At 58.1% G+C, this 230,686-nt stretch carries 188 protein-coding genes, 1 tRNA gene and 2 riboswitches (2 of these 191 only partly in view); of the genes, 66 read left to right on the forward strand and 123 right to left on the reverse strand.

Going from position 1 to position 230,686, the window contains the following annotated elements; genetic code table 11:
- A protein-coding gene (locus tag KI787_03420) for a hypothetical protein (GenBank protein MBV6628982.1) crosses the window boundary here: on the forward strand, positions 1–1,227 show its 3' portion. Its footprint begins 282 nt before the window's first position; only the last 1,227 of its 1,509 coding nucleotides appear in the window; the start codon falls outside the window, past its left edge; the stop codon is at positions 1,225–1,227.
- Between the two features lie 30 nt (positions 1,228–1,257).
- Here KI787_03420 and KI787_03425 read toward each other — a convergent pair whose 3' ends face one another.
- The 4 genes from KI787_03425 to KI787_03440 form a co-directional block, all read right to left on the reverse strand.
- The gene (locus KI787_03425; GenBank protein MBV6628983.1) at positions 1,258–1,746 is read right to left on the reverse strand and encodes a hypothetical protein; all 489 of its coding nucleotides are present in this window, start codon (positions 1,744–1,746) and stop codon (positions 1,258–1,260) included.
- Positions 1,747–1,817: 71 nt separating this feature from the next.
- Positions 1,818–3,293: a Na+/H+ antiporter NhaC gene (locus KI787_03430; protein MBV6628984.1), complete on the reverse strand. Its 1,476-nt coding sequence runs from the start codon at positions 3,291–3,293 to the stop codon at positions 1,818–1,820.
- Positions 3,290–6,781 carry a hypothetical protein gene (locus tag KI787_03435; protein MBV6628985.1) on the reverse strand — a complete coding sequence of 1,164 codons (3,492 nt, stop codon included), beginning with the start codon at positions 6,779–6,781 and terminating at the stop codon, positions 3,290–3,292. The genes KI787_03430 and KI787_03435 overlap by 4 nt, the downstream gene beginning before the upstream one ends.
- A 388-nt stretch (positions 6,782–7,169) precedes the next feature.
- Positions 7,170–10,031, reverse strand: coding sequence for a TonB-dependent receptor (locus KI787_03440; protein MBV6628986.1), 2,862 nt, complete (start codon positions 10,029–10,031; stop codon positions 7,170–7,172).
- Between the two features lie 326 nt (positions 10,032–10,357).
- Between KI787_03440 and KI787_03445 the strand changes: the two genes are divergently transcribed.
- A complete protein-coding gene (locus KI787_03445) occupies positions 10,358–10,783 on the forward strand; it encodes a hypothetical protein (protein ID MBV6628987.1) in 426 nt (141 codons plus the stop codon).
- A gap of 88 nt (positions 10,784–10,871) precedes the next feature.
- On the opposite strand, the gene recG is transcribed toward KI787_03445, so the two are convergent.
- The 4 genes from recG to rpoZ form a co-directional block, all read right to left on the reverse strand.
- Positions 10,872–12,890, reverse strand: a complete 2,019-nt coding sequence (gene recG / locus KI787_03450; protein ID MBV6628988.1) for an ATP-dependent DNA helicase RecG — start codon at positions 12,888–12,890, stop codon at positions 10,872–10,874.
- Positions 12,891–12,910: 20 nt separating this feature from the next.
- On the reverse strand, positions 12,911–13,306 hold the full coding sequence (locus KI787_03455) for a RidA family protein (protein ID MBV6628989.1): 396 nt from the start codon (positions 13,304–13,306) through the stop codon (positions 12,911–12,913).
- Between the two features lie 375 nt (positions 13,307–13,681).
- Positions 13,682–15,799: a bifunctional (p)ppGpp synthetase/guanosine-3',5'-bis(diphosphate) 3'-pyrophosphohydrolase gene (locus tag KI787_03460; GenBank protein MBV6628990.1), complete on the reverse strand. Its 2,118-nt coding sequence runs from the start codon at positions 15,797–15,799 to the stop codon at positions 13,682–13,684.
- Positions 15,800–16,305: 506 nt separating this feature from the next.
- Positions 16,306–16,566 carry a DNA-directed RNA polymerase subunit omega gene (gene rpoZ, locus KI787_03465; GenBank protein ID MBV6628991.1) on the reverse strand — a complete coding sequence of 87 codons (261 nt, stop codon included), beginning with the start codon at positions 16,564–16,566 and terminating at the stop codon, positions 16,306–16,308.
- A gap of 142 nt (positions 16,567–16,708) precedes the next feature.
- On the opposite strand from rpoZ, the gene KI787_03470 reads away from it, so the two are divergent.
- The 5 genes from KI787_03470 (at position 16,709) to KI787_03490 (ending at position 23,342) form a co-directional block, all read left to right on the forward strand.
- Positions 16,709–18,745, forward strand: coding sequence for a hypothetical protein (locus KI787_03470; GenBank protein MBV6628992.1), 2,037 nt, complete (start codon positions 16,709–16,711; stop codon positions 18,743–18,745).
- 46 nt (positions 18,746–18,791) lie between these two features.
- On the forward strand, positions 18,792–19,208 hold the full coding sequence (locus tag KI787_03475; GenBank protein MBV6628993.1) for a GtrA family protein: 417 nt from the start codon (positions 18,792–18,794) through the stop codon (positions 19,206–19,208).
- Between the two features lie 5 nt (positions 19,209–19,213).
- Positions 19,214–20,176 (forward strand): glycosyltransferase family 2 protein, encoded by a 963-nt coding sequence (locus tag KI787_03480; GenBank protein MBV6628994.1) that lies wholly within the window; start codon positions 19,214–19,216, stop codon positions 20,174–20,176.
- An 8-nt stretch (positions 20,177–20,184) separates the two neighbouring features.
- Positions 20,185–20,460 (forward strand): hypothetical protein, encoded by a 276-nt coding sequence (locus KI787_03485; GenBank protein MBV6628995.1) that lies wholly within the window; start codon positions 20,185–20,187, stop codon positions 20,458–20,460.
- A gap of 788 nt (positions 20,461–21,248) precedes the next feature.
- Positions 21,249–23,342 carry a YjbH domain-containing protein gene (locus KI787_03490; protein MBV6628996.1) on the forward strand — a complete coding sequence of 698 codons (2,094 nt, stop codon included), beginning with the start codon at positions 21,249–21,251 and terminating at the stop codon, positions 23,340–23,342.
- A 656-nt stretch (positions 23,343–23,998) separates the two neighbouring features.
- Here the strand turns inward: KI787_03490 and KI787_03495 are convergent.
- Positions 23,999–24,337 (reverse strand): hypothetical protein, encoded by a 339-nt coding sequence (locus KI787_03495; GenBank protein ID MBV6628997.1) that lies wholly within the window; start codon positions 24,335–24,337, stop codon positions 23,999–24,001.
- Between the two features lie 1,489 nt (positions 24,338–25,826).
- A complete protein-coding gene (locus KI787_03500) occupies positions 25,827–27,926 on the reverse strand; it encodes a hypothetical protein (GenBank protein MBV6628998.1) in 2,100 nt (699 codons plus the stop codon).
- A gap of 251 nt (positions 27,927–28,177) precedes the next feature.
- Between KI787_03500 and KI787_03505 the strand changes: the two genes are divergently transcribed.
- The gene (locus KI787_03505; protein ID MBV6628999.1) at positions 28,178–28,975 is read left to right on the forward strand and encodes a hypothetical protein; all 798 of its coding nucleotides are present in this window, start codon (positions 28,178–28,180) and stop codon (positions 28,973–28,975) included.
- A gap of 73 nt (positions 28,976–29,048) precedes the next feature.
- Positions 29,049–31,718, forward strand: a complete 2,670-nt coding sequence (locus KI787_03510; GenBank protein MBV6629000.1) for a hypothetical protein — start codon at positions 29,049–29,051, stop codon at positions 31,716–31,718.
- Between the two features lie 610 nt (positions 31,719–32,328).
- On the opposite strand, the gene KI787_03515 is transcribed toward KI787_03510, so the two are convergent.
- From KI787_03515 to KI787_03530, 4 genes are all read right to left on the reverse strand, one after another.
- A complete protein-coding gene (locus KI787_03515; protein ID MBV6629001.1) occupies positions 32,329–34,371 on the reverse strand; it encodes a YjbH domain-containing protein in 2,043 nt (680 codons plus the stop codon).
- 162 nt (positions 34,372–34,533) lie between these two features.
- Complete coding sequence (locus tag KI787_03520) at positions 34,534–34,968, reverse strand: hypothetical protein (GenBank protein ID MBV6629002.1); 435 nt, start codon at positions 34,966–34,968, stop codon at positions 34,534–34,536.
- Entirely contained in the window at positions 34,965–35,801 is an 837-nt protein-coding gene (locus tag KI787_03525) for a peptidylprolyl isomerase (protein MBV6629003.1), read from the reverse strand. Before KI787_03525 ends, KI787_03520 begins: the two co-directional genes overlap by 4 nt.
- A 224-nt stretch (positions 35,802–36,025) precedes the next feature.
- Positions 36,026–38,368 (reverse strand): hypothetical protein, encoded by a 2,343-nt coding sequence (locus KI787_03530; GenBank protein MBV6629004.1) that lies wholly within the window; start codon positions 38,366–38,368, stop codon positions 36,026–36,028.
- Positions 38,369–38,550: 182 nt separating this feature from the next.
- Here KI787_03530 and KI787_03535 point away from each other — a divergent pair, with 182 nt between their 5' ends.
- Positions 38,551–39,537, forward strand: a complete 987-nt coding sequence (locus KI787_03535) for a GSCFA domain-containing protein (protein MBV6629005.1) — start codon at positions 38,551–38,553, stop codon at positions 39,535–39,537.
- On the opposite strand, the gene KI787_03540 is transcribed toward KI787_03535, so the two are convergent.
- From KI787_03540 to KI787_03555, 4 genes are all read right to left on the reverse strand, one after another.
- Positions 39,538–40,377, reverse strand: a complete 840-nt coding sequence (locus KI787_03540; GenBank protein ID MBV6629006.1) for a hypothetical protein — start codon at positions 40,375–40,377, stop codon at positions 39,538–39,540.
- 56 nt (positions 40,378–40,433) lie between these two features.
- Positions 40,434–41,171 carry a sulfotransferase gene (locus tag KI787_03545; GenBank protein ID MBV6629007.1) on the reverse strand — a complete coding sequence of 246 codons (738 nt, stop codon included), beginning with the start codon at positions 41,169–41,171 and terminating at the stop codon, positions 40,434–40,436.
- A gap of 63 nt (positions 41,172–41,234) precedes the next feature.
- Positions 41,235–43,109 carry a polysaccharide biosynthesis protein gene (locus tag KI787_03550; GenBank protein ID MBV6629008.1) on the reverse strand — a complete coding sequence of 625 codons (1,875 nt, stop codon included), beginning with the start codon at positions 43,107–43,109 and terminating at the stop codon, positions 41,235–41,237.
- Positions 43,110–43,474: 365 nt separating this feature from the next.
- Positions 43,475–43,831, reverse strand: coding sequence for a hypothetical protein (locus KI787_03555; protein MBV6629009.1), 357 nt, complete (start codon positions 43,829–43,831; stop codon positions 43,475–43,477).
- A 217-nt stretch (positions 43,832–44,048) separates the two neighbouring features.
- Between KI787_03555 and KI787_03560 the strand changes: the two genes are divergently transcribed.
- Complete coding sequence (locus KI787_03560; protein ID MBV6629010.1) at positions 44,049–44,573, forward strand: hypothetical protein; 525 nt, start codon at positions 44,049–44,051, stop codon at positions 44,571–44,573.
- Between the two features lie 119 nt (positions 44,574–44,692).
- Here the strand turns inward: KI787_03560 and KI787_03565 are convergent, their stop codons facing one another.
- The 5 genes from KI787_03565 to KI787_03585 form a co-directional block, all read right to left on the reverse strand.
- Complete coding sequence (locus KI787_03565) at positions 44,693–45,931, reverse strand: DegT/DnrJ/EryC1/StrS aminotransferase family protein (GenBank protein MBV6629011.1); 1,239 nt, start codon at positions 45,929–45,931, stop codon at positions 44,693–44,695.
- A 13-nt stretch (positions 45,932–45,944) separates the two neighbouring features.
- Positions 45,945–46,367: a type II toxin-antitoxin system VapC family toxin gene (locus KI787_03570; protein ID MBV6629012.1), complete on the reverse strand. Its 423-nt coding sequence runs from the start codon at positions 46,365–46,367 to the stop codon at positions 45,945–45,947.
- Positions 46,367–46,615, reverse strand: coding sequence for a type II toxin-antitoxin system prevent-host-death family antitoxin (locus KI787_03575; GenBank protein MBV6629013.1), 249 nt, complete (start codon positions 46,613–46,615; stop codon positions 46,367–46,369). Before KI787_03575 ends, KI787_03570 begins: the two co-directional genes overlap by 1 nt.
- 79 nt (positions 46,616–46,694) lie before the next feature.
- Positions 46,695–47,345, reverse strand: a complete 651-nt coding sequence (locus tag KI787_03580) for an acetyltransferase (protein ID MBV6629014.1) — start codon at positions 47,343–47,345, stop codon at positions 46,695–46,697.
- A complete protein-coding gene (locus KI787_03585) occupies positions 47,342–47,941 on the reverse strand; it encodes a sugar transferase (GenBank protein ID MBV6629015.1) in 600 nt (199 codons plus the stop codon). Before KI787_03585 ends, KI787_03580 begins: the two co-directional genes overlap by 4 nt.
- Before the next feature lie 374 nt (positions 47,942–48,315).
- Here KI787_03585 and KI787_03590 point away from each other — a divergent pair, with 374 nt between their 5' ends.
- A complete protein-coding gene (locus KI787_03590) occupies positions 48,316–49,494 on the forward strand; it encodes a glycosyltransferase family 4 protein (GenBank protein ID MBV6629016.1) in 1,179 nt (392 codons plus the stop codon).
- Here KI787_03590 and KI787_03595 read toward each other — a convergent pair.
- The 20 genes from KI787_03595 to KI787_03690 form a co-directional block, all read right to left on the reverse strand.
- The gene (locus tag KI787_03595; GenBank protein MBV6629017.1) at positions 49,459–50,526 is read right to left on the reverse strand and encodes a hypothetical protein; all 1,068 of its coding nucleotides are present in this window, start codon (positions 50,524–50,526) and stop codon (positions 49,459–49,461) included. The genes KI787_03590 and KI787_03595 overlap by 36 nt on opposite strands.
- A 142-nt stretch (positions 50,527–50,668) precedes the next feature.
- A complete protein-coding gene (gene asnB / locus KI787_03600; GenBank protein MBV6629018.1) occupies positions 50,669–52,588 on the reverse strand; it encodes an asparagine synthase (glutamine-hydrolyzing) in 1,920 nt (639 codons plus the stop codon).
- A gap of 7 nt (positions 52,589–52,595) precedes the next feature.
- Entirely contained in the window at positions 52,596–52,961 is a 366-nt protein-coding gene (locus tag KI787_03605; protein MBV6629019.1) for a hypothetical protein, read from the reverse strand.
- A 9-nt stretch (positions 52,962–52,970) separates the two neighbouring features.
- Complete coding sequence (locus KI787_03610) at positions 52,971–54,110, reverse strand: glycosyltransferase (GenBank protein MBV6629020.1); 1,140 nt, start codon at positions 54,108–54,110, stop codon at positions 52,971–52,973.
- A 1-nt stretch (position 54,111) separates the two neighbouring features.
- Positions 54,112–55,224 (reverse strand): glycosyltransferase family 4 protein, encoded by a 1,113-nt coding sequence (locus KI787_03615; GenBank protein MBV6629021.1) that lies wholly within the window; start codon positions 55,222–55,224, stop codon positions 54,112–54,114.
- On the reverse strand, positions 55,221–56,069 hold the full coding sequence (locus KI787_03620) for a methyltransferase (GenBank protein ID MBV6629022.1): 849 nt from the start codon (positions 56,067–56,069) through the stop codon (positions 55,221–55,223). The genes KI787_03615 and KI787_03620 overlap by 4 nt, the downstream gene beginning before the upstream one ends.
- A gap of 42 nt (positions 56,070–56,111) precedes the next feature.
- A complete protein-coding gene (locus KI787_03625; protein ID MBV6629023.1) occupies positions 56,112–56,897 on the reverse strand; it encodes a methyltransferase in 786 nt (261 codons plus the stop codon).
- Between the two features lie 16 nt (positions 56,898–56,913).
- A complete protein-coding gene (locus KI787_03630; protein MBV6629024.1) occupies positions 56,914–58,089 on the reverse strand; it encodes a flippase in 1,176 nt (391 codons plus the stop codon).
- Between the two features lie 139 nt (positions 58,090–58,228).
- Entirely contained in the window at positions 58,229–59,530 is a 1,302-nt protein-coding gene (gene tviB / locus KI787_03635; GenBank protein ID MBV6629025.1) for a Vi polysaccharide biosynthesis UDP-N-acetylglucosamine C-6 dehydrogenase TviB, read from the reverse strand.
- Positions 59,523–60,545, reverse strand: a complete 1,023-nt coding sequence (locus KI787_03640) for an NAD-dependent epimerase (GenBank protein ID MBV6629026.1) — start codon at positions 60,543–60,545, stop codon at positions 59,523–59,525. The genes tviB and KI787_03640 overlap by 8 nt, the downstream gene beginning before the upstream one ends.
- Positions 60,546–60,761: 216 nt before the next feature.
- Positions 60,762–61,727, reverse strand: coding sequence for a hypothetical protein (locus KI787_03645; protein MBV6629027.1), 966 nt, complete (start codon positions 61,725–61,727; stop codon positions 60,762–60,764).
- Entirely contained in the window at positions 61,727–64,444 is a 2,718-nt protein-coding gene (locus KI787_03650) for an SLBB domain-containing protein (protein MBV6629028.1), read from the reverse strand. Before KI787_03650 ends, KI787_03645 begins: the two co-directional genes overlap by 1 nt.
- Before the next feature lie 45 nt (positions 64,445–64,489).
- Entirely contained in the window at positions 64,490–65,257 is a 768-nt protein-coding gene (locus KI787_03655; protein ID MBV6629029.1) for a glycosyltransferase family 2 protein, read from the reverse strand.
- A 29-nt stretch (positions 65,258–65,286) separates the two neighbouring features.
- Positions 65,287–67,029: an SLBB domain-containing protein gene (locus KI787_03660; GenBank protein MBV6629030.1), complete on the reverse strand. Its 1,743-nt coding sequence runs from the start codon at positions 67,027–67,029 to the stop codon at positions 65,287–65,289.
- Positions 67,029–68,165 carry a hypothetical protein gene (locus tag KI787_03665; protein ID MBV6629031.1) on the reverse strand — a complete coding sequence of 379 codons (1,137 nt, stop codon included), beginning with the start codon at positions 68,163–68,165 and terminating at the stop codon, positions 67,029–67,031. The genes KI787_03660 and KI787_03665 overlap by 1 nt, the downstream gene beginning before the upstream one ends.
- A complete protein-coding gene (locus tag KI787_03670) occupies positions 68,132–68,848 on the reverse strand; it encodes an ABC transporter ATP-binding protein (GenBank protein ID MBV6629032.1) in 717 nt (238 codons plus the stop codon). Before KI787_03670 ends, KI787_03665 begins: the two co-directional genes overlap by 34 nt.
- Entirely contained in the window at positions 68,826–69,617 is a 792-nt protein-coding gene (locus KI787_03675; protein MBV6629033.1) for an ABC transporter permease, read from the reverse strand. Before KI787_03675 ends, KI787_03670 begins: the two co-directional genes overlap by 23 nt.
- A gap of 81 nt (positions 69,618–69,698) precedes the next feature.
- A complete protein-coding gene (locus KI787_03680) occupies positions 69,699–70,871 on the reverse strand; it encodes a glycosyltransferase family 2 protein (protein ID MBV6629034.1) in 1,173 nt (390 codons plus the stop codon).
- 770 nt (positions 70,872–71,641) lie between these two features.
- The gene (locus KI787_03685; protein ID MBV6629035.1) at positions 71,642–72,433 is read right to left on the reverse strand and encodes a sulfotransferase domain-containing protein; all 792 of its coding nucleotides are present in this window, start codon (positions 72,431–72,433) and stop codon (positions 71,642–71,644) included.
- Positions 72,434–72,464: 31 nt separating this feature from the next.
- Positions 72,465–73,493, reverse strand: a complete 1,029-nt coding sequence (locus tag KI787_03690) for a glycosyltransferase family 4 protein (GenBank protein ID MBV6629036.1) — start codon at positions 73,491–73,493, stop codon at positions 72,465–72,467.
- A 216-nt stretch (positions 73,494–73,709) separates the two neighbouring features.
- On the opposite strand from KI787_03690, the gene KI787_03695 reads away from it, so the two are divergent.
- Together KI787_03695 and KI787_03700 are read left to right on the forward strand one after the other, a co-directional pair.
- The gene (locus tag KI787_03695) at positions 73,710–79,847 is read left to right on the forward strand and encodes a glycosyltransferase (protein MBV6629037.1); all 6,138 of its coding nucleotides are present in this window, start codon (positions 73,710–73,712) and stop codon (positions 79,845–79,847) included.
- An 8-nt stretch (positions 79,848–79,855) separates the two neighbouring features.
- Positions 79,856–80,653 carry a sulfotransferase gene (locus tag KI787_03700; GenBank protein MBV6629038.1) on the forward strand — a complete coding sequence of 266 codons (798 nt, stop codon included), beginning with the start codon at positions 79,856–79,858 and terminating at the stop codon, positions 80,651–80,653.
- 332 nt (positions 80,654–80,985) lie between these two features.
- Here KI787_03700 and KI787_03705 read toward each other — a convergent pair whose 3' ends face one another.
- Positions 80,986–82,005 (reverse strand): hypothetical protein, encoded by a 1,020-nt coding sequence (locus tag KI787_03705; protein MBV6629039.1) that lies wholly within the window; start codon positions 82,003–82,005, stop codon positions 80,986–80,988.
- Positions 82,006–82,300: 295 nt separating this feature from the next.
- Between KI787_03705 and KI787_03710 the strand changes: the two genes are divergently transcribed.
- The 4 genes from KI787_03710 to KI787_03725 all read left to right on the forward strand — a co-directional run bounded on the left by KI787_03710 (position 82,301) and on the right by KI787_03725 (position 85,483).
- Positions 82,301–82,861 carry a sulfatase-like hydrolase/transferase gene (locus tag KI787_03710; GenBank protein MBV6629040.1) on the forward strand — a complete coding sequence of 187 codons (561 nt, stop codon included), beginning with the start codon at positions 82,301–82,303 and terminating at the stop codon, positions 82,859–82,861.
- A complete protein-coding gene (locus KI787_03715) occupies positions 82,861–83,721 on the forward strand; it encodes a sulfatase-like hydrolase/transferase (protein MBV6629041.1) in 861 nt (286 codons plus the stop codon). The genes KI787_03710 and KI787_03715 overlap by 1 nt, the downstream gene beginning before the upstream one ends.
- A 165-nt stretch (positions 83,722–83,886) precedes the next feature.
- A protein-coding gene (locus KI787_03720) for an IS3 family transposase (GenBank protein ID MBV6629042.1) occupies positions 83,887–84,974 on the forward strand; the annotation gives its coding sequence in 2 pieces (ribosomal slippage) (positions 83,887–84,142 and positions 84,142–84,974; 1,089 coding nt in all).
- The gene (locus tag KI787_03725) at positions 84,971–85,483 is read left to right on the forward strand and encodes a hypothetical protein (protein ID MBV6629043.1); all 513 of its coding nucleotides are present in this window, start codon (positions 84,971–84,973) and stop codon (positions 85,481–85,483) included. The genes KI787_03720 and KI787_03725 overlap by 4 nt, the downstream gene beginning before the upstream one ends.
- 241 nt (positions 85,484–85,724) lie before the next feature.
- Here KI787_03725 and rfbD read toward each other — a convergent pair whose 3' ends face one another.
- Genes rfbD through KI787_03750 form a run of 5 tightly spaced genes read right to left on the reverse strand, consistent with a single transcriptional unit; the run spans position 85,725 to position 90,068 of the window.
- Entirely contained in the window at positions 85,725–86,609 is an 885-nt protein-coding gene (rfbD, locus tag KI787_03730) for a dTDP-4-dehydrorhamnose reductase (GenBank protein MBV6629044.1), read from the reverse strand.
- Positions 86,606–87,172, reverse strand: a complete 567-nt coding sequence (gene rfbC / locus KI787_03735) for a dTDP-4-dehydrorhamnose 3,5-epimerase (protein MBV6629045.1) — start codon at positions 87,170–87,172, stop codon at positions 86,606–86,608. Before rfbC ends, rfbD begins: the two co-directional genes overlap by 4 nt.
- The gene (gene rfbA / locus KI787_03740) at positions 87,169–88,047 is read right to left on the reverse strand and encodes a glucose-1-phosphate thymidylyltransferase RfbA (protein MBV6629046.1); all 879 of its coding nucleotides are present in this window, start codon (positions 88,045–88,047) and stop codon (positions 87,169–87,171) included. Before rfbA ends, rfbC begins: the two co-directional genes overlap by 4 nt.
- Entirely contained in the window at positions 88,044–89,114 is a 1,071-nt protein-coding gene (gene rfbB, locus KI787_03745; protein MBV6629047.1) for a dTDP-glucose 4,6-dehydratase, read from the reverse strand. Before rfbB ends, rfbA begins: the two co-directional genes overlap by 4 nt.
- A gap of 30 nt (positions 89,115–89,144) precedes the next feature.
- Positions 89,145–90,068, reverse strand: coding sequence for a glycosyltransferase family 2 protein (locus KI787_03750; protein ID MBV6629048.1), 924 nt, complete (start codon positions 90,066–90,068; stop codon positions 89,145–89,147).
- Positions 90,069–90,420: 352 nt separating this feature from the next.
- On the opposite strand from KI787_03750, the gene KI787_03755 reads away from it, so the two are divergent.
- Entirely contained in the window at positions 90,421–92,859 is a 2,439-nt protein-coding gene (locus KI787_03755; protein MBV6629049.1) for a penicillin acylase family protein, read from the forward strand.
- Between the two features lie 64 nt (positions 92,860–92,923).
- Here the strand turns inward: KI787_03755 and KI787_03760 are convergent, their stop codons facing one another.
- The 7 genes from KI787_03760 to KI787_03790 all read right to left on the reverse strand — a co-directional run bounded on the left by KI787_03760 (position 92,924) and on the right by KI787_03790 (position 111,640).
- On the reverse strand, positions 92,924–94,426 hold the full coding sequence (locus tag KI787_03760) for a fumarate hydratase (GenBank protein MBV6629050.1): 1,503 nt from the start codon (positions 94,424–94,426) through the stop codon (positions 92,924–92,926).
- A 100-nt stretch (positions 94,427–94,526) separates the two neighbouring features.
- Positions 94,527–95,867 (reverse strand): TolC family protein, encoded by a 1,341-nt coding sequence (locus KI787_03765; GenBank protein MBV6629051.1) that lies wholly within the window; start codon positions 95,865–95,867, stop codon positions 94,527–94,529.
- A gap of 205 nt (positions 95,868–96,072) precedes the next feature.
- Positions 96,073–96,960 (reverse strand): hypothetical protein, encoded by an 888-nt coding sequence (locus KI787_03770; protein ID MBV6629052.1) that lies wholly within the window; start codon positions 96,958–96,960, stop codon positions 96,073–96,075.
- The gene (locus tag KI787_03775; GenBank protein MBV6629053.1) at positions 96,957–97,841 is read right to left on the reverse strand and encodes an alpha/beta hydrolase; all 885 of its coding nucleotides are present in this window, start codon (positions 97,839–97,841) and stop codon (positions 96,957–96,959) included. The genes KI787_03770 and KI787_03775 overlap by 4 nt, the downstream gene beginning before the upstream one ends.
- Positions 97,842–97,952: 111 nt before the next feature.
- Entirely contained in the window at positions 97,953–102,758 is a 4,806-nt protein-coding gene (locus KI787_03780; protein ID MBV6629054.1) for an acyltransferase domain-containing protein, read from the reverse strand.
- Positions 102,755–103,981, reverse strand: coding sequence for a polyketide synthase dehydratase domain-containing protein (locus KI787_03785; GenBank protein ID MBV6629055.1), 1,227 nt, complete (start codon positions 103,979–103,981; stop codon positions 102,755–102,757). Before KI787_03785 ends, KI787_03780 begins: the two co-directional genes overlap by 4 nt.
- Before the next feature lie 6 nt (positions 103,982–103,987).
- Positions 103,988–111,640 carry an SDR family NAD(P)-dependent oxidoreductase gene (locus KI787_03790; GenBank protein ID MBV6629056.1) on the reverse strand — a complete coding sequence of 2,551 codons (7,653 nt, stop codon included), beginning with the start codon at positions 111,638–111,640 and terminating at the stop codon, positions 103,988–103,990.
- Positions 111,641–112,010: 370 nt separating this feature from the next.
- Between KI787_03790 and KI787_03795 the strand changes: the two genes are divergently transcribed.
- Complete coding sequence (locus KI787_03795; GenBank protein MBV6629057.1) at positions 112,011–112,799, forward strand: hypothetical protein; 789 nt, start codon at positions 112,011–112,013, stop codon at positions 112,797–112,799.
- A 190-nt stretch (positions 112,800–112,989) separates the two neighbouring features.
- Here the strand turns inward: KI787_03795 and KI787_03800 are convergent, their stop codons facing one another.
- The 5 genes from KI787_03800 to KI787_03820 form a co-directional block, all read right to left on the reverse strand.
- A complete protein-coding gene (locus KI787_03800) occupies positions 112,990–113,877 on the reverse strand; it encodes a hypothetical protein (protein ID MBV6629058.1) in 888 nt (295 codons plus the stop codon).
- Positions 113,867–115,369, reverse strand: a complete 1,503-nt coding sequence (locus tag KI787_03805) for a hypothetical protein (protein ID MBV6629059.1) — start codon at positions 115,367–115,369, stop codon at positions 113,867–113,869. Before KI787_03805 ends, KI787_03800 begins: the two co-directional genes overlap by 11 nt.
- The gene (locus tag KI787_03810; GenBank protein MBV6629060.1) at positions 115,357–117,720 is read right to left on the reverse strand and encodes an HlyD family efflux transporter periplasmic adaptor subunit; all 2,364 of its coding nucleotides are present in this window, start codon (positions 117,718–117,720) and stop codon (positions 115,357–115,359) included. Before KI787_03810 ends, KI787_03805 begins: the two co-directional genes overlap by 13 nt.
- Complete coding sequence (locus KI787_03815; GenBank protein ID MBV6629061.1) at positions 117,717–119,462, reverse strand: hypothetical protein; 1,746 nt, start codon at positions 119,460–119,462, stop codon at positions 117,717–117,719. The genes KI787_03810 and KI787_03815 overlap by 4 nt, the downstream gene beginning before the upstream one ends.
- 426 nt (positions 119,463–119,888) lie before the next feature.
- Positions 119,889–120,299 carry an MAPEG family protein gene (locus tag KI787_03820; protein MBV6629062.1) on the reverse strand — a complete coding sequence of 137 codons (411 nt, stop codon included), beginning with the start codon at positions 120,297–120,299 and terminating at the stop codon, positions 119,889–119,891.
- A 119-nt stretch (positions 120,300–120,418) separates the two neighbouring features.
- On the opposite strand from KI787_03820, the gene mgtE reads away from it, so the two are divergent.
- Positions 120,419–121,762, forward strand: coding sequence for a magnesium transporter (gene mgtE, locus KI787_03825; protein ID MBV6629063.1), 1,344 nt, complete (start codon positions 120,419–120,421; stop codon positions 121,760–121,762).
- Here the strand turns inward: mgtE and KI787_03830 are convergent.
- Positions 121,754–122,428, reverse strand: coding sequence for a YdcF family protein (locus tag KI787_03830; protein ID MBV6629064.1), 675 nt, complete (start codon positions 122,426–122,428; stop codon positions 121,754–121,756). The two genes, mgtE and KI787_03830, sit on opposite strands and share 9 nt — an antisense overlap.
- Here KI787_03830 and KI787_03835 point away from each other — a divergent pair.
- Positions 122,427–123,008 carry a DNA-deoxyinosine glycosylase gene (locus tag KI787_03835; GenBank protein MBV6629065.1) on the forward strand — a complete coding sequence of 194 codons (582 nt, stop codon included), beginning with the start codon at positions 122,427–122,429 and terminating at the stop codon, positions 123,006–123,008. The genes KI787_03830 and KI787_03835 overlap by 2 nt on opposite strands.
- Positions 123,009–123,119: 111 nt before the next feature.
- Here the strand turns inward: KI787_03835 and KI787_03840 are convergent, their stop codons facing one another.
- On the reverse strand, positions 123,120–123,554 hold the full coding sequence (locus KI787_03840; protein MBV6629066.1) for a hypothetical protein: 435 nt from the start codon (positions 123,552–123,554) through the stop codon (positions 123,120–123,122).
- Between the two features lie 114 nt (positions 123,555–123,668).
- Positions 123,669–124,844, reverse strand: coding sequence for a VWA domain-containing protein (locus KI787_03845; GenBank protein ID MBV6629067.1), 1,176 nt, complete (start codon positions 124,842–124,844; stop codon positions 123,669–123,671).
- Between the two features lie 204 nt (positions 124,845–125,048).
- On the opposite strand from KI787_03845, the gene KI787_03850 reads away from it, so the two are divergent.
- The 5 genes from KI787_03850 (at position 125,049) to KI787_03870 (ending at position 131,606) form a co-directional block, all read left to right on the forward strand.
- Positions 125,049–127,394, forward strand: a complete 2,346-nt coding sequence (locus tag KI787_03850) for a DUF3604 domain-containing protein (protein ID MBV6629068.1) — start codon at positions 125,049–125,051, stop codon at positions 127,392–127,394.
- Positions 127,391–128,119: a peptidyl-prolyl cis-trans isomerase gene (locus tag KI787_03855; GenBank protein MBV6629069.1), complete on the forward strand. Its 729-nt coding sequence runs from the start codon at positions 127,391–127,393 to the stop codon at positions 128,117–128,119. The genes KI787_03850 and KI787_03855 overlap by 4 nt, the downstream gene beginning before the upstream one ends.
- A 223-nt stretch (positions 128,120–128,342) precedes the next feature.
- Entirely contained in the window at positions 128,343–129,194 is an 852-nt protein-coding gene (locus KI787_03860) for a HupE/UreJ family protein (protein ID MBV6629070.1), read from the forward strand.
- 182 nt (positions 129,195–129,376) lie between these two features.
- Positions 129,377–130,456, forward strand: coding sequence for an MBL fold metallo-hydrolase (locus KI787_03865; protein MBV6629071.1), 1,080 nt, complete (start codon positions 129,377–129,379; stop codon positions 130,454–130,456).
- A gap of 28 nt (positions 130,457–130,484) precedes the next feature.
- Positions 130,485–131,606 carry a glutathione S-transferase gene (locus tag KI787_03870; protein ID MBV6629072.1) on the forward strand — a complete coding sequence of 374 codons (1,122 nt, stop codon included), beginning with the start codon at positions 130,485–130,487 and terminating at the stop codon, positions 131,604–131,606.
- 2 nt (positions 131,607–131,608) lie between these two features.
- Here KI787_03870 and KI787_03875 read toward each other — a convergent pair whose 3' ends face one another.
- Positions 131,609–132,202 (reverse strand): TetR/AcrR family transcriptional regulator, encoded by a 594-nt coding sequence (locus tag KI787_03875; GenBank protein ID MBV6629073.1) that lies wholly within the window; start codon positions 132,200–132,202, stop codon positions 131,609–131,611.
- 172 nt (positions 132,203–132,374) lie between these two features.
- Here KI787_03875 and KI787_03880 point away from each other — a divergent pair, with 172 nt between their 5' ends.
- Positions 132,375–134,435: a TonB-dependent receptor gene (locus KI787_03880; protein MBV6629074.1), complete on the forward strand. Its 2,061-nt coding sequence runs from the start codon at positions 132,375–132,377 to the stop codon at positions 134,433–134,435.
- A gap of 169 nt (positions 134,436–134,604) precedes the next feature.
- Entirely contained in the window at positions 134,605–135,612 is a 1,008-nt protein-coding gene (locus KI787_03885) for a hypothetical protein (GenBank protein MBV6629075.1), read from the forward strand.
- 201 nt (positions 135,613–135,813) lie between these two features.
- Here the strand turns inward: KI787_03885 and KI787_03890 are convergent, their stop codons facing one another.
- The 3 genes from KI787_03890 to KI787_03900 form a co-directional block, all read right to left on the reverse strand.
- On the reverse strand, positions 135,814–136,662 hold the full coding sequence (locus KI787_03890; protein ID MBV6629076.1) for a MoxR family ATPase: 849 nt from the start codon (positions 136,660–136,662) through the stop codon (positions 135,814–135,816).
- A gap of 185 nt (positions 136,663–136,847) precedes the next feature.
- A complete protein-coding gene (locus tag KI787_03895) occupies positions 136,848–138,656 on the reverse strand; it encodes a DEAD/DEAH box helicase (GenBank protein MBV6629077.1) in 1,809 nt (602 codons plus the stop codon).
- 206 nt (positions 138,657–138,862) lie between these two features.
- Positions 138,863–139,615 carry an SDR family NAD(P)-dependent oxidoreductase gene (locus KI787_03900; protein ID MBV6629078.1) on the reverse strand — a complete coding sequence of 251 codons (753 nt, stop codon included), beginning with the start codon at positions 139,613–139,615 and terminating at the stop codon, positions 138,863–138,865.
- On the opposite strand from KI787_03900, the gene KI787_03905 reads away from it, so the two are divergent.
- Together KI787_03905 and KI787_03910 are read left to right on the forward strand one after the other, a co-directional pair.
- Positions 139,614–139,769: a hypothetical protein gene (locus KI787_03905; protein ID MBV6629079.1), complete on the forward strand. Its 156-nt coding sequence runs from the start codon at positions 139,614–139,616 to the stop codon at positions 139,767–139,769. The genes KI787_03900 and KI787_03905 overlap by 2 nt on opposite strands.
- Before the next feature lie 16 nt (positions 139,770–139,785).
- Positions 139,786–140,202: a hypothetical protein gene (locus KI787_03910; protein MBV6629080.1), complete on the forward strand. Its 417-nt coding sequence runs from the start codon at positions 139,786–139,788 to the stop codon at positions 140,200–140,202.
- Here KI787_03910 and KI787_03915 read toward each other — a convergent pair.
- Both KI787_03915 and KI787_03920 read right to left on the reverse strand, forming a co-directional pair.
- Positions 140,199–140,612 carry a secondary thiamine-phosphate synthase enzyme YjbQ gene (locus KI787_03915; protein MBV6629081.1) on the reverse strand — a complete coding sequence of 138 codons (414 nt, stop codon included), beginning with the start codon at positions 140,610–140,612 and terminating at the stop codon, positions 140,199–140,201. The two genes, KI787_03910 and KI787_03915, sit on opposite strands and share 4 nt — an antisense overlap.
- Positions 140,613–140,679: 67 nt before the next feature.
- The gene (locus tag KI787_03920) at positions 140,680–141,630 is read right to left on the reverse strand and encodes an alpha/beta hydrolase (GenBank protein ID MBV6629082.1); all 951 of its coding nucleotides are present in this window, start codon (positions 141,628–141,630) and stop codon (positions 140,680–140,682) included.
- 190 nt (positions 141,631–141,820) lie between these two features.
- Between KI787_03920 and KI787_03925 the strand changes: the two genes are divergently transcribed.
- Positions 141,821–142,897, forward strand: a complete 1,077-nt coding sequence (locus KI787_03925) for a PA0069 family radical SAM protein (GenBank protein ID MBV6629083.1) — start codon at positions 141,821–141,823, stop codon at positions 142,895–142,897.
- A gap of 14 nt (positions 142,898–142,911) precedes the next feature.
- On the opposite strand, the gene KI787_03930 is transcribed toward KI787_03925, so the two are convergent.
- Both KI787_03930 and KI787_03935 read right to left on the reverse strand, forming a co-directional pair.
- Positions 142,912–144,258: a sigma 54-interacting transcriptional regulator gene (locus KI787_03930; GenBank protein ID MBV6629084.1), complete on the reverse strand. Its 1,347-nt coding sequence runs from the start codon at positions 144,256–144,258 to the stop codon at positions 142,912–142,914.
- A 20-nt stretch (positions 144,259–144,278) separates the two neighbouring features.
- Positions 144,279–145,775 (reverse strand): HAMP domain-containing histidine kinase, encoded by a 1,497-nt coding sequence (locus tag KI787_03935; GenBank protein MBV6629085.1) that lies wholly within the window; start codon positions 145,773–145,775, stop codon positions 144,279–144,281.
- Positions 145,776–146,001: 226 nt separating this feature from the next.
- Here KI787_03935 and KI787_03940 point away from each other — a divergent pair, with 226 nt between their 5' ends.
- Together KI787_03940 and KI787_03945 are read left to right on the forward strand one after the other, a co-directional pair.
- Positions 146,002–146,685, forward strand: a complete 684-nt coding sequence (locus tag KI787_03940; GenBank protein ID MBV6629086.1) for a BON domain-containing protein — start codon at positions 146,002–146,004, stop codon at positions 146,683–146,685.
- Between the two features lie 61 nt (positions 146,686–146,746).
- Positions 146,747–146,962, forward strand: a complete 216-nt coding sequence (locus KI787_03945) for a CsbD family protein (protein ID MBV6629087.1) — start codon at positions 146,747–146,749, stop codon at positions 146,960–146,962.
- Positions 146,963–147,190: 228 nt separating this feature from the next.
- On the opposite strand, the gene KI787_03950 is transcribed toward KI787_03945, so the two are convergent.
- Positions 147,191–147,979 carry a CatB-related O-acetyltransferase gene (locus KI787_03950; GenBank protein MBV6629088.1) on the reverse strand — a complete coding sequence of 263 codons (789 nt, stop codon included), beginning with the start codon at positions 147,977–147,979 and terminating at the stop codon, positions 147,191–147,193.
- Positions 147,980–148,034: 55 nt separating this feature from the next.
- Positions 148,035–150,236, reverse strand: coding sequence for a hypothetical protein (locus tag KI787_03955; GenBank protein MBV6629089.1), 2,202 nt, complete (start codon positions 150,234–150,236; stop codon positions 148,035–148,037).
- Between the two features lie 174 nt (positions 150,237–150,410).
- Here KI787_03955 and KI787_03960 point away from each other — a divergent pair, with 174 nt between their 5' ends.
- Both KI787_03960 and KI787_03965 read left to right on the forward strand, forming a co-directional pair.
- Entirely contained in the window at positions 150,411–150,665 is a 255-nt protein-coding gene (locus KI787_03960; GenBank protein MBV6629090.1) for a helix-hairpin-helix domain-containing protein, read from the forward strand.
- Positions 150,666–150,736: 71 nt separating this feature from the next.
- Positions 150,737–150,949 carry a hypothetical protein gene (locus KI787_03965; GenBank protein ID MBV6629091.1) on the forward strand — a complete coding sequence of 71 codons (213 nt, stop codon included), beginning with the start codon at positions 150,737–150,739 and terminating at the stop codon, positions 150,947–150,949.
- Here KI787_03965 and KI787_03970 read toward each other — a convergent pair.
- A complete protein-coding gene (locus KI787_03970; GenBank protein ID MBV6629092.1) occupies positions 150,928–151,857 on the reverse strand; it encodes a sterol desaturase family protein in 930 nt (309 codons plus the stop codon). The genes KI787_03965 and KI787_03970 overlap by 22 nt on opposite strands.
- Before the next feature lie 252 nt (positions 151,858–152,109).
- Between KI787_03970 and KI787_03975 the strand changes: the two genes are divergently transcribed.
- On the forward strand, positions 152,110–152,973 hold the full coding sequence (locus KI787_03975; protein ID MBV6629093.1) for an AraC family transcriptional regulator: 864 nt from the start codon (positions 152,110–152,112) through the stop codon (positions 152,971–152,973).
- Here KI787_03975 and KI787_03980 read toward each other — a convergent pair.
- The 5 genes from KI787_03980 to thiC all read right to left on the reverse strand — a co-directional run bounded on the left by KI787_03980 (position 152,955) and on the right by thiC (position 157,821).
- The gene (locus KI787_03980) at positions 152,955–154,394 is read right to left on the reverse strand and encodes a trypsin-like peptidase domain-containing protein (protein MBV6629094.1); all 1,440 of its coding nucleotides are present in this window, start codon (positions 154,392–154,394) and stop codon (positions 152,955–152,957) included. The two genes, KI787_03975 and KI787_03980, sit on opposite strands and share 19 nt — an antisense overlap.
- 127 nt (positions 154,395–154,521) lie before the next feature.
- Entirely contained in the window at positions 154,522–154,932 is a 411-nt protein-coding gene (locus tag KI787_03985; protein ID MBV6629095.1) for a TM2 domain-containing protein, read from the reverse strand.
- Between the two features lie 100 nt (positions 154,933–155,032).
- On the reverse strand, positions 155,033–155,314 hold the full coding sequence (locus KI787_03990) for a YcgL domain-containing protein (protein ID MBV6629096.1): 282 nt from the start codon (positions 155,312–155,314) through the stop codon (positions 155,033–155,035).
- A 184-nt stretch (positions 155,315–155,498) separates the two neighbouring features.
- On the reverse strand, positions 155,499–155,975 hold the full coding sequence (locus KI787_03995) for a hypothetical protein (protein MBV6629097.1): 477 nt from the start codon (positions 155,973–155,975) through the stop codon (positions 155,499–155,501).
- Entirely contained in the window at positions 155,944–157,821 is a 1,878-nt protein-coding gene (gene thiC, locus KI787_04000) for a phosphomethylpyrimidine synthase ThiC (GenBank protein ID MBV6629098.1), read from the reverse strand. Before thiC ends, KI787_03995 begins: the two co-directional genes overlap by 32 nt.
- A 146-nt stretch (positions 157,822–157,967) precedes the next feature.
- On the opposite strand from thiC, the gene KI787_04005 reads away from it, so the two are divergent.
- Positions 157,968–158,384, forward strand: coding sequence for a hypothetical protein (locus KI787_04005; GenBank protein MBV6629099.1), 417 nt, complete (start codon positions 157,968–157,970; stop codon positions 158,382–158,384).
- Positions 158,385–158,578: 194 nt separating this feature from the next.
- Here KI787_04005 and KI787_04010 read toward each other — a convergent pair whose 3' ends face one another.
- Positions 158,579–159,424, reverse strand: a complete 846-nt coding sequence (locus KI787_04010; protein MBV6629100.1) for a UDP-2,3-diacylglucosamine diphosphatase — start codon at positions 159,422–159,424, stop codon at positions 158,579–158,581.
- A 120-nt stretch (positions 159,425–159,544) separates the two neighbouring features.
- On the opposite strand from KI787_04010, the gene purD reads away from it, so the two are divergent.
- Positions 159,545–160,831 (forward strand): phosphoribosylamine--glycine ligase, encoded by a 1,287-nt coding sequence (gene purD / locus KI787_04015; GenBank protein MBV6629101.1) that lies wholly within the window; start codon positions 159,545–159,547, stop codon positions 160,829–160,831.
- A 255-nt stretch (positions 160,832–161,086) separates the two neighbouring features.
- On the opposite strand, the gene gorA is transcribed toward purD, so the two are convergent.
- A complete protein-coding gene (gorA, locus tag KI787_04020) occupies positions 161,087–162,433 on the reverse strand; it encodes a glutathione-disulfide reductase (GenBank protein ID MBV6629102.1) in 1,347 nt (448 codons plus the stop codon).
- A 98-nt stretch (positions 162,434–162,531) separates the two neighbouring features.
- On the opposite strand from gorA, the gene KI787_04025 reads away from it, so the two are divergent.
- Positions 162,532–163,083, forward strand: a complete 552-nt coding sequence (locus KI787_04025; GenBank protein MBV6629103.1) for a LemA family protein — start codon at positions 162,532–162,534, stop codon at positions 163,081–163,083.
- A 42-nt stretch (positions 163,084–163,125) separates the two neighbouring features.
- A complete protein-coding gene (locus KI787_04030) occupies positions 163,126–164,058 on the forward strand; it encodes a hypothetical protein (GenBank protein MBV6629104.1) in 933 nt (310 codons plus the stop codon).
- 57 nt (positions 164,059–164,115) lie between these two features.
- Here the strand turns inward: KI787_04030 and KI787_04035 are convergent, their stop codons facing one another.
- Positions 164,116–166,347 carry a hypothetical protein gene (locus KI787_04035; protein ID MBV6629105.1) on the reverse strand — a complete coding sequence of 744 codons (2,232 nt, stop codon included), beginning with the start codon at positions 166,345–166,347 and terminating at the stop codon, positions 164,116–164,118.
- A 148-nt stretch (positions 166,348–166,495) separates the two neighbouring features.
- Between KI787_04035 and KI787_04040 the strand changes: the two genes are divergently transcribed.
- The 12 genes from KI787_04040 (at position 166,496) to KI787_04095 (ending at position 176,365) form a co-directional block, all read left to right on the forward strand.
- Positions 166,496–167,044: a hypothetical protein gene (locus KI787_04040; GenBank protein MBV6629106.1), complete on the forward strand. Its 549-nt coding sequence runs from the start codon at positions 166,496–166,498 to the stop codon at positions 167,042–167,044.
- 13 nt (positions 167,045–167,057) lie between these two features.
- Positions 167,058–167,131: transfer RNA gene (locus tag KI787_04045), tRNA-Gly, on the forward strand.
- A 70-nt stretch (positions 167,132–167,201) separates the two neighbouring features.
- On the forward strand, positions 167,202–167,402 hold the full coding sequence (gene thiS / locus KI787_04050) for a sulfur carrier protein ThiS (GenBank protein MBV6629107.1): 201 nt from the start codon (positions 167,202–167,204) through the stop codon (positions 167,400–167,402).
- Between the two features lie 2 nt (positions 167,403–167,404).
- Positions 167,405–168,187: a thiazole synthase gene (locus tag KI787_04055; GenBank protein ID MBV6629108.1), complete on the forward strand. Its 783-nt coding sequence runs from the start codon at positions 167,405–167,407 to the stop codon at positions 168,185–168,187.
- An 11-nt stretch (positions 168,188–168,198) separates the two neighbouring features.
- Entirely contained in the window at positions 168,199–168,924 is a 726-nt protein-coding gene (gene trmB / locus KI787_04060) for a tRNA (guanosine(46)-N7)-methyltransferase TrmB (protein ID MBV6629109.1), read from the forward strand.
- A 3-nt stretch (positions 168,925–168,927) separates the two neighbouring features.
- Positions 168,928–169,827 carry a phosphoribulokinase gene (locus tag KI787_04065; GenBank protein MBV6629110.1) on the forward strand — a complete coding sequence of 300 codons (900 nt, stop codon included), beginning with the start codon at positions 168,928–168,930 and terminating at the stop codon, positions 169,825–169,827.
- Positions 169,827–170,864: an NADP(H)-dependent aldo-keto reductase gene (locus KI787_04070; GenBank protein ID MBV6629111.1), complete on the forward strand. Its 1,038-nt coding sequence runs from the start codon at positions 169,827–169,829 to the stop codon at positions 170,862–170,864. Before KI787_04065 ends, KI787_04070 begins: the two co-directional genes overlap by 1 nt.
- Positions 170,865–171,267: 403 nt before the next feature.
- Positions 171,268–171,570, forward strand: a complete 303-nt coding sequence (locus tag KI787_04075; GenBank protein MBV6629112.1) for a hypothetical protein — start codon at positions 171,268–171,270, stop codon at positions 171,568–171,570.
- 345 nt (positions 171,571–171,915) lie between these two features.
- On the forward strand, positions 171,916–173,298 hold the full coding sequence (locus KI787_04080) for a DUF1329 domain-containing protein (GenBank protein ID MBV6629113.1): 1,383 nt from the start codon (positions 171,916–171,918) through the stop codon (positions 173,296–173,298).
- 381 nt (positions 173,299–173,679) lie between these two features.
- A complete protein-coding gene (locus KI787_04085; protein ID MBV6629114.1) occupies positions 173,680–174,510 on the forward strand; it encodes an ABC transporter substrate-binding protein in 831 nt (276 codons plus the stop codon).
- Entirely contained in the window at positions 174,507–175,598 is a 1,092-nt protein-coding gene (locus tag KI787_04090; GenBank protein MBV6629115.1) for an iron ABC transporter permease, read from the forward strand. The genes KI787_04085 and KI787_04090 overlap by 4 nt, the downstream gene beginning before the upstream one ends.
- Positions 175,595–176,365 carry a heme ABC transporter ATP-binding protein gene (locus KI787_04095; protein ID MBV6629116.1) on the forward strand — a complete coding sequence of 257 codons (771 nt, stop codon included), beginning with the start codon at positions 175,595–175,597 and terminating at the stop codon, positions 176,363–176,365. Before KI787_04090 ends, KI787_04095 begins: the two co-directional genes overlap by 4 nt.
- Before the next feature lie 34 nt (positions 176,366–176,399).
- Here KI787_04095 and KI787_04100 read toward each other — a convergent pair whose 3' ends face one another.
- A complete protein-coding gene (locus KI787_04100; protein MBV6629117.1) occupies positions 176,400–176,717 on the reverse strand; it encodes an antibiotic biosynthesis monooxygenase in 318 nt (105 codons plus the stop codon).
- A gap of 42 nt (positions 176,718–176,759) precedes the next feature.
- Complete coding sequence (gene pip / locus KI787_04105) at positions 176,760–177,713, reverse strand: prolyl aminopeptidase (GenBank protein ID MBV6629118.1); 954 nt, start codon at positions 177,711–177,713, stop codon at positions 176,760–176,762.
- A gap of 208 nt (positions 177,714–177,921) precedes the next feature.
- Here pip and KI787_04110 point away from each other — a divergent pair, with 208 nt between their 5' ends.
- Both KI787_04110 and KI787_04115 read left to right on the forward strand, forming a co-directional pair.
- Complete coding sequence (locus KI787_04110; protein MBV6629119.1) at positions 177,922–178,827, forward strand: alpha/beta hydrolase; 906 nt, start codon at positions 177,922–177,924, stop codon at positions 178,825–178,827.
- Positions 178,824–179,747 (forward strand): alpha/beta fold hydrolase, encoded by a 924-nt coding sequence (locus KI787_04115; GenBank protein MBV6629120.1) that lies wholly within the window; start codon positions 178,824–178,826, stop codon positions 179,745–179,747. Before KI787_04110 ends, KI787_04115 begins: the two co-directional genes overlap by 4 nt.
- A gap of 417 nt (positions 179,748–180,164) precedes the next feature.
- Here KI787_04115 and KI787_04120 read toward each other — a convergent pair whose 3' ends face one another.
- Genes KI787_04120 through KI787_04130 form a run of 3 tightly spaced genes read right to left on the reverse strand, consistent with a single transcriptional unit; the run spans position 180,165 to position 185,212 of the window.
- Positions 180,165–183,266: an efflux RND transporter permease subunit gene (locus tag KI787_04120; protein MBV6629121.1), complete on the reverse strand. Its 3,102-nt coding sequence runs from the start codon at positions 183,264–183,266 to the stop codon at positions 180,165–180,167.
- Positions 183,263–184,306 carry an efflux RND transporter periplasmic adaptor subunit gene (locus tag KI787_04125; GenBank protein MBV6629122.1) on the reverse strand — a complete coding sequence of 348 codons (1,044 nt, stop codon included), beginning with the start codon at positions 184,304–184,306 and terminating at the stop codon, positions 183,263–183,265. Before KI787_04125 ends, KI787_04120 begins: the two co-directional genes overlap by 4 nt.
- Positions 184,307–184,312: 6 nt before the next feature.
- Positions 184,313–185,212 carry an alpha/beta hydrolase gene (locus KI787_04130; protein MBV6629123.1) on the reverse strand — a complete coding sequence of 300 codons (900 nt, stop codon included), beginning with the start codon at positions 185,210–185,212 and terminating at the stop codon, positions 184,313–184,315.
- A 115-nt stretch (positions 185,213–185,327) separates the two neighbouring features.
- Between KI787_04130 and KI787_04135 the strand changes: the two genes are divergently transcribed.
- The 3 genes from KI787_04135 to msrA all read left to right on the forward strand — a co-directional run bounded on the left by KI787_04135 (position 185,328) and on the right by msrA (position 187,861).
- The gene (locus KI787_04135) at positions 185,328–186,566 is read left to right on the forward strand and encodes a hypothetical protein (protein MBV6629124.1); all 1,239 of its coding nucleotides are present in this window, start codon (positions 185,328–185,330) and stop codon (positions 186,564–186,566) included.
- A 126-nt stretch (positions 186,567–186,692) separates the two neighbouring features.
- Positions 186,693–187,199 carry a peptide-methionine (R)-S-oxide reductase MsrB gene (gene msrB, locus KI787_04140; GenBank protein ID MBV6629125.1) on the forward strand — a complete coding sequence of 169 codons (507 nt, stop codon included), beginning with the start codon at positions 186,693–186,695 and terminating at the stop codon, positions 187,197–187,199.
- 2 nt (positions 187,200–187,201) lie between these two features.
- Positions 187,202–187,861 (forward strand): peptide-methionine (S)-S-oxide reductase MsrA, encoded by a 660-nt coding sequence (msrA, locus tag KI787_04145; GenBank protein MBV6629126.1) that lies wholly within the window; start codon positions 187,202–187,204, stop codon positions 187,859–187,861.
- Between the two features lie 6 nt (positions 187,862–187,867).
- Here the strand turns inward: msrA and KI787_04150 are convergent, their stop codons facing one another.
- Complete coding sequence (locus KI787_04150) at positions 187,868–190,138, reverse strand: DUF3604 domain-containing protein (protein ID MBV6629127.1); 2,271 nt, start codon at positions 190,136–190,138, stop codon at positions 187,868–187,870.
- On the opposite strand from KI787_04150, the gene KI787_04155 reads away from it, so the two are divergent.
- Entirely contained in the window at positions 190,137–190,937 is an 801-nt protein-coding gene (locus tag KI787_04155; protein ID MBV6629128.1) for a SurA N-terminal domain-containing protein, read from the forward strand. The two genes, KI787_04150 and KI787_04155, sit on opposite strands and share 2 nt — an antisense overlap.
- Positions 190,938–190,951: 14 nt before the next feature.
- On the forward strand, positions 190,952–192,067 hold the full coding sequence (locus KI787_04160) for a HupE/UreJ family protein (GenBank protein ID MBV6629129.1): 1,116 nt from the start codon (positions 190,952–190,954) through the stop codon (positions 192,065–192,067).
- Between the two features lie 516 nt (positions 192,068–192,583).
- Here the strand turns inward: KI787_04160 and KI787_04165 are convergent.
- From KI787_04165 to KI787_04175, 3 genes are all read right to left on the reverse strand, one after another.
- Entirely contained in the window at positions 192,584–193,306 is a 723-nt protein-coding gene (locus tag KI787_04165) for a hypothetical protein (protein MBV6629130.1), read from the reverse strand.
- 74 nt (positions 193,307–193,380) lie between these two features.
- Positions 193,381–194,040: an alpha/beta fold hydrolase gene (locus KI787_04170; protein ID MBV6629131.1), complete on the reverse strand. Its 660-nt coding sequence runs from the start codon at positions 194,038–194,040 to the stop codon at positions 193,381–193,383.
- The gene (locus tag KI787_04175) at positions 194,037–195,989 is read right to left on the reverse strand and encodes a sodium:proton antiporter (GenBank protein MBV6629132.1); all 1,953 of its coding nucleotides are present in this window, start codon (positions 195,987–195,989) and stop codon (positions 194,037–194,039) included. The genes KI787_04170 and KI787_04175 overlap by 4 nt, the downstream gene beginning before the upstream one ends.
- A gap of 110 nt (positions 195,990–196,099) precedes the next feature.
- Between KI787_04175 and KI787_04180 the strand changes: the two genes are divergently transcribed.
- Positions 196,100–196,894, forward strand: coding sequence for a TatD family hydrolase (locus KI787_04180; GenBank protein ID MBV6629133.1), 795 nt, complete (start codon positions 196,100–196,102; stop codon positions 196,892–196,894).
- Between the two features lie 71 nt (positions 196,895–196,965).
- On the opposite strand, the gene KI787_04185 is transcribed toward KI787_04180, so the two are convergent.
- The gene (locus tag KI787_04185) at positions 196,966–197,499 is read right to left on the reverse strand and encodes a hypothetical protein (protein ID MBV6629134.1); all 534 of its coding nucleotides are present in this window, start codon (positions 197,497–197,499) and stop codon (positions 196,966–196,968) included.
- Positions 197,500–197,862: 363 nt separating this feature from the next.
- Between KI787_04185 and KI787_04190 the strand changes: the two genes are divergently transcribed.
- Together KI787_04190 and dbpA are read left to right on the forward strand one after the other, a co-directional pair.
- Complete coding sequence (locus KI787_04190) at positions 197,863–199,476, forward strand: hypothetical protein (GenBank protein MBV6629135.1); 1,614 nt, start codon at positions 197,863–197,865, stop codon at positions 199,474–199,476.
- 59 nt (positions 199,477–199,535) lie between these two features.
- Entirely contained in the window at positions 199,536–200,915 is a 1,380-nt protein-coding gene (gene dbpA, locus KI787_04195; GenBank protein MBV6629136.1) for an ATP-dependent RNA helicase DbpA, read from the forward strand.
- A 152-nt stretch (positions 200,916–201,067) separates the two neighbouring features.
- Here the strand turns inward: dbpA and KI787_04200 are convergent, their stop codons facing one another.
- From KI787_04200 to KI787_04245, 10 genes are all read right to left on the reverse strand, one after another.
- Entirely contained in the window at positions 201,068–201,367 is a 300-nt protein-coding gene (locus KI787_04200) for a type II toxin-antitoxin system RelE/ParE family toxin (protein ID MBV6629137.1), read from the reverse strand.
- A complete protein-coding gene (locus KI787_04205) occupies positions 201,364–201,630 on the reverse strand; it encodes a prevent-host-death protein (GenBank protein ID MBV6629138.1) in 267 nt (88 codons plus the stop codon). The genes KI787_04200 and KI787_04205 overlap by 4 nt, the downstream gene beginning before the upstream one ends.
- A gap of 435 nt (positions 201,631–202,065) precedes the next feature.
- Complete coding sequence (locus KI787_04210; protein ID MBV6629139.1) at positions 202,066–202,455, reverse strand: TonB family protein; 390 nt, start codon at positions 202,453–202,455, stop codon at positions 202,066–202,068.
- A gap of 188 nt (positions 202,456–202,643) precedes the next feature.
- Complete coding sequence (locus KI787_04215; GenBank protein MBV6629140.1) at positions 202,644–202,949, reverse strand: hypothetical protein; 306 nt, start codon at positions 202,947–202,949, stop codon at positions 202,644–202,646.
- On the reverse strand, positions 202,946–203,458 hold the full coding sequence (locus tag KI787_04220) for a hypothetical protein (GenBank protein MBV6629141.1): 513 nt from the start codon (positions 203,456–203,458) through the stop codon (positions 202,946–202,948). The genes KI787_04215 and KI787_04220 overlap by 4 nt, the downstream gene beginning before the upstream one ends.
- Entirely contained in the window at positions 203,455–203,646 is a 192-nt protein-coding gene (locus KI787_04225) for a hypothetical protein (protein ID MBV6629142.1), read from the reverse strand. The genes KI787_04220 and KI787_04225 overlap by 4 nt, the downstream gene beginning before the upstream one ends.
- A gap of 154 nt (positions 203,647–203,800) precedes the next feature.
- Positions 203,801–204,178 (reverse strand): hypothetical protein, encoded by a 378-nt coding sequence (locus KI787_04230; GenBank protein MBV6629143.1) that lies wholly within the window; start codon positions 204,176–204,178, stop codon positions 203,801–203,803.
- 32 nt (positions 204,179–204,210) lie between these two features.
- Positions 204,211–204,582 carry a hypothetical protein gene (locus KI787_04235; protein ID MBV6629144.1) on the reverse strand — a complete coding sequence of 124 codons (372 nt, stop codon included), beginning with the start codon at positions 204,580–204,582 and terminating at the stop codon, positions 204,211–204,213.
- Positions 204,583–204,712: 130 nt separating this feature from the next.
- Entirely contained in the window at positions 204,713–205,450 is a 738-nt protein-coding gene (locus KI787_04240) for a hypothetical protein (GenBank protein ID MBV6629145.1), read from the reverse strand.
- A 4-nt stretch (positions 205,451–205,454) separates the two neighbouring features.
- Positions 205,455–206,315 carry a hypothetical protein gene (locus tag KI787_04245; GenBank protein MBV6629146.1) on the reverse strand — a complete coding sequence of 287 codons (861 nt, stop codon included), beginning with the start codon at positions 206,313–206,315 and terminating at the stop codon, positions 205,455–205,457.
- A 123-nt stretch (positions 206,316–206,438) separates the two neighbouring features.
- On the opposite strand from KI787_04245, the gene KI787_04250 reads away from it, so the two are divergent.
- The gene (locus tag KI787_04250) at positions 206,439–207,749 is read left to right on the forward strand and encodes an alpha/beta hydrolase (GenBank protein ID MBV6629147.1); all 1,311 of its coding nucleotides are present in this window, start codon (positions 206,439–206,441) and stop codon (positions 207,747–207,749) included.
- Between the two features lie 207 nt (positions 207,750–207,956).
- Here KI787_04250 and KI787_04255 read toward each other — a convergent pair whose 3' ends face one another.
- The 8 genes from KI787_04255 to KI787_04290 form a co-directional block, all read right to left on the reverse strand.
- Positions 207,957–208,523, reverse strand: a complete 567-nt coding sequence (locus tag KI787_04255) for a hypothetical protein (GenBank protein MBV6629148.1) — start codon at positions 208,521–208,523, stop codon at positions 207,957–207,959.
- 23 nt (positions 208,524–208,546) lie between these two features.
- The gene (locus KI787_04260) at positions 208,547–208,816 is read right to left on the reverse strand and encodes a hypothetical protein (GenBank protein MBV6629149.1); all 270 of its coding nucleotides are present in this window, start codon (positions 208,814–208,816) and stop codon (positions 208,547–208,549) included.
- A gap of 45 nt (positions 208,817–208,861) precedes the next feature.
- Entirely contained in the window at positions 208,862–209,629 is a 768-nt protein-coding gene (locus KI787_04265; protein MBV6629150.1) for an NERD domain-containing protein, read from the reverse strand.
- 115 nt (positions 209,630–209,744) lie between these two features.
- Complete coding sequence (locus tag KI787_04270) at positions 209,745–210,107, reverse strand: hypothetical protein (protein MBV6629151.1); 363 nt, start codon at positions 210,105–210,107, stop codon at positions 209,745–209,747.
- Positions 210,108–210,486: 379 nt separating this feature from the next.
- Positions 210,487–213,615 (reverse strand): efflux RND transporter permease subunit, encoded by a 3,129-nt coding sequence (locus tag KI787_04275; GenBank protein ID MBV6629152.1) that lies wholly within the window; start codon positions 213,613–213,615, stop codon positions 210,487–210,489.
- 20 nt (positions 213,616–213,635) lie between these two features.
- Entirely contained in the window at positions 213,636–214,754 is a 1,119-nt protein-coding gene (locus KI787_04280) for an efflux RND transporter periplasmic adaptor subunit (protein ID MBV6629153.1), read from the reverse strand.
- Between the two features lie 31 nt (positions 214,755–214,785).
- Entirely contained in the window at positions 214,786–216,114 is a 1,329-nt protein-coding gene (locus KI787_04285; protein ID MBV6629154.1) for a TolC family protein, read from the reverse strand.
- Complete coding sequence (locus KI787_04290; protein ID MBV6629155.1) at positions 216,111–216,875, reverse strand: TetR/AcrR family transcriptional regulator; 765 nt, start codon at positions 216,873–216,875, stop codon at positions 216,111–216,113. The genes KI787_04285 and KI787_04290 overlap by 4 nt, the downstream gene beginning before the upstream one ends.
- 80 nt (positions 216,876–216,955) lie before the next feature.
- On the opposite strand from KI787_04290, the gene xth reads away from it, so the two are divergent.
- Positions 216,956–217,720, forward strand: a complete 765-nt coding sequence (xth, locus tag KI787_04295) for an exodeoxyribonuclease III (GenBank protein ID MBV6629156.1) — start codon at positions 216,956–216,958, stop codon at positions 217,718–217,720.
- A gap of 242 nt (positions 217,721–217,962) precedes the next feature.
- Here the strand turns inward: xth and KI787_04300 are convergent, their stop codons facing one another.
- Positions 217,963–218,904, reverse strand: a complete 942-nt coding sequence (locus tag KI787_04300; protein ID MBV6629157.1) for a carbohydrate kinase family protein — start codon at positions 218,902–218,904, stop codon at positions 217,963–217,965.
- 211 nt (positions 218,905–219,115) lie between these two features.
- Between KI787_04300 and KI787_04305 the strand changes: the two genes are divergently transcribed.
- Positions 219,116–220,048: a histone deacetylase gene (locus tag KI787_04305; GenBank protein MBV6629158.1), complete on the forward strand. Its 933-nt coding sequence runs from the start codon at positions 219,116–219,118 to the stop codon at positions 220,046–220,048.
- Positions 220,049–220,103: 55 nt separating this feature from the next.
- Here the strand turns inward: KI787_04305 and KI787_04310 are convergent, their stop codons facing one another.
- The 11 genes from KI787_04310 to KI787_04360 all read right to left on the reverse strand — a co-directional run.
- The gene (locus tag KI787_04310; GenBank protein MBV6629159.1) at positions 220,104–220,661 is read right to left on the reverse strand and encodes a lipocalin family protein; all 558 of its coding nucleotides are present in this window, start codon (positions 220,659–220,661) and stop codon (positions 220,104–220,106) included.
- An 89-nt stretch (positions 220,662–220,750) separates the two neighbouring features.
- The gene (grxC, locus tag KI787_04315) at positions 220,751–221,020 is read right to left on the reverse strand and encodes a glutaredoxin 3 (GenBank protein MBV6629160.1); all 270 of its coding nucleotides are present in this window, start codon (positions 221,018–221,020) and stop codon (positions 220,751–220,753) included.
- 201 nt (positions 221,021–221,221) lie between these two features.
- A complete protein-coding gene (locus KI787_04320) occupies positions 221,222–221,734 on the reverse strand; it encodes a DedA family protein (GenBank protein ID MBV6629161.1) in 513 nt (170 codons plus the stop codon).
- Between the two features lie 331 nt (positions 221,735–222,065).
- Positions 222,066–222,524 (reverse strand): hypothetical protein, encoded by a 459-nt coding sequence (locus KI787_04325; protein ID MBV6629162.1) that lies wholly within the window; start codon positions 222,522–222,524, stop codon positions 222,066–222,068.
- A 153-nt stretch (positions 222,525–222,677) separates the two neighbouring features.
- Complete coding sequence (locus tag KI787_04330) at positions 222,678–223,961, reverse strand: hypothetical protein (protein ID MBV6629163.1); 1,284 nt, start codon at positions 223,959–223,961, stop codon at positions 222,678–222,680.
- 371 nt (positions 223,962–224,332) lie between these two features.
- Positions 224,333–225,793 carry an aminomethyl-transferring glycine dehydrogenase subunit GcvPB gene (gcvPB, locus tag KI787_04335; protein MBV6629164.1) on the reverse strand — a complete coding sequence of 487 codons (1,461 nt, stop codon included), beginning with the start codon at positions 225,791–225,793 and terminating at the stop codon, positions 224,333–224,335.
- A 26-nt stretch (positions 225,794–225,819) separates the two neighbouring features.
- The gene (gcvPA, locus tag KI787_04340; protein MBV6629165.1) at positions 225,820–227,181 is read right to left on the reverse strand and encodes an aminomethyl-transferring glycine dehydrogenase subunit GcvPA; all 1,362 of its coding nucleotides are present in this window, start codon (positions 227,179–227,181) and stop codon (positions 225,820–225,822) included.
- A 131-nt stretch (positions 227,182–227,312) separates the two neighbouring features.
- Positions 227,313–227,699, reverse strand: coding sequence for a glycine cleavage system protein GcvH (gene gcvH / locus KI787_04345; protein ID MBV6629166.1), 387 nt, complete (start codon positions 227,697–227,699; stop codon positions 227,313–227,315).
- A gap of 24 nt (positions 227,700–227,723) precedes the next feature.
- Positions 227,724–228,812, reverse strand: coding sequence for a glycine cleavage system aminomethyltransferase GcvT (gene gcvT / locus KI787_04350; protein ID MBV6629167.1), 1,089 nt, complete (start codon positions 228,810–228,812; stop codon positions 227,724–227,726).
- Between the two features lie 25 nt (positions 228,813–228,837).
- Positions 228,838–228,934, reverse strand: a riboswitch (glycine riboswitch).
- 16 nt (positions 228,935–228,950) lie between these two features.
- Positions 228,951–229,040: riboswitch (glycine riboswitch) on the reverse strand.
- A gap of 16 nt (positions 229,041–229,056) precedes the next feature.
- Positions 229,057–230,259: an FAD-dependent monooxygenase gene (locus KI787_04355; GenBank protein MBV6629168.1), complete on the reverse strand. Its 1,203-nt coding sequence runs from the start codon at positions 230,257–230,259 to the stop codon at positions 229,057–229,059.
- Positions 230,259–230,686, reverse strand: partial view of an FAD-dependent monooxygenase gene (locus tag KI787_04360; GenBank protein ID MBV6629169.1) — the final stretch only. It continues 733 nt past the right edge of the window; 428 of the gene's 1,161 nt are visible here — the last part of the coding sequence; the start codon falls outside the window, past its right edge; its stop codon occupies positions 230,259–230,261. Before KI787_04360 ends, KI787_04355 begins: the two co-directional genes overlap by 1 nt.

Here is a 230,686-nt window from a genome sequence, read left to right on the forward strand (position 1 = left end):
ACCCATACACCCTCTCGAGCCCACAATAGGCTCAGCGCAGGGATAGGCCTACTTCTCTTATCCATCACTGTAGTCACTGGCTTTATGGGCGTGAGCGATCCCTATCGCAACCTCTCCATGACGCTGTTCTGGGTGATTTTTGCTCTGGGTTATGCCTATTGGGTTGCGCTCTTTGGCAACCGCTACGCCTCGTGGAACCCCTGGCGGGCCCTTTGCAGCTGCATTACCGCCTTTGCCCCTCAAGCCTTTGTCGGGCGTTATCGCTACACGCTGGGTTATTGGCCGGCACTGGCTTTGTATATGGGGTTTATTTGGCTGGAGCTTCTTGGCCACGGCCGGCCTAGTCAATTGGCGATGGCTTTGAGTGCGTATACGGCGATTAACCTGGTCGGAGCTTGGTTATGGGGCGCAACTGCTTGGTTTCGCTACGCTGAGTTTTTTGGGGTGATGCTCCGCTTACTGGGCAAAATATCCCCGCTTTCGCGGCAAGTAGCCCCAAATGGTCATCGCCTGTCCTGGCGCTGGCCCTTTAGTGGATTGCTTGGTCCGGCACCGGCGCAAACAAGCCTTTTGCTGTTTATCTTGTTCATGCTCTCTTCCACCGCATTTGATGGACTCAAATCCAGCATGCCTTTTGTGCGCTTATATTGGGAAGAGCTCGCTGGAGTCATGGCGGCGTGGTTACCTGCAGCAAACATTGAGCGCTTGCGCCTGCTCAAAACACTTTACCCCTGGTGGCAAACGGCCGTACTTTGGCTCTCCCCCTTCATTTACTGGCTGATTTATATGGGCTTTGTGTGGCTGATGAGGGCAGTCACACGCAGCGCCTTCAGCCTCAGGGAACTGGCCTTAGCTTTTGCCTTCAGTCTGGTTCCTATTGCCTTTGTGTACAGCCTGACGCACTACTTCACGTTACTTTTCACCCAAGGACCAAGGCTGATCAACTTGCTTTCCGATCCCTTTGGCTGGGGCTGGAACATCTTTGGAACCGCGCATTGGCGTACCCAGCTCATGCTCGACGCCGGAGTGGTGTGGCATATCCAGGTGAGTTTGATTTTGCTGGGTCATATCGTCAGCGTGTACTTGGCTCATGTGCAGGCCCTGAGCCTGTTTCCCACGCGCCGACAAGCCATCATCAGTCAACTACCCATGTTATTGCTGATGGTGATCTTCACTGTGGCTGGGTTGTGGATTCTGTCCCTGCCAATCAGCCCGCGGGCGACTTAAAAGGGCGCAGGCCGTGGTGCCAGAAGCCCCTCAGCGTTCCTCGATCAGGAGCACCTGTTCCACCGGGTGTCCTTGATGGGCATATTCACGATGATCGTTACTATTGAGCACCACCCTGATCTCATGCGGGCCGGGTCCCAAGGCGGGTAGATGAAACCAGGGCGCATACACGCGCGCCTGCTTTTGACCATCGACATAAATATGCGCATGCCCCGTACCTGGTCGATGCGGGCCGTTGGCCAAGGCGGGCGCGAATGCAAAGTTGCGCACCTGCAAATGCACATTCCATCCACTGCTCGCGTCGGGCATGAGGGCGACGGCTAAGCTAGGCACGGCATCGTCCACTTCGAGCAGCCCGTGCTGATGCTCATGCGCCGCGGCGTGATCGGCATGCTCTGCTGTCATCGCCGCAGAATGTGCGGCCTCATGATGCTCATGCCCCCCCGGACTCGCGCTAGCGGTACCCGACAACGCCAGGGCGACTAGCCCCCATCCAAGCTTCGGCATATGTTTGTTCATCCCTTCCCTCTTTGCTGAAACGCGAATATCCGAACTGAGCCTGTGCTCCAGAGCCCGCGCATCAGTGTCATTCAGCTCTGCGCTGGCTCTGGTGCCGAGTGGCGTGAGTCTTGGCGATGCCAACGAATACTGCGTCCACTCGCTATGTACCAAGCCGAAATCACCGGGCTGGCTAGGTTAAAAATACAAAAGGGTAAATAGGCCCAGGTGGCCACACCCAGCGTGGCGGCCATGTAGGCGCCACAGGTGTTCCAAGGCACCAATACCGAAGTGACCGTCCCGAAGTCTTCACTGGTGCGCGAAAGGGTCTCCGGCGCCAGCCCACGGGCCTCGACTTCACCGGCATACATGCGCGAAGCAATCACCAAGGACACATATTGGTCACCGGCCACCACGTTGGTGAGCATGGCGGTTGCACCGGCGCCGAACAGAATAGATTGCCCCTTTTGGAACAGGCGCAGTACAGCTTCCAGCAAGCGCTGCAGGCAGCCCGACCGTTCCATCATTCCGCTGAAAAACATCGCCGAAACAATCAGCCATACCGTGGTCAGCATGCTGTCCATACCGCCGCGGGAGAGCAGATCATCGGCCAGGGCCAACCCCGTCTGCGCTGCATAGCCATTGGCCGCGCTGCCCCAATACAGGCCCAGCGTCGCCATCGCTTGGGGATCGGCATGCTGCTGGAATACCGCGCCGAACACGCCGCCAATCACAATCGAGGCCAGAATGGCCAGTAGCGCTGGAACCCCCTTATAGGCCATGGTGAATAGGCCCAAAAACGGCAGCAACAACCACGCTGAAATGGTGTAGCTATTGCCAAGCGCAGCACTGAGCTCGGCCAAGCCGGCGGTATCTGCTTCACCAGCCGCCAAAAAGCTCGCAGCCGCGAAAAACACAATAGCGACGCCCAGCGCAGGTACCGTGGTCCAGAGCAAGTATCGCACGTGGGTAAATAATGGCGTGCCGGCCAAGGCTGCGGCTAAGTTCGTGGTATCTGATAGCGGCGAGAGCTTATCGCCAAAATACACCCCAGAAATGATGGCGCCCGCAGTCATGGGCAAGGACAGCCCGGAGGCCGCTGCCACGCCAATGAGCGCAATGCCAACGGTGCCCGCGGTGGTCCAAGAGCTGCCCACGACCAAGGCCACCAAAGCCGATATGAGTAGGGCTGCCAAGTAAAAGATTTCGGGGTTGAGAATTTGGCTGCCATACACGATCAATGCCGGAATAATGCCAGCGGCCATCCACACGCCAATTAAGCCGCCAATCGCCAACAAAATCATGATGGGCATCGAGGCCCGAGCCATGGTTGCGCCCACCGCAGCCTCGAGTTGCTCCCAGGCCACTCCCCGTACCATGCCCACGCCTCCGGCAGCGCAGCCGGCGAGCATTAAGCAAAGCTGAGTTGGCCCACCAATAGCCCCATCACCGAACAGGGCCAATGCTGTCACCAACAGAGCAATCAGCACGGCAACTGGTGTTAGGGCCAAGCCCAAAGGCATGGCCTGCTGAGGAGCCTGAGCCTTTTGTGAATGCGCCGAATTCACTCGCAGGCTCCGCGACCTCGGCGACGCACTGCCCCCAGTAACACCAGGAGCAGCAATGTCCAATGCAGAGCCCCACCACGCGCCGCATCGAAGACGATTCGCGACTCTGGCGTGTCGCTCAGGTCGGCACCGGCAACTGCGGGTGTTGTGACATGCTCAAGTGTGGCGTTCAAAGCATTGGCGAAAACGATGTAGCCAGTGTCTAGAACACCATAGCCATTCAGACCAAAACCAATATTCGGGTCGGAGCTGTCGGGGTTTGGCAACAGCACACCAATAATATTGATGCGACCTGCGCCCACAGCAAGTTCACCCACCGAGGTTTGCCCACCAGAGACCCCGGCCGTGGTGCCGCCTACTGCCTCCCAGGCCGCTGTATCCACGCGCCATGTAGGCACGTTGGCGTCGTTCTCGACCCGCAACCCCATGGTGGCGGTTTCGGTGTTCATCCAGCTAATGTCGCGAATGCCGGCAGCAAGCTTATGACTGCGGTCATAACTGACCTTGCCACCATTATCCAAACGCAAAGTGATTTGCTCGGGGCTAATCTCGGCCACTAGCTCTGGGAGCAAGTTCAAAGCCGCATCGGTCAACACCAGATTACCGCCGCCCTGAACGTAGCTACGCAGCGCTGCTAAAGCCTCAGGGTTAGCAGCGAGCCCCGCTGTGTGCACCGTCACAGACTCGGGGAAGGCTGCCAGTGCAGCAGCCAGGCCGGCTCCACTCGTGGCTCTGAGGTCGCCGGCGTACCAAGGTGCGAGATCGCTAAAGAAATCAGCGGCACTCACCTCGACGCCCTCACGCACTGGATCGGCAATACGCGGGAAATCATCCACCCACAGCAAGCTACCGCCGACCATGCGGGTGTCATGTTCCACGGCGGCCTGCTCGATCATACCGGCCAGAATTCCGCGCACCGTGTCGCGGTAGTACTGCATTACCTCGGGGCGCGCCGTCAGCGAATTCACCCCAGGGCTGACCAAAAAGTTATACAGCTCAATCGTCGACATAGAGGCTGCCCCACCGCCTTCGGGTTGGGATATCCAGTCGCCCAAGAACCCTGTGCCCGAGGCTGTGGACTCGGAAGCAATATTGCCGAACTCCGATGAGGCCGTCAGGACCATGGGCTCCACACCGCCGCTGATGGTGTTAATCAGGTCGCTGACGGAGCTGTCGGCGAGCGATTCGATAATGGCGCTGCGCACCGCTTCGCCGTGATAACGCTGATTCAGCGCATCATCCAAGTTGAACTTCCCAGAGCTGAGCATCACCCAGGCTGCAGCATCGGTCACCTCACCATGAATATCCACCGCCACCTGAATATCGCCCTCGCTGGCGAGCTTGCGCACGTAGTCAACGAATGCGGTGGATTCTGGCTGCGACACCGGCCCCGAAGGATGCGAAATCCCGCGCCAGGGAGCTTGCCGGTTCAGGTCTACACCCAAGCCCAGATCGCCGACACCGGACACCGGGCCGGCACCATTTTGACGTGCCCAGAAATATGCCCCCCCGCCGGTTTGCACATGGTCGTGGTCGCCAGCCGTCCAGCCATCGGGGTTAATAAAGGTTTGTACTAAGCGAACCCGGTCCAACAAAGCGGTGCGCTCTGGGTCCAGCCCGGTCACCAGATCTTCGGTATAACGCGCTGCGCCTTCACGGCCGCCAGGCTCGTTGCCGTGCACCGACTGGTTCACCAGCACAATTTTGCGCTCGGCATAAGGGATGGGCGAATCCGGCGCCGTGACCTCTACGGCATATAGAGGCAAGCCATCGGCCGACCCCTGACCAAACTCTTCGAAGGTCACCCAGTCGGGGTATTCGGTGGCCAGAGCCTGCATCCCCAGCACCATTTCCCGATGGGTAAGGCCACCGATGGAATTCAATGGCTCGGCAAAAATACGCCCGCCGCAGAGTTCCATGGGTACCGGTGGCGTGCACACATCCGCGGCAGCCATTCCCGGCAATAGCAGAGTGGACGCAGCCGCCAGGCGCACCAGCCCGCGCGCAAGCGCAGAGGGCTGCCGGCGCCGAACCAGCCCCAGCAGGCCAGCAGCCACACCCAGCCAAAACGGCATGGCGCCGCCGCCACTGCTCACCGGTGTAGCCGCGCGCGAGGTGGCGCAGTCACTGAGGCCTTGCGCTGCCACCAGATGACGCTCGCTACGCCCATCCAGTAATAAGCCAATCACTGGCTCCGCAGCTTGCGCCATTGATACAAAAAGGCTGCCATCTGGCCGCTCTTCGGCCTGAATTCCGTGAATATCCATTGCTATCTCTAAGTCTTCTGAGACCAGTTCGGCCTCAATCTCGAAGCCGCAAAACGGGGGATCTTGCAGCGTCTGGGGGGAGTTGGCGCCGGTGATTGCACCGGCAACCGTCGTATCTTCATCCTGGCCATCAAAGAAGGTGGGCGCGCTCTGTAGGGCCCCCTCCTCGGTTTTGGCCTGCCTAGACTCGCGGGTGAGTTGCAAGCCTTGATCCGCAAATTCGCGCATGTATTCCAATGCGCAGTCAACCAGCTTTACCTGCGACTCCACCCGGCGGCGCATGCTGGCTGGCGCTCCGCCGAGGGTATTGCCGGTTGTGATGCCATCCAGCAATTCCTCCGGGTTGGCAGGGTTCATAGACACTGCCGACTCCACCAGGATGCCAAAGCTATGGCGTAAGCCGCCGACGTTGCGGGAAATGCCGTCATCCCAGTCGCCAGCTGTTTGCTGCAGGTCCAAATCACCCGCGGCTTGCAAGCCATACTCGTCCACGCTGTAACCAGCCGCCTCAGTACAGGGCGTGATGTGGTCCACAGAAAAGGCAAAAGCGGCATCTCGCAGTGGTGGGTACACGTTGAGATTACGCGGCCACAGTATCAACACATCATCATCGTAGAGCACTGGGGTAGTGGGCCCGTACTCATGGTGGTCCATATTGATCACTGGCTTGTAGTCGCGGATAACACGCCCCATAGCGCGCACCTCGGGCTGGTCGACTTGCAGGTGCTGGCGATTCAGATCCACACCTTCGGCATTGGTGCGGCTATTGGTTTCTCGGCCATCAGGGTTGGCCGTGGGAATAAATAACGTGAGCTGCCGAGCCATTTGATCAATGAGCACAGGGTCGGTGCTCAAAGCCAGATCCCGCAGAGCGATCAAGCAGGCCTCGCGTCCGGCAGGCTCGTTGCCATGCTGAGTACAGATATGCAGTTCTACCGGCATGCTTTGCGCAGCGGACAGAGATACGGGCCGAGGATGGCCCAAACGCACCAGCTGCAGCGGGCGACCCTCATGCGACCAACCAATGGTCTGGATATCGATACGCTCGGTCAGGGCATCCACCTCTGCCAGAAAAGAGAGTTCCTCTTCATGGGTAGTCCAACGCGCCCCTTGAGTTTGCTCAAAGCCCGTCCTTGGCAGACTGTCTTGGGCAAGGGCAACGGTCGCCGCAGCGAGCAGGCCGCAGGCACTAAGCCATTGGAAAAGCGCGAATTGTTGCATGAAGGTTCTCCATGGCCGGGCTCACCGGCCGCCCAGCCTTACGACTAGGACTGAAACAAGTGCGCGGTGGCAGAACATTCACTCTGACACCGCGCGCTTTGACTTAAGTTGGGGCCGCTATGCCTGCAAGCACCACTGGCACTCAAGCTACAGGCGTGTTGCGGCCCTGCCCCAGCCCACTGTCGGGGACGAGGGCGAACGCAAGCGCCAAGATTGCAAGCGCAGCTCGTTCCCCACCCCGTCGACGGTCGGCGATGAGGGCGACCGCGAGCGCAGCGAGGTCGGCCTACGCCGGAGCGGAGAAAGCGCAGCATATATTCCATATGTGAGCGTTTTGAGCACCGCCGTAGACCGAGATTGCAAGCGCAGCGCGCCCCTCATCGTCGACTCAGAAGCTGCGGCGCAGGCGCAGGTAGTACTGCCCACCATTGAAGCCAAACGGCGCCGTAGTTGGGTACTTCGCACCCGCAATACCGGCCACATCCGCAGGCAGGCGGTCGGGGAAGTTGTCGAAGACATTGGCACCACCCAAGGAAATCTCCAGACCATTGCGCAGGGTGGTCGTTGCTTCCAGGTCCACGGTCATTTCGCCGCCCAGATCCACCGGCACCTCTTCTAGGTGACCCTCAAAGTAGTCACCGTGGAAGTTCACCCGTGCCAAGCCGCGCCAAGCGCCTTGGGTGTGGTTCAGGCTGATGTTGCCCTTCCATTGCGGAATGTTCTCTTCCAACTGACGCAGGCGAATGTCACCAATGGGGCTAAACACGCCGCGCTCGGTCACCTTGGTTTCGGTGTAGTTAACGGCAGCAGACAAGTTACTGAAGCCACCAATGCCCAAGTTAATGGGCGAGGTCACCACCAGGTCCATACCGCGTGTGCGGGTATCGAAGTTGTTAGTAAACACACGGAATGCCGTGAGATCTTCTGCCCCCTCAAAATCATCCGCGTCGAAGCCATTGGTGCCATCCAGGGCATTAATGAGCTGACTGGTGGTGAGGTCTGGCTCACCTTGGTCTTGCTGCCCGTTATTGTTGGTGTCCTCATAGGTTTGCACGTCGTTTTCACGCGCAAAGCCCTGCAATTCGCCAATAAAGTCAATGTCATCAGTGGTGGCAATACGCCCGTCCAATTCAATCTGGAATACATCCAGAGTGATTTCTACCTTAGCTAGGTTCAGAGCCACACCAAGGGAATAGTTCACCGATTCTTCCGGACCCAATTCAAAGGGACGCTCGCCACGCGCGGCACGACGGCCGTTCACGAATTGGCCGGCGCCACTGCTCAGCGGGATCACACCCACATCCTGCAAAACACCGCCCACAAATGCGGTGGTGACATTGACCACATTCGCCTGCCCCGCGGTCGGCGCGTGGAAACCGGTGGAAACCGTGCCGCGGAAACGCACAGCAGGGTTCATCACGAATAAGCCGCCGAGCTTGTAATTAAAGGTGTCGCCGAAGGTGTTGAAGTCTTCATAACGACCCGCGGCCTGCAGGGTGAGGCCTTTCATCACTTCAGACTCAGCCTCCAAGTACAGCGCCGTGTTGGTTTGCTCGTCTGAAGTGGCCACGGTGAAGCCACCAAAGCCGTTAGAGCTAGAGGCAAAGCCTTGCCCCAGCGGGAAGCCTTCAGACGGTGCCGCCAATGGACCTAACTGCCGGGAGGCCAGATCGCCACGCGCAATTTGGAAGCGTTCACTGCGGTATTCCAAGCCGGCCGAGAGGAACAAGTCTGAAACGAAGGCCGCCACTGGCAAGCCATAGCTGAAGTCTAGGTTGAAGTTGTTATCGGTCTGGCGGTAGGCCCCAGGGTTAAAGCTGGTTGGCGTATTCGGCCCCAAGCTGGCATTGACCGTATTACGGATAAAGAACTCGGTTTCGTTGTCGCCGTAGGTGTAGCTGAAGTCGTAGTCCAAGCCGCGGCCCACAGGTAGCGTACCGCGGGTACCGAGCACCAAGGACATGTCCGTATTCTTGCCCCCAAAGCGTGGCACAAAGCCGCCTGGGAACATTTCGACAAAGGAGAAGCAGTTATCGTCTGCGCTCACATCGGCGAGGATGTCTTCATCCGGGATTAAGAAGTCAGGACCTTGCAGGGGAATCCCAGCCACGCAGTCACCAGAGTCTTCCACCGACAAATCACCGACCAGCACCGAAGGAACGCCCTCAGGATCGGCTTCGCCGGTTTCCGGATCAACCAAGGGGCCCTGGTAGACGCCAGCGCGGTTGGTGGGGTTGCGGTAGAAGAAACCACCATCGACTTCGCGGCTGGCGTAGTTACCAAAAGCGTAGCCTTCAACCATAGAGTTGAAAGACATACCGCTGTTGAAAAACAGCTTAATGTCGTCACGCACATTGGGCTGGCCCCAGATTTGGGTGACATCCGTAGTAATCGTGTTCACGCTGATGTCTTGCACAGCGGTGTTACCGGCAGCAATCAAGGCCGCGGCGTCATCCCGCTGTACTGAGCGAATGGTGTCATCGACCTCAGAGAACTCTGCTGAAAGGTTGATAAAGCCGGTATCCCCTAACGGCAAGCCAATGTTCCCGCCCAAACGGTAGTTGTCGCCGTCACCCTCGTACGTAGAGCCGTAGCGCGCTTCCAACATGCCGCCCTCGTAGTCGTCTTTGAGGACGAAATTGAGCACGCCAGCAATGGCATCGGAGCCGTACTGAGAGGAGGCCCCGTCACGCAGTACTTCCACCTGTTTCAAACCAATGGTGGGGAATACGCTGATGTCTGGCCCATGCGCGCCATCTGCAATACCACCACCCAGAAAGCTGATGACGGAAGCCCGGTGGCGGCGTTTACCGTTGACCAGCACCAAGGTGTTGTCCGGCGACAAACCGCGCAGGTTGGCCGGGCGAATGATGGTGGCCGCATCGGAGATGGGCTGGGTGTTCACGTTGTAGGAGGGCACCACAATACGCAGCATGTCGCCCACATCCGAGGGCGCCTGATTGGCGATGCTGGAGCCAGAAATAACATCCACCGGGGCCACCGTATCGGCTGCCGAGCGCGGTTGCCGCCGGGAACCGACCACAACAAGCTCATCCAACAGGGTGGACTCATCGTCTAAAACCGGTGCCTCGCTATCCGGCAACGGGATGGTGTCTAGCGCTTCCTCCTCAACCTGAGGCTCGGAGGTGTCCTCCTGCGCCTGCACGCTCCACGGCGCCACCAATACGGCCGCCAAAGCGGACCACGACACGCAGCGCGCAGCCGCGCCCCGCAACAACAGATTCCCCATGTTTTTCCCCAAGTCGGTAATTGACGGCAAGCGAAGGTTCTTGACGCTGCCTGTTTTCTTCAACTTGCAATATAGCGCTTCCCGCGAAATGCCAAAAGCACTAAAACCAAAAGCCAAAGCGGTTAGCAACGGACGCGCCAACTCTGAAACCGTGCCGGGCACCGACCGGGCTAGGAGTGATAGCCCCACCCACAACCCCTGGAGCCGGTCACCAGCGCACCAAAATGGAACACGTTAAACAGCGCCCCCTCATGGCTGCGCCTTGGGCTTGCAGATTTCCCGCACAAAGGCCATGGTGAGCTCCACATTTGCTTGGTGACGGATCAATGCGAGGGCTGGTCTTCGTTTTTGTAGGCGCAGTTGTTCTGGTAGGACTGTTTGTGCTCATTCCCAAAGAACAGCCGGACGCTGCCGCGAGCTCGGCGCAGAATGCAACAACAGCCGAGCAATCACCCAGCCCAGAGGCCAAGCACAGCGATTCGGCACGCCCTAAACGCTTGAGCTGGCGGATTCAGGATGGCGTGATCCAGGCCCTTGCCACCACTCCCCAGGTGCACAAAGGGGATGTGGTCCGCATTGAGGTGCTGAGCGACACCCACGATGAGGTCCATCTGCATGGGTATGACTACACCCTGCCCCTGCAGCCTGAACTGCCGGGAGTACTGCAATTCACTGCCATCCACTCGGGGCGCTTCGAGCTAGAACTGCACCATGGCCATCAGGTTTTGGGCGCTTTGACCGTGCTTCCCTAGGTCAACGCGCCCGCGCGGGCACGATGGGGCAGAATTTTGTGCGCGCAGCGTGGTGAAAACGACTGTTATGGCCGTTGCCATCATCCGGCTAGACCGCCGCGTAATCCAGCCGCTGTCCTAACCAGCGCTGCACCAAAGCCTGCGCCAAACTGGGATGCTCTTCGAGTGTATCTGCCACCCGCATGACCTGCGGCAGCAACTGCGCGTCCAGCATCACATCGGCAAAACGCAGACGCTGATCGCCGCTTTGCGCGGTCCCTAATAACTCACCTGGCCCACGCAGCTCTAGGTCTTTCTCGGCGAGCACAAAGCCGTCGTCGCTATCGCATAGAGCCTTGAGGCGCGCTCGCGCCGTGTCGCTTAAGGGGGTTTTGTGTAGCAGCACACAAAAACTCGCCTGCTCGCCGCGGCCGACGCGTCCACGCAATTGGTGCAACTGGGCCAGCCCCAAGCGCTCGGCTTCGTCAATCACGATAATGCTGGCGCCGGGCACATCCACACCCACTTCAATCACTGTTGTAGCCACCAGCACATGGGCGCGGTGAGCACGAAAGTCTTCCATGACCTGCATTTTCTCTGCAGGCTTGAGCTGACCATGCATCAGCCCGATCTGCAATTCGGGCAATTGCTCGCGCAGCAGTTCGGCAATATCTTCGGCGGCGGTTGCGTGCTCAGATTCGGACAAGGCTGGACAAACCCAGTAGGCCTGCCGACCCTCGGCGCAAACCACTCGGAGTCGCTCAATAACCTCTCCGCGCCGCGCCTGCGGCAGGCTAACCGTAGCAATAGGCTGCCGGCCTGGAGGGCGCGCGGTGATCTGCGAGATCTGCAAGTCGGCAAAAACGGTTTGTGCCAGGGTGCGCGGAATAGGCGTTGCGGTCATGATGAGCTGATGGGCGACCACAGCTCCGCTTTTATCGCGCAGGGCCAAGCGCTGACCCACGCCGAAGCGATGCTGCTCGTCCACGATGACCAAACCGAGTTGCTGAAAAACAACCTTGTCTTGGAACAGGGCGTGCGTGCCCACCACCACGGCCACATCACCTTGGGCCACGGCCTGCAATAGCTTTTTACGCTCGGCGGCGGTCTGCGAGCCTGTGAGCAAGCCCACTGGCTTACGCAGCGCTGCGAACCATGGCTGCAAGGTCTGCACATGTTGGCGCGCAAGAATATCTGTGGGCGCCATCAGAGCCACTTGAAAGCCCGCAGCCAAAGGCGCCACAGCCGCCAGGGCAGCCACCGCTGTTTTTCCGCAGCCCACATCCCCTTGGACCAAACGCAGCATGGGTGCGGCCTGCGCCAGCTCCGGGCGGATTTCCTCGAGTACAGCCTCCTGCGCCGAAGTCGGACTGAAGGGCAGCTGCTCGCGTAAAAGCTGCTCAGCCTGCGGCGCAGGCGGGCAGCGTGGAGCCTGCATAGTCACCATCCTGGCCCGCGTACGCGCGATGGCCAAACGCTGCGCCAGCCACTCTTCAAAAGCCAAGCGCTGGCGGGCCTCAAGCATATCCTCGCCGCCATCCACGGGAGGGGCATGCAAGGTGCGCAGGGCCTGCGCCACCTCCAACCGTGGCGCCACATCTTGTGGAATCAACTGGGGGAATAAGCTCTCCACCCGCTCCAAGGCCTGCTGCATGAGCTGATTGATGCGACCTTGAGTCAACCCGGCTGTGGTGGGATAGATGGGACTGAGCCTATCGCCCAAGTCAGGCAGCTGCTGCGGACTGGGCACAGGAGTCATCTGAGGATGAGCGCACTCCAAACCAAAACGCCCTTCGCGCACATCCCCCCAGCACAGCAGCCAATCACCCACGGCCAACTTCTCCTGGGGACCGCGACGGGAAAACCAGACCACACTCAACTCGCCCCGGTTGTCGGCCAGCTTGGCCTGCAGGCCAGGCCGCCGCCCGCCCAAAGGGCGCAACTGTTGAACTTGGCCGCAGAAACGTTGACTGTGGCCTCCCTGCAACTGGTTCAGCGGTCGCAGCTGTGTGCGATCTTCATAGCGTGAGGGTAGGTGCAGCAGCAGGTCTTCCACGCTGTGCACGCCCAACTTTTTGAGCTGCTCTACGGTACGTGGCCCAGCCCCACGCAGTTGCTGAATTTGCATGGCGACTCAAAGCCCACCGATTAGGCGGTGGGAACGACTGCTATGGCATCTGCCTCAACCACGGCGCCTTTGGGCAGGCTGGCCACGCCAATCGCGGCCCGCGCGGGGAAAGGCTGACTGAAGAACTCTTCCATCACCGCGTTCACTGCGGCGAACTGCCCCAGATCAACCAAGTACAGATTCAGCTTCACCACATCCTCCAAGCTCAAACCGGCCGCGTCCAAGACTGCAGCCAAATTCTTGAACACTTGGCGGGCGTGCTCGGCAAAATCGGCGCTAGGGATCAGCTCCATCGTCGTCGGGTCTAAAGGAATTTGCCCACTGAGATAGAGGGTATTGCCCGCCTGCACAGCCTGCGAGTAAGGACCAATAGCCGCCGGGGCCTTGTCGGTTTGAATGGCGCGATGTTGGGTCATAGATGTATCAAGTCAGAAACAAGTCACCATTGTGACCTAAGGAAATGCCGAATAAATCGCTGTGCTCGCAATCTGGCTCTTCGGCGGTGCTGACTCGGGACATCCCTGTCCCTCGCCGCAGGCGGCCGCTGCGCGGTCTCAATCGGCCGTCCTGCCGATTGGTCGTACTCCTCACATATCGTCCATATGCTGCGGGTTGTTCGCCGCGTCCATGCGGCTCACCCCTGCGGGCTACGCGCCGGTTTGATCCGGTCAAACCGGTCTGCGCTCCGGCGGCGAGCCACCTTGCTTCGCTCGCGGATTTCTTCAGCATGTCCCTAAGGCGGAGTGTGTTTATTGCGTGAGCAATGTCAGTGGAAGCGGCATAACACCCTGTTAACTCCGTACCCTCCGGCTCGGGTCTATGGGCCCTCGCTCGACTTTGGCGACATCTTTAATGCGGCGTAAGTTTCTCAGTACTTGGGCTAGGTGGGTGCGGCTTTTGATGGTGCAGAGAATCTGAAACTCGGTGAAGTCCCCGCTACGGTCATAAAGATTCACCCGCTCCACACTAGACTCTGCATCTGCAGCCGCCGTGGCCACCGCAGCGAGCATTCCGCGCCGGTTGGTGGAGTGGATCAGAATTTCCACGGGGTACTCTCCTTGCACCTCATCCGACCACACCACATCCACCACATCACGCGCATCACGTCCCTTGGGGTCGCTGTGAGTGCAATTCTGACGGTGGATCACAATGCCGCGCCCAGAGGAAAGTTTGCCGCGGATGGCATCTCCAGGTATGGGCCGACAGCATTTGGCAAACTCCAACACCATGCCTTCGGTGCCGGTGACCGCCAGAGGCGCGGCCTCAGGGTGAGGATCACGTGGGTCGGCTGCGATGAGCTGACGGGCAACCACCTGGGCCAGTCGTCGACCACGACCGATCTCAGCATAGAGCGCATCCATACTGGCTAAGTCCAAGCTTTTCAACACCGCATCGAGTTGATCGCGTCCAATTGATTTCACGTCAGCGCCGAGCTGACGCAAAGCCATTTCCAACAACCGCCGACCCAGCTTGCGCGCCTCATCCTCGCGCTGATGACGCAGCTTGTGCAGGATGGCGCTGCGCGCTTTGGCCGTACGCACGGTATTCAGCCAGACCGCATTGGGCTGCTGGCGCTTGGCCGTGATGACCTCCACACGCTGACCGTTCTGTAGTGGCGTCGCTAAGGAGGCTAGCTGACCATCAACCCTCGCAGCAACACATTGGTTGCCCAACTCGGTGTGAATGGCATAGGCGTAGTCCACCGGCGTGGCCGATTTGGGCAAGCGCACAATCTGGCCGCGCGGAGAAAATACATAGATTTCGTCTGGGAACAGATCGACCCGCACGTTCTCGACAAAGTCTTCAGGGTCGGCCGTTTGTTGATGCAAGGTCATCAAGTTATCCAGCCAGTCCCGTGCCCGCTGCTGCGGAGCCACCAGCCGCGAGTTACGCGAATCCAATTTGTAGAGCCAATGGGCGGCCACACCAGCCTCCGCCACCTGGTTCATCTCCCGCGTGCGAATTTGCACCTCAATCCGCACGCCTTTGGGCCCCACTAAGGTGGTGTGCAGGCTTTGATAGCCGTTGACCTTGGGATTGGCGATGTAGTCATCGAAGAGCTGCGGCAAGGGGCGATACACGCTATGGACCACGCCCAAGGCGCGATAGCAAGCATCGTCGCTCTCTACGATGACCCTAAAGCCATAGAGGTCCATCACATCCATAAAGCGCAGGTGCTTGCGCCGCATCTTGCGATACAGGGAGTACAAGTTCTTGCGCCGGCCCACCACGGAGGCCCCAATGCCCTCTCGCGCCAAGGCCTTCTCGATGCGAGCCTCGACTTCGCGAATGAGGTTTTTGCGCTTGTTCGATAACTGCTCCACCTGCTCTTTGAGCACGCGGTAGCGCACCGGATACAGGTTTGAAAAACCCAGATCTTCCAGCTCATTGCGCATGGACTGAATCCCCAGGCGCTGCGCAATCGGCGCGTAGATCTCCAAAGTCTCGCGGGAAATCCGCCGCCGTTTGGGAGCCGCCATGGCGCCCAGGGTGCGCATGTTGTGCAAGCGATCCGCCAGCTTGACCAAGATCACACGAATGTCGTCCGTCATGGCCAGCAGCAGCTTGCGCAAGTTGCGCGCCTGGGCCATTTCTCGACTGAGGTCGGACGCCTTGTCCATTTTGGACACGCCTTCCACGATGTGCTCTACGTCCTTACCGAAGCGGGCCTCCACTTCAGAAGCAGCGGCCTCGGTGTCTTCTATGACGTCATGGAGAATGGCGGCGGCAATCGTCGTCGCATCCAGCCGCATATCAGCCAGAATGCGCGCGACCGCAAGAGGGTGGTAGATGTAGGCTTCACCGCTTTTGCGAAACTGCCCACGGTGCGCGGCAGCGCCGTAGTCATGCGCGCGCCGAACCAGCTCGATATCTTCATCCGGCAGGTAGGACTCGAGCTGCTGGCACAGGGTGCCAATGCCATAAGCGCGATCAATCCTCTGCGTGCGCAGTGTGGTTTTGAGCTTTGTAAAAACGGGTATTTCCACGCCTTGCAGTGTAGTGCCTACAGCCTGTTCTTGGCACCTGCAGGATTTGCGCCGTTAAAACCCCAGCTCAACTTGGCCTGAAGAGCCTCTGCCCTGCACATTAAGGGAGCGCTAACGGCACCTGTGAGTAAAACCAAAGACCCGTTGCTGGAGCGCAACATCCGTATGACTTAACGCACACCTGAGACCTTGGCTGTTAACTGACGAGCGCCGCCGGTGGATTGAGTGCGCAGCCCAGCAATTGATTCTGAGCGTCCAAAGCCCACAACTCTTGAAGGCAATGGCCGGCTGGCTGCCTGCTCAGGATTCCCACGAAACTTGGGCACCTTGAGCCAAAGCGTTGGCGCAGTATTTGGCCGACTGAAGTGCCGCAAACAAAAACGGCCCCGATGGGGCCGTTTTCAAAAATCGCTGTCGGAGTGCTTGACTCAGTCGCTACCGATTTCGATGTTGCTAGTATCCACGCGGATAGTAGGCAGAGGAGGCAACTCTTCTTCTTCGAGCACTTCTACACCCACCAATTTCTCAGCAATTTCGCGCAGAGACACGACAGTGGACTTGTCGTGCTCCCACTTCAGCTGCGAGTGTGCGCCGCGGGCCAGGGCGCGAGCGCGGCGGGAAGCAGCCAAAGTCAGGTCAAACTGATTAGGGATGTGCTTCAGGCAATCTTCAACGGTTACACGGGCCATGGGCGCTCGGAGCTCTTAAACAACAACTTAGAAGTATAACAATTCACTGATAGACTTGAACAGCACTTGGGACACCGCCGAGCCGTTCGCTGATGCTGCTGTTGCATAAGGCTGCGCCTCGGACACCGCGCACAGGCCTGCCATGACCATCATTTTTATTCTTGCCCTGATTGCCATGGGCGCCCTGCTCTTGCTGCCCTTTCGTCTTTGGGCGGCACAGCTATGGCCGGAGCTACCCGGCGGCACCGCAGCGCTAGTGATCGTGGCCGCAGCACTTCTATATGCGCTGGAACATCTGCTGCGGCTTAGTCCCGTCGCGCTCTGGATCCTCTGGGCCACTTTTGCCCTAAGCGCGCTGTGGACGCAGCGCAGCAGCTTGGCTCAGCCTAGCCAGAAGTGGTTGGAAACTTTGGGCATACGCACGCCCTTGGCGGTGTGTGTCGCCCTGCTTTGCCTCATGTGGCCGCTGCTTTGGCGGGTTGCTTTCCCTAGCCTCTACGCCTCATCGGAAAAGCTCACCAATTTACTGTTCCTACAGAACTTCTTATTCGCCGATGGTCTGCCGGCCACTGATCGCTGGCTGCCTCCTTATAAGTTCGACTTTTACTACCCGCTGCAGTACTACCTCATGAGCCTGCCTGGCCGCATGCTGAACCTCTCAGCAGGGCTCTTGTATCAATGTGGATTCGTATTCTTCGTGGCCAGCACCTTGTATGCGGCCTTTAGCCTGGGCCGTCTCGCCTTAAGGCAACACACCATGGCATGGGTCCTGCCACTGGTTATGGGCTTTGCCGGCACGGGCGCAGGCCTCGTCAGCGTGATATGGCACTACCTCAAGCTCGGACAGGGACAAAACGCCGCATTCATCGCACTCACCACCGAAGCGCGCTTTAACGGCCAAGCCTTCTACAAAATTCTTGGCCAACCCAATCCTTTTAACAGCCCTCAGCTACCGCCCGAGCAACCACTGGAGTACTTTGCCTACCAAATCTTTCTCGGTGACTTCCATCCCACGCTGAGCGGATTTTTGCTGTTGATGGTGCTGTTGGGCGCCCTGTGGATATTGAGCCGTCCCCAGCCGGAATCTGAGGCACTGCCACTAGGGCAGCCGGCACTGCTGATGTTGTTAGGCGCCCTACCCCTCACCATGCTCGCCAGCAACTCCTGGCTATTCCCGCATATGGTGATGGTCACGGGCCTTTGGTTCTTATGGACGTATTGGCGAGACCGCAGCACACATGCCACATTGCATCGCCTTGCCTGGATGAGTGCAGGCGCAGCACTCAGCCTCGTCATCTTCTTCCCCGTGTTACAGGGACTTGCTGGACGCAGCCTGAATGTGGGCATGCGCTTAGTGCCCTGGGAATATCGAGGCAGCATCTGGCCCTACATCATCCAGTTTTGGCCACTGTATGTGCTTATCGCACTCAGCCTCTGGCAACAACGCTTACGCCAAATTGGAGGGTTCATCGCCGCTTCCACATTGGTGCTGCTGCTCTTCAACGCCGTGTTCTACATGAACGACTTATCAGTCAACACTTACGAGCGCACCAACTCTGCCCTCAAGTGGTGGAACTGGACCTGGACCCTTGGCCTCATCGGCGGCCTTATCAGCCTGCTGAACGCCCAGCAGCTCTGGCTACGCCGCCTGAGTTACGCCATTGTGGGCCTACTACTGGCCAGCGCCATTCCCTTGCTGAATCAACTACTGCTGCACACCGGGGATGATGTGGGCAAGATTCAAGGCGATCATATCTACACGCGCGATGCTGCGAACAAATCGATAATCGACCACCTGCGCCACCTCCCGCCCGGGATCGCACTTGAAGCCGTACGCGCAAACGCCTACGACGATTCTGGCGCGCTGTCGATGTGGGCCGAAAAAGCTATTTATCTGGGTTGGCCGGACCACCAATACACGTGGCGTGGCGGCATGAACGAAGTCGGCATACGCCGCGAAGCTATCGAAAAACTCTATTCCGGAAGCCTAGAAGCGGCGGACCAGTGGGCCATCAGCCGAGGTATTCGCTATATCTTATGGACACCTCGAGATTGTCGCGAGGGCGGCGGCCGAAGTGGATTCCTGAGAGTCGACACTACCCTCAAAACAGGCTACAGCTTCCAACGCACCGCTGACTGGGGTGATTGCCCGGTTGGCGTGTGGAAAAGACTTCCGTGACGCGGGCAAGCGAATGATGACCTGGAGCGGGAACCTGGACTGAGGCGTGGACACACCCGCAACTAAGGCGAAGATGCGCCAGCCCTTCGTATTTCTATTCATGAGTGGCTTAGGCACGCTTGCGCACTATCTCGTTCTCTACCTGGTTGTTCAGCGCAGCCCAGAGGCGGCATGGCTGGGTTCTATAGCAGGTGCGAGCACGGGCTTAGTTGTTAATTATCATCTCCATGCCCGAGTGACCTTCGCAGGTAGCCCGCGGGGCCCGCGAGCTTTTCTACGCTTCGTTGCCGCAGCGGGCGCAGGGTTTATGATGAACGCCCTATTAATGGCCCTCGGTTTACTGTGGAACTGGCATTGGCTGGGTGCGCAGGTTTTCGCGACATGTGGCGCGCTCATCTGCAACTACGCTCTGGCCAAACTGTGGGTGTTTAACAAACCACTGTTGGCAAAGGAAAGCGAGTAACGCGTATGGCATTAGCGCAACAACCAGACCTCAGCGTCGTTGTTCCAATGTACAACGAAGCCAGTGTGCTAAGCCTCTTCTGGAAGCGGCTTAGCTCCGTGCTCGCCGGAATGCCGGAAGTACGGACCGAAATAGTGTTTGTTGACGATGGATCGCGTGACGATAGCGCCAAGCGTGTATCCATACTGCAAAAACAAGACTCTCGAATACGTCTACTGGTGCTGTCCCGCAATTTCGGCAAAGAGGCCGCCATGACAGCTGGCTTGGATCACTGCCGTGGTGATCGCGTGCTGATCATTGATGCCGACCTTCAAGACCCGCCGGAACTCCTGCCAAAGATGTGGGCATTAGCGAATGAGGGCTTCGACGTTGTCATACCGCAGCGCACAGCCCGTCCTGGAGAAACAGCGTCCAAGGTCTTCTTCTCCGAGGCGTTTTACTGGTTTATGCGCAGGATCCGCGCCAATGTCACTCTCACATCAGGAACGGGGGATTTTCGTTTGTTCTCGCGAGAGGCGGTAGACGCGATCAAGCAGCTGCGCGAACAGAACCGGTTCATGAAGGGAATTTTCGATTGGGTTGGCTATAAAAGAGTATTCCTCCCCTATCAGCGCGAACCAAGAGCGCGCGGCCTGAGCAAGTTCAACTTCTTCAGCTTGCTTGGGCTTGCAATCAACGGTATTACCTCTTTCTCCACTGCGCCGCTAAAGCTTGCGACGATAGCTGGCTGTGTTGCCGCGCTCTCGGCATTTGCCTTTGGCGTCTACATCATCTGCAAAACGCTGATCTACGGGGACCCTGTTAGGGGTTTCCCTACGCTAGCAGTTACAATTTTGTTCTCCTCTGGCGTACAGCTATTGACCATCGGAATCCTCGGCGAATACATCGGGAGGATCTACAATGAAGTGAAAGGACGTCCGCTTTACGTATGCAAAGCCGCAGAGCACAGCGCAGATTCATCGGCGTAACGGTATTCATGATGTCAGCCTCCGCCATGGCGGCCGATGAGCGCAAATCCTTGCGCGATTACGGCATCGAAGGCTTCTACGCTCAGCGCGATGTGGCACATACTGTGCTTGTAGGATATGGGTTTGCCGGCCCCAACGGGGTTGCATCACCATTAGCCAAGGTTGGCACGCAGCTGTTGCTGATGTTCAGTGGCGGCGGGGCTGTCATTGGTGACGTGCTGACCAAGAAGCCTGCAACACAATCAGCTGAGGACGCCAAGTCGGCGATTGCGCCTGACAACTAGAACTTATTTACGGGTTTGTTTGTCGACAAGCCAGCCCACATCACCTAGACTTACGTTAGAACAACGCATTGGGGAAGGTTCCTGAATGAAAACGAGGACAGCATTGGCGCTATCCGTAGCGCTTGGAGTTGCTCCGGCATTGGTAGTTGGCCCAGTTTGGACAACGCAAGCGCAAGCCGCTCAGTCGAGCGCACTCACTCTTGCCCAGGCTCAATCTGTGGCAAGCGAGCTCGGCATGCCTGTGGAAAGCGCATTAGAGGCGGGTTATATGACCCAAAGCGCTCAGGGCTACTTTGTAACGCGCTCAGGCGCTAATGCGCTACTCGCAGCGATGCAGGGTTCGGGAGCCGTTGCTGCTCAAACCAGTCTTCTGGGACTTAGCCAGGCTGAGCTCGTCGCCATTCTTTCTGGTGTTCTGGGTTTTGGTATCGTGATCCTCTCAGATGATGATTCTGATGGCCGTGCTCCCGGACCAACGGTGACGCCGACAGTTACGCCAACCCCAACGGTCACGCCAACTCCGACGGTTACGCCAACCCCAACGGTTACGCCAACCCCAACGGTTACGCCAACTCCAACGGTTACGCCAAGCCCAACATTGCAGCCGCCGCCGTCGACTACCACTACGACTACAACGACGACGACGACGACGACCTCTACCTCAACGTCTGCATCTGGCACGCGGTAGGTTCAACACGAAAGAAAAAGGCCGGGTCTCCGGCCTTTTTTTTGCAGTAAGTAATGACCCGAGTCGTACTTTTCGACTCGGAAACTATTGAGTTTCAACTATGCGGCGTAGTGCATTAGCTCTTGCACTTCTTGGCCACTCTTTAGCGGCGTTTGCTGGGTCTTATGCGGACGTGGGCGCAATGTTGTACGGAGCGCCTGGCTGGCTGCAAACACCTGTTGCGACAATGCCAGACGAGGGAACGGTGAGTTTCTCTTTGGCACATGAGCTACCGTACCGGAACTTGTCCTTGGGAATGCAGGTTTTCCCTTGGTTAAATTTCGCCGCACGTTATACCGCCATCGACGATAGGCCCTACGGACGCGGAGTTGACCAGTCCTACAAGGACAAAGGTTTCGACGTTGTTCTCCGCCCCATTAGTGAAACGAAGTGGCGCCCCGGCATCGCTATCGGATTACTTGACCTCGCTGGTACTGGTTTCTTCAGTTCTGAGTACTTAGTTGCGACCAAATCTATTCAGAGTTTCACCTACAGCCTAGGCATTGGTTGGGGTCGACTCGGACAGTCGGGGGATTTTGACAATCCCGCGGCCGAGATCGCAGCTTCATTGGCGGAGCCTCGTCAGGGCTTTGATGGTGTCAGCGAGGGCGGAACACTTATCGCCGACAATTGGTTCTCCGGACCAAGTGTAGGGCTGTTTGGTTCTGTTGCTTGGCGTAGCCCCACGCGCCGCTGGGCCGTCGTTGCTGAATGGGATGGCAACACCTACGACAACGGTGTGGGAAACACCCGCACTAGTAATAACGAGCCTGCCTTCGACCGAATCATATCCCACACTAGGCTCAATTTCGGCGTCCGCTGGCGCATGCGGCCAGGCGTCGACCTGACGGCGAGTTATGTGCGCGGCGACACTTTAGCCATTGGCCTACGCTTTCACTCAAACTTCCGCAGCCAGCGGATTGTTGCTCGCCAGCCCCTCCCCAGCATGTACCTGGAGCCAGTTCAGAGAAAGAACGACGTGAGTCAGTGGCAAGATGCCATGTGGAACTTCAACGTCCCTCCCCACACAATTGCTCTCTCCAGTACACAGGCCGAACTTGAAGTGGCGATGGAAGGTTCAGGGCGATTTTTAGAGGACGGACTTGCGGCCGCCAGACTGACCTTCTTCGCTTTCCCTGCGCTCGAGGGCGTCACGGTAAATAGCGTACGCGCGGGAATGCCCGTAGGCAAAGTCGTATTCGATCGAGAAGAGGTTGAAGCGCACAATAGGGGCGACATCTCTTGGGTTGAACTGCACGACCGAGTGGACATTACTGACGCCGAAATCCCTAAGCAGGATAGCGTGCCTAGATTACAAACGCAGTCCTTATTGAAATATCCAACACTCTCAACGCAACTCACCCCTGCGCTGCGCTCTAATATCGGCGGCCTAGACGGATTCTTCCTCACCGACGTGCAAATTAAACCTGGCGTTCGACTGCAATTGACACGTAACCATAGCGTTTCATCAACTCTTGGCATCCGAGTTTTTGGCTCATTAGACAATGTGCAGCCACGCAATACCAGTGTTCTACCCAATGTCAGGTCCCAACTAGAGCGGTATCAATCAACGTCCGGCGCGGCCTACCTCGAAACCTTAGAGTGGAACTCATTTATTAAAGGCCCGAAACCTTTCTACTTTAAATTTGCGGCGGGCATATTGGAGGAAATGTTTGGCGGAGCTTACTTTGAAGCGCTATACAATCCTTTTGGTTCGCGTTTCGCGGTCAGCGCCGACATCGCCTACGTACGACAACGAGATTTCGACCAACGCTTCAGCTTCTTGGACTACAGCGTCGCCACAGGCCATGTCACCGCCCATTGGCGTACTCCCTATAAAGGCGTACAAGTCGATTTGAGTGCGGGGCGTTACCTTGCAAAGGATGTGGGGGCGACATTACGTGTTTCTAGAACCTTCGCATCAGGATTTGCCGCCGGGGTGTTCGCGAGCAAAACGAATGTCAGCGCTGAGGAGTTTGGCGAAGGCAGTTTCGATAAAGGCTTTTTCTTATCCATTCCATTCTCTGGCTTCGATCCTAGAGCCACTCGTGGGGCGGTTAGCCTTGACTACCGCTTCCTGACCCGCGACGGTGCGCAAAAGCTGCAGATCAACCGCCGCCTCATTGACGAAGTCGGCTTCGCCCAACCGCATTAGGACAGCCTCATGATCGAAAGACTCTTCGTTATGTGCGTCCTCTGCGTGACCGTCAGTTCATGCGCATTCGTTGATCGCCTTGCATCTCGAACACCCTCTTCTACAGCGGATAAGGCATTCCGCTACAGCAACGAAACCTTTGATTCATTGAACCTGGACTACTCTGTCATCGTTGAACCAGGACGAGGCTTTTCGTCAGACGACACAATTACGCCCATGCTATTGGCGGAGCCGAAGACTCCCTATGGTGACCTGTGGATGGGGTCCTACGGCCGTGTTTACGGTTTAACACCCAACGGACCCGCGTTAGTTGATGGTTTCAACCACTCGTCCTACCGACTGCAAGAAGCGGTAGCTACTGAGCCGGACGACCAACTCAAACGCATCACGACCACAAACGACACACTACTCACACGAATGGAGGAATTCACAATCATGCCTTCAGAGATGTGCAGCAGGTACTGTGAGTTCGTGACAGACTGCCAGGCGCTCATGTATTCATTATATGACAGCACATCAGGCTGGAAACGCCTGGACGTGACGGTTGTAAAGTCAGGTTCGACTGTTGTGTACACACGATCCAGCGACCCTAATAATGGCTTTGCGTCCCTTGAGTGGGTTTACCCTAGTCAACATTGGTGTCCTGAAAGCTGAGCTCAGGAATTCCCGAATAGCTTGCCCAGCACTTCTTTCTGACGATCGTTGAGGCGACGATGCGCGAGTTGTTGGTGAATCACCTGAGCCGAAGCAGAGTAACCGTGCTCCATGAGCCGTCGGATCATCCGCAGAGCAAGTGTCGTGGGGATATGATCTTTGCTATCTGCCATTCCAGCAAAATATGGAACAACACTGCTATTCACAAAGTCTGAGACGTCCGCATGATCACCCTGGGCTAGCCGTAGATTCAGCCTGAGCATCATAGCCCTACGATGTGTTGCTTGTTGAACTTCTTGGACATCGAATATCTGGAGTTCAGTGGCATGCTTCTGGTACATCAGGGAGACACAATGCTCAGCGACCTTTGGACGGCCACTTGCTAACGCCCTTTCAGCGAGTTCTGCCAAGTAGGTCGCAGACCTGTGCCGTCGCGCCCTCGATGCAAGTATCTTGTGTGCCTCTGCCTCGCAAGCGTCATTGCAGAGCAGCCCAAACAGAGCGCTCCCAAGTCCAAGCTCGTCAAGCACCCTAGCAACGCCATGGCCATAGTGATTTAACGGAAGAGCTGTACGAGTGTGAGTGCCATGGAGCTTAAGAAGAGATTCCGCATGCAGAATGTCTGGCGTGTGAGGATCATACAAGACTGCAAGCCGTCGACATAATATTGACTGTGTAGAATCGGGCCAAAACATCGACTCTAAACCATTTTTGTAGCGCCCTAGGCGACGGTCTAAGCCAGCATCACGGTGGGCGATAGGCCCACTCAACACGAGCACGGGAAAGTGGACGAATCGACTCAGCCATATGGTCATTGGACAACCCGCAGAGAAACCAATGGCCCCAATAAGGTCAGCGCGAGACTTCAGAAAAGCCAAAAGCTCATCGGTCACGTCCGAAGGCAAGTCTATAAAGTTGTTCCCGGCTATTGATACCAGTTCAAGTGTGTCGTATCCAAGGTGGCCAGCATAGGCAACACCTGGGCCGTCTGTTGTCATGGACGAGCCACCTAATCCAGTTGCCACAACAATTAACCCACGACTTGCTCCGGTCTGACTGGGCTTAAAGGTAATTCTCGATGTTGTGGATCGCCAGAAGTGCCGCATAACCGGTATTTTGGCCTAAAGGATACTTGTTTGGAATCAGCAAATGGTCTTTAACTCAACCACGGCTTGGCTCTTTAACCGTCTATTCATGCACTTCTATCCACCCCAAACCGCCTCGAATGTACGGTACTACTGAAGCAAATGGCGTTGAATCATGAAGTCATGCGTGGCTTGATGTAGATTCACCGGACTATTTCTGGACAGGTGGAATGGCGTCGTTACTTCCCAGTCTTGTCGCAATACACACAGGCGACAAACCAGCCTGACGAAGCCCCGTCCCTTAAACCTCATCTATCGCGGACTAGGTAACCATCGGTAACGAGACCGCCATCGCAGAACATCGAAGTTGCGGCTCGGCGCATAGACGAATGGAGCCATGAGTGCGACTCTCAACGGCCGAAACGCCTTAACCTCAACAAGCCTTTTTAACCAATCTGCCAGCCGGACTGAGAGCGACAATAAACGTTCTTCACCATCCGTCATGGAGTCTGATCCCAGCGGTTGGGGCCTACGCGCGGGCGTTAGGTTAGCACTTTGAATTGCTGTGCAAGTGAAGCTTTGCTCGATAGAAGCTTTTGCGGCGGGAAATGTCTATCGCCTCAACGTGAGCTGACATCTATCAAGTAGATCGACATTCACTTTAGGATCTTTTACTACGCCGCTCAAAAAAAAGGCCCCCTCACCAAGTGAGGGGGCCCTCCAATCATCTTAGCTGAACGCTACGTTATGGAGTGGTGAAGCCACCCGTAACTACGTTACCCGCTCCGTCGAGGATGCGGCGGAGGTAGCTGTGGTTGATTGCACTCGCGTAGTTAGCTTCAGCCGCATCCGGGCCAAAGGTACGCTGTTTGAACACGAAGCCCAGTACAGGTGCGCCTTCAACTTCTGCGTCTGGCGTGTCGCCGCCAACAACTGGCTGAGCAGGAGTCGCGAAGACCACGTCAAGATCGGCGTTGCCGCTCTCGTTGAGGTCCAGGGACATCCAACCAGCAGTAGTGTTGAAGTCGCTATTACCAACGTTCACGGTATCCACATCGTGCTCACCTTGACCGAAGAAGTTCGGGTCATTGGCAGCAGAGCGGAGGACAGACTTGCTGTTGAAGGTAATGATGTTGACTTCGTTACACAGGTCGAAACGCTGGCGAGACGTTGGTGGAGAAGGAGAAACCGTTACGTCGTCATTGAAGACAACAACGTTTTCTTCTTCGGCACGGTCATACAAGGCCACACCAATTTCCAGGCAAGATGCGCCGTCGAAGGTTTCTTCGAATGGAGCATAAGCATCCGCCAAGCGGTATTGCGTCTGGTCGTTGCCGTTGATGCCGAAGTAGTCTTCAACAACAAAGGTTTCGAAGCCGCGGAGCGTGCCCGTGGTGCCTGCCAAAATCGACTCCGGACGGGAGGTGTTGAACTCAGCGCCGGTGGTGCCGTCAAGATCGAAGGCAAACGGAGCAGGAACGGTGCCGTCAACCAACTCGCCGTTTTCGTCACGGTCGAAGATGCCTGGGCCGATTGCTTGCTGAGAGCCGTAACCATTTGGACCGGTGCTGTCGACATAGAAGTTCTTCACAGGGAAGGTAACAATCCAGTCGGTGATTTCAGCAACCGGTGGCACGCCGTCAGAAGCCCATTCGTTGAACACGTTGCGACGGGTCAACAAAGCTGTAACGGCATCAACACCACGAACGTTGTTAGGAACGTTTGCACCAGCAACAGTGCCGTTTGCCGGAGCAAGCGAAGCTGCTTGGTTGGAGATGTCGTCCCAGAAGTTTGCTACTTCAGGGAAAGCGTTGTTGAGAGATGGCTCCAAGAACGCGTAGGTAACCTGCTCAGCGATGAAGTTCTGGCAAGAGTTGTTACCGCCGTTGGGCTGCCAATCTGCCAGGCCTTCACCGACGCTAGCTTCACGCTGGTCGCCAATGTTGACTGTGCAGGTTGCGTTGTCAGCAGCGTTGACCGCACCGTCAAGTGCAGCAGCACCAGGGTTGTAGAAGTTAGCCAGAGTGGTAGCTTCGTAACCGGCTTCAACACCACGACCTGGGTTCAACAAACGAACGTTGAACTTCAGAGCATTGGTAGGCTCACCAAATTCTGCGGCGGTGCCGTAGAAACCTGGGTTACCAGTTCCGCCCCATACCGGACCGTAGCCGTTGTTGTTCGGACCAACGTTGCGGCGACCGAAAGCTGCGTTCAGGTAATCACAGTCATGCTCTTCGATGGCCCAAGGAGCTTGCTTGTCAGCAGTGCTCAGATCATCGTAATCAGAAGGCAGGTCTTCGATGTCATCTGCGCCCAGCACAAAAAACTCGATGTAACCTTCTTTCAAGCGGTCCAGCGAAATCGGGCCGCCATCTTCTTCGATGCCGCGCACTTCTTCACTGAAAGCGCCATTGGTGTTGCCACCATAAGCTTCCGCCAACAGGGTGGTTCCCGTGGTGGAAGTAGCAACAGATGCAGGAACCGTGCAGGTTGCTTCGCCGTCACCGTTTTCTTGGTCACGAACTAGCAGCACAGCTTTGTTGTCAGACGCGCGCTCTTGCACAACTGCAGTGAACACGTCGAACGCTGACAAGCCTACGATGAAGTCAAGGGAATCACGGCTATTCTGCGCCTCACGGAAACGCACTTTGACCGCAATCGCCTCGTTGGTGGTGTTGGTCAGGTTGATGGTCGTCAACCAGCCATTTTTAACAGTGTAATACGGCGCGATTGCCACCTCACCGACACCGTCGGTGGAGATGTTGACCGCCTGCGCCGACCCTGCCGCCAACGCTGCAGACAGCGCGGTTGCGGCCAAGCCGAAGCCCTTACTCTTCATTTTCATTACAACTCCCAAGTTGGAGACCCAATAACTAAAAAACCCCAGCGGGGACAGACTTTATGGCAACGAGGACTGAGAGCCCCTCAAACCTCACGCCATGAAGCGTTTTGCCACGTCTCGCCGCCATTATCGCCTTCCAAAGCGGGATGTCAACTATATGAGTTGACCCTGCCCAATTCCTTTAGAATGCATTCCTGACGACGGGACCCTGCGGGGCAGGTTCTCCCCACCCGCTCGCTAACTGTATCACTTTCTTGACGGATCCAGCATTGATTCTTGTTCTTGGCATGCACCGAAGCGGGACCAGTTTCCTTGCCGGCACCCTTCAAACCTACGGGCTCTACTCCGGGACGGTGCACGAGTGGTCCAAACATAATCGGCGTGGGAATCGTGAAAACCCAGATGTGATGGCGCTTAATGATGCTTTACTGGTACGCAACGGTGCCTCTTGGGATTCTCCGCCAAAACAAGGGGTTATATCGGCTTGGGGTGATGATCATCGTGCTGAGGGGGTAGCTATTCTTGAGCAGATGGAAGTCGAAGCTGAGGGCCGTCCAATTGGGTTCAAGGACCCTCGCACCCTTTTGACTCTGCCGTTTTGGGAGGCCAGCGCTAGTTCAATCCGCACCATCGGGACATTGCGTTCTCCTGTTGCCGTCGCCAAGTCACTCCACAGTCGTGACAAGAGCATGGGCATCGAGCAGGGGTTTCATCTATGGGAAATTTATAACCGCGTGCTGCTTGAAGAAATCGCGCATGACAGATGCGTTGGATTGGTGAATTTTGATTGGAAAGAGCGTGATTTGCGCGCAACAGCTCACGTATTAGCTCAGAAATTAGCTCTGCCCTGGAGCGCTCAAAGAACGTCTGACTTTTACTCCACCGAGCTTAGGCACCAAACCGGCGGAGTGCCTTTGAATACCTCCGAGCCGCAACCTAGCCTCGCTCAAAAGGAGCTGTACACGGAGTTGAGTCATGCGGCGATGAAAAGCAAAGCTGGGTGGCTGAGGCAAACAATGTTCAGGCTGTCAGCGAGACGGTCTAGGCTGTGATCCTTCCCTTCTAGCGCTACGCAGTCTATTCTTCCGCGAAGGGGCATATCTACTGACGAAAGGGAGACCGGCGATGCCGATCCGAGACATACTTCGAGCCTGCGTCGCGGGCATTTTTTGCGGCGTTAGCAGCACAGCTCTAGCCGTAAACATTTCCACCGACGACGTTGGCGAAGTGGCAGTAGCGCCACATTTCAGCGTTCAAGACGGCTGGATTAGCGTTTTGAACATCACGAATACTCGCGATGTACCTATCGCGATACGTGTCAACATTCGCGAAAGCATGAACGGGCGACTCACGTCGACCTTTGTGGTGGCGCTGTCCGCATTCGACGTATTTAGCGGTGTTATAAAACCCGCACGTGGGAACCCTGAGGAAACCGTATTCGTCGGCATCGACCAACCGGGCCCCAATGGCTCGCCAACCTGCACAGTACCTCGTAGGTTTGGCGACGGGTCCGAGCAACCGCTGTTTACAGCCGGGTATTTAAGCTCGCAGTTCCTCTTACAGCCGGTAGGTTTAGTTGGGCTCGATACCGAGTTTGTCTTGAACCAGGTGCCCGCTCTAGGCCCTGCTTTGGTCAACGTGTTAAGTCTCGGCGACAATGATGACGGTGGGCCGCAGACCACGTCTAGGTTGCGCGAAGGATACATAGAGTTCATCGAGATGGGCTTCGCATTCGCAGACGATGACCCTTTTTCAAGTGGCGACAGCTTCGTTCCGGTTGAGGATGCCAATGGGGATTTAATTTTCGACCCCGCCCGCAGCCGCATTAATATCGGTAATGCCATAGAAAACCACGACTGCGATCTTGTTGAGCTGGCGTTTTCCGGCGCCGAACGTGATCTGGACCCTGGGGCAGACGGCATACTTGGTCCTGATGATGAGGTCAGGGACGTCCTTGCCAGCAATGGCCGGATCCGACGCATTTTGGAAACGGCGCGACAATTTGGCGAGCCCATAAACGCCCTCAAGTTCAACCTGCGGATGCTGAACCCTAGCCAAGGAACAGAATTCGGGGTGCCTGGGACGACCTGGGCTAACTTCTACAACCCTGCTGCCCCGCTCAGCGCAGCTGCGGATGAGCAGCTCCTCATTGATGCATTGAATGATGATATTGAGACCGAGCTTCTCATCCCCGTTGATATCGACCTTTCTCCACTACTGGATATCGGCACTTTGACCCTCGGCGAGCTACTTGAGTTGGGGGGGACGAACGTCATCGAAGAACTGCTAAGCGGCTTCGGGACTGGCTTCGGCTTGCAAGGGCTACTCGATTTACTGCAACTTTCTGAATTGCTAACCCCATCGGAGCCTGCTGACCCTTCGGTAGACTGTGGAGCAGTGGCCGAGGGTGGCGCCACTGATGCTTGTGTACGACCTGCGGACAATGCGGCATGTGGAATCACACGCGGTGACCAGCGCACTAACATTTATCTTGATTGGCGACCTGACGGAGGACGCCCCGACGTCGGCATTCTTCGTGGTGTACGCGACTTGGTGGCGACCCTCGCGGAAACCCTAGGTGACCCTTCCGAGGGCGGAACCAATCTCGCATCAATACTGAATGACACACTCGGATTAAACATCTCCAGCTCCGCGGATTTGAACGCTCTGGGAAGCTGCCGCAACCTCATCACGGTTGCTGAATTTGCTGAAGGGACCCTGCCACCAGCACAAGCTTTAGAGCCATCTCTCAATGACGCATTTCCGGCTGTTGCACTGGTAAGCGACGACAGCAACAACCGCACGCTGGAGCTCCGACCAGCATTTTCCACCCCTGCTGGCTTCAATTTGCCGGAGGACAAACGCGGGGTCGACGCGCTGAGTTTGACCATCATGCACTCAGCTGCAACAAATGAGTGGGAGTTTGCGCCTGGGTCGGCAGCAGAATGGGTTGTGAGCATGCCAACCAAGCCTTTCTACACGGATGGGGCAGCGGACCCGCTAGGTGTGGGGCTTGCAAAGCCGGGAGGTTTTTCCGCAATTTCTCCGCGAAGCACCAGCCCCATTACCGAAACTCCGTTTGGCCTTGGTCTGTTGGAATCAACCTCGCGACCAGAGACCATTTTGTCGGGTCGCCTAACAGCCAACGTGGTAAACGCTAGCGTTGGAGACACAGGCAGCTTCACCCTCATCGGTGCAAATGTGGATCTGCCCGAACAAGAGCCCTACCCGCCGTTTAGAGAACCTTTCGGGCCCAAACAGGAGCTTGGAGAGGATGCTTTTCTACTCTTCCCAGACATCAGCATTAATCCTAGCGGCGTGAGAGCCAATGCACGCTCCTGTAATGCATCGTTTGGAGCGATGTATGACCGCGCTGGTCAGCAATACCTGTTGCCTCCGGCGCCAGGTCCCCTTAATAGCTTCATATCTCTCCTGCCTGGAGTCTTTGGTAGCACATCCGCCGAACCGCTAGGAGCATCCTTGCTGTTTTCAGGTCCTATTCCGCAGTTCCAAACCGATCTTTGCTATGCCAGCAATACCATCACCTTTGGATCGCAGCCGATTACCAGTGGGGTAGGCGATGATTCCACAGATGCCATGCGCGAGACGAATATCCCCCTACCAGCGCCTGCAAGCAGCCAATTTGACGGGAATAGCCGCTCTGGCTGGTTAGATATCACCTTCGGCTACAGCCCTATTGACGGCTACAATCCTATTGATGTCGCGGAAGTTGTGGCGCTCAACTTGGGCAACCCTTACTTGTGGGTGTGGAAGCATTCTCGCTGGCTTCTATAGGCGAGACACCGGCCGACGGAAACGTCATCCCAGTTAACGCCACCGTTGTACAGGGACCCCCATTCGGCGCTTGCGATGGCGTAGTAGGCCCAACATCGTCCTGTGACGGCATACTGCAAGGGCTACCAACCGTAGGCTACAGCCTGAAAGTCCGCACCTTCGGGAATGCGGCTGGCAGAAACTACGCTTCAGCGGTACGTCATAGTTACCGGCGCTCTATCCTTCTGGAGGATTAATCGCTGTTAATCGCGACCTCGCGAACTTATTGAACTGAGCTTAGCCCCGTCTTGATGACGGGGCTTTTTTTTACGAGCTTCGCACGCGCACTAACAGTTGTGCTCGCGTGCTCGACTTTGTCGTGAACAGTAAAGTTATCAAGCCTGCTTGACGGGGCGCCTTTGGGTAATCTCCCTACATTTCCCTGACCATACGTTTCGCGCCCGAGCTGAACCGCAAGGCACCGCGCCTAGCCACATCTAGCCTGGTAAGCCCAGCAGGTTGCTTACATCGAAGGTTACGACCGAACCGTCTGCTATGTCTGTCTAGGCCGATTCTTTTTTCTGATCTCAGGGAGATGCACGGGCACGCAGGCCACTACAGACTGCGGTGATTACTGCTTTCCTACTAGCAACTTCTGCGCGTAAACAAGAAATGTGTCGCGCATACGCGGCCAGCTAGACTGAACATATCCCCGAGTCAACCTGGCACGGTCGAAATAGCGGCCTGAGAGGGATTCGTCGAGTATTGTCTCGCGGATTAAGTCCGGCTTGATCACATTCTGTCGTGCGTTGATGGTTGTTTGTACTGTCGTACTCCAGTTGGGTCTGGCGCCTATAGCCACGGGGCCCATCGCAACCATGCGCCGCGGCCCAAAAGGTATTCCAACGCCCAGGCGTAGCGCTTCGTTGTCTTTCTGACGGTCGCGAACATAGCTGAGCTCCAAGGAGGTATCACCGAAGAAGCGGGTAAGCCGGACCTGGCCACCTTCGTCATCAGCTTGATAGCGCCCCCAGGTCAAATCCAGCATGGCATCAGCCGCACCCCACACATAACGTGCAGTACCTGTCCAAGAGTCCACTTCTTCTGGCATAGCCTCTTGAGCTCTCAACGAATCAGACCGGCGCTCTGCCTCGAAGTAGCGTGTTTCCAATTGCAGACCGCTACCTTGGAGCGGCTGCAAGAGCAGCTCGGCGGAAACAAGATCGCTATCAAAACCGAACATCTGTGTTCTTCCGTAATAAGCACGCAGTGCCCCCCAACGACTGAGCGGAAGGGTTTGGTAAATACCACGGTTAAACCAGGTAGATGGCAGCCTGAAGCTTCGGAAGTCGCCACGCCTATCTGCAAAATCATCTGAAGACGCAAACTCGTCCACGCCCTCATAGAAGGCAACCGCTCCCTTCCAGAGTGGAACACGTAGGGTTGTCTCTGCGCCAAGGCTGTAGTCAAGAACTCCCACTTCAGTGGCCAACCCATAACGCAGTGCGGGGGCTAACATAACGTCAGCAACAGCTTGTTTGCGCCATGGAACATCAGGCGCGTCAGCATGCCGCCCCAAGGCGAACTCGAATTCGGGGCTAGGCCCCGAGGCGATGAACAAACCTTCCCTCAGAGACTGCACGGGCGCTGATACCCAAAATTGCGGTAGGCCATCCCGCGCAACCTGTACCACAGCCTTTTGGGACTCTGGGCAGTGAACGGCAATAACACCAAGAGCGACACCTGCCGCATCTACTGCTGACTGGTGATAACGCCGCCCATCCATACTCATAGCGACCGTCTTGCCCTGATCAGAAATACTGACTGCAACCAGCTCTAGCCCTAGTGCAGTTGCCGTCTCTGCCAATGCGGGCTGACTGCAGATGCCCGCGTTGGCCCTGTGCGACCGCGATTGTGCCCATTGGCCGCGCTGCTCCAGCCCACTGACCACATTTACTGGGTCCAGTATCGCAGTTGGTGCGGTGTATCCAAGACGTTGCCACCTGCGTGTCTGGCCTAAATCGAAGGTCGCCCCAATACCAAAGCCTTGGTCCGCATTACGCCCACTAGCGAGAGCTCGATAACGCAGGAAAACACGCGCCCCCCGCCAAACATCTCCGGTGGATAGCTCAGTGAGTAAAGTCCGTTGGTGTGTGTCTTCATCAAACGCGACGGAAAAGTAACGACCTAAGTCTGCGCGAACACCATAGAACACCCCATCCAGCGTCTGACTACCATGACCCAATGTCGCCTCGAGAAAGCGCCAGCGATGTGTTGCCACAACATAGCTAGCGGCAAAACGACCAGTACCACTGGCATCCCTGAGCCCCAAAGAGACCGTGGGTTGATTAGGGCGAGACCAGATCTTCAACTTGAGATTCGTCGACAAGTCTCTGACTGCTGAGCCATCGAAACGCCGCGTATCAGTGTTCGCAGAGAACCCTCGCGCCCCCCCTGACAGCAATCTTCCACCTATTTCCAGCCTAGAAAAGAGGCCCAAGGAAAAAGCATAGTTATCCGACTCCTGCGTGTCCGTGGCCTCGGAGAACGGAATAACGTCTGACACCGAAAGCTGCATCTGACCTAGTGGCGTCAACGTGGCAGTGGGGACATTTGTGTATCCAGCATACCCACTGTCAGAGAGGAGCGGTCTACTCGTTGGGTACGCCGCCACGCATGTAGAGGCTGTTATGAGCGCAATGACCGCGCAGAGTGGATGTGATCCTATGCTTTTCACTAAGTACTCTCAAAAAAAGGCAGCCCCAAGAGCTGCCTTCGACAATATCAGTAATCCTGTTGCCGGAGAGTTAAATTCTCCATGCATCTGCGCCAAGAATCACAAGGTATCTACGAAATACCATTGGTCATCGATAAACTGCCAACGCTCTTTCCCGCCAACCTCATGCTCAGGTGTGAAACCTGGCTGCAGGGATAAAAGAAAACGAATGCCCAAGTACACCACGGCATCGGTTTTCTCATCATTCTTGAACTCAACACGTTTGACGTCGACCCCTGTGCGCTGCACCTGTCCACCAAATTGAGCAGAAAGGGTGCCCACATCAAACGCTTTTTGGTAGGCCGGCGTGGAGTATGTAAAGGCCTTGCGAAAATCGAACTTCATAATCGCATCCCAGCGCTCATTGACACGAGCTCGCAAGTTCTCTTCAGAGCGGTTCTCTGCCGCAGTTGCCTGCGCGTCATAGTAGGAATAGCCGAAGTAGCCGCCGACAACAGCAAGCGCGAGGATGATTAAGGTGACAACGTTTTTCATGGGGCAATGTTGGTGGTTTGGTTAGCGCTGCGAATAGTGTTTACAACCTCTTGGATGAGGCTCCGGAATTGCTCTTTGTTGAGATCGCTTGGATTCGGGTAATGGCTGGACAGGTAAGACGTTTTGGCGCTATCGACCCTGTCTCGGCGAACCAGGTTCTTGATGTTCTCGGCAACTTCGCTGTACGGCGGGATATCGCCGCTCAAACGCTCGTCCAAGCGAATGAAGTGATAACCGAATCGCGTTTGAACCGGCCCAACCACCTGACCAACCGCGGGGATTCTAAAGCCGGCGTCGGCAAACTCCTTCACCAACTGGCCGTCATTCTTTGCAACCCAATTCCCTAGAGAACCGCCTCGACGAGCCGTGCCAAAGTCAGAGCTGTATTTCGAGGCCAGCTCCGAGAAGTCGTAACCGAGACCAATTTTGTACTCCAGTAGAGCGATCAACTCGTCGATGTTAGACGGCTGATCCTCGTCAGCACAGTCACAAGCCTGTCGCTTCGAGAAATAGGCCTGACTGACAAGGATATGACTGAACTTTCTCTTTTCAGGCTTGCGGTACTTCTCCTTGGAGATGCTATATCGCTCGCGTGCCAGCTCATCAATAATAGCCTCATCGATGGGCTCTGGGATGGAGGCTTCAGTCACTGCTTGCTTAATCCACTCGGTGCGTTGCGACCGAAACGCCTTTGCCTCCAAAACAGGGTAACTGCTCGCTCGTTTCTGAATATCGTTGAAGATGGATATCTCAGCTTCCGACTCAATGAACAGGTCCAAGAGGATGGTGTCATCCTTCAACGCCGCCATCAGCTTGCTCTCAGGCGTTGCCATTAGGGCACCCCTAACGGTATGTCCATTCTCAGAATGATCCGCGGCCGATGCGAGGCCGCAACAAAGCATGCCAGCAGCCGAGACCAAAAGGGTGGTAGTAATCCCTTTCAACAGTAACTCTCCAGAATCAAAACAGGCGGCTGAGCAGCCGCCTGTGTGGGTTAGTATTTCGGAAATTGTAGCCCCATAGGGCTATTGCGGGTCGCTTAGAGGTATGTCGGCTTCTAAGGACCGGACGCCGGCACTTCCCGTATGTCACGCAAGAATGAGTGACTTATGGCGCTCGCGTAGTTGTTCCGACCATTCGACCCCGCGAAGGTTCTCTGCTTAATGACAAACCCCAACACTGGCATCCCATGAATGTCGTAATGTGGTGCCGAAGCTGCCGCGGGCAACGGTGCCGGGTTGATGATGGACGTTGCCGGACAAAGCCGCATCACGCCCTCACCAAACTTCGTTTCTCCAGGGCTATCATCATTTGTCCTGGGGTCAAGATCTAAGGAGAGCCAGCCTGCGAGAGGGCTGAAGTTAGCATTCCCGGACTGAGTCGATACATCCACGTCTCCATTGCCCGCGAAGTCCCCATTGTTGGCACTTCGCAAGACCGACTGCCCATTAAACGTCAGAACGTTGGCTTCTTTGCAGAAGTTCACCCTGAACTGCGATTGCGGAGGAGCGGGTGACACTTGGACATCGTCATTAGATAGCGAGGCTTGGTTCTCGGCACGGTCGTACAGAGCCCCCCCAGCAACGACGCATGACTGCCCGTCGAACCGATCAGCAAAAGGCGCATACCCGCGGCGGAGGCCGAACTCTGCCCCGACGTCTGTTTCCGCCACTAGCTCGAACTCTCCTGGCGCAATCTGCAAAATAGACTCAGGACGAGCTGTGATCATTGTTGCTGTCGTGGGTGCTACGCCCCCCGAAAGGTCCACCCGGAAATCTTCATACTCGAACTCCGGGCGGATCGGCGCCGTGACCAATGCATCGGCGTACTCCCCTTGTCGGTCTAGCAGACCCGGGCCGATGGCCTGCTGTGATCCGTAGCCGTTTGGCCCGGTGCTATCAACGTAAAAGTTTTTCGTTGGGAAGGTCACAACCCAATCAGAGAGTTCACTAATGATCGCTGAGGGTCGTGAGGCCCACTCGTTAAAGGCAAAGCGGCGCATGAGCAATGCGGTCACAGCGTCGATACCGCGCACATTCCCAAGTGCAAATGCTCCGGCGCTAAGGCTCGGATCTTGCGGTTCGGCCATAGAGGTAAATGCCGGAGCGAAGAGCAACGTTTCCACCACGCTACCCGGAGTTCCACTACCTGCCGGGACGTCATCACGGACCACTGGCGTATCGTTGATGAGCATCGCCACTTCGGGGTAGGCGTTGTTCAACGAAGGCTCAAGAAAGGCGAAAGCCGACTGCTCGGCCACAAAATTGCGGCAATGAACGCGGGAGTTCGTGATGACGTCATCCGGGTCTACAGAGCTATCGTCCACAAGTGGCCCACCGCCGGGATACCAATCTCTGGGGCCACCGCCGTCAGCTAGATCACCTTCGCGTTGGTCACCAATATTGATCGAACAAAAACGGTTCGCTGTTTCGGTGATATTGCCGTCTGTGCCCAGAACCGCATCGACCAAGTCACCGGGTGGACCGGGCAGCTCATCCGGATGAACCGGATTATAGAAATTGGCTAGTGTAAGCGCCTCATAGCCAGCTTCTAAGCCGCGTGCCGGGTTGAGGAGTCGCACGTTGAACTTGAGCGCGTTGATTGGCTCTCCAAACTCGGAGGCCGTACCAAAATGCGTGAAGTCTTCTGTTGGCAACGTGGTTATCGTTGCTGGTATTCCAGCAGGCGCCTCAGTTCCGTAGCCATTGGCGTTTGGACCCACATTTCGGCGGCTAAATGCCATATCTAAGTATGCGCAATCCTTAGCGACGACGGCTTCTGGAGCCGTCTTATCCTCAGCCACCGCCCCGTAGTTGTAATTTTCGATAGATGGCGCGGCTGCATGGCCAAGCACGAAAAACTCAATGTAGCCCTCTTTTAAGCGGTCAAGCTCAAGGCTTCCCCCGTCTTCCTCGCGGGCCACGTCAACCTGTGGGCCCGTTTGGAATGTCTGGCCACCATAAGATTCCGCACGGAGCAATGAACCGAAGTTCTCCGAGAACTTGCCCGCGTCGGAGCGCGCCAAAAGGTTACTGGGTACGGTGCAGGTGCGGCGACCATTGCGATCAGGTTGGTCACGCACAACAAACACGGCTTTCCCGTCTAAGGGGCGTTCTTGAAGGAGGCCGCTGAACACATCATAGGGCGGCATCGCGACTACAAAGTCTTGAATATCCCGAGAGTTATCCGCCTCACGCATACGCACCTTAACCAGAATGACCTTATCGGTGGTGTTTGTGAGGTTGATGGTCGTGAGCCAACCGTTGCGAACTGTGTAGTAAGGCGCAATCGCAACTTCACCAATGCCGTCACCTGCGATGTTGACCGCGTGAGAGGTGCCGGAAAAAACTGCAGTGGCCGCAGCTAAAGCGCCAACTGAGCGCCGAAGGAGTTGTTTCACTATTTGTGTCCCATCTATGCCTTTGAGTGTCACAGCCCGCGCCTCCGCTGATCGAAATTAGGCTGCTTTTTCGATGTGTGACTAGCACCTTTCTTCCGAGCATTATGGCGGGCCTCAGATGGATGTCAACGATGGGGCATCAGGTCTAAACTCGTCGACAAGACTTTTTTGCAGCTTGGTTCATGTTAATCGCCGATGATGGCCTTCAAAGCCATGCCGTTTCTGCCCTGACGGCCTTAAGCCGACGCCAAAGCTCTAAGGCTGTGTGTCGCTTCCCCCACCGAGATGACGATGCGCGCTCGTCTGCTGGACTCATTTTCCCGCAGGTTCGAGCTGGCTTTCAGTTCTGTCCGCAGGACCAAATCTTCACGATGGGCTCATGCTTTGCCAGAAACATTGAAGAGCATTTGCAGGCATACAACATTCCAACGACACAGTTTTCTGTACCGAAGTCGGAGTTTGATCGGCGCCCCAATGGCTTACTCAATGAGTACAACCCCGCATCAATGGCCCAGCGCTTAGTTTGGGCAGCCGCCGGTTTCGACACCCGACAGGTCGAAGACGCCGCACACATCGACGCCGACCGGTGCATAGACCTACTTCTTCCCAATGGTAGTGGGGTCACATTGGAGCGTCTGCTGCAAAGGCGCGCGGAGATCGACGCCATTTACGCTCAGTTGCGCAGCTGCAAGGTGCTCATCATGACCCTGGGCTTGGTTGAGTGTTGGTTTGATAACAAGACTCACACATGGCTGAACCGAGCCCCGCACCCGAGGTTTGTGAAACAAAGCCCAGAGAGGTTTAGCTTCGTCAGACTCAATGCGGACCAATCAACCCGGCTACTCGAAGCGGCGCTGCAGGACACCTTCAACTCAGGGGTGCGCAATATTCTGCTCACCGTCTCGCCGGTTCCCTTGGGGACAACCTTCAGCGGCACCGATTGCGTGCTTGCCAACTCATACTCCAAGGCCACCTTACGCGTTGTTGCTGAAAACCTCAGTCATACCTTTAGCAACCAACTGGACTACTTCCCGAGCTATGAGATCGTGAGCTCTGGAGGGCTCAGTGCCTTTATTGGCGACCAAATCCATGTGAAGGACGAAGTCGTACAACGCGTGGTGAACTACATGCTGAGCCATTACGAGCGCAAGGGCTCGAGTACCGAATGACTAAGGCGTTGTTGCCTCGCGCACGAACTTAGGAAGCCTGCCGATGTAGTTTGGCTCCACTTTGGGAACTTGATACTCGCAGCCGCGAATGCGCTGATATTCCGCGCGAAATTCGGCAAATGGAACTTGTTCATGAGGTGTGTTGGTTGCAACTCCTCCATGAAACTGATGAAAGGTGGCCTCACCAAGCAACATGTATGGAGCTAAAGCATGCGTTTCCACGGCTTGGCGGAAGAAATCCAAGTTGACGAATCCACCACCGCGGGTGATGAAGCGCTCGTCATAGCCACCCAATGCCAGGAAGGACTGTTTGGACAGCGCGAAGCAGTTGCTCTCTGCCAAGTTGGCGAAGTAACCGCCGCGAGAGGAACCCGCCAAACACGAAATCTTGAACAGCTCATAGCCGTCCTTTTGCCAGTCCACAGTCGCCAGCAACTCGTCTTCCACAACTTGGGAGTAGCCCTCCAGCACAGCCAAGTTTTGACGCTGTTTGCCAAGGTGCATTCCGAGGGAGTAGGCAAATGCCTGCTGATCAAGTTGCCGGGCTTTCAAAAACCCATGCAGCAACTCGGGAGTAGGAATACGCGCTCCGTCGACCATCACACACACCCAATCGCCGCGAGCTTCTCTGACCCCGGTGTTGACTGCCCTACATGGCGAGGGATTGTCTACAGTCACGACGAGGTGATGGAACTGCCCCGGCAGTTGTCGCACCCAGTGCGAGTCCAGCGGCTCTGAAGAGTTACTGTCGACAGCAATCACCTCGTAGTCTTCTGCCGATACCCCACGCTGGTAGTCGGTGCTCAAGGCCCATAAGGTGCGCTTGGCTTCCCTGCGCATGTTGTGGAAAACGACCACAACACTTAGTTTCGGCTTTGGAGTCGCACCCAGCCACCTCATAGGGCCGACCATGTGTTGAGGTCAAAGCGGACCTCAAAGTGCTTCAAGCAATGCCGGAGGTCAGAGATCTTCGGGGCGTATAGCTCTTGTAGTTGAGTATGCAGCCGGTCGGGGATGGTGCGGCGCCGGCCGGCGTTGAAACGCTTAGCTACCTGATTGTCATTCATGGCGGCGCTCACATCATCGATGCTTAAAATCTCGCAGATCTTACTGAGCAGTCGCTTGGGGCTTTGTTGGATATCACCATAGCCAAATACATGAAATTGCTCGGGAGGAAGATGGTTTCGCCAGCTGCGGATGGTGTTGGCGTAGTCCCCTCGCCGCTGCGATTCCTGTGATAACGCGACAGCGGCCAGCCAATCATCGGACGCTTCTTCATCCTTTAAACGCGCGTAATCCATCGCCATACGCGCCGCCGACCAGGCCCTGGCGACGGGGTCTCGCATCAGAAAAATCACTTGCATGGTTGGCTGTTGGTCGACTGCCGCTGCAATCAACGCCTCTTCAATAACCGCGTAGTCTGGTGTGAAGTCCGCTACCCATAATGAAGTGCCGGCGCGCAACTGATCCCAGTATTCGCGATCCTGTCGGGGCCTTTTTTTGTCACCCACCCAGTCCCAGTAATGCGCCTCTTTGCGCAGCGGAAAGCTCACCTGCGCCGAACGACGCAGCATTTGAAAGAGCCACGTGGTTCCAGCCTTCTGCGCGCCCACGCAATACAACACTCTCGGCATGAATTTGCCCAGGTAAATACCGTAGCTAGGATAACAAGCAGGGCTGCATCAGCCCCAAGCTGCTCAATGCACCTGCTGCACAACTGGTGGACGTGAAGCCTCTGCAGGCAGCGCCGGGGGAATTGGATGAGCCTCGCCGCGATAATCAATAGGCAGACTCAACAGTGCCGATACAGCCTCTGTTTCGTTACCTGCTTCTGCCTCAGTTCGGATACTGTGTAGCACCTCTTCGAACTCTGCCAAGCTCACTGAGGGCTCGTTGGCTAAGCAAATACGCGGGTGGCGAGTGGTGGTTTCTTCCCCGCTGACCAAGAGCTCTTCGTACAGCTTTTCACCTGGGCGCAGTCCTGTGACCTCAATAGGAATGTCACCGCCACTGTCACCAGGCAAGCGCGGCTCTAAGCCCGCCAATCGAATCATTCTCTGCGCTAGTTCATAAATGTTGACGGGTTGGCCCATGTCCAGCACAAACACCTCCGCCTTGCGCCCCATTGCGCCAGCCTGGAGCACCAACTGGGCCGCCTCGGGGATTGTCATAAAGTAGCGTATGACGTTGGTATGCGTAACGGTCACCGGGCCACCGTCAGAAATTTGACGACGAAAAAGTGGCACCACGGAGCCTGAGGAGTCCAGCACGTTACCAAAGCGCACCATGGAGAAACGCGTTCTCGCGTGGACTTTGGCCAGAGCCTGCACTGCCAGTTCAGCGGCTCGCTTAGTCGCACCCATAATATTTGTGGGTCGCACGGCCTTGTCGGTGGAAATCAGCACAAAGCTCTCTACACCGACCTGCGCAGCAGCATTCGCCAAGCTCCAGGTACCGACGATGTTGTTGTGCAGGCCACTCAGTACATTCTCTTCCACAATCGGCACGTGCTTGTAAGCAGCGGCGTGGTAGACCGTTTCAACATCGTACTTGTGCAGCGTTCTACGCATGGCCCCGCTGTCACAAATAGAAGCCAACACGGCAGACACTCGCACTTCGGTGTCTTTGACCCGAGCAAGCATCTCCTGGTGAATGTCATACAGGGCATGCTCGCTGTGATCCAGTAAAACCAAGTGCGCAACACGCTGCGCGACGATTTGCCGACACAGCTCGGAACCAATAGACCCTCCGGCCCCACTCACCAATACAACCCGATTGCGCACATCGTGCTCGATGAGTTCGCGCACAGGAGGCACGACGTCTCGCCCGAGAAGATCCAGGGGACTGAGGTCTCGTAGCTGTGTGACCCCGGTGTCGCCACGGACAAGGTCATCGAAACTTGGGATGGTCTGTACGGCAACCGCATGCTCTGCCAATGCTTCCACAACCTCCCGGCGCCGGGAAATGGAAATGCGCGGCATGGCAAGCAGAACCCGCGTTACACCTTGGTCGACGAGCTGGCCCAGCCGTTTGGGGCTATGCACCGCCACACCAGCAACGCTGGAATTATGCAAGCGCCGATCATCATCCAAGAAGGCACAGACACGGTATCGACCACCTGTTTTTAAAGCGGCAGCCAGCTCGCGCCCAGCAGAACCCGCGCCATAAATGGCCACATCGTCACGCTGATGTTGCTGTATCCAAAGTAAAAGCCCACGAAACGCAAGGCGTGGACCAATCAAACCCAAAAACGTGAGGGCGGCACTGTCGATAAAGGTAAAAACATTGGCCTTGGCACCAGTAGCGACGACAACTACCCCTAACATAGAGGTTGTAGCTATGGCCGTGAGGAATAAAGCAAAGCCCGCCTTAGGGTCTAGAAAACGCACCCACGCCCGATAAACCCCCTGGGCATGTAATAACAGCACCGCAAAAATTGGGCTAACAGCCGCCAAAGCCAAGGAAGCCGCTGCAGGAACATCAATACCGACGGCGGTGACAAGCAAGGTAGCAAGTGCAACTGCGGAAAAGTCCGCCAACATTTGTAAAGCCACTTTCTGGCGCCGTCGCATAGCCAGCAGAGTTCTCCCAACTCTGCCAAGCGCTTTCTCCCAGGCTGGTCTATTCACGTATCGGTCGCCGCCCCCAAGCGGTGTGGGCTTGCTTTTGCGCAAGTTCATCTGTTCCATTATTTTCCGTGAGCTAAGCCCTTGATGCAAGCGGCCTTGCAAACTCCAAACCATCGAGATGATGATGGCTGGTGTGCGCAGAGAAAATTTAAGGGTTTTCACGCGAGTCCCTGTGGGGTAGTGTTTTGTTCAGGGACATCAACAAATATTTGGGGAATACACATGAAAATGCATTGGGGAATGCCTGCTTTGGTATCGAGCACCATGATTTTGGCGGCATGTTCGGAAAGCAGCGGTGGTGACGACGCTCAAACAGATCCAACCACCACGCCAACGCCTATTAGCTCACCGACCAGCGCGCCGACTGCAGCGCCCACCAGCACCCCAGCGCCGACGGCCACCCCCACTGCTGCCCCAACGGCCACACCCGCGCCTACGGTGGTGGTAACAACCACCCCCACTGCGACACCATCGCCTACGGCTGCGCCGACCAGCACCCCAGCGCCAACGGCTGCACCAACACCATCGGCATCGCCAACGCCAGCTCCAACCGCTGCGCCAACACCATCGGCATCACCCACACCAACCGCCACGGCCACTCCTACACCAACGGCCAGTCCGACACCAACCGCTACGCCAACACCCTCACCCAGCGCTTCACCCACGCCGAGTACATCACCCAGCCCCAGCCCGACTCCGGGCGTAGGAGCATCCGCAGCGGATTGTTACCCATCAAATCTGCTGATTACTGGCGCACGCAGCGTACTGACCTATCGCACCACGGCCCAGGATGGCTCCACCGCCGATTTCACAATCGACCAGACTACGGACGGCCCCATCAACTACAACGGGGAAGCGGCGCGCCAATTCTCCGCAACCACAGTGACCACCGCCAATGGCGAAACCGTGCAGTCGGACACCACCAGCATCAGCTCGGAAGATGGAAGCGTGCCTTCTGTGAATGCGCGTGAGTCCACCGTAGAAACGGTGAGCTCGGGGTTTACCACAACCGTGACCAATGTCATCGATCCCGGCAATTTACAGCGCTTCGATCTCAGTCCCGGTGAGTCTTACCAGCAAACCTATGTGACAGACACCACCACGAATACCTCCGGAAGTGGTGTGAACCTCACCCAAAGCAGCGAAACAACCACCCAAGAAACGGTGACCTACGTGGGCCGGGAAACCATTAGCGTGCCCGCCGGCACCTACGAAACGTGCTACTTCCGCACCGAGTCGACGTCCACAACCACAGCCGGTGGCGCCTCGACCACGCTCAACTTTGTTGACGAGCAATACTTCGATATCTCAAGCCATGTTCTCGTGCGCGAAGTGAGCACTAGTGACGGAGAAACCGATACCACGGAGCTGCAGGACGGGACAGTTAATGGAGTAGCCGTGCGCTAATCCGTGCGCTCGTGGATATGAAGAAGCCGCCAAAAACTGGCGGCTTTTTTCTTGCCCCGCATTTGAGAGCAGCCCACTCTGCAATGCCTTTACTAAATTGAATGGAGCACGAGGCAGCCTTAGGCTTCTGCCCATTGAAGTACTTTCCGAAGCACCGCGCAGGTCTTTTGAATATCTGACTCGGTTAAGGTTGGGTGCACCAGAAACATCAAGCTTGTTTCGCCCAGCTCTCTTGCCACCGGTAGGCGACTCTTTGGGCGCCAATTCGTGTTTTCAAAAGCTTTCTCTAAATATACCTCAGAGCAGCCACCCTGAAAGCAGGGCACTCCCTCCGCACAAACCTCAGCAACAATTCGGTCACGCGACCAACCCTGGGCAAGGTTATGGGGTTGTACATACGCGTAGAGCTTGTACTGGGCGTGCACACACCCACTACCGTCCGCTTCAATTACACACTCGCCCGCACGATTACAGCCGTCGCAGGCTCGCTGGCCCGGCGCACGTATAACGCCGCCTTGGCCATCAAACTCCTGCAGTACATCCATAATCGCCATTGCATTCACCTGGCGCTTGCGCGTCCATTCCCGCATGCGCTTGAGCTGAATCCGGCCAATGGCTGATTGCATCTCGGTCATACGCCAGTTCGTGCCAAAGGATTCATGCAGCCAGCGAAAACCCGGAGGATGCTGGCGCTCGTAAACTGCCGACCAGCTCTTTCCATGGTCTTTATAGCTCCACATGCGCGACCACAACTCAGCGTCGCTGGTGGTAACCATGCCCCCCTCTCCTCCGGTGGTCATGATCTTGTCCTGGCAGAAACTCCAGGCCCCAACGTGACCAATGCTGCCCACACTACGGCCTTTGTACCGTGCACCATGGGCCTGCGCGCAATCTTCGATGACAAAAAAACTGTGTTCTTCGGCCAACGCCATGATTGGGTCCATATCGCAGGGCCAACCCGCCAGATGAACACAGATCACCGCTTTGGTTTTCGGCGTCATCACTGCTGCGATAGTTTGCGCAGTAAGGTTGCCGCTGTCGCGATCGACATCGGCGAATACTGGCGTCGCCCCAGCAGTCACCACGCAGGATACGGAGGCCAAAAACGTACGCGGGGTCACAATCACCTCATCACCCGGACCAATGTCCAGGCCCTTGAGGGCGAGGTCTAGCGCAACCGTGCCGTTAGCGAGCGCGACGGCATACCGTGCACCAACCCAGGCGGCGAACTCCTTTTCAAAGTCGCGGCCCTCGGTGCCGGTCCAGTAATTCACGCGGTTAGAGAGCAACACCCGCTCTACGGCTGCCGCCTCTTCCTGAGTGAAACAAGGCCATGGAGCCACTTGCGAGTTCAACATGAGTTGATATGCATCACAGCAATCCCGCGCTCACGCCCAAGGCATTGGCAGCTTCAACCAGCCCTTTGTCGAGCGCGCGTATACGCGCGCCGGCGTTCGCGGCCACAGCCAGATGCAAACCATCACCTGCGCGCAACCCAGTGGCATGCTGGCCTGCAAAGCGCGCCTCAACGCGAAAGTCCAGGACAGTTACTGCCAGGACTTCACAGGACTGCTCAACAACCTCGGCAAACAGCGCCAGCACTTCCGCACGCTCCTGGGGCTGCAAATAACCCCCGCGAACTTTCATCGACAGTGCCGCGGAGAATTCCGTCATTACCCAGTCACTGATGGCCAGCTCTCCCGCTGGCCGCTCACCGAGCCACCTTTGCATGTCTGAGGTTCGAGGCTCTGGGGTGAATGCCGCCACCAAAATGCTGGTATCAGCATACACCATCAGTAGCGAGCACCCTCCCGCACATCGACAACGACCTCAGCCGTGTGAGTAGGCGCCGCTCGCATGGAAGACGTGAGTGTGCGTAAGCGAGCAACATCAATTCGGCGTTTACTGGAGGCAACAGGCAACAAACGCCCTACGGGCCGCCCGCGCTTCGTAATAACCCACTCTTCGCCGGCAGCCGCACGTTCCGCAACTTCGCTCAATCGCGCCTTCGCTTCTGCCAGCGTCACTGTTCGTGTATTCACGGCATGCTCATGACCAGCTAGATGGTCATATGGTGACAGACATCATTGGAAAGCCACAAGAGGTTGGCAAGCGCGGGAGTTAACGACTTAACACCCGAGCGGGGTTACCAACAACGGTGATGCCTGGAGGCACTGATTTCGTCACAACTGCGCCCATGCCAACAACTGCTCCACGACCAATCACCAGCGGGTCGCCAGGCTTACCTTGGCGAAGGATCGCGCCGGCGCCAATGTAGGCATGATCTTCAATCACCACATTACCGTTGCACTTGACCCCCGGCGCAAAGGTCACAAAATCCCCAATCACACAGTCATGCTCGACGTAGCTATAGAGATTGGCATGGAAATGCCGGCCAATCCTGATATTCGACGTTAAGGTCACAAAAGGAGACAGAATCGCCCCCTCCCCAACCACAACATCATCCATGGCAATAACGTTGTTCGCCCGAGCGGAGAAAAAGGGCAGGCCAGCTGTCTCACACCGTGCAACAACGCGGCGACGAATGTCAGAGTTTGCAATGGCTACGCAAACCAATTTTGCTTCAGCAGGCTCTTGTAGAAATGCCGACCAGCTCAACACGCGGTGGCCGTTCACCCGCGGCGGATAATCCCCATCGTCAATAAAGACGACTTCCGCGTGCGCATTGGCAACGGCATTGAGTTGCCACCGCACTAACGGCAAAATGCCGCGCCCACATCCGCTTGCGCCGAACACGCCGTAGAGGGTCATCCCCGCGGCGACCCAGTGAACCGCGGCATAGTGGCTTCGCCATCGGCACTGATGCCATCGCGCATAACAACCTTCTTAACCGTCATGGCCAGGATCTTCAGATCTAACCAAAACGATTGGTTGTCGACATACCAAACATCTAAAGCGAATTTTTCTTCCCAAGTCAGCGCATTGCGACCATTCACTTGCGCCCAACCCGTAATGCCAGGACGCACCTCATGTCGCCGCGCTTGTTCCGCCGAGTACAAAGGGAGGTACTCCATGAGTAGAGGACGGGGTCCTACGAGGCTCATGTCCCCCTTCAAAACGTTCCAAAGTTCAGGCAGCTCGTCCAAACTTGTAGAACGAAGCAGTTGCCCCAAAGGCGTCAATCGATCTTCGTCAGCAAGTGGTTCGCCGGAGGCATCGAGTGCGTCCCGCATGGTGCGAAGCTTAATCATCTCGAAAGGCTTGCCACCTTTTCCAGGCCGAATTTGACGGAAGAAAATGGGCGCCCCCATCGACTGCCGGATCAACATCACCAAGATGACAATTACAGGCGAAAAAATGAGGAGCGCTACACAGGATCCAAGAATGTCGACTAAGCGATTCAGCATCTCGAGTGCGCGTCCCGCAGCTTTGAGTTATGACGGGTATGGTACGCACCCACTGAAGAAAAATCACAAGCGCGCAACTTCCGGCAACAAACATCCGTGCGCGAGGAAACCTCATTTGATTCCAGATTCAAACGCGGGACCAGCTGGAGTAATTTGTTTGCGGAGAGGTGCCTCAGCGAAGTTAGCATTCTCAGGTGAAGGTGGCGATAACGGCGCCAATGAGCAATGCAAGTCTTAGGCTAGGTCTTACGCAGGCGCGAAACATCCATAACTGAGCCATGCAGCGACGCCACCGAACACATTAAGCGAGCTGTCCAGCAAAAGCTGGCTTACGGGCCCGCCCGACTCATCGATTATTGAAGATCACTCTACATATGACTAAGCCGAGACACGACCCACAGACAATTCTTGTTGTTGGGAGCCTCTCCTCTTCTCTGAAGAACTTCAGGGGACACCTTATCGAGGACATGGTCAGGAGCGGACACGATGTGCACGTAGCGGCTCCAGAGTTGATTGATGATCTAGCCACATCCAATTGGCTGACGTTAGTAGGGGCCACTGCTCACGATATATCGCTTTCTCGCACCGGCCTTTCTCCGGTTGAAGACGCGAAAGCCTTATTCCATCTATATAGACTCATGCGGCGCATCCGCCCAGGTACCTATCTCGGCTACACCATAAAACCGGTGATCTGGGGGCTAATAGCCGCCTGGATAGCCAAGGTCCCCAAGCGGGTCGCGATGATCACTGGCCTTGGCTATGCATTTACGGGCGAAGCGCACGGAAAGCGTTTAGTGGTGCAGAAGGTCGTACGCTTTCTTTACGCCACAGCAATGAGGAAAGCGAATCTAGTCTTTTTCCAAAACCCAGATGACCTAACCGATTTTGAGCACATGAGCCTTCTGCCAACCACGCTACCGAGGCAGATCATCAATGGGTCTGGTGTCGATATCGAACATTTTCAGCCGGTTGAATTCCCAAATCCACCAATGCGCTTCCTGATGATCGCCCGTCTGCTCGGCGACAAGGGTGTACGGGAGTACGCCGCCGCAGCGACAAACGTAAAAAGAAACCACCCTGAAGCCAAATTCGACCTTGTTGGGCCGATCGACCCAAACCCGGATGGGATTACTGAACAAGAGATACGCATTTGGTCGGAGAAAGGCGTGATCAAATGGCATGGACCCACCAACGACGTGAGACCATTCATTGCCAACGCCCACGTTTACGTACTGCCGAGCTATCGTGAAGGGACCCCACGAACGGTTCTTGAAGCAATGGCCATGGGGCGAGCAATCATTACAACGGACGCCCCCGGGTGCCGGGAAACGGTCATTCACAATGGTAACGGGCTACTAGTGCAGCCTAGAAACGCCGAAGCATTGACTGCGGCGATGCTCGCATTTGTTGAAGACGCCGAGCTCCATCAATCAATGGGTAAACGCTCAACAGAAATAGTGAAGAGTAAATACGACGTGCGGCTAGTCAACAAATCCATTCTACGCGCCATCGGAAAACTACCCCCCAAATCTAAGGGACGCATCCATTCCTGAAACAGGATAGCGTGTTAGAGATGATCCGCCCCTGAGTTTTCTGCGCTTTTGAGCACCCAGCACTGAAAGTATCAAAAAAATCAACATGGGTGCAAACATCCATTTCTGGCGTAATGCAATGCCCAAGTTGGCAGTGGTCATGGCCAAAACGAGCCACGCCAGCGAGGCGTAGATCCACATAAATGTGCGGCTTTCTCCCAAGTTGCTTTTGCGGCCGCGAAACATTGCCCACGCACCTGCAAAAAAAAGAGATACCAGAATTAGGTTATCAACCGCTGCTGCCAAGGCAAAAATCGTGCTGGCTTCGAAAAGCACAGGGCGAAACATGTAGGCAAACATTCGCATGGGCAGGCTCATGGAGGCGATGTCAATTCCACCGCCCCCTTCCATGTTGTAACCCTGACGTTGCTCAATGTAGTCCGAAAGTGCTTCGATAGTAGAGGCGTCACCAAGGCCAGCATATTTGAGGGCGAAAGGCACAATTATCGCCGAAGCAACGATTGTCAGCCCCAACAGAAATACTCTTAAGCGGAAACGGGTCTGTCGACTAGTCAAAACTGAAAACGACCATGCCAGAATCATCATAACCGCAATGTGAGGGCGCACAAGCAACATTACAAATATTGCAAAAGCCATGAGTTGCCAACGCCTATCCAGCGCAAGTGCTGCCCATAAGGCCAACCCCATTGCCATGAACGACAAAGCATCCTTGCCAATGGCTGATGACCAAAAGCTGACCGATGGTAGAAAAACGATAACTGTCGCAAGGCGTCGCAGATTTTTAGATTTGTTCTGAATAGCTGAGAGCAAGCAGGCATCGAACGCAAGTAGACCCACAACGCCAAAAATATTGAAGACTAGAAATGCTCCTAATATTGATACGCCCAAACCATTCACAATTAAACCAGTCAGTATTTTGACTGCTGCAGTACCAAAATTGAATTCCCATGAAAAGTCTTGAGCGGACAGAAAGTATGGGATTGCATCGCCCCCAAAAGCCATCGCATACCATAAATAAAGAACTGAAAACATGGTGTGCCAGGCGTACAGAATCAATGATCTGCGATGCCTAGTGCCGAAGTGCGTAGCGGCTGTGAGCGCGACACTGGCCCCGGCGAGGAGCAGCAGAAAAGCGCTCACGACATGCCACACTGATGAAACGATTTCCATCGTTTCAGTTTTTCAACCACGCTTGGAACATAAGAACATCCCAGAGGTAGTAATGCCAACGTCGCGTGCCGCTGCGGTGCTCTTGCCAAAGGTTGCTGACGATTTCCGAATTCAGAAAGCCGTCTTCCCGAAGCCGTTGCGGCACCAGCAGTTCTTCCGCCCATTCACGCAACGGACCACGTAACCAGTCATCAATGGGCACGCCGAAACCCATTTTGGGGCGATCCATCAGTGCTTGCGGGACATAGCGATAGAGCACCTGCCGCAGCAGCCACTTGCCTTGTCCATCGCGATATTTGTACTCCATTGGAACACGCCACGCGAATTCGACCAAGCGATGATCGAGCAAAGGCACGCGAGCTTCCAAGCTGACGGCCATGCTCGCCCGGTCCACTTTAGTGAGAATATCGTCCGGCAGGTACGTAAGCATGTCCAAAAACATCATACTTTCACGGAAACTCAGTTCAGCGTGAACCTGCTCCGGACGGTCTAATACCGTTTCTGGTTCGTTTGCGCCCAACACAAGCGCATCTGGTTGCTTGAAATGCGAGACCAAACCTTGGTAGAACTGCAGACCGCTTTCATGAGCCAACACATCGGCCAACTTGGGTAAGCGATCCGCCAGATTAGGCACACGCCAAGCTTGAGGAAACAAGCTCTGAATGCTGCCGATTAGCTGCCCTGGCATATGCCGCAGAAGCCCTGCCAAAACCATACGAACGGGCTGTGGCAACAATTCGAGCTTACTCCACACCCGGTGACCCAACTCGTACCTACCGTAACCGCAGAATAATTCATCCCCGCCATCGCCCGAAAGGCTCACGGCAACTTGCTGCCGAGCCAATTGGCTTACAAGGAATGTTGGAATTTGGGAGGAGTCAGCAAAAGGCTCGTCGTAGATGGTTGGCAACTGTGGAATGACGGCCATCGCTTCCTGTGGAGTGACATAAAACTCGGTGTGGTCCGTGCCTAAATGCTCTGCAACAGCTTTGGCGTGCTGCGCCTCGTTATAATCCGCCTCGTGAAACCCGATTGAAAAAGTCTTTACCGGCCGGTCGCTCTGTGCCTGCATTAGTGCGGCAACAATGGTGGAATCGTAGCCACCCGACAGGAATGCGCCCAATGGCACATCGGCCGCCATACGTCGGCCAATCGAATCTTTCAGTAATGCATCGAGGTCATCCATCAACACATCTGGACTGACACTCCTCGAGTGAGCCCCTTCGAAAGCAATCGAGCTTAGATCCCAGTAACATTGCGGATCACTTACCGCGCGACCGCCGTCATCGATCACGACGTAGTGCGCGGGCGGTAGTTTGGCAATTCCCTTGTAAATACTATGGGGTGCGGGAATGTAGTTGTGCCGCATGTACAAAGCCAAGGCATCGCGGTTGATATCACCCACCCAAGCCGGGTGTGCCTTTAACGCCTTGAGCTCCGAGCCAAATAGAAAAGCATTCTGAATGCGTCCGTAGTAAAGAGGTTTTTCACCCATACGGTCGCGGGCAAGAAATAGTCGGCGCTCCGTGGCGTCCCAAAGAGCGAAAGCAAACATTCCATTTATACGTTCCAAAGCCCCCTGGACCCCCCAATGACGCAAGGCCGCAAGCAATGTCTCCGTATCCGAGTGGCCACGCCAGAAAAATCCGCCCCCAGCAGCCTCAAGTTCAGCACGAAGGTCTAGGTGATTATAAATCTCACCGTTATATACCAACGTATACCGATCGCAGGGCGAAACCATGGGCTGATGGCCAGAGGGAGAAAGGTCAAGGATGGACAGTCGCCGGTGCGCCAGAGCAAGCCCGACCCGTTCGTCCAACCAGACACCACCATCATCCGGACCTCGCGCCTCGATACGACTAGCCATTTGCTCAGCAATAACGGCATCAAAAGCCCCCCCCCAGTATCCGGCGATTCCGCACATTAGCTCTTCACCGTGCTGAACTCCAAGGGCGAATTTGCAACCATAAACCGCCGCCTAAAATCAGAAGCACTAATATAATGATGGATTTCAGTCTTTCCACGATTAACTCGATCGGATAGAGGACGTTACTCTTCCATCTGAAGAACGCTCGCGAGGGGCAGCTCATGTAGGTATTGTCCTGTCGCGACCCTAAAATTTCGACCATCGATGCGCTTGTGGCTTCGTAAACGTCGTAGAAAAACTCAAGTAAGCCCATGGAGCAACCGAACTTCTTCCTACCAAGCACCTTGTCTTCGGCGTCACGGAGGGCCATTTCCAGATCGGGGCCGAACAGATGCCAGCTCTCCATCAAACACGCCAGCGCACCAAACATTTTTTCGTTTCATTTTTGCTCAGCAATAAGCCTTTCGTAAAGCTCCTGGTACTGAGCGACCACTTTTGGGAGTGCGTAACGCTGCTCAATACGCACCCGTGCAGCGCGACCCAGATTTTCTCTCTCAGTGGGGCTGCGCTGCAGCAGACTCTCGATGCTCCGTGCTAAAGCCTCGGCATCGTTTGGCGGCACGACTTCTCCGGTTTCACCGACGATGTCCTTACTATCGCCAACATCGGTAGCTACACATGGCACACCCAAAGCCATTGCCTCGCCCAATACATTTGGGAATGCTTCTCCCCAAGAACTACTCAAGCACAGTGCATCCATCGTTTGCATCAAACCGGCCACGTCATCCCGTTCACCCAAAAAATGGAAACGACTTTCCAGATCCTGCGGCACAATGCCGGCCAGCACCGAGTTATCTAAACCGACGGATCTCCCAGCCAATAAGGCCATAATTTTGGGATTCCGTCGCATCACAACAACCATGGCGCGCAGAAAAGCAGCATGATCTTTCATGGGGTGGAAGCGCGCCACATGCCCTATCACAATGGCTTGACTGGAGATTCCCAAAACCCTACGAACAGCAGCCTCCTGGTCTTTGTCTGGACGAAGCTGATCGATATCAAACCCATTAGGGATTACACACCCTTTTCTCTTAGGGAATCCAAATGCCTCATGCTGCACCTTGGAAAGCTTGCTGTTGTAAAGGATCGCCTGCGCACCATATGCAAACAAGCGATTCGCACGAATGACTTGTCGTGTCAACAGTTTTTCCGCACCCAAAGAGTAAAGACTGTGGCGGATATTCCATACCACCGCAGGGCGAGCGCCCGACACCATAATCGCCGCGGCATTGGCAGCCAGATTTCCGTGATACATCCAGCCCTGAATCAAGCGAGGCTGAGCCGAGCGGACCAGCTGCCGCAAACGCGATAACGCAGAAAAAGTTGGAATGCCCCGGCGCATCCCTAGCGTGTAAACAGGCACTCCCAGCGCTCGAATTCTCTGCCCGTACACCCCTTCGTCCTGAAGAGACAGCACTGCTGAATTACTGGATGCAGCTAAGCCACCCGCCAGCACGTTGTACAAGGCGCGCTCGGCGCCTCCTGTATTTAAGCCAGTGATGACATGAAGAATGTTCATGCTATTCCACCAACCCTAAAACCCGATCCCACTCAGCAGCAATGCGTGAAATCGCGTATCTCTCACGAACTTTGTTGGCGGCCTCACCTAGGCGGACTCGACGCTTCGAGTCCGCCATCAATCCAGCCAGCGCATCGGCTAACGCAGGGACGCCTCCCTGTGGATCGACCAACACACCGTCAATCCCGTTTTGAATCAAATCCCGCGGCCCCGTGTCGCAATCCACACTCACCACTGGCAAGCCACAGGACATTGCCTCCAGCAGCGCATTAGGAAAACCCTCGAAACGCGAACTCATCACGAAAAGCGATGCCCGCTGATACCAATCCGAAACATTTTCCACCCGGCCAGGCAGATGCACCTTCCCCTCAAGGCCCAACGAATATCGTTGAGCCTCCAAGCGCTCTCGCTCAGGCCCTTCACCAAGAACCACAAGATCCCAATCATGGAACTGACACGTCCACTCAGCGAAGGCCTCAATGATCCAGGAAATCTGTTTTTCTTCTGACAATCGCCCAACAGCCAGCAGTACTCGACGGCCCCCTGCCACCACTGTCTCCGGGGCAACGCACAACCCGTAAGAAGGAATTGGCCACACGACCGGATTGGGAATAACCACCACTCGAGCACTTGGAAGCAGGCCTTGAGCCCACTTCCGCCCTTGCTCCGTCTGCATAACTACCTGCTTCGCGTACGGATAAGTGCAACGCCTTATATGCGCCAACAGCCTTCCCACATCCATCATCGGTGGATAGCTGCGTTCAGCGACAACCACCGGGATACCCGACCCTCTCGCTGCAATAATCGCAGCGATATTGACATCCGTTAAAAATGAAACAATGACGTCCGGTTTCAACTCTCGAATTGCCTGACGCAACGCGTAAAGGCGACGAACCTTGTTGATAAACGAAGGACTGCGACTGCCCACCCGGTCCGCCAAATAAACAAGATTAACTCCTTTATTCAAGGGATACAGGCAGTCACCTCGGCCCGAAAATGTTGGCATCAGCGTGATCTGATACCCCCGCTCAGCCCAGTGATTGCACAACAGGGCCGCGACGCGCTCGGCGCCACCGCCCTGCATTGAACTCACTAGGAAAAGTATGCGCTTCAAGACTGCACGCCATTCACCGCATTACTAAACACAAATTCATTGCAACCCTTTCCCCCACCACATGTCTTGAGTCTGTCAAGCTGAAGGCCTCGCGATCGGTAAAAGTTGAAAATCTCTTCGGGCTTGGCAACTTCAAAGGGATAGCCCCCAACCCAATCAACAACGTCATGCCACGCATTCATACCGCGCGCGCCTTGGTCGGCATAATGACGCCATGTGTAGAACGGCTTTCCCCGGATAATATCCTTAAGCGTAGTTGGGCCCCAAAGACGTAATAAGCTTGGCCACAAAACAAGCCAACGTAGCGCCGGTGGCAGAACGTTATAAGCCTTCTTGACCTTCAGCCACATAATACTGGCAGCGCCCTGCTGATTATAGATGGCGAGAAATAGCTGCCCCCTACTAGCCACCAATGGGACGACATTTTCTAGCGCTTGCCACATCGAGCCCGTGTGATGCAAAACACCCCACGAGTAGACCACATCGAACGTACCAAGCCGACCCAAATAATCATTGTCCAGCGCGGACCCTTGTTCAACCACCCATTCAGAGTCATCAGCGAAATAGCGGCGTCTCAACTCAGCTGTGCAGGCCACCGACTTGGGATCGTAATCGAACGAGTGGACGCGCGCGCCCAAGCGTCTGGCCGCGAGACTAAACAAGCCACTTCCGGAACCGATATCAAGAAAGCTTTTCCCGTCTAAATCGTTGACTCCCAACATTCTTTTTAGAGAGCGCTCTGCCATTTGAATCCGGTCGTCAGTAAGCACAGCGAGAAAGTTGGCCCAGTTGGCACCAAATTCGAACCGCTGCCCCAGGTCTACTTGATTCCTGTGACCGTCCACATTTAATCCTTCGTTGACAATTGAATGCAGCTTATAACAATCTCATAGTTCATCATTTTCCGCCACAACATAAATATAAGGTGAGAACAACCGGCTGGCGGGAATTTTTGTGACACTCCGTTCAAACGCCCACAAAATACGACTAACGGTTGCCAGCCCGACGTATAAAAACCATTTAATCCCATACTTCACATCAACGCAAGAAGAAAGGACCCCAAAGTTAGTCGAGCACAGATAACCAGACTCAATGATTTTTAGACCTGCTTCTTTGTGCCCCTGCTGAAACGACAAAAGGTCATGCGCGACATGCAAGTCATAAACCTCTCGATTCATTTTCTTAGTCAGGACGCCTAGAATTCCCGACATGTTAGGAATAACAGTCAGGAGCCGGCCGGCTTTATCTAAATACGCCGCCTTCGCGCGCAACACCTGAGCCAGATCAGAAAAGTGCTCCGCCACACCATGACTATAAACGAGATCATATTTTCCGCACCTATCTACAGCCTCAAACAAATCGCCGTTTAAGGCAAAGAGGTTCCTTAGCTCATTTTCATTAGCGTAACTTTGAATTTCAGCAACCCCTTGTTCGGAATAATCCAAGCAAGTGAAAGTTGAATCTGGATGCGTACGACTGAGGTAAGCTAACCAAGCTGAGCCGCCACCCCCAATTTCCAATACATTTTTGTTTTCGATTCCAATTTTTTTCTTTATGGAATAAATCTCTTCGTAGCATTTATTTGCAACTCCACAAAGATTTACTGGAACTATGCCATCACGCCCCAAGTAAACGGAATCCCAATAGCTCTTCTCCGTAAGCCTATTATTCATTTTAAAGTCCTAGACCTCAAACACACTTAACGTAGAAAGCCCATAACAAAGCATGATAAAGAAAAACAGTGAACGCCGTGGACAGTGCCGCACCAGCCAGACCGCAAACGGGTATAAGAGCAGCGTTCATAACCACATTCAGCAGGCCCGTGATCGATAAAATGACTGCGGTCATTCGCTCTTTGCCCACCATCTGCATTAGTGTGCCAACTGGACCAAATACAACATTACAGAAGTACCCCAACGAAATAATTGCGAGAACCTTGTGCCCTGAACTATAACCTTCGCCAAACAGGAAGCGAAGTAGAGTTTCCCCTTCGAACAGAAAAACCAATATCAATGGAACTGTGAGCAAAACCAGAATTCCCGTTGACCGCCTATAGAGCTTTGTTAGTTGCCGATTTCTTCCCGCTCTATACAAACTTGAGAAACGTGGCGCCAAAACCGCACTAATTGCTTGAAATGGAAACGTAGTTAGGATTGCACCTTGACTTGCCACTCTGTAGATTCCAACGTCGCTGCTATTGACGAACCATCCGAGCATAATTATATCAGCTTGTTGGTTGACAATTCCCGCACCGCCAATAAGGACAAACGGTAACGTATTGCGAATCCATACTCGGTTCCGGTACTGTGCGGACTGACCCAAACTTTCCACTGGGAACAGATCACGCATTATCAGCAAGCTAACTATAAACACCAATAATGCGGCTACCAGCTGAGCGATCATTGCAACCTGCGGGTCGCGCACATCCGGCCACACTGAAAAAATGCTTCCTATCAGAACAAGCGCAATTATCGGTCGAAGGAGTATATCCAATGCTTGCCCAGTAACCACCCGGTGCAGGCCGCGCATTGCGTGAGTCAACGTCTTGGCCATCGCAACCATCGGCAGTGTCAACAGCATGAAAGCCATGGTCGCCTGAGCTTTCGGGTGTAGGTCGCCTGCCAGCCATGAGAGTGCAAGTAAACCAACCGAGGCGACGGCAGCCGCTGTAAACGTTACATATTGCATCGCACGGCGCAGTAAACCTTGCAGCAGACCCCACTTCCCGAGCACCCGTGCGGCGGCCACTTCGCGCATTAGCAGTGTGGGCACACCAGCTTCTGCCAGTACCATCAGCAGGCTCATAACAGCGAAGGCATAAGAGTAAATGCCGTAACCGTCGGCCCCCAGAGTACGAGCTAACATGATACCCAGCGTCAATGATATCAGAATGCCCCCTGCCTGAACGCCAGCACTGCTTAGCGCTCCTAGGATTAACTTATCCCGGAGGCGCAGCCTCGCCGCCACATCTTGTAGGCTTTGAATGCAGCCCACTGCAACCTTGCTAAAGACTCCCATCTACCGATGTTGCGGGCAAAACATTCTTCACATCGTAATAGATAGCAGTCGTGTTGCCCAAGCGTCGAAGACCTTCCGCCCCAATCTCTCTAAACTGGTCATGCGCAACTGCAAGGACAACAGCGTCGTAATTCCCTTCGTCCGGACATTCGATGGGTCTGATGCCATATTTATTATTTATTTCATCAGCGTCCGCGCAGGGGTCATAAACGTCAACACAAGATTGGAAGCTACGTAGCTCCTGAACGATATCGATTACTCTCGTATTCCGCACATCTGGGCAGTTTTCCTTGAAGGTAAAACCCAGCACAAGGATGCGCGACCGGGACACATCGATACCTGCTTTAAGCATAAGCTTGATCACTTGGCCAGCCACATAGGCTCCCATACCATCATTAGTACGCCGACCCGCCAGTATGATCTCCGGGTTAAAGCCGATGGCCTCCGCCTTATGGGTGAGGTAATACGGATCTACCCCTATACAGTGGCCGCCTACCAGCCCAGGCCTGAACGGCAAGAAATTCCACTTCGTACCAGCAGCCTCCAGCACGGCCTGTGTGTCAATTTGCAGGCGATTGAAGATCATTGCCAGCTCATTAACCAAAGCGATATTAAGGTCGCGCTGCGTGTTCTCTATGACTTTGGCGGCCTCAGCCACCCTGATACTAGGCGCTTTATGGGTGCCCGCGCTGATGACGCTAGCGTAGATCTCATCCACGAGTGTTGCCACCTCTGGCGTGGATCCGCTGGTGACTTTGATAATGTCAGTGACGCGGTGCTCTTTATCTCCCGGGTTAATGCGCTCAGGGCTATAACCCGCGAAGAAATCAGCGTTGAACTGCAATCCAGATACTTCCTCCAGGATTGGCACACAGTCTTCTTCGGTGCAGCCGGGGTACACAGTGCTTTCATACACGACGACATCGCCGGCGCTAAGAACTTGCCCGACAGTGCGCGAAGCGCTGATCAGCGGGCGCAGATCGGGGCGCTTGTTTACATCAATAGGCGTCGGAACGGTGACAATGTAGAAATTGCAGCCGCGCAACTCGTCAACGTTGCTGCTAAACCTCAGGTGCTTTGCCTCAGCCAGTTCCTCGCTAGAAAGCTCGCGCGTATTGTCACGGCCTGCGGTGAGCTCTTCGATGCGAAGCTCATTGATATCAAAACCGATGACTGGACGGTTCTTGGCGAACTCAGCTGCTAATGGAAGGCCCACGTAACCCAAGCCGATGATGGCAATTCGGACGGCGGAGGGTTCGGGGAGCTGATTGATCACGGCCTTAGACATTGAAGTATCCGCGGTACCAGTTCACGAAACTGGCAACACCCTGACCCACCGAAGTCGCGGGCCTATATCCCACCGCTTTGTCGAGTTCAGAGGCGTCTGCATAGGTGGATGGCACATCACCTAGCTGCAATGGAAGTAACTCAATCTCGGCCTTAGTATCGAGCGCTTGCTCTACAGCCTCAACGTATTCCATCAATTTGACCGGAGCATTATTCCCGATGTTAAAGATTCGCCAAGGCGCGTTACTTGTCGCAGCATCAGGTACATCTGAGTTCCATTCGCTGTTCGGCTCAGCGGGCTTATCACTCACCCGAATCACACCTTCCACGATGTCATCAACGTAGGTGAAGTCGCGGGTGTGATTGCCGTGATTAAAGACCTGAATCGGCTTGCCTTCAAGGATGTTCTTGGTGAACAAGAAAAGCGCCATATCCGGGCGCCCCCAAGGGCCGTAGACCGTAAAGAAACGCAGACCAGTCGTTGGCAAACGGAATAGATGGCTATAACTGTGCGCCATCAATTCGTTCGCTCGCTTGGTGGCAGCATAAAACTGCAGCGGGTGATTCACTCCATCGTGCTCTGAAAACGGCATCGAGGTGTTGGCCCCGTACACGCTGCTCGTGCTGGCATAAGTCAAATGCGGCGTTTCGGCGTGACGACAGGCTTCAAGAATGTTCGTGAACGCAATAATGTTGCTGTTCACGTAGTCATGGGGATGGGACAAAGAGTGGCGAACACCGGCTTGGGCTGCCAGGTTGATCACGCGATCTGGGTCATGGGCTTTAAACGCGGCATTGACGGCATCCTGGACGGCCAAATCTTCACGAATACTGGTGTACCGACTGCCGGTCTCTGCCGCGGTCTTTTCGAGAATCTCAAGTCGAGCCTCTTTAATCGCCGGATCGTAATAGTCGTTAACGACATCGAAACCGATGACCTCGTCGCCCCGTTCCAGCAAATGCTTCGCTGTATGAAATCCGATAAATCCGGCGTGACCGGTGACCAATACTTTCATGGTTTGCTAATTGCCATTGTAAATTTGGAAACACTTGGCGCCCTCGATCGAAGCGGTTTGCCGGATGCTTACGAATACCAGAGCGAGAAACTGCCACTCCGATCTCTACCTATAGGCGGACTGCCCGTGACGTCCGGGCCAACCGACCGAGAACATTTTCTTGGGCCCACAACAAAAACACCGAAGCCAATTTGACATCCGCGTAAATTCATGGCCTTAAACCTCCACATTCCGCCTGTGGTAACTGTGAACCACGCGCCGCCCGAACACGAGCAAAACACCAAACATGCCACCCAACATTCCGCCCAACACCACAATAAGGGCTCGCTTAGGCTTCGCCCGCTGCTCAGGCGCATATGCCGGGTCGACCACTCGGAAAACGTAATCATCGCGAACTTGGGCCAGCATAATGGTTTGTGTTTGAGACTCGATGAGCCTGTAGAGCGTTGCTTTCATATCAACGTTCGTAGTTTGAGAGAGTTGCGCTTGCAGGTAGGCCATAGACTTCTCCGCCTCCTGCACGTCCTTTTTGCGAAGAATGGAATTCAGTTTGGCTACCAACATGTTCGCCCACTTTGCAGCAAGCTCCGGGTCGGACCACTCAACGGTTAGCGTCACAGCCCCAGACTGCTTGTCGGTTGCAATTAAACGTAGTTCTTGGAACTCCTTGACGGCGTCTTGCAACGTTGGAGTTTCTTGCTCATCTGCGTTCCAAGCCTGAGCCTCTGCGTTCCACTGCTCCGCGAAGAGTATGGGCAGGAGGTCATTTTCTTGGATGAATGCGGCGGAGAATTGAAAACTCTCCAGAATTTCGAGGGCCGTTGCTGTGTCGTTTCCGCCTGTAGGGATGTTAATGCCAGCTAAGGAAGCGAGCCCGCCGAACTGTCCAGCTAAGGCACTAAGGCCGCCTCCGCCATTTCCAGATTCAGCAGGCACCATCACGACTTTGGCTTGGTAGGTTTCTTCTGCGGTTAGGGCGTAAATGACGGCGCTTAAGGTACAGAGTAGACCGGCCACAATAATCAACCACTTCCCCTCCCAGAGAATATCCATAAGCTCAAACAGATCAATCTCATCGTCATCCGCACGCCAATGGCCAGGAGCATAGTCTTGCGACGCTGCGTTGGCATGCATGGAGTCCGCAGGAAGATCCCGTTGGGTATCTGAAGAGGGTCCAGCCATCAGAGCACACCAACGGCATTAAATGCCGCAAGCGTAACCGCAATTTGCGAAATTACCTGTGTCACTGCGCTCACAATAGTAATCGGCGCGATCGGCGTAGCGTCTACCGGCACTACAACCACATCACCCGGGTAAATTCGTGGCGACGGCCGAAAGATGCCATTGGCCAGGGGCTCCACCGCCCCGTTGACACGCACTACGAAACCGCGTTTTTCGTCCGCCAGCCGGGTACTCCCACCGGACAGACGAATGAAATCCTTGGCACGGTGGCCGGGCTGCCAGCGATGGGACGTTGGGAACTGCACTTCTCCCGTGACGGTGACGCTTTGGGGCCGCCTGGGTATAACAATAGTGTCACCATCCTCCAGCACGATTGGTGAGGGCGTGTTCCCGCTCAGCTGCGCATCGAAGTCAATGACCAAGCGGCCAACCGCAGGATAAGCGGCCAGCTCGTCCAACAACGTTCTTATGGCAGATAAGGCCTCTACGCCAAAGGCTTTATCATCCGCTTGCGTTAACGCGGCCGTCGTGAGATCACCGCGCAGCCTTTGTTTTAGACGGTCCACTTGCTTTTGCTCTTTTTCTTGCAAGGACACACGGGTGAACACTACGCCGGGGGTGTAAGCGTCTGGGGATAAGCCACCAGCTCGCTGCAGTAACTGCGCCAAAGTGGTGTTCCGGCCAACAGCATAGCTGCCGGGGTAAAGCACTTCACCTTGAATATCGACTGTGCGTATGTCTTGTATGCCAGGCACAAGACGCACCGCTACGGTATCGCCGCCGCGGATAGTGACCGTTCGGAGCTGCTCGTCCGCCAGCCGAACAATCACCGTGTCTGCACGCGGGTCGGTGGTGACACGCTGGGGCGCCCTTGTGATTTCTACAAAACCCTTTTCAGCCTCAAAAGAGAGGCCACCGGCGGCTCTCAAGACATCTGCAACACGTGCGCTTGTATTATCCAGGGGCATGGCGCCCGGGAAGCGGACGGCCCCCACAACACTCACCACTGCCGGCCTACGATCTACGGTAGAAAGTGCAGTAACGCGGTCCGCCAGTTCCGCCATCCGCTCTAATCTTGAGGCCAGCTCAGTCTCTTCTTCTACAATCTGTGTATCAGGTTTTAATGGGCGCTGACCAGACTCGGCTTGCTGCCGCGAGCCGCTCTCGTCATTGTCTATTGCAGGCGATGGTTCTGGCAGTTGGGCTGGTCTACCTCCATCAGCGCCTAAGGTCGCCGGCACTTCTTGTTGCGGGGCAATGCTTCCAGCCGGCCCAACTGTGGAATCGACGACTGCAAGGCCATTTTTTCCGCCAGCAGATGCTGGACCGGTTTCTTCCTCCGGGTTCTTAGAGGGAGCCAACTCAAAAACATGCACCTCATCCCCAGGCAGTATTCGTATGTTGGCCCCTGGTTCATTAGCAAAGGCTTGTCTAGGGTTCACGTACACAGCTTTGAGACCGCTCCCACCTTCAATACGACGCAATACGAGCGCGAAACCTAAATCCGTGCCTGGCTTCAAGTCTTGTGGGGAGCGAACAATATCGGTAAAGCGCGTTTGGCGGCCTACAGGATAGGAACCAGGCCAGATGGCTGGCCCAATTAACTTCACAGCAGCTTCATTCACATCCGCCGCTGAGAGAATCCGCAGGGTATCCCCATTTTGAACCACCGCCGTGGAGTCGACTCCTTGTTCGGCAGGAATCAGCTGACGAAAGCCATTAAGAATTCGCTCAATGGCTACTCGGTCTTGTACGGCGCCGGGCTTTGGGCCACCTGCCGTACGAATAACCTTAGTTACAGTGCTTGTGTCGCCCAATAATTCATATCGAGCGGGGCGCTGTACGGCACCATCTACAGATACTGTGGCGCCAACAGGGGGTACAAAGACCACATCACCTGCTTGCAGGCGCTCGTCGTTTGAGCTGTCGCCGTTGAGCAATAACTCGTACAAATCCAAGGTGGACACCGTATTCCCGCTGCGCTTGAGGAGCACCCTGCGCAGGCTGCCGGTCGTGGCGACGCCACCGCTTACATACAACGCCTGCGTCATTGTGGCGAGGGCGCTCACCGTATAGGAACCGGGGTTGTTGACATCTCCAGCAACGAACACGCGAATATTGCGCAGCTCGCCCATCTCTACAAAGGCCTGCAGCCCGAGCTTAGCGGCGCTTATACGTTCCTGAATAGCCACTTTGGCTTCAGCAAACCGTAAGCCCGCTAGATTGAGGGGACCTATGGTCGGGAGGAAAACGCTGCCGCTGCGGCTGATAAAGAGCGAATGCTCAGCGGCTTCCGTCCCGGTATAGCGCAGAAGAATTTCGTCACCAGGGCCCAGCACATAGTCGGCTGGTATGGGCACATCGGATACAGGCGCAAAGGTGGTTGAGACTCCGGCAAAAAATTCATAGCCAAAAGGCTTTAACCCTGTGTTGCCATCCCGCTGATCTGCATTGTTAGTGCTTCGCTCTGGCTGATCGCCTTGCTGACGAAGCACCACAGGCGCCCCTTCTGGTGGCGGCGTGCTTTCGGGCTGTAAGCCCGGCACCACATCACGCAACAAGGCGCCCCGCTGATCCTCAGACAAAGAGTTCAGCAAGGAGGCTTGCCCCCAGGCCAAGAGCGGGGCTAACCCCAACACCATGGCAACAACTAGGCCTGCAATCCGCTGCATAGAGGAGCCGCCTAACTTGGCGATAGCATCAACAAAACGGTTCATGAACGATGGTCGGTTGCAGCCAAGCTCTTGGGCCTGACCCTGCCGCTATGGCAGTAGAGGTTTGTAGGTTGGCGCACGTTTTTGTCGGCGCTGCACTTTGTGATAGTCACGCCAAGTTGCCCCTCGCCATAAGCGCAGCAACCCAATCACGTGCCAGTAAGCACGGCGTGGGTTACGGCGTGAGTCGCGGCGCGGGCGGTGATATGCGGCGAGCACTGGCGTTCGTACCACTTGCAGCTGATGCAGCCAGCAGCGCAGGCTCAGCTCGATATCTTCGGCATACATACGGAAGTTTTCGTCAAAGCCCCCCAGGCCCAGCCAAGTTTCACGTTTGACTGCGAGAAACAGCCCGGCCAGCCATGGAACAGCTTGCGTCTTGCTTTGCGGGGGAATGCCATCGCATTGCCGAGCAAGAATGCGCCGCGCAATGTGCCAGATGGACGGAGCGGGCCGAGCGTGATCGGCATACTGAGCGCGATAGCAACCAATGCTTGGCGCAGCCACGCCCACATGGGCTTTGTTGAGCTCTTTAGCCAAGCCATCGAAGGGGTCTTGCACCCAGTCCAAGTCGGGGTCTAGCAAGGCTACAAAATCATGCTTTGCGAGCTCAACCGCTTTGTTGTGGTTAGCCGCAAAACTTTGCGGAACACTGTTGCGAACGATCTGTACTGGCCCCGGCCACATACCCACGTCGGGGGCAGCCTCACTGGGAAGATTCAAGGTAAGAATGAGTTCAGCGTGCTGCATAGACGGCAGCTCGGCGAGCTGCACCAGCTGCCGCTGAATTTCGTCCCCGTGCCCATGACTGATCATGGATACGGTCCAGTTTGACCGCCTTTGCATCAAATTCTGACCAATACGCCCGCCGCTACCGCGATCTGGTACACCACTTCTACGATGTCTTTACTGAGCTGGAAACGCTTTTGGTCTATGCGCGGCAAAACCAGGATTTCATCTCCTGGGCTTACCGACGACCTCCCGAACCAACCCCCGGTTTTAGCAAATTGTACCGCTCCACTGGGCTTCATGACCAATACCCGGTCTTGAGCTCCCCCTTGGGTAAACCCACCGGCCAAATCGATGTAATCCAATATGGACGATTTTCGGCTCCAGGAGAAGGATGCGGGCAGGTATACCTCCCCGTATACGCTCACCAACTGGGAGTTACGGGGAATGCGAATTTCATCACTCGCTTCAAGAATAATGCGGTCCAGTTGCGCGTCATCACGCAGCACCACCTGGCCCTTGGGCTCAACCTGCTGAGCACGCTCAACAAATTGCAAAATAAGCTGCGCCTCTTGAGCTCGCAAGCTAGCTTCTTCGCGGGTGTTCGACCTGGCTGTGAGTACCGACTCCTCCAGCTTGCGCAGCATTTGCTCGATCACCTCGCCCTGCCGCTCAGCCAAAGACCGCCGGTAGAGCTGCACCTGATTCAAGTTGCTCAGCGGCGTGCTTTGCACCTTGATGAGCGCGTCGGCCAATGAGGCCCCATAAGGCAAAATCACCTGACTATGCCCTTGGTGCTCGCCGGTAATTCGCACCACGATGGTCCCGTCGGGGCGATCGGCGTACACGTCAATTTCGTCGCCAGCGGCCACGTTGACGGCCGCCAAATCTGCGCTCAACTCGTAAACAAAAGACTCTACCTGCGCACCCGCTCGGCGCGTCACTCGCACATGAGTCGCTTCACCACGGACCTGCGCCAGGGCAAGTAGGGCCTGCAGCGACTCCTCAGGCAACATCTCAAAGCGGCGCTCCCAAGCAACCATCCCTTGGACTGTCACCAAATTTTTTGCCGGGGCGACAAAAATGGTGTCGCCATCACGAAGCTGGATGAGCGGCATCTCGCCCTGATGAAGAAACTGATACAGGTCGACAACCGCAATGCTACGGCCCGCTCGCTTAACCTCAACATAGCGGTAGCTTCCCGCCTCGGGCGACACTCCGCCGGCGCGGTCGAGGAAGTGCAACAAGCTGTCTGATGCGCTTGCGCCATAAAGGCCAGGCCGCTCGACATTGCCTCCCACGAACACTTTGACAGGCTCAGCATTTGCCAGTGAGGCATACACGCCAACCTCTTCACGGAACACCCGCCGCAACTGCGATTTCAACACTTTGTTGAGATCACCGTTGCGCACCCCAGCGACAGCGATGGGGCCCAGTCGGGGCACAAACATACGCCCTTGGCTATCCACATCTAGAACCGCCGCGAAATCAAAGCCCCCCCAAAAACGCAGGTCGACGCGATCACCTGGTCCTAAAACATAATCCGGGTTGAACTGGATAAAGCTCTGCTTTGCAAACTCTCCCCGGAACAGCCATTGGCCGTAACGGTCCGACTCTACCGGGGCGTACTCTTGGGGGGCGACTGAGGCATCAACCTCCGTCGCGCTCGTCGGCAATTGCCCAGTCGGGCCTGGCAAATTGATGGGCGCTGGTCGGTTAGCAAGAGCGGCCGCAGCGGCCGCCTCAAGATCTCCCAAACCAGGCGGTATGCGTGTCTGAGCCTGTGCGGTGCTCAATAACAGCTCGCCAACGGTCACGGCCGCAACGAGAACCACACCAGTGACAATGGAAATACGCATCAGTCTGTGTGTTCCATAACAGCGGCATGTACCAATCGCAGGAGAAAATACGCCACATGCAGCCCCAAAAACGCCAACAGAATGTGGCGGAGAACATCAGGATACTGAGGAGAATCGGGCAGATGCGGCGGATCAATTTGAACAACGAATTTCCCCTTACGACTCGCCTCCAGGCGTGTAGTCTCCAGCGTTTGCAGCCCTATTTTGTAAATATCTGCCGCCAACTCTGCACTGAGCTGGGCCTCTTTGAAGTTCACCAGCTTACGGTTCAGGCCAGTGCGCGATTCATCTTGGTACTGCCCAGTTTGGCGCCGCCTTTCCCGCGAAATTTGTTCATCAATGGCCTGAATCTGTGAACGAGTAGCGACCACATCAGGGGCATCATCGTTCAGGTAGGTCTGCATCGTGCTGAGCTCGGTCTCGAGGGCTGCTTTACGTGCTTGCAGGCCGCCAAGAATTTCCATGGACGCCATGGCCTCAGCCTCGGGGTTCAATGTATCTGCCTGCGCCTGGAAACGCATAAGATTCTCCGCAGCCTCTTTAACCCGCTCGTGTGCACGCTCCAATTCTCCCTCCACAAAGGAAATCTGAGTACGCGCTAAGTTCTGTGAAACATCATTAATGAACCTCTCACTGGAGTCCACAATATCGGCCAGCACCCTCTGCGCAAATTCCGGTGCATAGGCTTGAAACTCCACAGAGAGAATCTGAGAGTCTGGATCGATATCGATGATCAAATACTGGCGGTAGAGGTCCAGCACATCGTCAATACCCGCATCGTCGCCTAAGCGAGTTAGCCAATCCAAAGATGAGTCAGCCCAATGTCCACGCAGGTCATGACGGGCATCGAGCTCCATGAAGAGCCGCTGAGAGTGCAGAAAACTTTGCACCAGCAGGGCGTCTGTCTGTTCGGCACTGCTCCCCAAGCTGAGCAAGCCCAAGTCTAAACTCGGCACAGCCGACAAGGTGTCGTCCTGTTCTACCGACAAGGTAGTGCGGCTGGCGAAACGAGGCGTCTGCCAAACACCGACATAGAACACGATGAGGAAAAAAGGAAGCAAAACGCCAAAGGTGTACCCCCTTGGTAGAGCACGCCAACGGGTCAGGATGGGGTTTGAGTATCGTTCTCGTAGCACGCTATAGCGTCATTGATGTCTGGGAAGAAAGTCGCAGCTCCATCTCGTAGATAAAGACCCGCGTCGCAATCGCGCTTGAGGAGGCCCAGAGAGTGGCCAACTATGAGGAACGAAGCACTGCTCTTCCTCTCGTCCATGAGTTGGCTAGCGCGCTCTCTGTAGCGTTTATCGCCAACCGCCCCGAGCTCGTCGAATAAGTATAGGTCGTATTCAAAGGCCATGTTGAGGGCGAAGTTGAGGCGGGCGCGCATTCCACTCGAATACGTATTCACAGGCCGATCGAAGAAGCGGCCTAGCCCTGCTATGTCTTCAATGGCCGCAATACGATCGTGCATCTCTGTTCCGCGGAGCCCAAACACCCTGCACACGAATTTGGCATTGTCACGCGCGGTAAGAATAGGAATCACGCCACCGGACAGGCCCTGCGGCGGCGACGGCGTTCCGTTGACGAAAACGCTACCTCTATCCGGCCGCTCCATTCCTCCAATCAGCCGCATCAATGTTGATTTCCCGGCTCCGTTGCGACCGATCACACCAACGTTGAAGCCCTTCGGAATCGAAAAACTTAAATTCGAGAAGACCTGTGAACGACCGAAGCCCTGGGTTAAGTACGATTTCGCCACATTGCGTAGCTCGACTTGGGGCTGGTCCGGAGATGGGCTAGGGCTGCTGGAACTGGTCACGGTAGCGGTGGTAGAGCGAGAGGGCAACGAGAAGAAATGCGCTGGAGCACCCAAGAGCGTAGCTAATGCTTCCTGGGGACACGTATTCACGAAGTGCGGCGCCGCGGGCCAAATCCACAAGATGCAGTACGGGGTTCCAGACCAGATATTTTTCGGCCCCCCAGGGGATCATTTCCATGGTGAAGAAGAGCCCGGAAATGAACAGCATGGGCCTCATGAGGTTCGCAAACACACGCCTCGCGTCAGGCACCAGTGTCGAAGTGAGTTCTGTGAACAGGCCGAAGCTCAGCCCCAATACAAGCATGCAGAGTAAATAAAAAAGCACTCCCAGCGGGTCATCAATGACGACCGAGTTACCGACCAACCACCAGACGAACACTGCCAAAACACCTACCAACATCAACACTGACCACTCGATCAGCACCCGCGCGACCACAATATCAATAGGTTGGATTTGCCGATAACTAAGCAACCCCTTAGACACCTTGATTGCATTGTTACAGGCATTTGCAGGCTGGCTGAACATAAAGAACGCGAGTACGCCCCAGAAGAAGAACTCTGCAGCTGTCACGCCTGCTATGGGAACAGATTTATCCAGAATTACGCCGCGGATCAACACTAACAGAACAAGAATAATGGCTGGATCCGCCACCGCCCAGACAAGCCCCAAGCGCGTAGTGAAGTATCGGCTCTTCAGCTCCCGCAGCATAAAGGCCGACACGGAGCCTATGAATACTGCCCACGATGAGCGGGGTTGTGCTCGGCTCACGATCTCCGCCCCGTGCAAACACACCCGGAACGGGCATTGGACCAGATCATCCGCTGTTGAGGGGTTTCGCCAACGTCGCTGTCAAGCTTGATCATAGGCCTGCCTCAGCAACTGCCCAGACTCATCAGCCATGGTTCTCCACACACTGTATGTGGGGTCAGATTGTGCATCGGTATACCAGCGCTTACGTATCGTTTTCGCCTCAAGCGCCAACCTTTTGGATTTTTTGAAGCTGGCATCTTGCCCTCGCGACACAGACTCATGATGAATCAACCGAGCGTGGGGGGTGTATAAATTAGTGTAGCCCGCTGCGTTCACTCGCAAGCAAAAATCCACGTCGTTAAAGGCAACGGCAAGCTCGTCTTCGTCCCACGGGCCGCACTCCAACCACACCTCTCTACGCACCAATAAGCAAGCTGCGGTCACAGCCAGCTTTCGTGATAAGCGGTTTAGCTCCCCCATGTACCCAGGGTCGTCATGACCGCGCCAACGACCCAGATGCCCGGCGATTCCACCAAGCCCCACGGTGACGCCAGCATGCTGAATACGGCCATCTGGATAGACAAGCTTCGCCCCCACACAGCCCACTTCGGGTTCACTCGCCAAGGCCAGCATGTGCTCAAGCCAGCCTGCATCGACGGCCTCAATGTCATTGTTTAAACACAGCACAAAATCATGGTGGCAATGCTGGATGCCCACGTTCATGAGCGCGGAATAATTAAACTCGCCTGGGGCTCGCACAATACGATGGCCAGCCGCACTCAGCTCCTCAAAATAGGCCTGGGTCTCCGCCTCGACGGAGTCGTTATCGAGAATCACCCAACGCAGCTCACACCGAGTCGTGTTGCTCACGCTACGCACGCACTGGCGCAGCAAATCTGCGCGATCACGCGTCGGCACGATCACATCAATAACTGGCAGTTTTCCCTGGTAGTTCGCAACCTTGGGCTCCTCCATGCGCACCTCCCATGGACCATTTGCGAGAGGCTTGGCAATGTGAGTAACCGCATGCGGCGGCAAGCAATACAGCAGCCGGCTCAGAGCGCGCTCCCAGCTAACCTCACCGTGCTGACAAAATTGCGGCAACAAGTCCGCAAGGTCATCTGTTCTCAGAGCCACCAAACCAGGGAAAGACAGATTGCTGCGAAAGGCCCAAAGGTCAAACGAAGGAAAGGCGTAATACTCACTCCACTTGGTTTGCCCGACACGCCCATTGACCTGATCACCATAAATCGCACGTGCATGAGAATGCATGGCAGCGCATAGCTCCGAAAAACTGCGCGTCAGCGGCCGACAGCTGGGAGCCCACATTAAGCACCAGGACGCCTGCATCGCCTGTGCTTGCTCAAGCCTCTGCAGAACAGTAGCGGCATCATTTGTCCACTGCCACGCGGCCACCATGGCCCCCTGTGGCTCGCCCCATGGCAAAAGATCACCGTCAGAGGCTAGGCAAAACTCTGTAGACCAGAAATCTCCGCCACGACCACCCCAGTCAGACGATGGCTCCGGAGTCTTCAATGGCTCCACGCTTTTGTGTACGGAACCCTGTCGCTCCCTCGAAAGAAGATTAAGCACCAGTCTCGCCAGTTTCCGCACTGCCCATGGAACCATATAGCTTCGCAGGCGAAAAAACCGGTAGATATCTCGCCATACAGGGTCTTGCTTGGCAGTAACAGTGAAAGCTGTATCTGGCGAGCACAGCTTGGATACTGCGAGCTCTAGAGCCTGCGTCCCTGGCGGAAGCGTCGGAGTCCAGACAGCGCGTCTTCGTAGATCGATGAGGCTGCCTCGGAACACACACGCGATGTGCTCCTGGTCCCTGTTCAAGGCGTACATTTGAATACCAGCCGGCAGGGTGTTGGCGTAAGCGGCAAGCTCAAGGTGCACCCGCACTCGTTTCGGGAACAACCCCACCCGCGCGGTTGGAATGACTCTGGTCACAGTGAAGGCATCCGTTGAGCACGGCTCAACCTGGGCTGGCGCGGCCTGTGCAGGGAGCGTCTTTAGATGTCCCGGAGACATGCCTAACTCGCTCCCTCAAACAGCCGCTTCATATATTCGGAGCCCTCTTCAGGGTTGAGCACAACATTTTGGTTGAGCGTCCAATCATCCCCGCAGTAACCCAGTTGCTCCAATATGGGCTGCAATACCGGGCGATAAAAGGCTTCATCTGCCGTCGTAAACCAGTCTCGCCAGTTATCGAAACGGCGCGACCGCGCCACCCTGGCCAGACTCGCATCCACCTGAGCAGCGGCATTCACGCGCACGCCAAGGTATTCCTCCAGTGCCTGAAAATCTTCACGGATCAGGTCTTCGTAGTGGAATAGCTGTATCGAAGCACGCAGCCTTTGCAGCAAGCCCAGAAGTGGCTCATAGGAGTTTTTCGCCCAGGAGGTGGCATCGGCTCTGCCCTCCAGCCGATGGAATGGCATCGCTTCGGGTTTGGCTTCCTTTCGCTGAGTCCTTTGCAAAGCCCGAGCAAAAGCCTCAGCACTCGGATGATGATTCTTAAACCAGCGGTAGAAAAAGGCGCTAATGAGCTGATCACGAGGGTCACGCACAATCCAAACAACACGATCATAAAGACCAACGATGGATTCAAGCTCATGAGGGCGGCGCGGCTGAACGACCGTTTTCGCCACCACGCGCCCGAGCTTTCGGGCGATGCGCTTGTGTTCAGAGATACTGTTCTGGCCTTGTGCTCCACCCGGCTCGAAACAAATGCGCGCAGATGGCTCCCCCTGGGCAATACGATAAGTCAGCACGCTGGTGCCGCTCTTGGGCATACCCAAGACCAAAGTCTTCTGACCAAACACTACTGATGAATCCGTGGAGCCGCAGTCTGCTTTAGTTGTCGTAGGCAACGAGTGCCCGACGTAAAGCTGCATAAGCCATGAGGTACGCCACCATAATGCCCACACACAAAGCCTGCAGAGCACTGGTGGAGTCGCTTAGCAATACCGCCAACACGGCTAAACCTGCAGAGACTAAAGTGAGGATCACCGTTGTAAGCCAGTTCGCACGCAGCTTAGAGGCCTCATAGCGACACTCCAACCACACACACAGCAGCGAATGAAGGTGCAAATAGTCGGGGTCGCTAAAGCGTGTGCCTTCAATAATTATCCGGCGCATGATCGTGAACAGTGTTTCGAAGATTGGAAGCGCAGCAAGCACAACGAAGACCCATGGCGATAAATCCGGAATCGACTGGCTGAGAACAACGGATACCACCGCGACGCAAAAGCCCAAAAAGTAGGCGCCAGAGTCCCCCAGAAACAATCTGGCCGCCGGGAAATTGAACACGGAGAAACCCAGGATCGCCCCGATCAGCCACAGCACTTGCTGGGCAAGATCTAACAGACCTGCACGCCAACAGATGACGACGCTGGCGAGTAGTGCTACCTGAGCGATTCCCACGGCAAGACCATTCTTGCCATCGATGATGTTGAAGGACTGGGTTACCCCTGCGATGCAAAAGCTTGCGACAATGACAGACATCACCGGAACCTGTATCAGGCTGTCGAGGAGGCCGAAGTCATAGCGCGGGATGGCCACATCAAAGCCGAGAACCGCAATGAGGGCCGAGCCAAAGCAAGCCGCATAGCGGAAGAATGGTCCTACTCGCCCCCACAAATCCTCTGCAGCCGAGAGTAAGAATGCGGGCAGGAAGCTCGCTGTCACAATAAGGAGGACCTGCATTGGTAACTGCGCGAGCCACCCCAGGACTACCACCCAGACGGCGCTGGCGAAGATTGCAATGCCACCCAGTCGCGAGATATCCCCATCGTGAATGTGTTGCGGGTGAGCCTCCGGGGTTGTGACGATGGCTGCCGCAAAGAACCGCGACAAAAAGAAGCGGCATAGGGCGTAGCTCATGAACCAGCTCGATAACGCCACAGAAGCGGTAGACCAAATTTCGTAAGAAGGCACAGTCGGTGGGTTTCGCCGTTCGCGAGCTGTTGAGCGTTTAAAAGTGCGAAAGGTTACCATCCCACTGGCATTCACAAATAGATTTTCACCCCCAAAGCACACCGTGGGGCGTGTGTAGACGCGGGAAACTTGGGACGGTCCTTAGACCATCGCGCGAAATATATGGCAGCAAATACTGTTGGGAAGAACTCCCCCATAGACGCTGATCGCGTCGCATTGGTCATACTCGGCATGCACCGTAGCGGAACATCTGCGCTTACCCGGGTGCTGTCTTTGCTTGGTGCTCAACTACCGAGCCAGCTGATGCCACCCGTCCAGGGCAACAATGACCTGGGCTTTTGGGAGTCTGAGCGAGTAAAGGAGCTCAATGATGCTCTTCTGCGCGAATGCGGCTCTTCTTGGGATGACTGGACAAGCCTGCGCCTACCTATGGCTGGTCAACAGCGCGAGGAATGGACCTCCAAAGCAGCACAAGTGTTGGTGGAAGAGTTCGGCCACGCAGACTCCATCGTACTCAAGGATCCGCGCGTAAGCCGCACTTATCCTATCTGGCGAACAGCTTTAGAACGAAGGTCTTTCGAGGTCATTTGCATTATCGCGCTGCGTCATCCGCGAGAAGTGGCCGCATCAATCCATTCCCGAGATGGCTATTCGCTAGAAGAGGGTTGCTTGCTGTGGCTAGAGCACACCCTCGCAGCAGAGCGCCACAGCCGTGATGCCACTTCAAGAAGCTTCGTAAAATACGATGATCTCCTCGCGGACTGGCGGTCGGCTATCGCTCAGATTAGTGAGTCTGCCCCTGAAGGGTTACTGCAGGCCGACGAGGACGCAGCAAAGGCCATTGACGGTTTCCTCAAACCCTCCGCGAGACACCATCAATCCACGGATCTCGATCCTGTTCGCGCAGACATTGCAGCCCTGGTTATGCGCACTTGGGACATTGTGAGCGAACTTGCCGTCAAGCCTTTCACGACCGATCAGCGAAATGAGCTCGACCTGATATGGACGGAGCTCAGCGCCATTAGGGAACCCGCTCAAGCATCGCGTTATCGCCAAATAGATCGGCAGGCCGCGCGACTGAATCAGCAAAACAAGACGCTGGCCCAAGAGCTTGCACTTAAACAAAGTCTGCTCACGGACAAGCGAGAGCTCCAAGAAAAGCTCGAAAACCGCATCGCCAAAGTTAGCCAGCTTGAGACTTTGGCTCAGGAGCGACAACGCGAAATTCACAAACTCGAGCAACGGCTTAATGAGGCACAGCGTACCCGCGAGACCATTGAGAGCGACTTGCGATCCTCAGCGGCAAACCTGCAAGACAAACTGACCAGCCGTATAGCGAAAGTCAGCCAACTCGAAACTCTTGCCCAACAGCGCTCACTAGAACTACAGGATTGGCGAAAGAAACACGCAGACACGCAGCACAGACTGAAGAAAGCTGAACAAGATATTCATGCGGCGTTGGCGCAGCTTGCCCACGCTGCGCAGAGAAACGAAGTCACTCCGCCTGCGTTCAATGAGCCCGACGCCCAAATAACTCAGGCAACAAACTGGCTGGTGAATCACTGGGATGACGCCTCGCAGCGACTTTGCGCCGCTCAACAGCAGCAGGAGCAATTACAACAGCGCTTGGATCACTTAGAAGAGCAGACCGAACTTTTCAAACAGCAAAGCCGCGCAACTGAAAAACGGCTTATCGATGCTGAGGCCGCGCTTCGTAAACGCGTCGCCGAATTTGAAGCGGCACTTGAAAAAAGCCGGACGCAAAACACCGAGCTGGAGAGCAAACTGGAGTCTTCACAGCAGCGCCTGAAAGTTCTAGCACAGAGCTTAGACCATAAGAATGCGGAAGCCCGTTTGCTGCACCGAGCGCGGCGGCATACCGCCGGCGCAGTGAGTCTGGCAAAGCTTCATCAGTCTGTGCGCTCTTCCAAGCCTCAATCCACCGCGCATAAGGTCACTATGCTGGCCCGCCTGGGCAGACGCTTGTTGCAACGGTCAGCGTTTGGGCTGGAACTCACACAAGCCCTGCGCAAATCTCTACTTGCTCAGGCGAAAGTGATCGTGCGCGCCTCTGCTTTCGATGGCGATTGGTATGGTCAGTATCATGATCTGCCGCAAAGCCTGTCCGAAGACGCAGCCCTGCTGCACTGGCTGTTAATCGGCTGGCGTGAGGGTCGAGACCCCCATCCTGTATTTGCGACAAGCTGGTACCTGAAGAACAACCCAGACGTGAGGGAGTCAGAGCAGAACCCCCTGGTTCACTACCTTACATTTGGGATTGAAGAAGGCCGTCGTGCGAGCCCGCTCTTTGATGATGCGTACTATGCAGAAAAACACTCGGACATCCGGTCTGCAGGCCTCAACCCCTGGACGCACTATGTGGCGCATGGCATGCATGAGGAACGCGAGCCGCATGGCCTGATTAATCCGCGCTGGTACCGAGACCATTACCGTATTGATGAGGACACCAATGCGCTTAAACACTATTTGCTTGTTGGTAGTGACTTAGGGTTTTCCCCGAGCCCTTTCTTTGATTCGCTGTGGTACCTCAAACGATACCCTGACGTGGCGAAGGCAGAGATTCATCCTCTTTGGCACTTTCTTTGCCATGGGCAGCTCGAAGGACGCAAAACATCCGCTCGTGATCGCTCCCTCGCGCGGGCCAACCAAGGGCGCGAAGCCACATCACGGCCACACATTCCAGACCCCGCGCCAAACCTAGCCGCAAACTACTCATATACGCCCGGCAACCTTGAACTCGACCCCAGTAAGCAGACGGTGCTCGTGTGTGCGCACGCGGCGAACTCGGAGCTCTATGGCGGGGAACGCAGCTTCTTAGAGATCCTGCATTTACTGCGGGACACTGCTTACCAAGCTTTGGTGCTCTTGCCAAAACCCAACCCCGAGTACATCCAGCTTTTGCTCGACCACTGTGTGGGCGTTGCGACGGTTCCCTACCGCTACAACCGGCAAGGCACTGAAGCCAACAAATCATCCGTTGCGCAAATTATGGCGTTAATGGTCGAGCATAGAGTTCGACTTGTGCATGTCAACACCATTGTTGTTCGCGAACCTCTGTTAGCAGCGGCACGATTAGGCTTGCCACGCCTCACGCATGTGCGGGAGTCGTTGCGGAACGATCGTTGGATGACGGAGATGCTGGCAAGTAGCAGCGATGCGGCACTTGATGAAGTGCAGAGTCACACTGATGCGATTATTGCCAACTCTGAGGTTACCGCCAAGGAATTCTTCAAAACTGACTCCACCTTCACAGTCCCCAACACCTTTGACATGGCAGCCTTGGACCTGAGCAATGACTGTGACAGTGGAGCAATTTATGTGGGGATGCTGAGCAGTAACCTGCCCAAAAAAGGCATCGAGGATTTCGCTCAGCTGGCAAAGTCCTGCAGCCAACTCAACCCCAAGATGCGGTTTCGCTTAATTGGCCCACTGAATGAGCACACCCAGAAGCTAGTCCAGCGACAAAAAGCAGGTGAACTGAGCCAGAACCTCGAGTTCTGCGGTTACATCGCCAACCCCATCGACGCTTTGAAGCTGGTTAACGTGGTCGTGAATTTCTCTCACTTCGCCGAATCATTCGGCCGCACGGTTGTTGAAGCCCAAGCAGCCCGTAGACCGGTCATTGTGTATGACCTTGGAGCGCCTAAAACACTGATTGATAACGGGCGCACAGGGTATGCGCTGCCTGTGGGCCATTGGCACGACGCTATTGCCATACTCCAAAGGTGGGAAGCGGACCGCGACTCCATGGTTGCAGCTGGCGAAAGCGCACGCGATTACGTCGTGCCACGATTTGGTCGAGAGCATGGGCAAGCCGCTTTGCAACAAGCCTACGACACCATGCTGCAGCGGCTGCCGCCCCGCCAAGATGCACGCGGTAGAACCGACACCTACGCTGTTTCCCCCAGATATTCAGCCCAGCATTTCAAGCCGCGCGCAGTCGAACGGCTGGCCTACTTCTGCTGGCACTTCCCCGTGCCATCGGAAACCTTTGTGCTCAATGAGCTGCGTGAGCTCGTACAGCGCGGTGTAGACGTGTTGGTCTACTGCCGACAAATTCCGCATAAAGACTTTGAGCCTGACTTCCCCATCTCTTGGGAACGCGTTGCCAACGCCGAAGAATTGGCCGACAAACTCATCGAAACCGGTCGCCAGCATGTACATGCGCACTTCGTGTATCCCACGGTGACCGATATGGTGTGGCCCGCCTGCCAGAAGGCCGGACTACCATTTACCTTCATTGCTCACGCTCAAGACATTTTTAAGTACGAGAATGACAAACGCAATCGCATCGCGGAGATTGCAGCAGACCCGCTGTGTTTGAAGATTTGCGTGCTGGGCGACTTCCACCATGCGTACCTCACCCGCAGAGGAGTCCCACCGAACAAACTTCTTATCAACCCCAACGCCGTCGATTTTTCGCCCTTTGCTTTCAAGGACCGCAGCCAGCGAGCCGTGACGCGCTCGGTTGTCGCAGTCCATCGCTTCACTGCAAAGAAAGGCTTAGACATTCTCATCCAAGCAGCGCCTTTGCTCTTGGACGATGACATAGCGATTCACCTGTACGGATACGGAGAACAAGAAGAGTTGCTCAAGGCCGCTGCAGCAGATATTGGATGTCACAACATTCATTTTCGCGGGGCGCTACGAGGTGCCGATGCCGTCGCCGACGCCATACAGTCCCATGATGCTTTCATAGCCCCTTCAGTCCGAACTGACACCGGGGATATGGACGGAATCCCCACATCGGTCATCGAAGCAATGGCGCTCGGCGTGCCGGTTGTCACCACCAACATCGCCAGTATTCCCTCGGTGGCCATCGATGGCGTCACAGCCTATGTCGCTGAATCAGGAGACCCGCAGAGCCTTGCCCAAGCCATTCGACGAGCAGTCAATGCAGGCCCAGCGGAGCGCAAAGCACTCGCCGCAGCTGCGCGCGCAAAAGTGGAAAAACGCCATAATGTGTCTCGCACAGTCGATGTGCTGCAGCGCGTGTGGGAGGACCAGCCCATCGATCTTGTGATTGTGAGTTGGAATAATCTTGAAGAGCTGCGCGAGGTTGTATCCCGCATATTTCGCTACACAAAAACTCCGTTTCACCTCAGCATCTGTGATAACGCCAGCCAACCCGATGTGCTGCAGTGGCTGAGTGCTCTACAGCTGAACAATGACAACGTCAGCATCATATTTCGCGACGAGAACAGCTACGTGGGCCCCGGAACCAACGCCGCGATGAGCGTCGGCCAAGCGCAGGCTGTGGTGTACTTCTGCGGACGGGAAGGTTTTTGTCTCGCCGAAGGCTGGGAAACTGAAGTGTTGGAGCAGTTCCAGAGCAAACCGAAGGCAGGCCTTATTGGAAGCCTAGGCTATAGCCCAACTTACCTGCATGGCAAAGATATGGCGTCCGGCGTTCCACTCTTTGCAAAGTTTCGGAACCCGGAATTTGCTGAACAGAACCCTGAGCGTGAGTTTTTCCATGTGCAAGGCGGCTTATTCGCCATGCGACGCGACATGGTCAATGAGATCGGCGGGTTTAGCGAAGATGTCCCACATAGCTATACCGATGTTGAGTACAGCTACTATGTGGAAAGCTGTGGTTGGGAGCTTGGCTCCGTGCCGGGTTTGCTGGCCCTGTTCAATAAAACGCGGCCCGACTTTTGGTCCAGGGTTGATGAAACCGTCAAGGTTATCCACCCGCCGACGTTAAAAGACTTGCCCCTGTTGCAGAAAATCGCAGACAACGCCACGAAATTCTGCAATGTCTGCAATTGGGCTGGTCCGGAGTTTGACCATAACCAGGGCTGCCCGGCATGTGGATCCACACCCGGACATCGCAGCTTGTATCGCTATCTTGCGGAAAGTACCTTGAGCTATCGACGTCTCCCAGCACTGTGGGTTGGAGACAATCGCTGCTTAGAGCCATACTGGACTCCATCCTTCCAAGGTCAACAACTGTCCCTGGAAGACGCGCGCAAGCAGATCGCTAGTAAGGGTTTGGATACAGCGAGTGAGCGCTTGGAGTTCATTGCCATAGAGTCGAGCCTACTCTCGCCCAAAAACACGCGGCAGAAAGTTATCGATGAACTCATCCGAACGCTGAAACCGTCGGGACAGCTTTGTATCCTCTCGGGCGATTCCAACTCTGGGAACTCCTCCAACCTCAAAGCTCTACTCGACCACCCTCGCCTGGAGGCTCTGGAGCCCATTTGTTACCGCAGCGCGGTGGTCCAGTTCTCCACCGCGGACGTGGCTTTGCTTAGAAAACGCCAACCCAATTAACAACCGTAATGCCCCCCTCACACAACCTTCCTGAACCCAATTTGGTCATCCTCGGAGCCCAAAAGTCCGGCACGACCAGTCTTTACCACTACCTGAAGGTCCACCCCGATATCTTCATGGCAAGCCCGGTTAAGGAACCAGGCTACTACTTAGGCGACGACAGAGCGAAAATCTTCTGGGAACGAATGGGGCAGCCTATAGAGTCACGCGAACAGCTGCTCAGAGAGCGGATGCTCCAGGGTTATCAGGGAGAGCGTTGGTTCGGCGATGCCTCTACGTATTACACCATTGGAATGCGGTCTCAAAAATTCAACATCCCAAAGCGGATGGCGTCAGCGCACGCGGATATGAAGCTGATTTACATCATGCGCGACCCGGTGGAGCGTGTCCTCTCAAACTACCGTCACCTCCAAACTCGAGGCACCTATGAGGGAAGTTTTGAGGCGTTCCTGCAAACCCATGAGGGCAAGGCTGCCGTCCGCACAAGCTGCTACCACTTTCAGCTTACGCAGTATTTAAAGTATTTCCCGAAAGAGCAGTTTTTAGTTCTGCAGTTCGAAGCGCTCACTAAAGAGCCTCAGGCTGAGATGCAACGCATTTGTCATTTTCTAGACATATGCGCTCCCAACTCCGCTGCCACTTACAAGGCACATAATGAGTCAGCTGAATACACTCATAAGACTGGGTTGATTTCTGAGGAAGATGAGATAAGGGTCCGCCGCATGCTCGGAAGTGACATGCGCCAACTTTTTGCCACCTGGCAATTACGCAGAGACCTCTGGAGAAAATCGCTCGCCACTAGGTGAAGAGAAACAACTCTCCACGATGGGTTTGGTATGTGGCAGAGGACGACAAATAGAATAGAAGAATGTATGCTGTTTCTATGTGCTGAAGTGGGCAAAAGGAACAGAAGCTTGCGCCTTTTCTTACACCCATACGCCACGACGAACTGAGGGCGCGACAAGCAGCCCGAATCTCTACTAAATCGCTGTTTGCTCCACGGGGAAGCTTACGGTTACTCTTCGCGACTGTTGGTGGTTCTCCTCTACTCAACGGTTGACTTCAGCAATCACTATTGAAGCAGATCAGGGCCGCCACCCCTCAGAATTTGCGAAAGATGTTGTACGTCATCTAAAAATCAGGACACCCGGTAATTGGCAATTGCTGCAATGAGACGGAGCTGGTGGATGTCTATCTCGGTTAAAGAGCTGCCTACTTTATCTTCTGATACTAGGTCGTTCGGTCCAACAACCGATGCTTTTTCTTCATCGGGTAGATAACGATTCACAATGGCAATTTTTTCGGAGAACTGAGACTCGAGGTATTTGACATCCTTCATTTGAATGGACGGCTCACCCCCAATGCTCTCCGACGCGATGAGCGCATGCCCAAGTGTTGTCGCGACTTTTTCGTCCCTAACATACCCATTTAAGGTACGCATTATTTCTGTTTCGGCATGATTAAGGGATCTGTTAACTAATTGCTCTTCCGTGCCTTGGTCTTTTGTGACCTGATCTATGCGCAAGAACTCCGAGCAGAAGAAACCAAACATACTCGTTCGATGGTAGTCATAGTTCCTTATTGAGAAAGACTCTTTAGGTAGCGAGGACTCCAGCTTTTCCGTAATTGCAATGCAGTTATGCTTGTAACGTTTGAGCCATGTGGAAAACTCTCGTTTTTCAAGATGTCTCTTTACTCGCTGTCTGTATGCGGAATAGGCGCGCCCGGCTACAGATCTTGTAAAGTATACGACATGAAGTTTGCGCCCTTCCTTTTTTAGCTTATCGTGTAGCGCAAACATTCTATTTGGGGAGAAATGTTGCAGTTTCTCTGAAGACAAAACTACATCTTCAAACGGCTTGGAAGCTTGATCAAGTAGTAGGTCGAGCGCCTTCGAGCTCTCTCTAGATTTCTCATCATGACAAAGATAATCAGAGAGCCAGGCTCCGTTGCCTGAGGTCACCTGACCAGACAGCGCCCGATTCAACTCGGGACCAGATTTATAGAGAACACCGTGATGTTTTAAAAGTTCGGAATTTTGGGCAAGCTTACTTTGCAGGAAAGAAGACCCGGTTTTACCTCCGCCGATGTGGAGGATTAATGTTCCTACCCCTTCTGATGAATTTTTTCGTCTGGTGAGACCTAAGGTGTGCAACAAAACTCATCCCTCATATTTTTCTTAAGTACGCCACTTGCTCAGAAGTGTGATTTTTCGCTTTTGAATGAAGAAGATTAATACTTTTCTCAAGCCGGCTAATATAAATATTTTTCTCTAGCTCAGTTCTGCTCTTCGCATGATGTATATACCTTTGAAAGTAAGGATATAAGTCGCCTAAGGAAGAACTGCAAGTTTTGAGTAGTAAGTAGCAACTCACCAGACGCATTATGCTGTATGGTCACATGAAAAAAGGTACTCGCTACTGGTGCGTATGACTGTTTCTGGAGACGTGGCATTGGTTGAGCATTTATTGAAGCCGTTGGCTACTGTCGCTTTCGTTGCGGCGGCGGGCTGTGGTGGTAACACCGAGCCTACAAACATTACTCAGGTTGACGACAGCATGTCGCAGCTTCCTCTGGCTCGTAACGTAGTGCTATTGACTGCAGACGATTATGGCCCATTCATGGGTGCCTATGGTGAGACACGGATCGCGACACCCCAACTAGACCTGCTTTCCTCTGAATCGTTACGGTTCCCAGTTGCACACGTCACCCAGTCGTCGTGTAGCTCCTCTCGCAGCAGTCTAATGACAGGGCTTTTCCCCTCTATCAATGGTCAGATCGGCTTGGCGAATCATGGATTTAGCGTATCCCCGGAGTACCACACGCGATTACTCCCGAACCTGTTACACGATGCCGGACTGCGCACCGGAATTATTGGCAAGCTGCATGTTTCACCATCAGAGGCGTTTAAGTTTGATTTCAAACAAGGTCTATCGCAGCCTCAGAGAGTGCGTGACGTTGCAGAGGCAGCTCGCCGCTTTTGGCCACATATGGTGACGAGCCGTTCTTCTTGATGGTGAGCTTCTTTGATCCGCATGCGATGAGGAATCCGCAAACCGGACGCATGGGGTTCCCCGACCGAGTCGACGATTTGCCAGAAGATCTGTTGCAACCGAGCAAGGATACTCTCTTTGCAGAACAGGGCATTGATACCCCCGTCCAGAGGACGAGAACTGCCGGATATCTCAATGCGGTCAAGAGGCTTGACTACGGCGTTGGGTTGCTTATCGACGCGCTTGACGAATATGGTATTGAGTCTGAAACACTACTAATTTTCGTTGGAGACCACGGGCCGCCTTTTGCAAGAGGCAAAACAACCAACTATGAGTTTGGCCTTCGGGTGCCACTACTGCTTCGCCTAACTGGGCAGACCTATGGTCAGGTCGCCGCGAGTATGGTTTCCACGGTAGACATATACCCGACAATCTTACAGGCACTCGGTATCGATATTCCGTCTCCGATACATGGTGTCTCTTTGCTGCCTGTTATAAGCAACCCTGACATTCAGATTCACGACTACCTGTATTCTGAGTGGGAGTACCATGGCCGCAGCCCACACTTCCCGCGTCGTGCAATTCGAGACCAACAGTACAAGTTGATCCACAATCTCAAGTTTGATCAAGCAGCCCCATCGGTTGCGATCGACGGCGATCGTGTTTACTTTGACGCAGTCCAAGAACCGTGGGAGACGACCCTAGCAGGTCAAGCGTTTGCGCGCTTCGCTGAACCGCCAGAGTTTGAATTATTTGACCTACAGTCAGATCCATTGGAGCAGGTCGACCTGTCGAGCAGCGAGGCTCATGTACAAGTTCTGAATCGACTGAAAAAGTCGCTGGCGGCAGAAATTGAGAAAATTCACGACCCTAAGATATGAGCTTTAGTTGTCCACTTTACCCGTTGTTTGGGATCATTGAACCATTTCATCGCTGATTGGCCCACCCGACCCATTCCTAAATCTCGGTTGGAGCGGTAATCCCCCCAAAAAGTAGCGGGGTCTGTGGGTAGAAAATTCTCGTAACCTATGAGCAGGAGAGTTTCTATGCGCAAGTCCCGATTCAGTGACAGTCAGATCATCAGCATCCTCAAGCACGCGGAGGCAGGAACGCCCGTTCCAGAGCTGTGCCGTGAGCACGGGATGAGTACAGCGACCCTCTACAAGTGGCGCAGCAAGTTCGGCGGTATGGACGCGTCGATGATGAAGCGCATGAAGGAGCTAGAGGATGAGAACCGCCGGCTGAAGAAGATGTATGCCGAGGAGCGGCTCAAGTCCGAGCTCCGCAAGGAGGCCCTTGAGGGAAAGTGGTAAGGCCGTCACGCCGCCGCGAGATGGCCCGATCCGTCGTTTCCCGTAGCAAGGCGAGCATCCGCGTTGCCTGCGAAGCCTTTTCGGTGAGCCAGACCTGCTACCGCTACGAGGCCAAGCTGTCCGATGAGAACGCAGAGATCGCGGATTGGCTCATTCGCCTGACGCACAACCAGCGTAACTGGGGCTTCGGTCTGTGCTTCTTGTATCTGCGCAACGTGAAGGGGTTTCGCTGGAACCACAAGCGCGTGTACCGCATTTATCGAGAACTGGAGCTCAATCTGCGGATCAAGCCGCGTAAGCGGATTGTCCGTGAGAAGCCGGAGCCCTTATCGGTGCCGACGGCGATCAACCAGGTTTGGAGCATCGACTTCATGCATGACAGTCTGGAAGACGGCCGTGCGTACAGGCTGTTCAATGTCATCGATGACTTCAACCGCGAGGGGCTAGGAATCGAAGTCGACTTCTCACTGCCCGCAGCGCGGGTTATCAGGGCCTTGGAGAACATCATTGAGTGGCGGGGTAAGCCTTGCGAGATTCGAGCAGATAATGGACCCGAGCTCGCTGGTCATGCCTTGCGTGACTGGGCTGAACAGCAGGGCATCACGCTCAGCCACACCCAGCCCGGCAAACCCCAACAGAATGCATATATCGAACACTACAACCGAACCGTCCGCTATGACTGTCTCGGTCAATATCTGTTCTCAAATCTCACAGAGGTCCAGGAGCACTCAACACGTTGGCTCTGGTCCTACAATCACCAAAGACCCACTATGGCTCTGGGCGGCATCACACTCATCATGCGTCTCGGCCAGGCCGCTTGAGTTCTACACGAAAACCCAGCTACAAACGGGGGGATTACCACCTGACCGGGATGGATAACGCAGACGGCGAGGAAGCCGGCTCAGAAACCGATCCGCATGCCGTACAGAATGGCGTGGCTCGCCTGCAGGATCGCCAACACAACCTGGAAGAACTCCAGCAGCGCATGACGGTGTCGGGGCGCAAGCAGGTCTGCGCCACCGAAAAATCGGCGCACATGATGCGCTCAGGGCGAGGAGGCATGGTGCTGGGCTTCCACGTACAAAGCGCCGTGGATGTTGAGACCGGCATGATCGTTCATCACGATGTCATCACAGACGGAGCGGACAACCTGTGGCTACAGCCCATGGTGGAGCAGGTCCAGTCCGATAGTGCCGATGCGGGCTACTACTACTCCAACGGAGAGCAGCTGGCGTTTGTGAGGAGCAGGGCATCTCCACTGCGGTCCTACCTAATCCCGCCAAAAAATACTCCTTACGCCTGTGGTCGGGCTTATTTGACGTGTCCGTAAAGAAAGAGGCGAACCCCGTCCCGAAGTTCGTTGCGAACATGGATTCGAAAACGGGCCTTACGCAGCCCTCGGGAGCTTGTGCGCGCTCAGAAAACCTGACTCCGGTGCAGGGTACTCTAATTGCTGAAATCTCTACTAACTCGTTGTGTGTTTGACACCGAAGCTTTCGATAGTATGCATAGGTTGCCCACGCATACCGCGAAAGCTTCCGACAAACCTATCGTTGGGTGATATAAGCCGATTAGTCCGAATTTACAGCACTATTATTATCCTGCAAATGACTACGTGCTTCCTCCAGCCAGTGTGGCTGCGGAATGCGAATGACTTTAGAGCCGGCGAGCACGCTGAAAGAGGGCCGGGCGGCAGGCGTGGGATAGCCGCTGGTGGGGATAGGTTGAATGCTGGCTACTTTTTCGCGACCTTGGTCGAGGAGTGCCGCGCGAATCACGCTTGCGAAGTCATACCACGACGCCACGCCGGCGTCAGTGTAGTGCAGAGTCTCGCCATGTCCTAACCCTTCGCTAAGCAAATAAAAAACGGCTCGAGCGATACTGCGGGTACTGGTTGGTGTACCCACTTGGTCGCTCACCACACTCAGCTCTTTACGAGCTTGCAATAGGCGCACCATCGTCAGCAAGAAGTTGTGGCCGACAGGTCCATACACCCAAGCGGTACGCAATACGGTCGCCAAATTGCCTGCGGCAGTACGGACTCGCTCTTCGCCTTCGCACTTGGCGCTCCCGTAGACGCTTAAGGGATTAGTCGGCGCATCTGGAGGATATGGCGTGGAGCGCTGTCCATCGAAAACGAAATCGGTGGAGATTTGAATAATCCTTGCTCCACACTCTACTGCGGCCTTGGCCATGTTCTCCGCCCCGAGGGCGTTGATAGCGTGCGCCAACCCAGGCTCTGATTCGGCTCTGTCAACGGCGGTGTAGGCCGCCGCATTGATGATAGCGGTGGGGACGAAGTCCTTCACCACCGCGACGATTTGGGCAGCGTCAGTAATATCGAGTTGTTGTCGGTTAAACCCATGTACTACCCAACCCGATGGAGCATGCTGTAGTAGAGCTTGCCCGAGCTGACCATCCGACCCAGTGACGAGCACTCTTTGGGTATCCGTCATGACTCCCAGCTTCCCGCTGTAAAAATGTCCGCCTGTTCCAGGCTTGGCGCCTCAGTATCTTTGGGCGACAGAGATGGGACGCCACTCATCGGCCAGTCTATGCCCAAACTCGGGTCATTCCAGCGGATGCTGCGCTCACCGGTTTTGTCATACGGTGCCGTAACCTTGTACAGCACCTCAGCTGACTCACTAGTGACGACGAAACCATGGGCAAAGCCAACCGGCACCCACAGCTGATGCTTGTTCTGGGCCGACAGGGTAGCGCCTACCCATTGTCCGAAGGTGGGAGAGCCTCTTCGAATGTCTACGGCCACATCAAAGATCTCGCCGCTGAGCACCCGCACCAATTTATCCTGCGGATGGGCACCAATTTGGTAGTGCAACCCGCGCAGAACGCCGTGTGCAGATAAAGACTGGTTGTCTTGCAGGAATGACTTGCTGCAACCGGTGGCTTCGGCAAAGCGCTGCGCATTGAAGGCCTCCATGAACCAGCCACGGTCATCGCCAAACACCTGCGGCTCAATTAACAAAACCTCTGGGATGGCTAATGAAGTCACTTTCATGCTCCACCCTCCTCTTCTGCAATACGCAGTAGGTATTCGCCGTAGCCGCTCTTCACGAGGGGACGAGCGAGGTCACGCAAAGCCGCCGCCGAGATAAAACCGCAACGAAAAGCCACTTCCTCGGGGCTGGCGATCTTCAAGCCTTGGCGCTTCTCTAGGGTGTGTATAAACATGCCCGCCTCTAACAATGAATCGTGGGTACCGGTGTCCAGCCAGGCGGTCCCCCGCCCCATGGTTTCCACCCGCAATTGCCCCGCATCCAAATAGCGTTTGTTGAGGTCGGTGATTTCCAGCTCACCACGCGCGGAGGGCTTGACGGCCTTGGCCTGCTCCACCACCTGCTGGTCGTAAAAATACAGCCCGGTGACAGCATAACGGGACTTGGGCTTTATCGGCTTTTCTTCGATACCGAGTACGGTTCCGGTTTTGTCGAATTCCACCACGCCGTAGCGCTCAGGATCGTGCACTGCGTAAGCAAACACGGTGGCGCCTTGCTCTTGAGCTGCAGCCCGCTCTAGGGAGTCGGCTAGGTCATGGCCGAAGAACAGGTTATCGCCCAGAATCAGAGCGCAGCTATCGCCATCAATAAAGTCTTCGCCTATCAAGAAGGCTTGCGCCAAACCGTCTGGACTCGGCTGCACTGCATAACGTAGCGACAGCCCCCACTGAGCGCCATCGCCTAATAAGGCTTCAAAGCGCGGTGTGTCCAGCGGCGTGGAGATGATCAAAATTTCGCGTATGCCCGCTAGCATCAGTGTGCATAGCGGGTAATAAATCATAGGTTTGTCATATACGGGTAGCAGCTGCTTGGAAACCGCCTGCGTTGCTGGATACAAGCGGGTGCCGGAACCACCAGCGAGAATGATGCCCTTCATGCCGATGCCCCGGAGGCTGTCAAGCCCATGCGCTTATCGGCCGCACCTCTATGCTGAACACCGCGGCACCACTCCAAATGGTCCAAGTACCATTGCACCGTGCGCCGCAGGCCTGTTTCGAAGGTTTCCTGCGGCGTCCAGCCCAAATCGCGCTGAATTTTTCCGGCATCAATAGCGTAGCGAGCATCGTGACCCGGACGGTCAGTTACAAAGCGGATTTGTTCAGCATAGGGTGTCGCTGCGGGCCGCAGCGCATCCAGTTGGGCGCAAATTTCGCGCACCACCTCAATGTTGGTCCATTCGTTATGACCACCAATGTTGTAGCTTTCTCCCAGCGCACCCTGCTCTAACACGCGGAGCAAGGCCCGAGCGTGATCATCCACATGCAGCCAATCACGCACATTCTCCCCGCTACCGTAGACCGGGATGTCTTCTCCAGCCAAGGCTTTCAAGATGACCACGGGAATGAGCTTCTCTGGAAATTGCCAAGGCCCATAATTGTTGGAGCAATTGGTCATCACTACTGGCAGCCCATAGGTGTGGTGCCAGGCGCGGACCAAGTGATCGGAGCCCGCCTTCGAAGCCGAGTAGGGTGAATTCGGAGCGTAAGGCGTATCTTCACGGAACAGCCCCTCGGCTCCCAAGGTGCCATAAACCTCGTCGGTGCTGATGTGATGAAAGCGAAAGGCACGACGATGATCTTCCGGCATGCTCTGCCAGTAGGCCCGCGTTGCTTCCAGTAGGGTGTACGTTCCCAGCACATTGGTATGAATGAACGCTGCGGGCCCATCAATGGAGCGGTCCACATGCGACTCAGCCGCTAAGTGCATGATGGCATCGGGCCGGTACCTGGCCAATATTTGCTGCACAGCTTGCCCGTCGCAAATGTCCGCCTGCACAAAGCAGTACCGCTCTCCGGCTTGGGTCGCCAAAGGTTCTACGGCCTCGGGGCAAGCAGCGTAGGTCAGCTTATCGACGTTAATGACGGCATGCTCAGAGTGAGCCAGCAATTCACGGATGACGGCTGAGCCAATAAATCCTGCGCCGCCGGTAATAAGAATGTTCATCTTTGAAATTTTACGCGTTTAGCGCTGCGCCTATGGGCCAATGCCCCCTCTGCCCAAGAATCCATGCTTGGCACCCCGACAAAAAAGACGAATGCGGCGCCACCTCTGATCGGCAATACCTATATCCAGCAACCAACGCAGCAAGACACGCATGAACTCGGCACCGACCCAGACCAGGGAGACAGCCGGTTGGCGCGCAATAAGAAGTAAATTACGGACTCGGTAATATTGTCGAAGTGGAGAATGCAGCGGAAAGTGACGCCCCAGCACATTTACAGAGCGGTCCCCTAGCTGGTGGTGCATACCCGCGTCCCAGACCCCCAGTAACCGATAGCCGAGACTACGTGCTCTAAAACACCATTCCACATCCACATATCCAATGTGTAGATCGCGCCTAAACTCACCAACGCGCTCGAAAGCCTCAAGCGGAATGAGTGTTCCCGAGGCGGCGCAATAGTCAATGTCGCAATACCGCTCGCCAGTGCGTCTTTGTTGACGCCGTCTGAGCCCACCTTTTAATTGGAAGAACGGGGCCCGAGAAGTCAGCTGAGAGTCAACATAGTACGACGCCAAAGCTGCAAATCCATGCTGGTCGCGCGGCCATAGATCGCTGAACGCGCCGGCCAAGGTGTCAATTTGACCTGACTCCGGAAGGCTGTCCTGGTCGAAAAGGATGACCGCCTTCCAGCCTTGCTCTTGTGCGTAAGAAAATGCTCGGTTCTGTGCTGCTGCAAGACCGGTGTTCGAGGACATGCGCAGGAGCTTGATCGAGGGTTGCTCAACTCCGTCCAGAGCCTGCTCTGCCTGAAGCCCCCCATCCTCACTCCCATCGTCAATGAGAACCATTGGATGACCACTGTCAACAATGACAGCAAGGAGCTTTCGCAGATGATTGCCATCGGGGTTAAAGCAACACACCGCAACCCCAACACCGTCCTCAGTCAATCTCTGCATCTCTTCTTTCATTGTGAACACGGACAGGACCAGATAACTCGGGTGCATAGGTGCGCCACCTTGGGAGCGCTGCAAGGCAATTTCGACATGCATTCATTCGCGATATCGCCCCCTTAGCCCATCTTGCCGGCGCTTAGCTGGCAACCAATAAGGATGATAACCCTTCGGAAATGGCGAGGACTCCTCGATCAGCTTTGCACAGAGGTTCCGGGGCGCTGCTGCAGCTGCGGGATGAGTTTGGGAGAAAGCTAATGGTCTCGGGGAGCTTGGGCCGTAGTAAATGCTGCGGTTCATCTCGAGGTCGTCCGCTACGGCTGCTAAAGTAACTGCAGACCTCGAGGAGACACCCCCCATGTTGCACATGCATTTGCTGCGTGCGGCAATCGTTAGCAGCCTGACCATGATGGTGAGCTGTGGCGGCGGCCGTACAGACACTACTTCCCCTGCCAGTCGGGATGGAGCCAACGCCGGTTTGTCAGCGGAAGTCATCCGCACCGAACGCGGCGTACCCCATATTTTTGCGGATGATTTTGCCGGCTTTGGCTATGGCTACGGTTATGTGCATGCCGAAGACAACCTCTGCGTGCTGGCCGAAGACCTGCTCACCATTCGTGGCGAGCGCGCAAAATTTTTGGGCCGCGACGGCAGCTACACCATCGAGCCCAACGGGGCGACCGCCGATAACGTCACATCCGACTTCTTCTGGAAGCACGTGCTCGGTCCCGAAGAAATCGCGCGCATTGCGGCCGACTCGGATGCCGAAGCCATCGCGGCTACCGAAGGTTTTGTGGCCGGCTACAACCGCTACCTGCGCGAGTTGCGTGCGGGTGAGCATCCGGGGCGTCATCAAGCCTGCGCCGACGCCGAGTGGACTGGCCCGATCACGGTGGATGACATGTATCGGCGCTATTTCCGCCTCTCCGTGCTCGCCTCCAGCAGTGTCTTCGTGAATGAGGTGGCCAATGCAGCCCCTCCGGGCCTCAATAATTTGCCGCTGCCCGTGGATGCCGAGCGCGTGGCCCAACTGGACCCGCGCGACTTTCCGCTGGGCGAAGGCTTGAAAATTGGCTCCAACATGTACGGCCTGGGCCGGGAAGTCACCAGCGATGGCTCCACCATGCTGTTCGGCAATCCGCACTTTCCCTGGAAAGGCACCGAGCGCTTGTATTTGGCCCACGGCATCCTGTCCGATGTAAACATCATGGGCGTGGGCTTGTATGGCGTGCCGGCAGCGCTGATTGGCTTTACAGATCAGTTCGCCTGGAGCCATACGGTGTCCACCGCGTATCGCTTCAGCTTTTACGAACTCACCCTGAACCCGCTGGACCCCACGCAGTACATCTACGAGGGCGAGATTCGGGATCTGGAGGCCAGCGAGGTCGCAGTCGAAATTCTCGAGGCCGATGGCAGCACCACCACCGAGACCCGCACCCTCTACACCAGCCAATTCGGCCCCATGCTGGAGCTGCAAGTCAGTGGCGTGCCGGTGCTGGAGTGGAGCCCGCTCAAGGCCTACACCTTGCGCGACGCCAATGCCGAAAACACCCGCTTGATGAACCAGTTTTTCCGCTGGAACCAGGCTCAGTCCTTGGATGAGTTCAAACGCCTACATGGCGAAGTGCTGGGCGTGCCTTGGGTGAATACCGTGGCGGCCGGCCCCGACCAGCCTGTGTACTACGGCGATGTGACCGTGGTGCCCAATGTGCCCGACAGCAAGGTGCAAACCTGCTCGGCCCAACCACTGGCGCTGGCACTGGGCCAGCTCCTGCCGGGCCTGCCCCTGCTGGATGGCTCACGCGCCGCCTGTGAGTGGGATACCGATACCGACGCCCCAGCTCCCGGCATCTTTGGCCCCGACAATTTGCCCAAACAGGAGCGCGAGGACTGGGTGCACAACTGCAACGACAGTTACTGGCTGACCAACCCCGAAGACCCCATTACTGGCTTCGCTGCCATCATTGGTGATGAGGAAACCGCCCGCACACTGCGCACCCGGCTGTGCATCAAGATGGTCCAGGACCGTCTGGCCGGTGCCGATGGTCTTGAGGGCGATCGTTTCAGCTACGAGCAACTCCAAGAGGTAGTACTCAACTCTAGAGTGCACTCTGCAGAACTGGCGCTGGATCAAGTACTGAGCAGCTACTGTTCCCTGCCCACCTTGATTGGCTCCGCCGGCCCGGTCGACCCGACCGCCGCCTGTGCCGTGCTGGCCAACTGGGATCGCCGCAACAACCTCGACTCGGCCGGCGGCCATATCTGGCGGGAGTTCTGGCGCAATGTGGGCAGCCCACTGCCGCTGGGTCCCGACCTCACCTGGCTCAGCCCATTCTCTGCGGCCGACCCCGTGAATACGCCCAACACCCTGAATGTGCTCAACCCGCTCACGCAGCAGGCTTTTGCCGATGCCATCAGCGCCGTGGAGGCCTCGCCCTTCGATCTGGATGCGGCCATGGGCACCATTCAGCGCAGCGGCGTGAATGGCGACATCCCCATCTTCGGCGGCGAAAGCTTCACCGGCAGCTTCACCATCGCCGCCTCCGGCCCACTCAGCGAAGCCGGCTACCCGGTGGATTATGGCAACAGCTACATTCAAGCCGTGCAGTTCGGACCCGAGCCGGGCACCTTGAAGGCCGAAGCCTTCGTCACCTACTCCCAGTCCACTGACCCGGCCTCACCCTGGTTCCGCGACTACACCGAAGCCTACTCCCGCAAAGATTGGCTGCGACTGCGCTACACCGAAGAGCAAGTGCGTAACGCGCCGGTGCAGGTTCGTTATCAGCTCAGCGAGTAAGCTAGGACGCTCACAAAAAAGCCCCGCGAACTCGCGGGGCTTTTTTTTTCGAGCAAGGGACGACTCAAGCCGCTGACTCGATCTTGAGCTTCCACACCTTCGGGCCGGTTTCATGCACCGACTCGCCGCTGGCATCCACGGCCACGGTCACGGGCATGTCCTTGACCTCAAACTCATAGATGGCTTCCATGCCTAGCTCGGGGAAGGCCACCACTTTGGAGCCGACGATGGCCTTGCTGACCAAATAAGCGGCGCCGCCAACCGCCATCAAGTAAACGGCGCCATGCTTTTTGATGGCTTCGCGGGCCACGGGGCCGCGTTCAGCCTTGCCCACCATCCCAATCAGGCCGGTTTTTTCCAGCACGGTGTCGGTGAACTTGTCCATGCGGGTGGCTGTGGTGGGGCCGGCTGGGCCCACCACTTCGTCACGCACGGGGTCAACCGGGCCCACGTAGTAGATGAACTTGCCTTTGAGGTCCACCGGCAGCTCTTCACCCCGGCTGAACATATCCACCATCTTCTTGTGCGCAGCATCGCGGCCGGTATACATCTTGCCGGAGAGCAGCAGCACATCGCCCGGCTTCCATTGCTGGGTGTCTGCGGCAGTGATGGTGTCCAGGTCCACGCGTTTGGCATCCCCGGCTTCGCGCGCGATCACTGGCCAGTCATCCAGGCTGGGCGGGGTGAGTACCGCCGGGCCGGAGCCATCCAGAGTGAAGTGAGCATGGCGGGTGGCCGCGCAATTGGGAATCATGGCCACGGGCAGGTTGGCCGCGTGGGTGGGGTAGTCCTTGATCTTAATATCGAGAACGGTGGTCAGGCCGCCCAAGCCCTGGGCACCAATGCCCAAGGCATTCACCGCATCCATGATATCCAGCCGCAGTTCTTCGATACGGCTGTTGGGGCCGCGCTGGCGCAGCTCATGGATGTCGATGGGGTCCATCAGAGATTCTTTGGCCAGCACCATGGCCTTCTCAGCAGTGCCGCCAATCCCCAGCCCCAACATGCCTGGCGGGCACCAGCCGGCGCCCATGGTCGGCACAGTTTTGACCACCCAGTCCACAATGGAATCGGAAGGGTTGAGCATTACAAACTTGGACTTAGCCTCGGAACCACCGCCCTTGGCCGCCACCTTCACGTCCACGGTATTGCCCGGCACCAGCTCCATGTGGATCACCGCCGGGGTGTTGTCGCGGGTGTTCTGCCGCTTGCCGGCAGGGTCGGCTAGAATCGAGGCCCGCAGCACGTTATCGGGGTGTTGGTAGGCGCGGCGAACGCCTTCATTCACCATCTCCGCGACGCTCATCTGCGCCTCAAAGCGCACATCCATGCCGACTTTTAAGAACACCGTGACGATGCCGGTGTCCTGACAAATCGGCCGGCGGCCTTCGGCACACATGCGTGAGTTGATCAGAATCTGCGCCATCGCATCCTTGGCCGCCGGGTTCTCTTCCTTTTGCCAAGCTTCATGCACCGCCGTGATGAAGTCCTTGGGGTGGTAGTAGGAGATGAACTGCAGCGCGTCAGCAATGGACGAGATGAAGTCGTCCTGGCGAATGGTCGTCATGGCGGGGTCTATAAGTCTGGACTCAACCCGTATTGTACGGCCCGCAGGAGCCCTCTAGCGATGTCATGGTCGAGCGACTAGCCTCAAATCGCTAGGGCGCTCAGCGCCGCGGCTGCAATAGCGCATCGACGGCGGCTAAATCGGCACGACCCAAGCTGCCAACGGCAGCGGCCAAGCGCAGCCGACTGAGCAAATAACGGTGACGAGCTTTGGCCAAGTCCGACAGGGCTTTGCGTTCCTGGCCACGCACGGCGAGTTGATCCGCCAGAGTCGCAAGCCCGCTGCGGTAGCGACCATCTTGAGCATCAACAGCCGCTTGCGCCGAGCGCAAGGCACGCCGACTGGCAGATAACTGCACCACGCCCGTGACCACCCCGTCATATGCGTCACGGGTCGCGCGTTCTGCTTCGCGGCGCGCCGCTAGCAACTCGGCGTCACGCTGCCCCAGCACATGGTCAGCGACACGCACTTTTGCCAGGGTGGCCCCACCATCAAACACGGGCACGCCCAAGCGCAGCTCAATGCGGGAATTTTGAGCCTCACGGCCCAACTGAAATTCGCTGGTATCGCTGTAAGCATGCTCGGCTTCTAAACGAAGTTTGGGCCAGAGTGAACGCTTACGTTCGCGCAGTTCGGATTGGGCCAAATCGCGCGCAATTGTGGCCTCCGCTACCACAGGGTTGGCCTCCAAGGCCTGCTCTACCCAAGGCTCAGGGCTGGCAGGCTGTGGGTTGTCCGCCGGAATGGGGCTGGCAAAACGAGTAGGCACGTCTGGCACCCGGCCCAAGAGCTCACGAATACCTTCACGCGCCGAGCGCAGCGCTGCAGCAGCGGTAATTTCGTCGGCCGCAGCGGCATCGCGTTCGGCTTCGACCAGCGCCAATTCGGCTGCGGTTGCCAAGCCCAGCTCCAATCGCGAAGCGAACTGGTCACGCTGCTGGTCCATGGCCTGCAAATGGGCCACGGCGTAATCCAAGGCGACCACAGCCTCCAACCACAACACATACCGCTGGGCCACTTCCAGAATCATCTGCTGGTTGGCGACCAAATAATTCAGCTCGGCCCGCGCCTGGGTTTGCTTATATTGCGCCCAGCGCTCCCAGGCGGCCAAATCTAATACCGGCTGGACCAGCCGCACACCCGCATCAGTCACATTGCCGAGCAGGCGCTGCTCCTGAATAAACGGGGACTGGGTGTCGGTGGTGTCCACCCGCAGGCGTCCATAGCCGCCCTCGATTCCTACCTGGGGCAATAACCCCGCCCGGGCAATGCCAGCCTGCGCCAGGGCTGCTTCACGCTCTTGCGTCGCTGCCAGCAAGGCTGGAGCCTGCTGCGTAGCCTGATCGTAGATGGCGAGTAGTAACCCCGCCCACGCAGCCGGCGTGGTTACTATCAAACCAGCCAGCCACACAATGCGCCAAACCGGTTGCGACTTCCCCATGGTCCTATTCATTCCTTTACCAAGCCCGCCCCAAACAGGCTAAAGCGCTACGAAAATGTGAGTGTGGCACAGCCCCACATAGCCACCCTATTCGGCCACTGCCAAGGGCCCAAGTCCAGGGGCACCTCAGCGAAATGGCACAGCTCAAAGCACTACTTTTGAGCGGCCCTCGAGCCCTTGGCCAATGATGGCCAAAGCGGTGCGCTTAGTCATGCTGGGCGAAGAAGGAAAACACCATCTCCGTGGCATCCACATCTTGCCGGTTCGGCCCAAGCATTCGTTTGAAGAATGTTTTGCCGCCTGGCCACTGGTGACCCACCTTTTGCACCCCGCACCACCGCAGCGGTGCCTTGCTGCACTGCATCTCCTGACAACTACTTGGCCCACTCAAAGACTTGGTCGAGCTGCTGTTACACGCATTGGGCTTGGCATAGGCCTTCACCACCTCGGCCATAGCTGGACGATAACTACCGTCGAATTCGCCACCGTCCCACAGAATGCGCTCGTCGTCTCGCCCCTGCATCAACAAGGCCGGTACCGCTTGCCGAATGGGGTAGGACTTCAGCATGGGGCCACCTGCGACGGGTGCGATGGCATCAAAGGTGCCGGGAGCTTCCACCATAATGCGGTGGATGAGCATGGAGCCATTGGAAAAGCCGGTTGCGAACACTGCCCCATTGCCAATACAGGCTGAGCTTTTGACGGCCTGAATGGCGGCTCGAATAAATGCCACATCATCGATCTTGGCTTCCATGGCAGGGCCGCAACAGTTGCCGGCATTCCAGGTACGTTTGTAGCCGTCCGGAAGCAGCAGCACCATGCCGTACTTATCTGCTGCGGCATAGAGCTCAGCTTGTTTGGCGAAAATCTCGCCGGTGCCAAGGCCGCCGTGCAAGCCCACCACCAAGTTACGATTGTTACTCGGGGCACTGGGCGGCACGTATACGGTATAGCTACGGTCTTGGTCGCCACTGCGCAGGCTGTGCTCACTGGCACCAGTTTGGTCAGCAGCACTATCTGTAGCACAACCGGCGGCCCAAGCGGGCAGGCCTGCACTGAGAATCAGCAGGACCAAGGCATGCTTCCAACTCATGAGGCCACCTGCTGCAACTGTCCGGGCAGGCTGCGTAACCAAGCTTGAAGGCGCTCGCGCGTAGCTTGGGGATGAGTCGCGGGAAAGAAATGCCCAGCATGGGCGATTTGCGTGCAATGGGCCTGTGGCAGCAACTGCGCCAATGCCAGTTGGCTAGGCAGACAACGCGACTGAGCACCATAGGCCAGTAGTAATGGTACCTGACGGAGCTGGCTGCGAAGCCGCGCAGGTGTCGCTCCCATCACCACAAATTCGCGCTGGGCTTCGGTCATATCCAGCAGGCGTACAAACTGTTTGGCACTACGCAAGCCACCACGGCCCTGCCCAAAGGGTGTCCACTGCCCCATGGAAGGCAATGGAACTCCAGCGACGGTGGCACGTGCCAAAGCCTCCAAATAGCGAAGCCCTACTTGGGTTTCTCCCTCCCACTCCGCAGGCGTGGCGCGCATCACGGCCTGTTCCAGGCGGCTTAATTCCGGCCCTTCATGCAGCCATTGCTGGGGTTGCAGACGGTTCACACGGGTATCCAACAACGCAAGCCCAGCTATTTTGTGAGGGTGCTGAGCGGCATATTCCAAAGCGACTCCGCCCCCATAGCTATGGCCCATGAGTAAAACCGGGCCCAGCTCTAATGTGTCAATGAGATGGGCCAGGTCCGCAGCCAGCGCAGTTGCGCTATACCCCGTTTCAGACACTCCTGAGTAGCCGTGACCGCGCAGGTCAAACAAGGTGACTCGGTAACCCGCCTGCACCAGCCACTGGGCATGGCTGGCATACCAAAAGGCGCGGTTACTCGCCAAACCATGAACCAACACCACATCAGGGCCGACACCCATCTGCTGATAGGCCAAAGCCACACCGTCACGGTCTAAAGCCGCCATATCAACAGCCCTCCATGGCGATTGCGGGGGTGCGCTCGCTGCGTTTTCGACCACTATGGCCAGGGAGTGGGGCCTGCCAACCATCCTGGCGGCAGTGCTGAACTCTATTTGTCATGCTGATTGTCGCTCCATGTCAATCTGCGTAGAAAGCGCCAGAGCGATCACGCCCTGGGGAATATCGATGCTTTGCCATTGCAGCTGCTGGCCCTGCGGTCCGCGCACCTGCTGGGCGGCTGCTTGGGTTTGCACCTGCCATTGATCCGGCCGTCCCTGCAGGCCGCTGCCCACAGCTTTGGCAGCCGCTTCCTTGGCCGCCCACACCCTGGCTACAAAGTCTGCGCGCTGGTCGGGTTGTAGCCCCAACCATTGCTCACGCTCTGCAGCGCCTAAGGCCGTACGCGCAATGCTGTCGGTGTCCAAATTCTGCGTACACACCAGGTCTACCCCCACCGCCAAACTCGCGTCTGCTGCAACAGCAACGGCTTGACCTTGGTGATGGGCGATAGAGATCGTGACAGGACGCGCTAAATCTCCGGCCTCAACCTGAGGCCGGCCGTCCGCGGCATAGCCAAGTGTGAGGTCCGCTAGGGCCAGGGTTTGACCCCAGCGGGAGGCCAAATCCCGAATCGCTTCCTTGGCCGCAAGCCGTCCAAGTAACCAATCCTGCTGGCGCATACCCTCCAGGCTGTAGAACTGCACGAGCTCAGAGGAACTCAAGCTGAGATGCGCCGCTACCCTGAGCCAAATACCACCGGCCTGGGCCCAAAAATCATCTGGCTGTGCTGGCAGCCAGCGTAGCGCCAAGGGGGCTTGGCCCGTGTCCAAGCCCTGGCTTAAAGCCTGGCTTTGCGGGGCGCTGCGCCAACGGGTGAAGCGAGGGTCAACCGCAAATTTGCGATCACTCCAGCCGCGAATGTTGGCCCATAGCCCGCCGCGACCATCGCCGACCTGCCAGTGGGCAGCGAAGGTGGTTGCAGAGGTCGCGTCGAAGCGGCCGGTAGACGGCAGCTGCTCGCCCGCCGACGGCGGTGGCGCATAGAGATCAATCTGGTCGATGGCATAGGGGAAGCAATTGAAGCCCGCGCGCTCCTTCTCACTCAGCCAATATCCGGCCAGCTGGCCTACGGCATCCAGCAAGATGGGGTCGGTTTCCCAAGCATGTACTTGCCCCGTCTGCACGCAATCCGCCAAGGGCTTAACCACCAGATCAGCCGCAATCGCGTGTTCATCCCAGCCGCTTAGGCGCGCCACCCCCTGCAGTCTGGGGCCATGAAACATTCCCCGGCTGTAGAGTTGATCAGGCGGGTTGTCGCGGATGGGCTGATTCGCCAATACGGGCTCCATGGCCACAGCCGCGGGATAGGCGGGGGCAAACACACAGACCACGCTGAAAGCCGCGCCCTTACCGCCATCATCGAGTTCGCATTGAACCCGCACTTGCTGCGCGCCCTGCTCTAGGCGCTGCGCCCGCCCGGTCAAACTTCTAGGGCCGTGATCCAGCGCCAACCAGCGTTGTCCGCGCGCCTTAGCGAAGCCCACCAAGGGCCAACCCTGTGGAGCCAGACTGCGGGCCAACTGGGCAGCCATTTCCAAACTGAAGGTAAAGGGAACGACGGCTAAGGCCGTACGCTCAGCTTCCTGCAGTGATGGCGCTGCGCCCAGGGTGTGATCCTGCAAATAAAGCTGCTGAAGGGGGTCGAGCAAAAATCGGCCCTGGGCCTGCTCAGCATCAACCTCGGGCGCCGCAGCCAAGAGCGGGCCATGGCTCGTCGCTGGATGACTGACCGCCGAAGCAGTGCCCACGCCTCCCCGCTCCATGGCCGCCAATACCCGAGATTGCTGGGCCAAAAACTCCTGCATCAGGCTGAAGTGTTGCTGTAGCACCGGCTGTTGGCCGGGCTCGGGCGCCAGGGGCAGGGCTGCTGCTGGCGATACGGCCGGGCGTTCTGCCGTCGGCGTCACTGACCTTGGCTGCTGCGCTGGGGCAACATTGAGGCCGTTTGTGACTAGAGCCGGATCAGGGCTCGACACTGGAGCCGAGGCGACAACAGACTCTTGCTCCGTGGAGCGAGGCTGCCAATCAGGCACCAGATCTTCGGGCCAGTGCAGCATGGGCAGCACCGTCGCCAATGCTGGGTCGGGCTTGGGCTCCTCCACGCTATTCGCTTCGGCGGCACGCAGAACTGGCGCCAAATCCACGGCATGCCCGGCCACCCAAATCTGACCTAAAGCTGCCAGCAGGCCCTGCTGATCGTCTTGGCGCCGACTATTGGTTGCAATGCTAATCGCCTGGCCGTCATGGGCCTTGAGGCTGTCCTGTACAAAGGCGCTGAGATTGGCGCTGGGCCCCACCTCTACAAAGGTACTCACGCCTGCGTCTAAAAGGGTTTGCACGGCCTGCCGAAAGCGCACCGGCTGCGACCACTGAGCACAGGCCAAATCACGCATGGTGTCGGCATCGCTGGGAAACCAATCCAGGCTGGCGCAGGACAACACCGGCACCTGCGTAGGCTGCATGTGGACCTGGGCAAAGGCCTGACGAAATGCCTGCGTCACCGGCGCGAAGTGTTCGGTGTGATAGGCCCGGTCGAAAGGCAAACTGGCCACAATGCCCCCAGCTGTGACCAAGGCTTTTTCCACCGCTGCCGCATGCTCTTCAGCCACAAAAATCACAGCTTGGTTGGGGCAATTGTCCATGGCCACGCAGGCCACTTGCGCGAAAGGCTCCAATGCTGCCTCACGGGCTGCTGCGTCTAAGGCGCCTACGGTTAGCAAGACTCCCGTGGCGATCTGCCCCTGAGAGAGCAGCTTTTGGTACACCGTATTCAGGGTGCGGGTCAGGCCGCGCAAGCCTTCGGCATCAATCTCTCCAAAAGCGCCAGCAGCCACCAAGGCCGCATGTTCACCTGTGGAATGACCAATGATGGCATCGGGCTGAACCTGGCACTGACGTAACAAAGCCAGCAGCCCAGCACTGGCCGCAAAAATGGACTCCGACGCCATGTCCATTTCGTACAGGCGTGACTCCAGACTAGCCCGCTGACCATCATTCAGGGCAGTTGGCGCTGGAACCAAAGCATCCCGAGGCCGGAGCGGCTGACTGGCATCGGCATTGCTTTCTACAAAATCTAGCCATTCCCGCAGAGCGGGGAAGCGACGCGCCAAGGACTCCAACATACCGGGGTACTGCGCCCCTTCGCCCGGGAAGAGCAATGCCAGCTTGCCCGGCGCCGCACCGACTCCATAGGCCGCGCCACCACGGGTGGCGGTGAAGCCTGTGGCCTTGTCCAAGCGCTTGCGCAGGGCTTTGAGCTTCTTACTCAGATCCGCAGGCGAAGTAGCGGCTACGGCAGCGCGATGCTCGGCCTGCGCAGGATGGCTTTGCAACGTTAAGAATGCCCCGCCATCTGCAGCCGCAATGGCCTGATCCAGTTGCGCGGCCAAGTCATCACGGCTGGCTGCCGCAAAGCAGAACAACTCCGCGTCATGCTCTTGCAGGCGCACCGGCATTTGCACCAGGGCGCGCTGGCTGTGTGGCTGATACTCCTCCACCACCAAATGCGAGTTCACTCCGCCAAAGCCGAAGGCATTGATGCCGGCGCGACGGGGGCTGCGTGGGTCGTGTAACCAGGGCCGGGTCTCGGTGTTGACGTAAAAGGCGCTGCTCTCTAACTCCAGCTCTGGCGACACCTCTTCGCACAGCGTGGGTGGCAGCACTTGGTGATGTAGCGCCAAGGCTGTTTTCATCAGCGCGGCACTGCCAGCCGCGGGTAAGCAATGGGCGATCATGGATTTGACCGAGCCAATAGCAATGCGCGGCGCTGGGCCCGTTCTTTCTCCAAACACGGCGCGTAGCGAGCCAATCTCTGTCGCATCGCCCAGAGGAATGCCCGTGCCATGGCACTCAATGAGATCCACGCTGGCCGGGTCAACGCCGGCATTCTCATAACCGCGGCGTATGGCCAGCACCTCACCCTCGGGGCGGGGAGCGAGCAAGCCCTTAGCCTTACCATCAGAGGAGGATCCAATGCCGCGAATAACGGCATAAATACGATCCTCATCGCGCTGAGCATCGCTTAAGCGCTTGAGTACGAACAGACCCGCGCCTTCGCCCAGCAGGGTGCCCCCAGCTTGGTTGGAAAAGGGCCGTAAGGGGCCGCGCGAGATAGCCCCCAATTGGCAGAAAATCATCACAATTTGCGGCGGTGTTGACGCTTGCACACCGCCACTGATCATCAAATCAGCCCGGCCGCTTTGTAGCTCACGAACCGCGTGATCCAGGGCAATTAAGGTCGAGGCGCAGGCCGCGTCCAGAATATAGTTGGGCCCCATCAAGTTGAGCCGGTTGGCGATCAAGCCGCTGGTGACATTGGGCACCAAGCCCGGAGCCATTTCTGTATTAAACGGGGGAAGCTGAGCTTTGAGCGCCTTACGCACTTGGCGCAATTCAGCCTCGCCTAGGTCGGGCCGGGCCTGAGCCAGCAACTGCAGGGTTTGATCAATGACCAATCCATGCTGGAGCAAGTTGGTATAGCCGCGATTGATATAGGTGCCACGTCCTAAGATGACCCCAGCCCGGCTGCGGTCGAAGTCAGCGTCTAGGTAGCCGGCATCTTCAAGCGCATCGCTGGCCAATTTCAGAGCCAAAAACTGATCTGGCTCGCCACCATCGACTGCGCGGGGCATGATGCCGTAGCGCATCGGGTTAAAGCTGGCGCCGCCCCTGAGGAAGCCCCCCTTGCGGTTGTAGATGCGGTCGTTGGCATCCGAGTCCGCATCGAAAAAAGGCCCTAACCAGTCCTCCGGCGCGTCACTGACGGCATCCACTTTATTCAGCACATTGGACCAAAACTGGTCTTTGTTGGAGGCGCCGGCGTAGGTGCCCGCCATACCCACAATGGCAATAGGCTCACTCATGCAGAGGCTCCGGCCAAGCGATTCAGCGCCGCCGAAGTGGTGCCTTGAGCCTGCTCTATGCACAGACGAAGCTGCCCTTGGGCATCCAGTATCCAGGCATCGTATTCCAGGGCCGTCGTGCTGGCTTCACGGATTCGCAGGCGCAGTTGCAGTGGTCCTTCCAAAGGACCATCGCCCAGCCGGCGGACCCGACCGATACGCGAGGGCAGCACCGTGGCATCTTGCTGATCACGGGTCCATACGATGGCCATCTGGGCAACGGCGTCGAGGACGCCGGGGTCGAAGAGCCAGCCATTGCGGGCACCACGAATCCACTGGCTGGCGCAGGATGGCATCAACACCGCATCCAGGCCCTCGGGCTGTAGCGCGCTGATGGTCTTCACCAAGTGAAAGCGGGGTCCGTGGAAGAGCCAATTGGCATAACTCGCCTCAACGTCCATGGGCCGGGATGGCAATGGCGCGGGAGTCTCGGGCACGGGTTCATTCAGGGCTGTTTGCAGCAGGCGCACCCGCGCCCGATACCGGGTGTATTGGCGTTTGCTTTCTTTAAGCTCCAAGGTCAGCCATTGGTCATCGACGCCGGAGTGGCTGGACGCGCGCACCTTGCACTCCACATCCAAAGCCTGATCGGCCTCGAGTTTGACCCCCGACAAGACCTGTAAATCGGCAACTTCGTGCACCTGCCAATCGGGCCAGCCGGTGGCTGCCACCTCAGCCATCCACTCTAGGCCCGCCGCAGCCGGCAGCACGGCCGTGCCATCCAAGCGGTGATCATCTAAAAAGGGCGCGAAGTCCAGATCCAGTGAGACCCGATGCAGAAGATGTCCACCGGCACCAATCTGCAAGTCTTTCTGGACAAAGCGTTGGCCCACCACGGGACGCGGCGTCCATGGCCCTTGGCCAAAGACCAGCTCCACCTCTTCGCGCGCGCCGGCCAAAATCTCTAGGCTGAAGCTGGCGGCGCCCGCCTCCAAACCAATCGCTTCGATACCGCGTTCGGCAAACTGCGCGCGTACCGCCGGCGAGGCCATACCGGCATCCCAAGGCCCCCAGTTGAAGGCCTTTACGGTGCACTGCGGCCACTGCTCAGACAAACACCAAGCCCAGCGATTCAGGGCTTCATTGGCACAGGCATAATCCGCCTGACCACGGTTGCCATAGCGCCCCGCCACGGAAGTGAACAAGGCCAACCACTGCGGGGGCTGCTCTTGTAGCGCCGGCAACAAAGCCTACAGCGGGGCAAGCTTGGTCTGGATGACGCGAGCAAAGGAATCGGCCGTTTTATCGGCCAGGAGTTTGTCCTCAATGACGCCCGCCGCGTGAATCACTCCATGCACTGCCCCATGCTGGCTGCGGACCTGCGCCAGCAATTGCTCCATCGCCGCCGCATCGCGGGCATCCATGGCGTGATATTCCACCTGGGCGCCCAAGGACTGCAGGCTGGCAATGCCGGCCGCGACCTCGTGGGCAGCCTCGATACGCCGCAGCTCGGCATCGAGTTCGCGCGGGCTGCGCTTCTCTGCGCTGACCTGAGCCTGGGCGATCAAAGCTTGGCGGATCTGCGCTGTGGTGCCCGAGGGCATATCGGGCGTGGCGGGCTGCGAGCGCCCTAGCAACACCAAGGTAGTCTGCGGCTGCCGGCGCACCCAATCCTGCAAACAGGCCAGGGTGATGCCACGAGCCCCACCCAAGGCCAGAATCACCTGCCCGGCCTGAGGCTGAGCATCCAGGGGAGCATTCAGCGAAGCGCTCTGGGTATGAATGGCAAAACGCCGCTCGCCCATGTACGCCACTTCCACCGGCGCAGCGCGGGTTTGCAGCTCTTTGAGTAGCAGCTTTGCCAGGGTTTGACTGTCCTGACCATCAAAGTCGGCCACCCGGCAACACAGCTCCGGCAGTTCCTGCGCTAGGCACAACATGCCGCCAACCAAGCCGCCGCTTATGGGGTGTGCCACTCCCGGTTCCAAGCGGGCAAAACTGCCGCCTAAACGGGTCGCGACCAACAGACTCCGTCCAGGGCCGGGCTGTAGGCTGGACGCCAATTGGCGCCAGTCTTCCAGCAAGGCCAGAGCAGCCTCTTGGGTTTCTGCCAACAAGGCTGGCAGGTACAGTACCGCGCGCCAATTCTCGGCCAACAAGGCTTTGTAATCGCTGCCTGCTGGCTGAAAGTCCAGCTCGGCGGCATCGGCGCATTGCCCAACCAAAGCTTCTTCCAAAGCCGCATCGGCGCCGATGACCAGTAAACGACCACCCAAGGGAGCCACGCTGGGCGCTGGTTCTAATGCTTCTTGAACCGGACGCTGCCGCGGGATCACCTGCGCTTTCACTGAGCTCTGGGTCGTCGCGGTAGGCGCCGGCGCAGCAGCATCGGCAACAGGACTGGCTGCGGACGCTGGCTGCTCGGCCATGGGTGGCGCCGTCGTGGTGGAGGTTGCCTGCAAGCCCTGCAGACTATTCACCGCCTGTGTCAACGCTCCTAGCGTCTTGGCACGGGTGTATTGCTCCAGATCCGCCTGCATGGCTTCGGCGATATCGGCAGGTAACTGCTTCTGAATGGCGCCGACGATCTCTACCCGCTTGATGGAGTCAATCCCCAGATCGGCTTCTAGGTCGGCTTCGGTGTCCAGCATGTCTGCGGGATATCCGGTTTTATCCGCAGTCACCTCGACCACCAATGCCGCAACATCTAGGGCCTGGCTTGCCGGCTGGGCCGCAGGCTGGCTTGGCGCGACAGTAGCTGGCGCTAAAGCCTGAATGGCAGTGCATAGAGCACTCAAGGTTTTGGCCCGGGTATAGCGTTCGAGCTCGGCTTGCATGGCCTCAGCCAGGGCGGCGGGCAACTGCTTTTGAATAGCGCCTACGATTTCCACCCGTTTGATGGAATCGATACCCAGATCGGCCTCTAGGTCGGCTTCGGCGTCCAGCATCTCTGCGGGATATCCGGTTTTATCCGCGGTCACCTCCAACACCAATGCTGGAATATCTACATCAGCGGCAGGCGCCGCAGTGGATGCCGCCACCGGCAGGCTTGGGCCGGGAGCAGCGGCCTGCGGGGTCAGGGCTTGAATGCGCGCTGTGAGCTCATCCAGGCTCTTGGCCCGGGTGTATCGCTCCAGGTCGGCCTGCATGGCATCCGCCGTAGTGCTGGGGAGCTGTTTTTGCAGCGCGCCCACAATTTCCACGCGTTTGATGGAATCCACGCCCAAATCGGCTTCCAGGTCCGCATGCACATCCAACATATCTGCCGGATAGCCGGTTTTGTCTGCGGTGATTTGTAGCACCAGCGCAGCGATGTCTACGCTAGGGCTGGCCGGAGATGGTGAGGCCGCAGTCTCCACCACGGGCGCCGGCGCTGAAGTCGCTTCGCCGATTAAAGCCTGAATCGCTGAGGCCAGATCGGTCAGCGTCTTGGCCCGGGTATAGCGCTCCAAGTCATCCTGCATAGCGGCCGCTACATCCGCCGGCAACTGTTTTTGAATGGCGCCGACGATTTCCACGCGCTTGATGGAGTCGATGCCCAAGTCAGCTTCGAGGTCTGCTGAGACATCCAGCATGTCCGCGGGGTAACCGGTCTTATCGGCGGTCACCTCGAGCACCAGTGCCGCTGCATCCAGTGCCGCTGGCTCCGCAGCCACCGCTACCGGTGCTGGCGCAGCGGGCGGTGTTGCCAGGGTAGGCGGCCGGGGTTCTGAGGCGGCAGGCACCGCTGCCGGAGTCGAGCTGGGCGCCGCGGAGCTTGGCGCAGGCGTTGCCAGCGGCGTAGGCAGACTCGTAGGCGCATGAGCGGGGACCACGGGTGCCGGCGCCGTCTGATTGAGTGCCATGCTCAGCGCTCGTTCTTGCAGCGCCAAAAACTCCCGCATGGTCTGTTGGTAAGCTGCAAAAGCCGCGGGGTCTAGGCCCGCCGCGGGAAGCTGAGCTGGCGCTGGCGCAGTGCTGGGCGTCGCTGAAATGCCAGCAGGTGTTGGTGGCGTAGGGCCGGCTGCGAGCGATGGCTGCGCGACTGGAGCGTTCTGCTGGGCTTTGGCCACTGCGGCCTCCTTGGCGGCAGCAGTCAAGGCTGGCTGCTTACCAGTTTTGTATTCAGGATCGCGTAGCGGGCGTGCTGCGCCTCCGCTCAGCAAGTAGGCCGTGGGTTTTGGTGGCAGCGGAGCTAGCGCCTGCATCAGTTCTTCCCAGCGACTGCACACACGAGCGCGGCCGGCAAACAGAGCCTGAGCCTGCGCCGGGACGCCGGCCACAATGAGTTGCGCCAAGACCTCAAGAGCCTCAGACACTCCGCCCTGGTCGGCATCCACCGAAAGCACCGCAACCTCCGCGCCCAGGGTTTTGCGCACCATGCCCTGCAAAATCTGCTTAGAGCCCAGCTCCACAAAGTGGGTAATACCATCGGCCTGCATGGCCTGCAGCTGCGCGACAAACTCCACTGGCCCCAGTAGGTGAGCATCGAGCTGATCGGCCAGAGCTTGGGGCTCGGTGGGGTAGGGTTGCCCATTGGCGTTGGCGTAGACCGGTAGCTGCGGTGTGGACCACTGCACGGCTTGTATCGCCGCGGACAGAGGTGCTTGAGCAGCTTGCATCAGAGGGCTATGGAAAGCCCCTGCAACGGGCAGGGGACTGCTCCGTAAACCGGCTTTATCGGCGGCCTGCAGCACCGCATCCACCGCCTGCTGGGTACCGGTGATAACCACCTGCTCAGGGCTATTGTGATTGGCCAAATAGGCCTCTGGTTGCTCGGCCAACAAGGCTTCCACCTCTTCGCGCGGAGCCAATATGGCCGCCATAGCGCCCGGAGCCTGCTGCGCAGCCGAGGCCATGGCGGCGCCGCGTGCAGCCGATAAGCTCAGCATGCTGGAGGCATCGCAAGCTCCGGCCGCATGGAGGGCCACAAACTCCCCATAACTGTGCCCTGCCACGGCCGCCGCTTGGATGCCCAGGCTTTGAAACCAATTCAAGAAGCCTAAGGACAGCGCGCCCAGCGCCGGCTGGGCATAGCGTGTGTCGGTAAGCTGGGCTTGCTGGGCGCGTTGGGCCTCTGCCGAGAAGGCGGATGCCGGCCAGAGCACCGACGAGAGTGGACGCGGCAGCACCTCGGCCAGGACCTGATCAGCTTGCTCCAAGGCCGCCCGTAGGGGTTTGAGATGGAGGGCTGCAGCGCGGCCCCGATCTACCGCTTGAGCCCCCTGCCCTGGGAACAAAAAGGCTAGCTTGGGCGCTTGCTGTGCAGCTGCTTGGCGCAAATAAGCCCCACCCGGCAGAGCCTGCCCTTGCTGCAGATGGGCCAGTACCGCCTGCAGCTGTTCACGCAGCGCAGACTTCGACCCACTGACCAAGGCCAGTAAGCAAGGATGCTGGGGCTTGGCCTGGGCCGCCAGCGACGCCGCCACATCAGCTAATCGCAGGGGGCTTTGGTCTTGAACAGCCTGGGCTAAGGCCTCCAATTTTTTCACTAGTGCAGAGCTGGAATCGGCACTGAGCAAAATCAGCTCATGCGGCCAATCAGGACCACCGACCACGGCCTGCGGGTCGGGATATTCCTCTAGCGCCGCATGGAAATTCGTGCCCCCAAACCCAAAGGCCGACACGGCTGCGCGTCTGGGCTGACCGGGCCGAGCAAGCCAGGGGCGCGACTGTTTGAGCAAATAGGCAGGGGCGTCCTCAGGCTGGAAAGGAGCAATAGGATTGCTGACCCCGTAGTGCCCCGGCAAAACCTGGTGATGCAGGGCCAACGTAGATTTGATTAAGCCCACGACGCCTGCGGCGCACTTGGTATGGCCCACCAAGGTCTTCGCCGAGCCTACTGCTGTGGATTGAGGAGCCGCGCCGTGCTCACGCAAGGTTTCGGTGATGGTCTCGGCCTCAGCCCGGTCACCCACGGCCGTACCGGTACCATGCGCCTCGACATAGCCCAGAGTCTGCGGCCCGAAGCCGGCCTGAGCGTAGACCCGGCGCAAGGCGCGTTTTTGGCCGGCCGGCAATGGTGCGGTCATGCCCAGGGCCTTACCGTCCGATGAGCCTGCGGCGCCTTTGATCACAGCATAAATGCGATCTCCGTCACGCTGAGCATCGGCCAGCCGCTTCATGACAACGGTGGCTACACCCTCACTGATCACAATGCCGTCAGCACTTTGGTCGAAAGTCCGCGGCTGGCCGGTGGGCGACAAAGCCTGCGTTTTGGCAAAACACAAAAAGCCGTAGGGGCCCTGAACGTTATCCACACCTCCGGCAATGGCCACATTGGCGCGGCCCGAGCTGAGCTCCTGGGTGGCCAGAGTAATCGCCGCCAAAGAGGAACCACAGGCCGCATCCACCACGAAGTTCACGCCGCCAAAGTTGAGGCGATTCGCGATACGCCCGGCAGCGACATTGAGCAGCACCCCAGCGAAGGATTCGTTGGTCCACTCGGGTAGACGGTCCCATACCCCCTCATCGGGGTTTTCTACAAAGCGCGGAATTTCGGCCCGCACCCCATATTGCAAACCCAGCTCACCCACGCCGCCACCGGCGCCGAGGATGATGGAAGTGTGCTCGCGGTCGAACTGATCTTTCCAGCCGGTGTCCGCCAAGGCCCGCGCGGTACTTTCCAAAGACAGCAACTGCAAGGGGTCGATGGAGCGCATGGAGGCCGGCGCAATGCCATATTGGGTGGGCTCGAAAACCACATCGTCCAAAAAGCCGCCCCAGCGCGAGTAAATTTTGTCGCGCGCGCTTTTATCGGGATCGAAGTACAAGTTGAGATCCCAGCGCTCTTGCGGCACCTCGGTAATGCAGCTCTCTAAACCAACAATCTTCTGCCAAAAGTCCTCTTTACTCGGTGCTCCGGGCAAGATCATGTTGATGCCAACAATGGCGATGTCTGCCGTAGGTTGGGCCGCAGGCTGAGGCTCTACCGGCGCCGGATATTGCTGCGCTAAAGCCGCCGAGCTGCTCGCGCAGACCTGGGCATGCAAGTCAGCGATGGCCACTTGCTCACTCCGCAACATGGCGACCTGGCCAATCATGTACATGCCATCGCTGCGCTGCGCCGCCACGTCCCGCTCAACCAACTGACCCCGGTCATCACGCTCGGCACCTTTGGAGGCCAAACGCAGCCGCCCCATGTTGAGATCTTCCAGGGCATCGCGCAGAGCTTCGGCCGACAGGCCATCTTTGGCCAGGTTTTGACGCTGGCGGCGAAATTCCTCGGCAAAGGGAGTCGCCGCGCAGCGGGTCGCATGGCCAGGACCCGTAATTAGGTTCCGGGTCGCCGTACACGCGACGGCTTGGGCGGCGAATTCGGGCACGATGGCACCGCTATCCACGATCTCCCGAGTGAATAAATACGCAGTGCCCATGAGGGCACCAATCTTGACTCCCCGCTCCACCAATGGCGCGGCCAAGGCGGCCACCATCTGTCCGCTCAGCGCATCAGAGATGCCCCCGGCAAAGAGCACCTCGACTTCGGCAGCCACAGCTGCGTCGGTGTCGGTGCAAAGCACCGCAATGGCCTGCTCCCACAAGGCAAAGCTGGCCAGCGGACCAATATGGCCTCCGCATTCACGGCCCTCAAAAATAAAGCGCCGGGCTCCTTGTTCTAAATACAGCTTGAGCAAGGCCGGCGAGGGAACATGCAGCCAGGCTGGCACACCCTTACTTTCGAAGCTCGCAGCCTGATCCGGCCGGCCGCCGGCAATTAAAGCCTGGCTGGGCGAGAAACGTTGTACAACCTCCAACTGCTCCTTACGCAGAGCCTCCGGAATAAACCCGAGCAGCCCCACACCCCAGGGCTTATCTCCCAGACGCTGCGTGGTCTCTTGCAGCATGGCCTCTACCTGTGGACCACGCATCAAAGCCAAGGCCAAAAAGGGCATGGCACCCGCTTCAGCCACAGCCTGAGCAAAGGCCGGCGAATCGGATACCCGCGTCATTGGGCCCTGCACCAGGGGGTACGTGGTGCCCTGGCTGCGCGCTAAAGGCGCTCCTTCGGCCAAGGCTTGCTGCTTTGCCGCTAGCTGCAACTGCTGCGGAACCGCCTGCTCGATACGGGCCAGCAGCTGAGCAATGCGGCCGTACTCCGCCGCCAAGCGCGCCGCAATGCCAATGCCCTGACCCACGGGCCACACTTGATCGGCACCCCAGCCCTGCAGGGAACCTAGCTGCGCCACCATCTGCTCGGCGCTGAGCTCACCGCGATCTGCCTGAGATTCAAGGGCTTCCATGCGCTCCAGCGCCGGGGAGCGTGGCGGCGCGAAGCCCCGCCAACAAAGATCTAGCGCCTCACCGAGCAAGCGTGTCTCAGAGCCGTTCAAACGCCCAAGGGTTTGTGCAATGTCTGCGGGCAGGCCGAGTTCCGGAAACAACAGCAAGGCATCATCGAGGAAGGCCCCAGCTGCGTGGCCAGCGGCGCAGGCCGCAGCCGTCGCTGGACCCACTGCCCCACGCACCCAGCAGTTCTGCACCCCCTGCTGCTGCGCCTTTTGTAAAAGCACAAAACTGGTTTCCGCGGCCACCAGGCCGCCGCCCTCATGCCCAGTGAGTAGCAGGCCAGCAAAGCCCTGCACGCTGAGCTGTTCAGCGCTGCGCACTTCGGCCCAGCATTCCATGCCGGCCTGCTGGGGCGGAGTCACCGTCGCCGGCATATATAAACGCAGCTTGCGACCGTGATTGTGAGCCCAGGTCAACACTGTTGACACGCGTGGGTCTGCCGGATCGTCTGCGGCTACGCCGATATAGCCCTGCCCCTGCGCCAGATCTGGAAGCTGCGCCTGCAGCTGCTCAGCCGTGATAGGCGCCGCGCGCAGGTCCAGCACGGCTAAGCGCTGACGTTGGTTGAGGTCCAGCCAGACAGCTACCGACCCAGGCAATGGCGCCAACCAGGCACCGACTTGAAATTGCTCTTGCATTGCAGCCTCCCTGCCGCGGGCAAAAGTGGCGCTAGTCTTGCCCTGACCGTAGTCAGTTCAGGCTTGGCACCGATTACAAAACAATCGCAGACGGCAATTCCCATACTGGCAAGACACTTCCATGACCACTGCAGCAAAGCCGTTCCACTTCGGGCTAACTCGTGCAAATGGCGCCAATGACGGCGTCGAGCAAAAACGGTTTATTCGTCCTTGGCCTTAGTATCCGGGCCCTCAGCAGAAAATCTGTCGACCGGCTCTCGGCAATTGCGTCGGTTTTTTCCTACAGCGATGTCGCCGTTTGACCAGTGGTTTGTCGGCCTATGCCCCGTACTCTATGTGAGAGGCTTTTTCTCAAGGATGGGAGCACACCATGACGACTGCAACGATGCGCGGTTTGGCCGCGATTTTTTCTGTGTCTTTGTTATTGACGGCTTGCGGGGGCGATAACAATGACAATCCCAGCGCCGCTGACGACACCGTCACCGATGCCGCGGATACTCCAGATCAAGCAGCTGAGCCCACGCCTGCTCCCACACCGACACCACCCCCAGGCCAAGCGGGTCAGTTGAATTTAGGCCTGCCTACCGCTGGCAGCCCCGAAGTGACGGTCACAACCGGCCCAGGCTGCTTGCTGTGTAATGTCGAGACACCTGAAGCCGTCATCGATGGCAACACCGACAGCAGCGCACTAGCCGCGCTGAATGTAGCTCTACTCGGCGGGGGTCTGGATAGTGCCGTGAGCATCACGGTGGACCTGGGCACCAGTGTGGACCCAACAGTAGCGCTGCCCTTAGACCCTGAAGACGAGCTCAGTGCCACTCTCAACCCGGACCAGCCAGGCTTCGTGATTTCTTTCCCAGATGTGCAGCTGGTATCACTCAGCGTGTTGCCCACAGTGACCATTGAAGCACTGAAAGATGGTGAAGTGGTTGGTACACCCGGCTCTTATGGCTATGGCTTCTTCGAATTTCTTGCGCTGGGCATCGTCGGCTTCGACATCAACAATGCCCAGGTCTTCTTGAGCGTTGAAGGCGTGGACACCGACTATGACGCCCTGCGCATCTCCTTCAGCAGTGCGTTGATTGATCTACTCATCAACGTCAACGTGCATGAAGTTGGCATTCACGGCTTTACTGGCTCAATCGCGGGCGAGTTCTAAAACCTGCCCTGACTTTGCACTTTGTTGAAGCGCCCTGCGGGGCGCTTTTTTGTGCACCGCACCCGAGCAGGTTGCCGCAGATAGCATGGAGTGACCGGCCCAACGGACTGCAAAATAACTTGCTAGGGCGACGAGAACCCCTAATGCCAGTGTAGGGGTTGAGGATCAATGCAAGCGTGCAATTCCTTGTTTACGCACTGGCAGAGCCGTAACCCAGCTCTGCAGCTAAAACCTGGACCTCGCGGCTAAGACGACGCTGAAGGCGCCAGGGCATGGGCTGATCCAAATCGGTTTCCGGCGCTTCCGCGCCGAAGCGCAACTCGTCCATCTCGCGCTGATCCCACCCGCCGGGAGCCTGCGATGGACCTCTATGCGCTACCCAGTCCGGATGCTCGGCAAGATGGCCGGGCGTTGGCTGTAAATGCCAATCTCGCGCCAGCTCCCGCAGCAGCTGCTGTGGGTCTCGAGCAAATGCGGTGTAGCTGATGTGACGATAGCGCGGCCCCAGGCGCTGCCCCAGTCGGGACAAATTGCGATGCATCTGGAACCAACCTAGCTGAGGGTCGAAGACGCCATCGGGGTGCAGGCAAAAATCCTGAAAACCGGCCGGCATGAACTCCCCGCGCTGCTGGGCTTGGTACAGTGCAGAACCATGCCAAAGCGGATGCCGACTAAGGTGTAGCACGCGCACCTGAGGCATGTGCAGCAGGCGCTGACCATAATCTGGTCGCCAACCCAAATGGGGGTCCGGGGAGATCTGCCAGTTTGCCCTGCAAAGCTGGCGAAGCAGGCTCGATACCGGTTGCTCGCCGCGTCGCCACAGGACCTGTTGCACCTGCTCTATGCCGGCATCAGTCTGGCCAGGGCCTAGGTATGCGAGGGCACGTAGCAAACCTTGGCCTAGGTGGCTCTGGGAGCGGCGATGCAAGGTACACAAATCGTCGATGTTGTCCGCCATCCCCAAGGTCAGCTCGGGTAACACCAGCCCTCCGCCTAAGCGTCCCAGGGCGAGCGCCACACGCGCCAGCCCCCCTAGCGGAGGCCCAGCGACGATGATCAGTGGGGCTTCAGGCTGCATGTTGGCCGTGATAGATTTCTAAGCCCCCGCGGCCGTTGTGGACATAGCGCCAGTGCCCATCGCGCTCCACGGCCAACTCAGGGCCGTACACATTGGCAGTCCCCACAAATAGGCCATGTGGAGTTGATGCAAAATTCCGAATCCCCCAGTTGTACTTATTACCAAAACCGGAGCGGGTCACCAACTCGAACTGCTCTCCATCACACGTCCGCCACAACGCGCAGCCGCCATACATGCGGTTGATCTCCGCGAAGCCCCAGCGGCGTAGAAGTGTGAGCACATCGCTAGGCCAGGCATGCATGGGCACATAAGGCAGGAGGTTCGCCCAGGAATAAGTCCCCACATACAGCCAGCCCTCATGCACGGTCATGCGCCAGATATAACCGCAAAAGATGTTGTCGAAGCCTGCTAAGTAGCCGGAGAGTGGCACCTTGAGCCCATCCGGAGTATTGCGTGGCTGCCCGACGATCAGGTCCCAGCTGTCATCTGGCCAAACCCGCAGCACTTCCGAAGCGGCCGGCCCAATTCCGGCTCGTCGGTGGTAGCCACCGTTGACAATCGCCGTGCCGATATAGAGTGCGCCATTGAATTCGCACATGGATAAGGCGAGCTCATTGTGTTGCCCGCGCCAGGCGCCTCTGTGGAGCACACGTGTCCATCGGTAGGGCAAGGTATCTCCGCCATCGGTACGCCACAGCTCAAAACCCCGACTGGGGTTCACCGTGCCCGCATACAGCCGCTGGCCAAAGGTGCCCATTTCGAAGACGGTGACGTTAGCCGGGTCACCAAAGCCGTCCAAACTCGCCGGCGTCCACAGCCCCTTCGCAATATCGTCGGTCGCGTAGATGGTGGACTCGGAGCCCACACATTCCTGCGCCTGACCATCCCCCTTGTTGGACCCTGTGGGGGTGGTGTGGATGCGCCCCCCGAAAGGCTGCAAGGTGCGAAAGGATCGTACCGAGTCATCCCAAGGCGGGCGCGGCGCCGGAGCGAAGTGCACCCCATCTTCGCTACGCAGAATATCCGGGGGGTCGGTGACGATGGGCGACCAGGTGGACACATACAAGCAGGGTGCGGAGTCGCTGGCGCCCTGGAAGACCGCCATGCCGCGATAGCTCAAGTAGCGCGGGGCCCAGCGCTTGTGCTTGCCCCAGACGAAAGGCGCCTTGTACGCGCACTCCCAAGTTTTGGTTTCCGGGGTATAGGCCCAAATTTCAGCTCGACGATCAAGGTCATGCGGCGTTGGTGGAGACTCCACCGGCCAGGGGCGGATATCGGGACGGGGGTTATTTACGGCGATCGCCGCAAATGTGGAGCGCGTAGTCCCCACATACAGCCGCCCACGAAACCAGGCCATGCTATGCGCATAGTTATTGTGTGGATTGCCGAAGCCTGACTCGCTGATCAGCTTGAAATCATCTCGGCCCAAGCCTGGGCCTGGTGGCGCGCTGCCCGCTGCCGCCGATGCACAGCTAGCGTCTAGGGCAACCATGACCACACCTCAACCATGGCAAAGCGCAGCAAAGCCCGCGTATAGGCCAGCAGCAGAGGCATAGTATCGCCGGTGATTTTGGCCTGGCCCGTCATATCGGCGCGGAGCAGGCCATGCTCATCATCCAGCGCAATACGTACGCGAATAACGCGCCCGTTTTCCCCGGATTCTGCCACCGGAGCGATTTCAACCACCTCCCCGGGAAAAGCCTGCTCGGGCAGCGCCCAGATTTTGATGCGTGCCGGTTGAGCCGCGCGTGCACTACCGGCGGCAAATTCGGGCAGCATCAATAAAGCTTCCAGCTGCCGAGTGTTGACGATCTGCGCCAGAGTGCTACCAGCTTCCACATGCCGACCCAACAAATAGGCCCAGTCCTCTCCAACCACAGTGCCCGCCAGAGGCGCGCGCAATTCAGATTGCGCACGTTCCGTTTCAAAATAGGCCAGCTCGGCACGCTGCGCGGCCAGTTCGCTTTCCAAAGCCACAATGTCCTCATCCCGAGTCGGGCTGCGCACTAGCTCCAGATTGGCTTCCTCCTGGGCCAAGGTCTCGCGATCGACCTCGGCTTGGGCAACAGCGCGATCGCGCTCTTGAGTCGTGACGGCCCTGCGCCCCAATGCCGCTTCTGCACGACTGGCCTCCGCTTCACTAAACCGCACCCGTGCGCGAGCCGTCGCAACCCGCTGTTCGGCCAGAGCCACTTCCTCGGTGGTGGCGCCATTACGAGCGCGGTCGAGCTGGGCTTGCAGTCGGGCGACTTCCGACTCGGCACGGAGGATTTGCGCATCAATGGAGGCGGTGTCCAGGCGCAGCAGCAAGCTGCCAGCCTCAACCCAGTCGCCCTCGCGCACCAGTATTTCAGCGACGGTGCCACTCTGGCTCACGCTGACATCTGCCTGCGTTTGTGGCTGCAATTTGACCCGTCCACCCGGCTCATAGGTATAGGGCCACAACGAGACCAAAGCCAACACTGCAAAGGTCGGCGCCCAGCGCTTCATCTGCGGCACACTTCCGTCTAGCCGTGGGCGCCAAGGAGCCCGGCCCAGGTTCTGTCGACGGTCTTTGTAGCGACGGTACAAACTGCCGATGTAGATGGTCGTCATCGCCAACAGTAAGAACACGCCGGTTCCACCGAAGCGGCCCTCCAACCAACGCCCAGGAAAGATCAGAATTAAGCTGATCACGGTGACCAAAAAGACCAGAACCAAGGCCCCATACACCATCAGAGGCCCGCGCTCCGGTGCTTGTCGGTTCCCCCACATGACCTTCAGCCCCAATAAGGACAAAAAGGCCTGTTCACGCAGGTCAGGCACTCCCATCCATTGCGAGAGCAAGTAATACCCATCCGTGCGGCCCAGAGGATTGGCACGCAGTAAGGTATTGGCCAGGCCAATCATGGCCGCTGTAATCAGTACAGCAGGCAGCATCGTGGTGCTCTGGCGCACTACGAACCAACCGGTGAGTGCGATCAAGAACAGCATCAAGCTGGCAACCAGGGGCGCCGCCACAATCCGCATACGGGCTTGTCTCTCAGCCAGTTCAGCCGGGCCTTCGGTATCGGTGACAAAGCGCGGAATCAGGCCAAAAGCCCAGACAATTCCGAAGCGTGGCCAGCTCCCGGTTTCTTTGAAACTCACCCAGGCCCGCGCCCATTGACTAATGAGGTTGGTCGCAACAAAGGAGGGCAACCCCACCATGAGCAAGTTGTCCCAGGCCAACAGGCGCTGCACATCCGCCGCTGCCGCGCCCTGGTCACGCCATAAAGCCCACAGCAAGGCTATGGCTGCCAGCAGCAAGCCCCAAACCGCAAGGCCCCAACGGGTCGGCGCACCAAACAAAGCTCCCAACCATGCGCCCCACTTCGGCGATACCGGCACATCAATCTGTTCTGCGTCTATGCGCCCCCGCCAGACTGATCCGGCCAGCGGCCCTAAACTGGCGCGGCCTCCTAAGGACCCAGGTTCAGAGCCCGGCGGAAAGGCCTGCTCATGCCCTCCTTCGTTAAGGCGCCGGCCCAAAGCCGCCTCTTCATCTGTTTGTGCCGGCACCGGCAAGGGCTCATCCGACCCTGGAAACAGTAGATCGTGATCTGCCAACTCCTGGGTGAGTGCATCCAAATCCTGCAAACTCAGCTCCGGCTGCAAAGCCTGAGCTGCTGCGAGTCGCTCAGCCACACTACGCTCTCCATTGAAGAGCTGAGCCAGCTGATGCTCTTCGGCGAGTAAGCGCAACACGGCTCCACTGCGTACCGAGACGACCCGTAGATATTTGCCATGCAGATCTTCGTGCGGCTCGGCGCTACCGCCCGCATAGCGCAGAAAGGGATGATTCAATGCGTGCTGTTCCGTCATGGAGATAGATCCGTGCAGCCAATCCTGGCTGAGGTTTGAGAATGTGAGCAGGCCAAGGCCTGTGTTGCGAAAAATCCCGCGTGATGCCCCTGGGGCGATATCGCCACGGGCTGCCACCGCCATGCGACCCCGAGTTCACGCTGCGCCTCGGCGATCTTGGCGGCCGACCAGCGCTGGGCAAAGCTGATGAGCACGTAATCCACGCCGTAATCCGCTAATAGCCCGGAGCTGGGATGGGCATACCAGCCTTTGAGCGCTTCCCGCGCTCGGTTCGCCGCAGCTGAAAAAGACTCAATTTGCCGGAGATGCGCCGCCCATCCTGACCAAGTCGGCATGGCGCACAGCGTCGGGATAGCCGGGTCCAAGTTATAAGCGTCGGTGCTGATAGGGGCCAAGACCGTCCCCGGCGTCTGCTCGCACAAGGCGGCAACCAAAGCCTGATTATCAAGGCCGGGCAGCATGGCCTGACTGTGCAGACGCCAGTTAGGGTTGGTCTGAGCTTCAAGGTAGCGCACACCGACATCCCGGATCTGCAGAGCTGCTGGAGGCGCCAACAGAGCCAGCATCAAAACCATACCCCAGGTGCCATGCGGGCGGCGCGAGGCCAAGATCAGCAGACTCGCCGTCCACCCGAACAACGCCAAGCTGCCTGTTTTCAGTACGCTGTTGAAACGCTCATAGGCCCCCGAATAAGCATCATCCAACAAGATAAGCTCTAAGCTCAGAACGGCCATAACGAACACGGCAGGCAACAAGGCCCAGCTCCAAGCCAGCGACCGCCCACGCCGGTGGTCCTGCCAACACAGTGCCAACCAGGCCAGTGTTGCCAGCACCTGCGGCCACCAAATTAAGCTCCATTGACCAAGCTTGCTACGCGCGGCTGCGGGAACCCAATTCAGCTGCACGGCCCCCGTACTCTCAAAGTGCGCGAAAAACGGCCACCACAACAGTAAACCGGCCGCTGCGGCTCCTAGGACAACACCGGGTAGCAGCCATACTCTGCGGCGAAGAATGAGCATGCCACTCAGCACACCCATGTAGAGGGGGAGCATCCAGGCATTCACGGCGTAAGCCAGCGGCAGCAAGGCGCCAGGCAACACTCCGTCCATGATGCCGGCGCGTCCACCATGGCGCTCCGCAGGCTGCTCTTGTTGGCGGCCACCCAAAAACCACAGCAATAGCAACGCAAGCACCAGCACTCCCCACACTGGCGGGTGCAAATCCTGCAGCTCCAAGATCAGATGCGCCAGACTTTCGATGGGATAAGCCTGTCCGTTCATCAATGCTTGAGCCCAAGCGAGGTCCCCGGCGCGGTCTGCCCACTCCGGCAACCGCACATGCGCCATCCCCCTAAGATGGCCGGGGACATCGACCCAATTGGCGCCCACGATCAGGCTTAATCCAGTCGCGGGGAAGGTGGCCACAATGGCGGCAGGAATGCGGTACCAGTAGGGCCCCGCCAACATCAGCCAGCACAGAGCAAAGACCGCCGCTGGCAGCGCGATAAGGCCGAGCACATAGGTGCTTCCCACACCCACACCAAGGGCCGCGCCTAACCACCCCAAAGACGCCAAACCAAAGTTGTAGTAGTGCTGGACTAGGCCACCGGGCGCCCACAACTCGGGCGTAGGCCAGCCGGCCTGCAGCCAGCCAGCGGCCAAGTAATGCAGATCATAAAGCCCTTCCCCATAAGCATCGACGCGAAAGTGCACACCCACACTCAGGTACAGCAACCCGGCCATGAGTAACCCCGCGCCCACGGCACCGGCTATGTGGCTCGCTTTTCGCCCCAATGATGGCGGCCAACGCATGCATCGCACTCCCTAATCGTCGCCATGCAGTATGCCAGGGCAAAGGCTGGATGCTGCGGCGCAATACCACCTTCGCCGTGTAGGTCTGAACTGACGCAGGCCAGACGCCGCGGGGCACAACCCCCCGCCGGGGCCATCATCATTGCGCAGCGTTACTCGGTGACACTGCGGGAAAGCGCACATCGACCGGTCGCTGAGCTGATTGGCACCCAGCGCACATCACCGACGCTACAGCGCAGCCACCATGAAGCGATGGCTGCGCCTCCAGCTCGGCCGAGTGCGCCCTAAGCCCTGGGCCAGCGCCCAAGGCAAGGGCAGAGCGATAAGGCGAGTGTGGGGCCGTTCAGCCCCGGGACACTAGCCCAGCAGCAGATACAGCCAGTAGGCCAATACAACCCACTGCACCACCAAGCCAGTGGCGCGCATTAGCACGAAGATGGGCCCTGCAGAGATCAGATGCACTACCGTTTGGAAGAGCCGTCCTGCCAAGAAGACAAAGGCCAGGGAATCCAGCAGCGACACCTGGCCCAGCATGTAGGCGGCCAGGACCACAGCAGCGTAAACCGGTAGGTTTTCCAGGCAATTCATGTGCGCGTGTTCGAAACGACGCACCCAAGCCGGATCCTGATACTCAGGCGCGCCGCGGGTCCAGGCATTGGCCTTGGCTTGGCCGGCCAGCACACGAGTCACCCTAAAACCGACATAAACCACCGCCAGCACCAATGTGAGGACGGTAAACAGCAACAGCACCTGAATGGCTGGACTCATGAGTGTCTCCCTGAAGATGGTTGAGGCAGCGTGACACCCCTGTCACGCTGGGGCCGAGCATAGCAGCATGGCAGAGCTGCGCCGCCCCTGAGATAATCTGTGCTCGCCTGCTACTGAGGATGCCGACCACCATGAGCCGCCAGATCGAACACCTGCGCGAAGCCATTGAGTCTGGCAAACATTCACCAGTACGGCGCATTCTGGCCTCATTAAACCCGGCCGAAATCGCGGGGCTGATTGAGTCCCTGCCGCCGGGCGAGCGGGAAATCATTTGGGTATTGGTCGACCCAGATGACGTGGGCGAGGTGCTACTGCACCTGGGTGAAGAGCTGCGCGCGCACCTCATCGACACCATGGAAACCGACGCTGTGGTAGCCGCAGCCGAAAGCCTGGACGTCGATGATCTGGCCGACTTTATCGATGACCTACCGGAAACGCTCACCCAGCAAGTTCTAGCCTCCATGAATGCAGCGCATCGCGCGCGCTTGCAACAGGTTCTGAGCTACGACTACGACACCGCCGGTGGTTTGATGAATACGGATGCGATCAGCATCCGGCCCAACGTCACTATTGACGTCGTGCTGCGCTACCTGCGTATGCGCACCGAACTACCCGAACACACAGATTCGCTGTTCGTTGTGGACCGCTTTGGCCACTTTTTAGGCCAAGTGAAGCTCACCGAACTGGTCACCCAGCCCATCGACAGCACGGTGAGCGACGTGATGGACCGCAACTTTGCGCCCATTCCCGTGAACCTCTCATCCAGCGAGGTGGCTCAGCGCTTCGAAAACCGGGACCTGGTGAGCGCGCCCGTGGTCGACGGTCAGAATGTGCTGCTCGGCCGCATCACCATCGATGACGTGGTGGACGTGATTCGGGACGAAGCCGAACACAGCATTTTGTCGCAGGTGGGTCTGGATGAAGAAGATGATGTCTTCGCTCCGATTCGTAAAAGCGCCACCCGCCGTGCGGTTTGGCTGGGCATTAATCTGCTCACTGCATTCATTGCTGCAGGCGTGGTGGGCCTGTTCCAGGCCACGTTAGATGAAGTGGTGGCTTTGGCCGTTCTTATGCCGGTGGTGGCTAGCATGGGGGGCATTGGCGGCAGCCAGACTCTCACCCTCATGATTCGCGGCATGGCTTTGGGTCATATCAGTAGTGCCAATGTGGGCGCCTTGCTCCGGCGCGAGGTCGCGGTGGCCTTTCTGAATGGGGTGTTTTGGGCCTGCGCTGTCGGTTTAGTGGTTAGCCTGTGGTTCGACAACATCATGCTGGGTAGCGTCATCGCCATGGCCATGCTGATTAATCAACTCAGTGCCGCCTTTACCGGTGTGGGCTTGCCGATGCTGCTCAAGAAACTCGACATCGATCCTGCGCTCGCCGGGTCGGTGGTGCTGACCACCGTCACCGATGTGGTTGGCTTTTTCGCCTTCTTAGGTCTGGGCACCGTGATCCTACTCTGAGCGATCCAAGCCTCCGTGCTTCCTCGCCATCGAGGTTTCGCTGGGTTGCACCGGAAAGTGTGGCTGGGTGTCCAGAAGATAGATATCAAGCACCGCCAATACCCGCGCCAAAACCTCACGCCATTCGGTCCGCCAGCGCTGGCGCAAACTGGGGCCCGGCGCAATCAAGCCCTGGGCGGACAAACCATCAGCATCGGCCAAAAACAGGGCTCGGTAGAGGTGATAAGCCTGACTCACGATGATGATTTCCTGAGCGTGGAATACATCCCGTGCCCGGCGGACTGAGTCGAGGGTGCGTCGACCCGCATAGTCGAGCACCAAGGCGGAGTCGGGCACACCGTGTTTGAGCATGGCTTCACGCATGCGCTGAGGCTCGTTGTAGTAACGGGTCGGGTTCGCCCCACTGAGGAGCAAAGTTTGCACTCGACCACTGTGATAAAGCTCGGCGGCGGCTTGCATGCGGCCGGCAAAGTGAATGGACGGTTCACCACCCGCACTCCATACGCTGGTGCCCAACACCAGCGCCATCGGCATCGGTCGCAGCTGCTCTGGCTGCACCTGCATCCAAGATTGGTAGCGCCACATCATCCAGCCACTGGCTCCCGCCAGTAGCGCTATGGTCAGTGCCAGAAACACCCCGCAGGGCCAAATCAAATGACGCAGCATGCCTAAGCCACAAGCAAGATCCGTGTCAGCAGCGGATCAACAATCCCAAGTCCGCGCACAGTGTACGGCTTCGCAAGCTGACCAGGGTTTGCCCCCCCTGCTTCCACCCCGGCCAGAGTTACTGATATTAGGCAGCATGCCCAGTCAGGCTTCGCTGCGCGAGCAGCAATACTATGCCCATCCACAGAATCGCTTTTGGCCACTCTGGGCCCAGTTATTAGGCACCCAGCTTCCGCCGAGTTATGCGCAGCGTGTGGATATGCTCAAGCAGGCCGGGGTTGCTGTCTGGGATGTGCTCGCCGAATGCCAGCGTCCTGGCAGTCTCGATGCCTCGATCGTGCCGGACAGCGTGCGCTGTAATGACATCAGCAACTTGTTAACAAGCCACCCGACGATACGCATCATTGGCTGCAATGGCGGCTTCGCGGCGCGAACCTTTCAACGCCAGATGCTGCCGACACTACCCGTCGCCGTGGCTTGGGTCAGCCTGCCCTCTACCAGCCCCGCCAATGCCCGTTGGCGACTTCCCGATCTGGTTGAGCGCTGGGCTGAGCAACTGCAGCTCACACCCCCAGAGTAAATCTCTCAACATCGAAGAAGCAGTGACCTAGTGCCCTGTCTCCGAAGACAGAAGAACCTACGCGGCTGGACGCAGCGCAAGCGCCATACAACAAGCCCGCAGTTGCTGTAGTTAGGGCAGCGGGGGCATATACCGCGGCGGCGGTGGCAGCCGTTCTTCAGAATAAACCCGCGGCCGCACGCAAGCAGCCAATAGCCAATGCACTAAAGGATAGGTAGCCGCCAAGAAGAAGCTAGCCGCAGGGTCAGAGCCCAATGCCGGATAGAGCATCCAACCCGCCAGGCCCAGCGCAATGATCAAGGCCCGAGTCCGCAGCAAATCCGGATGCAGCCAACGCATGAAGAGCACCAAGGGACAGGCACAGAGCATCACCACAACCAACTGCTCGCTAAAGCGTAGCAGTGAGATTTCCAGGTCTGGTTTGCCCTGCAGGGGGTGCCAGGGCATAGGGTGTGTGTCCAACCAGGAGAAGGCCAATAGCAGCAGCAGCGCATAGCCCAAAGCCAAGGCCACATCTCCGAGTAAATGCTTCCACTGATACGCCATAAACCCTCCAGGCATGGGGTGGCTCTGTATTCCACCTATGCAGGGCATAGGCCGTGGAACCGGATGGTGCAGCGCCGGCTCCGTGGCGCCAATTTTACCTGAGCGCGTCGCCTTCTAGGCTAACAAGCGTTTCACTGCTGCATCCAGCCCTGACAAACTCAGGGGATACATGCGGTTCTCAAAAATTTCCTGCGTAATCTGCACGCTGGGGTTAAAGCCCCAATGCTCCTCTGGCTCGGGGTTGAGCCATACCGCCTTTTTGAAATGACGCAGCAAACGCTCCGCCCAAACCTGACCGGACTCCTCGTTCCAGTGCTCCACGCTGCCGCCAGCATAGGTGATTTCGTAGGGGCTCATGGTGGCATCGCCGACCACAATGACCTTGTAGTCCTCACCATACTTGTGCATCAAATCCCAGGTGGAGGTCTTTTCAGTCTGACGGCGCAGGTTGTCCTTCCACACTGATTCGTAAATGAAGTTATGGAAGTAGAAATACTCCATGTGCTTGAACTCAGCGCGAGCCGCACTGAACAGCTCTTCGCAAACCCGCACATGCGGGTCCATAGAACCGCCCACATCGAAAAACAGCAGGACTTTTACCGCGTTGTGCCGCTCCGGCACCATTTTGATGTCGAGATAACCGGCATTGCGGGCCGTGCTACGAATGGTGTCGTCCAGATCCAGCACATCGGCCGCGCCCTCACGCGCGAACTTACGCAGCCGGCGCAGCGCCAGCTTAATGTTGCGGGTGCCTAATTCAATGGAGTCATCCAAGTTGGCGTAATCACGCTTCTCCCAGACCTTAACCGCACTACGGTTACCGCCTTGGCCACCAATACGCACGCCCATGGGGTTGTAGCCGGAATTGCCGTAGGGAGAGGTCCCGCCGGTACCAATCCATTTGTTGCCCCCTTCGTGGCGCTTCTTTTGTTCCTCCAAGCGCTTCTTCAGCTGTTCCATCAGCTCATCCCAGCCCCCCATGGCCTGAATTTTCTTCAGTTCCTCCTCCGTCATTTGCAGCTGCTTCATGGCTTGAATCCAGTCTTCGGGGATCTGCTCAAAGATGCCCTCCATGGACTCCTCGACGCCCTGGAAATAAGCGCCGAATACCTTGTCGAAGCGGTCGAACTTGGTTTCGTCCTTGACCAAGCTGGCACGCGCCAAATAGTAGAACTCGTCAATGGAGCAAAAAGCCACGTCCTTGCTCAAGGCCTCGACCAAGGTGAGGTACTCGGTAATGGAGGGCTTTAGTTCTGCTTTGCGTAGCGCGTAGAAGAAATCCAAGAGCATGGAGACATGCCAGAGTTCGAACAGACGCTCAGTGTACGCAATGACCGCCTACGGCTGGCGAGCTAGCGACCACGCTGCTGCACGCGCAGGACTGGTCGCGTTGAGGCTGAGCCCGCCAAACCCGCTTCTCTGAGTTATTGACGACTTATTGTCAGCATGTCAATTTATCCGTGCCGTAGAGTGCACCTGCGGCGAGGAGACAACATGCATATTGGGATTTCCCGCAGTACTGGGGGGAGTAAGGCGTGCGCCGGAGCCGCACTGGGCTTGGCTCTGGCCATGGGATTGGCTGGCTGTGAAGGTGGGCGCGAAGGGACTACTGACAGGTCCTTGGGTGAGGCGCTTGAGGCCCCTCAAACCGCCGGCTGCCGCGACCAACGCCCCGGCTACAAGAACCTCTATTTCGGGGATCTGCACACGCATACCTCCTACTCATTGGATGCGTATTTCTTTAATGCCCTGACCAATCCACGCATGGCCCACCGCTTCGCCAAGGCCGAGGCGCCGCTACCGGTGCCCGCCAAGGGCAGCCAAGACGTGTTCACAGCTGGCGATGAAGTGTGGCTAGACCGCCCGCTGGACTTCAATGCTGTCACCGATCATGCCGAGTTTCTTGGCGGCTTTGTCAGTCTTTGCGATCAATCCCCTACTAGTCAGGCTCTGTGCGATAGCCTCATCGGTCAAGGCATACGCGATGACATTCGCGCCATTGCTGCCGGCGACACGCCCTTCCAAACCCAAGTGCTCCAATCCTTGGTGGCCGATATGCCCACCAGCCTGCTGCCCTGGCTGGAAACCAAGCAGATCAACGACGCTGAATATGCGCCCTGCCGCTACACCACCCTGCATGGTTACGAGTTCACCTCGGGAGTGCTCTCGCAGATGTTCCACCGCAATGTGATCTTCCGCGGAGATGCCCAGAGTGTGCCCATCGATGTGTTTCCTGCGGTGAATCTGACCACGGCCCTGCTGCCACAGAACGCCAATGATGACTGGGCCCTCTTCGATCACTTGCAACGGGCCTGCGTGGATCAACCCGACTGCGATGTGCTGACCATCGTGCACAACAGCAACCGCAGCGATGGGCGCATGTTTCTGGCCGCCGGGGAGGCGGCCGGCGCCAGCGTCATGGGCGATCTGACGGGGGTTCCACTGGGCCGCAAGCTGTTTGCTACCGATGTATTCCTGCCCATGACGGCGGATGATGCCGCGCTGCGCCGACGCATCGATAAAAGCTTCGAGATGACCCAGCACAAGGGTCAGTCCGAATGTGCGGCCGGGCTGTCAGGCGCCTACCTGGCAAATGACGAAAGCTTTGACCCCGGCTGCACCTTCGAGGTAGATGCCAGCATCTGTCAGGGACTGCCCGAAGATCCGCCCGCCTGCGCGGCCCTATGTACGGGGGAAGCCTGGAAGGACCCGCCGTTTTGTGGCTGGCGTGATCGCGGTCAGAACGTGGTGCCCGTCTGCGCGGTCACCGGCCCAGATGGGCGCTCGCGCCCCGCCAACGGCGGCGACACCACGGGCAACTGCCGCAGCCCCCTGGATTACTACCGCTACGCCATGGTCGAGGGACAAAAAATCCGCCAGACCCTGGGCATCAACCCCTACAAGCTCAATATCAGTGCCTCCTTGGACACCCACGCCGCGGACTCCGGCAAAGCCGATGAAGCCAACTTCCGTGGGCATGGCGGCGTGTTGGATGATGAACCCGCCGAGCAACTGGGCTTCTGGGCCTGCGCCGACCCCAGTCAGGACCCACGCGATCTGGAGCAATGCGAGCAGCGCAGCTTCGTGGATTTTTCGCGCCCGCTGAACCCCGGCGGCCTCACCGGTGTCTGGGCGCCGGCGAATACCCGGGAACACATCTTTGATGCCATCGCGGCTGGCGAGAGCTTCGGCACCAGCGGACCACGCCTGCGGATTCGCAGCGCCGCCTCCTGGCAACGCCCGCCGGCCGATATCTGCGATCGCCTGGGACGTGGCGAGGACCTGAGCCTGAGTGGCATGACCCCGATGGGCGGCAACTTACCTCCTCCGCCCACACCCAACGCGGCGCCCTGGCTGGCCATCTGGGCCGAGCAGGATCCCGAGGGCGTGCCTTTGCAGCAAATCGACCTGATCGAGGGCTACCTGGATGCCGACAATCAGCCCAAGGTGCGATTTCATGACGGCCTGAAGCGGACCATCTCCCCGGTACAGCGCCCAGACCCCAGCAGCTGCGCGGTTGCGGTGGACAACCACCCCGAGAGCCTCTGCTTGATCTGGCAAGACCCGAACTTTGACAGCCGGCGTGACGCCTACTGGTACGCCCGCGTGCGCGAGCTGCCCTCCTGTCGCTGGACCGCCTATGCCTGTCATGTCGAAGCGCAGGTGGATTGCGGCGCCCTGGAGCCTGCGACGGGGCAGTTCCCGGTCTATCATCCGCATGCCGGTTTAGAGGGCTGCTGTGCCATTACGCAAACGGACTCTGGCTTCAGCGGCCAGCCGCGCTTCGACACCATTGAGGAGCGGGCCTGGGCCTCGCCTATTTGGTACGAACCCCAATGAGCGCCTGGCTACGCGATCCCCTGTTGCAGTTTTTCCTGGCAGGGCTGCTGATCTTCGGGCTACAGGGTCTGCTCAATCCAAGGCCTTCGCCACATGCCCCGGCCGAGCTCGATGCCGAAGGCCAACGCCGCTGGCAGGAACAGCAAGCGCTGCTTGCGGAGGCACGCCGACTGGGCCTGGATCGTAACGACAGCCTCATCGAACGCCAACTGGAACAGAAAATGCGCCGCCTGATTCGGCTACGGGCGCAGCCCACTCAGGTGAGCGACGCGACGCTGCAATCGTTCCTAGACGCCAACGCCGCAAGCTATCAAGAACCCGACCGAATCTGGGCCGACCATCTATGGCTACGGCGCAGTCAGGTGGCCAATGCTGCAGCGGCTCAGCAGTTGCTCGCGGCCCAAACAGTAGACGAGGCGGTCACTCCCGCTGCTGCACCAAGCCCCCTGCAGCAAGAACATTGGGATGGCCTGAGCCGTGCACAAATCCGCAGCCGCTATGGACAAATGCTCGCGGAAGCCGTGGACAAGCTCGTGGCTGAAGGACCGTGGAGCCCCGTTGTCGCTGGAGGCCTGGGTTGGCACCGTGTTCGTGTTCAGACCATCGAGCCCGGACAGCGACCGCGATTGGAGGACATTCGTGACCGCGTCGAAGCTGACTGGCGGGACGCCCTTGCCGAAGAGGCTATGCGCAAGTGGTTGGCGCGACGAATTGATCATGACTAAACGGCGTACAGCATCTCTCAGGAGCCCGCGCTCAACCCAGCTGACTGTCTCCTACGGCAGGCGCCACTGGCTCTTGAGAGGGCTACTGGTCTGCCTCACTTTGCTGGGAACAACAAGCGCGCAAGCCCATGAACTAGGACTGAGCCTGTGGCGGCTAAGCCCTCTTGGGCCTGCTTCATCAACAACCGATTGGTCACTGCAAGCGGAGCTGCCAGCGCAAACCATGCAGCAACCACTGTGGCTGGATGCCGGAGACGATTGTGAGATGCGCACACAGTCGCGTAATCGATCTGTCGATGGTCTGTGGTTGGATTGGATACTGAGCTGTCAGAGTAGCTGGGAGGGTCGCCGAATTCAGATCCACGGCCTTAACGCGCGTTTACCGGACGCCCTGCTGGAAATCCATGGCCACCCCAAGGGCTCACAGTTGCTCAAGCTCAGCCATGAGCAACCCTCTGCGGTGCTCTCGCTGGAATCCACCGCTGCAGATTGGCCAGCCTTCTTCCGCTTGGGTTTGGAGCATTTGGCCACGGGCTGGGATCACCTCATTTTCGTTGCCCTGTTGGCCCTGGGTTTTCGATTCGGACAGCCGATCACCCCACTACTGGGCATCATCACCGGCTTCACGCTCGCCCATAGCCTGAGTTTAGCGCTGGTGCTTATGGCTGATTTGCACCTGCCAATGGCACCAGTCGAGGCATTAATTGCCCTGAGTTTGGCGCTGCTGGCAGCGGACCATCTCCGTAGGCGACACGGGGATTCGGCCTACAACCAGCCGCCAGCCCCTGCCACTTTTGCTCGCTTGTTCTACCTAGCCTGCGCCTTCGGGTTGGTCCACGGCCTCGGTTTTGCTGATGCCTTGCGTGATATTGGCCTGCCGGAGAACCATCGCTGGGCAGCACTGCTCATGTTCAACCTCGGGCTGGAAACTGCCCAAGTGCTTTGGCTCGGCCTATTACTGGCGCTAGCCTGGTTGCTCCGCCCTTACCCTGTTACGCGCGTTGTGCCCATTGGGCTGTACCTCATCGGCGCCCTGAGCAGCAGTTGGTTCATGACCCGTCTGACCGGCATTTGAATGCACTTTGGCAAGGTGTGATGCTGGCCTGTGCAGCCGCCATCCCATTCAAGCAAGCGCTGTCGTGAGGGCCGCAAAGACTCTGCAAGTGTTCCGAACTACAGCAGGCTGACCACTTTTTTACATAGCGTAAATTTGATAGTCTGACGGCGCCGCAGATGGCGGTATGGAGGAGACAGGGCATGCGCAAATTCGTAGTGGGGCTGGTGAGCTTAGGGGTGCTGACCGCCCTAGGCTGGCGGCTATTCGGTGATCGCATTGTCATGCAGGCCTTCGAGCAGCGTGTGGTCGACAACCTCAGCGGCCACCGCTTAGCCGATATGCAAGGCGGACTCAACCTGGTGCTGTGTGGCAGCGGATCACCCCTACCAGACCCTGAGCGCGCTGGGCCCTGTATGTTGGTGCAGGCAGGAGATCAACTCCTGGTGATTGACGTCGGATCGGGCAGCCCCCGCAACCTGGGTCTGATGGGCATACCTGCCGGGGCGATAGACGCCGTACTACTCACGCATTTTCATTCCGATCATATTGATGGGCTGGGCGAACTGATATTGCAGCGCTGGGCGGGTAGCCAACACCAAAGCCCTTTACCGGTCCTGGGGCCACCAGGTGTCGACAGCGTTGTGGATGGCTTCAATCAGGCTTATACCTTGGATGTGGGCTACCGCATCACGCACCATGGCGAAACGGTGATGCCACCCTCTGCTGCAGGGGCACAGGCCCAAGCTTTTGCCCTGCCCAGCCCTCAGGGAGCCGTGGTTTATGCAGCGGGCGGGCTTACAGTGACCGCCTTTCCTGTTCCCCATGATCCGGTCGATCAGGCCGTGGGGTATCGCATCGACTATGCCGGGCGTAGTCTGGTCATCAGCGGTGACACGGCTGCGTCGACGGTCTTGCAACAACATAGCCAAGGCGTAGACCTGCTGGCTCATGAGGCCTTGTCTCCAGAATTGGTGCAGGTTATTCGGCGTGGCGCTCAGCGTGCTGACAATTCCCGTGTGGTCACGATCATGGATGACATCCTGGATTACCACACCACACCACAACAAGCAGCGGACATCGCTGCCGCCGCCAGCGTTGGGCGCTTGGTCTTTTATCACACGATTCCGCAGCTCCCTTTGCCACCCTTGGAGCGACGCTTTTTGCGGGGCGTCAAGGAACGCTTTAGCGGACCAGTAGACCTGGGTGCAGATGGGGACTGGTGGCACTTGCCTGCTGATTCAGACACCGTAGAGCATCACAACCTGCTCAGTTTGTTCTGAGTCCCTATTGCCCCTCATGGATGAGCCTATGAGCGATCCCGCCTACACCCTCTACAAAATGGATATTTCCTACTTCAGTGGCAAGGTGGAGGCGTACCTGCACTACAAGGGCATCGCGCATCACAAAGTGACGGCCACCGCCAAGGTGCTTGACCAGATCTACCAGGCGACGGGAGTGAAAAAGGTGCCTGCTATCGCCTGCGCCGACGGCCGCTGGCTATTTGATTCCACCCCGATGCTGGAGTGGCTGGAGCAACAGCACCCAGAGCCTGTGACCAAGCCCGACGACCCCGCCTTGGCATTTTTGGCCCAACTGATAGAAGACTATGCCGATGAGTGGCTTTGGCGTCCGGCCATGTGGTGGCGCTGGGAACCAAAAGCCTCGCGCCATGCCTTGGGCCGACGCATTGCCGAAGAAGTGCGCCCGCCCGGCGTGCCTACCTGGTTGATGAGCTGGTTTTTCCCTCAACGCCAGCGCTGGACCTGGCTGTGGGGGGACGGCATGAATCGCCAGAACAGCCCCAGAGTACGGGACCTCTACCGAGAGGAACTCGCCTTTCTCCAGGCAACGCTCAGCCATCAGCCCTTCCTGTTGGGGCAGCAGCCCAGTGCAGCCGATTTTGGCTATTTCGCCTCCATGTTCCGACATTTTGGGAATGACCCGGACCCCGCTGAAATCATGCGCCGAGACGCACCCGCGGTGTACCTCTGGCTGGCCCGTCTTTGGGCTGGCGTGCCCGCGGCATCAGCCACGAGGCCGAGCTGGGTTTGGCCCGAAGGCCAGGCATGGCAAGTCATGCTCAAACGCATCCAAAACGATTATCTGCCCTACCTAAGTGCCAATGCCGAAGCCTTTGCCACCGGCAAGAAACGCTTCGACTTTGTCGGTGATAGTCAGCAGTTTTCCGGAACGGTGGTCCATCGCTACCGCGTATGGTGCCGGGAGCGTCTCCAACAAAGCGCGCGCGGCCTGAGCCCGCACGATCAGCAGCGCATTGCAAATCTACTGGGCGATGGGAATGGCTGGACGGACCTGACCCAGGGCCCCATGATCTCCTCTGGCCTGGAGGGGCGCTATCAGCTTCCTATCATGCCCCGCCAAGCCAAACCCCAGTGGCGGGTGGCGTTATTCGGACAACCCCGTGATTAGCGTCAGGGCGGCGGGTGTCCGGCGCTACCCGGCGATGCCGGACCCAGGCCCTGCAGAAGGCCCGCAAACTGATCCAAGGCCTGCTCACGACTGCACAGGCCATCCGACACTAATTGGCGCATGCCCCAAAAAGCCATCACCAACATCCAGGCTTGGCTGCGGGCGGTCGCTTCATCCACTGGCCAACGGCGCATAAGAACCGGCGCCCACACTCCCACAATGATGTCTCGGAGTTGCCACCTCAGGGCTTTGAGTTCAGCGCTCATATCGACATTGCCGGCAAGCAGCTGCCATAAGGCCTCGGCCCGCCCGGAGGGTAGGTCCAGGGTCGCTGCCGCCGCAGCCCTCAGCCCGGCATCCCAATCCGTGGTTAAAGCCTGCACAGAATCCTGTGTGCGCAGAAGGGTGTCTTTGAAAATGTCCTCGGCTGTAGCCTGCATCAGTTGATCCAGACTCGAAAAATGCTGATAAACCAGTTGCCGGGTCACACCGGCGCGCTCGGCCAAAGCCACCATGCCCAGCCCCTGCCAGCCCACATCCTCAACCAAAGCTGCAGCCTCGCGCAGCAGCATCTGACGCCGCTGCTGCTGACGCATGTAGGGACGCTTTGCTGGCATTAGCTAAGCAAGCCAAGGCAACCAAGGCTTGAACGGCCTTGGACAAAGAGTGCATCCGATAAGGTGTAACACTGCGAAAACATGCCTGTGTGGAAATGGCGTTGAAGCCATTCACTTTAACCCGCTCACAAACGACATATTGGGGATCGATATGCGGCATCTTGCCAAACAACGCTGGCTCATGACGGTGGCACTCAGCTGCCTCAGCCTGAGTGCGCATGCCGGTGGTCGCCCGCTTACGGCACTGGAAGATATGACCGTAGTGAGCACAGCGCCAAGCGAGCAAGCTCGTAGCGCCAGTGAGGGCTTGGTCATTGCCGACCAGCTCGGACAGCGCCCCGTAGCGCGGCTAGGCGAGTTGATTGAATTCATTCCCGGCATGATTGCGACCCAGCACAGCGGCGAAGGCAAGGCCAATCAGTATTTTCTACGCGGCTTCAATCTGGACCACGGCACCGACTTTGCCACTTTCGTGGATGGCATGCCGGTCAACATGCGCAGCCATGGCCACGGCCAGGGCTACACCGACTTAAACTTCCTGATTCCCGAGACTGTTGCCGCATTGGCCTACCGCAAAGGCCCGTACTACGCTGATGTTGGCGACTTTAGCGCTGCGGGTAGCGCGGACTTTTATCTGCGCAGCCAGGCAGAGCAGCCCCTCGCCAGCGCAACGCTGGGCGAGTTCGGCTACCGACGCTTACTGGGCATGACCAGCATCGAGCAAGGATCCGGGCAATGGACCATTGCTGCCGACCATGTACGCTACGACGGCCCCTGGGTTCTGGACCAAGACCTGCAATCCTCCCGGTTGTTCACGCGCTACAGCCGCGGCGACGCCAGCAATGGCTGGGACCTCACACTGATGGCCTACGACAGTGAATGGACGGCGACCGACCAAGTCCCGCAACGCGCCATTGAAAGCGGCCAAATTGATCGACTGGGCTTTATCGACCCTACCGTCGGTGGGGACACCCAGCGCTACAGCTTGTCGTTCCAAGGCCGCGGACGCAATGACGATTCCAGCTGGGATTACTCCCTCTATGCGATCGACTATGCCCTAGACCTGTACTCCAATTTCACCTATTTCCTGGCCGACCCTGTCAACGGCGACCAATTTGAACAGCTGGACGAACGGCGTATTTATGGGGGGCGAGCGCATCGCCATTGGCCCCTAAGCCTCGCCGGTCGCAGCGCGGAATGGGAGCTTGGTGGAGAGTGGCGGCATGATGCCATCAGCGATTTAGGTTTATTCGCCACCCGCGCACGGCAGCGACTTTCGACGATTCGTCGTGACCAGGTCGACCAAAGCTCAGCGGCGGCCTATGCTCAGCTACGCTTGGAACTGAATACCGAGTGGACACTCATTAGTGGGCTCAGGCTGGATGCCTACCGCTTTGATGTAGACGCCGACATCGCCGAGAACAGCGGTAATGTCACCGACGTTTTCGTCGCCCCCAAACTCACACTGCGTTACCAACCCAGCTCGGAAACGCAAATGTTTTTGAACTACGGCCGAGGCTTCCACAGTAACGATGCCCGCGGAGTCACTATTGGCGTGGACCCAACCACACCAGAGCGCAGCCCTGTTGACCCGGTTGAGCCCTTGGTGGCTGCGGATGCCATAGATGTGGGATTGAGCCACCGGCTCGGCGCGCGTACCCAAGTCAATGCCTCACTGTGGGCGCTGCAATTGGATTCCGAGCTGGTGTATGTAGGCGACGGCGGAGCCACCGAAGCCAGCGATGCGAGTGAGCGCTACGGCGTTGAGTTGGCGATGTTCAGTCAGCTGCGCCCCTGGTTGCTCTTAGACTTGGACTATGCCTGGTCCCATGCGCGATTCGATGTCGATAGCAATGAGGACCGCATTCCCAACGCCGTGGAAGAGGTGGCCTCAGTCGGCCTCACCCTCACCGAATGGAAGGGCTGGTCTGCCGGGGCGCGACTGCGCCATTTTGGCAGCGCACCCTTAATAGAAGGCAACAGTGCACGCTCACCCTCCACAACCATCCTGAATCTGCGTATCGACCGCCAATTGGCAGAGCAGTGGCGAGTGAGCCTCGCTATGTATAACGCGCTTGATAGTCGTGACAACGACATTACTTACTTTTACGCCTCCAGACTCGAAGGCGAGCCAGCCAGCGGTGTAGAAGACTTCCATCTGCATCCTGTGGAACCTCAACAGCTGCGCCTCACCCTGGAGTGGACGCCATAAGTAGACCGCCGCTGAGCGCCGCCAGGGTATTGAACGCCAGCCAAATCACTGCCATGGTCCTGGCTTCTGTCATTTGCGTCTTTGGCCATTGACGCAGGGGCCCGGTGCACAGTACAACCCCCCTTAGAACCCTGGGGCGCGGTCGCGTCCGCTACATTGAGGCAGAACCATGCTCCGAGTGCACACCCTTGCGCCTCTGACGCGCGCGGCTGTAACCCGACAGTGGGCGCGTTACAGCTTAATGGCTTTGGCATTACTGAGCCCCTCTACGGTGACTGCAGCCTTCCTGCAAGGCCCGCAGGTACAGGCCAAACCCTACGTTCATATTGCCTTTGCGAGCAGCGAACGCGTGGTGCAGAAAGGTCAGGTCGACAGAAATGGAGACTGTCTGTTCCCCATAGACCACAGCTTTGCACCTGGTGATTTACCCGAAGGCTACAGCTTCGTCAGTGTGCAGCGCGAACTGGACCCGATAAATTGTGTGGAGCTGTCCGATCAAGGCCTCGTTGCCACCAGCGACCTACCCACAGTGCCGCTCGGGCCTGCCGAGGTGCTCAGCGCACCCGTACGCCAGCTTCGCCAAGGATTCCTGCGCGGACGCCGTCAGATGGCCGAACCTCCAACCTATAGAGCCCACATCCAGGTCTATTACACCGATGCTGGCAATCCTATTTGGGACAGTATTCCGGCCTTGGAGTTGTTCCAACCGTCGACCCGCCAAAGCCTGGGGGCCATTGAACTGATCTGGTCGCCACCTTCATTTTGTGACCCACGGTTCAGCACGAATGGCTCGGCCCGTAGCCGCGTACACGACGAATTTCAGCAGCCCTTCTGGACTCGTGCCCAGGATCGCCGCGTAGACCTGATAGCCCCCAGTTGCGACAACCGCCTGACCGGCCGTGTCGAATTCCGCGCCAGCCATGCCAATAGCAGTAATGTTGGGCCGATTTACAACTGTGATCGTTTTGGTGGCGCCAGGGCTGACTATCAACCCTTAGTTGTCACAGGACGCAGCGACGGTAGCATGTCCACCTCCGGTAGCTTCTACCGTCTTCTTGGCCCCTTCAACGCATGCACTGAATATATGACCCGCATTGTGGTCATCGGCTTCGGGGAAATGCCCTACCCAGACCTCATCTCCGTGTCCATACCCAGCATTGACGGGCGTGCGGATTAAGCAAGGCTTTTAAAGCACAAAGGCGGTCTGGCCTGAGCCAATCAGCCCCTGGCGTACAACTAACGCGGCGTACGAAGCAGGCGGGAAGGCGCCAGCCCAGTTATTCTGATCTGCTGCCTTAGGCAGGCGACAAAAATGCCCTGCGCCGCCAGCGCCGCTGGGCCGTTCGAGGAGTAGCCCAGCGGCCGGTCGCGGATGGTCTTAGGTGTTGCGACGCGCCATGAACATCAGCCGCTCGAACATATGAATGTCTTGCTCGTTTTTGAGCAAAGCTCCATACAGCGGCGGCAGGGTTTTTTGCGAACTGGAGTTTTGCAGCGTTTCGGCCGGAATATCCTCAGCCAGAAGCAACTTCAGCCAATCCAGCAGTTCTGAGGTAGATGGCTTTTTCTTGAGACCGTTGACCTCGCGCAGACCAAAAAACACCTCCATGGCCTGCTTGAGGAGCTCCTTCTTAATGCCTGGGAAATGAACATCCACGATTTGCTGCATGGTGTCCTTGTCCGGAAAGGCAATGTAGTGGAAGAAGCAGCGGCGCAAAAATGCGTCCGGCAGTTCTTTTTCGTTATTGGAGGTAATGATGATGATGGGCCGATGCTTGGCCTTCACCGTCTGCTGGGTCTCGTAAACGAAAAACTCCATGCGGTCTAGCTCGCGGAGCAGGTCGTTGGGAAACTCGATGTCGGCTTTGTCAATTTCGTCAATCAGCAATACTGGCTGCTCATCCTGCTCAAAGCAGCGCCACAGCGATCCTTTGACAATGTAGTTGCCGATATCCTGGACTTTGCCATCACCCAGTTGCGAGTCGCGCAAACGCGATACGGCGTCGTACTCATACAAGCCCTGCTGGGCTTTGGTGGTGGATTTGATATGCCATTCAAATAAGGGCTTACCCAGGCCCTTGGCCACCTCTTCCGCCAGCATGGTCTTGCCGGTACCGGGCTCACCTTTGATTAGCAAAGGGCGCTGCAGCGTGACCGCAGCGTTTACCGCCAACTTCAGATCGTCGGTAGCAACGTACTGCTCCGTACCTTCAAAACGTGCACTCATGAGTTATTGGCTTCAACGCGAATCAGCTCGCATTGTAGTGGGGACGGTAGCCGCCGTGCTGAAACCGCCCGCCGCACAAGACGCTTTGTGGGCAAGCGGCCACACTGGGCTTCCGGCAAGCCCACCGAACTTCAGCCAAAGACGCCAGCCACGCAGCCGCAGCGAGCGACTGATACTGCTCGCAGTTAGCTTCGTGGCGGCTTCGCCCGCGGCCCCGAGCGTGGCGGTTTGCCCCGGTGCGGTTTGGGCGGACGTTTGGGGCCAGGCCGACGCGAGCCGCGGCGATCGTCTCCATCGCCGCGCTGGGGCGGGTGCTCAGACCAGCGCCGTATTTGTAGCTGCTGGCCTGCTACCCAGGTCTTCTTCAGTTCCTTGAAGATATCTTTGGGCATGCCGGCAGGCAGATCGACCAGGCTGTAATCCTCCCGAATATCAATCCGCCCAATATAGGCGCTATCCAGGCCGGCTTCGTTGGCGATGGCGCCCACAATATTGCGGGGCTCCACCTGGTGCTGACGGCCCACAGCAATGCGGAAGGTTTCCATGGGCGGCATGTCGCCATCGTTCTCCGGACCCTGAGCTTTGGGCTTACGCGGACGCTCCTCACGCTCGGAGCCTTCGCGCTTGGGCACATCACGGTCACGGCGTTCAGGGCGCGCAGGTTTTTGTAAGAGCATGGACTGCTCGCCCTGAGCCAAACGCACCACCGCCGCCGCAACATCCAAAGGATCCACGTCGTCCGCCTGCGCCACTTCGGCGACCAAGCGCCGATACAGCTCCCGCTCGGGATCATTATCTTCGGCCAGCGCGGCACGCAGCCGCTGCTGGAAATCGGTCATGCGCCGGTCATTAATGTTCTCCACCGTGGGCAAATCCATCACATCAATGGTTTGCCGGGTGGCGCGCTCGATGGCGTAGAGCAAGCGCCGCTCACGCGGAGCCACGAATAAGATGGCTTCACCCTTGCGCCCAGCCCGGCCGGTGCGACCAATGCGGTGCACATAAGACTCGGTGTCGTGCGGGATATCGTAGTTGATGACGTGGCTTACGCGGTCCACATCAATGCCCCGTGCCACGACATCCGTGGCCACCAAAATGTCGAGCTTGCTAGCCTTGAATTGGTCGATGGTGCGCTCACGCGCCTTTTGATCCATGTCGCCATTAATGGCCGCCGCTTCATGGCCACGTGCGGCCAGTTTGTCCGCCAGTTCTACGGTGGCCAGCTTGGTGCGCACGAAGATGATGACGCCATCAAAGTCCTCACCCTCCAAAATGCGCGTCAGAGCATCCAACTTGTGCATGCCCCGAGCCACCCACATGCGCTGCCGAATATTCTGCGCCGTGGAGGTTTTGGCCTTTATTTTGACCTCAACCGGATCGGTCAGGTGTTGGCGCGCAATGCGCCGAATGGCATCCGGCATGGTGGCCGAAAACAAGGCGACTTGGCGGGTTGCTGGGGTTTGGGCAAGTACCCATTCCACATCGTCAACGAAGCCCATCCGCAGCATTTCATCGGCCTCGTCCAACACCAGACTGGTGAGGTTGTCGAGCTTGAGCGTGCCACGCTTGATGTGGTCAACAACGCGTCCTGGTGTCCCCACCACCACGTGCACACCGCGGCTCAGAGCCTTGAGCTGGCCCTGATAGGCTTGGCCACCGTAGATGGGCAGAATATGAAAATCAGGGAGCTTGGCCGCATAGGTCTGCAGCGCTTCAGCCACCTGTATGGCCAATTCACGGGTGGGCGCCAGAATCAGGCTTTGTGGTCGACGCTGCGCTAAATCAATGCGCGACAAAATCGGCAGGGCGAAGGCCGCAGTCTTGCCAGTCCCGGTTTGCGCTTGGCCCAGCACATCGCGCCCCTCGAGCATGGGGGGAATCATGGCCGCTTGAATGGGCGATGGGTTTTCGTAACCCACGCTTTCCAAGGCCTTCAGCACCAAAGGGTGCAGGCCCAAAGCAGAAAATGGGAGGGGGGATTCGGGTGCGGTCATGCGCAGTTCTCAACAGCTCTATAAAAATGCCAGGAACATCCAACAGAGCCCAGGCGACCGCATAGCTTGACGGGTTTGAGGCTGCCTGTCATGTGCCTGCGTTTTTGGGTGAGCTCGCATATCCGCTTTATTGCGAATGAGCCGGGCCCGGCCAGCCTAGCTCGCGGCTACGGCAACATCATTGACGGCCACGCGATCACCCGCAGTTAGTCTTCGTCGCGCGCTACCGACCAGCCAGCCCAAGCCTGACAGGTGGGCATCACCTCGACGGTATTAATGTTCACGTGCGGTGGTCGGCTCGCGATCCAATACACGGTATCGGCGATGTCCTCAGCGCTTAGCGACTGCGTGCCTGCGTACACCGCATCGGCCTTGCTTTGGTCGCCCTTAAACCGAGTCTTGGAGAAGTTGGTATTCGCCATACCCGGCTCCACATTGCTCACGCGCACCGGCGTTCCCACAAGGTCAGCCTTTAGATTACGCGTGAACTGAGCCACAAAGGCTTTGGTACCACCATAGGCATTACCGCCGGGATAGGGCCAACTGGCCGCGGTTGAGCCAATATTGATGATATGACCGGCGGCGCGCTCCACCATGCCCGGCAAAACCGCATGCGTGAGTCGCATGAGCCCCTTGATGTTGGTGTCGACCATGGTTTCCCAATCCTCAAGATCGGCTCGCTGTGCAGGCTCGGTTCCTAGTGCTAGGCCCGCATTATTGACCAGCACTTCGATCTCCGCGAAGTCTTGAGGGAGGCGCTGCGGAAGGCCAATTACGGCTTCCCGATCCTGCATATCGCAGACATCAATATGCACCGGCACCGGCAGTGAGTCGGCCAATTCCTGTAGACGATGACCGGACCTCGCCAGTAACACTAAAGAGTGCCCTGCGGCAGCAAAGCGGCGGGCGCAGGCCGCACCAAAACCCGAGGACGCGCCAGTGATCAAGGTGATATGCATGGACGCTATTCTGGCCCAGATTGAGGAGCAGCGCTGCGCAATTGGTGGTTCTGGTGAGAAGAAGCGCCGAGGGCGCTGGGTCGCTTGCCCCGCACCAGCTTTACGCCAGCTTCACCTGAGCAATGCTTGGCTATCCGTAGAGACAACACAATAAAGGCCAAGACAGTACCGTGACTCCCGATCAAATTCGCTGCGTCCAAGAGTCTTTCGACAAACTGGCCCCGCAAGCAACCGCCATTGGCCGCGCATTTTACGACCGACTCTTTGCATTAGCTCCAGAAGTGCGCCCACTCTTTCGTGGAGACTTGCATGCCCAGCAGACCATGCTGGTCAACACCCTGAACTTGGTGGTCAACAATCTGCACACGCCCGACAAAATCTTACCTACGGTTCAAAACCTCGGCGCTCGACACGCCGGCTATGGCGCAGACCCCGAACACTATTCGGTCGTCGGCCAAGCGCTCATCGACACCCTGCGAGATTTTCTAGGTTCTGAGTGGAGAGCCGAGGAGCAACAGGCCTGGACAGCAGCCTATGGCTTACTGGCCGACCTGATGGTTCAAGCCCAAACTGGAGCAGCGGCCTAAAGCTGAAGCAGGCTCAAAACCACCTGACGTTGATGCGGAGCCAAGCGGTGCTCCCACAAAAATATGCCCTGCCATGTTCCCAAGGCCAGCTCGCCATTGACCACCGGCACACTGAGGCTGCTCGCCGTGAGCACACTGCGAATATGCGCCGCCATGTCGTCGGGGCCTTCGGCGGTGTGAATGAAACGCGGATCACCATCGGGCACTAAGTCGCTAAGGTAGCGCTCCAGATCTACCAGCACATCAGGATCGGCGCTTTCACACAGGATGAGCGATGCCGACGTGTGCCGGCAAAACACATGCACTAGGCCGGAGGCCACATTCTGCTCCCGCACCCAGCCCCGGCACTGGCGCGTCATGTCGAACAATCCTCGACCAGGTGTCTGGATACGCAATTCTTGCTGTGGCATGTGCGTTATTGTCCTCCGCCGCAACCGCCGACACCAGCGACACTTGGAGATCCACCGACCATGTCGACTAAAGGCCGGCTTGCTCCGCCGCAGACAAGCTGTCCAAAAAACCCTGATAGAACTGCGCGGTTTGCGCCGGCCGCTCAATCATAGGCAAGTGCCCGGTATCGTCCAGGATCACGCTGCGTGACTCCGGCCGCAGCTCGGTCATGACCTCGACTGCACTCACATCAAGCACTCGGTCTTGACGCCCCCACAGGATAAACACCGGAGGCTGAATCTGAGCAAAGACCGGCTCCAATCCATCGCTACGATCCGATTTGTACTGCTCAAAAATGTAGGCATTGAATTCGCGCGCCTCCAGCGCCTTATTCGCCACATAAGGCTTCACCGGCCAAGGTACAAAGGGCTGCACCTGCGTGGTGTAGGCCAAAATCCGGTCAAAATCAGCCACCGACTGAGTGAGCAGAGGGTTCTCGCCCTGCGCCAAACGCTGCTCCATGTCCGAGGGCTGAGGAGAGTCGATGCCGGCATTGTTGAATAGTCCTGCACTCAGGACTTGTTCCGGATAAGCCAGGCTGTAAAGCGCCGTGATGTGACCGCCCATGGAGTTCCCAACGAGGTGAAAGGACTCCAAATTCAGGGCGCGTGCAAAAGCATGCAGTCGGGCCACTTGAGCGCCCAGCCGATAATCATGATCGGGAATGCGCTTTTGGTCTCCAAAGCCGGGCAAATCCGGCGCAATCACGCGGTAATCGTCAACGAAATGGCCGGCGAAGCGCACCCAGTTATCTTTGTCGGCAGAGAAACCATGCACCATTACAATCACCGGTGCATTGGCGGGGCCGCCTTCCAAATATGGCCAGTTGCGCTCGCCCACCTGAAGCTGCTTGAGCTCCAAGCCATTGCGACTGCGCTCCAGCGCAATCAAGCGCTCTGCCGTGGCATCTGGAAATGACCACACCAGTGCCGCCATACCCAGTAGCGCCACCACAACCAAAGCCCCCAAGCTTTTCATCGTTAACCTCAGCTTCCTACCATTCTTAGCCGCGCAGATTAACAACCCCGCATTTCTGTCTGCCAACAAGCGTTGTCAGATACTCACTGAAGTATCGCTGTTGTTGGGATAAGCACGCTGCTCAACTCAACAGCATTAGGGACCCGAGCACACGCCAGCTAGCGCTGATCCCCGCTAAGCTATAGGCCTGATGACAAGGCCGAAGGACAAGACGCGCGGCACCACGCAGCACCCACACAATCGCTTTGCGCAACGCTCATGCCATAGCGTCGATGACGGTTGGGGTAGCCTGGAGATGCTCTATGAGGACGCCGAGCCCCTTCAGACTCAGGTGACCGAGTTGCACGCACGCAGCGTGATCAGTCGTAATCAGTCTCCGGATGTGCCCTTTGAGCAATCCCTGAACCCCTACCAAGGTTGCGAGCATGGCTGCATCTATTGTTTTGCTCGCCCCAGCCATGCCTTTCATGACCTCAGCCCCGGTCTGGACTTTGAAACCCAGCTCTACGCGAAGACGAACGCCGCCAAGATCTTAGCCGCAGAGTTTGCCAAGCCCGGATACACGCCCAAAACCTTGGCACTGGGCATGAACACGGACGCTTATCAACCCGTAGAGGCACGCTATGGCATCACCCGCCAGATTTTGGAGGTCTGCCTGGAGCATCGCCATCCGGTCAGTATTGTGACCAAGGGCCGACTGATACTGCGGGACCAAGACCTATTGCAAGCGTTGGCGCGCGACAACCTCATTCAGGTGATGGTCAGTCTCACCAGCATGGACCCAGCCCTGAAACGCAGTCTGGAACCGCGAGCGGCAGGCCCACAGGCACGTTTGCAAGTGATTCGCCGGCTTCGTGACGCGGGCATACCCGTGGGCGCGCTTCTAGCGCCAATCATTCCGGCAATAAACGATCACCAGATCGAATCTTTAATTGACGCTGCCGCCGATGCTGGCGCCGAGCAAGTTGGCTGGGTGTTGCTGCGCCTTCCCTTAGAGGTCGCGCCTCTGTTCCGCGATTGGCTAGCGCGTCACTATCCACAGCGCGCGGCGCATGTGATGAGCTTGATCCAACAAGCTCATGGTGGAAAGGATTACGATGCTCGCTTTGGCCACCGGATGCGTGGCAATGGACCATATGTGGCCCTGCTGAAACAACGTGTGCTCCTGCGTGCGCGCAAACACGGCCTTAGCGTTGAGAGCGGCCGCAACAGCCTGAATACCCAAGCTTTTCGACGCAGGCCCAACCAGAGCGAACTACCGCTTTAGGCTCAGAAGCTGGCTTAGTCACTACGGCGTTTAAAGCTTTTAGGCTCCAGATCATACTTCTTGAAGAGCTTGTACAGATCTGTGCGGTTGCGTCCGGCCAAGCGCGCCGCCTGACTGACGTTACCTTGAGTAATCTCTAGAACCTGGCGCAAGTAATCACGCGTGCATGCATCCCTTGCGGCATCCAAGGTACTGACACCGCCGCTGCTGGCTACGGGGCTACCCAAGGCCTTTTCGACTTGGCCCACGCTGATGACCGAGTCCGCTGCTAAGGCGACGTTTTGCTCAACGACATTGAACAACTGGCGAATATTTCCAGGCCACTGCGCGGCCACCAGTGTGCTCATGGCCTCGGGTGCATACACGCGCTTTGGAGCACCGGCCTGCTGTAATTGCTGTAGCTTATGCTGGACTAGAGCCGGAATATCCTCGCGACGCTCTTCCAGGGCTGGAATACGCAAACGGACCACATTGAGGCGGTAGAACAAGTCCTCCCTGAACTCCCCCGCTGCGATCTTATCTTCCAAGTCTCTGTGCGTGGCCGACAACACGCGCACGTCAACTGCGACCGTGCGTGACTCTCCCACAGGGCGCACCTGGCGCTCTTCCAAGACTCGGAGCAGCTTCACCTGCAGCTCCGCTGGCATATCACCAATCTCGTCGAGCAGGATGGTGCCGCCCTCGGCAGCCCGGAACAGTCCCAAATGATCACTTGTTGCTCCGGTGAAGGCCCCCTTCTTATGACCAAAGAGCTCACTTTCCAATAATTCGGCCGGCATTGCCCCACAGTTCATAGCAACGAAAGGACGCTTTGCTCGGGGGCTCTGCGCATGAATGTAGCGGGCGAGTACCTCTTTGCCTGCTCCGCTAGGGCCGTTAATCAACACTGTGCAATCACTGCTGGCAATCTGCTTGGCATCGCGCAGAAGCTCCAGCATGCGGGGGTTGCGGCTAAGCCCCTCACCCTCGTCATCCCCCTCAGCCTGCGTAGCAACCGCATCGGGCATCGGCATGTATCGCTGCAGAGCCTCTTCCAGCTGTTCCCGCGATATAGGTTTGGTCAAAAAGGCCACCGCCCCTTCTTGAGTGGCGCGAACAGCCTCAGCCACATCCCCATGTGCAGTCAGAATGATCACCGGTAGAGCCGGACGGGTAATTTGCAAGCGCTGCAACAGCTGCAAACCATCCATTCCAGGCATTCTTAAGTCGCTCAACACCAAATCCGGCTGAGCGGTATCCAAATTCTGCAATGCGGCTTCTGCACTCTCTACATCGCTCACATCAAAGCCCAGAGCGGTAAGCCGCATGCTCAGTACACGCCGCAGTTTTTGGTCATCATCAACAAGAAGAATTCTTGCCATTAGGAAATCTCGTAATCGGTTCAGTTGGGGACAGACGAAGGGGGAGTGTCAGCCTCGCTGGACTTTGGGTCATCGGCCATTTTTGGGGCGGGCCATTGACAGACAAACCGGGCCCCAGGGTGGGCATCTTCTACATGCACGCCGCCCCCTAGTTCGTTACAAATTTCCGCCACAATGGCCAGGCCTAAGCCAGAGCCGCGCAAAGTCGTCTCCTCAGGCTGGCTGCCTTGTTCAAATGGATGGAATATTCGTTCCTGCTGCTCTGCAGGCACGCCGGGACCACGATCGCGTACACGTATTTCGCACACCCTGCCACGTTCGCGGTCCATGCAGCCCAAGGTGACATCCACCTGCGATTCAGCGGGGGCAAACTTCAGCGCATTGCTTAGGAGATTATCCAGCACTTCCAGAATTGCCAACCGGCGTCCGTATATAAAAGGAGTATCCAGATTCAGCTCAAAGGTCACGCTCTTGGCCTGACGCAGCATCGCCGTTGGTGCCAAAGCCTCTTCCAGCAGGGGCTGCAACTCGTGCCATTCAGGGCTGTCCTGGCGACGCTCCAGGCGCCACTCGGCATAGCTCAGCAAGCGCATAATCATCTGCTCTTGGTCCTGGGTGGACTCCTTAAGAATGTCGACCACCTCAGCCTGCTGCGGATTCAAGGTACCAAGGCTCGCATCTGCGAGTAGCTCTGTACCTTCCTTCAGGCTTGCTAAGGGTGTTTTAAGCTCATGAGTCACATGACGCATGAACCGCTCTTTATCCGCTTCCAAATTGGCCAGACGACGACGCAACCACTCCAATTGCGCTCCCAATGTGCTGAGCTCTTCGGGGTAGCTGATTCGTATGGGTTGGTCGAATTGACTGCGTCCCAGTTGCAGTATTTGCTGCCGAGCTTGCCGCACCGGGCGGGCGATGATGCCGGCCAACCCGTAGCCCAGCGCGACGGTTAAGGGGATCAGCCCACCCACCGCGAACACGATCACCCATCGCGCTCGACGTACGGCTGTGAACAAGACTTTCTCCTCAGCCAACAAGGCCTGCGTCCCAGCCTCAATCATGACCTCCGCCTTCTCCTGGGCCCCGGCAATCAGCGTCAGGGGCTCACTTAAGGCATAGCCCTCGCGAAGAAGCTCTTCCCAGCTTCCACGCGCGTCAATCAAGGCCTGGCGCACGCCCCTGATCTCATCCTGATAAGCGCGACTCATATCCATGGCCTGCATCGACTCCATGGCGTCGATAGCCGCATCCGCACGCTGGTAGAAGCGCTGCAGATCGCTGGCTTGACCACTGCGAATATAGTCCTGCGCGAGGTCATCTAGATCATCAATTCGCTCCCTGAGCTGCTGACCTAATCGACTCACCAGAATACCGTCCTGGAGTAACCGATCTGCGTGCTGGCTGAGTGAGTTCAAGGTGTTCAACGCCAGAATCAATGCCACCGCCAGGGGTAGCGCCGCAGCGAAAAAGCCGGCTGCGATCAATCCAGAAATGGAGCGCGGCAAAAGTCTAGCCATGAAGTGACCTGTCTGCGTTTGGCTACAGGTTACAACGAAATGCCTGGATTAGCAGGGCGATACACGCAATTTGTCGGCAAATGCAGACATTTTCTACCTTAGGCCAAAGCTAAGCACCTCCACTTTCGCGCAGAACGCCCGTATTCCATTGTTTTATTTAACTTTTTTAGATTTGGCACAGGCATTGCCCTAGACATCATGCCTTTCTTTCAATCGGGAGTAAGCCATGACAATGACCCACGATGAACAATTGAAATTAGCCAGCTCGAACCGTCAAACCACGACGCGTGAGTTGAGTCTGTTCGCCGGAACAACCTTGTTGATGAGCAGCTTAGCGCTACCGGCACTGGCGGCCGATAAAGACCACAACTCAAGCTCGTCGGTCGCTTCACAGGCGATGGAAGCCACGGGTGAGGCCTGGAACGACACCAAAATGGCTGCCAGCGACGCTTACATCAAAGGCCGACTGGTCACTGCTTACACATTATCCGAACACCTCAACCCCTTCGACATTGACGTTAGCGTCAGCGATGGAGTGGTGCGCCTGACGGGGGCCGTGAGCGACGATATCGCTCGCGACTTAGCCACCGAAATCGCGCAAGGGATTGAGTCTGTTAAGGACGTTGATTCTCAGCTACGGCTGGATGAATCGCTGACCGAGGACGCTGCCGAGCAAGATGGTGACTCTTTCGCCGCATCATTCACCGATGCCACCATCTCCGCGCGGGTGAAAACCCAGTTGTTATGGAACAACAACATTGAGGGCCTTGGCATTGATGTAAGCACGCAAGAGCGCGTGGTCACCCTCAGCGGCGAGGTGGAGACCGATGCCCAAAGCGCCCTGGCCGAGCAAATCACTCGCAACACTGACGGGGTCGCTTCGGTCGTGAATGAACTCAACGCCTCTTAGAGCTGCTCCTTAGCAGAACTCCCTCACAGCACTACATTCACTTTTTACAGGAGAAATAGATATGAGTAACTCCGACAAACTCAAAGGTCAATGGAAACAGATCAAAGGTGACTTACGCGAACGTTGGGGCAAATTGACCAACGACGAAGTCGAACAGATCGATGGCCAAGAGCAAAACCTCGTTGGCAAGATTCAGGAAAAATATGGCATTGCCAAAGAAGAGGCTCAAAGCCAGGTCAACAACTTCTTATCCAAGTTGAATTCCACCGTGGAATAACGCCGACTGACCTTCAGGCTCACCCTCGTGAAAAGCCTGCCAGGGCCCTTTGGCCAATCATCAGCACCCGCCCTCGTGGCGGGTGCTTGTGTTTTTGCTTCCCTGAGGAGGCGCTGAAGACATTCGCGAGCACAGCGAATTATTCCTCGTGTCCTTAAGGGCAATACGGACAACTGCTGTTGAGGAACACGAGCAACCTGCATGGATTGACTCGGCGGATGAAGCGAGTCATTCACCGGCCTCTTGGAGCCGCTGAACGCTTTCAAGCTGCCATCGTCCTGCTCCTTGCTCTTGCACCACATAGCTAGAACTCTGCAGCCGGGTGAGCGTACCGGAACGGCTCGCCTCTTCGAGCCGGTCTAAACAGTCATCAACACAAGACCAATCGAGTTCACCTCGCCAAGGCCGCATGTCGTAATCCCACCAGCGCAGGGCCAGCAATCGCTCCACCTGCGCCTCGGGGAGCCGCAGTCGCTTGACTCGCGCTGGCTGGCCCACAGCAATGGCGTAGGGCGGAATATCCTCCAATACCACGCTGCGCGCACCAATGATGGCCCCGTCACCAATGTTGACCCCACGACGGATAAAGCTACCAGCCCCGATCCACACATCGTTACCAATGACTGTCCGCTGCGGTTGCTCTTCCGCCCAGCCGCTGCCAGCGTCCGCCGTTGGAGCCACGGCAGCAAACTCAGGAGACTCGTAAAAGCCAGGGGTGAGATGCGGGCGGGTAAAGGCCACCAAATGTGTGGACAACCAATCCGTAGGATGTTCAGGGGGAGCAATGATGCAGCTCTCACCAATCTGGGCATAGCGGCCCAGATCTGTCATATAGGCACTACTCGCTCCAGCGGCATTGAAGTACGCAAATGCGCCCATGCGGCAGTTCTTAAGCCTATGCCCGCGCACCCATACCGGGCATTCAAAGCTCAGTGTCCCCAAAATGTGAGGCTGCCGCGAGTCCACATGCAAACCGTAGTCTGCAAGCGACTCCGTTGGCACCAACTTGGCATCCATGCCCGGCTCCACAAAGTGTGTTGGCCATTATGCAGGGGTGCTGAGCTGCAGATTGTCAGACCAACACCACAGCCTTGACAGTCCTGCCGCGCCCTTGGCCAAGCAGCAGACACAGCATGAGCAGAAGAAGGCTCCACACTCCTATAGCGCCGCCGGCAACGGCTGGTGCAGCATTCCGCGCGGCAACACCGGTGGAGGCAGCCGCAACGACAAATCTGTGCTGTAAGCGATGTTGTGCTTGCGCATCCGTTTCTGAACTGATCAGCAAGGCCAGCTGCGTTTGCGACCGTGCTTGAGCCTGCGCCGGCACCTGCAAGTAAACGCTGAGCTCGCGTGACTGTCCTGGCTCCAGCGCAATGACCTTATGGGTCACATGCGTGCGCCAACCTTGCGGGTGCTGGGGCTGCAAACGCACAAGATCGGTACGGGTGCCTTGGTTGGTCACGCGATACCTTAGCTCCGCCACGCGGCCAGGACTGGCCGACGTCTGACCCAAGGCCTCCAGCTCCAACGCAGACCGATAGCCGCTGGCATCTTCGGCGGCTCGCACCCCCACTTCATAGGTACGTACGCCACGGTCGTCCACTGTGGTGTCTAACACATAGAAATGCAGACCATTCGCGGCATCGACATACTCGCTCACCACACCCGGGCCGGTCCCTGCATGAAATAAGGCGTCTGCAAGCTGGCGGGCGTCACCCGGGGAAATGGGCACGGGTTCTCCTTCGCCTGGCTGTGGCCAACGGGGTTTTTCTGGCACCTGAACCGGACGCAAAAAGTCGAAGATCAGTTGGTCCTGGTTCGGCGGCGGGGGAACACGGGTGTTGATATCTTCCGGGTGGGCATCAATGGCCCAAATAAATGGCGGAAGATCGACCACATCCTTGTTCTTCGCAAGCAGCACGCCGTGGTCCGGGGTAAAAGAGTCAAAACCGATACGATCGATGACTTCAATGGTGTAGCTGGTGTAGCCACCTCCATCACAGTCGAATTGTGTGGCCGTGTCACACGCGGGTGAGCGGTCCAGCCCCATAGGAATATGCACACCGTGCAAACCAATGTCGTTGGTGACCGGCGCCAAGGGATACGCACGTGGGTAAATGGTGGCCACAACCGGGCCGCTCAGCGCCAAGATATCGCGGGGCACCACCAGCACCTCATTGGGTTTGATAAAGCCCAAGCGCATCTTGTTACGCAACATATGGTGCGAGCCCATGGTCGTCGCCAAAGTCGCAGGAATGCGCCAGCGTTCGTGCGTCCCGCCGGGGCCGTTGAAAGTGCCGCGTGACAGCATGGCCCAGGTACCGGTGTACGAGCGCCGTGGGGGGTCGCCGAAGGGGTTGTTGTAGTTGTCCAGCACACCAAAGATATGGCTGAGTTCGTGGGCGTAAACCGATTGGCCGCTGGCTTCGGCTTGGGTTGAGGTCACACCCGGAACAGCACTGCTCCAAATGGCCTCGCCTGCCGTGAAAGAGGTCCAGTCGATGTAACGTGTTTCCACCCAATTGGGCTTGTCGGCATCCGGATTGCCAAAGGTGTCGCTGACATCCTCTGGTGTGGGGAACATCATTTCCCCGAATTCCTGCCATAAGCCCGATTCGTCATAACCAGCATGCAGGAAGAAGCGAAAGGCGTAGTCCTCGCCGCCATTGGCCACGATACCGGCGGTCACATCGACGAGGCTGGCCTCCAGAAGTTCATTGGTGAAGTTTCGGCCGCAGGTGTCACCTGCTGGGCAGCGATCCAGACCGCCTCCTACATCGCCTAGGCCATATTCATGCTCCTTGCCTTCCATGCGGTAGGGCCCAAAAGGAGTGGCATCTACGCCAATCAACCCGTAGGAGTCCTCCAACCAATACTCATTGACGGTATGGAAGTGGTTGAGCTCGCTGGGCTTCGTGATCAGGAACTCTGCATAGAACTTGCCCACCTCTTCGCGAGGAATCGAACCAATGCCAATGGGATTGTGCTCGCCGTTCACGCCGACATCGTCACTTCCCGGCGGCTGGGTAATGATGAAGTCGCGATCGGCAAAGTCGGCCACAACCAAGGCAGCTCGAAGCTTTTTCGGAGGCTGATTTTCCGGCGCCGTCCAATCCACTTCTGGAATGGGGCGATAGTCTTCCCAAGTCATCCACTCGGGCAGCACCCAGCTCTGTGGGTCCACCGGTTCCGGAAAATCATCCAGACCGGACTGCGCCAAGGCGCTCCCCATAGCAAACACGCCCAGCACAAACAGCCGTCTTACAGCGACCACATTCCTCTCCTGATTGACACCCCAAGGCTGTGCTCAGACTGCCCTGAAACAACAGGGTTTGGCAAATGTAGCAGCGGCGTGTCCGCCTCTCAGGCCCTGCTGCGTATTTGTTCAGCGACCGGATAACAAACCGGCACAACCGACACAAACCATTGTTATTGGAGGGTTTTTACCATGATTAAATCTATCGCCAGCCTGCTCCTTGTGGTCGCAACCAGCACGGCTTTTGCAGGCCAGGTCAACATCAACACCGCTGACACTCAAACCTTGGATGTAGAGCTGGTTGGAGTGGGTCCTGTCGTCGCTCAGCGCATTGTGGATTACCGCATACAGAACGGAGAGTTTGCTAGCGCAGAAGACTTAACCAAAGTGCGCGGGATCGGTGAGCTCACCCTGGCCAAAAACATCGACAGCATTGTGCTGAAGTAAAGCCTGCGCTGCCCGGATGGCGCCGCCATCCGGGCAAATGCTTGTGGATCATTGGGCTAAGGAGCATCACCATGCATAACAAAGCACAGCATCGACGCATTCAGGGCGCTTGGACCGAGCTTTGGCAGCAGCGTAACCCCGCGCTTCGCTCTCAATCGGCAGCCAAGGACTATGTTGTTACCCATGGTCTGCCATCCGGCTGGGCCGGCTTTGCGACCGGCCGCACCTTAGACCTGGGCCAGGTTGCCCTGGCGCAGCAAGATCAAGCCGGCCGCGCGTTCTGATCCAGGTCTTGCTGAGCCGTTTGTCGCTGCCATTCCGGTGGTCGCCAGAGATGGGCAAGCCGGTCCCACACGCGACCTGGCTTCCCAACATCCCGCCACATATCGCCGAACTCATGAAAATTCAGCGTGAAAATGTTGTGGCTGGTGGGCTGGCGCTCCAAGGGAATGCCGTAGTCCACCGGCTCGCTCTCTTCCACATAGGTTCCAAACCAACGGTCAAAGCAGATCAACACACCGCCGTAGTTGCGGTCTATGTACTGCGGGTTACGGCCATGATGCGCGCGGTGGTTGGAGGGTGTATCAAACCAATACTCCAGCCAGGGGTGTAGTTTGCCCACTGCGTCGGTGTGGATGAAGAACTGGTAGGCCAGATCCACGCCGTACATAAAAAACACCACGGCGGGGTGCACGCCCAGTAAGACCAGCGGCATGAAGAACAACCACCAGCCGGTGATGGAATACAGCAGGCTTTGCCGCATAGCCGTGGACATATTCATGGTTTCACCGGTGTGATGCACCACATGCGCTGACCAGAACCAGCGAATGCGGTGGCTGCCGCGGTGGAACCAGTAGTAGCAAAACTCTACCGCCACAAAAATGGGCAACACGGTCCAGATGTTGACCGGGATGGTGAAAAAGCGGTGCTCCCAAAACCACGCTACGGCGGCGGCTGTCACCAGGGTATGAGCCACAATCTCAAATAGGCTGTAGCTGGCGCCCAAGCCCATGTTCGTGAGAATGTCGCGCAGGTTGAACTGACGCATTTGGCCACGCTTTTTCATCACCGCCCATTCCACACCAAAGGCCACCAAAAATATGGGCGTCATAAAACTCAGCACCACGGCCTTCCAATCAATATGCGGGCCGAAGGCGGTCTGAATGAGTTGCTGCAGGGCGTCCCAGCTCATAGGCGGTCTCCACCAATTAAAGCTCAATTACAGGTCAAATAATGCCTGCCCCAGCAAGGCCTGTCTTGACGCCGGCCGCCAGAAAATTAACAGTTTCAGCCACAACCAAGCGGAGACTCTAGGCTGAACAAGGCCTCGCCACTGCTGCCCGGCTTCATTCCCGGCCCATACGCCGGGCTGCTGGATGATTATGTCCGCGCCCAGGCCTTAGCGGGCTGGGAGCCGCTGCAGCCCATACCAGACCGCTTGGCGATGGAAGTTTGGCGCGATCGCCTACAGCAGGCCAGCGAGGAATTGCACGACCCTTTGCTGGGTTTGCACCTGGGCCAAACCATCCGTCCCTCCCATTTCGGGGTCCTGGGGTTTGTGTTTCATGCTTGCGCCAACATGGGCGCCGCGCTTGCTCGCCTGGAGCGCTATCAACGTCTGGTCTATGACTTCAACCCATTGCATCTGCAGATGCGCGCAGACGCCGTGGAGTTGATCTGGAGTACAGAGCGCGGGCGCCCAGGACCACTGGTGGATGAATGCGCAATCACGGCCCTGATAACTCTGGCCCGCCACCTCAGCGGACAGCACCTACAGCCACTCAGAGTGGAATTTGTGAACCCACCACCATTATTAAATCACTGGCCGGAGTATCACGCGGTTTTGGGCCCAAACTTGCGCTTCGAACAAGCGCAGACCGTGGTCGCCTTTCCCCTGGAGTGGCTGAGTCAGCCCCTACAGCACCCGGACACCAATCTCCTGGCCATTCTCGAGACCCAGGCCGATGCCCTGCTCGCCGCGCTGCCCCCTAGCGCCACCATCAGCCAGCAACTCACCCGGCTCATCACCCAGCAGCTCCGCCATGGGCTCCCCGATCAAGCCAAGCTGGCTGGGCAATTAGGACTGTCCAGCCGCAGCCTGCACCGCAAATTAGCCGCCGAAGGCCAGAGCTTTCGTGAACTCCTCGCCAGTGCCCAGCAGCAACTGGCCCGGGACTATTTAAATGACCCCAGCCTGCAGCTCACCGAGATAGCCCAGCTCTGCGGCTACACCGAGCACAGCGCCTTTAGTCGGGCCTTCAAACAATGGACGGGTCAAAGCCCGGCAGCTTACCGTCGCCGACCATAGCCTCGGGAGAGCCCAAGCATGAGCAACAGCCAAAGCAGAGAAAGACTTCCTGCACTGGTCCCCATCCGACTGTCGACAGGCTCATCGCCAACACCAGCCGCTTCCTCTTCTGCAGGTACGAGGGGGTCCGCGCCGTCCAGAAACTCAGCTCCGGTGTTCAGAGGGTCAAGGTGCGTAGCCACCGAGGTCAACTGCCCCGGAAAGCCAAACCAATTGGTGTGCATACGCCCGTACCAATCTGCTGTCTGCGATGAACAAGAGGCAAAACCACCAGACAACTGACCCACAATATGACGATCAGCAGACCACAGCCCAGAACCTGAGGACCCTCCCTCGGTCGTTCCTAAGTCCCAGTCAGCGATTTTCAAATGGGTATCCGTCTGCCCGAGCAGATCTGGTTCGCCAGCCTCACCGAGATAGGCCGTAATTTCCGTGGCGCCGTTGAAGAAGCTGATGCGCTTTTCGTCACCGGCAGGGTGGTGAATGGTCGTCACATCCTCGTAAGCAATATCGCGGTTGTCCCAGCCAGCCCAGTACACATTGAAGTCCTCCGGAGGGGCTTCCGTCAGCTCCACAAGGGTGAAATCCGGACCGAAGTCTGTGGCCAACAAAGAACCGGCAAGAAACTGGGCACCGGCCGTGCTTTGCTCCAGGCTCCCGTCTGGAGTACCACCACAGGTGGAGGTTTCATAGTTCCAATAAAACACCATCGTTGCGGGCTCGAGGGGCGTCTGCACGCAATGACTGGCCGTCAGGAAGAGTGGCCGGAAATCCTGCGCGGTGTTGTTCACCATCTGCCCGCTGCACAAGAAGGCCCCGTTGACGGTATACCGCGCGACCGAGCGAATCTCGTCACGCCATTCGTCGGCCACCTCGCACACCACGTCGATGTTGCAGCTACCAGATTTGGTGTAAGCGTCGTCAGCTCCGAAGCCCCGAAACCCGTGATTGACTGCTGCCACTTGAAGCTCAACAGGCGGGCCTGGAGGTGTGGTCAAAATCAAATCTACGGTATCACCGCGCAGCACCCTGGACCAATACTCCCCCCGAATTCCATGCTCACCGCCCTCGATCATTTGCTGATCCTGGGCGGACTCCAGCACCAACTCGGCTTCGGGCGGCAATTGCAACTGCGCGAAGTGGAAGTTCAAAGAGGTGGCTTGAGCGCTGCGCACCCGCATGGACCATTGCCGTCGTCCATCCGCCAACGTCTTCCATAAGCCATGGGTTTGCGGACGAATGTTGACCCGCACAGGAACGGCAAACTGCCACCGCGCAGGTGCCGCCTTATTGTCTTGGGCGAGCGCAGCGCGGACATCCACCGCTGGCAAAATCAGGGTTTCCAAAGCAAGGGCTGGAGTGGCGGGCAAAGCCAGCGCGCACAGGGCCAACACCTTGGTGAGGTTGTTTAAGGTTCTCATTGACGTTCTCCAGTCCCAGCCTCTTCAACGAGGCGGCGGGACTAGAGCTTAAACGTAAATGCTCTGCGCGTCTGCCCCATCAACCTTATTCGGCAGAGAATGACGCCAGGGGCATCTGCCGCACCCGCTACGCCGCCTCACCGCGATGAATATCGTCAATCTGGTCATTCAATGTGCACCAGTCATACAGAATGCCTAAGCCCAGCAGTCCCACGGTAAACAAGTAGATCAGGCCAGTCACCCACTTGCCCATGTAGAAGCGATGGATTCCAAATACCCCTAAGAAGGTAAGCAATACCCAGCTCAGGTTGTAGTTGATGTCACCATCCAAGTAGCGGCGGTCAGCCGCCTCATCCATACCTGGAATCAGGAATAGGTCAACAATCCAGCCAATGAAGAACAGACCTAGCGTAAAGAAATAAATGACACCGCTAATGGGCCGCCCATAGTAAAAACGGTGCGCTCCCATAAAGCCGAAAATCCACAAAACATAGCCAATGATGATGCTATGGCTATTGCCACCTGTTTCCCGTGTCATGACCTTCCCCTCGGCGAAATGGATGAAACCTTGACTAGGATGCCGCAAAAGCGCGCACCCTTGCTGCGTAGCTCAAGTCTGCACAAGAGTCACTGTGGGATTAGTCGCCCCAGTGCATGGCAGCTTTGAGAGCCTCCGGAGGCGGCATCTGCAAGAACCAGCCTTGATCCTCCAAAGCTTGCATCACCGTGTCCACAGATACCCGCGCTAGAGGACGCTGCGCATGCAGCTCCAGCTGCATGACCTCAGTCAGTTTGCCGGTGCGTTGCAACAGTTCAGCTGGCACAACTTGATGATCGTCTGGAGCCAGCCCGGCACGCAGGTAGAGATACATCTCAGGCTGCCGGCTACAGCGATAGACGGTGCAGGACACCACGTTCATAAATGCGCTTCGACAGTTGTTGTTGTGCGCAAAGCATAGCGCCCATGCCGCTTATTGGGCGGCTCACCTGCGTTGGCATTCACCCTAGGAAGCCGCTGAATAAATCGTTGCGCTCGCGGATTTCTTCAGCGTTTCCCTAGAGCCGCAGCAACCATGCTCTTACAAACTCCACCCAGAAAGACACTTAAGGCTGCAAGGTCATGGCCGGCCAGTGCAGAGCTCGCCCTAGGGCCTGCAGCTCGTCTGTGTTGCGCCCATCACAATCCGCCAGGTTGTCGGCATGAACCAGGCCTTGCGCATCGACCGAGAGAAGTAGCGGCGGGGAGGTGAGAGATTTGTACAAAATGCGTCCGTCACGCAATTGAGCACTCACATAGAACGCGAGCTGCTGCCAGGGCAGCACTCCGGTGGGGTCTGCCGCTGCGCACACGATCACATCAGGAGCTTTGCCCAGAACCCCAGCCGAGGCGAATGGAGCAGAGCCTCCCACACAGAACACCAAGCCGCAGCGCCGTAACCAGCGACTGCACAGAGCGAAGATGCGGCGGGCATGCCAGACGCCACGCGCCCGGCTGAGCGCAGAGCCCGAGCGCGGCGACGGCACCAAAAGCGCACCACCGCCACGGCGGCTAGACCTTGCGGTAAACCTCACCGCCTGCATCTCGGAACTCTGCAGCCTTTTCCGCCATCCCCTGCTCTGAGTCTTTGAGCGCGTCAGCGTAGTCGCGCACATCCTGAGTAATCTTCATGGAGCAGAACTTAGGCCCACACATGGAGCAGAAATGCGCCACCTTATGGGCTTCCTTAGGCATGGTGGCATCATGAAATTCACGGGCCCGCTCGGGGTCCAGCGAGAGGTTGAACTGATCCTCCCAGCGGAACTCGAAACGAGCCTTGGACAGAGCGTTGTCGCGAATCTGGGCGCCAGGATGCCCCTTGGCCAGGTCCGCCGCATGCGCCGCGATCTTGTAGGTGACGATGCCATCACGCACGTCATTGCGATCCGGCAGGCCCAGATGCTCCTTGGGCGTCACGTAGCACAGCATCGCTGTGCCGTACCAGCCGATTTGGGCCGCACCGATGGCACTGGTGATGTGGTCATAAGCCGGCGCGATATCGGTCACCAGAGGGCCCAAGGTGTAGAAGGGGGCCTCGAAGCAATCGGACAGCTCCTTGTCCATGTTTTCCTTGATCATCTGCATGGGCACATGACCAGGGCCTTCAATCATCACTTGGCAATCATGCTCCCAGGCCACCTTGGTGAGCTCACCCAGGGTTTCCAGCTCACCGAACTGCGCTGCGTCGTTAGCGTCGGCCAAGCAGCCAGGCCGTAGGCCATCGCCCAGCGAGAAGCTGACGTCATAGGCCTTCATGATTTCGCAGATCTCGTCGAAATGCGTGTAGAGGAAACTTTCCTGATGATGCGCCAAGCACCATTTGGCCATGATCGATCCGCCGCGCGACACAATGCCAGTCATGCGGTCGGCCGTCAGCGGCACATAGGCCAGCCGCACCCCGGCATGAATCGTGAAGTAATCCACACCCTGCTCGGCCTGCTCGATCAGGGTGTCGCGGAATAGCTCCCAGGTCAGCTCTTCAGGCTGCCCACCCACTTTTTCCAAGGCCTGATAAATGGGCACTGTGCCAATGGGCACCGGGCTGTTGCGCAGAATCCACTCGCGCGTTTCGTGAATGTTCTTACCGGTGGACAAATCCATGATGGTGTCGGCCCCCCACCGGGTGGCCCAAACCATCTTTTCCACCTCTTCAGAGATAGAGCTGGTGACTGCCGAGTTGCCGATGTTGGCGTTGATCTTCACACGGAAATTGCGCCCGATAATCATGGGCTCGGTTTCCGGGTGATTAATGTTGGCGGGGATAATGGCGCGCCCTGCCGCAATTTCCTGACGGACGAACTCGGGCGTCACCAAGTCAGGAATTTTAGCTCCGAAGGCTTTACCCGGATGCCGCTTGAGATAGCCGCTGCTGGAATAGGCCTCGCGCATTTCCTCCAGGCGGGCGTTTTCGCGGATCGCTACAAACTCCATCTCTGGCGTAATGATGCCGCGCTTGGCGTAGTGCATTTGGCTGACGTTCGCACCCGCCTTGGCACGGCGTGGAGCCCGGCGATGGGCAAAGCGCAGACCGTCTAAGGCGGCATCCTCTTCCCGGCGCCGGCCGTAATCGCTGCTCAAACCGGAGAGATGCTCGGTGTCCTGGCGCGACTCGATCCAGCCCTCGCGCAAGGCTGGCAAGCCTTTGAGCAGATCAATCTGTACTTGCTCGTCTTGGTACGGCCCTGAGGTGTCGTACACGGTAACGGCGGCGTTGCGCACAACGCCGCTAGAACTATGGGTGCTTTGGCAGGCAATTTCCCGCATGGGCACTTGAATGCTGGGATCGCTCCCAGCAACAAAAATTTTCTTAGATGCCGGGAAAGGCTTGCAGACCGCAGCGGAAAGCGCTTCGGCCTGATCATGAATCGGATCGGGGGCGACCGCAGTCATGGTTGGTTCTCGTCTTAATAGCCTGGTAGAACCCGCCAAGCTAATGGACTCTGCCCCCCCTTGCAACGCAGGCTGCGCAAACCCTGCTCAGAGCAGTACACTCGGGCGTACGGAACCGTTACGCAAACACACCTCACACTTCACTCGTGTCGAACTCACGCAACATACTGGACCAGCTAGATGCCTCTATTCGAGCCATCGAGACCCATCGTGGTGCGCAACAGGAAAAAGTAGAGGCGACCCGTCAGCAGATTGATGCTTGCTGGAAAGCCGTGCTCAACGCTGCTGAAGAGTTACGCCCGCGGGTGACTGGCCATGCGCAACTGCGCTATTTCACCATCGCGCGGGACCGCATGAGCGTGACGGTGAGCTTTCATGCCGGTGGCAAAGGCGGGCGCGGGGAGTTGCTACTGATGGGCCGTGAACACCCCGAAGGAAAATACCCCGCAACTCAAGCAGTATGGGTGCGCGAGGCCAGCGCTGAGGATCGGCGCATCACCGACCAAGACGAGGCCGTAGAGTGTTTAGTGCGCTTTTGTGCAAGGAACTTGGCGCGCAGCTGAGCGGGTCGCCGACAGCTTGTGCGCTTCCAAAGGCAACGCCAGCGCTAAGCCTCGGAGGGCTCCCAAAACCGGTTGTGATCCCGCACCCAGCGGCTGCAGCTTGCAATGAAGCTGATGCCCGCGAAACCCAAGCGAATTAACGCCACCGCAAGAAAGGATTGGAGTTGTTGCATCTGATCCTCCGCAACTAGGGCTCAGGCCACCTGGGCTGTATCGAGCGGCACCACCTTCGGCGCCGACTCACTCAGCTCCTTACGGCCAATGGCTTCATTAGGCCATTCAATCAGCCGAATTTGGCCATTGAAGTCCTCGACGAGAGCGGTGCAGCTTTCGACCCAGTCACCGCAATTGAAATATTGAATATCTTCGATGGGCCGAATTTGTGCGTGGTGAATATGCCCGCAGACAATGCCGTCAACTTCACGGCGATGGCACTCGCGAATAACCGAGTCCTCGAACTCCGTCACGATATTCACGGCAGCCTTCACCTTCTTCTTGGCGTAGGCGGATAAGGAAAAGTAGGGCAAACCCACACGGCGGCGCACATTATTGAAGTGACGGTTTGCCACCATCATGGCGTTGTAGGCCAAATCTCCGGCGGAGGCTACCCACTTGTGATACCGCGTAATCACATCGAACATGTCGCCGTGTAAAACCAAGAGCTTGCGCCCGTCTGCGGTTACGTGAATGAGCTCATTCACCAAGCGGATGTTGCCAATCTCTAGCTTGTAGTCCACGAACTTGCGCAGAAACTCATCGTGGTTCCCGGTGACGTAGTACACCTGCGTTCCACGCTTGGCCCGGGTGAGAATCTTGCGCACCACATTGGTGTGCTCTTGCGGCCAGTAGAAATTTTGCTTGAGGCGCCATCCGTCGATGATGTCGCCGACGAGGTAGAGGTTCTCGCACTCATGCTTGCCCAGGAAATCCGCCAATGCCACAGCTTGGCAGCCCGGTGTGCCCAGGTGAACGTCCGAAATCCAAATACTGCGGTACTTGGTTTTGGACTTGGAATTCGTGCTTGCGGTTTTCTTATCCATGCCCGTCACCTTAGGAGCCCGCTGTGAATGCGCGGTGACGCCGCGATGACAATGTCATGACAACGCAGCGGGAGCCCGTCCAGTAACATGCGCGGCTCATTCTCTTGTTCCTGCTCTGCCATGAAAGTCTTGATTGTGGGTAGCGGCGGCCGCGAGCACGCCCTAGCCTGGAAAATTGCGCAATCTCAACGTGTGAGCGAGGTATTGGTCGCTCCGGGTAACGCCGGCACTGCAGCTGAACCCAACATGTGCAATGTGAACTTAAGCGCAGACGACTCCAGCGCCGTGGTGGGGTACTGCCAAGAGAACGATATCGGCCTAGTGGTCGTTGGCCCAGAAGCTCCGCTGGCTGCAGGCTTGGTGGACGCCTTGGAAGATGCCGGCATTCGCGCATTTGGCCCACGCCAAAATGCAGCCGAACTAGAAGCCTCTAAAGCCTTCACCAAAGATTTTCTAGCGCGGCACAACATCCCTACTGCCGCCTACGGCAACTTCACGGAGGTAGAGCCTGCGCTAGCCTTCCTCGACACCATGCCCACGCCTTATGTCATCAAAGCGGATGGACTGGCTGCCGGTAAAGGCGTGGTCTTAACCGAGGATCGCGGCGAAGCCGAGGCCACCATTCGCGACATGCTCAGCGGCAATAAATTTGGTGAAGCCGGCTCTAGGGTGGTCATCGAAGAATTCCTACCGGGAGAAGAAGCCAGCTTCATTGCCATCGTCGATGGGGAGGACATCCTGCCCATGGCCAGCTCTCAAGACCACAAACGCATCGGTGAAGGCGACACTGGCCCCAATACAGGCGGCATGGGAGCCTATTCTCCCGCTCCCATACTCACTGCCGATATCGAGCAGCGGGTCATGGAAGAAATCATGCGCCCTACCGTCAAGGGTCTGGCTGCAGAAGGCCGTCGTTTTCGCGGCTTTTTGTACTGTGGTTTGATGATTGCCGCAGACGGCACGCCAAAAGTCGTCGAATTTAATGTGCGCTTTGGCGACCCCGAGACGCAGCCCATCATGATGCGCTTGCAATCTGACTTGGTTGAGGCGCTGGAAGCCGCCATTGATGGCACCCTCAAGGACCTCACTCTCAGCTGGACCCCGCAAAGCTGCGTTGGTGTCGTTCTGGCCGCAGAGGGCTATCCCGACAGCCCGGCCAAGGGCGATGTCATTAGCGGTCTAGATTGGAAATTAGGCTCCTTGGCCAAGGTCTTTCATGCGGGCACCAAAGCCACTGAAGATGGCATTGTGACCAGCGGTGGCCGAGTCCTTTGTGCTTGCGGGCTGGGGGATGATCTAGCAGCAGCGAAGGCCCAAGCCTATTCAGCCGTGGAGCGTGTGCAGTTCCGCGGCATGCAATTTCGTCGTGATATCGCCGACAAGGAGCTGGCGCGGCAATCGGCTTAAGTCGTTCATGGTGCGTGCCAGGCTGGCGTGCCAGAAAATGGCCCGTCCTGCTTCCGCGGACTCGTCGCTACGGCTACTCCGGCACCAGTCGGGGCCGCCAGACGGGGCTCCTGCCCCGGCTGGCGGGAGCGGGCGTCCTGCCCGCCCCCCTGCGGGCCTGATCCGCCTGGTGCCGGGCCTTCGCGAATGTCCGCTCCATCAGGCCACGCCATTACTGACGGTGCCGCCGCAACACGCTCTCGGCGCACATTTGCCCTAGCGCAGCGTCACGAACTCCTCCGCCGCTGTGGGATGAATGGCGACAGTGGCATCGAAATCGGCTTTGGTGGCGCCGCACTGCATGGCCACTGCAAAGCCTTGCAGCATCTCATCGCTGCCCATACCCAGGGTATGCAAGCCCACGACTTTGTCATCCGGCCCGGCACAGATCATTTTGACCACGCTGTTCACTTTGTTGTCCAGCACACCGTAGTACAAGGCACGGAACTGCCCACGATAGCAGCGCACATTGGCCTCGCCATACTCCGCAACGGCCTGCTCCTCGGTTAAGCCCAGCATTCCACAAGCCGGATGGGAAAACACCACCGTGGGAATGTAGGGCTTGCCAAACTTGGCCTCATCCTGGCCGCCAAAGAGCCGGTCGGCGAGCAGCCGGCCCTGCTTGATAGCGACCGGAGTCAAACCATAGTCGCCGGTGACATCACCCACCGCAAAAATATGCGGCACGCTGGTCGCCTGCCATTCGTCTACGCTAATCGCACCACGCGGCCCCGGCTCTAGCCCAGCCTCAGACAGGCCAAGTTGCCCAGTATTTGGGCTACGCCCGGTGGCCCAAATCAGAGCATCTGCATTCGCAGTTTCACCATCGTCGAGGCTGAGCTTGAGAGCATTGCCATCGGGCTCTACCGACTCAATACGCCGACCCACGCGGATTTCCACACCGCTGTCGCGCATGGCGTCCTCAAGAGCATTGCTAATGTCCCGCTCGAAGTTTTTCAGTAAGCGTTCACCGCGCAGCAGTAAGCACACCTGACTGCCCAAGGCCCGCAACACCCCGGCGAGCTCCACGGCAATGTAGCCTGCCCCCACCACTACTACATGTTGAGGACGTTGCTTCCACCCGAAGAAGCCATTGGAATCCACACCATGCTCCGCGCCAGGAATAGTGGGCTTGTCTGCTGTCGACCCCGTCGCTATCAAAATGCGCTGCGCGCGAATATGGCGACCATCCACCTCTACGGTATGCGCATCCACAAACCGAGCAAAACCGCGGACAAGTTCAACCCCACTCGCTTCAAGATTTTTCCGATAGATGCCGTTCAAGCGCTGAACATAAGCCTCTCTACGGCTTACCAGCCTTGACCAGTCCAGCGTGGCGTCGATGTCGCCAAAACCATAATCTGGCGCATCGTGAAAACCCTCGGCGAGCTGCGCCGCATGCCACATCACTTTTTTAGGCACACAGCCTACGTTGACGCAGGTCCCCCCCAAAGCACCACCCTCCACCAAAATGGTTTTGGCGCCGTACTGAGCGGCTCTGCGCGCACTCGCAATTCCACCGCTGCCGCCGCCTATGACCAACCAATCGCAATCCCAGGACATCGTCTTTACATTCACGTGGAGTAGACTGGGCGGTATAGCACAAAGTTACGGGAGAACTCATGGAGGCTGATACCGGACCCGCTCTGAGCACCTGGATCATGGGCGGGTTGCTGCTCGCAGCCGGCTTATATGCCGTGTTGATTTACAACAACCTCGTCAACCTCAAACATCAGGTGTCTAAGTCCTGGGCCAACATTGATGTTTTGCTCAAACAACGGCACGACGAGTTGCCCAAGCTGGTGGAAACTTGCAAGCAATACATGCAGTTCGAGCAAGACACCTTGGAAAAAGTGATGCAAGCGCGTGCCAACGCGCACAGCGCACGCGGGAAGGGCGATGTACGCGGTGTCGGGCAGGCGGAGTCACAAATGCGCTTGGGCCTGGGGCAACTCTTTGCGGTGGCAGAAAACTACCCCGACCTCAAGGCCAACCAATCCTTCCAACAGCTACAAGCGCGCATTTCCGGACTGGAAAATGCCATCGCGGATCGCCGCGAGTTCTACAATGAAGCAGTGAATATCAACAACGTTCGCATTGAACAATTCCCGGATGTACTCGTAGCACGCATGTTCAACTTCAAGGACGCAGCGCTGCTGGAGTTTCAGGAAAGCGAGCTCAAAGACCCCGACATCAAAAGCCTGTTTGCTTGAGGCCTCGCAGTAAGTAGGTCCGAACTAGCGCCTGGATGAGGCATGTCCGACTTCGCACTCTATCTGCGTTCCCTGCCCCCCAATGAGGCGCTCATTGCCGCCGGGCTCTGCTTGCTAGCGGCGGCAGGTGGTGGCTATTTTTGGTGGGTGGGGCTGAAGCGCTCACGGCTCATGGCTGATACCCCCACCTCGAAGCTACGCTCTGCGGCGCAGGGTTTTGTGGAACTCCATGGAGATGCGCACTGGCTCAAAGGTGATCGCATCCACTCCCCACTCAGCGGCCAAAGCTGTGTGTGGTGGGACTACAAAATCGAGGAGAAGCGCCAGCGTTACTCAAATAAGGGAACACGGACCCAATGGGTGCGTGTGGCCGGCGCGAGGAGTACCGAGATATTTCTGCTCGACGACGGCACCGGCGAAGCCGTCATTGACCCCTGTGGCGCCAAAATTTATGGCGCACAGTCGCGCACCTGGCATGGCAACACCCCTCGACCCCAAGGCCCTCCCCGCCAAGGTTTTCGCTTCGGTCTGGGGCGCTACCGCTATTCAGAGTCCTGGCTGCCAGTCGGCAGCGATCTCTACGCCCTGGGCTGGCTGCGCACCGACACGGCCCGCGCAGACCCCATGCAACACCGGGAAGAAATGCGGCTGTGGTTAACTGAGCTCAAAGCCGATCAACAACGCCTGCTCCGCGAGTTTGATCACAATCAAGATGGCGAAATCGACCAAAGCGAATGGGAGCAGGCGCGCGAGGTGGCCCGCGCCGAAATTGATGCCAAATTACTAGAGCGCTCGCTGGCGCCCGGTGTAAGCGTGCTCGGTCGCCCGCCCAGCGGCCAGGATTATGTGCTCTCTACGCACAGCGAGGAGCAGCTGCTCAAACGACTGCGCTGGAAGAGCCGCCTAGGCTTTATAGGCCTAGCCGCCGGTGCCAGCACTATGCTGTATATGGCCATGGCCCGCGGCTGGATCTGAGCCAAGAAGGCCGGCAATGCACTGAGCAGCCCCACACTCAAAATTGAGCGTCGCAGGTCAGCAACCCCCGCGAATAACCCGCGCAGGGCCATCCGAGTTCACTTCGATCTGGGCCCGACAGCTCAGCCCCGCTGCCTGCATATCCACCCTCACCTCAGCAATGTTCTGCAAGTTAATGCGCAGCACATTGCGCAGGTCTGCATCGCCAAGCTCTCCCTGCCACTCCTGGCTTTCCGCCAAGTAGCCGATGGCGCCGAAGGTGCCCGGCTGCAAAAGACCGGGCGCAGCGGTGCGAGTGGCCGCCTCCGGGCCCAGGCTCGGAGGCAGCGCCAAACTCTGCGCTTCCACCATGCCGGTGAGCAAACTGGGGTCCCGCAACTGAATATCGGCCAGCCAATACGCATGGTCGGCAACAATGCCTGCCGCCGGAAAGTCCATCTGCGGGTTGCGCTTGAAGACGATAGTGCGCGGCCGGGTCACCACTTGGGCATCACCCAGAAACTCGGCGGCCGGTTGGTATTGGTCATGGGCAGCTAGGGTCAAATGCTCGGCTGGGGCGAAGGTCCAAAACTCGCTGCGATAACCCAACTCGAACAAGCGATCCGCCTGCGCTCGCGGGCCTGGATAAGGCACGAGTTGGTCGGCACTGGCCACCCAATTTTGAATGGGCACATGGTAGAGCGACTCCAGCGCCTCGAAGGTATTGGATGCCGGGCCCGGATTGGTGAGCGGCGGCACCCAAACACCAACAGCTGGCGGCCCCACCACTGTTTGCACCCGCGCGAACAAATCCGGAAATTGGGTGGCGAAACGGAAGCTGCCATGACCACCCATGGAGTAACCGCTAATGCTGGTGAAGGCCGGGTTCAAGGGGTAATGCGTGCGCACATCGGCCCAAGCCTCAAAGGTGTCGGCGCCGGCATATTCCACATACCATCCATCGGGTCCTCGCCCACTGGTGCTCAGCACCAAGTGGCCTCGCCCGCGCTCACCGAATTGCTGCTGATGAGCACTAGCGTGGTACTGGTTGTAGTTGCCCCCCAGCGAATGTAGAAGCAGGGTCAAACCCCAGCCACCCTCTGGCACTGGACGATTGGGCAGGTAGAGGGAATAAGGCTGCAGTTGCCCCACTAAGATGCCCGTACAGCTCTCAGCATTCCCGCAGCCTTGGCTGAAGTCCACGCCCTGACCAAAGCTAAAGCGGCTACCGTAAATCCGGTTAATAGGACCAAAGGTCGGCACACCCTGAGGCTGATTAAACTGGAAATCTGTGAGGCCAGCTTGCAGTTTGGTGAAATCGACCTGGGCACGAAACTGCCCCGCTTCTCCCAAGGCCAAGGCCTCCGCTTGAGCCGCATCGCGCCACCAGCGCGGGATGATCACAGCGCCCACGCCCAGCTGGCCGGCAATATCGGGCTCTGGCTCGGCAAAGCGGAAACCCAGGTTAAAAAATGCGGGGGCGGTACCCAACAAGCCCGCGCCGCCGGGCTGCGTGGGCGAGCGAGAAAGCGCCGGCGCTAGGTAGGTATCAGCCTCGGGATCCCACAGTCCCAAGCCCAGCCATAGTGTTTGCTGCGAGCCTCGCAGGTCCAGTACGGAGTCGGGCAGCCGAAGTTCCATCTGCCGCCGTTCCATGTCTACACGCAGGCCCAAATTCGCGAGTTCCACCCCAGTGTGATCGCGCACAACGGCCCGGCCTTCTGCCCAAGTCATGGAAATGGCATGGTCCAAGCTCACGTTGGCTCCGGCGGGCAAGGGGCTAGGCGTTCCGGTGGTACCTAAGGTGAGAGTCGCAGCCACTCGGTCGGGGTCTAGCAGTGTGTTCAGGCTGATTCGGAAGAGTGTGGCCGCCCCACTCCGCTTAACGCGAAACTCCAGCAGATCCGCCGCATTGTTCGCATAAACGGGGTCGTCGGGATAGGTGTAGGTGCCGGCATAACGGGAAAAAATTCCGTCTGCGACCGCGCCATTAAGCAATCCTGCTGCAGGATCGACCGGATCGGGCAAGCCTCCGTTGGCGCCGTGATCATCGTAAATCCAGTCCTGGTACAGAAACTCCCCCTGCACGTAGGCAGAAGCACCCGAAACCTTCAACGGCTGCGCCTGCCAGACACCCGTATTTTCGAACTGAGGGACGCGCGGCGGCGCAGCGTACAAGATGTCCGGGCCGGCGGCCCCAGCAGCGCTTTGTGTTCGCGCCACCACCTCCGTCCCCAGGCGACCCCCTTCGCAAGCGCTCATTATTCCCGCGCAAACCAGCAATCCCGAGGTGCAAATACGAAGTGGCATGGAGCTGTTTTCCGCCGTCATGATGAAATCAGGGCCGCATGATACGAGGCTGGGCGGTCACTGTGAATGGATGACGTCCGTGGGCTTGCGCAAACCCCAGCTGCCGCAGGTACCATGCAATCAGATTCGATGACATATGGCCACACTCATGGCAAACGCTGATACCCGTGACACTAACGCGACCTGGGGTTGGGGGATGCTCATCGCGCTCCTCGTGGTGACGGCCGCCGCCCGACTTCTACCGCACCCACCGAATCTCACGCCGGTCATTGCATTGGCTTTGTTCTGCGGTGCAGCCCTGCCTCAGCGCCTGGTGGCTACCGCAGCCCTGCTTACACTGATGTTTTTGACAGACTTGCTCCTTGGCCTGCACAAGGGCATGCCTGTGCTCTACGCCGCCCTGGCTCTGATCTGCGTCATGGGTAGCGGCCTGCAACTGCGCAGCCCGGCTAGCGCCATTGCTGGGCGAGGCCTGCTGGCCGCCAGCCTGTTTTTCCTGCTGACGAATCTCAGTGTGTGGGCCTTTTCAGGAATGTACGCACATACCTGGGCAGGGTTGACCCAGTGCTTCGTTCTGGCCATCCCCTTCTTCGGCAACACTTTGCTGGGAACGGCCATCTACGGTGCCCTGTTGTTCGGCCTGGGTCGACAGCTGCCCCAGACCGCCCTACGCGGAGTCGCGCCAGTCACGGCATAATGAGGGTCACTACGCGGGTGTAGCTCAATGGTAGAGCTCCAGGTTCCCATCCTGGCGACGTGGGTTCGATTCCCATCACCCGCTCCATGTCGTTGTTGCGATTAGACATCCGCCAACGGCGACATTTTCGCTTGTTCGCGCACTGGGGAATCGCATGCTGACCATTCAACTCAATGGCAGCCCGCATGAATGCGAGGCGCCGCTCACTGTCGCCAGCTTATTGGAGCGCCTGGGCTTGCAGCACCGCCGCGTGGCCGTTGAAGTCAACGCTCGTATTGTCCCCCGTAGCCAACATGACCAGACCGATTTGCAGGATGCAGATCGCGTAGAAATCGTACACGCCATCGGCGGAGGTTGAGCATGCATGACCCCTTAATCATCAGTGGCAAAGAGTATCGCTCGCGTTTGCTCGTTGGGACCGGGAAATACAAAGACTTAGTGCAAACCGCCGAGGCCATTGATGCCAGTGGCGCCGAAATTGTCACCGTCGCCATCCGCCGCACCAATATCGGCCAAAACCCCAATGAGCCCAACCTGCTGGACGTGTTGCCGCCAAGTCGCTACACCATCCTTCCGAACACGGCGGGTTGTTTTACTGCCGACGATGCCGTGCGTACCTGCGAGCTGGCCCGTGAGCTTCTGGATGGGCACCAGCTGGTCAAGCTCGAAGTATTAGGCGATGACAAAACCCTCTACCCGGACATCCCCGCCACTTTGGAGGCCGCCAAGAGTTTGGTGAAGTCAGGCTTTGAAGTAATGGTCTACACCAATGACGACCCCATTGTGGCCAAACGCCTGGAAGATCTTGGCTGCGTCGCGGTCATGCCCTTAGCCGCGCCTATTGGCTCGGGTCTGGGCATTCAGAACCGCTACAACATCATGACCATTGTCGAGAATGCCCAGGTTCCGATTCTGGTCGATGCCGGCGTGGGCACCGCCTCGGATGCCGCCATTGCCATGGAGCTTGGTTGCGATGGCGTGCTTATGAATACCGCCATTGCTGCCGCTAAGCGTCCGGTACTGATGGCAGCGGCGATGCGTGATGCGATTCAAGCAGGCCGGATGGCCTGTTTGGCCGGCCGTATGCCGCGCAGACGCTATGCCTCCGCCTCATCCCCACTGGATGGTCTGAGCAGCAGCTAAGAGCCCCGTACATGAGTGCCACCAAGACCCCGCTAGATGCCACAGCGGAGCAGCCTGCTGAGCGCCCCTACTGGCGCCGAGTGCAAACCTTTGTCCGCCGTGAAGGTCGCACCACTGTGGCCCAGGCGCGCGCGCTCGAAGAGCGCCTACCGCATTGTGATTGGCCGGCAGGCTGCCACCACCCAGACACGGTTTTCGGGCGATCAGCCCGCTGCGTGCTCGAAATTGGGTTTGGCGCAGGGGAAAATCTGCTGGCCCTGTGCCAAGCTCAGTCGGATACCAACTTCATCGGCCTTGAGGTCCACCGCCCTGGCGTGGGCCAGCTGCTTCATCGCGCCCATGAGGCCAATGTGAACAACCTCCGGGTGAGCTCAGAGGACGCCTTGATTTTCCTGCGTGAGCGTGTGCCAGCCGGCAGCCTGGACCAAATCCAAATTTGGTTTCCAGACCCCTGGCACAAGAAGCGGCACCACAAGCGACGCATCATCCAAGCTGCGCACTTGGACCTGATGGCGACTGCACTCAAACCCGAAGGGATACTGCTAGTCGCCACAGACTGGGAGGAATATGCCGAGTGGATGGATGCTGAGCTCAGCGCCCATGATCAATTCCAAAACCTCGCCGCACCCGAACGCTTCGCCCCGCGCTGCCCTGATCGCGTGCTCACCCGCTTCGAAAAACGCGGGCAGCGGTTGGGCCACGCGGTTTTTGATTTCCGCTATCGGCGCAAGGCCTAAGGCGTGTCGGCACGCCATCCCATCATTGCTGTGACTGGTTCTTCCGGAGCCGGAACCAGCACTGCGCGGCGCGTCTTCGAGCAGCTCTTTGCATTGCTCAAGGCCAAACCCGCCTATGTGGACGGCGACGCTTTTCACGCCTACAACCGTGAGGAAATGCGTGCCGGCATCCAACGGGCGCGTATTCGCGGCGAAAACTTCAGTCACTTTGGCGCAGCGGCGAATCATTTCGACCGCTTGGAAGCCCTGTTCGCCGAATATGGAAATAGTGGTCAAGGCCAAAGCCGGCACTACATTCATAACGCCGACGATGCGGCGCGCTATGGTGGCGAGCCGGGTGAGTTCACCGCGTGGGAAGCCCTGCCCGAGAATACCGACATCTTGCTCTATGAAGGTTTGCATGGCGGCGTGGTCACAGAGAACCATGACGTCGCTGCGCATGTGGATCTACTCATCGGCATGACGCCGACGATTAACCTGGAATGGGTGCAGAAACTACGTCGAGACGTGGACGATCGTGGGCACAGTCCTGAAGAGATCAGCCGCACCATTCTGCGGCGCATGCCCGACTATGTGAACTTTCTGATCCCGCAGTTTTCGCGCACTCACATCAACTTTCAACGGGTTCCGTTGGTAGATACCAGCAACCCCTTTACTGCCGAGCGCATTCCCACAGCCGAAGAATCCATGATGGTGATTCGCGTGGCACGCCCAACCGCCGTTCCCGTCGACCTTCCGTATGTGCTGTCGATGGTCACGGGGTCCTGGACCTCGCGCCCCAACACCCTTGTGGTGCCCGGAGCCAATGGCGCGCTTGCTATGGAACTGGTGCTACGCCCCGTGGTGGAAGGCCTATTGGCCCGTCGGCGTGAGGCTCTCAGCGAAGCCAAAGAGACCCAATAATGGAATACAGAAAACTTGGCCGCAGTGGCCCTGAAGTGAGCTTAATTGGCCTGGGCACCATGACCTGGGGCGAGCAAAACACCGCGCAAGAAGCATTTGCTCAGCTGGACGCCGCCGTCGCGGCCGGCGTGAATCTCATCGACGTGGCGGAAATGTATCCGGTGCCGCCTCGCGCCGAGACCCAGGGCCGCACCGAAGAAATTGTTGGTGAGTGGATCCAGCGCCGCGGCCATCACAATGATGTGGTTATTGCCACCAAGGTCGCCGGAGGTGCCGATTGGCTGCCCTGGATTCGCGGGGGCCCCAAGCTGGACGCAAGCAGCATTCGGCAAGCCTGTGAGGATAGCCTGCGACGCCTGCAGGTGGACTGCATTGACCTGTACCAAGTGCATTGGCCCGACCGCAAAACCAACTTCTTCGGCCAGCTGGGCTACACCCAGGCCGATGTGGAGCATGGCACGCCGATTCGTGAAACACTGCAGGCCTTGGCCGAGCTGCAACAGGCAGGCAAGATCAAGCACGTTGGTATCTCCAATGAAACACCGTGGGGCCTGAGCAGCTACCTCCGCCTCGCCGAACAAAACGACTGGCCGCGTGTGGTCAGCGTGCAAAACCCCTATAACCTACTGAATCGGAGCTATGAGATTGGCTTGGCCGAGTTCGCCCCTCGCGAGCAAGTGGGGCTGCTCGCCTATTCCCCACTGGCTTTTGGAGTGCTTAGCGGCAAGTATTTGCAGGGCGCACGCCCGGACGGAGCCCGCCTCACCCTATTCCAACGATTTGCTCGATACACCAACCCGCAGGCGGAAGCGGCAACCCAAGCTTATGTGGATTTGGCTGCCGAGCATGGATTAAGCCCGGCGCAAATGGCACTCGCCTTCGTCAATGAGCAACCCTTTGTGACGAGCAACCTCATTGGTGCAACTTCGATGACGCAACTCGAGCAGAATCTGGCAGCCATCGAGCAGCGCTTGAGCCCGGAGCTGAAAAAGGCCATAGATGCCATTCACACGGCTCACCCTAATCCTGCCCCCTAATCGCCATGGGAGCAGCTGCGGCCTTGGCTCGACCTGTTTAGGGGCCAGGGGATAACCGGCCCCTCGCCTTGCAGCGCAAACCACCAACTTCTACGACCCCACCAGGATGCCCACCCCATGCCTATGGGGTCTGGGTGGACTGCGTTCCACCTCTGAACGCACAACCGGCCAAGTCGATAAATCCCCCATATAAACATTGACTTATGGGATAGGCCTTGCAAGGCTGACTAGCTGCCACATGCAAGTTCTTGAGCTTAAACCGGCTTTGGGCACAGCACTTGCACTCCCTTCAAAGGCGGCGTATACCGCATAGACAGCGCCTTTTGCACTGGCGACTGACCAAGTTGCGATTGCAGATTTGCAGCCCTGCTTTGGCAGCCGCACATCAGAGGAGATGTACAGCATGATCGGAATCTTCGAAGGTATTGAAGTTGGTGCTTGGTACCGCGGGGCAGGCACAGAACCCTTTGAAATTGTTGCTCTGGATTTGCACAACGAGACCATTGAGATCCAGTACTACGACGGCAGTGTGGAAGAACTGGACTACGATGGCTGGCTAGAGCTCAGCGCTACGCCAACAACCGGGCCGGATGGCTTTGATGGTGCTCTGGATTTGGCTCATGAGGATTTGGCTTCGCTCAATGATTCGGCCTATTCAGATGAGCGCCAATGGGCGAACGCCCAGCAGCTACTGGAGCGCTTTTAAACCCTACCGCAGGCTACCGCGCTAGCCCTTAGCCCAGCGCCAGCTCCCGTGTAGCTCCTGGAGGTGCTGCTGACAGATTAAGGCGGGGGGCGCAGGAGTCTGCCCATCATTGCCTGAGTGTTGCTGCTTGCCATCAGCGCAAGCGTCTGCGATTGGGGAATAAAACCTACGACGCCCTTGCGCGCCGCGCATTCGCCGCAGCACTTTGAAGCTGAAACTCATAAAGGTGCCTCTCTTCGCTCTGCCCGCGCGCGTCAGGTTTTGCTACTGTTGCGGCTCGGGACTGTTTTAGCCGCTTTTGCAAAGCCACACTCCCAGTGATGGGGATGGGGAGACGAGAACCACATGAAAACGATGATTGTCGGAGCCAGCCTGCTATGGGCGGGCTTTATAGTGCCTGCCTACGCTGCAGTCAGTGCAGAGCAAGCCGCCAAACTGGGGCAGGAACTCACCCCAACCGGAGCCCTCAAGGCGGGCAATGGGAAAACGGACCCCACAGCCGCGATTCCAGAATGGACGGGGGGATACATTTGGCCCCAAGAGGTCCCCGATAACCGCAAACGTTACCCAGAGTCCTATCCCGGCTTGGCCGACAAGGACCCGATTTTTGTCATCAGTCGCTCCAATTTGGATCAGTATCGCGACCGCCTCAGTCCTGGCCAAATTGCCATGCTGGAGACTTACGACACCTACAAACTGCCGGTGTATGCCTCCCAGCGTAGCTTTAACGCCCCCGACTTCTACTACGAGGCCACCAAAGAGAACGCTACAAAGGCCCGCTTAGAAAACTTTGGAGAGTCCTTGGTCGACGCCATTACCGGCGTTCCCTTCCCCATACCGCAGTCTGGCCAGGAAGTGATCTGGAATCACAAAACTCGCTATCGCGGTCAAAGCATCACCCGTTACAACACCCAGCTCGCGGTACAAACCAGTGGCAGCTATACCGAGCTTCACCTGCAAGAGGATGTGCTCTTCAGCTACAACCTGCCGGATGCCAAACCGGAAAATCTCGACAATGTGATGACCTATTTCCTGCAGCTCACCACCGCGCCGCCGCGGATTGCAGGTCAAATTTTGCTGGTTCACGAAACCATGGATCAGCTGTTGGATACCCGCCGCGCATGGCTTTACAACCCCGGCCAACGCCGCGTACGGCGCGCCCCCAATGTGGCGTATGACAACCCTGGCTCTGGCTCCGATGGGCTGCGTACCAATGATCAGCTCGATGTCTTCAACGGCGCCACTGACCGCTACGAATGGAAGTTAGTCGGGAAAAAAGAAATCTACATTCCCTATAACGCCTACAAGCTGGTCGATAACCGGGTGGGTTATGACGATCTCACCATTGAGCGGCATGCCAACCAAGACCATATGCGTTATGAGCTGCACCGCGTTTGGGTGGTGGATTCCTTCCTGCGTGAAGGCACCAGTCACATCTACAAACGTCGCACCTTTTACATCGACGAAGACTCCTGGACCATTGCTCTGGTCGATATTTACGATGCCCGTGACCAGCTCTGGCGTGTGCAGGAATACCATTCGGTCATGCTCCCCTGGCTAAAAAGCATTGGCCCCGCCGGCGGAATTGTTTACGACCTACAATCCGGACGTTATCTGATGATGGAGCTGTCTAATGAGCAGCCCTTATTCGAGGTCACGAATTTCGATCAAAGCCACTTCCGCACGCAGAATATGGTGCGGATCGCTCGCCAGGGTCGGCGCCGCTAGGCGACTCAAAAGTCAACAGATTTCAGGGCGACTTCGGTCGCCCTTTTTCATTGCTAGGGAGGCACTGAAGAAATCCGCGAGCAAAGCAAGGTAGCCGGCCGTCGGAGCACAGCGATTTATTCAGCGTCTCCCTAGGCCAGCTCAGTAGACTACGCGCAGTCGAGCAGCCCCCCCCCTTGGTATTGGGTTGTCAGACTCAGGAGTAGCGTGAGGCCAATGCCCTCTTGCGATCCAGCGAGTGTCCCTATCGCATGGAAGGGGCTCGCATCAATGTGCCGCATTCAATACAATTGAGATTCATTCGCATTTTTAGAGCCTGGCGTGGCACAGCTTTTTGTTGACGTCATACGACACACCCGCGTCTGGGGGAGTGCCCTGAGTATGGCGATCCTACTGCTCTCGAGCGCACCTGCCTGGGCGCAGCAGCGCATAGTGACCGTTGGCGGAGATGTCACGGAGACAGTGTTCGCTCTAGGGGCCGGCCCAAAGGTGGTTGCCACGGATACAACCTCGCACTACCCCCTTGCCGTCGAAGATCTACCCAAAGTGGGGTACCTGCGCGGCCTCAGCGCCGAAGGTTTGCTGTCAATCCGCCCGGACCTCATCATCATCAGCGGAGCTGCGGGGCCCGAAACCACATTGGAGCTATTACGCGGATCGGGGGTAAACATTGTGGAGTTTGCCAGCGAGTATCACCCGCGGATCATTCATCAAAAAATCGACGGTATCGCTAAAGCTCTCCAGCGCACTGCAGCAGCACCAGCCATACATCGACAAGTCGATACGGATTTACAACGCCTAGCCCAGGCCACTCCCCAACTCGGCAGTGACCGAACGATGCTGTTCTTTGCCACCCTGAGCGATGGCGCTCCGCGCGCGGCTGGCCGCGACACCGCAGCACAGGGGTTGATCGATTTGCTCGGTGGGACGAACGTTTTTGCGCAACGCAGCGGCTATCAATCGCTGTCCCTGGAAGCTGCGGTGCAGGCTGAGCCCGACTGGATCTTTGTACTGCGCAATTACGCCATGCAAGACAGCAGCGCCGCACAAGCCGCTCGTCATCCCGCCTTGGCGCTCACCCGCGCTGCCCGCGAAGGACGCATTTTCATGGTGGATGTCGAGCCTTTATTGCAGTTCAGCCCTCGCACGCCTGCCGCAGCCCTGGAGCTACTGCAGACCATGCTGCGGCAAAAACCACCCAGTCAACGATGACCACCGTAGCCCCAAGTGTTTCAGCGGCCTTGCTGAGCTCACAGCGACGCCGCCAAGGGCAATGGGTACTTGGCACATTAGCCTGCAGTGTGCTCATTGCAACTGCGGCGGCCGTGGCTGTGGGGCCTATTCGGGTTGATCTACTGAGCCTGCTGCACATCGGTTTGCAGGCAATAGGCATAGGTGATCAGCACCAGATCGACCCCATCGTGACTGGTGTTGTACAAAGTATCCGCGCGCCCAGAGCCGTTCTGGGCTTACTGGCCGGCGCCAGCCTCGGCATTGCCGGCGCAGCCATGCAAGGCTTTTTCCGTAACCCTCTCGCAGACCCCGGTTTGATTGGCGTATCGGCAGGCGGAGCGCTCGCCGCGGTTGCAGTCATCGTGCTGGGCGGAGGTGCCCTGGCCGGAGTGGCGCTCAGTACGACTTTACTTCCGCTGGCCGCCTTCGTCGGTGCTCTAGCCACAGTCGCCTTGATCTACGGCCTTTCGCTCTGGGATGGTCGGGTCATCGTGGCCACCATGCTTCTGGCCGGCGTGGCCGCCAATGCTTTGGCCTTTTCCGGCATTGGCTATCTCACCTTTTTGGCCGACGACAACCAGCTCCGCGATCTCACCTTTTGGACCTTAGGCAGTTTGGGTGGAGCAACATGGGCACGGGTTATGCCGGCGGCGCTTGCGATGGTGGTCGCCATTGCCGGCCTGCTCAGGCTCCAGCGACCACTCAATGCCCTACTGATGGGAGAAACGGACGCACGCTGCTTAGGGGTTGATGCCGAATCCACCAAGAGACAAGCGGCCGTCTTCACCGCTCTGGGGGTGGGAGCCGCTACCGCAGTGTGCGGCATAGTGAGCTTTGTTGGCTTGGTGGTACCCCACTTGGTGCGACTGCTCGCTGGCCCAGACCATCGCGTAGTGCTACCGGGCTCGGCCTTACTCGGCGGCAGCCTCATCCTCGGCGCTGATCTCATCGCGCGCATAGCAGTGGCCCCTGCCGAACTGCCCTTAGGGGTGGTCACCGCCGCCTTGGGGGCTCCGTTCTTTTTGTGGCTGCTGTTAAGAAACAAACGCCACGGAGGCCTAGGATGAGCCTGGAGCTACGACACATTCAGGTCCGCCGCGGCGGCCGCGACCTACTCCGGGTTTCCCGCCTGCAACTCGAGGCCGGTGTGTTCACCGCTTTTTGCGGCCCCAATGGTGCCGGGAAATCCACCGCTCTCTCCCTGCTCAGCGCCAGTCTTGAGCCCGACCAGGGAAGCGTCTACCTGGACCAGGTCAGTCTTCAGAGCTGGCCAGTCCAAAAGTTGGCCCAGAGGCGCGCCATGGTCTCCCAACACAACCCCTTGAACTTCCCCTTTCAAGTTCACGAGGTTGTGGCTATGGGACGGATGCCGCATCAAAGTGATAGCCGCGCCCAGCGAGACTCCCAAGTCATTGACCAATGCATGGAGTGGTGGGACCTTACGCCACTGGCAGGGCGGAATATCCTCACGCTTTCGGGTGGAGAGAGGCAACGCGTGCACCTTGCGCGCGCCTTAGCGCAAGTGTGGGACACCCCCAGCAACACACCCGCCTGGCTGTTGCTAGACGAGCCTACAACCGGCTTAGACCTTAAGTATCAGCTCCGACTCTTCGACGTACTACAAACGCTAGCCAAGCGCGGCTGGGGTGTTGTGGCCGTACTCCATGAGCTGCATTGGGTCCGCGAACATGCCCAGCGGGTTGTGCTCTTTGAGCAAGGACGCATCGTCGGTGACGGCAAGCCACAGTCCTGCCTCAGCCCGGAACGTATTCAAAGCGCTTACGGCTTAGCGCAACCTTATGAGGTTCCTGCCCCCTTGAACACGCGGGGGTAAGATCACAGCCTCACAACGACCTTGGCTAGTCGGGCTACTCAGCGGCCGAGGACAAGACCACCGTAAAGCCTTCAAACTGCGGATGGCCGATGTACATATGCCGGTTATCCCCGGCATTTTTATGCGCCTCACGGAAGGCTTCGGAGTGCGTCCAGTCCACAAAGGCCTGCTCGGACTCCCAGACCGTATGCGAGGCATATAACGTGTGGTCGTCATGCTCGGGTCCGCGCACCAAATGAAACTCCACGAAACCGGGAACTTGGTCCAAGCGGGTTTGCCGCTGCTCCCACAGCACCTCGAATTCCTGGCCGGCACCAGGAACGATTTGGAAACGGTTCATGGCGATGTACATCGCGCAATCCTTAATTGATAATGGTTCTCAATACTATCAGGGTTAGGTGCTCGCGCGGAACCGATCGGTAGCGGCCACCAAGGCTTGTGCAATTCCCGTTTCACCTGCGTTGTGGCCTGCGTCTTCCACCATAATGAACTCTGCCTCAGGCCAGGCTTGATGCAGCTCCCACGCTGTTTCTGCGGGGCAGACCAAGTCATATCGCCCTTGCACAATCACACCTGGAATGCCGGCTAATCGGTAAGCATTCGCAATGAGCTGATCGTCGCTATGCATCCACCCACCGTGCACAAAGTAGTGGCATTCAATCCGCGCAAAGGCTAATGAAAAATCGTCCTCAGCGAAGTTCTTTTCAAAATCCGGGTCGCGCTGAAGCTTAGACAAGCGCCCCTCCCAGACCGCCCAAGCCTTAGCCGCACTGTTGCGAACGGCCACATCATCGCTACATAAACGCCGGTAGTAGGCGCTGATGATGTCGCCACGCTCATTGCTGGGAATAGGCGCCACAAAGTCTTGCCACAAATCAGGGTACAGCCGGGACGCGCCCTCTTGGTAAAACCAAGTGAGCTCGCGTCGACGCAAGGTGAAAATTCCGCGCAAAATCAGTCCGCTCACACGCTCGGGATGAGCCTGGGCATAACTCAAGGCCAGAGTAGAGCCCCAAGACCCGCCAAAGACCAGCCATCGGTCTATGCCTAGGTGCTCGCGCAGAGTTTCGAGGTCGGCCACCAAATGCCAGGTGGTGTTATCCACCAAACTGGCGTGTGGCCGCGAGCGACCCGCCCCCCGCTGGTCCAACAAAATAATGCGGTAATGCGCCGGGTCGAAAAACCGCCGAGCCATGGCATTACTTCCCCCGCCGGGCCCGCCATGCAAGAACACCACCGGCTGCCCCTGAGGATGGCCGCATTGCTCCACGTACAACTCATGCCCTGAGCCCACCGCCAAGTATTCCGTGGTGTAGGGCTCAATTTCGGGGTACAAAGCGGTTGTCATTGGGGTTCTCCAACAAGGTTTTCGGGCAATCTTGGCAGATTCGGCCTCACAACCGTAGGCGGAGGCCAAGCTGCATTCAAGACGCTTGCTAAACCACGCGCTAGGAATGTGAACACGCGGCAAGGCCAGCAGTGGAATAATCTCGGCTGGCGGGTATCGGCCTTGGCGCAGCTCAGTGCTATGTACTTCAGAGGAGAGACGCTCAAACATGACATCGACGCGACCCTATTCCGTAGATCTGTCACAGCTGCGTTTGCACCTAGAAGACAGTGCCATTGGCACTGCGCAGCAGCCTGTGGTGATCTGTCTACACGGCTTTCCCGACAGTCCGCGAACCTGGGATCAGCTGCGACCGGAGCTGGAGGCTCAAGGCTACCGGGTCATCGTGCCGGCACTACCTGGCTACGCCCCCAGTGGGCTACATGCCCAGGGCGACTACCGGGTTCCGACATTGGCTCGCATTTTTGTAGAGCTACTCGATGCATTGGAGCTGGAGCAAGTGCACCTCGTGGGACATGATTGGGGAGCGGTGATTGCCTATGCGCTAGCCAACCTCACTCCGCACAGAATCATCAGCATGCTCACAGCTGCTGTTCCACACCCGCGAGCACTCAGGCCCCACCCGGCCCAGCTCAAACGGTCCTGGTACATGGGCTACTTTCAATGGCCCGGAGCGGCCAGAAGGGTGGCCGAGAACAATCTTGCGTTCTTGGACCAACTCTGGCGCAGCTGGTCGCCACATTGGGCTTACTCGCAGGCCGATATCCAGCCCGTCAGGGAGGCATTGGGCTCGGCCGCGCACCTTCAAGCTGCGCTGAATTACTACCGCGCGATCCCTCAGGCCTTGTTCTCCACAACAGCCCTCAGCGACCTACGATTAGTCTTCGGGCGCACCGCCGTGCCCACGCGCTGCGTGGCGGGCGTGGATGATGGCTGCATGCGACTGGCCAGTTTTGAGCATAGTGCGCCAGCATTTACTGGCCCCTTTGATTTGCTGCGCATGCCGGACGCTGGCCACTTCATGCACCGGGAGCAGCCCGCTGCTTTTGCCGCTGCCGTAATCGACTGGTTCGGGCAATATCCACACCATACTGCCAAGCAGCAATCTTCATGAATACACTTCCAGCGCCCCATACCCACTCTGTGAGCCGAGGCTCCGTACGGCTGCACGCACGCAGCTGGCCACAGGCCAAAGGCCCCTGGCTGGTTTTCGTCCATGGTTATCCCGATAACAGCCATGTCTGGGATGGGGTTATGGCGGAACTCGCTGCCGACTATAAGTTGTTGGCGTATGACGTCCGCGGTGCCGGCGCATCCAGCCGCCCCAAAGCAGTATCCGACTATGCGCTGGCAGAGCTGCAGGCTGACTTTGAGACTGTATTGGATGCAGTTGTTGGCTCAGAACCAGTGCACTTGATTGGCCATGATTGGGGCTCGGTGCAAAGCTGGGAGTTCGTAACTGACCCCAAGTTGCAATCTCGCATTCTGAGTTTCACCACCATGTCAGGGCCTTGCTTAGACCATATTGGTCATTGGGTCCGGAACCGCTGGACCAACGGGCGCAGCGCTGACCGCTCGGCGGTCATCAACCAACTGCTGCACTCCTGGTATGTGGGTGCTTTTCAAGTTCCAGGCATAGCTCCGGGCATTTGGAAACTGGGGCTGGACCGGCTCTGGCCGAAGCTACTCGCCCGGCTGGAGGATATGCCCCAGCCGCCAGCGGCGGACCCTCACCAAAAGGCCGACGGCATCCACGGCATTAAGCTCTATCGGGCCAATGTGCCGGGCTGTTTGCGTGCGCCTCGCCAGCGGCACACCCAGGTACCGGTGCAGCTACTGATCGCCACGGAGGACCCCTTCGTTTCACCAGCCATGGTCAGCGACACACATCTGTGGACTCGGTCTTTGCAAACGCATGAGCTACCGGGTGGCCATTGGCAAATGCTGCAACGGCCGCAACCTGTAGCCAACCGCATTCGGCGCTTTGTGACCAGCCTCAGTGTAGACAGTCGCCGAGACGCCGCGTCTCCATGAGCGTCGGCACTTAGCTTCTACAAGATTGGCGCCGGCGCACCAAACGACGAGCCGCTCAGCAAAGTGGACTGCGGGGCATGCAGGGCCGTCACAGAGCCGAAGCGTCTGGCGGCTAAACCCGCGCCTGTGTCCTCCGCGCCGCTTCGCGGTCCCCTGCGGGGCGCGCTGTTCTGGGGGGCGTCTCGACGCAACGTCCTGTTGCGGCGAGACTCAATCCGGCGTCCTGCCGGATTGTCCCCCGCCACAGCACACCCCTCCGGCGCTCCCCCTTAATCAGGCGCGAGCTTAGCCACCAGCCGCTCCACAGCCCCCCTGAAGTCTCCTCGGCCTCTCCCGCCGACATCAGAAACCAATGCTTTATGAAATGGAACAGTCGCCGAACTCCAGACCATGCAGGCGGCAGCTCTGGCCTTGGCTCTACGGCGTCTCCATGGCCTCGAGCTGCTGCTCCAACCTCTGGGCAACAGCACCGGGCGGCTGAGTTCGGCGCGCCAGCAGAGCATAGGCTGCGGGCACTACAAACACCGTGAACACCGTTGCCGCTACTACGCCACCCACGACCACCACACCGATGGCAAAGCGCGTTTCGGAGCCTGCCCCAGAGGACAGCAACAATGAGGCTCCACCGGCAGCAGTCGTGATACCAGTCATGATGATAGGACGGAGACGAATGGCGGCAGCGCTACGAATGGCCTGATCAAACTCCTGGCCCTCATCACGGAGTTGGTTAATGAACTCCACAATGAGGATGCCGTTTTTGGCCGCGAGGCCCACCAGCATCACCAAGCCAATTTCGCTGTAGATGTTCAGGCTGCCATCGGTGAGCCAAATCGCCGCCAGGGCGCCGGCTATGGCCAGGGGCACGGTCAACATGATCACCAGGGGGTGTAGCCAATTCTCAAACTGCGCGGCCAGCACCAAGAACACCACGAACATCCCCAACACGAATAAGAAGACCACATCATCGCCGGCCTCCTGTAAGTCTTGGGATTGTCCCTTAAAGTCGATGACGGCGGTATCAGGCAAAACCTCACGCGTTAATGCCACGAGTTCGTCCAAGGCCTCCCCCAGAGTTGTCCCTTCTGCGAGGTTGGCCGATAAGGTCACGGCCCTGACGCGGTTATAACGGTTCAGGGTATTTGCACCGGTGGTTTCATCAATTTGCACGAGGTTGGCCAAGGACACCAATTCCCCACTGCGCTGGGAGCGCACCGGAACAGCCGCTAAATCTTGCGGAGTAGAAAACTCTGAACGCACCCCAGACACGATCACGTCGTACTCTTCACCGCGATCAATAAAGGTGGTAATGCGCCGAGTCCCCAACAGGGTTTGCAGCGTCAGACCTATGTCTTCCACGCTCACGCCTAGTTGCGCGGCCTGGTCACGGTCAATACGCAGCTGCAGCTGAGGCTGGGTGTCTTCGTAATCGAAGTCCACTCCCTGCAAGGGCAGGCCGCGCTCTGCGATGGCCTCGCTGAGGATTTGGCTCCACTCGGACAGTTCCTCGTAGGTGCCTCCACCAACCACGAACTGCACCGGCTGCCCAACTCCGCGCCCGAAGCCCTGGCGCATCACTGGGAACACCGTCACGCCGGATAGGTCCGCCACGCGCTGACGAACATCGGCCATGACCTCCCAGGCGCTACGCCGCTGCCCCCAGCCACTCAGGATGACAATACCGATAGCATCGTTAAAGCGCTGTACCGAGAAGCCCCGCGGCACGCGAATGAGCAAACGCTCAATTTCGCCCTCGTCCACCAGCGGCATCAGCCGATCTTCGATCTGCTGGGCGTAGTCGGCCATGTAGTCGTAAGTCGCCCCTTCCGGCCCATTAATCAACATAAAAAAGGCCCCGCGGTCTTCAGCGGGTGCGTACTCACTGGGCAGAATTTTGTACAGGCCTATGCTGGCCACAAGCAAAATACCAAAGCCAGACAGCACCCAAGCCGGGTGTCGCAACATCGACTGCAGCAATCGGTCGTAACCTGCCGCCAAGCTGCGAAAGGCGCGATCAACAATGGGCGTTGATTGATCATGAGCCGCTGTTTTGAGCAGCTTGGAGCACAGCATCGGGGACAGTGTCAGCGCCACCAGCGTGGAAAAGAACACCGCCGCAGCCATGGTCAGCGCAAACTCGGTGAAGAGCCGGCCCAAGCTTCCGGTGAGAAAGGCAATAGGCACGAAGACGGCGGTGAGCACTACCGAGGTCGCCACGACCGCAAAAGCCACCTGCCGCGCCCCCAGATAGGCTGCTGCCAAGGGCGCTTCACCCTCTTCGGTGCGGCGGTGGATGTTTTCCAGCATGACGATGGAGTCGTCTACGACCAGGCCCACTGCCAGGACTAAGGCCAGTAGCGTGAGCAAGTTCACCGAGAACCCTAAGGCCAGTAATGCAATGAAACTGCCAATTAAGGAGACGGGGACTGTCACGGCAGGAATCAGCATGGCCCGCCAGCTACCCAAAAACAGATAAATCACAACCACAACTAGCCCCACGGCTAAGGCGAGGGTTTTCCACACCTCTGCAATGGCAGCGCGGATGAAAACACTGGTGTCGTAGCTTTGTTTGATCGCCATGCCTTCAGGCAGCGTGGGGTTAATGCGTGCGGCGAGAGCACGACCCGCCGTCGCCACATCCAAGGTGTTTGCCGTGGACTGTTTGATCAACCCTAAGCCCACCATGGCCACCGTGTTGCCGCGGAACAGGGTGCGATCTTCGATGGCGCCTTGTTCGATACGAGCAACGTCTCCCAGCCGTATCAGGCTGCCATCAGGGGCTGCCCCTAACACCAAATCTTCAAAGTCAGCTGGCGCGCGATAACTCCGCTGCACCCTCGCGGTAAAAATTCGCTCACTAGACTCCAGCTGGCCGGCGGGCAGCTCAATATTTTCCCGCTGTAATGCGCTGACAACCGTTTGCACATCCAAGCTGCGCGCCGCGAGTGCATCTGGGTCTAGCCATACTCGCAGGGCGTATTCCAGGCCGCCGCCAACGCGCACACGTGCTACGCCAGGCAAGGTGGAAAACCGATCCTGCAGATAACGCTTGGCGTAATCGGTTAACTCCAGAACGTTCATGCCCTCTGCGGTGAGATTCAGCCACATGATCACGTCAGAGTCGGAGTCTTCTTTTTGCACCTCCGGCGGGTCTGCCTCCTCGGGAAGATTATTCAGCACACCAGCGACCCGGTCGCGCAAATCATTGGCCGCCCCATCAATGTCGCGGTCGGTGGTGAACTCCACACGAATATTGGATCGCCCGTCCTGAGAGGTGGAGGAGATAAAGCGAATGCCCTCCACCCCAGCGATACGGTCTTCAATGGGCTCGGTAATTTGGCGTTCCACGACGGCGGCCGAAGCGCCGGGATAGTTCACCCGAATGGACACCACGGGAGCATCAATATCCGGGTACTCACGTAATGACAAACGGTCAAAACTGACCAAGCCAAAGGCCACGAGCAAAATGCTGAACACACTGGCCAACACCGGCCGACGTACAGCTGTGTCCGTTAGCGTCATGCCTCCGGGCTCCATTGCGAAGCCAGCACCGTCATACCGGGGCGTAAACGCTCGGCGCCACGCACCACCACTTTTTCGCCGGCAGTCAGACCATCGAGCACTTCTACCGTCCCCGGTTTGCGTAGCCCAATGCGCACCTTGCGGCGTTGTGCCTGGTCTTGCTCATCCACCACATAAACAAACTGCTGCCCACCGCGAGGCAGCAGCGCTGCCTCGGGCACGCTCAAACTACGATGTGGCTGCGAGCGCACCGTCACGGTCGCAGCGAGGCCTGGTCGCAAGGGAGGCGCCGCATCGCGTATCTGCGCCCGCAAAGGTAGAGCACGGCTTTGAGTCTCCAGAGCGACGGCGTCAGCATCGATCTGCCCCGTCCAGCTCTGTCCAGCCAGACCGGCCACTTCAACCTGCACCTCGTGGGGCTGGCTTAACAGTAACCACTCGGTTTGCGGTAGCGAGAAGCTCACCCGCAAAGCATCCACGCTGTGCAACTGAGTGATGATGGTGCCCGATTCGACAATGGCCCCAGGAGAAACCTGCCTCAAGCCCACCTGGCCCGCAAAGGGGGCGCGCAAAATACGCTCATTCAGAGCTGCTTGGGCCGCGTCCACTTCGGCTTGCGCCACGGCCTGACCGACCAAGGCTTCATCCAGGCCGGCATCGGCTAGCAACTTCTGGCGCTGCAAAGAGGCCGCGCGTTTCACCGCCAAGTCGGCTTCGCGCAAACGTGCTTTGGCCAAAGCCAATTGGGCCTGCTCTTGAGCTTGTTCCAACTCAACCAGTATTTCGCCCGCAGCAACCTTCGCACCCTCTTGGAAATGCACCTTGGTCACGCGCTCGGTCACGGTTGGTGCCAGGCGAACGCTATCGACGGCTTCGATGGTGCCGGTGACCTGCACCTCGCGCGCCCAGGACGATTCAGCCACCGCCGCCACTTTCACCGGCAAAGCGCGGCCACTCTGGGCATGCGCCAGGCCGTGCACCAGCAGCAGACTCAGGGTCCAAAATCCGACCCACGACAGGCTTCGCAAGCGCTCGTACATGTGTTTTTAATCCTCGACTTGAAGCGACGACTCGGCCAGACATTGGCGCATGCTCTGGGCCAACAAATGCGTCGCCTCCATAGGTAGAAAGTGGCTGTGCTGCTCCCAGGTCTGCAGCATCAGATTGCGTCCGCGCCGACGCATCCAGCGGCGTAAGTATGCGCCTGTGGTACTGCTTTGTACCTCTCCCAGATGCACGGCGATGGGGCAGCGAATCTGTTTGAGCCAACGCTGGGGCCACAGTGGCGTCGCGTCGAAGCTACTGGACTCAAAAGCCGGGTGGCAGCGTAAGCGCCATTCACCTTCATATTCGACCAGAGCATGATCGACGTAAGCATCCAACCAAGCCTGTGGCCAGGTTTTGAAGGCGCCTCGGCCGCGGTAGGCGCTGCGCGCCTGATCCGGGCTGGAGAAGCTTGGACGGCGACGTGCCGCACCGGCTGCAATAGGGATGTAAGGAGGCCGTCGAAACCGCTGCGACCACCACAGATAACTGGATTGCAGGGGCCCAAGCAGAACAGGCTCAATCAAAATGAGCCCGCGTACATGCTGCGGCTGACGGGCGGCCACCATGGCACTGACAGTGGCGCCCACCGAATGCCCAGCAAGCCAGACAGGCTGCGGCTGGGCCAAGACCCAAGCCTCCAAGTCGGCCGCATAACTCGCCCAACTATGCAGCCGTGCTAAAGGCTGGCCATCAGCGGAGTAGCCATGCCCGCGCATATCCCAAGCAGCCAGCGGAATATCGTCTAACTCAGCAAATAGTGGCGCATAAGTATGTGCGTGAAACCCCGTAGCATGGGCAAAGTGCAACACCACCTCCTGTTGGCCGTGGGGGTACCACATGCACAGATGGCGATGATCTGGAGTGGTAATGTGTTCCTGATCCCAAAATGAGGCGCTCATCGCCGAATTGTGGCACGCGGCGTTGACCTGCTCTTGGTCAGGCATTGACACAATGTGAACATGTGTTTACTTTGGGTGCTAGACACACGACGCGCATATGCCTCGGACGCCGCCCATGTTGACGAACACACCGAACCAGCCAACCACAGCCCATGCGACCGAAGACTGGTTAAACACCGTACAAGGCTGGAGTGAACAGCTGCGTCAAACGCTGCCTTGGCTACAGCGCGCCAGCGCAGGTGCGTCATTAGGCTTTGGCTTGGGCCGTGACATTGTCGGCCTGACCGAGTCTCTGCACGGCACTATTGCTGGCGCTCGGCACCCCTTCAAATCGGCACCGGCCCAGCGCACGCGCGGACTCACCGGCTTGGTGTACCGCTGCGTGCACCAGGGTTTTGCTAGCACTGAGCAGGCCTTGGCCACGATTAGTCAGCAGTTTCCCCAGCCGGCACAGGCCAGCGATCCACTGCATTGGCAGCATGTGCATGCGGCCCTTAATGGCGTCCTCGGCGACCGCCTCCATGCTCGCGGTAATGCATTAGCCCAGGGCATGACACTCATTCCTGCCCACGGCGAGGACTCCGAAGCTCAGGGCGATCGGCCGCGTTGGATCTTTGTGCATGGACTCTGTATGCATGAAGGTGGCTGGCAGCGCTCGGCCCATCAAGGTTTTATAGACGAACTACAGAATTCCGCCGTTGCTAGCAGCTACCTTCGGTACAACACCGGGCGACACATCTCGGAGAATGGCTGGGACTTTCACCTGCAGATGCAAACCGCATGGGAGCAAGGCCAGCGCAGCCCACTGTGGCTGGTCGGCCACTCTATGGGCGGGCTGGTGATCCGCTCAGCGATGGCCCAGGCCCAAGCCATTGATGCCGATTGGCTGAACCGCGTCCAGGCGTCTGCCTACCTGGGCAGCCCGCACCATGGCTCTCCGCTGGAGGTCTGGGGCAATCATGCCAATCGTTTACTCGGCATCACCGCCTATACGGCGCCGTTTATGCGCTTGGGGGGTGTTCGCTCGGCAGGCATTCAAGATTTACGTCATGGAAACTTAATGCATGCCGACTGGCAAAGCCGTGAGAGCGATGACGATACCCGCGACTTGCGCCAGCCCTGCCCTTTACTGCCCGATATCCCGCACTTGCTCATCGCGGCGCGCCGCCAGGGCGAACTACAGGGGCTGGCTGGGGACGATTATTTGGTTCCGGTCCGTAGCGCGCTTGCAGAACATGCTCAGCACCGGGTCCATGCACCGCGAATCGTGCGGCAGGTTGTGGAAGAGCGCCATCACATGGATCTCCTTGGCGACCCGCAGGTCTACGCAGCCCTGCAGGGGTTGCTGCGCTAAGCATCGCAACCATCTGCATGGGGGCAAGGGCGTGCAGTCGGCCCATCAATCGCTCACTGCATCGGGGGAACCGTCCACGGCGTATACAGTCCTAGGCCCAGACACTTCTCGTTTGTGACAAGGACAATGCGCATGACTCGACGCCAAATTCTGGCTGGAATGGCCGCCAGCTTTGGTCTTGCCAAATTCGGCATCGCTCAAGCCCAGAGCGGTTTCGAGCCGCTGGAGAAAACCAAGGCGCAATGGCGTGAGCTGCTCGCCAACGACGCGGCCTACCGCGTTCTGTTCGAAGAGGCCACCGAGCGCCCGCGGAGCTCCGCTTTGAACCAAGAAAAGCGCGAAGGAACCTACATTTGCCGAGCCTGCTACCTGCCCTTGTTTGAGTCAGGCTGGAAATATGAATCGGGCACGGGATGGCCCAGTTTCTACGACGCCATCCCCGGCCATGTCGACACCAAAACCGACTTCAAGTTGCTGTACCCCCGCACCGAATATCACTGCGCCCGTTGCGGCGGCCATCAAGGTCATGTCTTCAAAGATGGCCCTAAGCCGACGGGCCTGCGCTACTGCAACAATGGTGTTGCTCTGAGCTTTATCCCGGCGGGTGAAGAACTGCCGGCCCTGCGGAGCTAAGGATGGATGGACTGCGCTGGCGGCTAGCGCCGCGACGTTGGGCTACGCTGGGCCTGACATTGTGTTTGGCAGTGCTGGCTTGGCAACCTTGGAACCAAGCCCCTGCGCAAAGTGATAAGCCTGCACTCCCTGCCGAGCAAGCCGATGGGATGCTCAGTGCCATCTTCGCCGGTGGCTGCTTTTGGTGCATGGAGGCCGACTACGAAAAGCTACGGGGCGTGCTGGATGTGGTGTCTGGCTACGCAGGCGGCCCCGAGAAAAACCCCAGCTACAAAGAGGTCAGCCGGGGTCAAACGGGGCATGCCGAAGTTGTGCAGGTGATGTACGACCCAGAGCAAGTGAGCTACACTGAGCTTCTCGATCACTTCTGGAAGAATATCGACCCCACCACACCCAATCGTCAGTTCTGTGACAGCGGGCGCCAATACCGACCGGCACTGATGCCCTTGGGGCCAGAGCAAGAAGAGCTAGCACGCGCCAGCCTGCAAGAGGTCATCGACAGCGGACGCTTCGACCGCGTAGCCGTCAGTATCGAAGCCCCAGGCCGCTTCTGGATAGCTGAGGATTACCACCAGGATTACTACAAGAAAAACCCCATTCGCTACGGCTTTTACCGCAGCCGTTGCGGCCGCGATGCCCGTCTGGAAGAGCTCTGGGGCTAGCTCAACTCAGCGCCGCTGCGGGTAGTCTAGGTAGATGGGAGAGGACCAGGCCCGCTCTGCCTCCAAAGCAGTGCAGTCATCCTGCAAGCCGGTTCGGTCGTCGCCAAAGCAAGGGTTCACGGCAATGCACTCGCCCTCAGCATTGCTATCACAGCGAAGCTGGTCCCCATTGATGGTGGGAGTGGGCGCCTGCAAGGCGCGCACGTAGTACAGGGTGTCGCGGCGGTCACGCCCATAGTCCGGGTCGCTGAACTCCACCACACAACCATTGCCATCCGCCGGACAATCTAGGCTTTGCCATACATCCTCCACCAACTTGGCGGTATCTTCACCCGGCAGCACCCGCGGCCGAATACGCACCACTTCAATGTGAGTGATGGGCTTACGCACATCGCCTGGGTTGTCGCACTCCCCACCACAGAGGCTTTGCACCCGCTCGGCTCCCAGGGCCTCCCAGGTACTTTGCGGGCAGCCCGGCTTTTGCTCAAAAGCGCCTAAGGCACGCACACGAAACCGTGGCGGCTCCTGCATGGCAACCTCCTGCCCCATGCTGACCTCGCCATCAGGACCATTGAGCAGATCGAACCAAAGCAAGATGCGCTCGCCTGAAGTCGCATAGGTTTGACGAGCCATCATGCCCTCCCAAATACCATCACGGCTGCGCTCTGGCGCATGAACGGCCACCAAGCCACCGGTATAGAAAAAAGAACCTAAGCGTTCCGACTCTGCATACTGGAAGAGATTGAAGTGGGTGTTTTTACGGTCAAAGGGGACGCTGACATCCGACTCGCCCCCGCGCTTGGCCACATCCGAAAACCGCATCCGCGTCAGGGTGTCAGAAGGACCAAAGGCTTCGGTACTCTGGTGGCGCCCGGTCTCTTTAAAACCTGTTCCTGGCTGCGCAGCATGATTATCGGAAGAGGCGACAAACCCAAATTGAAAGCGACGCGGGTCGCCATCGGCCTCGCGCTGCACGAAATCGCTCTGGGTCAACATCGATTGCACACTGTTTCCAGGCCGATAGTTGAGCGCTGGGAGATAGCAATCATTGCACTGCCCACAGTTCAACCAATCTTCGGGCTGCGCACCAGGCACCACCAAGTGGCCGGCCACACCAGCCTCTAAATAGTCCACCTTGGCCTGAGCCACCTTTTGTTCACAGTCGGTGGAGTTGGGGTCGGCGCAACGTTGGCGAATCAACTCACCTGCCTGATGACAGCAGGGTAAGTAGCCGGGGCTAGGTGCGGGACAGCTCATGTTGCCGGCTTCATCAAAGTCCACTGCGCGGAAGTCGCGATACTCCTCAGAATTTCCGTGCCCCGAAAACACCTCCACCAAGCGTTGATACTGCGGGTTGTGCAAATCGCCTTGAATTTGTTTATCGAAAGTGGTCCCCGGGGGAGTGTAGAAGCCCCAGCTAGTGCCGTGGGGAATGGCCAGTACGTCCCCACCCCATTCGGCGAACTTACGCCACAAGGCATCCGGGGTTTCGGCGGACTCCACGCAGTCGGCCGGCAAGTCGCGGGTATGAATACCCTCCGGGCAGTAGGGCACGCTGCGTAGTTCTTCTTGCTTGGCAAACTGGTTGCGCATCGCTTGGCGCGATTCCGCTGGAAATAGCCACGGCGCAATGCGCTCTTCCAATGGGCTCATGGCCCGGCGGCGCATATGCTTGAGCGGCAAACCACCCGAGGTAATCGGGCGGGCCGGCACCTTATCGGCATCGATCTCCTTGAGGACGACGTTGCGGTGGCCGTAATGGGTTGCTGGAGTCTGCCCCACCTGGGTCCATTCCCAGCCCAAGTATGTAACTAGGTCTGGATTGTCGGGGTTGGTGAGGGCGTTGCAGTCGCGCACCATCTGCTGAGTGTTGCTCCAATGACGGGGCGTCAGCGCTTCGGCATGGTCGGTGATGGCCCAAAAATCTAAGTTGGAGCAGTAACGCGCGTAATCGCAGGCATCGGCGGGGGGGTGCAATCCCGATCCATGCATCATGGGCAAACTCCACAAAAACGCATCCATGGAGTAAGTGCTGTGCACATGCAGGTCGCCAAAGACGATCTGGGCCTTGGGTCGCTGCGCTTGGGTATCCAGTGCTACGACATCTTTGGCATCTTGCTGCCAACGCTGAGCCAGCGCCTCGGGCGAGCGGGCCGCACCCTGAATAACGCCGGGTTGCTCCAGCTCCCCTTCTGGGCTGAGCCATACCAGAACGAACACTCCAGCCAGCATAATGCCGACCACACCCAGAGCCCATTTTAGGAATCGCCGCAGCATGTCCTCTCCCAGATCGACTGTCTCCCAAAGCGCAGCCTACGCCAAATGGGGGCCATGGTGGGCGTTGGCGCTCGGCAGCCTGCTCGCCATCGTCAGCGTATGGCAGAGTCGACCAGCGGACCTGCCGCCCGGAGCCGTGGCTATGGTGAACGACACGCCGATCTCCACGCAGCAATGGCAACAAGCCATTGCTGCGGTGAACCAGGATCGCCGCACGGCCCTGGATCGCGCTGGTGAACTGCGCATACTGCAAACCCTCATCGACGAAGAGCTATTGCTGCAGCTAGCTCAGGACATGCAGCTCACGCATAGCATTCCCGAAGTCCGCGGGCGCTTGGTACAGGCCACCATGGCCGCCTTAAGCCAGGGCCTGCATACAGACCCCAGTGATGCGCAGCTGCAAACTTTCATAAAGGAGCAGGCGCACTTATTCCAAGAACCCGAGAAACGCCGGGTGCGAGCATGGCGCCAAGTCAAGAACCAAGAGGCTCAAGCCCTGCCTATTCCAAATGAGCTGATGAGCCAGCGCCAGTTGCAACGTTGGCTAGGCCAAAGCCTGGCGCAGGCGGCATTTGCAGCCCCCACAATCGGGCCACTGGATGAGCCTATGCGCCTCGGCGAAGCCGACTATCACTTAGTGCTCGAGGCTATACAAGCCCCGCAACCACTGACGCTTGAGGCTATAGACCGTGAGCGGGCGCTGCGCTCGTATCAGCGCGAGCAGGAAGAGGCTCAGCTGGCGCAGGCCTTAGAGCGCCTGGCTAGCGAGGCCCGCATTGTGCGCCGCTCCGCACCATGAAGCGGTATGTTCTGATGGCATTTGGTCTTGTGCTGAGCCTCGGGGCTCAGGCTCATACGGCAGGCACCCAATCCTATGCGCAGCTGCAAAGGGATAGTGCTGGGCACTGGCTATGGAGCTGGCGAGTTCGACCTGCGGATTTTCGTGCTCAGCCCGAAGCCGGCTCCACCAAGGCACTCTCCCTATGGCTAGCGGACCAAACGCAGATGCGTGGCGCCGATGACAACTGCCTGAAAACGCAGCTGCAACCGGCCAGGCTACGCGATGGTTGGCTGCATGGCCTATGGGAAGTTGCCTGTGAGCCCCAGCACATTCAATTGCATTGGCTCAGAACCTTACCCGGCCACCTGCATATGCTGCAGGCCGCTGGCGAGCTTCATTTACTGCGCGGAGGTGCTGGCCACAGCTTGGCGCTGGAGCCAAGGTTTGTTCAGCCTTCGACCAACTTCAGTGCCTTTTTGCCTCAATGGCAGCAGGGTCTGCATCATATTGTGCTGGGCTGGGACCACCTGGCCTTCTTGCTCGGGCTACTGCTATGGGCGAGCAGCCTGCGCGCTCTGTTGGGTTTAGTCACCGGCTTCACCATCGGCCACAGCTTGGCGCTACTCCTGACCGTGCTAGCTCAGATACAACCGCCAGCGGTCAGTATTGAGCTGGTTATTGCTGCCAGCATCATTTTTGTGGCTCTGCCTCAACACGGGTTAACACAGCGACGACTGAGTTCGTTGGTGATTCTGGGCTGCAGCCTGCTCGCTGCCTGGCTGAGCGCCCTGTCCCAAATGCTTTGGGCTGGCATAGCTTTACTGGCCCTAGGCCACCTCTGGCAAATCAAAGGCAACGATACCCAAGCTCTGCTCGGCGGCCTGATACTGGCCGCGTTGTTTGGACTATTGCACGGCTTTGGCTTCGCCGGCGCCGTCCTTGAGGCCACCCAGCAGGCCACCCAAATTTGGCCAATCATTCTGGGCTTTAACCTGGGGGTAGAGACGGGGCAGCTCTTCATTGTCATTCCAGCCTGGTGGCTATTGCAGCGCTGGCGCCATGGCGCTCCTATGCTGCCCGCCGCACAGGCCCTGAGTTGTGGACTGGGAGCCTACTGGTTCTGCCAACGGCTGCTGGCGCTCCAGTAAAGCACTTACAACACCTGGAGTGTCAGCCGGCTTGCGCACCGTCGAAACATCGAAGCGTTAGTAGGCTATGTCTCCGGAGAGCCCGATCCGCACTCATGAAAGGGCAAGAAGCGGTACCGCAGGTAGACGGATTTACCGCTCGCTTTGGTCGCGACAGGTGCTGAGAGCGTGCTGGTCCGCTGCGGTCGCAGTCGGCCGCAGCGCCGGAGGAAACTGCTGCGACTGTGATCAATCGGCCATGGACGGCCGATTGAGGCTTGCCGAGACAGGATGTCTCGTCAAGCCGACCACACCAAGCAGCAGTTGCGGAGGGTAGCGACCGCAGCGGACCAGCACGCACCAACCGATGGCCGCCTACCCGCCCTGCCACCAAGACCCTAATAGACCGATGTGGTCTTCCTTGCCTCCACCAAACTTGCTGTGGCAAAGATCATCGCAGCACAGCTGCTGCGTTTCTGGGGCGTCGCACAAAAAAGGGCGGCTCGCAGCCACCCTTTGAATACTTGCTACAGGCCCCTAGAACCCAAAGCCCAAACGTAAGTTGTAGCTGGTGTTGTCACCCGTTTGGTCCAATTCGGCCGTTGCCTTAAACAGCAGCAGCGAGAAACGCACACCGGCATAGAACTTATTTTCGTTAATGTCGGCTTCGCTCAAGGTCGTAATACCCTGCGGGTCGGCTGTGCCGAACACGCGGCCAGCGCCCACATAAGGGGTCACCAGCGGGAAGCCCTTAGATACCGACACATCCACGCTGGTGGTATCGAATTCCAAGTCGTCCACGCCTTCCACCCAGGTATGCGCCAAACGCAGGCCTACCGCTGGAGTGGCAATGCCGCCTTCCATAAAGGCATAGCGAATCTCGGCCCCATAGAGGCTGACGTTGGTATCGGGCACATCGGCAATGAAGGCACCCACATCAATACCCAAAGGCAAGCCCTTGGTCGCGGCCAAGGCGATCATGCCCAGGTCGTCGAAGTCTTCACCAGTGATGTTGCGCCAGGCCTGCTCGTTTTCGATGCCGGTATAGCTGGCCACAATACCCAGGTTGAAACCCAAGGTTCCGGCGGGCTCAGCCGGCTGCAAGGGCTTGTAGGAGAACGCGGCCGTGAGGTCCTGCATGGCCGCTTCAAAGTCGCCTTGGGTAGCGAAAGGCTGCAGGTTAATGTCTGCCGCTTGAGCAGATAGCGTCGCGCCGGCCATTCCAGCCACAACTAGGAGACGAGCAAAGGGTTTCAGCATTGTGCAACCAGGGTGTTCATGTGGGGCCCCAGTGTAGTGCTTGACCGCGACACTTGCGTGAACTGCAGCCCAGCTCAGATCACTGCGCGCAGAAAGTCCTCGGTAAAGGAACGTACTGCGGGTAGTTCCCCGTGAAAAAAATGCCCTACGCCGGGTAGTACCTGTAGCTGCTCGGGTGGCCGCACAGCAGCCTTGGCTCGGCGCAGCGTGTCGGCACAATCCACCACATCATCAGCATCGCCGTGAATTAACCACCACGGTGCCTGCGGATTAGGTAAGGGCTCATCACCGGCATAAGCCAAAGGCGGCGCCACCGTCAGCACCCCCTTAGCCTGCAATGGCGCACATTGCGCCAGTGCCTGGTAAGAGCCAAAAGAAAACCCCGCCAAGGCTAGAGGAAGCTGCGGCAGGGCCTCACGCAGATACGCAGCGACAGCGGCCAGGTCTTCCTGCTCACCGGCTCCGTGTGCATGCTGACCTGCACTACGCCCCACGCCGCGGAAATTGAAACGCACTGCCAAACAGCCAGCGTCTTGGGCACCGCGGGCCACGCTATACACCACCTTGTTGTCCATGGTGCCCCCATGCAGCGGGTGGGGATGTGCGATAAGAGCAATACCGTGAGTATCCGGGGACTTAGGCGCTTCGACGAGTAATTCCAAGGCCCCAGCCGGGCCATTGATGAGTGACCGGCCCTGCTCTAGAGCCTGGCGCAGTTCGGCAGTGTCCATCATTCGCTTTGAGTGGGTGGGGATTCCGCTGGCGATTCACCGGGCAGAGCCTGCGGCGGGCTGTCCTCGCTGCTGGCCTGCTCAGCGACATTCTCCGCTCGTTCCGCCTTGGCGGTTTTCTTCTTCGCGGTTTTGCGGTTGTCTTCGGGCGGAATGTAGCTGATCACCACATCATCGGCCCGTGGCCGCAAGGGGTTCTTAGGAGCGTGAAAATGCAGGTTCCGCCCTTCACGAATCACCGCAATCAGCAAGGCTTTCCCCGACACATCAGCCAGGTAGTTTTCCCAGCTGTAAGTGTCGGTAATGCGCGTTTTGGTGAAACTCCAACCCTGCACATGACGCCGCCATAGGTTTTCATAGTCGGCGTCGCTCGCGAAGGCCAACACACCGGTTAAGGGGCTGGCTACGGCGCGCTTGGCGATCTTTTTATCGTCCTGTCCAGACACGCCATACAAAGGCAACTGGTAAACCTTCTCTCGGCCCAAGTCTGAGGCAAAGTGCCGACACGACAGCGCGTTGTAAGCATCATTACTAGTGGCGGCCAGCACACAGCGAATGCCCGCCAGTTCCAATGATTGCTGCACTTCCTCGGAAAGTATTTCGCCATACAGTACCGGCATCCCGGCCAGGCGAGCCTCGCGCAGACGATGCCATGAGCTATCCACCAAAATCACTGGTATATCTAGCTCTTTGTGCAGCATGCGGCAGAGGTCAATACTCCACGGGGATGCACCGACCACCATCACCGTATTCGCCGGCACAGTTAGCTCCAGCCAACGGGCCAGCGGGCCGATGGTGAAGCCATGTGCCACCACCGTGGCCATCACCAACACAAATACCAAGGGGGCCAGCAGCTCTGCGTCCGGATAACCCGCAGCCAACATCTCGGGACCAAAAACCCCAGCCACGGCTGCCGCCACAATTCCGCGCGGGGCAATCCAACCCAACAGCAGGCGATCCTGCCAACGTAAGTCGGTGCCAATGGTGGCCAAACCAATCGCCAGTGGGCGGACTACAAACATCACCGCCACAATCAAGGACAGCGTCTTAAAGTCCAAACGTCCCATCAGGGCGGGATCAAGATCTGCCGTGAGCATCACAAAAACGCTGGAGACCAAGATGAGTACGACGTACTCTTTGAACCGGCGCAGCTCATCCATACTGGGCAGGTCGGAATTACCCAACACCAAACCCATGACGGTCACCGATAACAGCCCAGCCTCATGCTGCACGTGATTGGAGATCACAAACACGACCAACACCGACGCCAACATCACCGGCGCCTTCAAAAACTCTGGCACACCACCCGAGTGATAAGCACGAATCAACAACCAAGCTGCCCCACCACCGAGAGCAACCGCTGCAACGAGCGCCATTAATAGGCCGCCCAAAACCTGCTCCCCAGCCGCTTTCTCGGAGATCACGAAATACTGGAACAGCAACACCGCTGCCAACGCCCCAATGGGGTCATTGATGATGCCTTCCCATTTCAAATAGGCGGCCGTGCGCTTATTCAGCTTGGCTTGGCGCAGCATGGGAATAATGACTGTGGGGCCGGTAACAATGATGATGGCCGCAAACACCAATGCGGTAGGCCATTCCAGGTCACCGATTCCATGCGCGGCCAGCGCGCCCAAGCCAAAACTAAATAGCGCCCCTAAGGACACAAGTCGCTTAACCCCGGCAGCGGCGGTTTTGAGCTCGTGCCAATGCAGGGACAATCCGCCTTCAAAGAGAATAATGGCCACACACAAAGACACAACCGGGCGAAAAATATCCCCCAGTGTTTCGCTGGGAGTGATCACGCCTAGGGCCGGGCCGAACAGAATGCCCGCCACGCAGAACAGCACGATGGCGGGCAGGCGCAAGCGCCAGGCCACCCACTGCGATGCCACTCCCAAGCCCAGGATTAAAACCAGGGCGTCTGCTATTTGCTCAAATTGGCTGTCCAAACTCGGGCAGGTCCAAAAGTGCGGTAGAGCAGTCTAGCAGGATGGGTGCCAGCAACCAGAGTCGCCATGTCGTACTACACTGCGCAGCCTCATCCCTGTGCTTTCAACGCATGTACACCGATATTGGTGCCAACCTCAGCCACGAGAGTTTTGACCACGATTTCGACGCAGTTCTGAACCGCGCAGCGGACGCGGGCGTGAGCCGCATCCTGCTCACCGGCTCCTGCATCCAGAGCACCCAACACGCTGTGGCCCATGCTGGCATGCGCGGAGGCGTACAGCTCTTCGCCACCGCAGGTCTTCACCCGCACTATGCCAGTGATTGGAACCGGCAACATGAGGAGCTATATCGCAACCTAGGTGCGCAAGGCCAGGTGGTCGCCATTGGTGAAGCTGGGCTGGACTACAACCGCAACTACTCCCCGCATGCAGACCAGAAGCGGGCTTTCACCGCCCAACTGGCCATGGCAGCCGAATTGAACCTGCCCATGTTCTTGCACCAACGCGATGCGCACGCCGACTTTCTGCACCTACTGGACCCTTGGCTGGAACGCCTGCCTGGCGTTGTGGTGCACTGCTTTACCGGCACCCGCGCAGAAATGGCCGATTACATCCAGCGAGACTGTTACATCGGAATCACTGGCTGGATTTGCGACGAGCGCCGCGGCCAGCACTTGTTGGAAGCCGTGGGCGACATTCCCGATGAGCGCCTGCTCATCGAAACCGACGCACCCTATCTACTGCCCCGCACGCTGCGCCCCAAACCCAAAAGCCGCCGCTGTGAGCCAGCCCACCTGCCTGAGGTGGCACGTGTGATTGCGCAGGCGCGTGGACAAAGTGCGGAGGCCCTGGGTGAGATGACCGCGGCCAATGCCACCCGACTCTTCAAGCTCAACGAAGCCTAACCGGCTTAGTAGAAGCCAGCGCGAGAGTCACAACAATCTGCAATCATCACCTTGCTCAGTGGAGTTAAGGCTCAGGATTGGAGATGAGCCCCAGGCCCAAACTCAAGTTCCAACTGCTCGATCTCAGCCCGCCAGTACTCGAATCGTCCATACGGTTCCAGCCAAGCCACCGCAGCCTCCAGCGGCACCCGTAAGCCTCCCAACTGCGCATAATTCTGGAATGTTCCTTCCCAGGGCTGGTTTCCTACACCCTCGCGATAGCGTTCCGCGCTGTGCGCACGCACTATGTCACCACGCTCATCCACGTACAAATCCACACTGATGGTCCTCTTTTCAGCCCATACCCGCAGTGCATTGGGTCCTAGTGCTTGAACTCTTAGCGTTTCATTCCAATACAGGGCGGGCGAGTACCAAGGGAGCTCGGCCAGGTAGCGCTGAGCCTGTGCAAGACCCAAGCGCGAGCCTCGCGCTTTCTTAATGGGAATCACGCCCCACAGCGCCACCTCCAATCGACCGCGGCCACCCTCGAATGCATCGGTGACCTTGACCCACAGCCACGGTGCCAGCCACACCCTGGCTTCCCAGCGAAATTGAAGTCGCTCCACCGATATCCTCTGTTGCGCCTTGAATGGTAGCCAGCGCTTGCCAGGCCCAAGGCGCATCCGGCCTCGCTGCCGGAGGTTCACAGTCTGCACTCTGGATAGCTGATCGGCTTGGCTGCGACGAAGTACTCGCTCAGCAACTTGCGGCAGTTGTGATGTCGACATGCCTAGGAGGATCAATGACTATCCCTCCTGAGGATGGCCGTGTTCCTCACACTTGGCAATGCTGGTCGCAGCAAAGTGGCTTAGCAATTGCTGCATCTTTCTCCTCATAAGGCACGCCTGCTCTGGGCTTTTCGAAGCAGGGCGATTAGTCTGCTACAAAGAACTACCAGGCCATGGGGAGCCTGGAACAGGAGAACCACAATGCGATTGAAGAGCCTGCAGCCTGGCCTGCATTTTTTGGCGTGGGGCCCTTTGGCCCTGTTGAGCACTTTGCTGAGCCTTCCGGCTAGCGCCGCGGTTGCGACCGCCAAGTCTTCGGACAGTACCTGTGCGCCGCCCTCCCCTCGCATGACCTTCGAAGCCAGCTACATCGATACCGGGCGGGCGGGCGGAGAACCACTGATTCGCCGTCACCCCGATGGGCATTTGCTCTGGGGCAGCCATGCCGGTACCACGCATTTTTATTCGCCCTCGGCTCCTAGCCCCACCACGGGCGCCTTTGTAGAAAACTACACCGGTCAAACCTACTACTACGTGGCCGAGGCGGAAGACGAGTTTCAAACCTGGGAGTTTGTACCCCGCGTGGGACCCAGCTCTGCGGATGTAGCCGCCTTGGCCGGCATTCCTGCTTCGGGCTTTTCCGACCCGGAATTTGCTATCGATTCGGCCGGCAACGTGTATGTGTCCGAGATCAATCTGGCCAACATTGCAGTCTCCAAATCCAGCGATGGCGGGCGTAGCTACACCTTGCAGAATGTGATTGCCTTCAGCCTCTCCGACCGGCAGTGGATGGCTGCCGATCGCGAGAACGAGCTGTATATGGCCGCTAGTGGCTTTGGTGGTGGGCCGGTACCCGGTGAGCCAGTGGGCAACCTCAGCCACTTCATAGCCAAGTCCACGGATGGAGGCGCTACCTTCAACGCCCCCTTCGTCATCGACCCTATCGTGGGCGACCTGCAAATCGACAAGCAGCGGGGCATTTTGTATTCGCTGCATGCCACCGGCGGCGAGCTTTCCATGGCTATCTTCCCCAATATCCGCGAGGAAGACAGCGATTTCACCGTCGACATCGTGCCCATTGCCTCGCCTGCTGGTATTCCGAGCAGTGACCGCACCATCGGCCCCACCTTTGCCATGGACGATGCCGGCAACCTCTACGCCACCTGGCCAGAGGACGGCAGCGTGCGTGAGCGCGGCATTTACTACGCCTACTCCAGCGACCAGGGCCAAAGCTGGTCCACACCGCAGCGTGTAGACGATGCCCCGGAAGACAAACTGTGGCCTTGGATTGCGGTAGGCGCACCCGGGCAGGTGGCCATCGCCTGGCTGCAAACCAATGTGGCCACCGACTCCAGCTCGCCGGGGGAGGCCGATGCGGCCAACAAACCCTGGCAAGTCATGCTGGCCTACACCAGCAGTGGCCTTGGCTGTGCGGGGGAAGGCAGCGCCGCCGAACTGGCTGCCTTTAGCGTGGTGCAAGCCAGTGATGAGCCGCCGCATACCGGCACCATTTGCCAGGGGGGCACCTTGTGCCAAGCGCAGCTCATCGATCGCCGCTTGGGCGATTACTTTGGGCTGGAAGTGGCCGGTGATGGCAGCGTGCATATCGCCATGTCGGATACGCGCCAGGGCGGCGCAGTCGCGCTGCCTCTGCATATTCGCCAAGTGGGCGGCCCCAAACTGGATGGTTCCATGACGGCGCAGGCCACAGCTCCCAGCCGTAGTAGCGGCGCTGCTTCAGGTGGAGCCTTGTCTGTGTGGGTGTCTCTGGCGGTAATGCTGAGCGGGTGGCTGAGACGTCGCCCTCAGTTCTAGAAGGAGTTGGCAGGGCGAGGCCAGAAGGCATCACCCGAGCGGGTAGCGGATAATGGGCGATGACTAAATTCAGCGACAGCGCCCTTCCCACCCCCCTGCTCCAAGCCGTAGGACAACGCGGCTACTCCGAGATGACGCCCATCCAGGCACAAGCCTTGCCGGTGATGCTGGCGGGTAAGGATATTCGCGCCCAGGCCATGACCGGCAGCGGCAAAACCGCGGCCTTTGGGTTGGGGCTGCTGGCCCATCTGGATGCTGCGCAGGTGAACAAACTGCAGGCGCTGGTGCTCTGCCCCACGCGGGAGCTGGCCGACCAAGTGGCCAAGGAAATCCGTGCGCTGGCCAGCACCCTACCCAATGTCAAACTGCTCAGCCTGTGTGGCGGGGTGCCCATTCAGCACCAGCTCTCCTCGCTGGTGCACATACCTCACATTGTGGTGGGCACACCGGGGCGGGTGCGCGACCTGGCTCAACGCGGCGCCCTGAACCTGGGCACGGCGCGCACCGTAGTGCTGGATGAAGCCGACCGCATGCTAGACATGGGCTTTATGGAGGATGTGCACGCCATCCTCAATTTCACCCGTGCCAGCCGCCGCACCTGGCTGTTCTCGGCCACCTACCCGGCGGAAATTGAAGAACTCAGCGCCGGCTGCCAGCGTCAGCCGCAGAGCATTGTGGTGGAGCAACAACATACTGCCAGCAGCATTGCGCAGCGCTTCTACGCCGTGGAAATCGCGCACAAGCCCCAGGCCGTTCTAGCGCTACTGGCCGAGCACCAGCCCGAGGCCTGCCTGATTTTCTGCCAGACCAAAAACGACACCAGCAAACTGGCCAAAACCCTGCAGCAACGCGGCGTCGTTGTGCAGGCCCTGCACGGCGACCTGGACCAGCGTCAACGCGAGGATGCTCTGGTGCAATTCGCCAATGGGAGCTGCCCGGTGCTGGTGGCCACCGACGTGGCTGCACGTGGGCTAGATATCAAGAACCTGCCACTGGTGATGTCTTTTGAGCTCTCCCCCGACCCCGAAGTGCACACCCACCGTGTGGGTCGCACCGGCCGCGCCGGAGCATCAGGGCTGGTGCTAAACTTGGTCGCCGAACGCGAACGAGGCCGCCTGGAGCGCATCGTACCCGATCTCGCCGAAGTCCCAGAGTGGGCCAAACTGCCGGCCCTACCGGCCCAACTCCAAATCCAACTCCCCCAGCCCAGCATGGGAACTCTGGTGATTGATGCCGGCCGCAAACACAAACTGCGCCCTGGCGACATCCTCGGGGCGCTTACCGCCCAAGCCGGACTGGCCGGCAAAGAGGTGGGCAAGATTGATGTGTTCCCCACCCGCAGCTACGTGGGCGTGCCGCGCAAAGCCCTGCGCCAAGTACAACGCAGTTTGCAGGAAGCCGGCGTGAAGGGGCGCAAGTTTCGGGTGCGGAGCTTGTAGCTGAGGCACCCTGAATGGGGCACTGTGATGACAGTGCAAAGGGTCAACTCTTAGGGAGGCGCTGAAGAAATCCGCGAGCGAAGCAAGGTGGCCCGCCGCCGGAGCACAGCGATTTATTCAGCGTCTCCTTAGCGGGTAGCTCGACGCGTAAGTTAGTGATAGTCGTCTTCGCGCTGATGACGAAGCGCCAGAACGGTGACCGTTTGCGCGTCATCTATTTCGAAGAGAGCCACATAACCGGCGCCACCGAAGGGAATGACCAACTCGCGTAAAAATGGGTTGAGGGGGTCAGCCTTCCTACAGGAAAAAGGAAACTCCTCCAGTACGCCCCATGCCCGCTGGATGGTCGATAGTGCTCGCTTGCCGACCTCGGGATCAGTTTGAGCAAAAAACTCGAACAGCCTCTCCAGATCAGCCTTGGCCTCTGCGGTAAACCGAAGCTGAAAACTCACCCTTGGTGCTGAGCTGCCTCAAGGATGGATTGCAAAGACTCCATCACTTCATCTTTATCAAAGTACTCGCCTGTTGCCTTGGCGGCTTCACGGGCGGCTAGACCACGCTCCAGGAAGGTCTTTTGGTTCTTGCGGTGCTGAATCTGGCGTTTGAGTGAATCCTCCACAAACCCGCTTAGTGACTCACCGTCTTTAAGCACACTCTCGACCTCCCGTCGTAGCTCGGGCGTGACACGAAGCGGAGGAATTGTTGCCGATTTCATAAGCAAACCAATGCATTGCATATGCATTACACGATACGCCGCGCCAGAATCCTCGGCAACCCCTTTCGCAGTTCCGCCCATCGCCGCTGACGCCGCGCCGGGCGCTGCCTGTGACACCGCGGCACAGCCTGCGGCGGCACTCCCGCGCAGCCACTCATGGGAATGCACCAGACTGGCCGCCCTTGTACAGCAGCATGACCGCGTTGGCGGCTGACTCGACAAGCATACCTAGGGTTCGCGCCTCAACCATCCCCACCATCAGAGCGGGGACGACCAACAAGCCGATGCGAACACCCTGCGGGGATGTCGAGAGCAGAAAAGGATAAGGGCCATACCCAGCGACATGCCGCCGTGGGTCGCACGCAGATCCGTCAGAGCCACCCCATGCTCGATCATGGCTCCGATGGCAGGATTCAGAGCCGCCGCAGGGGCTTCTCAGAGGACGGATTCAGGCCTGCGCTTGGCTATGGCAAATTCCATCACCATGGTGCATTGACCCGGTTGCCCGGACGCCTTGAAGCGCCAGTTTGACAACGCGACCTCGGTTGCATGCTCGAAAACGCCGGGCGGACTGGCCTGCAAGGACTGCGTGGATATCACCTGCCCGTAGGCCGAATACTCCACCTCAATCAGCACCCAACCCTCCTGTCCGGAAAGGATGGCGTTGCGGGGGTATTTGGGTGGAACCCGCAGTATCGCCATTGCGGGACATCCTCTGCCCTGAATATCCGGCCGCTCCGCGACCGGCAACGCATCGGGTACCTCCGGCGCCATGGCGCAACCGAAAAGCGTCAGCGCCAAGGACAAGAGAAAAACTGCTTTCATGGGCAATTACCGCTGTCAACACCTATCCCGACGTGGGGCCGGAGAGCAAAGTCACCGGCGCGCATCCAGCCTGCAGATGCATAGGCTCAGTAAGGGATACGAGGTTGCCGCAGTGCGGCGGACATCCGTGGCCATTAATGGGGCACTGTGATGACAGTGCAAAGGGCCAGCACTCTTGAGGATAAGCCTCATTCTTGAATCCGCCGATGGACGAAATCGCACCAGGCTGGCGTCCTACGCTGTGGAACCTGGGACTGGCCGCGAACGCCCAGGCGAAATTCCACCACCGATTGCCACTCCTCGCTGCCAAGATCGGGGCCATGCCCGGCACCGTCGCCGGTAGGAAGTTGATGTTCTACCCACTGATTCCAGGCTGGGGTGCAGGGCTCAGGCGGCGCGGCCAGCGCCGCGTCAGACTTATCACCCCAGCCTGAGGAACAGCCACTCACAGCGGCCAGCGTGGTGGCGAGCACGAGGGCGAGGGAAACCTTCACGCCAATTGGCCGAATTTTTTGCGGAGCTGGCGGTGCCGCCAGGCAAATACTGCTTGATACACGGGCTTGAGTAGCCAGCCCAATATCGGCAGGCGGGAGCGGTAGTGCACGGTGTCGGTCACGCGACAGCCTTGTGGCAGGCTTTGGATGCGGCGGGCATGGTGCCAATAGCGGTTATTCCAGGACCGCGAGCACTCCACAAAACCACTGGCGGGGTCCACACCACGCAGCTGGAAGTGATGGCGATCGATGGGAATGAACCCGAAGAGCGTGATCCAGCTCGAAAACAAATATTGGTTGGTGGGCCAGGCGGTGATGCCCTGGCTAGCCCAGCTCGCCGGAGCCGACATTTGCACCCAGGGGCCGAGCTCGAAGTTCACCCCCGCAAAATTCAGCGTGGCCAAGACATCTTCGGCCGGGATAGGAAGCTCGCTGCTGTGGCTAAAGCACTGCCCCTGCTCCGCAGGTGGGGTGAGGGCATCCAAAGGGCTTTGTACGGATTCACTCATGATGGTGCTGACTCGGTGCAATGTGGAAATGCCTCAAACAACTCTTGCAGTCGAGCATGAGCTGCTGCCTGATCCAGACCCTGCAAGCTCGCCGACTGACCTTCAGGCACACCATGCAAGGCGTCATGTTCCAGCCACCAGCTTTGCAGCGGGCCGATCTGCCAGCGGTCATGAATGCGCGAAAGCATGAGACCCCGGCTGAACTCGGGTTGATCTGCAGGCGCTGAAGAAAGCCGCGAGCGAAGCAAGCTGGCCCGCCGCCGGAGCGCAGGACCCGCAGCATATGGGCGATATGTGAGGAGTGCGAGCACCGCCGACGAGTCAGATTGCGAGCACAGCGATTTATTCAGCGCCTGCATGGGCGACAACCCAGATCTGCTCGGTACAGCCCGCCCCGTCTTCGCAAGGGCAACCCAGAGTCACGCCACCAATGTTCACGGTCGCTCCCGGAACCAGGCCAAGCACGGCGGCCTGAATCTGGCGCACTTCGGCGTCGCTGATGTTCTCAGCACGCAGCGGCCACTCCAGGCGCTGGGGCCGGGTGTTCCATACCCTTGTGCGAACCTTCCAGAAGGGCTCCTTTGCCCCCGCAGCTTCCGCCTGAAGCGCAACGGGACGCGCAGGCTCACTGGCTCTGGATGCCGCGATGCCTGCAAGCAACAACAGCACAGTCAGGCCCAGACGCAAGGGCGCCGACGCATTCAAGGCCATGATGATCACGCAGTCCCTCTCCCAGCCATCCAATCAGAACATCAGCCTGAAGCGGGCTGTGGACAGGCACTGTCCTGATAGTTTTCCAGATCGCTCACCGGCCCAAAGCCCAGCGACTCGGCATCGGCCTGATTGGCCGCATTGATGGTGTACACGTTGATGTCTCCCGTGGGGCAACCACAGGCCGCGCAGTAAAAGCCGCCGTCATTGCCCTTTTGCCCGCAGATCACATCAATACCAGCCTCCACCAACTCCATCTGCATCTCTTCCACCGAGGTACCGTTGTTTTGGCACTGGCTGCTGCCATCGCTCTTGAACACTTTGATGGTGCTGGCTCCGGAATCAGAGCCGCCGCAGGCCACGAGGCCCAGCCCCAGACCACACACCATCATCAGCAGGATGCGGATACGCATGACACCCCTCCGAGTTGTCGAATTCTCAGATTAACGGAGGGAACAACATCCGTGAAGCCGCAAGCCTTGTGGCCTGACCTCGCGAGACGCGCAGATCGGCAAACCAAGCAACGACGACTGCCCCGGTAGCCTAACCGCCGCAGCTCTTGAGCAATTCCTTGGCCAGCGCAATGGAGTCGGCCTTGTGCTCGGCATCGTCGTCGCTGCGCTTGAGATTGACGTTCAGCGAGTGCTTACCGACCAGCACAAGAAGTGCGCGACTCTTCGGCAGCCCGCCCCAGGCAGCCGCGTCGCCAAGGTCGTCTTCATTGACCGTCACATAATTGATCTTGCTGACCATCGACCGCGCGAAATCGCGCGCCATATCTTGGTGCTCGGCGGCAACACCCTCTGCCGCTTTGTCGCTTAAGTTATCGGCCGTTCTTGCCTGCTCTTCGGCGGAGCGCGGCCGGTAGGCTGCCGCAAAGCGGGCTTTGGCTTTCTCAGCGTCCTCGGCAAATTCCTCGATACTCAGCGAGGCCTCGTCATCGATCGAATTCTCGAAGGTCATCGTACCCACCTGCATTTTCATGGTGCGGCTACCCGACCAGCTGTAGTCGCAACTTGTCGAGCGAGCAATCGTGAAGGTTTCTCCCGTGATCTCGCCCACATCGCCGATGACCGAACGCAAACGCTCTTCCGTCAGCAGCGTACAGGGATCAGCCATTGCGTCGGCTAAGCAGGTCGCGACCAGAGATTCTGCACTCGCAGAACCTCCAGAACATGCCGCGATGATCGAGACCGCCAGGGCCGTGGTTGACGCGGCGTACAGGCGCCGATGGAACTGAGAATAAATGGCGGTGACCATGGAGAAGCGCTCCGAAGACATGGGATCAATTTCCAAAAAGTTTGTCGAAGGCCTTGTTCAGCGCCTTGTCGACCGCGCTGTCCGTAGCTTCGTCCACTTCGGCCTCCGTGCGGTCTTCGATACGCCCCTGCTGGCGCTCCGCCTTCTTACCGAACAGCCCGCCGAGGCCCTTCAACCCCCTCCCCTCATCGCTGGCCGCAGCGCGATCGTCATCGCCGCTGAAGACGGAGTTGCTGCCGAATCCCGGCAGGCTAACGGGCTCAGAAGGCAGATTGAAGCGGTCCTGCGCGACCCGCTGGTCCGTCAACGCACTCACCCGAAACTCATCCCCCATGCGTAACATTCCGCGATTGCGCTTTTCGAACTCGTCCAGCATCACGTCTGCGCTGCGGGTGTCTTTGCCCGCGGCCTGCAAGAGAGTACGCGTCATCAGACCCATGGCCTGCTGGAACTCACGCGCCCGAGCATCTTTGGACAAAACCACCTCGCTGGTTTGCGGCCTGCCATCGTCATCGAGATAGCGGATTTCCCAGACTTCCCCGCGGATTCCGGCGACGGTTTCGGAGCGACTGGTTTTGCGCAGATCCTCCACCTTGGCCACGCTGGGACCCGGGTCAGGGATTGCGCCACCAAACATGCTCATCATGGCCGAGGCGTCCATCACGGTTTCTCCAGTAACGACAAACATGCGGCCGTCGCGGATAACCATGTATCCCTCGCCTTTGTCATCGGTATCCATGCGCAGTTTGTCGCCGGAATATTCGATATCGGTGACATCCTTGCCGTTCATGATGGAAGCCGTGCCAGCGAAGGCTGTACCGACTAGCGAAGTGGCGAGTAGAGCCACCACGAAGGCACTACTGAAAGCGTTGTGGAGCGTGTTCATCGCGAGTGTCCCTTAGCAAACTACCAGGCCGATGACTATGCGCGTCGTGCTCGGGATCACCAATACCCCACATGGTGTATTCCTTTCGTAAACTGGCGGAGGTCTAGATCATCCTGAAGTCCGATGGGGAATGGTGATACGCATCCTTTGATTGCTTTGTGTTACGCCAGTGGATCCGACTCACGGCGCTTCCCAGAGCTGATGCAGGCCATCTACGAGGCGGCTCAGTGCTCGCCGCGAGCGGCTGGCGGACTTCTGGACTCGCTGGAACCGCACCTGCAGCAGGCGGCAACCATTTCCGCGCAGATGCCGAACGGCTGGAACGAAAGACTGGCGGCATCCCTCCAGGCCATCTTTGGCTTTAGCAAGACCGAACTGCAGATCATTGCCGCACTCCTCGAAGGGGCATCGCTAGCCGATATCGCTGTTCAACGACATCGCTCCTTGCATACCCTGCGCACCCAGCTTAAGCGTCTGTTGGCGCGGACTCCCTGTCGCACGCAAGCCGAACTCATCCTCCTGGTTCGCGGCTTGGCGTTGGTGTCCGCGCAGGAGCATGCGGGGACGGCTGTCGCGGGAGAGGTCATCCGTACGGAACTCGCTGACGGCAGTCATATCTGTCACTTTGAGTACGGGGCGACCGACGGATATCCGGTTCTGCTCCTGCACACCGCTCTGCTCGGCCCCGAACTGCCGCCCACCGTCACTGCAGCTGCTAAGAAATTCGGTCTGCGGATCTTGGCCCTTGCTCGTCCAGGTTACGCCGGTAGCAGTGCGCCGCCGCCAGCGGACCATGACTTGTCGATGGTCTCGCGCCGCATCGCCGACTGGCTAGAGCGACGCGGCTTGGGTCCGCTGCCAGTTCTTGGCAACGTCGTCGGTGCAATTTACGCGCACGCGCTCGCACGCGAGTGCCCGGATCTGCTCACTCGGGTTTTCACCTGCGCCGGCCCGGTTCCCTTGACGCCAGCGAATTATGAGGCGTTGCCGATCAGTCGCCGTGTTTGGGCACAACTGGTCCGTCGGCAGCCTGGCTTACTGTTGCCATTTGCGCGTCTCGGCGTGGGCTATGTCCGCTCAGGACACGCAAGACGTTCCTTACAAACCGCGTACCGTGCGCAAGCGGCGGATGCTGCGGCTCTGGAAGACAACAGTTTGGTCGAAGGTCTGTGCCCCGCAGTATCCAGTGCGGCGGCAGCCGGTGCGGAACGGTTTGTCGAAGCGGTCACTCTGCAGTGCCGCGACTGGCAATCGCTTAGTCGGCATGCCGTACCCGTCACCGCGATTCATGGTGCGGCTGACGACATCGTGGATATCAGCGACGTGCGCGGGTTCTACCCCGACAAGCCGGTAGTCGCAGTCCCCAATGCGGGCCAGCTATTGCTCTACGCTCGCCCGGAGGCGGTCTTTGCTGAGATTTCTCAAGAAGGATAAGGGGTTGTCAGCCAGTAACCCTGCACCCTACTGGAACGAGCACAACGAACCAAGTGCCCCACAAGTGCATGGCGCTCTGGAGAGTTCTTTGGACGAAATGGCATTACGCTCCCTTTGATTCTGCGCCGCCGAAATTGATGCTGCGTCCCCGTTTTCCCTTATGAGCAAGGCAGCTCAAGCCATACATCATACCCGTCCAGAACAGAATTAATGCCGCCTAAACCGGCGCGGGAGTTTTGGGTCTTGTGCAGCCTGAGGAGGGTGACGGCGTTCGATATTGGAGTTGTGATCGCCTTGCAGCCAGTGAAAAGCGTAGCCATACACACCGCGGAAGTTATTCGGCCATCGAGGGTGGTGGCCACTGGGCATTGCGTAGAGTCGAACATCAGCGCCATGCCGGGACAAGGTCTGAGCCGCTGTTTGTGCGTAGTGGAAGGGGGTAATGTCATCCGACACACCCTGCACGAGAAAAAAACGCTTTGCGGCTGCGCCGCGCATAGGTGGCAGCTGGTGCTCACGAAAAACTGAACCCGTTAGCAATGCGCCCGAGACATCGGAGTTCGTCAGCGCAGCCGTCATCACAGCCCCGCCACTAGATGATGCCCCCATCAAAATAATCCGCTGCGGATCGATGCGCACACGGCCTCTCACATCGTCTATCACCGCAGTAATAAACTCAGACGTGGTGAACTCCACCTGCACATCCATGATCTTTTCGGTGGGCCAGACGATTCTTTGCTCTGGCGACCACTTAACACTCAAAAGTTGAGCCATCACGAAGTCCACAGGCATCGCATTCAGGTAGATAGCCCCGTAATTAGTCCTTTGTGAAGCCCCACCCGGCCCTCCAGGGAGCACAACAACCAGGGCGTACCGGCCGCCGGCACCCCGAAGTCCGTACGTGGCGGAAAGTAGAAGTAGCGTTGCTTGGGGTTTTCCAGCGTGACAGCCATCGACCACTCGTCATCTATAAAGGCGGCATCGTCCCATGTGGCGGGCTGGGCTATGACGTCCAAGGATGTCAGTGCAAGGCATAGCAGCACAGCCTTGAGGGATCGTTTGGACACAGTTCTACCCTCCCGGTAATGACACATGTTCAGGCGTGATTGAGCCTAAGGTGCATTGCGAATGTGACGACTTAGATGGTACGCACACAGACTGACCTGCTCCGAACTCAGCCTCGTCTTGCTGTTGGAAATGAAGGCTGGGAGCGCTTTGGGGTTCAGCACCCACACTTCGCTGGTCTTGGCTTCTGCGGTGGGCTGGATAAACCAGCCGGGGTACACAACAACAGGACGTACAGGGAATCGATGCCCTGTACTGCTATGCAGCAGCTCTCTAAGCCAGGCACCACCTGCAGCAACCTGCGTGACGGCGTTGCGATCCATTTCTCGGTTGTTCTTGAGAACGCGCCTTCCATCGAAGACGAGCTTCGCTTCGCCGCGGTCGGGTTTGGAGAGAGTCTTTGTTTCTACAACATACACCCCAGTCGGGTGAATCACGACGTGGTCCAGATTGAAACCTTCACCAATGACGTCGTGGAACACCTTGGCGCCCGATTCACGCAGCGACTCCAGAAACTGGCCAATGGCCTTCTCACCATCCCGCCCCAGCCTCAGGTTCTTCACCTTTGCCAAAGCCCTTCGCACCTTCCACGCAGTATAGGCAGAGAACAGCAAGGCGCAGATCGTGTAAAGCCAAGGCGAAGGTGGAGACTCCCAATACCACTTCCACCACTCAGTGGTTGCCATCACAATCAGCACGACCGACGCGAATACATTCGCTACAACATCGTCGTACACAACTTTCTGGAGCTGCTTGTCGAGCGACTCTCCAGGATTATTCAGTGGCTTTGCCTTAATTGGCGATTTCAAGGCCAACCCCCAGAACCGCCAATGCAGAACTGCTTCCGTACGGGGGATCCACTCACTAAACGCACAGCCAGCCCTTTGTACTCATACCCCAGCCTGCACCTTCGCATAATGCCCATGGCCTTCAGTCATCTGTACAAACAATGGGAGGAATTGTGCAGTCGTCAAAGGCAGCGCGCACGAATAACAAGTACCCACCTAATAGGAAGAGTGTTTTCCCAGGAGAGAAGCTCCTTACCTGGAGCTTGCTCACCTCATCAGTCGGAAACTGCTGGTTACCAATTACGACGCTGTCCTCACTCACTTTTTTGAGGGTACCGCGTTGTGTCATTCCACTTTTGGTACGCAAATGCGCCTGCTTGCCAATCAGGCCCTGAACTTGGGCCCCAACAGCATTATCCATAGGCACCACATGCAGGCTTGTGCAGCCGAAAAAACAACTACATAGCAGCACCACCATTACTCTGAGTGTTGAGCGTCGATACATTGTCCCCTCCAGATTACTTTGGCGTTACCGCACTCAAAGGCTTTTTATTCCAATCCAAGCCTGTTTGTCTATACGCGATTGAGCAACCGAGGAAATCTTTATCTAATGAACGTGAGAGTTAACTCCGGTTAAGCACGTGCATTTCAGTGCTCAGACCTAGAGAAAACAAGTCGCTAAAACCATGGAGTTAATTCGGGGATAAAGGCGAGTTCCGGGGAAGCAGAAGGGACTTGCTGCGCAATAGCCCCATCTCATCAAACAGGGTTTAGCCTGCAGCTTCCGGTGTGCAAAATGGTGGCCAGCTACCGATAGCAGCAACAAAATGCCCCGCAAGTGCGGGGCGTTTTGATGGGCTCATTGTCAGCTCACTGCAGCGTCGTCACCCAGCCGGCTGCGGCTCCAATTCGGACTTATCGTTGCCGTCGTCATCCCCTTGCGCTGGGCTCTCCAGGGCTTTGCCCTGCAGATCCTGCCCGAGGTAGAGGTACACGGCGGGGAGGACGAAGAGAGTGAAGGCGGTGCCGATGGTCATGCCGGTGGCGATGACCAGGCCGATGGCGAAGCGTGCGGCGGCGCCGGGGCCGCTGGCGATGAGCAGGGGCACCATGGCAATCACCAGCGCGGCGGTGGTCATGAGCACGGGACGCAGGCGGATGGCGCTGGCTTTTTCCACGGCGGTGCGTTTGTCGTGGCCTTCGCGTTGGAGTTGGTTGGCGAATTCCACGATGAGGATGCCGTGTTTGGCAATCACTCCGATGAGGGTAACCAGCCCCACCTGGGTGTAGATGTTGACCGTGGTGAGCCCCAGCGAGACGAAGATAAGTGCGCCGCAGATGGACATGGGCACAGTCACCAAAATGATGAGCGGGTCGCGGAAGGATTCGAACTGCGCCGCCAGCACCAAGTAGATGACGATGATGGCGAAGAAGAAGGTGGCCACCAGCGCGCTACCTTCGTTTTTGAACTGGCGGGTTTGGCCGCCGTAGTCGCGAGAGAATCCTGGCGGGAAGAGCTCATCGGCAGCTTGTTCCAGCACGGCAATGGCTTCACCCAAGGGCACCCCAGGACGCGGGACGCCGGAGACGGTGGCCGAGTCCAGCTGTTGGAAACGGTTCAGCGACTGTGGCTGCACCTCGGTCTTCAGACTGACCACGGTGGACAAAGGCACCAGGTCACCCGAGGCGGTGCGGATGCGGTAATTCAGCAGCTGCTCGGGGTTCAGACGGCTGCTGCGTTGCACCTGCGGCACCACTTTGTAGCTGCGTCCGGCCTGGGAGTAGCGGTTCACATAACCGCCGGAGAGCATGGCAGAGAGCTCGCCGGCAATGTCCTGCATGCTCAGGCCCAAACTGGCCGCTTTTTCACGGTCGATGACCACCTTGCTTTGAGGACGGTTAATTTTGAGGTCGGTTTGAGCGAAGATGAATTTGCCCGACGCGAAGGCGCGGCCCACCATCTGGTCGGCCACCTCTTTGAGGCGCTCGGTGGCGCCCACGGCTCCAATCACAAACTCCACTGGAAAGCCTTGGCCACCGGAGGGCAGAGCGGGTGGCATGAACGCGGCGGTTTTGAGGCCACTTACACCAGCAATGCGTTGGTTCACCTCATTGAACACCTCTGGGGTGGTGCGATCACGCTCACTCCAGGGCTTCATCACCATGCCCGAGATGGCTTGGTTAGCGCTAGCAGCGCCGCCACCGGCACCCACGCCATTCAGCAAGAAGTAGTTGCCCACTTCGGGCAGGTCTTTGGAAATGCCAAAGAGCTCTTCAGTATATTGCTGGGTGTAATCCAGGTTGGCGTTGGGCGCCCCTTCAGAGAGCATGAAAATCACGCCTTGATCTTCTTGCGGTGCCAGCTCGGTGGGTGAGCTTACATACAAGAAGTAGCAGCTCACCAACACGATGAGGCCAAAAACCACCAGTACCGGCGGGGTGTTTAGCGCGCCGTGCAAGCGCCGCTCGTAGGCCTTTTCCAAGCGCCCGAAGTAGGCTTCTACGCCTCGCTCAAAACGGCCCGCACCGCCTTCGGTTTTGGGCTTGAGCAACTTGGCACACATCACCGGCGACAGCGTCAGCGCCACCACACCAGAGATGAGAACGGCCCCGGCCAGGGTGAAGGCAAACTCGATGAACAAGGCTCCAGTGAGCCCGCCCAAAAAGCCGATGGGGGCATACACCGCCACCAGTGTGAGAGTCATCGCCACGATGGGCCCGGCCAGCTCTCGCGCCCCTTTGAGAGCGGCGTCCATGGGCTGCATGCCTTCTTCGACGTGACGGTGCACGTTTTCCAGCACGATGATGGCGTCATCCACCACCATGCCAATGGCCAGCACCATCGCCAGCAAGGTGAGCAGGTTGATGGAAAAGCCCATGAGCAACATCAGGAAGATGCCGCCCACCAGCGATAACGGCACAGCAATGGCCGGCACAATCACCGCGCGTAGCGAGCCCAGGAAGAGAAAGATCACCACAATCACAATCACCAGGGCCTCAATCAGCGTGGTTTGCACTTCGCTGATGGCATCCTCGATGTAGCGCGTGGAGTCGTAGGGGATTTTGGCTTCCAGCCCTTGGGGGAAGTCGGCCTTGATCTGCGGCCAGGCGTCGCGCACGCGGCCAATCACGTCCAGCAGGTTGGCATCAGGAGCAACCGAAATGCCCATGAAGGTTGCGTTTTGGCCATTGAAAGACACCGAGGTGGCGTAAGACTCGGCGCCTTGCTCAATGGTGGCTACATCCTGCAGGCGGACTAAAGCATCGCCATCTTGGCGGACGATGAGCTGGGCGAAATCATCCCGACTGCTCAAGTCGGTGGAGGCGGTGAGGTTCACGCTGAGCAGGCTGCCCTTGGTGGCGCCGACCGCGGCCAGCACGTTATTGCTGCGCAGGGCCGCATAAACCTCGGAGGCAGTTACATTGCTAGCGGCCAGACGCTCGGGGTCTAGCCAGATGCGCATGGCAAAGGTGCGTCCGCCTAGAACATCGGCTGACTGCACACCAGGCACGGTGGAGAGCTTGGGCTGCACCACACGCACCAAGTAGTCGGTGATCTGGTTGTTGTCCAGCACATCCGAGAAGAAGGACAAATACATGGCTGCCGTGGTTTCACCCACCGCCAGCACAATGGCTGGCTCTTCCGAGCCTTCAGGCAGGTCGGAGCGGACGGCATCCACCTTGGAGGCGATTTGCGTGAGCACCTCGTTGGGGTCGGCATCCAAGCGTAAGAAGGCGTTGATGGAGCTCACGCCTTGCAAGCTGGCCGAGGACAAATATTCAATACCCTCCGCACTGGCAATGGATTTTTCCAGTGGGGTTGTAATAAAGCCTCGAACCAGGTCGGCATCGGCGCCTACATACACCGTGGATACGGTAATGACGGCGTTTTGTAGCTCGGGGTACTGGCGCACGTTCAGGTCGGACATAGCGCGCAGGCCCAACAGCAAAATGAACAGGCTGACCACAGTGGCCAGCACCGGGCGTTTGATGAAAATATCGGTAAATGCCATGGCGGGTCTCCGCGGGGCGATTAGGAGTTTTGCGGCTGCGGCTGCAGTTGAGCCTGCGGCGCGTTGTCGTTATCGATGACCAGGCTGCCGCCATTGCGTACTTTGAGCTGGCCACTGGTGACCACGTCTTCGCCTTCGCTCAGACCTTCCAGCACCACCACAAAGTCACCGCGGGCATCGCCGGTACGAATAAAGCGTTGTTCAGCAGTGGGTTTGGCCCCCTCCTCCTGAGGCGGATTCACCACGAACACCGTGTCGCCATAGGGGTTGAAGGTGACTGCTGCCTGGGGCACCACTACGCGATTAGCGGATTGCGGCAGCACCAATGTGAGGTCGGCAAAGGCGCCAGGGCGTAGGTTCTGCGGAGCTTGGTCCAATGTCACCCGCAGATTGAGGTTGCGCGTGCTGCGATCAATTTCCGACTCAACGGCGCTGAGCTGAGCATTCAGAGCGCTATCTACCCCCGCCACTTCCACCTTTACCTCAACATCGTCGCCCACCCGCGCAGCTTGTTGAGCCGGCAAGCTGAAGTCCACATGCAGGGGCTCCAAGGCGCTTAACCGCACAATCTCGGTGCCAGCGCTGAGCACTTGGCCCAAGTTGATACGGCGAATACCCAAGCGGCCCGCGAAGGGGGCGCGGATGGTTTTCTTGGCCAGGGCTGCGGTTCGCGAGGCCACCTGCGCCGCCAGGGCGTCGCGTTGCGACTGCGCCGCATCGCGCTCCGATTTGGACACCCGTTGCTGCTTATACAAGGCCGCAATACGGTCGTATTCGCTGCGGGCCAGTTGCAGCTGGGCCTGCAAGGCATTCAGGTCGGCAGCATCGAGCTCGGAATCGAGCTCAACCAATACCTGGCCAGCTTCGACAATGTCGCCCGATTGAAAGGCAATAGCCGTCACCCGGCCGGTGACTTCGGCACTGAGTGCCACCGACTGGTCGGCCACCACGGTACCCACGGCGGTGATTTCTTCGGCCCAGCGCATGGTTTGCGCCTGCGCGGTGCTGACCGTGGCGGGCGGGATAGGCTGATTGTCGAAGTAGGCCTGCATTTGTGTGTTCACAAAGGCCTTGAAGCCGAAGATGCCGCCAAATACCACCGCTACAGCCAGCAGCATCAGAGTCATTCTTTTGGTCATGAGTGTGTCCTCGTACTGTCAGTGCCGCGGCTTAGGAGGCCGGCTGAAATAAAGTTTGAAAGCGGTTGATGTCGTCTTCGCGAAGGTCACCCGCAGCGGCTTCCTGGCGAGCTAGCGCGCGCAGGGCGGCGTAGCGTGCCAGGGTGGCGTCGCGCTGAGCCGATAGCCGGGCGGAGCGTGCTTCGAGCACATCCAGCTGGGTGCGCGTGCCCGCGTCTAGGCCATCTTCGGTGGCCGCTAATGCCAGCTCGGCCGCCTCTTGGGCCGTGGCCAGAGCATTCAAGCGCCGGTACTGGGTGTCGACTGCGCGCCAGGCGTTTTGCGCCTCTTGGCGGGCTTGGCGCAGGGCCAGTTCCAATTGTGAATCCAGGCTATCCACATCGGCCTGCGCGGCGCGCAGGGCCTTGCGGGCGCCGCCGCCGGCGTACAGCGGCACATTCAATTCCAAGGCAATGCGGCTAGCCTGCACTTCCTGGCCCAGGGTGAAGTCGGCGGAGTCTTCGTCGCGGTAGCTGCCCACCAAATCAAGCTGCGGAGCAGCTTCGGCTTTAGCCGACACCACTTCCGAGCGCGCAATATCCAGTTGCAGCTGGGCCTGGCGAACGGCCAAGGCTGAGGTTTCGCTACGCCGGATGAACTCCGCCAAGTCGGCGGCCGGCTTGGGCAGTACGGGCAGTTGCTCCGGCAGCGGCTGCAGGGCGGGCAATGGCAGACCCACCAGTTCGATCAGAGCATCCTCTGCTTGTTGCTTGGCGTCTTCAGCCAGCAGCAAATTGGCTTGAGCCAGGGCAAAACGTGCCTGAGTTTCACGCACGGCGGTGAGCGTGGCCAAGCCCACTGACTGGCGATCCACCACGGTGTCTTGCTCGCGCTGCAATGCTTGGACCTCAGCCTGAGCAAAGGCCAGGTCGGCCTGGGTTTCCAGCACGCGGCAGTAGCGGTCGATCACGCGGGTTAAGAAGTCTTGAATACGCAGCTGTTCGTCGGTGATGGCCAAGGCCTGACGTAATTCCGTGCGGTTCCAGCGGCTGCGCATGTCCCAGCGCAAAACGGCCTGACGCAACTCCACCGACCACCGGTTATCCATCCAGGACTCTTGCAAGGTGCCAAAGAACACCGAGCTAATTTCTTGGTCGTTCTCGGCTACGGCGGCATTGAGCGATAACTGCGGGAGCAAGCTGGCCCGATCCAGCGCGGCACGCTCGGCGTCGCCCCGAGAAATAGCACGCGAAATGGGCACGCGGGCATCGTGTTTGGAGGCGCGGTCCACCGCTTCAAGCAGGGTCATTGCCGAGGCTGCTTGCGGCAGTAGCAACAAGACCAGGGCGGTGAGTCGCCAATGGCTAAAGGCGAAGGTCATGGCAATTCCTCAGGAAAAACTTCGGTGCGTAAACGCTGGCAAAGCCCGTCTTGGGCCTGTGCATCATGCGGAGAAATCAATGGCTGCCAGTCCAGGCCGTTCAGCCATAAGGTCATATGACGCACCATTAAGGTGTAAGGATCATGAATCGCGAAGTGCTCCAGCAGCCCTTGCGCATGCGCCAACTGGTGGGTGCCGATGAGCATGGTCCACATGCCAAAGGGCAGCTCTTCGGTGACAAACCCATCTTTGGGTAGCTCACCGTTGGCCCGAGCATCCTCCACAATCTCGAAGATGCCGGCCCCGATGGGCTCACGGGAGCGCACGAATTCGTCGCGCCGCTGCTCCGAAGCCCGCGCCCAGACCACCTCCGAAATGGCGTATTGCTCGATGCGCGCATATTCCGGATGGCGATTCATGAACTGCCAGTCCGCCATGGCCACGGCCATCATGCGCAGGCGGCTGGGTCCATTCCAGTCCACGGCTTTGCGAATTTGCTCCAAGCGCAGGGTGCCAGAACGCACGGCCAGCGCAAGAAGCAAATCTTCTTTGGAAGAAAAATGGCTGTAGATAGTGCCAATGGCATATTCCGCCGCGCGCGCCAGCTGACTCATCTGTAAGGCGAGCAAGCCATCCTGAGCGATCAGTTCGTGGGCGATGTCGAGCAGGCGCTGCTCACGTTCCCAGAGTTCGCGCTGCTTACGGGGGTGGGCTGGTGCCAAAGCAACATCCATCTGAATATGGTTCGAGTTCTGAATCATATTCATTATTCCTCAGAGGTCAAGCCCCGGCATGTCCTCAGATGGTCGACAATAGGGGCTGATTTGTGATCCCCCTGCCCATGAAACTCGCCACTTGGAATGTGAACTCCGTTAAAGCCCGCCTGCCGCATGTGCAGGAATGGCTGCAGTTGGAACAACCCGATGTATTGGGCCTCCAGGAAACCAAACTCATCACCGAGAACTTCCCGCATGAGGCCATCGCCGAAGTGGGCTACCAAGCGGTGCACTACGGCCAAAAGACTTACAACGGTGTGGCCTTGTTAGCCCGGCAGGATCAAGCCATCGAGGATATCTGGACCGGTCTTTCCGATGGCCAGGCCCGCGTGATCATCGCCACCATTGGCGGCGTACGCGTAGTGAATTGCTACGTGGTGAATGGCAAAGAAGTCGGCAGCGACAAATACGCTTTCAAGCTGGAGTGGCTGGAAGAACTGCGCCAGCGCGTGGCCGAGGAACTCGAGGCCCACTCACAAGTTGCGGTGATGGGTGACTTTAATATTGCGCCCTTTGAGGAAGACAGCCACGACCCTGACAAATGGGAAGGCAACCTGCACTGCTCCGAGCCAGAGCGAGAGGGGCTTCAAGCCCTATGTGCCCTGGGCCTGAGCGATAGCTTTGACCCTGAGCGGAACGGCCACGACCGTTTCACCTGGTGGGACTACCGTCAAGCCGCCTTCCGCCGCAACATGGGTTTGCGCATTGATCATGTGCTGCTAAGCAAGCCCTTACATGATCGCCTGCAAGATTGGAAAGTGGACAAGGTGCCCCGCAAATGGGAACGCCCCTCGGACCATGCGCCCGTTATCGTCACTCTGGCTGACTAGTATTTTGTGTTTTTTCCCACAAACCGGCTATTTGCAACGTGTTTTTTCTGAAGGTAGCCGTGAATCCAAATTGATAGTGTTTGCGTAGTGATTACAGCTGGCACATACCCCTCCCAGTGCCAGCACTAATGCCCGGATCGAGTTTGCGTCGATCCGGGCGTTTTTTTTGTGCCCTTAGGAGGCACAAGCCAGCCGTGCAGCCAACGGCGATAGGGCATGGGCCCTACATCCAATGCCCAGGACTACACCAAGGGATATTGCTGATCGAAGGCCTGTTGGTAAGCCTGCGCGAACTCGCTGCGGCTGAAGCTGTGATTTTGGGTGCCTGCCACGGCAATTTTGATGGCGCCGAGCAAGCTGGCGATGCGGCCGGTCTGCTCCCAACTCAGTTTGTGCTGTAAGCCATAGAGCAGGCCGGCACGGTAGGCATCGCCGCACCCGGTGGGGTCTTTGATGGCTTCTGGCTTGGCTGCGGGAATCTCTAGCACCGAGTTGTCGAGGTGGATCTGCGATCCCTCCCCACCTCGGGTGACGATAAAGGCCTCCACCTTGGTCGCCAATTCTTCTACGGAATGCCCAGTACGCTCGGCAATCATCTGCGCTTCGTAGTCGTTCACCGCCACCCAGGTTGCCTGCTCGATGAACTGCAACAACTCTTCGCCGTTGAACATGGGCAGGCCCTGGCCGGGGTCGAAAAGAAAAGGAATGCCGGCGTCGGCGAATTGCTGGGCGTGAGCGATCATGCCATCACGACCGTCGGGGCTTACGGTACCCAGCGTGATTCCCGCATCAGCAGGCACCGCTTGCTGGTGGGCGAAGTTCATGGCGCCGGGGTGGAAAGCCGTGATCTGATTGTCTTTGAGGTCCGTAGTAATGAAGGCCTGAGCGGTGTAGCTCTCTGGCACCTCTTGGAGGCGGGTCATGTCGATACCCAGCTTGCGCCAGTGTTCGCGGTAGGGCCCAAAGTCGGCGCCCACAGCAGCCATGGCCTGGCCTTGGCCGCCCAACAACTGCAGGTTATAGGCGATGTTGCCCGCGCAACCACCAAATTCGCGGCGCAACTCTGGTACCAGGAAGGCCACGTTCAGCATGTGGACTTTGTCCGGCAGGATGGAGTCCTGGAACTCGCCGGGGTACACCATGATGGTGTCGAAGGCCATGGAACCGGTAATCAATGCAGTCATGAATATCTCGAAATTTTGGAGTGAAAAGCATGCGGCTAAATGGGCCACAGGCACGGCGTAGAACGCCCCAGCTCAATACAAATGCCCGGTGTAGTTCGCAGCCTGCCCGGCCATTGGATGCCGAGCCTGGTAAGGCTACGAACGAGCAGCTTAGCGCGCAGGGTAACGCAGCCTTGATGGCAGGTCAGATTCCATATACGAGGAGCCCCGTATGACGGGCGTAGCCATGGTGTACCACCCGAATTACTCGCAGGTAATTCTTCCAGAAAAACACCGTTTCCCCATGACCAAGTTCGCTCTACTGCACGCCCACCTGCTGGAGCACAAGGTGATTCGGAGCGAGCAACTGGTGCAGCCCGCCCCCGCCCCTACCGAGCTACTGGAATTGGCGCACTGCCCCCACTACCTGCAACGATTTTTCGCCGGCGAGCTGGACGCAGCCGCAGTACGTCGCCAAGGCTTGCCCTGGTCGCCCGCCTTGGTGCAGCGCTCGGTCACCGCCGTGGGCGGCACCGTAGAAACGGTGCGCCAAGCACTCCATAATGGCCTCGCCTGCCACTTAGCCGGCGGCACCCATCATGCGCATCGCGATTTTGGCGCCGGATACTGCTTGCTCAACGATTTAGCCGTGGCGGCGTTGTGGGCGGTTGAAACGCAGCAGATAAAGCGTGTGCTCATTGTGGACTGCGATGTTCATCAGGGGGATGGCACGGCGCGCATCCTCGAACAGCGACCGGAGGTGTTCACCTTGTCCTTGCACGCGCAAAAAAATTTCCCGGCTCGCAAGGCGCAGAGCGACTTGGATGTCCCCCTCGACAATGGCCTCAGTGACACCGGGTACCTCCAAGCCTTACAGCAGGCGCTGGAAGGGGTACTCCAAGACTTTGACCCTGAGCTGGTCATTTACGATGCTGGTGCAGACGTGCACGCCGACGATCGGCTGGGCTTGCTTGAGCTCAGCGACGCCGGCGTGCAGGCTCGCGATCGGTATGTGATTCGTTGCTGTTTAGAGCGCAGCCTGCCCGTGGCCTGCGTGATTGGCGGCGGTTATGACAACAATGTGGAGCGGCTGGCAGCCCGCCATGGCCTGCTGCATCGCAGCGCCATGGCTGAATGGCGTTTACACCAGGGTTGGGCTGCATAACGCCGAGCTGTTGCCCCAGGAAAGCAACATCCGTGGGCGGAGTTATCTCAGGAACTTAACGCGGGGGCCGTGGCTCAGCCTCTGGCCATTGCTGAGGGTGCTTGCGCAGGTCATCCAGGTTGTAGCCCATGTCGGCTATGCGCTGCACCCAGTCCTGATACTGCTGCGCACTCAGCTCTGGCTGGCGGGCCATCAACCACACATAGTCGCGCTTGTTGCGCCCGATGATCGTGATGCCCTGCTCCACATCCAGAGCGGAGATGATGTATTCCGCGCGAAACGGCCAAATGAATTGCATGCCCCATTCCGCATTACCGGTATTCGGTACCACCTTGGCGTTGGGGGTGTAGGTTTTGAGCGGACCACCGAAGCCACCTTTGCGAAAGCGATAGGTCGTGAGGATGCGGCCATCATCCCCCAGGCGATAGTGTTCGACCCCGTTATAGGCCTCACCCTCGCCCGGTGGCGGAATGTGGGCAATGACATACCAAGCGCCCATAAAGGCATCCAGGTCAACGCTAGACGCTTGAGCAATGGGCTCTCGGCCGGCTCCACCCGAAAGGCTGGCACAAGCCTGCAATAGAACTAGGGTCATAAGGGCAAGAGCACGCATAAGCACACACCGGGAAGAGAAGAGTGTGCAGACCAATATCGCAGAATCTTCCGCCGTGGATGCACGAGCATCGCTGCGGACATGAGCGACTAGGCGCTGAGCAGAGGGTCGAGCTGGCCCTTGGCGTCTAGCGCGAACAGATCTGTCGCCCCACCCACATGGGTGTCGCCAATAAAAATTTGCGGCACGGTGTGGCCCCCATTGGCCCGCTGACGCATCTCAGCGGCAAGCTCCGGGCGGCCACTGATTTCTATTTCCTCGTAGCTCAGCCCTTTTTGGGCAAACAAGCGCTTGGCCGCCACACAAAAAGGACAGGTGGCTTTGCTGTACATGAGGATTTTTTTAGAAGCAGCAGACATCAACAATTCAAGGGCATAACAGATGAATGAGTGAGAGCAAGGCACATGCCAAAGCCTTGGCAGCAGCCCGTACGCCCTCCCGGAATGTATGCGCGCCATCGCTGGCGCCGCGCCATACCAATGGCTGCGCACGAGTGGCATTGCCTCAGAGTAACGGCCGGCCTGCAAACGCCCTCTGGCAGTGCGCGCCAGCGCAGCGGGCTAGGTCGCCGTCACAAACACGGTATTGGCGCCTTTAACAATAGCACCCAGCGCCAAAGCCCACAGCCCGCAGGCGGCGAGATCCAGCGCGGTGTAGCGCCAGCGCGGAAACTCGCTCAAGCCCAGCAGGGCTGGAATCAGGCTGCGAATAGCCGGAATGAAGCGGCCAATAAAAATGGCCGCACTGCCATAACGGCGCACCAATCCTTCTGCCTGCTCTAACTTGCCTCGGTAGCGGCGCACGAAACGCAGCTCATGAATCCCTGGCCCCACGGCCCGCCCGACGTAATAGCCCACGTGGTCACCCAGGCTGGAGCCCAACAAGGCCAGGGGAACCATGGCCTCTAGGCCCGCCCAACCATTGGCATAAATGATGGAACAGGCGATGACCAAAAATAAACTGGAGACAAACAGCCCAATGCCAATGCAGGTTTCCATAAAGGCAAACAGCGGCACCAGCAGCAACGCCGATTCCTGGTTGCGCTCCAACCAGGCCAGAAGCATGTCGGTCATGGGGGTTCCTTTATCAAGGCCAAGTCAGTGCCGCCGTGCGGCTCAGACTACCTTCGCGCCCCTCATAAAAACAGATGCAGGCGCAGTCCACAGACGATATGTGCGCCCATCTCATCATTCCCTGAGAGCACCACTGCTGGGTCAAGCCTCAAGCCGCAGCAGCCCGGAAACATGGCAGAGAGCACTGATTGAGTCCGCGAACGCAGCGATCTGCATCGCCGCCGGAGCGCAGAAAGCGCAGCCTATCGGCCATATGTGAGCCCATCTCATCACTCTTTGGGAGCACCGCCGGCGATGCAGATCGCAAGTGCAGCGAGTCAAGCAGTGCTCTCTACAGGTCTTGTAGTTCTTCGGCGTCCCTGACCACCCGCATCGCCTCCTTGGCCTCGGTACTGGCCAGGTGAGCAAATAACTCCGCCGTAGCCACACTCGGAGCACGGTCTTTCAGTTCGTTGTAATAGCGCACCAGGGCCTCGTGGTAGCGCACGGCCAAGTCCACTAGCTGGGCGAGATCTAAGCTGGGCAGTGTTTGCTTAAGAGCTTCCGGTGATAGAGGCAAATTAAGTTCTGGCGGAGATTGATACCAGGTTTGCGCAACGGCTTGCGGCGCATCCGCTTCATATCGAGCCAGGGCTTGGGCCTGGGCCGCTTCATGCCCGGCCAAGTAATCAAGCAGCATTTTGAGGCGTGGTAAGGCCGACTCTTTGGCGACAGCCTGATAACGCTCGCTCAACTCCTGGTGAAACACTTGCGTACTGTGCAGCACATCGTGGATCTGGGCAAATTGCATGATCGTCGTCTCCGCGGTGAAGCAAGAAAACCCTGAGGGACATAGCCCCCAGGGTTTCCAATGTAGCCATCACTGTCAGGCGCCTGCTTGACTTGCGTCAAGCGCCGGGCTCACCGTTCCGTTTAGATGTTCGCAGCGATGTCCCTCTGCGGCCTACAGGAAGATATGGGTTTGCAGGCGAATTTGGCTCAGGCTGTTGTTATCGCCAAAGTCCGTAATGGCCCCTTCGCGAATATCGTTCTCAATACGGTGGTATTCCAGCGTGATCTTGGCGTGATGCCCGTTTAGGAAGTAGTTCACGCCGATATCGGTGGAACGCACGGTTTCGTCCCAGCCATCGTAATCGGCATTTTGCAGCGCGATGTAGGGCATGAATTTGGAGCCGGGGAACTTGTAGCCCAGGTGGCCGTAGAAGGTGGTCCCCGTACCAGCCCAGCGGCTGACAAAGTCGTCGCCATAGTCGAACTGAATCACCGACGCGTAAGCATTTAGGCAATCATCCCCGCGCAGTGGCCGGTCCATGAAAAAGTCCAGCGCGTAGTGGCTGACATTCTCGTGGTCTTGAGCCACATTGTTGTACATACCATCAGGATGCAGGAAGAACCCGGCCCCGACGCCCATCACGTTCTTTTTGCCCAGGTAGGTGCCCACTTGGTAGGGCAGCTTGGTGGACTCTTTATCGGCGAATTGATAGCGGAAATAGCCCTCGTAGATCATCCGACCCACGGTATCGCCGGACTCATCAGGCTGATCGAAGCCGTTATACGTTCGGGTGGTGTTCACACTACCGTCCTGCAGAAAACCGCTTTGGATGCCGTTTCTGGCCGGGTTATTCACCGCCACACGGTAGTCGAAGTTGCCAATTTGGCCTTTGGCATACACGCCCATGGCGCGCGCGAACTGGTCGGTCACCGCCAGGTTATGCCAGTGCACAAAAGGCCGCGGGTTATCCATGGTCATAAAGTTCAGCGTGCTGGCGTTGGACAAGCGAGTGAGTCCCTTCCAGTAGTGCAGACCGGTACCGATGTACAAGGAGTTGTCGTCCGACACCTTGAACTCGCCCCAGGCATCGTGCAGGAATAACTGCGAGGAATCTCCGTTGTTGCCCAGGCTGGTCATGTTGCCCGGCGTGAGGTTGTTCAAACCGAAGTGGGTCAAGATCAAGAAACGCGAGGAAATCTGCGCATAAGCCAGCACCCTTGACCGCCGCGCAAAGGATTCCAGCTGGAAATTGGAGTCGTCATCGAGGTTGTTGGTTTGAGCCCACTGCTGATGCCAGAGGATGAACCGCACATACTTTTTCCCGTCTTCAGACAGGTTGAGTTTTAAAGGTTTATAAGCGTGGTCCTCGCTGTCTTCCGACATCGCGTGAACCCAAGGGGACGCCGATAAAAGCAGGCCGGCAACGCCGCCCACAACGGCAGAACGAATACGCATGTTGTTGTCTCCCAAAGCGGACTGTTCTTCGGGGTGCATTGGCCACCCCGATGTTGACTGCAGTGCCTCAAAAAGGCATCTGAGCGTGGGCTACAAAGTAGACACCCACCCCGCTTCGGTCTATGCGCATTTGGTCGCAAGACTCTGGTCGAATACGCCTTCAAGGCACATTCAGTAGCCCAACGAATCACACCTTAGGCGGCGGCTGGGGCCTTGTATGGCAGCCGGCCTGGCCGTCCTCGGCCAGCAAGCGGCGTCACCCCCAGGAGGCGCCACTACAAAAAAGCCGCAGACCCAGCATAGGTCTGCGGCTTCATGGTCTTGGCGACTGTGACTAGCGAGGGCGTAGCCCCGCAATCACGCGCTGAGGCTTAAGCCTCAGGCGTGTAGGTCAGATCCAACTGCCGGGCGGCACGCACATCATCCAGGCGGCGGACCGGCTGGGTGTAAGGGGCGCCCTTCACCTTCTCGATGTCGGCCTGAGCCTCTTCGTAGATGGTTTCCATGGCCTCCACAAAAGCATCCAGAGCATCACGCTCTTCGGTTTCGGTGGGCTCAATCAGCAAGCACTCGGGCACCAAGAGCGGGAAGTACACCGTGGGCGCGTGGAAGCCGAAGTCCAGCAGGCGCTTGGCCACGTCGGTCGCGGTGAGCGTGAGCTCTTGCTTCTGGCGCTTGAGGGTGACGATGAACTCGTGGGTAGCCCGTCGCGTGGGGAAGGCCAGATCGAAGCCTTTCTCACGCAGGCGATGCATGAGGTAGTTGGCGTTGAGGGTGGCGAATTCACCCACCTGACGCATACCGTCTGCACCCAGCATACGGGCATAGACATAGGCCCGGATCAGCACGCCGGCGTTGCCCTGGAAGGCCGACAGACGGCCGATGGACTGCGGACGCTCGTCCTGATCGGCAAAGCGGTATTGCTCACCGTCTTGCACCACCAGCGGGGTAGGCAGGAAGGGCTCCAGACGGGCTGACACACCCACAGCGCCGGCACCTGGGCCACCACCGCCATGCGGCGTGGAGAAGGTCTTGTGCAGGTTCATGTGGATGACGTCAAAGCCCATGTCGCCGGGGCGGACCTGACCCAGGATGGCGTTGAGGTTGGCGCCATCGTAGTAGAGCAAGCCACCGGCTTCGTGCACCTTGGCGGCAATTTCTTCAATACGGCGCTCGAACACTCCCAGCGTGGAGGGGTTGGTGAGCATGATGCCGGCGGTCTGCGGGCCCAGAGCGGCTTCCAAGGCCTCGAAATCCACATCGCCTTCGGCGTTAGTGGGAATTTCGCGCACTTTCATACCGCACTGAATGGCGGTGGCCGGGTTGGTACCGTGAGCCGCATCGGGCACGATGATTTCGTTGCGCGCATGGTCGCCGCGGGCATCGTGATAGGCACGGATCATGGCCACACCGGCCAACTCGCCCTGGGCGCCGGCCATGGGGGTGAGCGAGACGGCTTTCATCCCGGTCACCGACTTGAGCATTTCCTGCAGCTCAAACATGCAGGTCAGAAAGCCTTGGCTGTGCTCGGGCGGCGCCAGGGGATGACGGTGCAGAAACTCAGGCAGCATGGCCAGGCTGTTACAGGCCCGCGGGTTGTACTTCATCGTGCACGAACCCAGGGGGTAGAAGTGCGTATCGATGGAGAAGTTGAGCTGCGACAGACGGGTGTAATGACGCACGGCCTGCAGCTCGGAGACTTCCGGCAGCAGGGGCTTGTCGGTGCGGCGCAATTCAGCAGGCAGGTCGGCTGGCAGCTCTTGGGCTTTGGGGGCCTGAGCGGTGGCGTAACGACCGGGGCTGGTGTGTTCGAAAATCAGGGGTTCAGTCATGGTTCGACTCCAGTGTGCTCGCGCGCTCAGGCGGCCAGAATGTCGCGCAGGGCATCGGCGTAGGCAGCGATGTCGGCGTCGGTTTTGGTTTCGGTGGCGCAGACCACCAGGGCGTTTTCCAGACCCGGCCAATGCGGGGCCAGATCAAAACCGCCGATGATGTTGCGCGCGCTCAATGCCGCGAGCACCTCTTTGGCCGGGCGCGGCAGGCGCAGCGTGGCCTCGTGGCCATAGCTACCGTTGAAGACCACTTCCACGCCGGGGATTGCGGTGAGCGCCGCCACCAGCTTGCGGGTGTTGTGCAGGCTGGCCGTAGCCACATTGGCCAGGCCCTGCGGCCCCAGCAGGCTCATGTAGATGGTGCTGGCTGTCACCACCAGACCCTGGTTGGTGCAGATATTCGAGGTGGCCTTGGCGCGGCGAATATGCTGCTCGCGCGCTTGCAAGGTGAGCGCGAAACCGGGGGTGCCGTCGAGGTCGACGGTACGCCCCACGATGCGCCCGGGAATCTGCCGCACATAGGCTTGCTTGGCGCAGAGGAAGCCGTAATAAGGCCCGCCCGAAGACAGCGGCGCACCCAGCGGTTGGCCATCACCACAGGCGATGTCGGCACCGTCTTTGCCCCACTGGCCCGGCGGCTTGATGACGCTGGCCAGGGTGGGGTTGACCACGGCAATGGACAAGGCACCATTCGCAGCGGCCCAGTCGGTGAGGGCGTCCACAGGCTCGAACTGGCCAAAGACGTTGGGCTGCGGAACCACCACGGCGGTCACGTCGGTGCCCGCATGGGCCTCCAGGCCGCTCAGGTCGGTGGTGCCGGTGGCCGCATCCATGGGCAGGGTCACGAACTCGAAACCCTGCATGGCGCAGATGGCATGCACGCAGTCACGGTAGTACGGATGCAGGGTTTCCGGCATCAGCACTTTGAGCGACTTGGACTTGCGGTTAGCCCGACCGGCCATCAGCACGGCCTCAGCCAAACCCGAGGCGCCGTCGTACAAGGAGGCATTCGAGACCTCCATGCCCATCAGGCTGGCCATCATGGTTTGATATTCGTAGATCAGCTGCAGGGAACCCTGGCTGGCCTCGCCCTGGTAGGGCGTATAGGCGCTGTAGAACTCGCCACGGGTGGTGATCTGCCACACGGCGGCGGGTACGTGATGCTCGTAGGCGCCCGCACCGACAAAGTTCAGCGGCATGCCATCCTGGCTGGCGCGCTCATTCATCAGACGGGTGATTTCCATTTCCGAGAGCTGCGGAGGAATACCAACCAGCTCGCGCACCCGCAGGTGCGGCGGAATTTCGTCAAACAGGGCATCCGTAGAATCCACCCCACAGACCTTGAGCATGGCCTGGGTGTCTTCCGGGGTATGGGGGATAAAGGGCATGACTACGACTCCAAGGGAGAAGGCTCCCGGCAGAGCGAACAGAAAATCCCGGCCAAAGCCGGGCCAAAATTAAGTAGCTGCGCCGCTAGAACAATGCGGGGGAGGCCGCGCAGCCACTGTGACCGCTTTCTTTAGCCGTTCTCGGCGACGAATTTGGCGTAGGCGTCGGCATCCAGCAGTTCGGCACCCTCAAGGGTTCCTTTGAGCTTGAACAACCAGCCTTTTTGGTAGGGGTCTTCGTTGATGGCTTCCGGAGCGTCGGCCAGCTCTTCATTGACCGCAACCACTTCGCCGGCCACCGGCGCATACACATCGGAGGCGGCTTTGACCGACTCCACTACGGCGCAGGCGTCGCCAGCAGCGAGGTCGGCGCCCACATCCGGCACTTCCACGAAGACTAGGTCACCCAGGGCATCCTGGGCGTGATCGCTAATCCCCACGGTCAGGGTGCCATCGTCTTCCGCGCGCACCCATTCATGCGACTGGGTGTACTTCAGTTCGGCGGGAATATTCGACATCGACAGTTTCCTCTTAACAGACTTTTAGAGTTCGATTTGCGCCTGACCATGGCGCACGAAGGGGTATTTGACCACACGAGCCGGCACCCGCTTGTTGCGAATTTCAACCTCGACCGTGCCGCTGGTGCCGGCGGGCACACGGGCCAGAGCAATGGAGCGCTGCAGGGTTGGGGAGAAGCCTCCGCTGGTGATTTCACCCACGCCTGCCTCGGCATGCACGGCTTGATGAGCCCGCAACACGCCACGGCCTTCTAGCAATAAGCCCACCATGCGGGGGCGACTGTCTTCGGCGCGGACCGTCGTCAGGGCTTCGCGGCCGACGAAATCACGCTCGACAGGCTCCCAGGCGATGGTCCAGCCCAGGCCGGCAATCAGCGGGTTGACCGAGTCGTCCATATCCTGACCATACAGAGCCATACCGGCTTCCAGACGCAGGGTATCGCGGCAACCCAGGCCACAGGGCTGCACGCCTGCTTGGATCAGCGCTTCCCACACCGCCGGCAGCTCCGCCAAGGGCAAGACCATTTCAAAGCCATCTTCACCGGTGTAGCCGGTGCGCCCTAACAAGCGCTCGTCGGCCGCCACACAGCGAAAAGGCTTGAGTGCTTGGGCCGCCGCAGTGAGCTGCGCCGGCAGGCCTGCGCTGGCCAAAACATCGGCGGCTTGAGGCCCTTGCAGAGCCAGCACGCCCAGGTCACGCCGCTGGCGGACCTCTGCGGTGAATGCACTCACCTGTGACTGCATCCAGGCCAGATCTTTTTCGGCCGTGCCAGCATTAACCACAATGCGGTAGTTCTGCTCGCCCAGGCGATAAACGATGAGATCGTCCACCACACCGGCTTCGGGGTTGAGCATGCAGGAGTACATGGCCCGGCCGGCGTCAATTTTGGCCACATCATTGGCCAGCAAATGCCGCAGAAAATCGGTGGCCTGGGCTCCGGTCACATCCACGGCGCACATGTGGGACACATCGAACAAGCCGCAGTTCTGCCGCACGGCATGGTGCTCGTCGACTTGGCTGCCGTAATGCAGGGGCATATCCCAGCCGGCAAAGTCCACCATTCGGCCGCCCAGGGCCACATGTTGAGAATGTAAGCAGGTTTGTTGAGTCACGGCGAACCACCATCAAAAATGAGAACGCCGTCCCTCTGTCCCGGTGCCTGAGAGCGTTAAACCCCTTCGGCGAGCTGACTGCCAGCCTAAAGGCGGCGCAGCTACTCTCCAGAGTCAGCCGTTCACGAAGCCGTGAACCAACGTGGGCCGGTACGGGTGCCTGAGCGATTCCGGACGGTTTGCGCCTTCGGCGGTGGGGAGGAGACCACACTCTCCCGGGCCACGTGGAAAGCCCAAAAGCTTTCTACTGAGCGCGCATGATAGCGCCGGCAGGCCGGGCTGTCGATTCTGCCGGCATGGATCCGGCCAAAGCCTGGCGTGCAAACCATTGACGCAGCGCGTTTTGTCGGCTGACCACCCCAAAGCCCAAGCCCACACCGCGCCAGGCCAGGGTGTGTTTGGAACCCAGTCCCGCCAGCAGATCAATGAAGTGCCGGTAGGGAGCCACCTGCGCTTTGCGCTGACGGCTCCAACGCCGCAGCAAGGCGGGGTCGGCCAAAGACCGCCCTTGCTCGCGCCCCTGCTGAAGCAGTGGAACCAGACTGAGCACATCGGCCAAGCCCAAATTCAGCCCCAGGCCCGCCAAGGGGTGCACGGTATGCGCCGCATCGCCGAGCAAAGCCAGCCCCTCGGCACACAAGGACTCGGCATGCAGGGAGCGCAGCGGGAAATGGGCGCGCTTGCCGAGTAGCTCCCACTCCCCCCAGTCGATATTCAAAGCCTGCCCCAGACCCTGCGCGAATTCGGCCGGGCTGGCTTGCAACCAACGCTGCGCGACCGCGGCGGGCAACGACCACACCACGCTCAAGCTGCCGTCGACCAGCGGCAGTACGCCGAGCACGCCCTGCGCCGACATGGTTTGACGCGCCACGGCCTGAGCCGCATGGCTCGCACGCAGGCGGGCAACGATGGCGGTTTGGCGGTAGTCATGGCGCTGCGTGGGAATGTGCGCCTGGGTGCGCAGCGCGGACGAGGCCCCGTCGCAAGCCAGCACCAAGGGCGCCTGAATGTGCACGCCAGAGGCCAGTTCTACGCCTTGGGGGCTGCGCCGAACAACATGGTCGTTTTCCCAGCGCACCCGTTGGCGCTGCAGCATGCCCTCAAAAGCACGCTGCAAAGCCGACACCTCCACAATTCTGGCCAGGGCCGGAGCCTGCACATCGGCGGCGCTAAATTCGACGGCGCCCACTCCCGGCACCTCCACCTGCATGGCCCTCACTGGCGCGCCGCGCTCTTGCCAGGGCTGAGTTGGCACATCGCAGGCGCGTAGAGCTTGCTCAATCTGCGGAGCTAGGGCGATCACCCTGGCCTCGGGCTCGGCCGGCAGGGACTCGGGCAAGGGCTGCCCCGGCGCCACCAGAACCACACGCCAGCCACTTTGGGCCAACAGCGCAGCCGCCAGGCTGCCAACGCAGCCCGAACCGGCAACAACAATATCGGTTTGCATCACACCTGAGCCTCCGCCACACCGGCAGAGTCATGCACCATGCGCGCCTGGGCGGGCTCCAGCAAACCCATGGCTGCCAGGCCCAGTGCCCGCAGCTGACTCAACACCGGCAAGCGCTGCGTGAAGACCTTGACCAGGCCATCGGTCATGCGCTCCACCCGATCATGGTCCGCTCGGCGGCTTTGCTCCCAGCGGCGGAGCAGCTCCGGCGCGCCAGGGTCAGACGCGCCCTGAAGAGCAAGCCTCAAGGCCTCTACATCGCGCAGGGCCAAATTAAAGCCCTGCGCCGCCAAGGGATGAAAGGCGGTGGCGGCATTACCCAGCAACACGGCGCGGGGGGCGCTCAGCGCCTGTGCCCGCAGCCGACGCAATGGCCATTGCAGCCTGGGCGCTGCAGAGCGTAGACGGCCCAGGCGCCAACCAAAAG

It is taken from the genome of Oceanococcus sp. HetDA_MAG_MS8 (assembly GCA_019192445.1).
Classification (GTDB): Bacteria; Pseudomonadota; Gammaproteobacteria; order Nevskiales; family Oceanococcaceae; genus MS8.

Excerpts from the sequence above, each read along its gene's own strand:
- KI787_03425 (MBV6628983.1), bottom strand. The coding sequence starts at position 1,746 with ATGAACAAACATATGCCGAAGCTTGGATGGGGGCTAGTCGCCCTGGCG.
- KI787_03435 (MBV6628985.1), bottom strand. The coding sequence starts at position 6,781 with ATGCAACAATTCGCGCTTTTCCAATGGCTTAGTGCCTGCGGCCTGCTC.
- KI787_03440 (MBV6628986.1), bottom strand. The coding sequence starts at position 10,031 with ATGGGGAATCTGTTGTTGCGGGGCGCGGCTGCGCGCTGCGTGTCGTGG.
- KI787_03445 (MBV6628987.1), top strand. The coding sequence starts at position 10,358 with ATGCGAGGGCTGGTCTTCGTTTTTGTAGGCGCAGTTGTTCTGGTAGGA.
- recG (MBV6628988.1), bottom strand. The coding sequence starts at position 12,890 with ATGCAAATTCAGCAACTGCGTGGGGCTGGGCCACGTACCGTAGAGCAG.
- KI787_03455 (MBV6628989.1), bottom strand. The coding sequence starts at position 13,306 with ATGACCCAACATCGCGCCATTCAAACCGACAAGGCCCCGGCGGCTATT.
- rpoZ (MBV6628991.1), bottom strand. The coding sequence starts at position 16,566 with ATGGCCCGTGTAACCGTTGAAGATTGCCTGAAGCACATCCCTAATCAG.
- KI787_03470 (MBV6628992.1), top strand. The coding sequence starts at position 16,709 with ATGACCATCATTTTTATTCTTGCCCTGATTGCCATGGGCGCCCTGCTC.
- KI787_03480 (MBV6628994.1), top strand. The coding sequence starts at position 19,214 with ATGGCATTAGCGCAACAACCAGACCTCAGCGTCGTTGTTCCAATGTAC.
- KI787_03485 (MBV6628995.1), top strand. The coding sequence starts at position 20,185 with ATGATGTCAGCCTCCGCCATGGCGGCCGATGAGCGCAAATCCTTGCGC.
- KI787_03490 (MBV6628996.1), top strand. The coding sequence starts at position 21,249 with ATGCGGCGTAGTGCATTAGCTCTTGCACTTCTTGGCCACTCTTTAGCG.
- KI787_03495 (MBV6628997.1), bottom strand. The coding sequence starts at position 24,337 with ATGTACCAGAAGCATGCCACTGAACTCCAGATATTCGATGTCCAAGAA.
- KI787_03500 (MBV6628998.1), bottom strand. The coding sequence starts at position 27,926 with ATGAAAATGAAGAGTAAGGGCTTCGGCTTGGCCGCAACCGCGCTGTCT.
- KI787_03510 (MBV6629000.1), top strand. The coding sequence starts at position 29,049 with ATGCCGATCCGAGACATACTTCGAGCCTGCGTCGCGGGCATTTTTTGC.
- KI787_03520 (MBV6629002.1), bottom strand. The coding sequence starts at position 34,968 with ATGAAAAACGTTGTCACCTTAATCATCCTCGCGCTTGCTGTTGTCGGC.
- KI787_03525 (MBV6629003.1), bottom strand. The coding sequence starts at position 35,801 with ATGGCAACGCCTGAGAGCAAGCTGATGGCGGCGTTGAAGGATGACACC.
- KI787_03535 (MBV6629005.1), top strand. The coding sequence starts at position 38,551 with ATGTTAATCGCCGATGATGGCCTTCAAAGCCATGCCGTTTCTGCCCTG.
- KI787_03540 (MBV6629006.1), bottom strand. The coding sequence starts at position 40,377 with ATGCGCAGGGAAGCCAAGCGCACCTTATGGGCCTTGAGCACCGACTAC.
- KI787_03545 (MBV6629007.1), bottom strand. The coding sequence starts at position 41,171 with ATGCCGAGAGTGTTGTATTGCGTGGGCGCGCAGAAGGCTGGAACCACG.
- KI787_03550 (MBV6629008.1), bottom strand. The coding sequence starts at position 43,109 with ATGCGACGGCGCCAGAAAGTGGCTTTACAAATGTTGGCGGACTTTTCC.
- KI787_03565 (MBV6629011.1), bottom strand. The coding sequence starts at position 45,931 with ATGTTGAACTCGCAAGTGGCTCCATGGCCTTGTTTCACTCAGGAAGAG.
- KI787_03570 (MBV6629012.1), bottom strand. The coding sequence starts at position 46,367 with ATGGTGTATGCTGATACCAGCATTTTGGTGGCGGCATTCACCCCAGAG.
- KI787_03580 (MBV6629014.1), bottom strand. The coding sequence starts at position 47,345 with ATGACCCTCTACGGCGTGTTCGGCGCAAGCGGATGTGGGCGCGGCATT.
- KI787_03585 (MBV6629015.1), bottom strand. The coding sequence starts at position 47,941 with ATGCTGAATCGCTTAGTCGACATTCTTGGATCCTGTGTAGCGCTCCTC.
- KI787_03590 (MBV6629016.1), top strand. The coding sequence starts at position 48,316 with ATGACTAAGCCGAGACACGACCCACAGACAATTCTTGTTGTTGGGAGC.
- KI787_03595 (MBV6629017.1), bottom strand. The coding sequence starts at position 50,526 with ATGTTTTCAGTTCTTTATTTATGGTATGCGATGGCTTTTGGGGGCGAT.
- asnB (MBV6629018.1), bottom strand. The coding sequence starts at position 52,588 with ATGTGCGGAATCGCCGGATACTGGGGGGGGGCTTTTGATGCCGTTATT.
- KI787_03605 (MBV6629019.1), bottom strand. The coding sequence starts at position 52,961 with ATGTTTGGTGCGCTGGCGTGTTTGATGGAGAGCTGGCATCTGTTCGGC.
- KI787_03610 (MBV6629020.1), bottom strand. The coding sequence starts at position 54,110 with ATGAACATTCTTCATGTCATCACTGGCTTAAATACAGGAGGCGCCGAG.
- KI787_03625 (MBV6629023.1), bottom strand. The coding sequence starts at position 56,897 with ATGAATAATAGGCTTACGGAGAAGAGCTATTGGGATTCCGTTTACTTG.
- KI787_03630 (MBV6629024.1), bottom strand. The coding sequence starts at position 58,089 with ATGTTAGCTCGTACTCTGGGGGCCGACGGTTACGGCATTTACTCTTAT.
- tviB (MBV6629025.1), bottom strand. The coding sequence starts at position 59,530 with ATGTCTAAGGCCGTGATCAATCAGCTCCCCGAACCCTCCGCCGTCCGA.
- KI787_03640 (MBV6629026.1), bottom strand. The coding sequence starts at position 60,545 with ATGAAAGTATTGGTCACCGGTCACGCCGGATTTATCGGATTTCATACA.
- KI787_03645 (MBV6629027.1), bottom strand. The coding sequence starts at position 61,727 with ATGGCTGGACCCTCTTCAGATACCCAACGGGATCTTCCTGCGGACTCC.
- KI787_03650 (MBV6629028.1), bottom strand. The coding sequence starts at position 64,444 with ATGAACCGTTTTGTTGATGCTATCGCCAAGTTAGGCGGCTCCTCTATG.
- KI787_03655 (MBV6629029.1), bottom strand. The coding sequence starts at position 65,257 with ATGATCAGTCATGGGCACGGGGACGAAATTCAGCGGCAGCTGGTGCAG.
- KI787_03660 (MBV6629030.1), bottom strand. The coding sequence starts at position 67,029 with ATGCGTATTTCCATTGTCACTGGTGTGGTTCTCGTTGCGGCCGTGACC.
- KI787_03680 (MBV6629034.1), bottom strand. The coding sequence starts at position 70,871 with ATGCATTCTCATGCACGTGCGATTTATGGTGATCAGGTCAATGGGCGT.
- KI787_03690 (MBV6629036.1), bottom strand. The coding sequence starts at position 73,493 with ATGAGCTACGCCCTATGCCGCTTCTTTTTGTCGCGGTTCTTTGCGGCA.
- KI787_03695 (MBV6629037.1), top strand. The coding sequence starts at position 73,710 with ATGGCAGCAAATACTGTTGGGAAGAACTCCCCCATAGACGCTGATCGC.
- KI787_03700 (MBV6629038.1), top strand. The coding sequence starts at position 79,856 with ATGCCCCCCTCACACAACCTTCCTGAACCCAATTTGGTCATCCTCGGA.
- KI787_03715 (MBV6629041.1), top strand. The coding sequence starts at position 82,861 with ATGGTGAGCTTCTTTGATCCGCATGCGATGAGGAATCCGCAAACCGGA.
- rfbD (MBV6629044.1), bottom strand. The coding sequence starts at position 86,609 with ATGACGGATACCCAAAGAGTGCTCGTCACTGGGTCGGATGGTCAGCTC.
- rfbC (MBV6629045.1), bottom strand. The coding sequence starts at position 87,172 with ATGAAAGTGACTTCATTAGCCATCCCAGAGGTTTTGTTAATTGAGCCG.
- rfbA (MBV6629046.1), bottom strand. The coding sequence starts at position 88,047 with ATGAAGGGCATCATTCTCGCTGGTGGTTCCGGCACCCGCTTGTATCCA.
- rfbB (MBV6629047.1), bottom strand. The coding sequence starts at position 89,114 with ATGAACATTCTTATTACCGGCGGCGCAGGATTTATTGGCTCAGCCGTC.
- KI787_03750 (MBV6629048.1), bottom strand. The coding sequence starts at position 90,068 with ATGCAGAGATTGACTGAGGACGGTGTTGGGGTTGCGGTGTGTTGCTTT.
- KI787_03755 (MBV6629049.1), top strand. The coding sequence starts at position 90,421 with ATGTTGCACATGCATTTGCTGCGTGCGGCAATCGTTAGCAGCCTGACC.
- KI787_03760 (MBV6629050.1), bottom strand. The coding sequence starts at position 94,426 with ATGACGACCATTCGCCAGGACGACTTCATCTCGTCCATTGCTGACGCG.
- KI787_03765 (MBV6629051.1), bottom strand. The coding sequence starts at position 95,867 with ATGGGGAAGTCGCAACCGGTTTGGCGCATTGTGTGGCTGGCTGGTTTG.
- KI787_03770 (MBV6629052.1), bottom strand. The coding sequence starts at position 96,960 with ATGAGTTGGAAGCATGCCTTGGTCCTGCTGATTCTCAGTGCAGGCCTG.
- KI787_03775 (MBV6629053.1), bottom strand. The coding sequence starts at position 97,841 with ATGGCGGCTTTAGACCGTGACGGTGTGGCTTTGGCCTATCAGCAGATG.
- KI787_03780 (MBV6629054.1), bottom strand. The coding sequence starts at position 102,758 with ATGAGTGAGCCTATTGCCATTGTGGGTATGGCGGGCACCTACGCCGGC.
- KI787_03790 (MBV6629056.1), bottom strand. The coding sequence starts at position 111,640 with ATGCAAGAGCAATTTCAAGTCGGTGCCTGGTTGGCGCCATTGCCTGGG.
- KI787_03795 (MBV6629057.1), top strand. The coding sequence starts at position 112,011 with ATGACGACTGCAACGATGCGCGGTTTGGCCGCGATTTTTTCTGTGTCT.
- KI787_03800 (MBV6629058.1), bottom strand. The coding sequence starts at position 113,877 with ATGCAGCCTGAAGCCCCACTGATCATCGTCGCTGGGCCTCCGCTAGGG.
- KI787_03805 (MBV6629059.1), bottom strand. The coding sequence starts at position 115,369 with ATGGTTGCCCTAGACGCTAGCTGTGCATCGGCGGCAGCGGGCAGCGCG.
- KI787_03810 (MBV6629060.1), bottom strand. The coding sequence starts at position 117,720 with ATGACGGAACAGCACGCATTGAATCATCCCTTTCTGCGCTATGCGGGC.
- KI787_03815 (MBV6629061.1), bottom strand. The coding sequence starts at position 119,462 with ATGGCCGGGTTGCTGTACCTGAGTGTGGGTGTGCACTTTCGCGTCGAT.
- KI787_03820 (MBV6629062.1), bottom strand. The coding sequence starts at position 120,299 with ATGAGTCCAGCCATTCAGGTGCTGTTGCTGTTTACCGTCCTCACATTG.
- mgtE (MBV6629063.1), top strand. The coding sequence starts at position 120,419 with ATGCCGACCACCATGAGCCGCCAGATCGAACACCTGCGCGAAGCCATT.
- KI787_03835 (MBV6629065.1), top strand. The coding sequence starts at position 122,427 with ATGCCTAAGCCACAAGCAAGATCCGTGTCAGCAGCGGATCAACAATCC.
- KI787_03830 (MBV6629064.1), bottom strand. The coding sequence starts at position 122,428 with ATGCTGCGTCATTTGATTTGGCCCTGCGGGGTGTTTCTGGCACTGACC.
- KI787_03840 (MBV6629066.1), bottom strand. The coding sequence starts at position 123,554 with ATGGCGTATCAGTGGAAGCATTTACTCGGAGATGTGGCCTTGGCTTTG.
- KI787_03845 (MBV6629067.1), bottom strand. The coding sequence starts at position 124,844 with ATGCTCTTGGATTTCTTCTACGCGCTACGCAAAGCAGAACTAAAGCCC.
- KI787_03850 (MBV6629068.1), top strand. The coding sequence starts at position 125,049 with ATGCATATTGGGATTTCCCGCAGTACTGGGGGGAGTAAGGCGTGCGCC.
- KI787_03855 (MBV6629069.1), top strand. The coding sequence starts at position 127,391 with ATGAGCGCCTGGCTACGCGATCCCCTGTTGCAGTTTTTCCTGGCAGGG.
- KI787_03860 (MBV6629070.1), top strand. The coding sequence starts at position 128,343 with ATGCAGCAACCACTGTGGCTGGATGCCGGAGACGATTGTGAGATGCGC.
- KI787_03865 (MBV6629071.1), top strand. The coding sequence starts at position 129,377 with ATGCGCAAATTCGTAGTGGGGCTGGTGAGCTTAGGGGTGCTGACCGCC.
- KI787_03870 (MBV6629072.1), top strand. The coding sequence starts at position 130,485 with ATGAGCGATCCCGCCTACACCCTCTACAAAATGGATATTTCCTACTTC.
- KI787_03875 (MBV6629073.1), bottom strand. The coding sequence starts at position 132,202 with ATGCGTCAGCAGCAGCGGCGTCAGATGCTGCTGCGCGAGGCTGCAGCT.
- KI787_03880 (MBV6629074.1), top strand. The coding sequence starts at position 132,375 with ATGCGGCATCTTGCCAAACAACGCTGGCTCATGACGGTGGCACTCAGC.
- KI787_03885 (MBV6629075.1), top strand. The coding sequence starts at position 134,605 with ATGCTCCGAGTGCACACCCTTGCGCCTCTGACGCGCGCGGCTGTAACC.
- KI787_03890 (MBV6629076.1), bottom strand. The coding sequence starts at position 136,662 with ATGAGTGCACGTTTTGAAGGTACGGAGCAGTACGTTGCTACCGACGAT.
- KI787_03895 (MBV6629077.1), bottom strand. The coding sequence starts at position 138,656 with ATGACCGCACCCGAATCCCCCCTCCCATTTTCTGCTTTGGGCCTGCAC.
- KI787_03905 (MBV6629079.1), top strand. The coding sequence starts at position 139,614 with ATGGACGCTATTCTGGCCCAGATTGAGGAGCAGCGCTGCGCAATTGGT.
- KI787_03900 (MBV6629078.1), bottom strand. The coding sequence starts at position 139,615 with ATGCATATCACCTTGATCACTGGCGCGTCCTCGGGTTTTGGTGCGGCC.
- KI787_03915 (MBV6629081.1), bottom strand. The coding sequence starts at position 140,612 with ATGCCACAGCAAGAATTGCGTATCCAGACACCTGGTCGAGGATTGTTC.
- KI787_03920 (MBV6629082.1), bottom strand. The coding sequence starts at position 141,630 with ATGAAAAGCTTGGGGGCTTTGGTTGTGGTGGCGCTACTGGGTATGGCG.
- KI787_03925 (MBV6629083.1), top strand. The coding sequence starts at position 141,821 with ATGACAAGGCCGAAGGACAAGACGCGCGGCACCACGCAGCACCCACAC.
- KI787_03930 (MBV6629084.1), bottom strand. The coding sequence starts at position 144,258 with ATGGCAAGAATTCTTCTTGTTGATGATGACCAAAAACTGCGGCGTGTA.
- KI787_03935 (MBV6629085.1), bottom strand. The coding sequence starts at position 145,775 with ATGGCTAGACTTTTGCCGCGCTCCATTTCTGGATTGATCGCAGCCGGC.
- KI787_03940 (MBV6629086.1), top strand. The coding sequence starts at position 146,002 with ATGACAATGACCCACGATGAACAATTGAAATTAGCCAGCTCGAACCGT.
- KI787_03945 (MBV6629087.1), top strand. The coding sequence starts at position 146,747 with ATGAGTAACTCCGACAAACTCAAAGGTCAATGGAAACAGATCAAAGGT.
- KI787_03950 (MBV6629088.1), bottom strand. The coding sequence starts at position 147,979 with ATGGATGCCAAGTTGGTGCCAACGGAGTCGCTTGCAGACTACGGTTTG.
- KI787_03960 (MBV6629090.1), top strand. The coding sequence starts at position 150,411 with ATGATTAAATCTATCGCCAGCCTGCTCCTTGTGGTCGCAACCAGCACG.
- KI787_03965 (MBV6629091.1), top strand. The coding sequence starts at position 150,737 with ATGCATAACAAAGCACAGCATCGACGCATTCAGGGCGCTTGGACCGAG.
- KI787_03970 (MBV6629092.1), bottom strand. The coding sequence starts at position 151,857 with ATGAGCTGGGACGCCCTGCAGCAACTCATTCAGACCGCCTTCGGCCCG.
- KI787_03975 (MBV6629093.1), top strand. The coding sequence starts at position 152,110 with ATGGAAGTTTGGCGCGATCGCCTACAGCAGGCCAGCGAGGAATTGCAC.
- KI787_03980 (MBV6629094.1), bottom strand. The coding sequence starts at position 154,394 with ATGAGAACCTTAAACAACCTCACCAAGGTGTTGGCCCTGTGCGCGCTG.
- KI787_03985 (MBV6629095.1), bottom strand. The coding sequence starts at position 154,932 with ATGACACGGGAAACAGGTGGCAATAGCCATAGCATCATCATTGGCTAT.
- KI787_03990 (MBV6629096.1), bottom strand. The coding sequence starts at position 155,314 with ATGAACGTGGTGTCCTGCACCGTCTATCGCTGTAGCCGGCAGCCTGAG.
- KI787_03995 (MBV6629097.1), bottom strand. The coding sequence starts at position 155,975 with ATGCAGGCGGTGAGGTTTACCGCAAGGTCTAGCCGCCGTGGCGGTGGT.
- thiC (MBV6629098.1), bottom strand. The coding sequence starts at position 157,821 with ATGACTGCGGTCGCCCCCGATCCGATTCATGATCAGGCCGAAGCGCTT.
- KI787_04010 (MBV6629100.1), bottom strand. The coding sequence starts at position 159,424 with ATGGATAAGAAAACCGCAAGCACGAATTCCAAGTCCAAAACCAAGTAC.
- purD (MBV6629101.1), top strand. The coding sequence starts at position 159,545 with ATGAAAGTCTTGATTGTGGGTAGCGGCGGCCGCGAGCACGCCCTAGCC.
- gorA (MBV6629102.1), bottom strand. The coding sequence starts at position 162,433 with ATGTCCTGGGATTGCGATTGGTTGGTCATAGGCGGCGGCAGCGGTGGA.
- KI787_04025 (MBV6629103.1), top strand. The coding sequence starts at position 162,532 with ATGGGCGGGTTGCTGCTCGCAGCCGGCTTATATGCCGTGTTGATTTAC.
- KI787_04030 (MBV6629104.1), top strand. The coding sequence starts at position 163,126 with ATGTCCGACTTCGCACTCTATCTGCGTTCCCTGCCCCCCAATGAGGCG.
- KI787_04035 (MBV6629105.1), bottom strand. The coding sequence starts at position 166,347 with ATGCCACTTCGTATTTGCACCTCGGGATTGCTGGTTTGCGCGGGAATA.
- KI787_04040 (MBV6629106.1), top strand. The coding sequence starts at position 166,496 with ATGGCAAACGCTGATACCCGTGACACTAACGCGACCTGGGGTTGGGGG.
- KI787_04055 (MBV6629108.1), top strand. The coding sequence starts at position 167,405 with ATGCATGACCCCTTAATCATCAGTGGCAAAGAGTATCGCTCGCGTTTG.
- trmB (MBV6629109.1), top strand. The coding sequence starts at position 168,199 with ATGAGTGCCACCAAGACCCCGCTAGATGCCACAGCGGAGCAGCCTGCT.
- KI787_04070 (MBV6629111.1), top strand. The coding sequence starts at position 169,827 with ATGGAATACAGAAAACTTGGCCGCAGTGGCCCTGAAGTGAGCTTAATT.
- KI787_04075 (MBV6629112.1), top strand. The coding sequence starts at position 171,268 with ATGATCGGAATCTTCGAAGGTATTGAAGTTGGTGCTTGGTACCGCGGG.
- KI787_04080 (MBV6629113.1), top strand. The coding sequence starts at position 171,916 with ATGAAAACGATGATTGTCGGAGCCAGCCTGCTATGGGCGGGCTTTATA.
- KI787_04085 (MBV6629114.1), top strand. The coding sequence starts at position 173,680 with ATGGCGATCCTACTGCTCTCGAGCGCACCTGCCTGGGCGCAGCAGCGC.
- KI787_04090 (MBV6629115.1), top strand. The coding sequence starts at position 174,507 with ATGACCACCGTAGCCCCAAGTGTTTCAGCGGCCTTGCTGAGCTCACAG.
- KI787_04095 (MBV6629116.1), top strand. The coding sequence starts at position 175,595 with ATGAGCCTGGAGCTACGACACATTCAGGTCCGCCGCGGCGGCCGCGAC.
- KI787_04100 (MBV6629117.1), bottom strand. The coding sequence starts at position 176,717 with ATGTACATCGCCATGAACCGTTTCCAAATCGTTCCTGGTGCCGGCCAG.
- pip (MBV6629118.1), bottom strand. The coding sequence starts at position 177,713 with ATGACAACCGCTTTGTACCCCGAAATTGAGCCCTACACCACGGAATAC.
- KI787_04110 (MBV6629119.1), top strand. The coding sequence starts at position 177,922 with ATGACATCGACGCGACCCTATTCCGTAGATCTGTCACAGCTGCGTTTG.
- KI787_04115 (MBV6629120.1), top strand. The coding sequence starts at position 178,824 with ATGAATACACTTCCAGCGCCCCATACCCACTCTGTGAGCCGAGGCTCC.
- KI787_04120 (MBV6629121.1), bottom strand. The coding sequence starts at position 183,266 with ATGACGCTAACGGACACAGCTGTACGTCGGCCGGTGTTGGCCAGTGTG.
- KI787_04125 (MBV6629122.1), bottom strand. The coding sequence starts at position 184,306 with ATGTACGAGCGCTTGCGAAGCCTGTCGTGGGTCGGATTTTGGACCCTG.
- KI787_04130 (MBV6629123.1), bottom strand. The coding sequence starts at position 185,212 with ATGAGCGCCTCATTTTGGGATCAGGAACACATTACCACTCCAGATCAT.
- KI787_04135 (MBV6629124.1), top strand. The coding sequence starts at position 185,328 with ATGTTGACGAACACACCGAACCAGCCAACCACAGCCCATGCGACCGAA.
- msrB (MBV6629125.1), top strand. The coding sequence starts at position 186,693 with ATGCGCATGACTCGACGCCAAATTCTGGCTGGAATGGCCGCCAGCTTT.
- msrA (MBV6629126.1), top strand. The coding sequence starts at position 187,202 with ATGGATGGACTGCGCTGGCGGCTAGCGCCGCGACGTTGGGCTACGCTG.
- KI787_04155 (MBV6629128.1), top strand. The coding sequence starts at position 190,137 with ATGTCCTCTCCCAGATCGACTGTCTCCCAAAGCGCAGCCTACGCCAAA.
- KI787_04150 (MBV6629127.1), bottom strand. The coding sequence starts at position 190,138 with ATGCTGCGGCGATTCCTAAAATGGGCTCTGGGTGTGGTCGGCATTATG.
- KI787_04160 (MBV6629129.1), top strand. The coding sequence starts at position 190,952 with ATGGCATTTGGTCTTGTGCTGAGCCTCGGGGCTCAGGCTCATACGGCA.
- KI787_04165 (MBV6629130.1), bottom strand. The coding sequence starts at position 193,306 with ATGCTGAAACCCTTTGCTCGTCTCCTAGTTGTGGCTGGAATGGCCGGC.
- KI787_04170 (MBV6629131.1), bottom strand. The coding sequence starts at position 194,040 with ATGATGGACACTGCCGAACTGCGCCAGGCTCTAGAGCAGGGCCGGTCA.
- KI787_04180 (MBV6629133.1), top strand. The coding sequence starts at position 196,100 with ATGTACACCGATATTGGTGCCAACCTCAGCCACGAGAGTTTTGACCAC.
- KI787_04190 (MBV6629135.1), top strand. The coding sequence starts at position 197,863 with ATGCGATTGAAGAGCCTGCAGCCTGGCCTGCATTTTTTGGCGTGGGGC.
- dbpA (MBV6629136.1), top strand. The coding sequence starts at position 199,536 with ATGACTAAATTCAGCGACAGCGCCCTTCCCACCCCCCTGCTCCAAGCC.
- KI787_04205 (MBV6629138.1), bottom strand. The coding sequence starts at position 201,630 with ATGAAATCGGCAACAATTCCTCCGCTTCGTGTCACGCCCGAGCTACGA.
- KI787_04210 (MBV6629139.1), bottom strand. The coding sequence starts at position 202,455 with ATGAAAGCAGTTTTTCTCTTGTCCTTGGCGCTGACGCTTTTCGGTTGC.
- KI787_04220 (MBV6629141.1), bottom strand. The coding sequence starts at position 203,458 with ATGAGTGAATCCGTACAAAGCCCTTTGGATGCCCTCACCCCACCTGCG.
- KI787_04225 (MBV6629142.1), bottom strand. The coding sequence starts at position 203,646 with ATGCTTTCGCGCATTCATGACCGCTGGCAGATCGGCCCGCTGCAAAGC.
- KI787_04235 (MBV6629144.1), bottom strand. The coding sequence starts at position 204,582 with ATGCGTATCCGCATCCTGCTGATGATGGTGTGTGGTCTGGGGCTGGGC.
- KI787_04240 (MBV6629145.1), bottom strand. The coding sequence starts at position 205,450 with ATGTCTTCGGAGCGCTTCTCCATGGTCACCGCCATTTATTCTCAGTTC.
- KI787_04245 (MBV6629146.1), bottom strand. The coding sequence starts at position 206,315 with ATGAACACGCTCCACAACGCTTTCAGTAGTGCCTTCGTGGTGGCTCTA.
- KI787_04250 (MBV6629147.1), top strand. The coding sequence starts at position 206,439 with ATGGGGAATGGTGATACGCATCCTTTGATTGCTTTGTGTTACGCCAGT.
- KI787_04255 (MBV6629148.1), bottom strand. The coding sequence starts at position 208,523 with ATGGCTCAACTTTTGAGTGTTAAGTGGTCGCCAGAGCAAAGAATCGTC.
- KI787_04270 (MBV6629151.1), bottom strand. The coding sequence starts at position 210,107 with ATGTATCGACGCTCAACACTCAGAGTAATGGTGGTGCTGCTATGTAGT.
- KI787_04275 (MBV6629152.1), bottom strand. The coding sequence starts at position 213,615 with ATGGCATTTACCGATATTTTCATCAAACGCCCGGTGCTGGCCACTGTG.
- KI787_04280 (MBV6629153.1), bottom strand. The coding sequence starts at position 214,754 with ATGACCAAAAGAATGACTCTGATGCTGCTGGCTGTAGCGGTGGTATTT.
- KI787_04285 (MBV6629154.1), bottom strand. The coding sequence starts at position 216,114 with ATGACCTTCGCCTTTAGCCATTGGCGACTCACCGCCCTGGTCTTGTTG.
- KI787_04290 (MBV6629155.1), bottom strand. The coding sequence starts at position 216,875 with ATGATTCAGAACTCGAACCATATTCAGATGGATGTTGCTTTGGCACCA.
- xth (MBV6629156.1), top strand. The coding sequence starts at position 216,956 with ATGAAACTCGCCACTTGGAATGTGAACTCCGTTAAAGCCCGCCTGCCG.
- KI787_04300 (MBV6629157.1), bottom strand. The coding sequence starts at position 218,904 with ATGACTGCATTGATTACCGGTTCCATGGCCTTCGACACCATCATGGTG.
- KI787_04305 (MBV6629158.1), top strand. The coding sequence starts at position 219,116 with ATGACGGGCGTAGCCATGGTGTACCACCCGAATTACTCGCAGGTAATT.
- KI787_04310 (MBV6629159.1), bottom strand. The coding sequence starts at position 220,661 with ATGCGTGCTCTTGCCCTTATGACCCTAGTTCTATTGCAGGCTTGTGCC.
- grxC (MBV6629160.1), bottom strand. The coding sequence starts at position 221,020 with ATGTCTGCTGCTTCTAAAAAAATCCTCATGTACAGCAAAGCCACCTGT.
- KI787_04320 (MBV6629161.1), bottom strand. The coding sequence starts at position 221,734 with ATGACCGACATGCTTCTGGCCTGGTTGGAGCGCAACCAGGAATCGGCG.
- KI787_04325 (MBV6629162.1), bottom strand. The coding sequence starts at position 222,524 with ATGCAATTTGCCCAGATCCACGATGTGCTGCACAGTACGCAAGTGTTT.
- KI787_04330 (MBV6629163.1), bottom strand. The coding sequence starts at position 223,961 with ATGCGTATTCGTTCTGCCGTTGTGGGCGGCGTTGCCGGCCTGCTTTTA.
- gcvPB (MBV6629164.1), bottom strand. The coding sequence starts at position 225,793 with ATGACTGAACCCCTGATTTTCGAACACACCAGCCCCGGTCGTTACGCC.
- gcvPA (MBV6629165.1), bottom strand. The coding sequence starts at position 227,181 with ATGCCCTTTATCCCCCATACCCCGGAAGACACCCAGGCCATGCTCAAG.
- gcvH (MBV6629166.1), bottom strand. The coding sequence starts at position 227,699 with ATGTCGAATATTCCCGCCGAACTGAAGTACACCCAGTCGCATGAATGG.
- KI787_04355 (MBV6629168.1), bottom strand. The coding sequence starts at position 230,259 with ATGCAAACCGATATTGTTGTTGCCGGTTCGGGCTGCGTTGGCAGCCTG.